The sequence below is a fragment of the Arthrobacter caoxuetaonis genome, from assembly GCF_023921125.1.
In the GTDB taxonomy this organism is placed as follows: domain Bacteria; phylum Actinomycetota; class Actinomycetes; order Actinomycetales; family Micrococcaceae; genus Arthrobacter_B; species Arthrobacter_B caoxuetaonis.
Map to the genome: position 1 here is coordinate 3,197,265 of NZ_CP099466.1, position 225,213 is coordinate 3,422,477.

At 65.7% G+C, this 225,213-nt stretch carries 217 protein-coding genes, 1 tRNA gene, 1 other RNA gene, 1 pseudogene and 2 riboswitches (2 of these 222 running past the window's edge); of the genes and pseudogenes, 120 read left to right on the forward strand and 100 right to left on the reverse strand.

Features of this window, described 5'->3' with window-relative positions:
* From NF551_RS14775 to NF551_RS14795, 5 genes are all read left to right on the forward strand, one after another.
* Window positions 1-895: the 3' portion of an AraC family transcriptional regulator gene (locus tag NF551_RS14775; protein ID WP_227895838.1), read on the forward strand. It extends 122 nt beyond the left edge of the window; 895 of the gene's 1,017 nt are visible here — the last part of the coding sequence; its start codon lies beyond the left edge, outside the window; its stop codon occupies window positions 893-895.
* Between the two features lie 171 nt (window positions 896-1,066).
* Entirely contained in the window at window positions 1,067-2,188 is a 1,122-nt protein-coding gene (locus NF551_RS14780; protein ID WP_227895839.1) for a sugar ABC transporter substrate-binding protein, read from the forward strand.
* A gap of 81 nt (window positions 2,189-2,269) precedes the next feature.
* Window positions 2,270-3,841: a sugar ABC transporter ATP-binding protein gene (locus tag NF551_RS14785; RefSeq protein WP_227895840.1), complete on the forward strand. Its 1,572-nt coding sequence runs from the start codon at window positions 2,270-2,272 to the stop codon at window positions 3,839-3,841.
* A 49-nt stretch (window positions 3,842-3,890) separates the two neighbouring features.
* Entirely contained in the window at window positions 3,891-4,931 is a 1,041-nt protein-coding gene (locus NF551_RS14790; protein WP_227895841.1) for an ABC transporter permease, read from the forward strand.
* A gap of 108 nt (window positions 4,932-5,039) precedes the next feature.
* Complete coding sequence (locus tag NF551_RS14795; RefSeq protein ID WP_227895842.1) at window positions 5,040-6,497, forward strand: benzaldehyde dehydrogenase; 1,458 nt, start codon at window positions 5,040-5,042, stop codon at window positions 6,495-6,497.
* A 43-nt stretch (window positions 6,498-6,540) separates the two neighbouring features.
* On the opposite strand, the gene NF551_RS14800 is transcribed toward NF551_RS14795, so the two are convergent.
* Genes NF551_RS14800 through NF551_RS14810 form a run of 3 tightly spaced genes read right to left on the reverse strand, consistent with a single transcriptional unit; the run spans window position 6,541 to window position 8,362 of the window.
* Window positions 6,541-6,999 (reverse strand): carboxymuconolactone decarboxylase family protein, encoded by a 459-nt coding sequence (locus tag NF551_RS14800; protein WP_227895843.1) that lies wholly within the window; start codon window positions 6,997-6,999, stop codon window positions 6,541-6,543.
* Window positions 6,996-7,322, reverse strand: a complete 327-nt coding sequence (locus NF551_RS14805) for a GNAT family N-acetyltransferase (RefSeq protein ID WP_227895844.1) — start codon at window positions 7,320-7,322, stop codon at window positions 6,996-6,998. Before NF551_RS14805 ends, NF551_RS14800 begins: the two co-directional genes overlap by 4 nt.
* Window positions 7,323-7,372: 50 nt before the next feature.
* A complete protein-coding gene (locus NF551_RS14810) occupies window positions 7,373-8,362 on the reverse strand; it encodes a pirin family protein (RefSeq protein WP_227895845.1) in 990 nt (329 codons plus the stop codon).
* A 155-nt stretch (window positions 8,363-8,517) separates the two neighbouring features.
* Here NF551_RS14810 and NF551_RS14815 point away from each other — a divergent pair, with 155 nt between their 5' ends.
* The 4 genes from NF551_RS14815 to NF551_RS14830 all read left to right on the forward strand — a co-directional run bounded on the left by NF551_RS14815 (window position 8,518) and on the right by NF551_RS14830 (window position 12,238).
* Window positions 8,518-9,054, forward strand: coding sequence for a dihydrofolate reductase family protein (locus NF551_RS14815; RefSeq protein WP_227895846.1), 537 nt, complete (start codon window positions 8,518-8,520; stop codon window positions 9,052-9,054).
* A gap of 138 nt (window positions 9,055-9,192) precedes the next feature.
* Window positions 9,193-10,029, forward strand: coding sequence for an alpha/beta fold hydrolase (locus tag NF551_RS14820; RefSeq protein ID WP_227895847.1), 837 nt, complete (start codon window positions 9,193-9,195; stop codon window positions 10,027-10,029).
* A 23-nt stretch (window positions 10,030-10,052) separates the two neighbouring features.
* Window positions 10,053-11,633, forward strand: coding sequence for a PAS domain-containing sensor histidine kinase (locus NF551_RS14825; RefSeq protein WP_227895848.1), 1,581 nt, complete (start codon window positions 10,053-10,055; stop codon window positions 11,631-11,633).
* 131 nt (window positions 11,634-11,764) lie between these two features.
* The gene (locus tag NF551_RS14830) at window positions 11,765-12,238 is read left to right on the forward strand and encodes a GtrA family protein (RefSeq protein ID WP_227895849.1); all 474 of its coding nucleotides are present in this window, start codon (window positions 11,765-11,767) and stop codon (window positions 12,236-12,238) included.
* 2 nt (window positions 12,239-12,240) lie between these two features.
* Here NF551_RS14830 and NF551_RS14835 read toward each other — a convergent pair whose 3' ends face one another.
* Together NF551_RS14835 and ssrA are read right to left on the reverse strand one after the other, a co-directional pair.
* Window positions 12,241-13,077, reverse strand: a complete 837-nt coding sequence (locus NF551_RS14835) for a glucose 1-dehydrogenase (RefSeq protein WP_227895850.1) — start codon at window positions 13,075-13,077, stop codon at window positions 12,241-12,243.
* A 176-nt stretch (window positions 13,078-13,253) separates the two neighbouring features.
* Window positions 13,254-13,623: a transfer-messenger RNA gene (gene ssrA / locus NF551_RS14840) on the reverse strand.
* Between the two features lie 71 nt (window positions 13,624-13,694).
* Here ssrA and NF551_RS14845 point away from each other — a divergent pair.
* Both NF551_RS14845 and NF551_RS14850 read left to right on the forward strand, forming a co-directional pair.
* A complete protein-coding gene (locus NF551_RS14845; protein WP_227895851.1) occupies window positions 13,695-14,336 on the forward strand; it encodes a nucleoside/nucleotide kinase family protein in 642 nt (213 codons plus the stop codon).
* An 80-nt stretch (window positions 14,337-14,416) separates the two neighbouring features.
* Window positions 14,417-14,980 (forward strand): YczE/YyaS/YitT family protein, encoded by a 564-nt coding sequence (locus NF551_RS14850; RefSeq protein WP_227895852.1) that lies wholly within the window; start codon window positions 14,417-14,419, stop codon window positions 14,978-14,980.
* Window positions 14,981-14,986: 6 nt separating this feature from the next.
* Here the strand turns inward: NF551_RS14850 and NF551_RS14855 are convergent, their stop codons facing one another.
* Window positions 14,987-15,448, reverse strand: a complete 462-nt coding sequence (locus tag NF551_RS14855; protein ID WP_227895853.1) for a TetR family transcriptional regulator — start codon at window positions 15,446-15,448, stop codon at window positions 14,987-14,989.
* 156 nt (window positions 15,449-15,604) lie between these two features.
* Between NF551_RS14855 and NF551_RS14860 the strand changes: the two genes are divergently transcribed.
* From NF551_RS14860 to NF551_RS14915, 12 genes are all read left to right on the forward strand, one after another.
* Window positions 15,605-16,180 (forward strand): GNAT family N-acetyltransferase, encoded by a 576-nt coding sequence (locus NF551_RS14860; RefSeq protein WP_227895854.1) that lies wholly within the window; start codon window positions 15,605-15,607, stop codon window positions 16,178-16,180.
* Window positions 16,181-16,237: 57 nt separating this feature from the next.
* A complete protein-coding gene (locus NF551_RS14865) occupies window positions 16,238-17,956 on the forward strand; it encodes an alpha-glucosidase (protein ID WP_227895855.1) in 1,719 nt (572 codons plus the stop codon).
* A gap of 213 nt (window positions 17,957-18,169) precedes the next feature.
* Window positions 18,170-19,171: a phosphate/phosphite/phosphonate ABC transporter substrate-binding protein gene (locus NF551_RS14870; RefSeq protein ID WP_227895856.1), complete on the forward strand. Its 1,002-nt coding sequence runs from the start codon at window positions 18,170-18,172 to the stop codon at window positions 19,169-19,171.
* Window positions 19,172-19,183: 12 nt separating this feature from the next.
* Entirely contained in the window at window positions 19,184-20,002 is an 819-nt protein-coding gene (gene phnC / locus NF551_RS14875) for a phosphonate ABC transporter ATP-binding protein (RefSeq protein WP_252604964.1), read from the forward strand.
* Window positions 20,003-20,079: 77 nt separating this feature from the next.
* Window positions 20,080-21,696 carry a phosphonate ABC transporter, permease protein PhnE gene (gene phnE / locus NF551_RS14880; protein WP_227895858.1) on the forward strand — a complete coding sequence of 539 codons (1,617 nt, stop codon included), beginning with the start codon at window positions 20,080-20,082 and terminating at the stop codon, window positions 21,694-21,696.
* A gap of 1 nt (window position 21,697) precedes the next feature.
* Window positions 21,698-22,993, forward strand: coding sequence for a cytochrome P450 (locus NF551_RS14885; protein WP_227895859.1), 1,296 nt, complete (start codon window positions 21,698-21,700; stop codon window positions 22,991-22,993).
* 12 nt (window positions 22,994-23,005) lie between these two features.
* Window positions 23,006-23,965 carry a PaaX family transcriptional regulator gene (locus tag NF551_RS14890; protein ID WP_227895860.1) on the forward strand — a complete coding sequence of 320 codons (960 nt, stop codon included), beginning with the start codon at window positions 23,006-23,008 and terminating at the stop codon, window positions 23,963-23,965.
* 64 nt (window positions 23,966-24,029) lie between these two features.
* Entirely contained in the window at window positions 24,030-25,463 is a 1,434-nt protein-coding gene (locus NF551_RS14895) for a hypothetical protein (RefSeq protein ID WP_227895861.1), read from the forward strand.
* An 89-nt stretch (window positions 25,464-25,552) separates the two neighbouring features.
* Complete coding sequence (locus NF551_RS14900) at window positions 25,553-26,383, forward strand: aldo/keto reductase (protein WP_227895862.1); 831 nt, start codon at window positions 25,553-25,555, stop codon at window positions 26,381-26,383.
* 56 nt (window positions 26,384-26,439) lie between these two features.
* Entirely contained in the window at window positions 26,440-26,898 is a 459-nt protein-coding gene (locus NF551_RS14905; protein ID WP_227895863.1) for a DoxX family protein, read from the forward strand.
* 205 nt (window positions 26,899-27,103) lie between these two features.
* Window positions 27,104-27,274, forward strand: a complete 171-nt coding sequence (locus tag NF551_RS14910; RefSeq protein ID WP_227895864.1) for a hypothetical protein — start codon at window positions 27,104-27,106, stop codon at window positions 27,272-27,274.
* A 151-nt stretch (window positions 27,275-27,425) separates the two neighbouring features.
* Window positions 27,426-27,743, forward strand: a complete 318-nt coding sequence (locus NF551_RS14915; RefSeq protein ID WP_227895865.1) for a hypothetical protein — start codon at window positions 27,426-27,428, stop codon at window positions 27,741-27,743.
* A gap of 39 nt (window positions 27,744-27,782) precedes the next feature.
* Here the strand turns inward: NF551_RS14915 and NF551_RS14920 are convergent, their stop codons facing one another.
* From NF551_RS14920 to NF551_RS14930, 3 genes are all read right to left on the reverse strand, one after another.
* Window positions 27,783-31,121 carry a DUF5979 domain-containing protein gene (locus NF551_RS14920; protein ID WP_227895866.1) on the reverse strand — a complete coding sequence of 1,113 codons (3,339 nt, stop codon included), beginning with the start codon at window positions 31,119-31,121 and terminating at the stop codon, window positions 27,783-27,785.
* A 168-nt stretch (window positions 31,122-31,289) separates the two neighbouring features.
* Window positions 31,290-31,721 carry a MarR family winged helix-turn-helix transcriptional regulator gene (locus tag NF551_RS14925; RefSeq protein WP_227895867.1) on the reverse strand — a complete coding sequence of 144 codons (432 nt, stop codon included), beginning with the start codon at window positions 31,719-31,721 and terminating at the stop codon, window positions 31,290-31,292.
* Window positions 31,718-32,617 (reverse strand): alpha/beta hydrolase family protein, encoded by a 900-nt coding sequence (locus NF551_RS14930; RefSeq protein WP_227895868.1) that lies wholly within the window; start codon window positions 32,615-32,617, stop codon window positions 31,718-31,720. The genes NF551_RS14925 and NF551_RS14930 overlap by 4 nt, the downstream gene beginning before the upstream one ends.
* Before the next feature lie 212 nt (window positions 32,618-32,829).
* Here NF551_RS14930 and fepB point away from each other — a divergent pair, with 212 nt between their 5' ends.
* From fepB to NF551_RS14960, 6 genes are read left to right on the forward strand one after another with little or no spacing between them, the layout of a single operon-like run.
* Window positions 32,830-33,834, forward strand: a complete 1,005-nt coding sequence (gene fepB / locus NF551_RS14935) for a Fe2+-enterobactin ABC transporter substrate-binding protein (protein WP_227895869.1) — start codon at window positions 32,830-32,832, stop codon at window positions 33,832-33,834.
* Between the two features lie 36 nt (window positions 33,835-33,870).
* Entirely contained in the window at window positions 33,871-34,890 is a 1,020-nt protein-coding gene (locus NF551_RS14940) for a FecCD family ABC transporter permease (protein ID WP_227895870.1), read from the forward strand.
* Window positions 34,887-35,930 (forward strand): FecCD family ABC transporter permease, encoded by a 1,044-nt coding sequence (locus NF551_RS14945; protein ID WP_227895871.1) that lies wholly within the window; start codon window positions 34,887-34,889, stop codon window positions 35,928-35,930. The genes NF551_RS14940 and NF551_RS14945 overlap by 4 nt, the downstream gene beginning before the upstream one ends.
* Before the next feature lie 2 nt (window positions 35,931-35,932).
* Window positions 35,933-36,808, forward strand: a complete 876-nt coding sequence (locus NF551_RS14950; protein ID WP_227895872.1) for an ABC transporter ATP-binding protein — start codon at window positions 35,933-35,935, stop codon at window positions 36,806-36,808.
* On the forward strand, window positions 36,805-37,671 hold the full coding sequence (locus NF551_RS14955; RefSeq protein WP_227895873.1) for a siderophore-interacting protein: 867 nt from the start codon (window positions 36,805-36,807) through the stop codon (window positions 37,669-37,671). The genes NF551_RS14950 and NF551_RS14955 overlap by 4 nt, the downstream gene beginning before the upstream one ends.
* Window positions 37,661-39,022 (forward strand): alpha/beta hydrolase-fold protein, encoded by a 1,362-nt coding sequence (locus NF551_RS14960; RefSeq protein WP_227895874.1) that lies wholly within the window; start codon window positions 37,661-37,663, stop codon window positions 39,020-39,022. Before NF551_RS14955 ends, NF551_RS14960 begins: the two co-directional genes overlap by 11 nt.
* A gap of 17 nt (window positions 39,023-39,039) precedes the next feature.
* On the opposite strand, the gene NF551_RS14965 is transcribed toward NF551_RS14960, so the two are convergent.
* Window positions 39,040-39,294, reverse strand: coding sequence for an Rv3202a family protein (locus NF551_RS14965; protein WP_227895875.1), 255 nt, complete (start codon window positions 39,292-39,294; stop codon window positions 39,040-39,042).
* A 169-nt stretch (window positions 39,295-39,463) separates the two neighbouring features.
* On the opposite strand from NF551_RS14965, the gene NF551_RS14970 reads away from it, so the two are divergent.
* The 3 genes from NF551_RS14970 to NF551_RS14980 all read left to right on the forward strand — a co-directional run bounded on the left by NF551_RS14970 (window position 39,464) and on the right by NF551_RS14980 (window position 41,674).
* Complete coding sequence (locus tag NF551_RS14970) at window positions 39,464-39,961, forward strand: MarR family winged helix-turn-helix transcriptional regulator (RefSeq protein WP_227895876.1); 498 nt, start codon at window positions 39,464-39,466, stop codon at window positions 39,959-39,961.
* A gap of 92 nt (window positions 39,962-40,053) precedes the next feature.
* Window positions 40,054-40,308 carry a hypothetical protein gene (locus tag NF551_RS14975; RefSeq protein WP_227895877.1) on the forward strand — a complete coding sequence of 85 codons (255 nt, stop codon included), beginning with the start codon at window positions 40,054-40,056 and terminating at the stop codon, window positions 40,306-40,308.
* 112 nt (window positions 40,309-40,420) lie between these two features.
* Entirely contained in the window at window positions 40,421-41,674 is a 1,254-nt protein-coding gene (locus NF551_RS14980) for an MFS transporter (RefSeq protein ID WP_227895878.1), read from the forward strand.
* Here the strand turns inward: NF551_RS14980 and NF551_RS14985 are convergent.
* Window positions 41,671-42,375 carry an NUDIX hydrolase gene (locus NF551_RS14985; protein ID WP_227895879.1) on the reverse strand — a complete coding sequence of 235 codons (705 nt, stop codon included), beginning with the start codon at window positions 42,373-42,375 and terminating at the stop codon, window positions 41,671-41,673. The two genes, NF551_RS14980 and NF551_RS14985, sit on opposite strands and share 4 nt — an antisense overlap.
* 108 nt (window positions 42,376-42,483) lie before the next feature.
* On the opposite strand from NF551_RS14985, the gene NF551_RS14990 reads away from it, so the two are divergent.
* Genes NF551_RS14990 through NF551_RS15000 form a run of 3 tightly spaced genes read left to right on the forward strand, consistent with a single transcriptional unit; the run spans window position 42,484 to window position 44,478 of the window.
* Window positions 42,484-43,113 carry a GyrI-like domain-containing protein gene (locus NF551_RS14990; RefSeq protein WP_227895880.1) on the forward strand — a complete coding sequence of 210 codons (630 nt, stop codon included), beginning with the start codon at window positions 42,484-42,486 and terminating at the stop codon, window positions 43,111-43,113.
* A 49-nt stretch (window positions 43,114-43,162) separates the two neighbouring features.
* The gene (locus NF551_RS14995) at window positions 43,163-43,501 is read left to right on the forward strand and encodes a PadR family transcriptional regulator (protein WP_227895881.1); all 339 of its coding nucleotides are present in this window, start codon (window positions 43,163-43,165) and stop codon (window positions 43,499-43,501) included.
* Window positions 43,498-44,478 (forward strand): permease prefix domain 1-containing protein, encoded by a 981-nt coding sequence (locus tag NF551_RS15000; protein WP_227895882.1) that lies wholly within the window; start codon window positions 43,498-43,500, stop codon window positions 44,476-44,478. The genes NF551_RS14995 and NF551_RS15000 overlap by 4 nt, the downstream gene beginning before the upstream one ends.
* Window positions 44,479-44,543: 65 nt before the next feature.
* Here the strand turns inward: NF551_RS15000 and NF551_RS15005 are convergent, their stop codons facing one another.
* Window positions 44,544-45,143: an antibiotic biosynthesis monooxygenase gene (locus NF551_RS15005; protein WP_252604965.1), complete on the reverse strand. Its 600-nt coding sequence runs from the start codon at window positions 45,141-45,143 to the stop codon at window positions 44,544-44,546.
* A gap of 46 nt (window positions 45,144-45,189) precedes the next feature.
* Window positions 45,190-45,927 carry a LysE family translocator gene (locus tag NF551_RS15010; RefSeq protein ID WP_227895884.1) on the reverse strand — a complete coding sequence of 246 codons (738 nt, stop codon included), beginning with the start codon at window positions 45,925-45,927 and terminating at the stop codon, window positions 45,190-45,192.
* An 81-nt stretch (window positions 45,928-46,008) separates the two neighbouring features.
* On the opposite strand from NF551_RS15010, the gene NF551_RS15015 reads away from it, so the two are divergent.
* The 4 genes from NF551_RS15015 (at window position 46,009) to NF551_RS15030 (ending at window position 48,949) form a co-directional block, all read left to right on the forward strand.
* Window positions 46,009-46,458: an Lrp/AsnC family transcriptional regulator gene (locus tag NF551_RS15015; protein WP_227895885.1), complete on the forward strand. Its 450-nt coding sequence runs from the start codon at window positions 46,009-46,011 to the stop codon at window positions 46,456-46,458.
* 33 nt (window positions 46,459-46,491) lie between these two features.
* Entirely contained in the window at window positions 46,492-47,166 is a 675-nt protein-coding gene (locus tag NF551_RS15020) for an alpha/beta hydrolase family protein (RefSeq protein WP_227895886.1), read from the forward strand.
* A gap of 213 nt (window positions 47,167-47,379) precedes the next feature.
* Window positions 47,380-48,114, forward strand: coding sequence for a DUF3592 domain-containing protein (locus NF551_RS15025; RefSeq protein WP_252604966.1), 735 nt, complete (start codon window positions 47,380-47,382; stop codon window positions 48,112-48,114).
* A gap of 139 nt (window positions 48,115-48,253) precedes the next feature.
* Window positions 48,254-48,949: an HAD family hydrolase gene (locus NF551_RS15030; protein WP_227895888.1), complete on the forward strand. Its 696-nt coding sequence runs from the start codon at window positions 48,254-48,256 to the stop codon at window positions 48,947-48,949.
* On the opposite strand, the gene NF551_RS15035 is transcribed toward NF551_RS15030, so the two are convergent.
* From NF551_RS15035 to NF551_RS15050, 4 genes are read right to left on the reverse strand one after another with little or no spacing between them, the layout of a single operon-like run.
* Complete coding sequence (locus NF551_RS15035; protein ID WP_227895889.1) at window positions 48,946-50,229, reverse strand: NAD(P)/FAD-dependent oxidoreductase; 1,284 nt, start codon at window positions 50,227-50,229, stop codon at window positions 48,946-48,948. The genes NF551_RS15030 and NF551_RS15035 overlap by 4 nt on opposite strands.
* A gap of 3 nt (window positions 50,230-50,232) precedes the next feature.
* Entirely contained in the window at window positions 50,233-50,547 is a 315-nt protein-coding gene (locus NF551_RS15040) for a 2Fe-2S iron-sulfur cluster-binding protein (RefSeq protein WP_227895890.1), read from the reverse strand.
* A 16-nt stretch (window positions 50,548-50,563) separates the two neighbouring features.
* On the reverse strand, window positions 50,564-51,769 hold the full coding sequence (locus NF551_RS15045; RefSeq protein ID WP_227895891.1) for a cytochrome P450: 1,206 nt from the start codon (window positions 51,767-51,769) through the stop codon (window positions 50,564-50,566).
* Window positions 51,770-51,777: 8 nt separating this feature from the next.
* Complete coding sequence (locus NF551_RS15050) at window positions 51,778-52,764, reverse strand: ABC transporter substrate-binding protein (RefSeq protein ID WP_252604967.1); 987 nt, start codon at window positions 52,762-52,764, stop codon at window positions 51,778-51,780.
* 97 nt (window positions 52,765-52,861) lie between these two features.
* On the opposite strand from NF551_RS15050, the gene NF551_RS15055 reads away from it, so the two are divergent.
* Window positions 52,862-53,737, forward strand: a complete 876-nt coding sequence (locus NF551_RS15055; protein ID WP_269439002.1) for an IclR family transcriptional regulator — start codon at window positions 52,862-52,864, stop codon at window positions 53,735-53,737.
* Between the two features lie 16 nt (window positions 53,738-53,753).
* On the opposite strand, the gene NF551_RS15060 is transcribed toward NF551_RS15055, so the two are convergent.
* Window positions 53,754-54,110 (reverse strand): nuclear transport factor 2 family protein, encoded by a 357-nt coding sequence (locus NF551_RS15060; protein WP_227895894.1) that lies wholly within the window; start codon window positions 54,108-54,110, stop codon window positions 53,754-53,756.
* An 81-nt stretch (window positions 54,111-54,191) separates the two neighbouring features.
* Here NF551_RS15060 and NF551_RS15065 point away from each other — a divergent pair, with 81 nt between their 5' ends.
* The gene (locus tag NF551_RS15065) at window positions 54,192-55,211 is read left to right on the forward strand and encodes an LLM class flavin-dependent oxidoreductase (protein WP_227895895.1); all 1,020 of its coding nucleotides are present in this window, start codon (window positions 54,192-54,194) and stop codon (window positions 55,209-55,211) included.
* 9 nt (window positions 55,212-55,220) lie between these two features.
* On the opposite strand, the gene NF551_RS15070 is transcribed toward NF551_RS15065, so the two are convergent.
* Window positions 55,221-55,688 (reverse strand): hypothetical protein, encoded by a 468-nt coding sequence (locus NF551_RS15070; RefSeq protein WP_227895896.1) that lies wholly within the window; start codon window positions 55,686-55,688, stop codon window positions 55,221-55,223.
* Window positions 55,689-55,828: 140 nt separating this feature from the next.
* Window positions 55,829-56,128 carry a hypothetical protein gene (locus NF551_RS15075; RefSeq protein ID WP_227895897.1) on the reverse strand — a complete coding sequence of 100 codons (300 nt, stop codon included), beginning with the start codon at window positions 56,126-56,128 and terminating at the stop codon, window positions 55,829-55,831.
* A gap of 227 nt (window positions 56,129-56,355) precedes the next feature.
* Between NF551_RS15075 and NF551_RS15080 the strand changes: the two genes are divergently transcribed.
* The gene (locus NF551_RS15080) at window positions 56,356-58,158 is read left to right on the forward strand and encodes an NAD(P)/FAD-dependent oxidoreductase (RefSeq protein WP_227895898.1); all 1,803 of its coding nucleotides are present in this window, start codon (window positions 56,356-56,358) and stop codon (window positions 58,156-58,158) included.
* Between the two features lie 115 nt (window positions 58,159-58,273).
* On the opposite strand, the gene NF551_RS15085 is transcribed toward NF551_RS15080, so the two are convergent.
* The gene (locus tag NF551_RS15085) at window positions 58,274-59,299 is read right to left on the reverse strand and encodes a GTP pyrophosphokinase (protein ID WP_227895899.1); all 1,026 of its coding nucleotides are present in this window, start codon (window positions 59,297-59,299) and stop codon (window positions 58,274-58,276) included.
* A gap of 282 nt (window positions 59,300-59,581) precedes the next feature.
* On the opposite strand from NF551_RS15085, the gene NF551_RS15090 reads away from it, so the two are divergent.
* A complete protein-coding gene (locus NF551_RS15090; protein ID WP_227895900.1) occupies window positions 59,582-61,015 on the forward strand; it encodes an FAD-binding oxidoreductase in 1,434 nt (477 codons plus the stop codon).
* Window positions 61,016-61,070: 55 nt separating this feature from the next.
* Here the strand turns inward: NF551_RS15090 and NF551_RS15095 are convergent, their stop codons facing one another.
* Together NF551_RS15095 and NF551_RS15100 are read right to left on the reverse strand one after the other, a co-directional pair.
* Window positions 61,071-61,298, reverse strand: a complete 228-nt coding sequence (locus tag NF551_RS15095) for a hexameric tyrosine-coordinated heme protein (RefSeq protein WP_227895901.1) — start codon at window positions 61,296-61,298, stop codon at window positions 61,071-61,073.
* A 124-nt stretch (window positions 61,299-61,422) separates the two neighbouring features.
* The gene (locus NF551_RS15100; RefSeq protein WP_227895902.1) at window positions 61,423-61,752 is read right to left on the reverse strand and encodes an antibiotic biosynthesis monooxygenase family protein; all 330 of its coding nucleotides are present in this window, start codon (window positions 61,750-61,752) and stop codon (window positions 61,423-61,425) included.
* Between the two features lie 63 nt (window positions 61,753-61,815).
* Between NF551_RS15100 and NF551_RS15105 the strand changes: the two genes are divergently transcribed.
* The 3 genes from NF551_RS15105 (at window position 61,816) to NF551_RS15115 (ending at window position 63,224) form a co-directional block, all read left to right on the forward strand.
* Entirely contained in the window at window positions 61,816-62,436 is a 621-nt protein-coding gene (locus tag NF551_RS15105; protein ID WP_227895903.1) for a flavin reductase family protein, read from the forward strand.
* A 41-nt stretch (window positions 62,437-62,477) separates the two neighbouring features.
* Window positions 62,478-62,543, forward strand: a riboswitch (guanidine-III (ykkC-III) riboswitch).
* Window positions 62,544-62,553: 10 nt separating this feature from the next.
* Entirely contained in the window at window positions 62,554-62,868 is a 315-nt protein-coding gene (locus NF551_RS15110) for a DMT family transporter (RefSeq protein ID WP_227895904.1), read from the forward strand.
* 2 nt (window positions 62,869-62,870) lie between these two features.
* Complete coding sequence (locus NF551_RS15115) at window positions 62,871-63,224, forward strand: DMT family transporter (RefSeq protein ID WP_227895905.1); 354 nt, start codon at window positions 62,871-62,873, stop codon at window positions 63,222-63,224.
* Here the strand turns inward: NF551_RS15115 and NF551_RS15120 are convergent.
* Window positions 63,210-63,491: a hypothetical protein gene (locus tag NF551_RS15120; RefSeq protein WP_227895906.1), complete on the reverse strand. Its 282-nt coding sequence runs from the start codon at window positions 63,489-63,491 to the stop codon at window positions 63,210-63,212. The two genes, NF551_RS15115 and NF551_RS15120, sit on opposite strands and share 15 nt — an antisense overlap.
* 305 nt (window positions 63,492-63,796) lie before the next feature.
* Complete coding sequence (gene scpC / locus NF551_RS15125; protein ID WP_227895907.1) at window positions 63,797-65,323, reverse strand: succinyl-CoA:acetate CoA-transferase ScpC; 1,527 nt, start codon at window positions 65,321-65,323, stop codon at window positions 63,797-63,799.
* Between the two features lie 189 nt (window positions 65,324-65,512).
* On the opposite strand from scpC, the gene NF551_RS15130 reads away from it, so the two are divergent.
* The gene (locus NF551_RS15130; protein WP_227895908.1) at window positions 65,513-66,997 is read left to right on the forward strand and encodes an amino acid permease; all 1,485 of its coding nucleotides are present in this window, start codon (window positions 65,513-65,515) and stop codon (window positions 66,995-66,997) included.
* Here NF551_RS15130 and NF551_RS15135 read toward each other — a convergent pair.
* A complete protein-coding gene (locus NF551_RS15135; RefSeq protein WP_227895909.1) occupies window positions 66,994-68,202 on the reverse strand; it encodes an MFS transporter in 1,209 nt (402 codons plus the stop codon). The two genes, NF551_RS15130 and NF551_RS15135, sit on opposite strands and share 4 nt — an antisense overlap.
* Window positions 68,203-68,328: 126 nt before the next feature.
* Between NF551_RS15135 and NF551_RS15140 the strand changes: the two genes are divergently transcribed.
* From NF551_RS15140 to NF551_RS15150, 3 genes are all read left to right on the forward strand, one after another.
* Window positions 68,329-68,913, forward strand: a complete 585-nt coding sequence (locus NF551_RS15140) for a hypothetical protein (RefSeq protein ID WP_227895910.1) — start codon at window positions 68,329-68,331, stop codon at window positions 68,911-68,913.
* 106 nt (window positions 68,914-69,019) lie between these two features.
* Window positions 69,020-69,334 (forward strand): hypothetical protein, encoded by a 315-nt coding sequence (locus NF551_RS15145; RefSeq protein ID WP_227895911.1) that lies wholly within the window; start codon window positions 69,020-69,022, stop codon window positions 69,332-69,334.
* A complete protein-coding gene (locus NF551_RS15150) occupies window positions 69,276-69,626 on the forward strand; it encodes a DUF1622 domain-containing protein (protein ID WP_227895912.1) in 351 nt (116 codons plus the stop codon). The genes NF551_RS15145 and NF551_RS15150 overlap by 59 nt, the downstream gene beginning before the upstream one ends.
* Here the strand turns inward: NF551_RS15150 and NF551_RS15155 are convergent.
* Entirely contained in the window at window positions 69,568-70,044 is a 477-nt protein-coding gene (locus NF551_RS15155) for a hypothetical protein (RefSeq protein ID WP_227895913.1), read from the reverse strand. The genes NF551_RS15150 and NF551_RS15155 overlap by 59 nt on opposite strands.
* Before the next feature lie 204 nt (window positions 70,045-70,248).
* Between NF551_RS15155 and NF551_RS15160 the strand changes: the two genes are divergently transcribed.
* Together NF551_RS15160 and NF551_RS15165 are read left to right on the forward strand one after the other, a co-directional pair.
* Entirely contained in the window at window positions 70,249-70,569 is a 321-nt protein-coding gene (locus NF551_RS15160; protein WP_227895914.1) for a hypothetical protein, read from the forward strand.
* Between the two features lie 127 nt (window positions 70,570-70,696).
* Window positions 70,697-71,965 carry an Nramp family divalent metal transporter gene (locus tag NF551_RS15165; protein WP_227895915.1) on the forward strand — a complete coding sequence of 423 codons (1,269 nt, stop codon included), beginning with the start codon at window positions 70,697-70,699 and terminating at the stop codon, window positions 71,963-71,965.
* A 66-nt stretch (window positions 71,966-72,031) separates the two neighbouring features.
* On the opposite strand, the gene NF551_RS15170 is transcribed toward NF551_RS15165, so the two are convergent.
* The 3 genes from NF551_RS15170 to NF551_RS15180 all read right to left on the reverse strand — a co-directional run bounded on the left by NF551_RS15170 (window position 72,032) and on the right by NF551_RS15180 (window position 76,352).
* The gene (locus NF551_RS15170) at window positions 72,032-72,913 is read right to left on the reverse strand and encodes an ABC transporter permease (RefSeq protein ID WP_227895916.1); all 882 of its coding nucleotides are present in this window, start codon (window positions 72,911-72,913) and stop codon (window positions 72,032-72,034) included.
* Window positions 72,910-73,830 (reverse strand): ABC transporter ATP-binding protein, encoded by a 921-nt coding sequence (locus NF551_RS15175; protein WP_231704455.1) that lies wholly within the window; start codon window positions 73,828-73,830, stop codon window positions 72,910-72,912. Before NF551_RS15175 ends, NF551_RS15170 begins: the two co-directional genes overlap by 4 nt.
* Window positions 73,831-73,997: 167 nt before the next feature.
* Window positions 73,998-76,352 (reverse strand): transglycosylase domain-containing protein, encoded by a 2,355-nt coding sequence (locus tag NF551_RS15180; protein ID WP_227895918.1) that lies wholly within the window; start codon window positions 76,350-76,352, stop codon window positions 73,998-74,000.
* 256 nt (window positions 76,353-76,608) lie between these two features.
* Here NF551_RS15180 and NF551_RS15185 point away from each other — a divergent pair, with 256 nt between their 5' ends.
* Together NF551_RS15185 and NF551_RS15190 are read left to right on the forward strand one after the other, a co-directional pair.
* A complete protein-coding gene (locus NF551_RS15185; RefSeq protein WP_227895919.1) occupies window positions 76,609-77,199 on the forward strand; it encodes a hypothetical protein in 591 nt (196 codons plus the stop codon).
* A complete protein-coding gene (locus NF551_RS15190; protein WP_227895920.1) occupies window positions 77,196-77,780 on the forward strand; it encodes a hypothetical protein in 585 nt (194 codons plus the stop codon). The genes NF551_RS15185 and NF551_RS15190 overlap by 4 nt, the downstream gene beginning before the upstream one ends.
* A 212-nt stretch (window positions 77,781-77,992) precedes the next feature.
* Here the strand turns inward: NF551_RS15190 and NF551_RS15195 are convergent.
* Window positions 77,993-78,065, reverse strand: a tRNA-Ala gene (locus NF551_RS15195).
* 187 nt (window positions 78,066-78,252) lie between these two features.
* On the opposite strand from NF551_RS15195, the gene NF551_RS15200 reads away from it, so the two are divergent.
* Entirely contained in the window at window positions 78,253-78,660 is a 408-nt protein-coding gene (locus NF551_RS15200) for a four-helix bundle copper-binding protein (RefSeq protein WP_227895921.1), read from the forward strand.
* A gap of 728 nt (window positions 78,661-79,388) precedes the next feature.
* On the opposite strand, the gene NF551_RS15205 is transcribed toward NF551_RS15200, so the two are convergent.
* Together NF551_RS15205 and NF551_RS15210 are read right to left on the reverse strand one after the other, a co-directional pair.
* Complete coding sequence (locus tag NF551_RS15205; protein WP_227895922.1) at window positions 79,389-79,694, reverse strand: hypothetical protein; 306 nt, start codon at window positions 79,692-79,694, stop codon at window positions 79,389-79,391.
* Window positions 79,691-80,212: a mycothiol transferase gene (locus tag NF551_RS15210; protein WP_227895923.1), complete on the reverse strand. Its 522-nt coding sequence runs from the start codon at window positions 80,210-80,212 to the stop codon at window positions 79,691-79,693. Before NF551_RS15210 ends, NF551_RS15205 begins: the two co-directional genes overlap by 4 nt.
* Window positions 80,213-80,394: 182 nt before the next feature.
* On the opposite strand from NF551_RS15210, the gene NF551_RS15215 reads away from it, so the two are divergent.
* From NF551_RS15215 to NF551_RS15250, 8 genes are all read left to right on the forward strand, one after another.
* The gene (locus NF551_RS15215) at window positions 80,395-80,619 is read left to right on the forward strand and encodes a hypothetical protein (RefSeq protein WP_227895924.1); all 225 of its coding nucleotides are present in this window, start codon (window positions 80,395-80,397) and stop codon (window positions 80,617-80,619) included.
* 71 nt (window positions 80,620-80,690) lie between these two features.
* Window positions 80,691-81,650: a metal ABC transporter substrate-binding protein gene (locus NF551_RS15220; protein ID WP_227895925.1), complete on the forward strand. Its 960-nt coding sequence runs from the start codon at window positions 80,691-80,693 to the stop codon at window positions 81,648-81,650.
* Window positions 81,647-82,432, forward strand: a complete 786-nt coding sequence (locus tag NF551_RS15225) for a metal ABC transporter ATP-binding protein (protein WP_227895926.1) — start codon at window positions 81,647-81,649, stop codon at window positions 82,430-82,432. The genes NF551_RS15220 and NF551_RS15225 overlap by 4 nt, the downstream gene beginning before the upstream one ends.
* Window positions 82,429-83,310 carry a metal ABC transporter permease gene (locus tag NF551_RS15230; protein ID WP_227895927.1) on the forward strand — a complete coding sequence of 294 codons (882 nt, stop codon included), beginning with the start codon at window positions 82,429-82,431 and terminating at the stop codon, window positions 83,308-83,310. The genes NF551_RS15225 and NF551_RS15230 overlap by 4 nt, the downstream gene beginning before the upstream one ends.
* Window positions 83,307-84,023 carry an IclR family transcriptional regulator gene (locus NF551_RS15235; RefSeq protein ID WP_227895928.1) on the forward strand — a complete coding sequence of 239 codons (717 nt, stop codon included), beginning with the start codon at window positions 83,307-83,309 and terminating at the stop codon, window positions 84,021-84,023. The genes NF551_RS15230 and NF551_RS15235 overlap by 4 nt, the downstream gene beginning before the upstream one ends.
* A gap of 93 nt (window positions 84,024-84,116) precedes the next feature.
* Window positions 84,117-86,051, forward strand: coding sequence for a heavy metal translocating P-type ATPase (locus NF551_RS15240; protein WP_227895929.1), 1,935 nt, complete (start codon window positions 84,117-84,119; stop codon window positions 86,049-86,051).
* Between the two features lie 80 nt (window positions 86,052-86,131).
* Complete coding sequence (locus NF551_RS15245; RefSeq protein ID WP_227895930.1) at window positions 86,132-86,896, forward strand: ABC transporter ATP-binding protein; 765 nt, start codon at window positions 86,132-86,134, stop codon at window positions 86,894-86,896.
* Window positions 86,881-88,749 carry a hypothetical protein gene (locus NF551_RS15250; protein ID WP_227895931.1) on the forward strand — a complete coding sequence of 623 codons (1,869 nt, stop codon included), beginning with the start codon at window positions 86,881-86,883 and terminating at the stop codon, window positions 88,747-88,749. The genes NF551_RS15245 and NF551_RS15250 overlap by 16 nt, the downstream gene beginning before the upstream one ends.
* 4 nt (window positions 88,750-88,753) lie before the next feature.
* Here the strand turns inward: NF551_RS15250 and NF551_RS15255 are convergent, their stop codons facing one another.
* The gene (locus NF551_RS15255; RefSeq protein WP_227895932.1) at window positions 88,754-89,068 is read right to left on the reverse strand and encodes a winged helix-turn-helix domain-containing protein; all 315 of its coding nucleotides are present in this window, start codon (window positions 89,066-89,068) and stop codon (window positions 88,754-88,756) included.
* A 245-nt stretch (window positions 89,069-89,313) separates the two neighbouring features.
* On the opposite strand from NF551_RS15255, the gene NF551_RS15260 reads away from it, so the two are divergent.
* On the forward strand, window positions 89,314-90,039 hold the full coding sequence (locus tag NF551_RS15260; RefSeq protein WP_227895933.1) for a TetR/AcrR family transcriptional regulator C-terminal domain-containing protein: 726 nt from the start codon (window positions 89,314-89,316) through the stop codon (window positions 90,037-90,039).
* Here the strand turns inward: NF551_RS15260 and NF551_RS15265 are convergent.
* The 3 genes from NF551_RS15265 to NF551_RS15275 form a co-directional block, all read right to left on the reverse strand.
* Window positions 90,026-90,880 (reverse strand): aldo/keto reductase, encoded by an 855-nt coding sequence (locus NF551_RS15265; protein WP_227895934.1) that lies wholly within the window; start codon window positions 90,878-90,880, stop codon window positions 90,026-90,028. The genes NF551_RS15260 and NF551_RS15265 overlap by 14 nt on opposite strands.
* 423 nt (window positions 90,881-91,303) lie before the next feature.
* Window positions 91,304-92,017 (reverse strand): NADPH-dependent F420 reductase, encoded by a 714-nt coding sequence (locus NF551_RS15270; RefSeq protein ID WP_227895935.1) that lies wholly within the window; start codon window positions 92,015-92,017, stop codon window positions 91,304-91,306.
* 34 nt (window positions 92,018-92,051) lie between these two features.
* Window positions 92,052-92,750: an NADPH-dependent F420 reductase gene (locus NF551_RS15275; protein ID WP_227895936.1), complete on the reverse strand. Its 699-nt coding sequence runs from the start codon at window positions 92,748-92,750 to the stop codon at window positions 92,052-92,054.
* 206 nt (window positions 92,751-92,956) lie between these two features.
* Here NF551_RS15275 and NF551_RS15280 point away from each other — a divergent pair, with 206 nt between their 5' ends.
* Entirely contained in the window at window positions 92,957-94,162 is a 1,206-nt protein-coding gene (locus NF551_RS15280) for a polymer-forming cytoskeletal protein (protein ID WP_227895937.1), read from the forward strand.
* 23 nt (window positions 94,163-94,185) lie between these two features.
* Here NF551_RS15280 and NF551_RS15285 read toward each other — a convergent pair whose 3' ends face one another.
* Window positions 94,186-94,755, reverse strand: a complete 570-nt coding sequence (locus tag NF551_RS15285; RefSeq protein ID WP_227895938.1) for a hypothetical protein — start codon at window positions 94,753-94,755, stop codon at window positions 94,186-94,188.
* Between the two features lie 221 nt (window positions 94,756-94,976).
* Between NF551_RS15285 and NF551_RS15290 the strand changes: the two genes are divergently transcribed.
* The 4 genes from NF551_RS15290 to NF551_RS15305 all read left to right on the forward strand — a co-directional run bounded on the left by NF551_RS15290 (window position 94,977) and on the right by NF551_RS15305 (window position 99,877).
* Complete coding sequence (locus NF551_RS15290; RefSeq protein WP_423721735.1) at window positions 94,977-95,879, forward strand: ABC transporter ATP-binding protein; 903 nt, start codon at window positions 94,977-94,979, stop codon at window positions 95,877-95,879.
* Window positions 95,880-95,918: 39 nt separating this feature from the next.
* Window positions 95,919-96,980 (forward strand): iron-siderophore ABC transporter substrate-binding protein, encoded by a 1,062-nt coding sequence (locus tag NF551_RS15295; RefSeq protein ID WP_227895939.1) that lies wholly within the window; start codon window positions 95,919-95,921, stop codon window positions 96,978-96,980.
* 50 nt (window positions 96,981-97,030) lie between these two features.
* Window positions 97,031-99,103, forward strand: coding sequence for an iron ABC transporter permease (locus NF551_RS15300; protein ID WP_432418575.1), 2,073 nt, complete (start codon window positions 97,031-97,033; stop codon window positions 99,101-99,103).
* A 135-nt stretch (window positions 99,104-99,238) separates the two neighbouring features.
* Window positions 99,239-99,877, forward strand: a complete 639-nt coding sequence (locus tag NF551_RS15305; RefSeq protein WP_227896070.1) for a nucleoside/nucleotide kinase family protein — start codon at window positions 99,239-99,241, stop codon at window positions 99,875-99,877.
* A 9-nt stretch (window positions 99,878-99,886) separates the two neighbouring features.
* Here the strand turns inward: NF551_RS15305 and NF551_RS15310 are convergent, their stop codons facing one another.
* The 7 genes from NF551_RS15310 to NF551_RS15340 all read right to left on the reverse strand — a co-directional run bounded on the left by NF551_RS15310 (window position 99,887) and on the right by NF551_RS15340 (window position 107,837).
* Entirely contained in the window at window positions 99,887-100,654 is a 768-nt protein-coding gene (locus NF551_RS15310; RefSeq protein ID WP_227895940.1) for an alpha/beta fold hydrolase, read from the reverse strand.
* A gap of 129 nt (window positions 100,655-100,783) precedes the next feature.
* Entirely contained in the window at window positions 100,784-101,545 is a 762-nt protein-coding gene (gene chcB2, locus NF551_RS15315) for a cis-4-hydroxycyclohexanecarboxylate dehydrogenase (protein WP_227896071.1), read from the reverse strand.
* 2 nt (window positions 101,546-101,547) lie between these two features.
* On the reverse strand, window positions 101,548-103,323 hold the full coding sequence (gene chcC2 / locus NF551_RS15320; RefSeq protein WP_227895941.1) for a 4-oxocyclohex-2-ene-1-carboxylate 5-dehydrogenase: 1,776 nt from the start codon (window positions 103,321-103,323) through the stop codon (window positions 101,548-101,550).
* A gap of 124 nt (window positions 103,324-103,447) precedes the next feature.
* On the reverse strand, window positions 103,448-104,848 hold the full coding sequence (locus NF551_RS15325) for an MFS transporter (RefSeq protein ID WP_227895942.1): 1,401 nt from the start codon (window positions 104,846-104,848) through the stop codon (window positions 103,448-103,450).
* Window positions 104,845-105,174 carry a Dabb family protein gene (locus tag NF551_RS15330; protein ID WP_227895943.1) on the reverse strand — a complete coding sequence of 110 codons (330 nt, stop codon included), beginning with the start codon at window positions 105,172-105,174 and terminating at the stop codon, window positions 104,845-104,847. Before NF551_RS15330 ends, NF551_RS15325 begins: the two co-directional genes overlap by 4 nt.
* Window positions 105,171-106,826, reverse strand: coding sequence for a 4-oxocyclohexanecarboxylate 2-dehydrogenase (chcC1, locus tag NF551_RS15335; RefSeq protein WP_227895944.1), 1,656 nt, complete (start codon window positions 106,824-106,826; stop codon window positions 105,171-105,173). The genes NF551_RS15330 and chcC1 overlap by 4 nt, the downstream gene beginning before the upstream one ends.
* Before the next feature lie 207 nt (window positions 106,827-107,033).
* Window positions 107,034-107,837 carry an IclR family transcriptional regulator gene (locus NF551_RS15340; protein ID WP_227895945.1) on the reverse strand — a complete coding sequence of 268 codons (804 nt, stop codon included), beginning with the start codon at window positions 107,835-107,837 and terminating at the stop codon, window positions 107,034-107,036.
* 136 nt (window positions 107,838-107,973) lie between these two features.
* Here NF551_RS15340 and chcB1 point away from each other — a divergent pair, with 136 nt between their 5' ends.
* On the forward strand, window positions 107,974-108,792 hold the full coding sequence (gene chcB1 / locus NF551_RS15345; RefSeq protein ID WP_227895946.1) for a trans-4-hydroxycyclohexanecarboxylate dehydrogenase: 819 nt from the start codon (window positions 107,974-107,976) through the stop codon (window positions 108,790-108,792).
* Between the two features lie 33 nt (window positions 108,793-108,825).
* Here chcB1 and NF551_RS15350 read toward each other — a convergent pair whose 3' ends face one another.
* Window positions 108,826-109,560, reverse strand: coding sequence for a helix-turn-helix transcriptional regulator (locus NF551_RS15350; protein WP_227895947.1), 735 nt, complete (start codon window positions 109,558-109,560; stop codon window positions 108,826-108,828).
* A 218-nt stretch (window positions 109,561-109,778) separates the two neighbouring features.
* Here NF551_RS15350 and cynS point away from each other — a divergent pair, with 218 nt between their 5' ends.
* From cynS to NF551_RS15365, 3 genes are all read left to right on the forward strand, one after another.
* A complete protein-coding gene (gene cynS / locus NF551_RS15355; protein WP_227895948.1) occupies window positions 109,779-110,231 on the forward strand; it encodes a cyanase in 453 nt (150 codons plus the stop codon).
* Window positions 110,232-110,241: 10 nt separating this feature from the next.
* On the forward strand, window positions 110,242-111,069 hold the full coding sequence (locus tag NF551_RS15360) for a formate/nitrite transporter family protein (RefSeq protein ID WP_227895949.1): 828 nt from the start codon (window positions 110,242-110,244) through the stop codon (window positions 111,067-111,069).
* Between the two features lie 240 nt (window positions 111,070-111,309).
* Entirely contained in the window at window positions 111,310-112,443 is a 1,134-nt protein-coding gene (locus NF551_RS15365; RefSeq protein ID WP_227895950.1) for a baeRF2 domain-containing protein, read from the forward strand.
* 9 nt (window positions 112,444-112,452) lie between these two features.
* On the opposite strand, the gene NF551_RS15370 is transcribed toward NF551_RS15365, so the two are convergent.
* Window positions 112,453-113,166 carry an alpha/beta fold hydrolase gene (locus NF551_RS15370; protein ID WP_227895951.1) on the reverse strand — a complete coding sequence of 238 codons (714 nt, stop codon included), beginning with the start codon at window positions 113,164-113,166 and terminating at the stop codon, window positions 112,453-112,455.
* A 70-nt stretch (window positions 113,167-113,236) separates the two neighbouring features.
* Between NF551_RS15370 and NF551_RS15375 the strand changes: the two genes are divergently transcribed.
* The 8 genes and pseudogenes from NF551_RS15375 (at window position 113,237) to NF551_RS15410 (ending at window position 121,310) form a co-directional block, all read left to right on the forward strand.
* On the forward strand, window positions 113,237-113,929 hold the full coding sequence (locus tag NF551_RS15375; protein WP_227895952.1) for a helix-turn-helix transcriptional regulator: 693 nt from the start codon (window positions 113,237-113,239) through the stop codon (window positions 113,927-113,929).
* Between the two features lie 353 nt (window positions 113,930-114,282).
* Window positions 114,283-115,191, forward strand: a complete 909-nt coding sequence (locus tag NF551_RS15380; protein ID WP_231704442.1) for a lantibiotic dehydratase C-terminal domain-containing protein — start codon at window positions 114,283-114,285, stop codon at window positions 115,189-115,191.
* Window positions 115,192-115,632: pseudogene (locus tag NF551_RS19015) on the forward strand (helix-turn-helix transcriptional regulator); the annotation flags it as partial.
* A 332-nt stretch (window positions 115,633-115,964) separates the two neighbouring features.
* Window positions 115,965-116,834 carry a hypothetical protein gene (locus NF551_RS15390; protein WP_227895953.1) on the forward strand — a complete coding sequence of 290 codons (870 nt, stop codon included), beginning with the start codon at window positions 115,965-115,967 and terminating at the stop codon, window positions 116,832-116,834.
* Between the two features lie 189 nt (window positions 116,835-117,023).
* Window positions 117,024-117,605, forward strand: coding sequence for a hypothetical protein (locus NF551_RS15395; RefSeq protein ID WP_227895954.1), 582 nt, complete (start codon window positions 117,024-117,026; stop codon window positions 117,603-117,605).
* A gap of 10 nt (window positions 117,606-117,615) precedes the next feature.
* Window positions 117,616-118,302: an ABC transporter ATP-binding protein gene (locus NF551_RS15400; protein WP_227895955.1), complete on the forward strand. Its 687-nt coding sequence runs from the start codon at window positions 117,616-117,618 to the stop codon at window positions 118,300-118,302.
* Window positions 118,303-118,305: 3 nt separating this feature from the next.
* Entirely contained in the window at window positions 118,306-119,850 is a 1,545-nt protein-coding gene (locus NF551_RS15405) for a DUF6297 family protein (RefSeq protein WP_227895956.1), read from the forward strand.
* A gap of 689 nt (window positions 119,851-120,539) precedes the next feature.
* Window positions 120,540-121,310, forward strand: a complete 771-nt coding sequence (locus NF551_RS15410; protein WP_489886057.1) for a DUF8757 domain-containing protein — start codon at window positions 120,540-120,542, stop codon at window positions 121,308-121,310.
* Here the strand turns inward: NF551_RS15410 and NF551_RS15415 are convergent.
* A complete protein-coding gene (locus NF551_RS15415) occupies window positions 121,307-121,768 on the reverse strand; it encodes a DUF488 domain-containing protein (RefSeq protein ID WP_227895958.1) in 462 nt (153 codons plus the stop codon). The two genes, NF551_RS15410 and NF551_RS15415, sit on opposite strands and share 4 nt — an antisense overlap.
* Window positions 121,769-121,981: 213 nt before the next feature.
* Between NF551_RS15415 and NF551_RS15420 the strand changes: the two genes are divergently transcribed.
* The 4 genes from NF551_RS15420 (at window position 121,982) to hpaD (ending at window position 126,824) form a co-directional block, all read left to right on the forward strand.
* Complete coding sequence (locus tag NF551_RS15420; RefSeq protein WP_227895959.1) at window positions 121,982-123,451, forward strand: fumarylacetoacetate hydrolase family protein; 1,470 nt, start codon at window positions 121,982-121,984, stop codon at window positions 123,449-123,451.
* Entirely contained in the window at window positions 123,448-124,122 is a 675-nt protein-coding gene (locus NF551_RS15425; protein WP_227895960.1) for a GntR family transcriptional regulator, read from the forward strand. Before NF551_RS15420 ends, NF551_RS15425 begins: the two co-directional genes overlap by 4 nt.
* 42 nt (window positions 124,123-124,164) lie before the next feature.
* A complete protein-coding gene (gene hpaE / locus NF551_RS15430) occupies window positions 124,165-125,664 on the forward strand; it encodes a 5-carboxymethyl-2-hydroxymuconate semialdehyde dehydrogenase (protein ID WP_227895961.1) in 1,500 nt (499 codons plus the stop codon).
* A gap of 89 nt (window positions 125,665-125,753) precedes the next feature.
* Entirely contained in the window at window positions 125,754-126,824 is a 1,071-nt protein-coding gene (hpaD, locus tag NF551_RS15435; RefSeq protein WP_227895962.1) for a 3,4-dihydroxyphenylacetate 2,3-dioxygenase, read from the forward strand.
* An 81-nt stretch (window positions 126,825-126,905) separates the two neighbouring features.
* On the opposite strand, the gene NF551_RS15440 is transcribed toward hpaD, so the two are convergent.
* The 7 genes from NF551_RS15440 to NF551_RS15470 form a co-directional block, all read right to left on the reverse strand.
* The gene (locus NF551_RS15440; RefSeq protein ID WP_227895963.1) at window positions 126,906-127,859 is read right to left on the reverse strand and encodes a hypothetical protein; all 954 of its coding nucleotides are present in this window, start codon (window positions 127,857-127,859) and stop codon (window positions 126,906-126,908) included.
* A 207-nt stretch (window positions 127,860-128,066) separates the two neighbouring features.
* On the reverse strand, window positions 128,067-128,582 hold the full coding sequence (locus tag NF551_RS15445) for an HtaA domain-containing protein (protein ID WP_227895964.1): 516 nt from the start codon (window positions 128,580-128,582) through the stop codon (window positions 128,067-128,069).
* Between the two features lie 11 nt (window positions 128,583-128,593).
* Window positions 128,594-129,787 carry a cytochrome P450 gene (locus tag NF551_RS15450; protein ID WP_227896072.1) on the reverse strand — a complete coding sequence of 398 codons (1,194 nt, stop codon included), beginning with the start codon at window positions 129,785-129,787 and terminating at the stop codon, window positions 128,594-128,596.
* Window positions 129,787-130,995: a cytochrome P450 gene (locus NF551_RS15455; protein WP_227895965.1), complete on the reverse strand. Its 1,209-nt coding sequence runs from the start codon at window positions 130,993-130,995 to the stop codon at window positions 129,787-129,789. Before NF551_RS15455 ends, NF551_RS15450 begins: the two co-directional genes overlap by 1 nt.
* A 1-nt stretch (window position 130,996) precedes the next feature.
* A complete protein-coding gene (locus NF551_RS15460) occupies window positions 130,997-132,028 on the reverse strand; it encodes an ABC transporter substrate-binding protein (RefSeq protein WP_227895966.1) in 1,032 nt (343 codons plus the stop codon).
* A 29-nt stretch (window positions 132,029-132,057) separates the two neighbouring features.
* On the reverse strand, window positions 132,058-133,845 hold the full coding sequence (locus NF551_RS15465) for an ABC transporter permease (protein WP_227895967.1): 1,788 nt from the start codon (window positions 133,843-133,845) through the stop codon (window positions 132,058-132,060).
* Window positions 133,845-135,026, reverse strand: coding sequence for an ABC transporter ATP-binding protein (locus tag NF551_RS15470; protein WP_227895968.1), 1,182 nt, complete (start codon window positions 135,024-135,026; stop codon window positions 133,845-133,847). The genes NF551_RS15465 and NF551_RS15470 overlap by 1 nt, the downstream gene beginning before the upstream one ends.
* Window positions 135,027-135,097: 71 nt before the next feature.
* Between NF551_RS15470 and NF551_RS15475 the strand changes: the two genes are divergently transcribed.
* Entirely contained in the window at window positions 135,098-135,997 is a 900-nt protein-coding gene (locus NF551_RS15475; protein WP_227895969.1) for a PaaX family transcriptional regulator, read from the forward strand.
* A 181-nt stretch (window positions 135,998-136,178) separates the two neighbouring features.
* Window positions 136,179-136,568 carry a VOC family protein gene (locus tag NF551_RS15480; protein ID WP_227895970.1) on the forward strand — a complete coding sequence of 130 codons (390 nt, stop codon included), beginning with the start codon at window positions 136,179-136,181 and terminating at the stop codon, window positions 136,566-136,568.
* Window positions 136,569-136,579: 11 nt separating this feature from the next.
* Here the strand turns inward: NF551_RS15480 and NF551_RS15485 are convergent, their stop codons facing one another.
* Both NF551_RS15485 and NF551_RS15490 read right to left on the reverse strand, forming a co-directional pair.
* Window positions 136,580-137,341 (reverse strand): SDR family NAD(P)-dependent oxidoreductase, encoded by a 762-nt coding sequence (locus NF551_RS15485; RefSeq protein ID WP_227895971.1) that lies wholly within the window; start codon window positions 137,339-137,341, stop codon window positions 136,580-136,582.
* 15 nt (window positions 137,342-137,356) lie between these two features.
* Window positions 137,357-138,358, reverse strand: coding sequence for an acetamidase/formamidase family protein (locus NF551_RS15490; RefSeq protein ID WP_227895972.1), 1,002 nt, complete (start codon window positions 138,356-138,358; stop codon window positions 137,357-137,359).
* A 300-nt stretch (window positions 138,359-138,658) separates the two neighbouring features.
* On the opposite strand from NF551_RS15490, the gene NF551_RS15495 reads away from it, so the two are divergent.
* From NF551_RS15495 to NF551_RS15515, 5 genes are read left to right on the forward strand one after another with little or no spacing between them, the layout of a single operon-like run.
* On the forward strand, window positions 138,659-139,948 hold the full coding sequence (locus NF551_RS15495; protein ID WP_227895973.1) for an ABC transporter substrate-binding protein: 1,290 nt from the start codon (window positions 138,659-138,661) through the stop codon (window positions 139,946-139,948).
* Window positions 139,949-139,950: 2 nt separating this feature from the next.
* Entirely contained in the window at window positions 139,951-140,946 is a 996-nt protein-coding gene (locus NF551_RS15500; protein ID WP_227895974.1) for a carbohydrate ABC transporter permease, read from the forward strand.
* Window positions 140,943-141,842: a carbohydrate ABC transporter permease gene (locus tag NF551_RS15505; RefSeq protein ID WP_227895975.1), complete on the forward strand. Its 900-nt coding sequence runs from the start codon at window positions 140,943-140,945 to the stop codon at window positions 141,840-141,842. The genes NF551_RS15500 and NF551_RS15505 overlap by 4 nt, the downstream gene beginning before the upstream one ends.
* A gap of 30 nt (window positions 141,843-141,872) precedes the next feature.
* On the forward strand, window positions 141,873-142,982 hold the full coding sequence (locus tag NF551_RS15510) for a Gfo/Idh/MocA family protein (protein ID WP_227895976.1): 1,110 nt from the start codon (window positions 141,873-141,875) through the stop codon (window positions 142,980-142,982).
* Window positions 142,982-143,746 carry a ThuA domain-containing protein gene (locus tag NF551_RS15515; RefSeq protein ID WP_227895977.1) on the forward strand — a complete coding sequence of 255 codons (765 nt, stop codon included), beginning with the start codon at window positions 142,982-142,984 and terminating at the stop codon, window positions 143,744-143,746. Before NF551_RS15510 ends, NF551_RS15515 begins: the two co-directional genes overlap by 1 nt.
* 18 nt (window positions 143,747-143,764) lie before the next feature.
* On the opposite strand, the gene NF551_RS15520 is transcribed toward NF551_RS15515, so the two are convergent.
* The 3 genes from NF551_RS15520 to NF551_RS15530 all read right to left on the reverse strand — a co-directional run bounded on the left by NF551_RS15520 (window position 143,765) and on the right by NF551_RS15530 (window position 147,101).
* On the reverse strand, window positions 143,765-144,766 hold the full coding sequence (locus NF551_RS15520) for a sugar phosphate isomerase/epimerase family protein (protein ID WP_227895978.1): 1,002 nt from the start codon (window positions 144,764-144,766) through the stop codon (window positions 143,765-143,767).
* 46 nt (window positions 144,767-144,812) lie between these two features.
* The gene (locus tag NF551_RS15525; protein WP_227896073.1) at window positions 144,813-145,949 is read right to left on the reverse strand and encodes a Gfo/Idh/MocA family protein; all 1,137 of its coding nucleotides are present in this window, start codon (window positions 145,947-145,949) and stop codon (window positions 144,813-144,815) included.
* 108 nt (window positions 145,950-146,057) lie between these two features.
* Entirely contained in the window at window positions 146,058-147,101 is a 1,044-nt protein-coding gene (locus tag NF551_RS15530) for a substrate-binding domain-containing protein (protein ID WP_227895979.1), read from the reverse strand.
* A gap of 152 nt (window positions 147,102-147,253) precedes the next feature.
* Between NF551_RS15530 and NF551_RS15535 the strand changes: the two genes are divergently transcribed.
* The 4 genes from NF551_RS15535 (at window position 147,254) to NF551_RS15550 (ending at window position 152,271) form a co-directional block, all read left to right on the forward strand.
* Entirely contained in the window at window positions 147,254-148,771 is a 1,518-nt protein-coding gene (locus NF551_RS15535) for a sugar ABC transporter ATP-binding protein (RefSeq protein ID WP_227895980.1), read from the forward strand.
* Window positions 148,768-149,817 (forward strand): ABC transporter permease, encoded by a 1,050-nt coding sequence (locus NF551_RS15540; protein WP_423721751.1) that lies wholly within the window; start codon window positions 148,768-148,770, stop codon window positions 149,815-149,817. The genes NF551_RS15535 and NF551_RS15540 overlap by 4 nt, the downstream gene beginning before the upstream one ends.
* A 58-nt stretch (window positions 149,818-149,875) precedes the next feature.
* A complete protein-coding gene (locus NF551_RS15545; protein WP_227895981.1) occupies window positions 149,876-150,955 on the forward strand; it encodes a polyprenyl synthetase family protein in 1,080 nt (359 codons plus the stop codon).
* A 98-nt stretch (window positions 150,956-151,053) separates the two neighbouring features.
* Entirely contained in the window at window positions 151,054-152,271 is a 1,218-nt protein-coding gene (locus NF551_RS15550) for an ROK family protein (RefSeq protein WP_227895982.1), read from the forward strand.
* A gap of 63 nt (window positions 152,272-152,334) precedes the next feature.
* On the opposite strand, the gene NF551_RS15555 is transcribed toward NF551_RS15550, so the two are convergent.
* The 7 genes from NF551_RS15555 to NF551_RS15585 form a co-directional block, all read right to left on the reverse strand.
* Window positions 152,335-154,422 carry a PQQ-dependent sugar dehydrogenase gene (locus NF551_RS15555; protein WP_227895983.1) on the reverse strand — a complete coding sequence of 696 codons (2,088 nt, stop codon included), beginning with the start codon at window positions 154,420-154,422 and terminating at the stop codon, window positions 152,335-152,337.
* A gap of 336 nt (window positions 154,423-154,758) precedes the next feature.
* Entirely contained in the window at window positions 154,759-156,159 is a 1,401-nt protein-coding gene (locus NF551_RS15560; RefSeq protein WP_227895984.1) for an alkaline phosphatase family protein, read from the reverse strand.
* A gap of 33 nt (window positions 156,160-156,192) precedes the next feature.
* Window positions 156,193-157,317, reverse strand: coding sequence for a metabolite traffic protein EboE (gene eboE / locus NF551_RS15565; protein ID WP_227895985.1), 1,125 nt, complete (start codon window positions 157,315-157,317; stop codon window positions 156,193-156,195).
* On the reverse strand, window positions 157,317-158,195 hold the full coding sequence (locus tag NF551_RS15570) for a TatD family hydrolase (RefSeq protein WP_227895986.1): 879 nt from the start codon (window positions 158,193-158,195) through the stop codon (window positions 157,317-157,319). The genes eboE and NF551_RS15570 overlap by 1 nt, the downstream gene beginning before the upstream one ends.
* Before the next feature lie 2 nt (window positions 158,196-158,197).
* A complete protein-coding gene (locus NF551_RS15575; protein WP_227895987.1) occupies window positions 158,198-159,703 on the reverse strand; it encodes an EboA domain-containing protein in 1,506 nt (501 codons plus the stop codon).
* On the reverse strand, window positions 159,700-160,581 hold the full coding sequence (locus NF551_RS15580) for an SCO3242 family prenyltransferase (RefSeq protein ID WP_227895988.1): 882 nt from the start codon (window positions 160,579-160,581) through the stop codon (window positions 159,700-159,702). The genes NF551_RS15575 and NF551_RS15580 overlap by 4 nt, the downstream gene beginning before the upstream one ends.
* On the reverse strand, window positions 160,578-161,843 hold the full coding sequence (locus NF551_RS15585; protein ID WP_227895989.1) for an inositol-3-phosphate synthase: 1,266 nt from the start codon (window positions 161,841-161,843) through the stop codon (window positions 160,578-160,580). Before NF551_RS15585 ends, NF551_RS15580 begins: the two co-directional genes overlap by 4 nt.
* A gap of 326 nt (window positions 161,844-162,169) precedes the next feature.
* Between NF551_RS15585 and NF551_RS15590 the strand changes: the two genes are divergently transcribed.
* The 6 genes from NF551_RS15590 to NF551_RS15615 all read left to right on the forward strand — a co-directional run bounded on the left by NF551_RS15590 (window position 162,170) and on the right by NF551_RS15615 (window position 168,003).
* The gene (locus NF551_RS15590) at window positions 162,170-163,369 is read left to right on the forward strand and encodes an ROK family transcriptional regulator (protein WP_227895990.1); all 1,200 of its coding nucleotides are present in this window, start codon (window positions 162,170-162,172) and stop codon (window positions 163,367-163,369) included.
* 490 nt (window positions 163,370-163,859) lie between these two features.
* Window positions 163,860-164,705: a sugar phosphate isomerase/epimerase family protein gene (locus NF551_RS15595; protein WP_227895991.1), complete on the forward strand. Its 846-nt coding sequence runs from the start codon at window positions 163,860-163,862 to the stop codon at window positions 164,703-164,705.
* A gap of 121 nt (window positions 164,706-164,826) precedes the next feature.
* Window positions 164,827-165,846, forward strand: coding sequence for a zinc-dependent alcohol dehydrogenase family protein (locus tag NF551_RS15600; protein WP_227895992.1), 1,020 nt, complete (start codon window positions 164,827-164,829; stop codon window positions 165,844-165,846).
* A gap of 9 nt (window positions 165,847-165,855) precedes the next feature.
* Window positions 165,856-166,500: a M23 family metallopeptidase gene (locus tag NF551_RS15605; protein ID WP_227895993.1), complete on the forward strand. Its 645-nt coding sequence runs from the start codon at window positions 165,856-165,858 to the stop codon at window positions 166,498-166,500.
* Window positions 166,501-166,575: 75 nt separating this feature from the next.
* The gene (corA, locus tag NF551_RS15610; RefSeq protein WP_227895994.1) at window positions 166,576-167,571 is read left to right on the forward strand and encodes a magnesium/cobalt transporter CorA; all 996 of its coding nucleotides are present in this window, start codon (window positions 166,576-166,578) and stop codon (window positions 167,569-167,571) included.
* A gap of 9 nt (window positions 167,572-167,580) precedes the next feature.
* The gene (locus NF551_RS15615; protein WP_227895995.1) at window positions 167,581-168,003 is read left to right on the forward strand and encodes an META domain-containing protein; all 423 of its coding nucleotides are present in this window, start codon (window positions 167,581-167,583) and stop codon (window positions 168,001-168,003) included.
* A 90-nt stretch (window positions 168,004-168,093) separates the two neighbouring features.
* On the opposite strand, the gene NF551_RS15620 is transcribed toward NF551_RS15615, so the two are convergent.
* The gene (locus NF551_RS15620; protein ID WP_227895996.1) at window positions 168,094-169,440 is read right to left on the reverse strand and encodes an MFS transporter; all 1,347 of its coding nucleotides are present in this window, start codon (window positions 169,438-169,440) and stop codon (window positions 168,094-168,096) included.
* A gap of 263 nt (window positions 169,441-169,703) precedes the next feature.
* Between NF551_RS15620 and NF551_RS15625 the strand changes: the two genes are divergently transcribed.
* The gene (locus NF551_RS15625) at window positions 169,704-171,224 is read left to right on the forward strand and encodes a S10 family peptidase (protein WP_227895997.1); all 1,521 of its coding nucleotides are present in this window, start codon (window positions 169,704-169,706) and stop codon (window positions 171,222-171,224) included.
* Window positions 171,225-171,326: 102 nt separating this feature from the next.
* Here NF551_RS15625 and NF551_RS15630 read toward each other — a convergent pair whose 3' ends face one another.
* Complete coding sequence (locus tag NF551_RS15630; RefSeq protein ID WP_227895998.1) at window positions 171,327-171,827, reverse strand: DUF456 domain-containing protein; 501 nt, start codon at window positions 171,825-171,827, stop codon at window positions 171,327-171,329.
* A 121-nt stretch (window positions 171,828-171,948) separates the two neighbouring features.
* Here NF551_RS15630 and NF551_RS15635 point away from each other — a divergent pair, with 121 nt between their 5' ends.
* On the forward strand, window positions 171,949-172,851 hold the full coding sequence (locus tag NF551_RS15635) for a YrzE family protein (RefSeq protein WP_227895999.1): 903 nt from the start codon (window positions 171,949-171,951) through the stop codon (window positions 172,849-172,851).
* A 102-nt stretch (window positions 172,852-172,953) separates the two neighbouring features.
* Here the strand turns inward: NF551_RS15635 and NF551_RS15640 are convergent, their stop codons facing one another.
* The 3 genes from NF551_RS15640 to NF551_RS15650 form a co-directional block, all read right to left on the reverse strand.
* A complete protein-coding gene (locus NF551_RS15640; protein ID WP_227896000.1) occupies window positions 172,954-174,138 on the reverse strand; it encodes an acyl-CoA dehydrogenase family protein in 1,185 nt (394 codons plus the stop codon).
* A 118-nt stretch (window positions 174,139-174,256) separates the two neighbouring features.
* Window positions 174,257-174,430, reverse strand: coding sequence for a hypothetical protein (locus tag NF551_RS15645; RefSeq protein ID WP_227896001.1), 174 nt, complete (start codon window positions 174,428-174,430; stop codon window positions 174,257-174,259).
* 278 nt (window positions 174,431-174,708) lie between these two features.
* Window positions 174,709-175,617: an SDR family oxidoreductase gene (locus tag NF551_RS15650; protein WP_227896002.1), complete on the reverse strand. Its 909-nt coding sequence runs from the start codon at window positions 175,615-175,617 to the stop codon at window positions 174,709-174,711.
* 443 nt (window positions 175,618-176,060) lie between these two features.
* Here NF551_RS15650 and NF551_RS15655 point away from each other — a divergent pair, with 443 nt between their 5' ends.
* On the forward strand, window positions 176,061-176,501 hold the full coding sequence (locus tag NF551_RS15655) for a universal stress protein (RefSeq protein WP_227896003.1): 441 nt from the start codon (window positions 176,061-176,063) through the stop codon (window positions 176,499-176,501).
* Between the two features lie 14 nt (window positions 176,502-176,515).
* Here the strand turns inward: NF551_RS15655 and NF551_RS15660 are convergent, their stop codons facing one another.
* Entirely contained in the window at window positions 176,516-178,123 is a 1,608-nt protein-coding gene (locus NF551_RS15660; RefSeq protein ID WP_227896075.1) for an MFS transporter, read from the reverse strand.
* Window positions 178,124-178,334: 211 nt separating this feature from the next.
* Here NF551_RS15660 and NF551_RS15665 point away from each other — a divergent pair, with 211 nt between their 5' ends.
* The 3 genes from NF551_RS15665 to NF551_RS15675 all read left to right on the forward strand — a co-directional run bounded on the left by NF551_RS15665 (window position 178,335) and on the right by NF551_RS15675 (window position 180,085).
* The gene (locus NF551_RS15665) at window positions 178,335-178,901 is read left to right on the forward strand and encodes a TetR/AcrR family transcriptional regulator (protein WP_227896004.1); all 567 of its coding nucleotides are present in this window, start codon (window positions 178,335-178,337) and stop codon (window positions 178,899-178,901) included.
* A 77-nt stretch (window positions 178,902-178,978) separates the two neighbouring features.
* Complete coding sequence (gene rraA / locus NF551_RS15670) at window positions 178,979-179,446, forward strand: ribonuclease E activity regulator RraA (RefSeq protein ID WP_227896005.1); 468 nt, start codon at window positions 178,979-178,981, stop codon at window positions 179,444-179,446.
* A gap of 9 nt (window positions 179,447-179,455) precedes the next feature.
* The gene (locus NF551_RS15675) at window positions 179,456-180,085 is read left to right on the forward strand and encodes a dienelactone hydrolase family protein (RefSeq protein ID WP_227896006.1); all 630 of its coding nucleotides are present in this window, start codon (window positions 179,456-179,458) and stop codon (window positions 180,083-180,085) included.
* A 370-nt stretch (window positions 180,086-180,455) separates the two neighbouring features.
* Here the strand turns inward: NF551_RS15675 and NF551_RS15680 are convergent, their stop codons facing one another.
* The 6 genes from NF551_RS15680 to NF551_RS15705 form a co-directional block, all read right to left on the reverse strand.
* A complete protein-coding gene (locus NF551_RS15680; protein WP_227896007.1) occupies window positions 180,456-181,301 on the reverse strand; it encodes an HpcH/HpaI aldolase/citrate lyase family protein in 846 nt (281 codons plus the stop codon).
* A 63-nt stretch (window positions 181,302-181,364) separates the two neighbouring features.
* Window positions 181,365-182,882, reverse strand: a complete 1,518-nt coding sequence (locus tag NF551_RS15685; protein ID WP_227896008.1) for a nucleobase:cation symporter-2 family protein — start codon at window positions 182,880-182,882, stop codon at window positions 181,365-181,367.
* Window positions 182,882-183,808 (reverse strand): factor-independent urate hydroxylase, encoded by a 927-nt coding sequence (gene pucL, locus NF551_RS15690; protein WP_227896009.1) that lies wholly within the window; start codon window positions 183,806-183,808, stop codon window positions 182,882-182,884. Before pucL ends, NF551_RS15685 begins: the two co-directional genes overlap by 1 nt.
* Before the next feature lie 3 nt (window positions 183,809-183,811).
* Complete coding sequence (gene uraH / locus NF551_RS15695; protein WP_227896010.1) at window positions 183,812-184,150, reverse strand: hydroxyisourate hydrolase; 339 nt, start codon at window positions 184,148-184,150, stop codon at window positions 183,812-183,814.
* A complete protein-coding gene (uraD, locus tag NF551_RS15700) occupies window positions 184,147-184,662 on the reverse strand; it encodes a 2-oxo-4-hydroxy-4-carboxy-5-ureidoimidazoline decarboxylase (protein WP_227896011.1) in 516 nt (171 codons plus the stop codon). Before uraD ends, uraH begins: the two co-directional genes overlap by 4 nt.
* Window positions 184,663-184,954: 292 nt before the next feature.
* Window positions 184,955-186,325, reverse strand: coding sequence for an 8-oxoguanine deaminase (locus NF551_RS15705; protein WP_227896012.1), 1,371 nt, complete (start codon window positions 186,323-186,325; stop codon window positions 184,955-184,957).
* Window positions 186,326-186,728: 403 nt separating this feature from the next.
* Between NF551_RS15705 and NF551_RS15710 the strand changes: the two genes are divergently transcribed.
* The 6 genes from NF551_RS15710 (at window position 186,729) to NF551_RS15735 (ending at window position 196,185) form a co-directional block, all read left to right on the forward strand.
* Window positions 186,729-187,838 carry an XdhC family protein gene (locus NF551_RS15710; RefSeq protein WP_227896013.1) on the forward strand — a complete coding sequence of 370 codons (1,110 nt, stop codon included), beginning with the start codon at window positions 186,729-186,731 and terminating at the stop codon, window positions 187,836-187,838.
* Between the two features lie 13 nt (window positions 187,839-187,851).
* On the forward strand, window positions 187,852-188,691 hold the full coding sequence (locus NF551_RS15715; RefSeq protein WP_227896014.1) for an FAD binding domain-containing protein: 840 nt from the start codon (window positions 187,852-187,854) through the stop codon (window positions 188,689-188,691).
* Window positions 188,688-191,498: a molybdopterin-dependent oxidoreductase gene (locus NF551_RS15720; protein ID WP_227896015.1), complete on the forward strand. Its 2,811-nt coding sequence runs from the start codon at window positions 188,688-188,690 to the stop codon at window positions 191,496-191,498. The genes NF551_RS15715 and NF551_RS15720 overlap by 4 nt, the downstream gene beginning before the upstream one ends.
* Before the next feature lie 76 nt (window positions 191,499-191,574).
* The gene (locus NF551_RS15725) at window positions 191,575-192,219 is read left to right on the forward strand and encodes a TetR/AcrR family transcriptional regulator (RefSeq protein ID WP_227896016.1); all 645 of its coding nucleotides are present in this window, start codon (window positions 191,575-191,577) and stop codon (window positions 192,217-192,219) included.
* A 72-nt stretch (window positions 192,220-192,291) separates the two neighbouring features.
* Window positions 192,292-194,787: an MMPL family transporter gene (locus tag NF551_RS15730; RefSeq protein ID WP_227896017.1), complete on the forward strand. Its 2,496-nt coding sequence runs from the start codon at window positions 192,292-192,294 to the stop codon at window positions 194,785-194,787.
* A gap of 249 nt (window positions 194,788-195,036) precedes the next feature.
* Window positions 195,037-196,185 (forward strand): collagen-like protein, encoded by a 1,149-nt coding sequence (locus tag NF551_RS15735; RefSeq protein WP_227896078.1) that lies wholly within the window; start codon window positions 195,037-195,039, stop codon window positions 196,183-196,185.
* A gap of 12 nt (window positions 196,186-196,197) precedes the next feature.
* On the opposite strand, the gene NF551_RS15740 is transcribed toward NF551_RS15735, so the two are convergent.
* Both NF551_RS15740 and NF551_RS15745 read right to left on the reverse strand, forming a co-directional pair.
* Window positions 196,198-197,586 (reverse strand): FAD-binding oxidoreductase, encoded by a 1,389-nt coding sequence (locus NF551_RS15740; RefSeq protein ID WP_227896018.1) that lies wholly within the window; start codon window positions 197,584-197,586, stop codon window positions 196,198-196,200.
* 22 nt (window positions 197,587-197,608) lie between these two features.
* Window positions 197,609-199,417: an L-lactate permease gene (locus NF551_RS15745; RefSeq protein ID WP_227896019.1), complete on the reverse strand. Its 1,809-nt coding sequence runs from the start codon at window positions 199,415-199,417 to the stop codon at window positions 197,609-197,611.
* Between the two features lie 194 nt (window positions 199,418-199,611).
* Here NF551_RS15745 and NF551_RS15750 point away from each other — a divergent pair, with 194 nt between their 5' ends.
* Window positions 199,612-200,367 carry an SDR family oxidoreductase gene (locus tag NF551_RS15750; RefSeq protein WP_227896020.1) on the forward strand — a complete coding sequence of 252 codons (756 nt, stop codon included), beginning with the start codon at window positions 199,612-199,614 and terminating at the stop codon, window positions 200,365-200,367.
* 9 nt (window positions 200,368-200,376) lie between these two features.
* On the opposite strand, the gene NF551_RS15755 is transcribed toward NF551_RS15750, so the two are convergent.
* The 8 genes from NF551_RS15755 to gcvP form a co-directional block, all read right to left on the reverse strand.
* A complete protein-coding gene (locus NF551_RS15755) occupies window positions 200,377-201,942 on the reverse strand; it encodes an alanine/glycine:cation symporter family protein (protein WP_227896021.1) in 1,566 nt (521 codons plus the stop codon).
* A gap of 105 nt (window positions 201,943-202,047) precedes the next feature.
* Window positions 202,048-202,467: a ChaB family protein gene (locus NF551_RS15760; RefSeq protein WP_227896022.1), complete on the reverse strand. Its 420-nt coding sequence runs from the start codon at window positions 202,465-202,467 to the stop codon at window positions 202,048-202,050.
* Window positions 202,467-202,679 carry a hypothetical protein gene (locus tag NF551_RS15765; protein ID WP_227896023.1) on the reverse strand — a complete coding sequence of 71 codons (213 nt, stop codon included), beginning with the start codon at window positions 202,677-202,679 and terminating at the stop codon, window positions 202,467-202,469. The genes NF551_RS15760 and NF551_RS15765 overlap by 1 nt, the downstream gene beginning before the upstream one ends.
* Window positions 202,680-202,759: 80 nt before the next feature.
* Window positions 202,760-204,169 (reverse strand): L-serine ammonia-lyase, encoded by a 1,410-nt coding sequence (locus NF551_RS15770; RefSeq protein ID WP_227896024.1) that lies wholly within the window; start codon window positions 204,167-204,169, stop codon window positions 202,760-202,762.
* Window positions 204,170-204,190: 21 nt separating this feature from the next.
* Window positions 204,191-205,492, reverse strand: coding sequence for a serine hydroxymethyltransferase (glyA, locus tag NF551_RS15775; protein ID WP_279324713.1), 1,302 nt, complete (start codon window positions 205,490-205,492; stop codon window positions 204,191-204,193).
* Window positions 205,489-205,866 (reverse strand): glycine cleavage system protein GcvH, encoded by a 378-nt coding sequence (gene gcvH, locus NF551_RS15780; protein ID WP_227896025.1) that lies wholly within the window; start codon window positions 205,864-205,866, stop codon window positions 205,489-205,491. The genes glyA and gcvH overlap by 4 nt, the downstream gene beginning before the upstream one ends.
* 192 nt (window positions 205,867-206,058) lie before the next feature.
* Window positions 206,059-207,180, reverse strand: a complete 1,122-nt coding sequence (gene gcvT, locus NF551_RS15785) for a glycine cleavage system aminomethyltransferase GcvT (RefSeq protein WP_227896026.1) — start codon at window positions 207,178-207,180, stop codon at window positions 206,059-206,061.
* Window positions 207,181-207,195: 15 nt separating this feature from the next.
* Window positions 207,196-210,030 (reverse strand): aminomethyl-transferring glycine dehydrogenase, encoded by a 2,835-nt coding sequence (gene gcvP, locus NF551_RS15790; RefSeq protein WP_227896027.1) that lies wholly within the window; start codon window positions 210,028-210,030, stop codon window positions 207,196-207,198.
* 146 nt (window positions 210,031-210,176) lie between these two features.
* Window positions 210,177-210,277, reverse strand: a riboswitch (glycine riboswitch).
* A gap of 354 nt (window positions 210,278-210,631) precedes the next feature.
* Here gcvP and cycA point away from each other — a divergent pair.
* The gene (gene cycA / locus NF551_RS15795) at window positions 210,632-212,122 is read left to right on the forward strand and encodes a D-serine/D-alanine/glycine transporter (protein WP_227896028.1); all 1,491 of its coding nucleotides are present in this window, start codon (window positions 210,632-210,634) and stop codon (window positions 212,120-212,122) included.
* Here the strand turns inward: cycA and NF551_RS15800 are convergent.
* The 6 genes from NF551_RS15800 to NF551_RS15825 all read right to left on the reverse strand — a co-directional run bounded on the left by NF551_RS15800 (window position 212,109) and on the right by NF551_RS15825 (window position 215,443).
* Complete coding sequence (locus NF551_RS15800) at window positions 212,109-212,960, reverse strand: MBL fold metallo-hydrolase (RefSeq protein ID WP_227896029.1); 852 nt, start codon at window positions 212,958-212,960, stop codon at window positions 212,109-212,111. The genes cycA and NF551_RS15800 overlap by 14 nt on opposite strands.
* Window positions 212,961-213,062: 102 nt before the next feature.
* The gene (locus NF551_RS15805; RefSeq protein WP_227896030.1) at window positions 213,063-213,674 is read right to left on the reverse strand and encodes an alkaline shock response membrane anchor protein AmaP; all 612 of its coding nucleotides are present in this window, start codon (window positions 213,672-213,674) and stop codon (window positions 213,063-213,065) included.
* An 11-nt stretch (window positions 213,675-213,685) separates the two neighbouring features.
* Entirely contained in the window at window positions 213,686-214,273 is a 588-nt protein-coding gene (locus NF551_RS15810; protein ID WP_227896031.1) for a DUF6286 domain-containing protein, read from the reverse strand.
* On the reverse strand, window positions 214,270-214,674 hold the full coding sequence (locus NF551_RS15815; protein ID WP_227896032.1) for an Asp23/Gls24 family envelope stress response protein: 405 nt from the start codon (window positions 214,672-214,674) through the stop codon (window positions 214,270-214,272). Before NF551_RS15815 ends, NF551_RS15810 begins: the two co-directional genes overlap by 4 nt.
* The gene (locus tag NF551_RS15820) at window positions 214,671-214,817 is read right to left on the reverse strand and encodes a hypothetical protein (protein WP_252604969.1); all 147 of its coding nucleotides are present in this window, start codon (window positions 214,815-214,817) and stop codon (window positions 214,671-214,673) included. The genes NF551_RS15815 and NF551_RS15820 overlap by 4 nt, the downstream gene beginning before the upstream one ends.
* A 92-nt stretch (window positions 214,818-214,909) precedes the next feature.
* Window positions 214,910-215,443, reverse strand: coding sequence for an Asp23/Gls24 family envelope stress response protein (locus NF551_RS15825; protein WP_227896034.1), 534 nt, complete (start codon window positions 215,441-215,443; stop codon window positions 214,910-214,912).
* A 345-nt stretch (window positions 215,444-215,788) separates the two neighbouring features.
* Here NF551_RS15825 and aceB point away from each other — a divergent pair, with 345 nt between their 5' ends.
* Window positions 215,789-217,387 carry a malate synthase A gene (aceB, locus tag NF551_RS15830; RefSeq protein WP_227896035.1) on the forward strand — a complete coding sequence of 533 codons (1,599 nt, stop codon included), beginning with the start codon at window positions 215,789-215,791 and terminating at the stop codon, window positions 217,385-217,387.
* Window positions 217,388-217,390: 3 nt separating this feature from the next.
* Here aceB and NF551_RS15835 read toward each other — a convergent pair whose 3' ends face one another.
* Window positions 217,391-218,506: an alcohol dehydrogenase catalytic domain-containing protein gene (locus NF551_RS15835; protein ID WP_227896077.1), complete on the reverse strand. Its 1,116-nt coding sequence runs from the start codon at window positions 218,504-218,506 to the stop codon at window positions 217,391-217,393.
* A 173-nt stretch (window positions 218,507-218,679) separates the two neighbouring features.
* Between NF551_RS15835 and NF551_RS15840 the strand changes: the two genes are divergently transcribed.
* Together NF551_RS15840 and ald are read left to right on the forward strand one after the other, a co-directional pair.
* A complete protein-coding gene (locus tag NF551_RS15840) occupies window positions 218,680-219,129 on the forward strand; it encodes a helix-turn-helix domain-containing protein (RefSeq protein WP_227896036.1) in 450 nt (149 codons plus the stop codon).
* Window positions 219,130-219,217: 88 nt separating this feature from the next.
* Entirely contained in the window at window positions 219,218-220,336 is a 1,119-nt protein-coding gene (gene ald / locus NF551_RS15845) for an alanine dehydrogenase (protein WP_227896037.1), read from the forward strand.
* A gap of 74 nt (window positions 220,337-220,410) precedes the next feature.
* On the opposite strand, the gene NF551_RS15850 is transcribed toward ald, so the two are convergent.
* The 3 genes from NF551_RS15850 to NF551_RS15860 all read right to left on the reverse strand — a co-directional run bounded on the left by NF551_RS15850 (window position 220,411) and on the right by NF551_RS15860 (window position 223,588).
* On the reverse strand, window positions 220,411-221,742 hold the full coding sequence (locus NF551_RS15850) for an MFS transporter (RefSeq protein ID WP_227896038.1): 1,332 nt from the start codon (window positions 221,740-221,742) through the stop codon (window positions 220,411-220,413).
* An 80-nt stretch (window positions 221,743-221,822) separates the two neighbouring features.
* On the reverse strand, window positions 221,823-222,854 hold the full coding sequence (locus NF551_RS15855) for a Gfo/Idh/MocA family protein (RefSeq protein ID WP_227896039.1): 1,032 nt from the start codon (window positions 222,852-222,854) through the stop codon (window positions 221,823-221,825).
* On the reverse strand, window positions 222,851-223,588 hold the full coding sequence (locus NF551_RS15860) for a GAF and ANTAR domain-containing protein (RefSeq protein ID WP_227896040.1): 738 nt from the start codon (window positions 223,586-223,588) through the stop codon (window positions 222,851-222,853). The genes NF551_RS15855 and NF551_RS15860 overlap by 4 nt, the downstream gene beginning before the upstream one ends.
* A 307-nt stretch (window positions 223,589-223,895) precedes the next feature.
* Between NF551_RS15860 and NF551_RS15865 the strand changes: the two genes are divergently transcribed.
* The gene (locus NF551_RS15865; RefSeq protein WP_227896041.1) at window positions 223,896-224,300 is read left to right on the forward strand and encodes a hypothetical protein; all 405 of its coding nucleotides are present in this window, start codon (window positions 223,896-223,898) and stop codon (window positions 224,298-224,300) included.
* Between the two features lie 60 nt (window positions 224,301-224,360).
* On the opposite strand, the gene NF551_RS15870 is transcribed toward NF551_RS15865, so the two are convergent.
* Window positions 224,361-225,213 carry the 3' end of a catalase gene (locus NF551_RS15870; protein ID WP_227896042.1) on the reverse strand. 1,370 nt of this gene lie beyond the right edge of the window, so only the last 853 of its 2,223 coding nucleotides appear in the window; its start codon lies off the right edge, out of view; the stop codon is at window positions 224,361-224,363.

The window sequence follows — 225,213 nt, forward strand, 5'->3', positions numbered from 1 at the left end:
GGAGTACAACGAGCAGGCCCTCTTCGGACTGCGGTGCAGCACGCTCTCCGAGCGGAGCCTGCTGGCCACCCAGACGAACCTCGAGCTGCCCCGGATCCGCCTGACCCACATCAGCGGCAACGACCATGTGATCGAACGGGCACCGGAGAACATCCGCAGGAATCCAGTGGACGCGGTAATGCTCTGCCTGCTGCTCGAAGGGAAGGCATTTTTCTACCACGATGCCGGGTGTGAGACCCTGACCGCCGGCGAAGCCGTTGTCTACGACGCCAACCGTCCCTTTATGTACGGTTTTTCCACGGACATGCGGCAGGTCATCGTGGAGGTCCCCCGCGCTGTCCTGCGGGAACTGGAGGTCCGCGAAGACTATTTCAAGCCCCGCGTGCTGCACATCGCAGGTTCTCCCGCCGCCACGCACGCTGCGGCCACCGCCACCGCGGTGCTCGGTGCCTTCCGGAACCCGGTCGCGGATTCCGCCGAACTCGAAACGAATGTCCTGGAGCTGTTTTCCCTCGTCACGGGCGATCCCGGAGCGGCGCCGTCCCTGGCCTATCTGGCCGCCGCACGCGACTACATCCGGGCCAATCTGGGCAGCCCGGACCTGTCGCTGGCACGGGTGGCACGAGCCGTCGGCATCAGCGAACGGCACCTGACCCGGGTCTTCACTGACGCTGGAACCACACCGGCGAAGTACGTTTTGGAAAGCCGGCTGGCCCGTGCCCGTGAGCTCCTGGCGGTTCCCGGCCTCGCCGCCGCATCCATCACCGAAGTGGCGGCTTCGGTCGGGTTCGTCTCCGCCGCGCACTTCTCCCGCACTTTCCGCCACCAGTACGGCTGCACACCCCGGGAAGCGCGGCAGTTTCCCCCGGCCTCCCCCGATGCCGGGCCAGCCTAGCTGCCACACCGGGATGGTCCCGGCTACCGGGAAACCTGCCGAAGCCGGCGCCCTTGCCGGTTCCGGACATCGGCTTGCCTGATCCGGACAATGCCTTCAGCCGAAGCCTGAGCCGCGGACACAGTGGGATCTACATCACACCCAGTGTCATTCCGAAAGGCTCCCGACACCATGAAAACCTCTTCCCGCCACCTGCTGGGACTGCTCGCAGTTCCCGCGCTGGCTCTTTCCCTCGCCGCCTGCGGCGGCTCCGGCGACGCCGCTTCCACCTCCGAAGCCACGGCCGGTTCCGCTGCAGTGGATACTGCGGCCCTTGAGACCATGCTCGCCGACTTCCAGAAGCCCCTCGAAGAAGAGGTGCCCACGGAATCAGCTCCCATCGCCAAGGGGAAGAGCATCGTCGTGATCCCCTGCACCTATTCGTCCGAGGCCTGTGCCCGCGGTGCGGATGCAGCTATGGAAGCTGCCGGTTCCCTCGGCTGGGAGACCCGCATGATCGACCCCGCAGGCAACCCGGAAAAGGCACGCCAGGCGGTCGAGCAGGCAATCCAGCTCGACGCTGACGGCATTATTTTCACCGCGGCAGTCGGCGACCAGATCGAAGGCGCCCTGCAGCAGGCCCGCGACGCCGGGATCTTCCTGGTCAACAGCATGTCCCCGGCCGATGACCGCTTCGACGTCGAAGTTGTCCCGGACGAAGACGTCTCCGGCAAGATGATGGCCGCCGCCATTGCCAACGACAGCAACGGAGAGGCCAAGATCCTCGTCACCACGGATCCGGCTTTCCCCTCCATCACCGCCCGGACCGAGGCGTTCACCAAGTGGCTTCCCGAGCTCTGCCCGGGCTGCGAGATCGTTGAAACCCTCGAGACCCAGATGTCCCAGCTGCAGTCGGGCCTGCCGCCGCAGATCCAGGCGACCCTGACGGCGAACCCGAACATCAACTACATCTGGACCCACACCGGAGCTGCTGTGGTCTCAAGCCAGGCAACCGTGGCACGCAGTGCCAACGGCGACACGATCAAAATGGTTTCCTACGACGGCAACTCTGCCAACCTGGCGCTGATCAAGGACGGCAAGAGCCAGTTTGCCGACGTCATCAAGCCCATGGAGCACACCGGCTACCTCTCCGTGCACGAGATGAACAAGCTGTTCGCCAACGGTGCCAGCGGCCACCAGATCATCGAGATGCCCAAGCGTCTGGTTGTGGCAGACACGCTGCCCGAACTCCCGTGGACCGGTGACTCCGACTGGAAGTCATCCTTCACCAAGATGTGGGAGAACGCGGGATAGATCCCGCGGCACCCACCGCGGCCGGCCCTTTCCGGGGCCGGCCGCACCCATTCACCCCCTCCCCGACTTCCAGGAGCATCCATGGAGCAGCCCGTTGCCCTGAGCATCCGCGGCATCAGCAAGACCTTCACGGGACAACTGGCCCTCGACGACGTCAGCCTGGACATACCGGCCGGTGCCATCACGGCGCTGCTGGGCATGAACGGTTCCGGCAAGTCGACGCTGATCAAGATCCTTGCCGGCGTCTACACGCCTGACCCGGGCGGATCACTGTCGGTCCGGAACCAGGACCTGGCGCTGCCGCTTACACCCGGTGCCGCCCACGCGGCCGGGCTCCGCTTCCTGCACCAGGACCTGGGGCTCGTGGATGCCCTGACGATCGCGGATAACTTCGCCCTGTCCGACGGCTTCTTTGCCCGCAGCTCCCTGTCCCGCGTGAAACTGCGCAGGGAGCACGCCCATGTGGCATCCACCCTGGAACTCCTCGGCATTGACGAGCATCCCGGACGGCTCGTCGGGGATCTTTCCCCTTCCGTCCGCACGATGGTCGGCATCGCGCGCGCCTTCCAGCACCGCTCCGGGAATGAAGCAGGGGACGACGCCGGCACCGGCGGCGCCGACGTCGATGCGCTTCGCCGCAACATCCTGATCCTGGACGAACCTACGGCTTCGCTGCCCGCCCACGAGGCTGACCGGGTGCTGGCGCTGCTGGACATGCTGCGCAGCCATGGCGGAACCGCTGTCTATGTGAGCCACCGGATCGAGGAAGTGCGGCGAATCGCGGACCACGTTGCCGTGCTGCGCGACGGACGGCTGGTTGCCCAGGAGCCTTTGGGCGAGCGCGACGCCGCAGCGATCGTCTCGCTGGTCATTGGCCGCGAGCTTGAAGCGCCCGCAATCCGTCCGGCGGAAGAACGCGAAGGCGCCGTGCTGCTGCGTACCCGTGGCCTGAGCGGACCGCGGCTGGACGGAGTGGACCTGGACGTCCGTGCCGGGGAAATCCTGGGTATTACCGGCCTCGTGGGCTGCGGCCGCAGCGAACTGGTGCGGCTCCTCGCAGGCGTGCAGCAGCCGTCGGCGGGAACCATGACAGTGGCGGGCAAGCCCTATGCTCCCGGCTCTGCAGCCGCTGCCATCACGGCCGGCGTCGCCTGCGTCCCGCAAAACCGCCGGCGGGACGGCGTTGTCCTGGACCTGGGCGTCGGGGAGAACCTGACGCTGGGACGGCTGGGCAGTTATACCCGCGGACCGATAATCAACCGTGCCGCCGAGAAGGCCGCAGCGCAGGACCTTGCCAAGCGCTTCCTGGTCAAGACAGCGTCCCTGGCCGCCCCGGTCCGCAGCCTCTCCGGCGGAAACCAGCAGAAGGTCGTCGTCGCGCGGGCCGCCAGCGGCTCGCCGCTGATGCTGCTGCTTGATGAACCGTCCCAGGGCGTGGATGCCCTGGCCCGCCAGGAGATCAGCCGGCTCCTGAAGGAACTTGCCGACGAAGGGGTGGCAGTCCTGGTCGCAAGCACCGACTATGACGATTTCGTCGGCCTGGCCGACCGCGTCGTCGTCCTGGACCGCGGGCGCATTGCCGCCGAACTCTCCGGCAGCGACATCACCGAAGACGCGGTCGCCCTGGCCTGCCAGACAGGCGCCCCGGCGTGATGGCCGCCCTTCCTCCTACCCACGAACATTCCTCCAAGGAGCCCCTACAGTGAACCTCCGCTTCAGCCCCGGCGCCCTGATGAAGAACTACGGCATCGTGGTCTTCCTCGTCCTGATGATCGTTGTATTCTCGGCGCTCATGCCCGATACCTTCGCAACGTCGGGCAACTTCCGCCAGATCCTGGCCGACCAGGCGGTGCCCGGCATCCTGGCGCTCGCCGTGATCCTGCCCCTGGCAGCCGGTGAATTCGACCTGTCCGTGGGGGCCAACCTGGGCATCTGCACCATTACCGGCATAGTGCTCGCCGGGAACGGCCTGCCGCTGCCCCTGATCATGCTCGCCACCCTGACCCTGGGCATGCTCATCGGTGCCATCAATGCCTTCATGACGATTGTCGTAGGAGTCAATGCCTTCATTGCGACGCTGGGCATGGCCACCATCCTCGCCGGCCTGAACCTGCTGCTGACCAATTCCACGCTCATCACCCACTCCTCCGACGCGTTCTCCGCGCTGACCGGTATCCGGCTTCCGGGCGGCCTGCAGGTTGTCATCTTCTATTTCCTGGCCGCGGCACTGGCGCTCTGGTTCATCCTGGAACGCACTCCGTTTGGGCGGTACCTGCGGGCGACCGGCATGGGCCGTGACGCCGCCGAACTCTCCGGCGTACGCACCAAGCGCTACCTGGCTGCCGCTTTCATTGGCGCCGGCCTGCTCGGCGGACTCGCCGGAACGCTGCAGGCTTCCCGCGCCGGCAACGCGACACCGGACCTAGGACCGGAGTTCCTGCTGCCGGCCTACGCGGCTGCCTTCCTCGGAGCCACTGCCATCCGGGCGGGCTACTTCAACGTGTGGGGAACCGTGGCGGGCGTGTACCTGCTGGCAGTCGGTGCCAACGGCCTCGTGATTCTCGGTGCCAAAACCTGGGTTACCAACGTCTTCAACGGTGTCGCCCTGCTCATCGCCGTCTCTGCCGCCACACTGGTGCAGCGCCGTAAAACCCGGGCCGTACGCCCTGCTCCGGCAGCACCGGCTACTACACCGTCTGCTGAAACCAGCGAGGCCCCGCAAAGCACAGGAACCACAGCCTAAGCCCCGACCCCGAACAGGCACCGGACAAAGAGAACAGGCCCTCCGCATCCGGTTGGCCTCCAGCATCCATCATTTTGACCCCTTCCCCTTCCGAATTTAGGAGCAGCAATGACCCTCCTCGCCACTTCCATCTGGCACGGCAAGATCTACACCGATTCCTGGACCGCCGGGTCCGCAGGCGTCCTTGATGCCATCGAACCCGCCACCGGCAACGTCCTCGGGTCGGTGGGCGCCGCCAACCGTGCCGACGCGCTCAGTGCGGCTTCCCGTGCAGCTGCCGCCCAGCAGGAATGGGCAAGGAAAAAGCCGGAAGAACGCGCTGCCGTGCTCCGGCGGGCGGGGTTGCTTTTCGAAGACCACGCCGAGGAAATCCAGGGCTGGATCATCCGCGAAACGGGTGCCATCGCCGCCAAGGCCGGACTGGAAACCCACATCGCCGCGAACGAATGCTACGAAGCCGCTGCCCTTCCGGCGCACCCTGCCGGAGACGTCCTGACCAGCAACGAAGAGCGCTGGTCCTTCGCCCGGCGCCGGGCAGCCGGCGTCGTCTCGGTCATTTCCCCGTTCAACTTTCCGCTGATCCTCTCCATCCGGTCCGTGGCCCCGGCTCTGGCCCTGGGCAACGCCGTGCTGCTGAAACCCGACCCCCGCACGAGCATCTCCGGCGGCGTCTCGATCATGCGGGTATTTGAAGAAGCCGGCCTGCCGGCAGGCCTGCTGCAGCTCCTCCCCGGCGGTGCCGACGTCGGCCAGGCACTGGTTGAGGCACCCGAAGTGCGGATTGTCTCCTTCACCGGCTCGACGGCGGCCGGCCGCAAGGTCGGTGAAACGGCCGGGCGGCTGCTCAAGCGTGCGCACCTGGAGCTCGGCGGGAACAACGCCCTGATCGTCCTCCCGGGCGCGGACCTGGACTTGGCGGCGTCGGCCGGAGCCTTCGGTTCCTTCATGCACCAGGGCCAGATCTGCATGACCACCGGACGCCATCTGGTCCACGAATCGCTGCTCGAAGAGTACGTTGAGCGGCTCAGCGCCAAGGCCAAGGCCCTTCCCGTCGGGGATCCGTGCACCGGGCAGGTGGCCCTGGGCCCGATCATCGACGAGCGGCAGCGGGACAACATCGACCGCTTGGTCCGGGCTGCGAAGGACGCCGGCGCCGAGGTCGCTGCCGGCGGAACCTACGAGAACCTCTTCTACCAGCCCACTGTGCTGACCGGCGTGACTCCGGACAACCCCGCCTGGACGGAGGAGATCTTCGGACCGGTGGCTCCGGTGATGGGTTTCTCCACCATCGACGAAGCCATCGAGCTGGCCAATGCCTCAGAGTACGGTCTTTCTGTAGGCGTGCTGGGTGACGTGGGAATGGCGATGGAGGTCGCCGACCGGGTGGTATCCGGCAAGGTCCACATCAACGAGCAGACCGTCTCCGACGAGGCCAACTCACCGTTCGGAGGAATGGGCGCTTCCGGTACCGGTTCCCGCTTCGGCGGCGCAGCTGCGAACATCGAGGCCTTTACCGAGACGCAGTGGCTGACCATGCGCCCGGAAATCGCCAGCTACCCGTTCTAGCGGCCAGCTGGGGAACAGTCCCGCTGCGCCGGCATCTGCCGGCTCAGCGGGGCTTGACCGGGTGTCCGCTGATGATGGAAACCCGGTTGAAGGCGTTCATCGTGACGATTGCCCAGCTCAGGACCGAAAACTGCTCGGGGCTCAGCAGGGCCTGGTACTTCTCGAAGATTTCCCCGCGCTGCTCCCCGTCGGGCAGGTGCGTCAGCGCTTCAGCCAGTCCCAGGGCGGCACGTTCTGTGTCGTCGAAAACCGCGGTGTCCCGCCAGGCGGGCAGGACGGCGAGGCGCTGCGGAGTCTCACCTTCTTCCAGTGCCTGGCGGGTATGCAGGTCCAGGCAATAGGCGCAGCCGTTGAGCTGGGAGACGCGGAGGTTGACGAGTTCCATCACGATCCGGCCGAGCCCGGCTTCCGCTGCCGCGGCCCGTACGGCAGCCGCGGTGGAGGCGAGCGCCGAATAGACCGCGCGGTGCTGCTTGTCGATGAATACCTTTGTACCGCTCATGCCGTACCCGCCTCCGCACGTTCCGCATCCGCCGCAGCCTGGGGCCAGTCCACGATCTCCCCGTATTCAGGATGCCGCTTGAGCCATTTCGCAATAAAGGGGCACAGCGGAATAATCCGCAGGCCGGCATCGCGTACGTGCTCGATCGCGTAGCGCGCGAGTTCGCCCGCCAGCCCCAACCCCGCGTAGGCCTCGGACACCTCGGTGTGGGTAAAGACCCGGCGGCCCTCCCGGTTCCGGTAGGCGGCGAACCCGGCAACCACACCGCCGTCGTCGTCGATGATTTCGTAGCGCTGCTGCGCGGGATTGTCCTGGAGATGCATGGAGTGCCTTTCGGTTAGCTGCGCGGACTCGGTTAGCTGCGCGGACTCGGTTAGCTGCGCGGGCGGAGCCGGACGCCGGGCAGGACCGGCGCGGGAAGCGGGGGCAGGGGATCGTTGGGAACCGCGGAGAACCGGGTGGCCGGTTCAGCGCCGGGATGCGCCTCGGCACCGATGTGCTGCTGCCAATCGCGGCGGTACTGCACGATTTCCTCATGGCTGCGGCCAATGAAGTTCCACCACATGACGATGGTCTCGCCCAGCGGCTCCCCGCCGATCAGGACAGCACGCACCGGACTGCCCGGCGGTGCCGTGATCCGCAGCGCCGCAGCTCCCGGGGCACGGTACGCCAGCTCACCGGGCGCGACGGCGGTGCCCTGGAACTCCAGATCCGTCCCGTCTGCCAGTACCCCGTATTCGAAGCGCGGATCGGCCTCGAGTTCCAGTGTGGTTCCGGGTTCCAGCAGCAGCTCGGCACCGACGATGGGCGAATGCATGCGCACCGGGGAGGACGATCCGGCCAGGTCCCCTACGAAGACGCGCAGCTGCCAGCCGGGGCCGGTCACAGGCTCCGGGGCATAGTGTTCAAACCGCGGTTCCGTTCCGCGGGCCCGGTCCGGAAGGGCAATCCAGAGCTGGACGCCGTGCAGGATCCCAGTGGCCGGCGTGGAGACTTCGGAGTGCGCAATCCCGCGTCCGGCAGTCATCAGGTTGACTTCCCCGGGGCGGACCATGGCGTGCGCTCCGGAGCTGTCACGGTGTTCGATTTCCCCGGTGAACAGCCAGCTGACTGTCTGCAGGCCTGTGTGCGGGTGCGGCGGCACCACCATCCCGCCGGTTCGCGCGACGTCGTCCGGCCCATAATGATCCACGAAGCACCAGGCGCCGATCAGGCTCCGGCTGCGCTGCGGCAGTGTGCGGCGCACGGGCATGGCGCGCGGGCCGCCCAGCGGCACATCCCGGGGAACATGGATTTCGACGCCGGGCCCTGCGGGACGAGCCGCACATTCCACCTCTGCCGGTGCACTCTCGACGTTGCTCATGATGTCCATTCCCTTCGGCCGCCTGCGCCAAGGCTACATGCATATGCATCTATTTACAGCAGTGCCCGGCAAACCCCTGCCCCATTTGCCACATCGCGCCAGTCTGGACGGGTGCATCCTAACGCCCGGGCTGCCCCGGAACCTATGCTCGATCCATGGCAAAAGTCATCTATTACGTGGCGTCATCACTGGATGGCTACATTGCCACCGAAGACAACCAGCTCGACTGGCTGCTGGGATTCGGCTTCGAATCGTTCCAGGACCACTACGACCGCTTCATGGCCGGCGTTGGGGCGATCGTCATGGGATCCGAAACCTATGACTGGATCCGCGCCGAGCAGCCGGACGCCTGGGACTACGGGAGGCTTCCGTGCCTTGTCCTGACGCACCGGGAGCTTGTTGCGCCCGCTGAAACCGGCGTCAGCTTCGTTCAGGGCAACATTCAGCCCGTCCTGGAGCTGGCCACGGCCCTGGCCGGCGGAGGGAACGTTTGGGTGGTGGGCGGAGGAAATGTCGCCGCACAGTTTGCCGACGCCGGACTGCTGGACGAGCTCTGGATCACCTATATGCCTGTTGCGCTGGGACGGGGCCGGCCCCTGCTGCCGGTCGCGGCTCCCACCGGGCGGATGCGCCTGATCGGGACAACGCAGTTCAACGGCGGAGCGGCAGAACTTCGGTTTGCGGCCGGCTAGCCAACCGAATACTCAGGCGGCTTGGTTTTCCTGCGTGTCGCAGCCGCTGGTATGCCTGTCGGGCGGACGTGATGCCGGTACAGTTCACTTTTGCACCACTTCCCCACACGCTGCTCCAGTACAAAGGCCGCCGCCCTCATGACGACTGACGTTTCGACGCGCAATAATGTCCAGATTCTTGGCAACGCAGCGGGTCCGGTGGTGATGTTTGCCCACGGTTTCGGATGCGACCAGGGCATGTGGCACCGGATGATTCCGTACTTCACGGACCAGTTCCGGGTAGTGGTGTTCGACCACGTGGGTTCCGGCGGCTCGGACCTGAACGCCTATGACCCGGCCAAGTACGCCACCTTGGACGGCTATGTCAGCGACCTGCTCGAAATCTGCGACGTTCTCGACCTGCAGGACGTGACCTTCGTGGGGCACAGCGTCGGCGCGATGATGGCGGTGGCAGCAGCAGCCTCCGAGCCTTCGCGCTTTTCCCGGCTCGTCCTCGTGGCTTCCTCGCCCAGCTACATGGACCGCCCCGGCGACGGGTATACGGGAGGCTTTTCCGAGGCGGATATCGACGAACTGCTTGTCTCCCTCGATTCGAACTACATTGTGTGGGCAGCGGCCATGGCGCCGATGATCATGGGCAACCCGGACAGCCCCGAACTGCACAGCGAACTCGAAGGCAGCTTCTGCCGCCTCGATCCGGCTGTTGCCCGGGGGTTCGCCCGGGTCTCCTTCCGTTCCGATGTCCGTGACCAGCTGGCTGAGGTGCAGGTTCCCACCCTGATCCTGCAGTGCTCCAATGACCTGCTGGCACCTCCGCACATCGGCGCCTATACCCGGGAAAGGATGCCGGCGAGCACGTTGGTCCAGCTGAAAGCGACCGGCCATCTGCCCCATGTGAGCGCTCCGGACGAGACCGCCGAGGCCATTCTGGCCTACCTGTCTCCGCGCCCTCTTTTCCCGGTTCCAGCAGCGTGACCACCCCCTTCCAAGGCCCCGCGTTGAGCGCACCCGCGGTGGACCTGGACTATCAGGAGCTGTTCCACCACTCGCCGTCGGGCTACCTCGTGACCCTCGAGGACGGGACGATCGCCGAGGCCAACGACACATTCGCCCGGTGGATCGGCCGCTCCCGCAGCGAGCTGCTCGGAACCAGCCTGCTGGCCCTGCTCCCTGTTGGGGACCGGATCGTGTATTCCACGCATGCGCTGCCGCAGCTCGGCATCGGCCATTCGCTGGCCGAACTTGCCGTGGATTTCATCAACGCGGACGGAGCCCGCCTGCCTGCCCTGCTCTCGGCTGCCCGCAAGCCCGCTGAGGGATCCCGTCCGGCCCTCGACCGCATTGTGGTCTTCAACGCCCATGAGCGCCGCCTCTACGAACGCGAGCTTGTCGGAGCCCTTCATACTGCGGAGAAGGCCGAGGCGGCCCGGGCCAGCGCAGAAGCAGACGTGCAGGAAAAGCAGCAGGCGCTGCGCGAAAAGGACCGCGTCCTCCAGGAGAGCCTGGCCGAGAGCCGGCGCAAGGAGTCGCTGCTGCAAACGGTGCTGGACACGGTGGAGGTTGGCGTCTCCGTTGTCGATGAGGACGGCTTCGTGGTCCTCACCAATTCCCGGCAGCGCTTCATCCACCGCCGCGCCCTGCCGCCGGGCCTCACCGAAGCCAATGAGTGCGAACTGCTCATCTTCGGGCCGGACCGCGTCACCCCGCTGCCGCCGGAACAGCGTCCCGTCCGGCGAGCAGTGGCGGGCCAGTCCTTTTCCGACCAGCTGGTGTGGTTTGGCGCCGGGGACCAGCAGCGTGCGTTCAGTGTTACGGCTCGTTCCGTGCAGCGCCAAGGCGGATTCTGCGGCTCCGTCCTCGCCTTCAGCGACGTCACCGGACTGGTCAACGCCGTCGCGGCCAAAGAAGACTTCGTGGCCAACGTCTCGCACGAGCTGCGTACGCCGCTCACCTCGATCATGGGCTACCTCGATCTGGCGCTGGAAGACGAAGCGGAGATTCCGGCACACGTGGCGTCATCCCTGAGGGTCGCGCTGCGCAATTCGGAAAAGCTGCTAGAACTGGTCTCTGACCTGCTTTCGGCCGCGGCGGGACCCAGCAGCATTGAACAGCGTCCTGCCGACCTGGCCGAGCTCCTGCGCGGCGCCATGACCTCCGCGGCCCCCAGGGCCGAAATCAACAAGGTCAAGCTCATTGCCGACTTCCCGTCCAGCATGCCCGTTGTCCTGGATCCGCAGCGAATCGGCCAGGTCATCGACAACCTCCTCTCCAACGCCGTGAAATATTCGCCCGACGGCGGCCGCGTCACGGTGAGCGCGTGGGCTTCGAGCGGGAGCGTTTCGTTCCAAGTTTCGGATACCGGCATCGGGATGAACACTGCCGAGCAGTCTGAGGTCTTTACCAAGTTCTTCCGCTCGGGGACGAGCCGCAAGGCCGCCATTCCCGGCATCGGGCTTGGCCTGGTCATCAGCAAGAACATTGTGGAGGCGCACCGCGGCACCATCACGCTTCGGAGCGCTGCGGGCCAGGGAACAGTTTTCACGGTTCGTCTTCCCGCACCTCCGGCTGCCGGCGCGTGATTTTGTGGCCTCCGAGTGCATGTGAAAACATCAACAAAGGGCCCCTTGGCAGCGGTCCCGAGTCCTGCCACGGACTGAATCGTGAGGTAGGGACCCGCTTGCGGCGTTCGCTGGAGAGAACTGGTAGCTGAATGGACGGCATTTCTACAGCCCGGAGGGTATTCCGAAGGCTTGGCTCCTTCTCCCTTGTGGGCACCATTGCCTTCCTCGTGGACATCGGACTCTTCAACCTGCTCGTGGCCACGGTCCTCGATGACAATCCCATTTCCGCCAAAATTGTCTCCGTGGTGGTCGCCACCACTATCTCGTGGCTGGGCAGCCGCTACCTCACGTTCCGCCGGACGCGGGGCCGGAGCGTGCGTTCAGAAACCATCCTGTTTGCGCTGACGAACCTCGTGGGCCTTGGTATCGCCACCGGCTGCCTTTTCGTCTCCCACTATCTGCTCGGCTTCACCAGCCAGTTCGCCGACAATATTTCCGGCAACGTCGTCGGTGTCCTCCTCGGCAACGTTTTCCGTTACTTCGCCTACCGGTACATCGTGTTTACCGAGCCCAAGGGCAAGGCGGACAGTCCCGCGCCGGAGAACGCGGAACTGTCCCGCTAGCCTCACATAGCCGGCGGTTCAGGCGCCGCGGGTGCCTGGCCGGGCTCGGGCGGCACTGCTGGCGCGGACGGCGCCTGGGCCGGTTCTGAGCTCAGCACCGCCACCTCATACCGTGCCAGCCCTGCCGTCTCTCCGCCGTCGGCCACGAACTCGGCACCGGTGGAGAAACTGGACTCATCGCTGGCGAGGAACAGGACCAGGCCGGCAATCTCCTCCGGCTCACCCCTGCGGTGCAGCGCCACATGTTCCTGTCCTCCTTCCAGTCCCTCGGTCATGGGCGTCCGCACCGCACCCGGATGGACCGAGTTGACCCGGATGCCATAGGGACCAAGGTCAATCGCAACAGACTTGGTAAGGCCGCGCACGCCGTACTTGGTGGCGGTGTAACCGGGAAGATCCTTGTAGCCCTGAAGTCCCGCTGTGGAGGAAATGTTGATGATGGAAGCACCGGCCGAACGCTTCATCGGTTCCACCACCGCCTTGATGCCCAGGAACACCCCGGTCAGGTTGACCGCGATGATGGTGTTCCACTGCTCCAGGGTGTAGTCCTCAATGCTGCCGAAGTTCGCGATCCCGGCGTTGTTGACCAGGACATCCACTCCGCCAAACCGCTCCTCGGCCTCACGGACAGCCGCTGCCCAGTCCTGTGGGCTGGTGACGTCCAGATGCACGAATACGGCAGCATCCCCCAGGGAGTCAGCCAGAGCCCGGCCCTCGTCGTCAAGCACGTCTCCAATGACCACCCGGGCGCCTTCGCCGGCGAGGCGGCGGACCACCGCGCCTCCAATCCCGCGCGATCCTCCGCTGACCAGAACCGTCTTGCCGCTGACCCGTCCCATAATGCCTCCTTGGTGCGGCTGCAGGTGCCTGGAGCTCCTGGTCGACAGCCGTGACTGCCCATCCAACTACCCCTCGCGAAGGAAGTCACGGTTTTGGGCCTTGGCGGCAGAACCGGCACGCGGCCACGGAGGGCTTAAAAAGACTGTGCCCCGGCCTTTCGAGACGGGGCACAGCCAAGTGGAGATGGGGGGAATCGAACCCCCGTCCGACGCCGACGAGCCAGGACTTCTCCGGGCGCAGCCTGCTGCGGATTTTCTCGGCCCCGGCCATCGCGCAGGCGCGTGGCTGATCCGGGCCCAGCCGTTCAAAAAGTCCCGGACACCTGAACGGCAGCAGTGTCCGGCAGTGGCTTCCTTAACGACGCCAGCATCCGGAACGGAAGCGTTTCCGAAGCTGACGGACTCACTCTGGCCTAGGCGGCGAGAGCGAAGTCAGTGCGCATAGGTTTGGCACTTATTGGTTTACAGGGGGCGTTAGCGAGATAACCCTGCGTCCTCGGCCCGCTTCTCCTCGCGCGACAAACATCGTCGATACCGATCATCCCCGTATTCAGTTACACCCCCATTAACCCACCGGCACCCCGGAACATTCCAGCCCCTGCGCAAAGATGGTGCCCATGCAGATTCTTGAACGCAGCCTCGACGGCCTCGCTGCCGTTGCCAGCCGGTTGGCCACCGGCGGAGAACGGCGCATCCTGGGCATCGCAGGCCCTCCCGGGGCCGGAAAATCCACCCTCGCGGAAGCACTGTCGGCGGCGCTGGGACCGGATACCGCCGTCGTCGTTGCCATGGACGGTTTCCACTTGGCGAACCGGGTGCTGGACATGCTGGGGTACCGGGAACGCAAGGGGGCGCCGGAAACGTTCGACGACGGCGGCTATGCGGCGCTGCTGCGCCGGCTGCGGCTGCAGGGACCGGGCGAGCCCATCATCTACGCCCCGGAGTTTCGCCGTGACCTGGAAGAACCGGTCGGGTCCGCAGTGCCGGTGCGCTGCGATGTTCCGCTTCTCATCACGGAGGGCAACTACCTCCTGCTGCCCACCCGAGCGTGGCCGCAGGCACGATCCCAGCTCGACACCGTCTGGTACGTGGAACTGGAGGAGGCCGAACGGATCCGGCGGCTGACGGACCGGCATGCGGCGTACGGAAAATCTCCGGCGGACGCTGCTGCCTGGGCGGCCGGCAGCGACCAGGCCAATGCGGAACTCGTGGCCGCGTACGCGTCGAAGGCCGACGCCGTCGTGCGGCTGGTTCCCTAGCGTTACGCCGGTATTACCCGGGACCGGTTCCGCCGGGCAGCGGATTTGGAAACCCGGACCGGGAGGGTTTGGGTGGGAGCATGTCCTGGATATTCTTCCGCCGTGCGGCCCAGCTGCTTGCCGGTCTCTTTTGCTACGGTTTCTCGATCGGCATGATGATCCGTGCCGGACTGGGAGTCTCCCCGTGGGATGTCCTGGGGCAGGGCACCAGCCTGCAGACCGGCATCGCTTTCGGGCTGGTCACCAACCTCATCGGGCTGGCCGTACTGCTGTTGTGGATTCCGCTGCGCCAGAAACCCGGGCCCGGCACCGTGCTCAACGTGCTGCTCGTCGGTCCCAGCGCCGAGGTGGGCCTGGCGGTCGTAAGCGAACCCTCCGGGATATGGGGCCAAATCCTGCTGTTTACCGCGGGCCTGGTGCTGCTGGCCGTAGCTACCGGACTGTATATCGGTGCCCGCATGGGGCCGGGACCCCGTGACGGGGCCGTGCGCACCGGCATTGAAGTGAGCGTGCTGGCTGCCGGGTGGGCGCTGGGCGGCACTGTCGGCCTGGGCACCGTGGCTTTCGCACTGCTGATCGGCCCCATGGTCAACCGAACCATGCCGTTCTTCCATATTCCGGTCCGGACAGCTTCCGCCCCCTGACTTCCGCTAGCGGGCGGCGGCGCACTCCGGAAGCAGTTCCGCCATCCGTTCATCGCTCAGCCGTGACAGGGCGGTGAGCAGCGTGGTGATCCGTTCCCGCTCGGCCTTGGTGAACCGGCTGGAGTCCAGGATGTCGCTGACCCACAGTCCGTCCATCGCCAGGCGGATGACGACGCCGATGATTCCGGCCGGATCCCGCGGGCCCAGGTTCGCTTCATCCAGCCGCCGGTTCAGGTACAGCAGGGACTCGGCAAGGTTCGGACGGCTGACCGCCGTTTCCAGCAGGGCGGCCTGGTCCATCGAGCTGTTGGCCCGGACGTCGGAAAAAGCCTGGATGTAGGCCCGTTCCTGGGCGCCCACCGGGTCCGGGTCCGCATCGGCCAGGTCTCCCAGCCGGTGAACCAGACCAACGATCATTTCCTCGACGTCCTGCTCAATCTCGGTAATGGACGCTCCAGCGGCGAACATTGCACTCTCTTTTCTTTGCTTTGGTGCCTCTGCCTCCCGGCACTGACTCCGGCAGGGTGACCGGCCAGTCTAGCCCGTTTCGCGGGACTTTTCAGCTTTGCCCAGCCCGGCTGAACAGCCCGCAGTCACAACCCCGAAAGCCGGTATCGTTTGCCCATGCCCATCGACATCCGTCCTGCGACCGTCTTTGAGGACACCGCCGCCGTCCTTGGTCCGAAGAATCCCGACGCCAATGCATGCTGGTGCCTGAGCTACCGGCTCCTGCCGAAGGAAAACCGGGACCTCCAGCGCACCGCCAGAGGCGAACGAGTCCGCGGGCTGGTCCAGGAGGATCCGCCTCCCGGTGTCCTTGCCTACGACGACGGCGTTCCGGCCGGGTGGGCGGGAATCCACCCCCGCGCGGACACCTCTTTCGCGGCGACCCGGAAGATCCCGCACCTGGACGAAACGCCTGTATGGTCCCTGTGGTGTGTTCGGGTCCGTCCCGGGCACCGTGGAAAGGGCATCTCCCACGCGCTGGTCAACGGTGCGGTGGAGTTCGCCAGGAGCCACGGCGCTCCGGCAGTAGAGGCCTACCCGGTGGACAACCGGGGAGCGAAGGTTGATCTGACCATGGCCTACGTGGGCACCCGGTCCCTCTTCGAAGCGGCTGGCTTCACCATGGCAGCGACGACCGATTCGGTCCTCAACGGATTCCCGCGGGTGCTCATGCGACTGGACCTCACGCCCTGACATCACCCCGGCGCCGCGGCGTAGACTTCCCGCACCGCCTGTGAGAGGAAGCCAGCCATGAGCAATCCGCACCAGCCCGCGTGGTGGACCAGCGCCGTCGTCTACCAGATCTATCCACGCAGCTTCGCGGATGGAACCGGGGACGGCATTGGTGACCTCAGGGGCATCCTGGCGCATGTGGACTATCTGCAGGATCTCGGCGTGGACGTCATCTGGCTCTCCCCCGTCCATGAATCACCGCAGCGGGACAACGGCTATGACATCTCCAACTACCGGCGGATCGACCGCCTCTTTGGCACCGAAGAGGACTTCGACGAACTGCTGGGGCAGCTGCACGTCCGCGGCATGAAGCTGGTGATGGACCTGGTCGTCAACCACACCTCAAGCGAACACCCTGCGTTCAAGGAAGCGCGGTCCTCCCGCGAGAACCCGCTCCGGGACTACTTCTGGTGGCGGGATGCGCGCCCGGGTTTCGAGCCGGGGGAACCCGGGGCCGAACCGAACAACTGGGGAGCGCACTTCGGCGGATCGGCCTGGACCTTCGAACCCGCGACCCAGCAGTACTACCTGCACCTGTTCACCCCGCACCAGCCGGACCTGAACTGGGAGAACCCGAAGGTGCGGCACGAGGTGTACGAGACGATGCGCTGGTGGCTGGACCGCGGGGTGGACGGCTTCCGGATGGACGTCATCAACTTCATCTCAAAGGACCTCGCCCTGCCGGACGGCCTGATGGAACGGGGCAGCATCTGGGGCGACGGATCGCCCTATTTCACGAATGGCCCCCGCATCCACGAATTCCTCCAGGAAATGCGCCGCGAGGTTTTCGGCGGGCGTGACGGCGATTTCCTCACCGTGGGTGAAACCCCGGGAGCCACTGTGGACCAGGCGCTGCTGTACACGGATCCGTACCGGGCGGAGCTGGACATGGTGTTCCAGTTTGAACATGTAAGCCTGGACCAGGACCCGGGACGCAAGTGGAACTACCGTCCGCTGAGCCTGCCGGACCTGAAGACGTCCTGGAACCGGTGGCAGCGCGGGCTGGCCGACAGGGGCTGGAACAGCCTGTACCTCAGCAACCATGACCAGCCCCGGCACGTCTCGCGCTTTGGCAACGACGGCGCCTACCGCTACGAATCTGCCACCTTGTGGGCCACCCTGCTGCATCTGCAGCGCGGCACGCCCTACGTGTACCAGGGCGAGGAAATCGGCATGACCAACGCCGGGTTCACCTCGATCGACCAGTACCGCGACGTCGAATCGCTCAACTTCTACGCTGAGGCCACGGCCGGGGGAATGAGTTCCGAGGATGCGCTGGAGGCGCTGCGGGCAATGAGCAGGGACAACCCCCGCACCCCCATGCAGTGGACCGCCGGACCCAACGCGGGCTTCAGCGACGGTGAGCCCTGGATACAGGTCAATCCAAACTACGTGGACGTCAACGCCGAATCGGACCGGGCAGCCGGGAAGTCGGTGTTCGGCTACTACCGCAGCCTTATCCAGCTCCGCCACACCCAGGACGTGGTGGCCCTGGGCGACTTCCATATGGAAGCCCCTGAACACCCGCACCTGTTTGCCTTCCGCCGCCGGCTGGATGAAACGGAATGGCTCGTCGTCGCCAATGTCTCCGACGCGGATCTGGAACTGCCCCTTGGAATGGCCTCCTCCGGCCCGCTGATCCTGGGAAATTACGCCGACGCCGGGGACCCGGAGGTGCTCCGCCCGTGGGAAGCCCGCGTGCTGGACGCTTCCTCGACCGAGAGCTGGGTTGGCTAGAAGCCCTCAGAACCCACCCGATGAACCATTGACAATATCAACAATTATTGGTCGAATGTGACGTGCGCCACCTGATCATCCGGGTTTTATCGCACGATAATAGGCCACACATTTTATGGCGTCCGCAGTATTAAGTGTTGCCCAGTTACCGGTGCCGGACATTGTCGTTCGTCATCGCCAGTCAAGACGCGACTAGAGGAGTCAGAGCTGACTATGAACAAGAACATCAAGGCCATGGCCGCACTGGCCGCCGCCGGCATCATGCTCACTGCCTGCGGCGCCAGCCCCAATGCCAGGTCTGAAGGCAACAGCTCGGCTGACTCAGCCGGCGACGGCCCGCAGTCCCTCGTATTCGCCGTTGTGCCGACGGATGACAGCAAAGAGCTGGAGAACAGTTTCAAGCCCATCGTGGCCGCAATTGAGAAGGAAACCGGGCTTCCCACCAGCATCGAGGCTGTGAGCAGCAACGCCGGCGTCATCGAGGCCCAGGCGGCTCAGCGGGTGGACGTGGCCACCTACGGAGCGTTTTCCTATTACCTCGCTCAGGATGTCGCAGATATAACCCCCGTGGCGATGGACCAGCGGACCCCCGAGGCAGGATCAGGCGCGGTGCAGTCCCTTGGCGTCGTAGCCGCAGGCTCCGGCATCAAAACCCTCGAGGATGTCCAGGGCAAGGACGTCTGCTTCACGGACCCTGCCTCCAGCACGGGATATTTGGCGGCAGCAGCCGGTTTGATCGGCATCGGGCTGGACCCAAAGACGGACATCAACCCGATTTTCGCGGGATCACATGATGTCGCCGTGACCCAGATGCTCGCCGGGGACTGCGAGGTAGCCTTCGTAGCGGGCACCTTCATCACGGACATCCTCCCGGCACGCGGGGTCATCAAGGACGGCGATGTAGAGACGCTTTGGACATCCCCTGACATTCCCGCAACCCCGATGGTCATTGGCAACTGGCTGCCGGAGGAACTCCAGAAAAAGATCACGGATGCCGTACTGAAGTACAACGCCGTAACGGCCGCCGAGGCAGGCCTTTGCCCGGAGGACCAGCGCGAGGCCCATCCCTCCTGGGGCGATGACTATGCCGGGAAAATGGCCTGCGAGTGGGGCGGCACAGGAGCCTTCGCTTTCGAACCAGCCACCGATGATGACTTCGCAACAATCCGCGAGATCTGCGACACCACGCAGGCTGAAGTCTGCCGCAACGAGTAAGAGGCGAAGAACATGAGCACCGCCCATCCAACCCAAGACTCAGGACAGCCAGCTGTGACAAACGGTTCGCCCACGGCATCCAGCCTGCTCCTGCAGGACCTTGGAATGAGCTTTGGAGCCAAAACAGTGCTCAAGGGCATAAACCTGGACGTGAAGCCTGGACAGTTCGTGGCCCTCGTGGGGCCCTCCGGTGCCGGCAAATCAACGCTGCTGCGCTTGATTAATGGAAGCCATAGACCGACCGAAGGAACCGTGAATGTTCTCGGCGTGAATCCTGGAACGTGCGGGCGCAAGAATCTGCAGAAGCTGCGGACACAGGTGGGGTTTGTTTTCCAGCAATTTGGCCTGGTAGGGCGCCTCAGTGCAATGGAGAACGTGCTGATGGGTGCCCTCGGATCATTGAGGATGCCCAGGTACGGCATCTCCACATATCCAGCAGCACTGAGGGAGAAGGCTGTTTCGAACCTGGAAAGGGTTGGGTTGGCGGATCATCGTTTCCAGCGGTGCGACACCCTTTCGGGTGGCCAGCAGCAGCGGGTTGCGATCGCTCGGACGCTTATGCAGGATGCCCGAATCGTCCTGGCCGATGAACCAGTGGCGTCGTTGGATCCCGGTGCTTCTCTCTCTGTCCTGAACACCTTGAAGAAAGTAAGCGCTGAGGACGGGTTTACTGTCGTCTGTTCCCTGCACCAGGTGGACCTGGCTCTCCAGGTATCTGACCGGGTGGTCGCAGTCCGAGACGGGTCACTGATCCTGGATACTCCCACGAGGGAGACGTCGGAAGCCTCACTCCGGGGAATATACGAAAAGGCGAAGGGCGCCGGTTCATGAGCCCGTCGGCGGAACGCACAGATCCCGCCGTCCACCCTGCGGCCGGCAACAGTGAAAGTGCCAGTGGCCGCGGGAATATGCCAAAGGTGAAGGCTCCGCTCCTGCTTTCCGGCCGGCCGCGGGTTTCTGCCGCGACTCTCGGCATCCCGTTGGCCTATCTGGCGGTTACCCTTTTCGGAATCTGGTGGATTGATATCCGTCCCGCCGCCGTGGCAGCGGGACTCGGCGATATTGCCCGGCTGCTGGAAAGGATGGTCCCCCCGACCACCGGCCCGCTGCCGGACCTGCTCACGTTGACGCTAGAGACCCTGTGGATCGCAGTGGCGGGGACAGGCTTGGCGGCAATAGCTTCCGTATTCCTCGCGGCTGCGGCGTCCCGGCACTTCACCGGCCCGCGGGTACTGAGATGGCTCGCCCAGGCAATCATCATCGTCACGAGGGCAATTCCCTCTCTCATATTCGCCATCATTTTTGTGCGCATTTTTGGCCTGGGACCATTGGCCGGCGCGCTGGCTATCGCGTTTCATTCCGTAGGCATGATCGGCAAAATGATGTCCGATGTCTTTGAGGAACAGGTCCCGGCGCCCCGTGAAGCAATCGCGGCGGTTGGAGCCAATCGCATGCAGAACTTCGTATCCACCACCCTGACGCGTGCCCTCCCGGCCGTCACCTCCCTGGTGATCTACCGGCTGGACATCAATGTCCGGGCCTCAGCCGTCCTCGGCCTGGTGGGGGCGGGCGGAATCGGCGTTGCGCTGCAGACGGCCATTGGCTCGCTCAACTACCGCAGGGCAGCGGGCATCATCCTGGTGATCATTGCCCTTCTCCTCATCTTGGAGCTGGTTGCCTACCTCGTACAGCGGGCGGTTGCCGAACATGCTGACGAACACACACAGTCCCAGCTTTTCGTGCCCGGACCTGCTGCGGCTACCCCCGGCTGGAACCGCGCACGGATCCTGCGCACAGGCGGAACAGCGGCAGTCGCATGCTTGTTCCTCTATTCTTTGAGCCAGTTGTCACTAAATCCCGCCCGGCTGGGACAAGCGTGGAACAACGCCACGGCCCTGTTGTCCGGATTCGTCCCGCCCATGGTCACCCGTGACATCCTTCTAGGCATTTTCGAGAGCGTCATCATGGCGTTCACGGCCACTTTCTTCGGGGTGGTTATTGGTCTGGTCATAGCCGTTTTGTCCACCCGGCATCTGGTTCGCTTCGCGCCGCTGGCTTTTGTCCTGCGCGGCCTTGTTGTCTTTATGCGAGGCATCCCCGACATTATCTACGCGCTGATATTCGTCGCAGCCCTGGGCCTCGGACCCTTCGCAGGATTCCTCGCCCTGACGATCTCGTGCACGGCCCTGGCATCCAAGTTCTTCACCGACTCACTGCAAAACGTAGACCCGGCGCCCATCAGCGCGCTGGAAGCCACCGGGGCAAACCGGCTCCAGGTTTTCGTCAGCGGGGTGTGGCCCCAGTTTGTGCCGAGCTTCATTGGCAACAGCCTCTTCACGTCTGACCTCGCCCTGCGTGAGTCAGCCGTGCTCGGCATTGTTGGAGCAGGCGGGGTGGGTTTCCTGCTGGACGAATCCGTGGCAACCCTCCACTACCAGCAGACCGCCGGGATCCTCATTGGACTCGTCGTCGTGGTGGTCGCATTGGAATCCGTGGCCCGTTGGGCCCGCAGAAAGGTTATCTGAAATGGGTCAGTGCCCCTATGGTTTCGCTGCCTCCGGTGAGCGTTCCACACGCACCGGTGCGCCGGACGGAACGCGGCCTTCTGAGTGGTCGCCCGCGTTGGATGAGAGCTTCGGGAGCGCCCACCGAGACTATGCAGAACTCCGGCAGACTAATCCGTTTCCCTGGAGTGAAGATTTCGGAGGTTTTTGGTCCGCTACAACCTACGAAGACATTGTTCGCATCACGCAGGATGATGACCTGTTCATCACCTCGGTGCAGAACGTCGTGCCCCACGTTCCGCGTTCCTCCCGCCGACCTCCGCTGCACTTCGATCCGCCGGAGCACACGGCCTACCGCGAAGCCATCGATCCGGTACTGCGCCGCTCGATCGTACGCTCACATGAGGCCGTTTTCCGGGCCAGTGCCACCGAACTGGTGCAGGGGCTGTTGGCAAAAGACAGCGGCGCCGACGGTGTCCGCGATTTCGCAGCACCTTTCGTCATGGACTGTTTCGCGTCCTTCCTTGGTGTCCCTGCCTCGTTGACTCGGCACATCAGGGATATTGGGGTGCGTTATTCCTTTGCCATTCAGGACATGGACGAGGCCGTCATCGGCGAATGCAGTGCGGAGCTGTACCGGATTGCCGAAGCCGTTTACCGGGAACGGCTGGCCGCCGGTGCTGACTCAGCACAGGACCTCGTTACCAGTCTTCACGAGGCAGCACTCAACCCGGACAACCACATCACTGAGAAGACCGCGATCGCCACGATCCGGCAGATGATCGTGGCGGGCATGGGTGCTCCACAGGCAGTGCTCGGCAGCTGCCTGGTGCATCTGGCGCAGGACCAGGACCTGCAGCAGCACCTGCGGCAGAATCCAGCAGATCTGCCGGCCGCGATCGAGGAATTCCTCCGGCTTCACGCCCCCTACCGGGTTTTTGCCCGGACGGCGAAACGGGACACGGTGGTACACGGACGCACGATCCGGGAGGCAGAACCCGTGGCCCTTTTGTTCCCTTCCGGCAACAGGGATGAGACGGTATTCCCCGAGCCGGACAAATTTGTGCTTCGTCGGCCAAACAACTCCCATTTGGCTTTTGGCAGGGGCGCCCACAAGTGCCCGGCGGCCACGCTGGGCAGATTGGAGCTGCTTGTAGCCCTGGAAGTACTGCTGGAACGCACCGAGCGTTTTGAGCTTGCCGGCGATGTCGCAATGATGAACTGGCTTGAATACGGACCCCGCGCCGTCCCGCTGCACCTGGTTGGAAGAACGGCTGCGGGTGCGTCCCGTGTGCTCAATCCGGGCATCGGGCAATGACAGAATCGACCCATGCCTACGCCCACTCTGCCGCGTTTTCAGTCCGGCGCACGCCCACAGCAGCTGCTGGCCGTACTGCTGGGCGACTACTGGCATACCCGCAGCGAGCCGATCCCCTCCGCCGCCCTCGTGGACTTGCTGCAGGTCTTTGGTGTGACTGCCAGCGGGGCACGCGCGGCCGTCCAAAGACTGGCACAGCGCGGTTTCCTGGTCGGGACAAAAGCCGGAAGGCAGACTTCCTACGCCGTGTCGCCCATGAGCCGGGACCGGGTCAACACACATGTCCGCGCACTGTTCATGAGCCACCTGCCCCAGGCCTGGGACGGGTCTTGGACCTTGGTTGGATATTCTCTCCCCGAGGACGCGAAAGGAACCCGGAGGGTTCTGCGCGATCAACTGCGGCAGCTCGGATTTGGCAATCTCTACGATGCCCTTTGGGTTCGCCCGGGCAACCACCTGGAGTCTGTGGACAACCTCAGGACGCATCTGGCGGGGCTGCTGAGTCCGGATCAGCTAACGGTATTCACCGGTGCCCGGCTCCCGGGCGGGGAAGGGCTGGATGCTGTCCGGGCGGCGTTTGGTTTGCCGGCACTGGCCACAGGCTACGCGGACTTTATAGAACGCTGGGAGCCGTTTGCCGCCGCTCTGAAAACTGGAGCAGACGTTGCCCTGAACGCCGATCCGGGCTCAGGGCTCCGCCCGGGGGACGCAGTCCTCCAGCTTCGGACCTCGATTATGGCCGACTGGCGCACCCTGCGCAGAGAGGACCCCTGCCTCCCCCACGAACTACTCGGCCGGGACTTTCCCATGCACCGCGCCGTGGCAATTTGTTCGGCCCTGTACGACGCTCTGGGCCCGGCAGCGGAATCAGGTTTCCGCAGGATCCTGCGCGCACATGATGAGTCGTTGGCCGCTCTGGCCACACATCACACATTTGAGGCATCAGCCTCGCTGCTTCGCTCGAAGGACTGAGCCCCCCTTCGAATTCCACCCGTGCCGCCTTTCGGCGCATAGCGCACCACGGACAGGAACTCCCATGCCACCCGTAAAACGCCCATCGAAACTTGCCTCCAAAGTGCGGCCGTCGGTTCTTTCCGCCGCACTTATCGTTGCCGCTGTCACCGCTGCATCGGCGGCGATTGCCCCTGCTCACGCGGTTCCTGTCTCGGAGAAGCGGGCTGCCGCAGCGTTCGAGGAACCGGCTTCAGAGGTGCGGGGTACCCTTCCCGGCGGCGGACGCTATGTCCTGCACGAACCCGCACGGTGGAACGGAACGGTCCTGATGTGGAATCCCGGGTACGGCGGAGCACCCGAAGCTTCTGCTGCCCCCAATCCCACCGTCCGAGGGTGGCTGCTGTCCAATGGATATGCACTCGCCGGCAGCACTGCCGCAGCTGGCGGCTGGGGAGTTGAGGGGCTCATCGGCAATCAGCCCGCGCTCCTCGACGCGGTGGAGTCCGAACTGGGCAAGCCCGAGTTCGTGGTTTCCTGGGGTTCATCCATGGGCGGGCTGACTTCAGTCGCGAATATGGAGGCTTATCCACAGATGTTCGACGCCGCCCTGCCTCTGTGTGGCTCCGTTGCCGGTGCGATTCCCATGCTGAACGGAAGCCTGGACGGTGCCTTTGTCCTGAAGATGCTTCTTGCGCCAGGCGACAACCGGTTGGAGTTGGTAGATGTTCAGGACGAACCAACCCGCCAGGCTGCCTTTCGTGAAGTGCTGGACGAGGCACAGGCAACGCCCGCGGGAAGGGCGCGAATTGCCTTGGCTGCGGCCGTCGCCCAACTTCCCTCCTGGACCCAGGCGGGCACCCCGGAGCCTTCGCCCCGTGACTATGCTGCACAGCAGGAACAGCTTTACGCAGCCTTCATGTTCGGAGTGATCTCACCGAGGCAGCCCCTGGAAGAACGTGCCGGCGGCAACTTCTCATGGAACACCGGGGTCGATTATGCCCGCTCGCTGGACCAGTCCGGCCAGGCAAAGATGGTCCGTTCCCTCTACGCAGAGGCAGGGATTTCCCTGGCCAACGACCTCAAGACTGTCAATACCGCAGAGCGGGTCAGCGCGGATCCTGCTGCCGTGGCCTACATGCAGGCCAATGCCACGCCCCTCGGGGATATTGACGGCCCCGTGCTTTCTCTCCACGAGACCGGAGACACCGCCCCAACCGTGACCCAGGCGGGGACATATGCCGAGCGGGTGCGACGAAACGGGGACAACGCCTTCCTGCGGCAGGCTTTCGTCGACAGGCCGGGACACTGCAATTTTGCGGATGCTGAAATCGCGGCGATGGTCACCACCCTGCAGCAGCGGCTGGACTCCGGCCGTTGGGCCAGCCTGGCGCATCCAGCCACACTCAACCGCCTTGCTGACCGGATCGCGAAGGAAGACAACCTCGGCAGGGGTGGTTCCTTCTCTTCCTTCCAGCCGCCCCGGATGCTGCGTCCGGAACGTGCCGAAGGCAACTAAGGCTGCGGGGGAACCTGCCGGATTCGTTGTGCTGGCGCAGGGGGCGGCTAGGCTCAGACGAAAGAAAGCCGCAGTGAAAGGAAGCACATATGCCCCGCACCGCCCCCACCATTCCGCTCCGCAACGGGCTGGAACTGCCCGCACTGGGCATGGGCACCTGGCCCATGGACGACGCACAGACGGCCGACGCCGTTGCGACAGCCGTTGCGGCAGGTTACAGGCTCTTCGACACGGCAGAAAACTACGGCAACGAGGCCGGTGTGGGAGAGGGCATCCGGCGCAGCGGGATCGCCCGGAGCGAGGTAGTTTTCACCACAAAGTTCAACAAGCGGTGGCACTCCCGGGAGGGCGTCCGCGAGGCATTTTCCGCGTCGGCCCAGCGGCTTGGCACCGAGTACGTCGACCTGCTCATGGTGCATTGGCCCAACCCGGACCAGGATCAGTTCGTCGAGGCCGTCCAGGGTATTGCCGACCTGCTCGCCGAGGGAATGGTGCGCGGCATCGGGGTTTCGAACTTCAAGCCGGCACACCTCCAGCGTCTCGCCGACGCCGGGGTCCTTCCCGACCTGAACCAGATCCAGGTGGACCCGCGCCACATCCGTCAATCGTCCCGGCAGGCCAACAGCCGGCTGGGGATTGTCACCGAATCGTGGAGCCCGCTGGGAAGGGACGGCGGCCTGCTGAAGGACCCGTCCGTCACCGCGCTCGCCGCGAAGTACGAACGCACACCAGGGCAGATTGTCCTCCGCTGGCACGTGCAGCAGGGCCTGGTGCCCATTCCGAAGGCATCCTCCCGGGCACACCTGGAAGAAAACCTGGCGGTCTTCGATTTCGCCTTGGAAGAAGCCGAGATAGCGGACCTCTCCGCACTGGATACCGGGGAGGACGGGATCCTGGACTCAGACAGCTTCGGCCACTGAGCGGCCCTGCGGCGGCGAGGCTTTGCCGGCGGCGGGCAGGCTGTTAGCGTCGGGGCATGTCCCGCAGCCCCCTGCTCCGTGCCCTGACCAGCCGCGCCCCAAAGACCGGCCGCCCGCGCCGGGCCGCCGCCGTCGTCCTGGGGCTCTTCCTGGCCTTCGCCGGCACCAGCCATCTCACTTTCGCGCGGGAGGAGTTCCAGGCCCAGGTTCCCGGCTGGGTGCCGATGGACAAGGACCTGGTGGTGATCCTTTCCGGTATCGCCGAAATCGGCCTGGGGGCTGCGCTCACCGCGCTGCCGAGCCGCCGGGTACCAGTGGGACTGGCCGCCGCAGCGTTCTTCATCGCCATCTTCCCGGGCAACGTCTCGCAGTACGTGACGCAGACGGACGGATTCGGGCTGGACACCGACCAGAAGCGGCTCGTCCGGCTCTTTTTCCAGCCGCTGCTGGTTATCTGGGCTCTGTGGTCCACCGGCGCGTGGCAGGCCCTGCGCACTGCATTCCGCCGGAAGTAGCCGGGCGCGTGCGCGGCCCCAGTGGTCGAACTTGATGCCCGCCACAGCATCATGTGCGCAACACCACGGCTTTGCCTGCGCGGTATGTGATGGGGGTTATGCAAAGCGACCCCCGGGTTCCCTAGCCTTTTAAGTGGGAGTGGGGGTTGGCGCGCCCTTGCACGCCGCCGAAATCCCCCACTCATGACCATCGAAAGGAGGACCTATGTTCCAGACAAGGTCCACGCGTGGAACCACCAAGCGGACAACAGCCCTCCTCACGGGCATCGCAATCGCTTCTGCCCTCGTGGCGGGCGGCGTCTCCGCCGTTGAAATGAGCTTTGAGACTGCTCCGTCCCTGGGCGCTGCTGTCGAAGCAGCTCCGGCCTCAGCCTAGGCTCCGGCCCGGCTGAATCCCGAAGTCCCGCAGATGAATTGTCTGCGGGACTTTCAGCTCTCCGGGTGCAGTGGAAGAATCGCGGCAAGCCAAGGAACTGTATACCAAGGAACTGCACAGCACGGCGGTACAACGTCCAGGAGCTGATCGCATGGCTGGGACCCAACGCAAGCCCACGGGACCGGATTACGGCAACGTCCCCGTCATCGCGTCCGGCGTTATCGCAGCATTCGTTGCCATTACGACGGCGGTGGTTTCCACGGGCGGGGCAGAGAACGAATTCCGCTGGCAGCTCGGCCTCGCGGCCGGATGCATTGCCTTCATCGTTTGCCTTGCCACGTTCTCGCTGATGATCCTCGCTGGCAAACCCAATCCTGATTCCATGGGCCACGGATCGGGCGTCAACCGCCGGTTCGGTGCCGAACCGGATGCCCGGGAAAGGGACCAGGAGGAGCCGGGCAAAGATTGAGCGGCCGGGTTACCGGCCGCTCAATCTTTGCGCAGGGTGTTAGTTCCGGCCGCGGCGGCGGTTAGCAGCAGCCACACCCAATCCGCCCAGGGCGATCAGCCCCGCTCCCATGGCTAGGAATCCGCCGGTGAACTCTGCTCCAGTGGACGGAAGCCGTTTCTTGGCCGGAGCAGGCTTGGACGTTGCCGTGTAGGTGTTGACTACCCGAAGTTCCGAACCAGCCGCGGCCGCAATGGTCACCGGGTCAGGCACCGTGGTGCTCACTTCCAGCCCCGTGGTAACTCCGGTTGCTGTTTCCGTCACCGCGCACTCGGATCCGGGTACCAGGTTCCCGTAGGTGGATGTCACCTCACCCGTGGCGCCGGCAGGGACCGTCACCGTTTCATCCAGGACGGTCTCGCCGTCCACAGTGCAGATGACGTTCAGTACGACTTCGCCCTGCTGGCCCGCTGCGGCACCTGCGATCTGCTTCGTGACCTCAAGGGTTCCAGGATTGTAGAAGTAGGTATTTGTCACCTCCACTGCAACTCCGGACCCAGCCTCGATCGTCACGGGATCCGGCTCCACGGTGCTGACGCCAATGGTGTCCGTGGCACCGTTTTGTGTTTCCGTTACGGTGCATTCAGCGCCCACAGGCAGCTCCGCGTACTCAGTCGATTCGGTCCCGGTTGACTGTTCGGGAATGGTGAACGATTCATCTAGGACCGTTTCACCGTCCAGGATGCAGACGGTTCGCAGCTGGACCTCCTCCTGGTTTCCTGCGGCTTCGCCGTCGATCACCTTGCTAACTGAGATTGCACCGGGGGCGAAGGTGTAGGTGTTGATCACCGTGGCTTCGACCTCGCCTCCGGCCGGAACGGTGAACGGATCCGAAAGGTCCGTTTCCACCAGGATGGCCGGGGTGCTGCCATCCTCCAGCTCGGTCACGGCACAGGCTGCTCCGGCCGGTACGTTCAGATAGCGGCCGAAGACCGGGGAGGTCACCTGCGCCGGCCCCTGGAAGGTCTCCTCGAAAACGGTGGCTCCGTCCAAGGTGCAGGTGACTTGAATTTCGACAGCCTCCTGGCTGCCGGCAGCCGGCCCCTCAAAGTTCTTGTACACCGTGATGATGCCGGGTTTCTCCGTGTAGGTGTTCGTTACGGTGGCGGTCCCCGTTCCTCCGGGCGCAATGACGACGGAATCCGGAAGGTCCACCTCTACCGCGATCTGGTCGGTCTCGCCCGTCAACGACTCGGTGACGGCGCATTCGCTGCCGGCCGGAATATCACCGAAGGTTTCTGTTGTCGGATCCGTGGTCCCGGCCGCAATGGTAATGGAGGTGCTGAAGGTGGTCTCGTCGTCGAGCCGGCAGAGGATATCCACCTGCACTTCGCCCTGCTGCCCCGCAAAGGCCCCCGCAATGACCTTACTGACGGTCAGGGACCCGGGATTCTCCGAATAGGTATTCGTGACCGTCACCTCGACGCCGCCCTCGACAGGGATGATGACGGTAGCCCCCGCCGGATCGAATACCGTCTCGACGCCGATCTCCGTACTCGATCCGTTCGCTGTCTCGGTGACTACGCAGCTGGTGCCCGCGATCAGTCCGGGGTATTCCTCCGGGTCCGTCTCGGTCGCCCCGGCCGGGATGGTGATTGTTGTGCTCAGTGTGGAGCCTCCGGTGCAGACCACGCTGAGTGTCACTTCGCCCTGCTGGCCGGCCGCGGCGCCCTCGATGAGCTTGCGGACGGCCAGGACACCGGTCCTGAACGTGTAAGTGTTGGTGACGGCCGCTTCGACGCTGCCGGCGGCCGGAACGGTGAAGGTTCCCGTTCCAATGGTCTCCACCGCAATGTTGGGGGTCTCTCCGCTGCTGGTTTCCGTGACGACGCAGCTGGTGCCTGCTGGCAGGTCCCCGTACTCAGTGGGGGTGACTTCTGTGGCGTTGGCCGGAATGTTGATCGTGTCATTGACCACCTCGGTTTCACCGGACGTGCAAACCACAGTGATGACCACTTCGTCCTGGGCGCCGGCTGCCTCGCCGGCGATGGTCTTGGTTACCGCCAGGGTGCCCGGGAGAAAGGTGTAGGTGTTGGCGACGGTGGCGGTTGCGGTTGTCCCGGCAGTGATGGCTACCGGGTCGGGCGGGACCGTGGTCACCGCTACGGTTTCCGTCTCGCCGTTCGTGGGCTCAGTGATGGTGCAGGTGGAGCCCACGGGAATCTCGTTAAATGTCTGGCTGGTGGGTTCCGTGGTGCCTTCATCGATATTGAACGTGAACTGGTAGCCCGGTCCGCAATCGATGTTTATGACAACTGCGCCCTGGCTGCCGGCGGCCTCGCCGGCAATGGTCTTGGTGACTGCCAGGGATCCGACCTCGAAGAACGACGCCGATGCGTTGGCGTTGGAGGTCAGGGTCCGGGTGGCGGCCAGGATGAGCTTCTGCGCCTGGGTGGTTCCGGGCGTGGCGTTGTCGTAGAGATACACGTTGCCGGTGGGGACTGTCACCGCCGCCTGGGCAAGGATGTCCGCAGGTCCGGTGTTCCCGGCGTCGCTGCGCACCCACACCTGTGTACCGGAAGCGACAGGATTGGTGAGCGGCACCGTTCCGGCGGCGTCTGCGTAGAGAGTGAAACCGTCCGCGGTGCTGACGGTGATATCAGCACCTTCCTGGGCGGTAACCGTGTACGGCCCGGCGACCCCGTTGACGGAGGCTTCCGCAGTGGCGGGGGTGATGGAGATATCCGGTGCGGGCGGTTCGGCCTGCGGCCCGGCAGCGATCGTCTCATTGACGACCTGCGCGACCAGCGGATAAATGGGGTCAGTACGCCGCACAACGTAGCCGTCGGTGAAGAACCAGATGGCCGCCTGGACCGCCGCCGCACGGCGGTTGTTGTCCTGTGCTGCCGGCAGGTTGCTGGAAGGATAGTACGTGTTCAGGATGCGTTCGACGTAGCCGATATTGGGAACGTTGGCCTCAGTCCAGGTCCCGTTCTCGTACCCGATCCCTACCCGTGTGCTGGTACGCAAATCGATGCAGTACATCTGCGCACTTGTAGTGCCCTGGGCATCCTGGGTGTTGATGATTCCGGCAAAATCAACGTTTTCGGTGGTGTATCCCTGGGGGACCGACGTCGGATAGGACGTGATTGGCCAGGTTGCCCCTACCGGCGGCAGTGCTCCGTTCACCGCGCGCCCGTCGCCCAGCGCCGTAATGACTATGTCCGTCCTGTCCGTGATTCCGACCGGGTCGTTCCGCACTGGCTGGTCCAGGCGCGCGTGGACCGGGCCGGCGAAAGGAAGAAGCAGCAGCAGGGCGAGGACAAACCCTACAAGGCCCCTCATCCTCAGGCGCGAATGGGTTGCTCTCCGGCGGGCAGGAAACTTCTGGGTATTCATATTTCCCCTCAGGTGCGAGATCAGGCGGTGCGTCCCGCGTGACACGGGACTGCTGGAACCACCCCTGGCCGCCGAGGCTAATCCCCGGTTCGGCCGGCCACCAGAGGGGACGGCTGATCCCACTCTCCTAAGTCCGAATAACCCTCCGCTCACCCCACACGCTGCTGATTACCCCACGGAGCGGGAGACATGCCGCAGCCAGCGCGCCACCGTTGCGAGTTCCTCCGCGGTGAAGCCCTCAGTGATCAGGTCGTTGAGCTCGGTGATGGCTTCCCGGATGTCCGCCATGGCGGCCTCACCCGACGGGCCAAGGGCAACCCGGATGGTCCGCCGGTCAGCCGGGTCGGGCTTCCGGATAACCAGCCCGGACTGCTCCATCCGTGCCAGCAGGCCGGAGGTGCCTGCGGCTGATCCGTGAATCGCTGCGGCGACTTCGCCGGTAGTCGCCTCGGGCGCTGCAGCGACGTGGAACAGTACCCCGGCCGCGGGAGCGCTTATGCCGCGTTTACGTCCGCGGTTGCTGATCCAGCGGGCCAGGCGGCGCTCCGCTTCCAGGGTGAGGAAAACCAGCCGGGGCGGCTCACCGCCGTCGGGGTTCATGACCGGGACTTCCCGGCCCGGGCAGCCAGCCAGGCCGCTGCGTCGGGCCACAGCACGACACCGGGACCACGGCGGAAATAACCCATGTGCCCGATTGCCCCCACGCCGGCATCTGCCGGAGAGTAGGTCCTGGTCTCAACCTTGGCGTTCACCAGCTGCCGGGCAATCACGCCGATCTGCGCCGGCGTGGCCCAGGGATCGTCGTCGAGCCCTATGCACAGCACACTGGTCCGCACCCGTGCTGTCCGTTCCCGGGCATGCATGGTGGGGTCGTCAAAGAAGTAGCCCGGCGTGCGGGACCATTTGCTCCACTCCAGCATCGCGGCTGCCGGTATGTCCTCGCCCAATCCCATCCTGCGTCCGGGAACGTACCCCAGGACCCGGGCCGCGCCGGGTCCCAGCACGCGCAGGATCAGTTCCACCCGGGCGCGCTCGGCACGGTCCGGGATGGAACGGGAGACCCCTGCATGAGAGGCCACCGTGATGAAGCCTAGGAGGTCCGCGCCGCCGTTGCCCAGCGCGAGCGCGTGCCCGCCCAGACTGTGTCCCACCGCAACGTGCGGCAGTTCCGGAAAGCGTTCCCGCAGCCAGGCGGCAGCGGCGGGGACGTCGTCGTCCATCCAATCGCGCATGCGGAGGCCGCGGTTGTCCCTGGCCTTACCGGACTCACCGGTGCCCCGGTAGTCGTAGGACAGGACGGCGAATCCTTCGGCTGCCAGGTACTGCGCGAATCCGTTGTACAGCCGCTGTGGAACGGCGGTGGCCGGATGGACGGCGACGGCGGCCCGGGGAACTCCTTCGAGGGGAAAGTGCAGCGTCCCGCTGATCGTGCCGCCGGCCCCCACGGCGATCATCGCGTGTTCCGTCCGGACGTCCCGGACATCAATATTTCGCATGCGAAATAACCTACCCGGGACCCGGCGCGAGCACCATAGGGGCGCTTCAAGAGTTTCACTTGGCAGCCATACACTCGTCGGACGATTAGCGAATAGTAATGTTGCGTAATTCGCCCGCGCTTAGGCTAGGCTAACCATGCCGCGGTTGTCCGCGACAATTGCCACTTAAGCACCGCCTGTCCCAGTCGGGACCCGCATTCAAGGAGTACCTCGTGCGCTTTCCCCTGCCCAAAAAGGCCCTGGCCGTTGCTGCTGCCGCGGCAGTGGCCCTTACCGTCAGCTCCTGCAGCGGCTCCGCCGAGGCCGAGTCCACGGACAGCCCGGCAGCCTCCGCTGAGTGGCCGCGGACTATCACGCACGAAGCCGGCGAGACCGTCATTGAAGCCAAACCGGAGAGCATCGCCTCCACGTCCCTGTCCGTCACCGGCACCCTCTTGGCCATCGACGCCCCGGTCACTGCCACGTCCGTGAGCAAGGCCCGCGGCGGCACCGCCGACGAAAACGGTTTCTTCTCCCAGTGGGCCGACGTCGCCGTCGAACGCGGTGTGGAGCCGCTCTACACGATCGGCGAACTGGACCTTGAAGCCGTCATCGCCGAAGACCCGGACCTGATTGTTGTTTCCACCTCCGGCGCCGATTCCGTGCTGGACCAGTACGATGCCCTGAGCGAGATCGCACCCACCATTGTGGTCAACTACGGCGACCAGACCTGGCAGGACCTGGCCGTGGAGCTGGGCGAGGCCACGGGGCTGGAAGACAAAGCTGCCTCCGTAGTGGAAGAGTTTGATGCCTCAGTTGCCGCCGCCGCTGAGAACCTGGCCATCGAAGAAGGCACCACAGCCTCGATCGTCAGCTACAACGCCGGCGACGTCTCCCCCGTGGGCAAGGGCACCGGCCCGCACTCCCAGCTGCTGACCGCCCTGGGTTTCACCGTGGCTGAACCGGATGAGCAGTACGACACCTCCACGCAGAAACGTGAAGACTTCGCCTTCACGTCATACGAAGGCCTCTCTGCATCTGTGACCGGCGACTACACCTTCCTGATCAGCTCCACCGAGAAGACGGTGGAAGAGTTCACCGCCGATCCGACCCTGTCGAACCTGCCGTCCGTCCAGTCCGGCCAGGTCTACTCCATGGGACCCGAATCCTTCCGCCTGGATTACTTCAGCGCCAGTGACATCGTGGACTGGTTCAACACGTCCTTCACGGCGAAGTAGCCCCCACCCGGCTAACCGGCAAAAGAAACGCAGCACGTGTTCCAGACACCGCGCACGCAGCACCGGCAGGCAAGCACCTGGGCCCTCGGCCTGGCCCTGCTGGTGCTGCTGGCGTTCGCCAGCTTCGCCTCCGGGTCCCGGACCATCCCGCTGGCGGACACCTGGGCTGCGCTCACCGCCTTCGATCCGACCCGCGACACCCACCTGCTGGTTCGTGAGCTCCGCCTGCCCCGCACCTTCCTGGCCATCACGGTCGGCGCGGCCCTGGGCCTGGCCGGCGCCCTGATGCAGGCGCTGACCCGCAATCCGCTGGCCGAACCCGGTCTGCTGGGCGTCAACGCCGGCGCCGCCTTCGCGGTGGCCATTGGACTGGGCTTCTTCAATATGAGGTCCCCGTATGAGTACATGTGGCTGGGCTTCGCGGGTGCAGCGGCCACCTCGGTACTGGTTTACCTGCTGGGACGTGCGCACGACGCCGGGACGAATCCGGTGCGCCTGGTACTGGCCGGGGCAGGGCTGTCAGTCATGCTGGGCGCGGGAACGAAAATCATCCTGATCGGCGGTCCGGATGAAACCATCACGGCTTACGCTGCCTGGGCCTCCGGCTCGCTGCAGGGCCGCGGGTACGACGTGCTTCCCTGGGTGCTGGGCGCCTGCCTGATCGCCGTACTGGCAGCCCTGCCGCTCTCCCAGAGCCTGGACACCCTGTCCCTCGGGACGGACCTGGGCAGGACCTTGGGAGTCCGGATCCGCACCACCTGGGTCCTCGGGGCCCTCGCCATCCTAGTCCTGGCCGGCGCTGCCACCGCTGCGGCCGGCCCCATCGCCTTTCTCGGGCTGGCCGCTCCGCACATTGCCCGGATGATCACAGGACCCAGCCACCGTCGGCTGCTGCCGCTGTCCATGCTCTTCGGCGCCCTGCTGCTCCTCTTCGCGGACATCACCGGGCGCCTCGTGGCCGCGCCGGCGGAGATCGGCGCCGGAGTCATGAGCGCGCTGGTTGGCGCTCCCTTCTTTATTGCGCTGGCCCGCCGGCGGAGGCTGGCAAAGCTGTGAGAATCTCCAAAACCGCTCCTACCCGCACCCTTTCCCTGGGCCCGGTGCGGCTCCGCTACCGCCGCCGGACCCTCGTGACCGGCGTAATCCTCGCCGCAGCCGCCGCCGCACTCGGCATTGCAGGCATGCAGACCGGTACGATCGCCCTGGCCTTCGGCGACGTGTTCGGTGCAATCTTCGGCCAGGGCGAGGACAAAACCCTGAAGGTGGTGCAGAAGATCCGGCTGCCCCGCACCGTCACCGCCCTGGGTGTCGGAGCGTGCCTCGGCGCCGCCGGTGCCACCTTCCAGTCCATCTCCCGCAACGCGCTGGGCTCTCCGGACATCATCGGGTTCACCACCGGGGCGGCCACCGGGGCGGTGGCGCAAATCGTGCTGTTCGACGCCGGACCCGGCGCTACCGCACTCGCCGCGGTAGCGGGCGGCCTGCTGGCTGCCGGCATTGTCTACCTGCTCTCGCTGAGCGGCGGCGTCACCGGCGGCTACCGCCTGGTCCTGATCGGCATCGGAGTCGGCGCCATGCTCGCCGCCGTGAACACCATCCTGCTGGCCAAGGGCGACTCCGACCTCGCCGCGGAAGCCCACCTGTGGCTTTCCGGCTCCCTGGCTGCACGGAACTGGGGGCACGCGGTGCCGGTGCTTGTCGCCGTCGCGCTCCTGCTCCCGGTGCTGCTGGTGCTGTCCCGGAGCCTGAACCAGATGGAGATGGGCGACGACGCCGCCCGCGCCCTGGGGATCCGCACCGAACGTACCCGCATCCTGGCCATGGCCGCCGCTGTGGGACTCACGGCCGTGGCGACTGCGGCCGCCGGGCCGATTGTCTTTGTGGCTCTCGCCGCTCCGCAGCTCGCATCCCGGCTCACGCGCTCTCCCGGCGTCCATATCGGCACAGGGGCTTTGATGGGTGCCGTCCTGGTAGCCGGATCAGACCTTCTCTCGCAGCGCCTTCCCATTCAGGCAGCGGTGCCAATCGGGCTGATGACAGGCCTGGTTGGCGGCGTGTACCTGCTCTGGCTCCTGACCCGCAGCAAGCAGGTCTGACCATGTCCACCAAGGAGAATCCCATGGAAGACGTCCTCTCCGGCCGCGGCCTCACCATCGGCTACGACGGCCGAACGGTCTCCGAACACCTGGATGTGAGGATCCCGCCCGGCTCCTTCACGGCCATCATCGGACCGAATGCCTGCGGCAAGTCGACGCTGCTCCGTGCCTTGTCCCGGCTGCTGAAGCCCGCGGCCGGACACGTGTTCCTGCAGGGGAAGGACATCGAGTCCTACCCAACCCGGGAAGTGGCCCGCCGGCTGGCCCTGCTGCCGCAGAGTTCGACGGCACCGGACGGCATTACCGTGGCCGATCTGGTGGCCCGCGGGCGCTTCCCGCACCAGTCCCTGCTGCGCCAGTGGTCCGACGCTGACCAGAAAGCCGTTTACGCGGCGATGGAAGCCACGGGCGTGCAGGACCTGGCTGACCGCACGGTGGGCGAGCTTTCGGGCGGACAGCGCCAGCGGGTCTGGCTGGCACTGGTCCTGGCGCAGGACACCCCCGTGCTGCTGCTGGATGAACCGACCACCTTCCTGGACATTTCCCATCAGCTGGAGGTCCTGCGGCTGTGCCGCACCCTGCACCGGACCGGCAATTACACGCTGGTAACCGTGCTGCATGAGCTCGGCATGGCCTTTCGCTTTGCCGACCACGTGATCGCCATGAAGGACGGACGGATCGTGGCCCAGGGCACCCCGGTGGAGATCGCCACCCCGGAACTCATGAAGGAGATCTACGGGATCGACGCGGTGGTCATTTCCGATCCGGCAACGGGAGGACCACTGGTTGTGCCCATGGAACCCGGATACCCGGACACCTCAGCAACCCGCAGCGCAGCGGGTGTTCCAGCATCGCTTACCGAAGGAGCCAGCGCATGAGCGGCCATGTACTCACCGTCGAACGCGTCGAAGACGTGACACCTCGTATGCGGAGGGTCCACTTCGGCGGCCCCGGCGTTGCCGGCTACGTGAACGCCGGCGCCCATCTTCCCAACGTCAAGCTCTATTTTCCTGTCCCGGGCCAGCCCCTTGACCTTCCCGAACGCGGTGAGCGCGGCTGGGTGTGGAAACCGGGCCAGCGTGAACGGGTACGCACCTACACCGTCCGCAGCCTGGCGGACGATGCCTCCGCGATGAGCGTGGACTTTGTCCGGCACAGCGGAACTTCCGTCGCCGCTTCCTGGGCCGAGTCCGCGGCACCCGGCGACCAGATTGCTGCCCTCGCCGGCGGTGGCGTGGTGGTGGGCGAAGCTGACTGGGTATTGCTCGCCGGTGACGAAACGGCCCTGCCTGCGATCGCCGGCACGCTGGAACGTTTTGGCCCGCAGCAGCGCGGACTGGCCCTCATTGAGGTGGCGGGACCGGAGGAGGAACAGGACCTTGCTGCTCCCCAGGGTGTGGAGCTGCGCTGGCTGCACCGGCGCGGAGCAGCTCCGGGGACCACCACCCTGCTGTCGGATGCACTGGCTGCGGTGGAGTTCCCCGCCGCTGAGCTGGCCGCCGGGCAGGTGGAGGTGTGGGTGTCGGCGGAATCCGCCGTCGTCCGCTTCGCCCGCAGCCACCTGAAGGAATGCGGTTTCCCGCGGCGGCAGCAACTGATTATCGGCTACTGGAACCGCGGAATCGACGAAGTAACCTACGGCCGGGCTACCGACCATGACCGGGTGGACGGGGAACTGGATACTGTCCTTCCGGGCCAGGCAGAACCCCGCCGCCACCACGCACCCGCCAATGGCCATTAGCCCTGCAGCCGCGGTGGAACGGGACTTCCCTGCCCCGAGGGAGCCCGTCCCCCAGCCCCCTGCCCGCATCCGTGTCCTGACGGGTTACTTCCGCACGCACTGGGAAACCCTCTCCGCACCGGAGCAGCAGCAGCTTCAGGCAGGCTGGGACACTCGCGCGCTGCCACTTATTGAAGACGACCCCGACGGCGACCCGGACGTCCGTGCCGTCACGTTCCTCTACCGGAACTCCGCGGCAGCCGCGGTGATCCTGTCTGCAAACGCGATGGTGCATCCCGACACACTCGGCGCCTGCGAGTTCGAGGCCCTGCCCGACGGACTCTGGGCTCTCACCTGGCAAATGCCGGCTTCCTGGGAAGCCAGCTACCGGATTACTGTGCACACCGGAACGGGCACCCCGCCCTGGCGTACAGCCGCGGACCGACGCGGAGTTCGCCTGGCTGCCGATGCCGGAGGACCGGACCCCCGGAACTCGGTGCTGTCCACCGGCATGTCAGGAGCGGCAACGTCGGTGCTGCGGCTGCCCGCCGCGCCGCCCGCCCCCTGGCTGGCCACGCCCGTTCCGGCTGCTTCCGCCGGCACCAGCATCATGGGTGACGACAGTGCCGCGGGTCTGCTTCCACAGGGCCGCTGCTGGGCCGGCGGCAGGACCTCCGGTCCGCGGCATGTCCTGGGCGACTTTGTGCGAAGTTTGGAACTGCGCCGTGTCCGCGACCGGCATACCGGACGGATGCGCAACGTCTGGCTCTACCGTCCGCGCGTGCCCCTGGCCGCGCCAACCCCGCTGCTCGTGCTGCATGACGGACAGGTGTGGGCAAAATACCAAAACCTCGCCGGCACGCTGGACGCGGCGATCGACGCGGGCATCCTGCCCCCGCTGCACGTCGCCATGGTGGACTCCGTGGATGTGCCCACCCGCTCGCGCGAACTCTCCGGTCCGACGGGAAGCGTGGACTTCGCCGCTTGTGATCTCATCCCTGAACTGCGCCGATCCCTGCCCCTCTCGCCGGACCCGCTGCACACAGTCATCTCGGGCGCCAGCTACGGAGGACTGGCTGCCTTGTGGCAGGTGGCACGTTTCCCGGGGACGGCGGCCACGGCCCTGGCCCAGTCACCGTCGCTGTGGCGGTATGACCTGGACCAGCCTCTGCTGGAGGCAGCCGGCCGGATCCGGGTGCGCCTGCAGGCCGGGTGTTATGAGCCGAGCATCCACGCACCGGCCCGGGCACTCCACGCCGCCCTGGCGGAAAGCGGAGTGGATACGGACTTTCGGTCCGTTACGGGCGGCCATGACTGGGCCTGGTGGCATCCCTGGCTGATCCGCGGCCTCGCGGCAGTCCTGGCCGATTGAGAGCCGGGGCAGGTCCGCTACGGGGCGTCTTCGGGGTACTCCGGGCCTGAGTCGCGCGGATAGTCTTCCTCGCCGTCGGGCGCACCGCCGTCGCGCGCCTGCTCCAGCCGGTCAGCCTCGGAGCCGCCGGGGAACAGCGGATCTCCGTGCGGCTGGACTTCCTCTGCAGCTCCGCTGTCCTCAGCGGGGTCCGGCTCTGCCGGCAGCTGCTGCTCCAGGGTGTCTTCCTCGTTCGCTTCGGGAATTGCCGGACCGTCATGTGACATGGCCATGTGCCCATTCTCCTTCGCAGCTTCGGGTTCGTTGCCGGACAGCATGCTAGGTGCCGCCTACCGGTATTGGCTGGATTAACAGCGTAGATCATCAGCCTTCTTACCTGCCGCTGAAATATTGCCGGAGTAAATAGGAAGCCTAGTATTCCGCTGGGCTAGACTTGTGCGCATGCCTGAAACCGCGAACCCTACAGGTGCAGGCTACTGGTACAGCCAGGCACCTGAGACCGCCGGCGGCGTCGACGTACTCAACGCCCTCCGCGCCTACCGCGCAGCCGAAGCCGCCATGCGTCGCCGCACCCGCGATTCGATGCGCATGAACGAGACGGACCTCCTGGCCATCCGCTTTGTCATGCAAGCCCGCCAAGCCGGCCATTCCATCGGCCCCAAGGACCTGTCCCGTGTCCTGAACATCTCCACGGCATCCACCACGGCCCTCATTGACCGCTTGCAGAAGGGCGGATACCTGGTCCGGCGGCCACATCCTACGGACCGGCGTGCCTTGGAGATCATTCCAACAGAGAACGCAGACCATGAGGTGCGTGAAACCCTTGGCAAAATGCACCGAAAAATGCTGGACACCGCCGAATCACTGACCCCTGAGGAGGCAGCAACCATTACCCGATTCCTGCAGGAAATGACCCGGGTACTGGAGGACGACAGGTAGGATAGGTCTCCAAACTGTACAAGGCAGGCAACTTGGTTTATAAATAGCCTGTCTAGCTAGTTGCTAGCCTACCTATCGAAGGATGCAGTCCTATGACCGTCATAGATCCACAGCAGGAGCCTTCTTACCCTGCCCCGGACGAAGACGCCCTCTCCACCCTCGCCATGGCTGCCTCCAACCTGGAGGCACAGCAGTGGGCAGTGGACCGGGCCGAACAGGTTCTTACCGACCTCGTGCAGTCCGCCGTCAGCGAGGGCCTTGAGACGGGGAGTATCGCCGCCGTTGCCGGCCTGACTACCGAACAGGTCGAGAAAATGTCAGCTGAGGGCTCCACACCCAACCCGTAAGCATCCAGCTGCGCAGTATCCACGCAACCGTCATAAAACACGCCAGCTACACCAATGCCCTTGACCGCGCTAACGTGACTTGGAGCACAGAGTCGACGGGCGGGGGATAAGAGTGACGGTTTCGAACCGGGCGAGGTCCACGCCACCCGTACGAGCGGGCCTGGCCCTCACCGGAGTCCTACTCATCGGGATCAACCTGCGGGTCGCGTTCGTTTCGGTAGGGCCGCTGCTCGCGGACATTGGCCGTGAATTCGACTTCACCAGCGCACAATCCGGCCTCCTCACCGGATTGCCCCTTGTCGCCTTTGCGCTGTTTTCCCCACTCGCTCCGGCAATTGCGCTCCGGACCGGGCTGGACCGCGCCCTGTGGCTCTCGCTGGCCCTTCTGGCTGCCGGCACCGTGTTCCGGTCCATGCCGGTTCCCACCGCGCTCTGGACCGGCACCGTCCTGGTCGGCATCGCCATTGCCTTCCTCAACGTGCTGCTTCCCTCCCTGATCAAGCGTGATTTCCCCGGGAAGGTCAGCCAGCTCACGGGCCTCTACATTGCTGCCCAAAGCCTCGTCACTGCCCTGGGTGCCGCCGTCGTCGTTCCAGTTTCCCTGATCCCCGGTTCCGGCTGGCGCCTGGCACTGGGCCTCTGGGCCGGGCTGGCGCTGATCGCCATGGCCATACTTCTCCCGGGCCTGAAACGCGGAACGAACGACGACGGCGCGTCCGGATCCGCTGCAAATGAACCGTCCGCGCCGGTGCGGTTCCGCTCCCCCTGGAAGACACTGCTTGGCTGGCAGGTGACCCTGTTCATGGGCTTTCAGTCCGTGGGGTTCTTTGTGGTGACCACCTGGCTGCCCAGCATCGAACGGGACCAGGGCATTTCTGAGACCGTTTCCGGACTGCACGTCTCCGCGTTCCTGGTGGTAGGCACCGTGTCATCCCTGCTGACCGGCGCGGTCCTCGGGCGTTTTGCCGACCAGCGGCTGCTGGGCATGGTTGGCAGCCTGCTGGCCATGGCCGGTTTCCTGGGGCTGCTGGCCGCACCCGGACTGTCCCTGGTGTGGGTGGTTGTGAGCGCTTCGGGCTGCGGCAGCATGATTGTGACGGCCCTGTCCCTGTTCAGCCTGCGCACTACCAACCATGTCCAGGCGGCAGCGCTCTCCGGCATGGCACAGTCTGTGGGCTACGCAATCGGAGCCGCGGGGCCGGTGCTCTTTGGCTTCCTGTATGACCTCACCGGTGACTGGACCGTTCCGCTGGCGGCCAGCGCCGGCATTATGGGGCTGGCCTGCGCCATGGCGTTCCTCGCCGGCCGCGACCGGGTTCTTCCCGAGCAGCCCCGGCAGCGGCCCGCTGCGCCGGCCGGACCCTAGGTCCGCTCGTAGCGCCAGTCGCTGCCGCGCATCACCAGGCGATGCCGGTTCCCGGGCTGCCTGGCATCATCGGCGGGGTACTCTTCATCGCCGTGCCAGGCAATGACGGCGTCCGGTTCATACCCGTCCAGCAGGCGGCTGCTGAAGGTCTCCGGTACCGCGCCGGCAGCATGCTCCAATACGGCAGCAACGTCCTGGAACTGCTGCAGCAGCGTCAACGTGACAAAGGTCGGAGCAACCAGGAGCATCTTGCCCCCGCGGTGCAGCTGGAGGGCATCGGCCGGCGTCAGCCAGGCGTAATCGATCAGCTCGCCGGGGTTCAGCCGGATATCACCTGCCGGCGCCGGCGCCAGGAAGAACCATGTGCGCAGTCGTTTGGGTGCCTGCAGCGGCGGCACCCAGCAGGAAAGTTCCACCAGCGAATCCGGCGCCAGCACCAGGCCGGTCTCCTCAACGGTCTCCCGCACTCCGGCGATCCTCGCGGCGGGCAGGTCCGCTTCCGGGCTCCGCGGCTCGGCCTGCAGGTCCGGCGGCACGGATCCGGCGGCGTCGTAGTCCTCCGGATCCACCCGGCCGCCGGGGAAAACCCAGGCACCGGCAAACGTGCCCGTGTGCCGCGGCCGTTCCAGCAGGAGGACTTCCAGCCCTGACTTCCCGTCCCGAAGCAGCACCACGGTTGCGGCGGTCCCTACCAGTGTCATAGCTCCCCTGTTCCAAAGTTGTTGCTCCTTGGATCGTAGCGAACCCGGGCCTGCCGCCTTGCCCCGGGGCAGCAGCAGGACTTTGATGGACTCCCAGGAGGCACAGTCATGGACCCAGCCGGAAGCAAACCCAAGTACGACGTCAAAAAGGCAGAGCGGGAACTGTACGCACCCGGGCGGACCTTCACGCTGGTCGAGGTTCCCACCCAGCAGTTCCTGGCCGTGGACGGCCACGGAAACCCCAACACCTCCCCGGAATATGCCGCTGCGCTGGAGGCGCTCTACTCAGTGGGCTACACGCTGAAGTTCTCGGTTCGGCGCAGGACCGGGCAGGACGCAGTGGTCGGCCCATTGGAAGGGCTGTGGCGCGCGGATAACCCGGAGGTCTTTGTCCAGGGAAACAAGGACTCCTGGGACTGGACCATGCTGATCAGCCAGCCGGAGTGGATCAGCCAGGAGATGGCCGCCGAAGCAGCCGCCGAGGTCCGGGTGAAGAAAGGGCTGGATACGGGCAAAATCCGTTGGCTGGAACTGGAGGAAGGCCTCTCCGTGCAGGTCCTGCACGTCGGCTCCTACGACGACGAGGCACCGGTCCTGGCGCGGCTGCACCATGAATTCATGCCCTCAAACCAGCTGGACTTCAATGGCGACCATCACGAGATCTACCTCAGCGATCCGCGGCGCACCGCCCCCGAGAAGCTGAAAACCATCCTGCGCCAGCCCGTTCGCCGCAAATAAAACAATCTACCTATTGCAATGTTGTGCGTGACACACCATAGTGTGAGTCATGGACCAAGAACTGCTGGGTGGACATCTCCAGGAACTGCGCCGAGGAACCGTGGTGCTGGCCTGCCTCTCCATCCTTAAACAACCCGGCTACGGCTACGGCCTGCTCGAAGCACTGGAACGGGCCGGTTTCGGCGTGGAAGCCAATACGCTCTACCCGCTGCTGCGCCGCCTTGAAAAACAGGGACTGCTGACCAGTTCCTGGGATACCGAAGAGGCACGTCCGCGGAAGTTCTACACCACCAGCGAGCACGGCATCGAGCTGCTTCAGGCCCTGTTGAAGGACTGGGAAGCCCTGCATGCCTCCATCCGCCAGCTCAACGAAGGACAACCATCATGAGTACCCTCACTGACCGTTATGTCTTTGCGGCGCTGCGCTCAATCCCTGAGGGGCAGCGCGGCGACATCGAACGCGAACTGCGCGGCTCCATCACCGACGACGTCGAAGCGCGGGTGGAGGGCGGACAGGCACCTGCCGACGCCGAAACCGCCGTTCTCGCCGAACTCGGGGATCCGGCCCGCCTCGCCGCGCAGTACAGCGGCCGGCCGCTGTACCTGATCGGACCGGACCTGTTCCTGGACTGGTGGCGGCTGCTCAAGACCCTGGCCATCATCATCACTCCGTTTTCCTTCGTAGGCTCGGTCGTGGTGCGAATGGCCCTTGAGCCCGGCGACCCCGCCGGGGCCTTCGGAGCAGCGATCAGCACCGCGATCAACGTCCTGGTGCACCTGGGTTTCTGGGTGACGCTGGTCTTCGCGATCATCCAGTTCAACGGCACCCGCCGGAAGGATCTGGGGCTGCAGCCGTGGTCGCCCGCCATGCTCCCCCAGGTTCCGCGGAAGTCCCAGGTGTCCCTCGGCGACACCATCACCACGGTGGTCTTCATCGCGTTCTTTATCGGCCTGCTCCTCTGGCAGCGGATCGGTTCGATGCTGTACCTGAACGGTGAACCGGTGCTGGTCCTGCAGGAAAGCCTCTGGAGTTTCTGGCTTCCGTACGTGATCATCCTGCTGGTCATCGAGGCGGGCTTCACCGTCGTGCTGTACCTGGCCGGGCGGTGGACGTATGCCTTCGCGGTGGTCAACACGGTCCTGGCGCTGGCGTTCATGGTGCCCGTACTCTGGCTGCTGGCCACGGAACAGGTCTACGACTGGGCGTTCCTTGCCAACGTGGACTGGGCGCCGGATGCCTCCGCCTGGATCGCCGGCATCACGGCCGCGCTGGTCCTGTTTATCAGCCTATGGGACATCGGTGACGGCTTCCTTAAGGCCTGGAAGTCCAGCCGGCCGGCGCCGGTTCCTGCTGGCGTCCGGTAGTTAAACCACGACGGCGCCGCCCGGGAATGAGTCCCGGGCGGCGCCGTCGTTCTATCTGCGTTTTGTCAGGAACGCCGGCGCTGCAGCCACGGCTGCAGCAGGCCGGTGACCCAGGGCAGCACCCAGTAGGCCATGATCGGGGTGAGGATCGCCGTCGTGATGAAGACGCGAAGCGGCATCAGGACGTCGTCCCAGCCGGGAACGGCGACGGCAGCCAGCCAGGTGAAAGCCAGGTTTACCGGGAAGAAGCCCAGCCAGATGGCCACGGCCTGCTTCCAACGCGGCGGCTTTACCGGAGCTTGAAGGTCAGTGGTGGACGACGGCGCGTCGAACCAGCCTTCGATGCCGGTGCGGCGGGTGACGGTGCGGTCTTCCACCATGTCCCGGCCCCGTTCGAGCCAGGACCGGCGTGGTTCGGAGTGCTCCCACGCGTCCAGCGCAGCGGCGTCGGAGAAGCGGTAGAGCATGTGCCATTCATCGGAGGTGGCGGAGGCGCGGACCCATCCGGAGCCAAGGAACCCGGGCCAGGTGTTGGCGAGGTTGACGCCCTCCTGGACCCAGTGGGTGGCCTCAGACACGCGGCGGGGATCGACCCGCCGGGTGATGGAGACCGTCACCGCCTCCGGCCCCCGGGCCGGAAGGGTGTCAGTGTGCTGTGATGTCATGCTTTCCAGTATCGGGTCAGGGATTCGGCGGGGACGAATCCGCGGTTCAGGCCAGCAGCGAGGCGGCTTGTTCGGCGAGCAGCACCAAGGACAGGCACACCATGATGATGCCGCTGCCCAGGGTGACGGCGCGGGCGCCGGCGGGCCGCGAACGCAGCAGCCGGCGGGCGGCCAGGGACACACACGTGTAGACGACGATGGACACGGCAAAGTGGGACAACCCCAGGACCAGTGTCTGCAGCGGCACGGCGAGAGCGGCGCCGGGGTCGACGAACTGCGGGATCAGGGCCAGGTACAGCAGCAGCGCTTTGGGGTTGGTGCCGCTGGTTCCGAGGCCCTTCAGGAAGTCCCGCCGGGTGTCGGAGCGCGGCGGCGCCGGCCGGGTGTCGGAGCGCGGCGGCGCCGGCCGGGTCAGGAGTGCAACACTGCCTTCCGCCGTAACCGGAGCGGGAGCTGCTCCACCGGGAGCGGGCGCCGTCGTCGTGTCCGCCGTGAATCCGGCCGAGCGCCAGGTGCGGATGGTGGCAACCCCGAGCCACAACAGATAGGCCGCGCCCAAAAGGGTCAGGCCGGTCAGCAGCTGCGGCGTCGCCGCGATGACGGCGGCCAGCCCGGCCACGATCAGGGCGGTGTGGAAAAGATAGCCAGCGCAGAGTCCCGCGACGGCCGGGGCGACCCGGCGGGCCCGCAGCCCTGACGAGATGCAGTAGGCCCAGTCAGCACCCGGCGTCATGGCCAAGGTAACGGAGACGGCCGCGAAGCCTGCGAGCTGCTGAAATTCCATGAGCTCCAGCCTAGGGATCCGGCCGCGAAAAGTGCTGACCCATAAATACCTCCATCAGCACCGTAAAGATAAGATTCTTGCGTGACCGATGCCATTGACCGGGAAATTTTGCGCCTTCTCCAAAAGGACGGGCGAATGTCTGCCACCGCACTGGCGGCCGAAGTGGGCCTGACCGTGGCTCCGTGCCACCGGCGCATCAAGGAACTCGAACGCCGGGGCGTGCTGACCGGCTACCGTGCCGTCGTGGATCCGGCCGCTGTTGGGCTCGGCTTCCAGGCGCTGGTGTTCGTCACGCTCCGGGACCGGGCCCACATGCTCGCGTTCGAAGAGGAGGTGGGCCGCAGCGGGCAGATCGTGGCGGCGGACCGTCTCTTTGGCAACCCCGACTTCCTGCTGAAGGTCGTCGCCGCCGACCTCCAGGCCTACCAGCAGTTCTATGACGAAGTCCTGGTCGAGCTGCCCGGTGTGGAAAAACTGACCAGCACGATCGTGATGAAGACGCTGAAGGAAGAAGGGGCCCTTCCGCTGTGATTCCCGGCCGCTGCCGGGCGTAGATTGGAACGCATGCCACTGGAGTCCGAAGAACTAACCGTCAATGCAGGGGACGGCACCGTCTCCGCTGCCTATGCGCGGCCGTCCGATGCCTGGGCGTCCTTGGTGGTGGCGCACGGAGCCGGCTCCGGCATGGAGCATCCCTTCCTGACCGGCTTTACCGATGCAATGAACGACGGCGGCGTGGCCACGTGGCGCTTCAACTTCCCCTACCGGGAAGCAGGGAAGAAGTTCCCGGACCGCGCACCGGCAGCGATTGCGGCCTGGCGTGCAGTGATGTTCGCGGCCGAAGACAACGCCGGCGGTGTTCCCGTCTGGGCCTGCGGGAAGTCCTTCGGCGGGCGGATGGCGTCCATGGCCGTGGCCGAGGGTATGCAGGCCGCCGGACTCGTGTTCCTCGGCTACCCGCTGCACCCGCCGGGCAAACCGGAGAAGCTGCGCGACGAGCACCTGTACGGACTGACCCTGCCCATGCTGTTCCTGCAGGGCACCCGCGATCCGTTTGCCCTCCCGGGTGAGCTGGAACCGGTGGCCGAAAGGATCGGGCCGAACGCCGTCGTCGAGCGTATTGAAGGCGGAAACCACATGTTCGAGGTGGCCGGGAACAAGCGTCCGCAGGATGTGATCGGGGCGTCTCTGGCGGCGCCGGTGCTGGAGTTCCTGCGGGCGCACACGCCTGGGCGCTAGTCCCCGCGGCGGGGCGCGAGCTGCGCCGCCGGGCGCAAACCTTCGGGGAGATAACGTCCCCTGCTGGGCGTCCGCCCAAACCTTCGGGGAGATAACGTCCCCTGGGGCGCTCCGAAAGAACGTTTACTCCCCGAGGGTTCGTCAAGCAGGGCGCTAAAGAACGTCAGCTCCCCGAAGGTTGCACGAGTATTCCCGGACTGCCGGTATCCTGCCATGGTGAAAAACAGTGACACCAGGCCGCAGGCGGACAGTGCGCCGACGGGGCCCAAGGCGTTCGTAGTACCCGAAGGCTGGACCCGTTCCCCTCACCGCAATACCAGCAAGTACGCCATGGAGGTGGCCTATGGCCGGCACGCATGGCGCGGAATCTACCTAAACGACGGCGCCGGCAACGGCTACTTCGCCCCGGGGTGGAATGGGGTGCGGCTGGCGCGGAATATGCGCGTGGTGCAGCGTGCGACTGGTGCCCTGACCATTTTGTCCCTCCTGGTCTTCGGTGGCTGGACCGTAAAGACGGTACTCGACAACAGGGAGTACTACCGGCTCTCCGCTGAGGGGGTCCAGGTCCAGGCCCTGGTGCAATCGGTTTCGACCGAGACATCGACGCGGCACCCCAAAAACAGCGACCGGTCCTACACAACCAAGACAGCAGCTGTTGTCAGCTATTCGGTGGGCGGGGGTTCATTCTCGGGGACGGTGGAACACCGGTCCCACTCAAAAGACGGATATCCCGAACCTGAATGGCAGCCTGGGGAACTGGTGGAGCTGTATGCCGATCCGGCTGCTCCCGAGAAAATCGTGGTTCTCAGCCCGTACCTTGAAGATCGGACCAGCCCCGTCAACGGCGCCACGTGGTTCTTGATGATCGCAGGCTTGGCGATATCGGCTGTTCCTGCGGCCATTTACTTCGTTGCCCGCAGCAGCCGGCGCAAGGCAGAAGCACTCTAGTCCGTCGCCGGCCAGGGGGATGCAGGTTTTGACGGAACTGCGGTGTCCTGCCACGATCAGTCTGGGCATTCGCCGACGTCAACACGCCCATCCGCATTATGCGCCGCAGGATCCTGCGGCCCCTGTCCAGGAGGAATCTTTGTCGCCACATCCCGCTTTGCAGGCTGTTCTCTGGGATATGGACGGCACGCTCGTGGACACCGAACCGTATTGGTTCGCCGCCGAGAAGGAGCTGATGGCCCGGTTTGGAGTTCGTTGGAGCGATGAGCAGGCCATGGAACTGGTGGGCAATGCCCTGCCCGATTCAGCCCGTGCACTGCAGGCGGCGGGCGCTGACCTGGGCATCCGCGAGATCCTCGATGAGCTACTGAAGAGCGTGGTCCGCGCGGTCCAGCAGAAGACTCCGTGGCGGCCGGGGGCCCGTGAGATGCTTGCCGATCTCCACTCCGAGGGGATTCCCTGCGCCATGGTCACTATGAGCGAGACCCTGCTGGCCCGCGTCGTCGCCGACCAGCTGCCCGAGGGCACTTTCCGCTTCCTTGTCACCGGGGAGATGGTCTCCCTGGGCAAGCCCGATCCGGAGCCCTACCTGCTGGCGGCGAAGCTGATGGGCGAAGAGCTCGGGGCATCCGTGGACCTGGACCGCGTGGTCGCGGTGGAGGATTCGCTTCCCGGCGTCGCCTCGGCCAAGGCATCGGGCGCTGTGACGCTCACCGTTCCGAACGCCGTCGAGGTCCCGGAGCAGCCTGGCATCACGCGCTGGGAGACCCTGGCCGGCCGCACCGTTGCTGATCTGCAGGCGCTGGTTGTGGAGCGAAGCACCCTCCGGGTTTAAGGCATCTGGTTCGTAACCTCAGGCGGGTACCCGGGGAACCACTGATTCTTTGAGTCCCTGGCCAGGTTCGCGTCCGGCGGGATATCCATCCCCTGGGCCAGGGCGTTTCGCACCGCCATGAAGTCCCGCGGAGTGTTGACGCAGTCCGCAGCAATGATCCGGCCTTCGCGGTAGTAGAGAACGGAGAATCTTTCGCTCTCCGGATCCCCGCGCAGGACAGTGCTGTCGTGCCCTGCGGACAAGCCGGCGATCTGCAGTTTCAAGTCCCCCTGATCCGACCAGAACCACGGCACCGTCCGGTACTCCGCTTCCAGGCCCAGCAGCGACCGCGCGGCGGTTTTCGCCTGTTCGACGGCGTTCTGGACACTCTCCAGCCGCACGTTCCCGCTGCCGTAGTCCGCGACGAATGGATTGGGCATGTTGGCACAATCCCCCGCAGCCACCGTGACACCGTCCGAGGCAACCGCGCTCGAATCCACCACAACGCCGTTGCTGACTTCCAGGCCAAGACGTTCGGCCAGTTCGGTGCGTGGAAGCACCCCCACCCCGATGACGACGACCTCGGCTGGGACTGTGGGGCCTTGAGCAAGCTCAACTCCTGTAACTCGGCCGTCTTCGCCAGCGATACGGACAATTTCCGCGTTCAGTAAAACTGTTGTTCCGCGGCGCCGGTGTGCCCAGAGATAGAAATCGCTCGTCGTTTCGGCAACCGCCCGGCCCACCAGCCGGGGCGCGGCCTCAATGATAGTTACTTGTTTGCCGGCCGCCCGGGCAGCGGTGGCCACCTCCAGCCCAATGAATCCGCCACCAATGACCGCCACGCTGCGGGCCTTGCCGAGCAAGCTGTGCAGGGACGCTGCCTGGTCTGCATCGCGCAGATAGCACACACCCTCCATCTCCGCCCCGGCAAGAGGGAGCTTCCGCGGAGCTGCACCGGTGGTCAGTGCGAGCCTCGTAAAAGGGAACACCCTCCCGCTCACGCCGACGGCGGTGCCGCCGTCGGTGCCCCTAGAGATATCCACGATTTCTTCCCCTGTGACCAATTCAATCCCCTGCTGGTCAAACCACTCCTCGGTTCGGAAGGTCAGCGAGGCTGCGGTCGCTTCCCCCTTGAGGAAGGCTTTGGACAGGGCAGGCCGCTGGTAGGGGAGGTAGGACTCTTCGCCGACCAGCACAATGGGCGCCGCATCCCCGAGCTCCCGCAGGGTGGTAGCCAGTTGAACTCCGGCCTGGCAGTTTCCGATGATCAGGGTCGCGCCGGTGGAGTTGCTCGTTTCCATCACTTAGACCTGCGTTTCCGGGATCCGGACCCTGATATCCACGTCTACCCGAAGCTGGCAGGAGAGCCGGCTGCCTTCTTCCCGCTCGGCTGCCGCGCAGTCAAGCATCTCGTCCTCCACGGCGGAGATCTCCGGCAGCCTCGCCCGGTCACCTGGTTCGACGTAAACGTGGCAGGTGGCGCACATTGCGCTGCCGCCGCACTCGGCAACGATCCCCGGAACGCCGGAGGAGACTGCCGTGCGCATAACGCTGGCGCTTGCTTCGGCTTCGACAATCATTTCAGTGCCGTCAGGCTGGATATAGGTTACTTTTGGCATCTTTGGCTCCGGGAGTTCAGACGGACGGGGTGAGGCGCAGCGGCAGGGAATCTAGTCCGCGGAGCGTGTTGTTGAGCTGTTGGATAGGCGCGCCGATAATCTCGATCTTCTGCACACGTCGGGCCAGTGCCGAGAGGATACACTCGCCCTCCATCCGTGCGAGCATCTGACCTAGGCAGGCATGGATACCGAAGCCGAAACCGACATGGCCCATGGTTTTGCGGGTGATGTCGAAGACCTCCGGGTTTTCCCATCTACGGGGATCACGGTTTGCCGCGGCAATGAACATTAGGATTTTGGCGCCCTCAGGAATTTTGATGCCTGAAAGTTCCGTGTCTCTGGACGTGGTGCGGAAGAACGTCTGGACTGGTGATTCGTACCGGATCGTCTCTTCGAACGCGGCTCGCGCCAGCGACGGGTCATTGTGCAGCAGCCGGTACTGATCCGGATGTTGGGCAAGACACAGCAGTGCATTGCCGATCCCGTGGACGGTGGTGTCCACGCCGGCGGAAAGGAAGGAGCGCAGCAGCCTGGCTGAGTCCTCCGCTTCATAGCCAGCTTCGGCAGCGGCGGCGTGGATCCGGTTGCCCAAACCGTCCCCGCTGAGCGCCCCCGGCTGGCACTGCTCCATAACCCAGCCGGCGGCCTTTGACCCTCTTTCCATGGCCTTTTCGAAATGTCCGTTCCTTGGCCCGAACGTGTTAAAAACCATGGACCCGTAGGGCAGCAGGTTCTCGCGTCCTTCCTTGGGTAACCCGACAAAGTCAGGAAAGACCTCAAGCGGATATGCCTCAGCCAGGTCTCTGACTCCGTCAATATCGCCACTTGCCGCGACCTGTTCCACCATGCGATCCGCTCGTTCCTGGAAGCCGACCTTGAGCTCGCGAAGGAATTTGGGGCTCAGTATGCTCGTCACAACGTGCCGTGCCCTGGTGTGCTCCGGGGGATCCGCCTCCAGCAGGAGGCTCGGGGCCCGCCAGGGTTTGTCTTTGCGGAAATCCGTGATGCCGACGCCCGCCGAGGAAATGAAAGTCTCATGGTTTGAGAACACCTGCGAAACCTCGTCATGGCGGGCGACTGCCCAGACTTGGTAACGATCCAACCATGTCACCGGACCTGCTTCGCGCAACTGAGAATGGGCTTCGTATGGGTCGGCCAGAAAGGTATCGGCGAACGGGTCCAGATCGAGAACCGGGATATCGGATTCTGTTGTTGCAGTCATGTGTCCTCCTAGTCCGCGAGCAGTGGACGGGTGTCCAATGTGGTGTCGATGATCTTGTATTTGTGCATCAGATCTGCAGTTTTCTGCAGCTGATCACCGTCGAGGTTGCCCTGGAAACTGGGCATTTCGATTTGTTCCACGACTTCTGCGGGGACCTTGGTAAAGGTGGGGACCAGCTCAACCAGCCGCGGACGGTTGTCCTGGAGTTCCTCCGCTGATACAGCAATGGCCTTGCGGAAACCTTCGACTGCGTCGGGGTTCTCCTGCAGGAATTGTTCCGTCGTGAGCCATCCTGCCACCGGCATTCCGTCGACCGGCCCAGTGAACAGGTTTGAGATTTTGACGAAGCCAGCCGCTTCCGCACTGGCCTGGAATGGCTCAACCTGCCAGATGGCGTCCACAGCTCCGCGCTCCAGGGCTGCCTGCATATCCGGGTATGGCATCTCGATCAGGTCCACGGCCGAAGAATCCAGTCCGGCATCCTCAAGCAGCGCGTAGACGGCGACGGAACCGATGTTCTGGAGATTGTTCACCGCGAATGTCTTGCCGGCGAGATCCTCTATCCCGGTGATGCCTGAATCCTTAGCCACAAAGATTCCGTGGTCGGCCGCGCCGACGTCGTTCCCGGAAATGAAGCGCACCGGCAGCCCCTGCTTTACCGCCAGCAGCGCCGAGGTGTAGTTGGCATAGGTGACGTCGACGCCGCCCGAGACCAGGTTTGGGATCGCGGCGGCCCCACCCTGAGTCTGGACGAGTTCGACTTCGAGGTCTTCGGCAGCAAATAGGCCATTCTTCTCCGCATGCACCGCGGTAGAGGTGTGCACCAAAGGGAAATAGCCGACCTTCACAGTTACGTCTGATGCCGCCTGCGAAGACCCGCACGCGGCTAGCCCCAGCGTTGCTGCAGAAAGAGCCGCGATTGTGAAGTAACGCTGGAAATTTCCGCGTGCAATCATCGTTTTCCTTTCAAAGGGCGCCTCATTGCGCCTGATCAATGTCCTGCTAATAAGCGGTTTTCAGATCGAACCCCCTCGCCCGAGTATGAGATGTGTCACAATGCTGGCTCCAGCTAGTTTCCGTTGAAAGGAAAATATGGCCAACGGTTCTTCGGGGCGGTCAGCACTCAGCAGGATTATGCAGATTCTGGGCACCTTTGACGTAAATTCCGCATTCCTTACCGTGTCCCAGCTGTCACAGCGAAGCGGTCTGCCGCTCGCAACTACACACCGGGTGGTGTCGGAACTCGAGCAGTTTGGCTTGCTTGAACGGGAACGGGACAAGACTTATCGGATAGGCGTACGCCTGTGGGAAATCGCCTGCCGTACACCGGGTGCCCTGGGGATCCGTGAAATAGCCATGCCCTATCTTCAGGAAATCCACTTCGCCGTGCGGCAGCATGCCCAGCTGGGCATCCTCCAAGGCCATGATGTGCTCTTCCTGGAACGACTTTCGACCCGGAACGCCGTTGTGAATGTGACGCTCATTGGCGGGCGGCTGCCCCTGCACGCCTCCTCCAGCGGACTGGTTCTCCTCGCGCACGGGCCCGGCAGTCTCCAAGATGAGGTACTTTCCTCAGAGCTCGTGAAATACACAAAAGATACGGTCCAGAGTCCGGCGCACCTCCGCCGGTTGCTGGCCCAAATCCGCGAACAGGGCCATGCAGTCGGCAATGGCTTCATCCATCCCCATGCCCGGGGAATAGCCGTCCCGGTTTACGGGATGCAGGAAACGGTCGTTGCCGCCATCAGCGTGGTGATTCCCAATGACGCTACTCCGACGCTTCCGACGGTACGCCTGCTAAAGGACGCCGCCCACCAGGTTTCAACGGCGTTGCGGGCCGCCTACCTACCGCTAGGCGACCCCCACGACCCCCAGTCGACCGTTGGCGGCAAATACCGCACTCTGGTGAACTCCTCCATGAATTCCATGGACTTCTTTGCGCGGCACCGGCAGAATCATTCGCTGTAAGTATGCGAAGTCGCGGCTAGTACGGCGTGTGCTGGTGCAGGGCAAGCTTCCACTCGCCGTCCTCCTTCGCATACACACTGCTCAGCAAGGCCGTGTAAGGAGTGCCCTCCCGGTCGGCCCGCACCTTGTAGGTGAGGACGCCGACGTCGTTCCCCAGGTAGTTCTCCAGCGGGTCGATGATCTCGAACGCCGACCAGGGCGGCCCGCCCATCGAATCGATGATCTGCTGGCGGTCCGTGATCCGCAGGCCGTTGGTCAGCATCACCACGGGCTCCCGGGCCAGCACCCGGGCATAGAACGCCGTTGCCGCCGCCGGCCCGGTGGACAGCGCGTGCCAGCCGGACGTCTCCAGTTCCACAAGTTCGTTTTCCATGGTCCGGCACTGTAGCCCGGGTCAGCGGGAGGAAACAGGGGCGGCCGGAATATCCGCAGTGCACCGGACGCTGACACCAACGTGAAGAAGATTGGATTCCTTTCCTTTGGCCACTATCAGGACGTTCCGGGGTCGCTGACGCCGACGGCCGGTGACGCGCTGCTGCAGGCCATCGACCTGGCGGTCGCGGCCGAAGAAGTCGGTGCCGACGGAGCGTTTGTGCGCGTGCACCATTTCGCCCCGCAGCAGGCCTCGCCGTTCCCGCTTCTCGCGGCGATGGCTGCCCGCACCAAGCGCATTGATCTGGGCACCGGCGTGATCGACATGAGGTACGAAAACCCGCTGTACATGGCTGAGGAAGCCGCGGCAACGGACCTGATCAGCGGCGGCAGGCTGCAGCTCGGCATCAGCCGGGGATCCCCCGAGCCTGCGCTGCGCGGCGCTGAGTCGTTCGGCTATGTACCCGGCGAGGGACAGACCGACGCCGATATGGCCCGGCACCACACCGATGTTTTCCGCGCGGCCATCATCGGCCGCGGCATGGCGCCCGCCAACCCGGAGATGACCGGGCACCGCGGACTGCTGCCCATCGAGCCCCAGTCCCCCGGCCTCAGCGACCGCATCTGGTGGGGTTCAGGCACCCGGGCAACGGCTAAGTGGACCGGCGAGCAGGGCATGAACCTGATGAGCTCCACCCTGCTGACCGAGGACACCGGCGTCCCCTTCGATGAGCTGCAGGCCGAGCAGATCCACGTCTACAAGGAAGCGTGGAAGGCTGCCGGCCATCCCGGGCAGGGCAAGGTCTCCGTGAGCCGGAGCATCATTCCCCTGGTTTCCGACGCCGACCGCCGTTACTTCGGTGTGCGTGCCCAGGTTGAAGGCCGGGATCAGGTGGGCAGGCTGGAGGGCGGCCTGGCCCGGTTCGGGCGCAGCTATGTGGGTGAGCCGGACGTGATCGCCAAGGAACTGGCCGCCGACGCTGCGGTCCAGCTTGCGGACACCGTGCTGGTCACGGTGCCGAACCAGCTGGGCGTGGACTACAACGCGGCGCTGCTGGAGAACATCGTCAAGCTCGTGGCTCCGGACGCCGGCTGGCGGTAGTCCGAGGGTTCATTCAGTGGCTCCCGTGACGGCGGCCGCGATCACTGCACCGGCGCTGTCTTCGACACCACCGCTCAGACGGATTGCGCTGATCTGCTCGAGCGGTGCGGCCAGCGGTACCGTGCGCGGTTGGCTATCGCAGGTCAGAGTGAAGGGGTCGATGCCGCTCCATGAGGACTCTGCGCGCACCATGGCGCCGAAGCTGGCTTCACCGCCACCGAAACAGGCCACACTGATGCCCTCGATGCGAGCCTCCGCCGGATAGCTCAGAGTCACTCCGTCAAATGGCACTTCCTCGCTCTGTGTGGCGCGCCAAGTACCGGCACCGAGGGAGCTCTCACTCGTCGCGGCAGTCTCGATGAAGGCGTCCGCCTGGGCCTGGGCTGTATCCCAGTCGGGTTCGGCCGGTGAGGCGCAGGACGCCAAACCGATCGAGAGCGTGGCAGGAATGACGAGCAGGGATCGGCGTCGGTGCATGGCGGTGATCGTAACACCAGCGCTCACAGCGATCTCAGCGCGCCGCGCCCCGGCGTCGTCATCCCCATCGAGAGGCCAGTTACGGCTCCTCTGAGCCCTCAAACGGGCCGTAAGTGGCCTCTCGGCGGAGGAAGAGAGGGCTACTTCTTCCGGCCGAAAACCAGGGACGCGAGCGCGGTCGCCGCAGTGACGGTGTAGACCGACGGCCAGGCGCCCATCTTCTTGGCGAGGGGATGCGAGAGCCCAAAGGCTGCCACATAGGTGGTGGTGAGGGCGACGGCGGTACCGGTGCCGGCGTCGCGCTTCCAGAGTGCAAACGCAGCTGCGCCCGCAACGGCGAGGACGGCTCCCCCGAGCTGCCGGTTGCCGGTGTCGCGGGCAGTCTTGTAGCCGCCGATCAGGCCGGCGGACGTGATGAGCGGGGTCAGCAAAGATGCCACGATTTCTCCTTGGGTTGGACTCCTTCCAGCCTAACCCCGCCCATCGAGAGGCCAGTTACGGCTCGTTTCAGTGCTGAAAAGAGCCGTAACTGGCCTCTCGGCGGTTGGGGCGGCGGTTGAGGGCAGGTGAGGGGAGAGCGCGGCAAATTCCGTTTGGGACCCTACCTATCAGCGGCAGCTCGGCGTTTACTGGAGAGCACCAAGAACCGAACCACAAGGGAGTGGAGATGGCTGATTCTGCACAGGCAGATCTGGACCGGGGCGTGGAAGCCTGGCTTGCCGCATTCAATACCGCGCTTCAGGACCGCAATGCCGCGGCGGCGGCAGATCTGTTCGAAGAAGACGGACTCTGGCGGGACTTCGTCTCCTTCACCTGGAACCTGAAAACCCTCGACGGACGGCAGCAGATCGCCGAAATGCTGGAAGCTGTCCTTGACGATGTGCAGCCCACCGGCTGGACCCTGGCCGAACCCGCGACGGGAGACGACGGTGTCACCGAAGCATGGATTACGTTCGAGACCGCACCCTCCCGCGGCTGGGGACACCTGCGGCTGCGCGACGGCAAGGCCTGGACCCTGCTCACCACCATGCAGGAGCTGAAGGGCTTCGAAGAGGAGAAAGGCGCCAACCGGCCCAAGGGCGTGGAACACACCATCGAGCGCGGGCGGAAGTCCTGGCTCGAGCAGAAACAGGAGCACCAGGCCCGGCTGGGCTATGAGGATCAGCCGTACTGCGTGATCGTGGGCGGAGGGCAGGGCGGCATCGGCCTGGCCGCGCGGCTGCGGCGGCTGAACGTGCCCACCATCGTGATCGAGCGGAATGAGAGCGCCGGCGATTCGTGGCGCAAACGGTACAAGTCCCTCGCCCTGCACGACCCGGTCTGGTACGACCACCTGCCCTATCTCAAGTTTCCCGATGACTGGCCGGTGTTCGCTCCCAAGGACAAGATCGGAGACTGGCTGGAGCACTACACCGCGATCATGGAGCTGGACTACTGGTCCGGCACCGAGTGCCTGGGCGCCGCATATGACGACGACGCCGGCACTTGGGAACTGCGGGTCCGCCGGCGTGGCGAAGAGGTCACGCTCCGTCCGCAGCAGCTGGTATTCGCGCTCGGAGTCTCCGGCTACCCCAATGTGCCGGAGTTCGACGGCGCCAAGGCCTTCCTCGGCGAGCAGTACCACTCCTCGCAGTACCCCGGCGGCGGAGACCAGGCCGGGAAGAAGGCCCTGATCGTCGGTTCGAACAACTCGGCCCACGACATCGCCGCCGATCTCTGGGAACACGGTGCGGACGTCACCATGCTGCAGCGCTCCTCCACTCATATCGTCCGAAGCGATTCGCTGATGGAGTTCGCGCTCGGGGACCTCTACTCCGAGCGGGCGCTGGCCGCCGGCACGACCACCGAAAAAGCGGACATGCTCTTCGCCTCACTCCCCTACCGGATCCTGCCCGACGCCCAGATCCCGATCTACGACACCATTGCCGAGCACGACGCCGAATTCTATGACCAGCTCCGCGCGGCGGGGTTCGACCTCGATTTCGGTGAAGATGGTTCCGGCCTGTTCCTGAAGTATCTGCGCCGTGGCTCCGGCTACTACATCGATGTCGGCGCCTCCCAGCTGATCATCGACGGGCGGGTGAAGCTGAAGCAGGGCCAGGTCGCCAAGCTCACCGGCAGCGGTGCGGTGCTCGATGACGGGACGGAACTGGACGCGGACATCATCATCTACGCCACCGGGTACGGGTCAATGAACAACTGGCTGGCGGACCTGATCTCCCCGGAGGTCGCCGACCAGGTAGGCAAGTGCTGGGGCTACGGCTCCGGCACCACCAAGGATCCGGGCCCATGGGAGGGCGAGCTGCGCAACATGTGGAAACCGACCAACGTGGAGAACCTCTGGATCCACGGCGGAAACCTGCACCAGAGCCGGCACTACTCAACCTTCCTGGCGCTGCAGCTCAAGGCCCGGATGGAGGGGCTGCCAACTCCGGTGTACGGACTGCAGGAGGTACACCACACGCGCTGACCCCTAACCCCGCCCATCGAGAGGCCAGTTACGGCTCGTTTCAGCGCTGAGAAGAGCCGTAACTGGCCTCTCGGCCTCTCGGCGGGGGACGGGGGACGGGGGAGGTGACCACGCCCTACGGTCCCAGACGACGCAGCCGGTACTCCAGCTTGGCGCGGCGGGTGCCGTCGTCGTCCATGAAGTGCGTGCGGTCCACGTACTGGGTGCCGAAGCGGTGCAGCAGCACGTCGTCGGCCGCGCGCACATGCCCGGGCGGGAAACGGTACTCGATCCGGCGTGCGGCGAAGGCCCAGTCCGCCGTCTTGAACAAGGCGTACGCCAGCGGAACGGTATCCACCCCATTGGCCCGCAGCACGTCAACCAGCCATTCATACTGTTCAGCGCGGCTGCGCGGATTCTGCGGCAGCTCATGCTCCAGGATGCCCCGGACCGCAGCAGCGGTGAGCTCCAGTGAAGGTTCCGTGGCTGCCTGCACCGATTCGCGTTCGTCGAGCGCTTTTTGGGCGGTGACCACCTCGTTGATGGTGTCGAACTCGCGGTCAGCCAACTCGATCAGCCCGGACGCCAGCGTGAAGGCCCGGTTGACCTCTGGAGGCACCTCGCCGCCGTTCTTGTAGCGGATGTCGTGCTCGAACTCAGCCCAGGCATGCTGCAGGATGGTGCGCAGCTGCACCTCAAACCGCTGGCCGGCAAACGCGTCGCACCCCGGCGGCGGCCGGCGGGCCGGAACGGCGAGGACCAGGTGCTGGCCGGAATAGCCGAACTCTCCGCGGGAGCGCTGCTCGCTGGCTTTGTCGACGTGGCCGAGCTGGTCAAAGGCTCCGGCGAGCGCCCCAATCGCGCTGCTGATGTCCGATTCGAGGAACAGGATGACCCGCAGCCCGATGATGTCATCAATGTCCTGCATCCCGCCCGGATACTTCGGCGCACCGTCTGGCAGCAGCCGGGACAGCTTGGTGTTCAGCGAGCCGTGGCCCTTCACCCGGTGCTGGATGTCGTGGTAATTCAGCCCGTCATCCCCGAGCCGCGCGACGACGGCGGAGTGGATGGCGGACTCAGCTGCCTCAAACTGCGGACGCACGGCTTGGAAGGCCTGGGTCCATTGCTCAACCTGGTCGCTGTGGACCGGCGGAATCTGCACGTTTTCTCCTTGCCGGGTTGCGGGGCCGCCCACCGCGGATGCGGCGGCCGTCTCTCCGGTAAAGGTACGACGCCGAACCCACCCCACCAGTGTTTGTCCGGTTCCGGCCAAAGACAACACCTGCCCGCGGACCCGCGGCCCGGCGGTGCCGGTTGGACCCGGGCTATGGTTCCGGAAAAGCGTTGAAAGCCGCGCCCGGCAGGCGAAGAATTGGCAGAGCATGATTCCCAGCCTTCCCGTCCCCGGTCCGGACGGCCTGGTGTATTCGAGGCGGAGGAACCCATGACCCAGACTCCAGCTCCTGATGCAGCGCCCAACGCCGTCGCCTGGCCCCAGCCCGCGAACAGCCTTTACCCGGCCCTGGCGGATACTCTCAGCGGATCCCTCACCCTGTTCGGTGACGACGGCTACGATGCCCAGCGCCGGGTCTGGAACGGGATGATCGATGTGCTGCCTGCCGCCGTGGTGCGTGCCGCGAATACCGAGGATGTTGCAGCTGTCCTCGCCTTTGCCCAAGCCACCGGGCTTCCGCTGGCGGTCCGCGGCGGCGGCCATAATGTGGCCGGGAACGGCACGGTCGACGGCGGCATAGTGCTCGACCTGGGCGATCTGCGGGGCGTCGAGGTCGATCCGGCAGCGGGCACGGCGACCGTCGGAGGCGGCGCCACCCTGTCCGACGTCGACTCGGCGACCGTACCGCTGGGCCTGGCCGTTCCGCTGGGGGTGGTCTCGGGAACCGGCGTCGCGGGCCTGACCCTGGGCGGCGGCGTCGGGTGGATGACCCGGTCGCACGGGCTCAGCGTGGATAACCTGCTGGGCGCCGACGTCGTGCTCGCGGACGGGACCACGGTCCATGCCTCCGCAGAGGAAAACCCTGAACTCTTCTGGGGCCTGCGCGGCGGAGGCGGGAACTTCGGCGTCGTCACGTCCTTGACGTTCCGGGCGTGGCCGCTGCCCGAAAGCGTCTACAGCGGGAACCTGATCTATCTTGGCGACCGGTTCGAGAATGCCCTGCATGCCTTCTCCGCGTGGAGCGCCGATGTGCCCGATCAGCTCACCACGATCGTGTCCTTCCTGGTTCCGCCCGCGGAGTGGGAGCAGGGCGATGATCCGATCATGGCGGTCGGCTTCGCCTGGGCGGGTGAGGACCAGGCGGAAGCGGAGGCCGTCATCGACCGGCTGCGGGCCCTGGCCGCCCCGGATGCCGAACTGGTGCAGCAGACGCCGTGGCTGGACTGGCAGTCCGCGGTGGACGGCGTGTTCCCGCACGGATCCCGTGCCTACTGGAAGAACACGTCCTTCAACTCCCTGGACCCCGCTCTCATCGACGTGCTGGCCCGCCGTGCGCGGGAACAGTCCTGGCGCGGCACCGGGTTCGACCTGCACCACATGGGCGGTGCGTTTGGCCGGATACCGGAGGACGCGACGTCGTTCCCGGTCCGCGACGCCCGCTACTGGCTCAACATCTACGGCTATTGGAATGATCAGGCCGACGACGAGCACCACACGGCGTTCGTGCGGGGACTCTCAGCAGACATGGAACCGCATGCCGGCGGCGGGCAGTACGTGAACTTCATGGGCGCCGAAGACCCGATCCAGGCTGCGCCGGGCGTCTATTCCGGCGACAAGCTGGCGCGGCTCAGGGCTTTGAAGCAGTCCGTGGACCCGGGCAATCTGTTTCGCCGCAACCACAACATTGCGCCGGGTACTGTGTGAGCACCGCGGCAAGCCGCGCGCGCTCTCAGCTCAGTTCAGTCCAGTTCAGTTCAGTTCAGCGCCAGTAGTTGTTGGCGGCCGCGATGGTGGCAAACTCGATGGCCACCACCTGCGATGAGGCGATCAGTTCCTCCGGGTCCGTCGAATACACGTCACGGCCCGCCTTAAGGACGTTCTCGTCGGGCTGGATGGCGTAAATGCTGTGCAGGGCCATATCCAGCGCCAGCTTGCGGCCCTCCTCCGGCGTCGCGGTGATAAGGGAATTACCCGGGATCAGTTCCATGCTGCACCTGGTTTCTGTTGGTTGCTGTACTTGGCTCCTTGATCCACGATCCCAGTACCGGCGGACGGCCGGTAGCCCCGGGGGCGGTTCCCCGCCCCTGCAGCCTCAGGCGCCGGGCCGGGGCTCAGGCCTCCGGCGTGCTACCGCCGGCGGTGCGGTAGCTCCAGAGTTCGGCGCTGACGCCGACCGGCTTCTGCCGCTCCTTGTCCGCCCCCTCGCCGTGTCCGTGGCCGTGGCCGAAGTTCTTGGATGCGACCCAGTCCTGGAAGGCCTTCTCATCCCGCCAGCGCGTCAGAACCAGCCACGTGGTCCGGTCATCCGTGGGCTGGAGCAGTTCGAAGCCTTCAAATCCGTCCTGGTTGTCGACTGCGCCGGCGCGGGCCGCGAAACGGTGGGCCAGCTCGTCGCCGGAGTCGGCGGGGACAGTGATTGCATTGATTTTGATGATGCTCATAGCCCCATTATCTCCATGGCGTCCCTGCAACTCCGATGCGGCGGTGGCACTAAGCTCGGATTCATGAGAACGGATTTCGACCCCGCAGCCATGGGCGGCCGCAGCTTCTACCGGCTGCTGACCTCGGTTGTGGTGCCGCGGCCCATCGCCTGGGTTTCCACGCGTTCGGCAGACGGTGTGGACAACCTGGCCCCGCACTCCTTCTTCACCATCGCCTCGGTCAACCCTCCCGTGGTGTCTTTCACCTCCGTGGGCGAGAAGGACTCGCTGCGCAACATCCGGAAAACGGGCGAGTTCGTCATCAGCCTCGCACCGGAGAACCTTTTCGAAGCCATCAACGCCACCGGCACCGGCTTCACCGCGGACATCAGCGAGTTCGACGCCGCCGGGATCGCCCGGGAGCCCAGTGCCACGGTGCGTCCGCCCAGGGTTGCCGGATCGCCGGTGGCCCTGGAGTGCAGGCTGCACGAGATCCATCCCGTCGGAGACTGCTTTGTTGTGTACGGGGAGATCACGTGCGCCGCAGTCCAGACCGATACCCTCGACGACGACTCCCATCCCAGGATCGAAAAGCTCAGGCCGCTCTCCCGCCTCGGGCTGAACGAGTGGGGCACCGTCGGCGACGTCCGGGACATCACGCGTATTCGCCCCGAGGAGTGGCCCGGCCACTACCGGGGCGCCTAACAGCTCGGCGGCACGGGATTCCCGGATTTGCTACCTTGGAATCAGGGCCCGCACACCCGGCCCCCGGACGACGGTTCAGTACCCGGCACGCGACAAGACTGGCCAAAGGAGCTAGCCATGTCATGGGTTGTCCTCATAGCCTCCGGAATGCTTGAAGCCGTCTGGGCTACAGCACTGGGGAAGTCGAACAACTTCAAGAAACCCCTCCCCACCCTCGTTTTCGCCCTGGCACTGACCGCCAGCATGGCCGGCCTGGCGTGGGCGATGCTCAGCATCCCGGTGGGCACCGCGTATGCCGTGTGGGTGGGAATCGGCGCCGTGCTCACGGCCGGTTATGCCATGGTCTTCGGCGGCGAGAAAGCCACCGTCATCAAGGTGGTGCTGCTGATGGGAATCGTCGGATGCGTTGTTGGCCTGAAGCTGGTGGCATAGCCATGGCCTGGATCATCCTTCTGCTCAGCGCCGTCCTCGAAGCCGTTTGGGCCACCGCACTCGAGGCTTCCAACGGGTTCACCGTCCTGGCGCCGTCGATCATCTTTGCCGTGGCGGCCGCCCTGTCCATGGCCGGCCTCGGCTACGCCATGAAGCACATTCCCATCAGCACCGCCTATGCCGTCTGGACCGGTTTGGGGGCGGTGCTCACCGTGGCCTGGGCCATGTTCACCGGCACGGAGGAACCCGGCGTGCTGAAGGTCCTGTTCCTGGCCGGAATCATCGGCTGCGTGATCGGCCTGAAGTTCGTGGACAAGCCCGCGCCTGAACCCGCCGGAAAGTCACACGACTCCTGAGCCGGACCCTGCCCGGTTGTTATCCACGTGCCGCATGACCAGGGCTGCGGCGATCAGGGCCGCCGAGAATGACAGGCAGGCTCCCGGAGCCAGCAACACGATCTGCGTCAGGGTGACGAAAAACCCGTTCCCGCCGTTGTAGGTGAGCGCGCCGAAGCTGGCCATGAACGGGTTGGTCAGGAGCGCGATCAGAATTCCAGCCGCGCCGACGGCGATGCCCGCCCAAAGCGTCTTCCGGTACATGCCCACTGCGGCGGCTTCTGCCATGATTCCCCCTGAGATAGCTGCTGGCTGTTGGGGTTCACCTAAACAGGCATCAGCGGACGGGGCAAGCTTTGCGCGGTTGTGTGGGAACCCCGACCCGCCCCGGGGCGCGGGGCAGTTCCCTGCACTTTGGGACATCCCTTCCGCTTTGGGACATTCCTGCGCGGCATCACAGCAGGAATGTCCCAAAGTGGCGGGGATGTCCCAAAACGCCGTCGTTACTCGCGGGAAGGGTGTGCCCCCCCCCGGTAACACCCGTCACAACCGGCGGGAATCCACGCCGGAACCCCCGCCGGAACCCGAGCGGCCTAGCGGCGCGCAGCCTCGGGGAGGCTGGTGCCCGTCTCGATGAAGCGCTGGTGGAAGGCGAGGGACTCGTCGAGCAGGTGCGGCGTGTGCTTGCCGACGCTCTCGCGGCTGGCCCGGTCGAAATAGTCCTGCAGCAGCGGCTGGAAGTCCGGGTGGGCGCACTTCTCGATGATCGTCCGGGCACGCTGCTTCGGGGAAAGCCCGCGCAGGTCCGCCAGGCCGCGTTCGGTGATGATCAGCATGGTGTCGTGCTCGGTGTGGTCCACGTGGCTGGCCATCGGCACGATTCCGGAGATTTTCCCGCCCTTGGCCGTACTCGGGGACATAAACGCGGAGAGGAAGCCGTTGCGGGCAAAGTCTCCGGAGCCGCCGATGCCGTTCATCATGGCCGTGCCGCCCACGTGGGTGGAGTTCACGTTGCCGTAGATGTCCGCTTCGATCATGCCGTTCATGGCGATGCAGCCCAGCCGGCGGATCAGTTCCGGATGGTTGGAGATTTCCTGGGTCCGCAGGATGATCCGCTTGCGGTAGAAGTCGATGTTGGAGTTGAACTCCTCAATCCCGGCCGGGCTCAGCGAGAAGGAGGTGGCCGACGCCACCCGGATCACGCCGTCGCGGATCAGCTCCAGCATGCCGTCCTGGATCACCTCGGTATAGGCGGTGAGTCCGGTGTAACCGGCGCCGGAGAGGCCTGCCAGCACGGCGTTGGCGATGTTGCCGACGCCGGACTGCAGCGGCAGGAGCTTGTTGGTCAGCCGTCCGGCCTTGATCTCGGATTCGAAGAAGTCCAGCAGGTGCCCGGCGATCATCTGCGAGGTTTCATCCGGCGCAGCGAAGGGCGTCATCCGGTCCGGGGCGTCCGTTTCGACGACGGCGATCACCTTTTCCGGATCCAGGCGCAGGTAGGGCTCACCGATCCTGTCGTCCGGGTTGACCAGCATGATCGGCTTCCGGTGCGGGGGCAGCGCTGTGCCGTAGTAAACGTCGTGCATCCCGTCCATCGCGGCAGGCTGCTGCATGTTGACCTCGAGGATGATCTTGTCCGCCTGCTCAATCCAGGTCTTGTTGTTGCCCACCGAGGAGGAGGGGATGAGGCTGCCGTCCTCGTTGATCCCGACGACCTCGATAACGGCCAGGTCGATGTGTCCGTAGAACCCGAACCAGGTGTACTGGGCCACGTGCCCGAGGTGGATGTCGATGTATTCGAGTTCGCCGTCGTTGATCCGCTTCCGCAGGGTGGGATCCGACTGGTACGGCAGGCGAAGTTCCATGCCGCCGGCCTGGGCGAGCACGCCGTCGAGCTCCGGGGCGGTGGAGGCGCCGGTGAGCACCTTGATTTGGAAGTCCTCGCCGCGGGCGTGCGCTTCTTCCATCTGGGCGGCCAGGGCACCCGGCACAGCCTTGGGATAGCCGGCTCCGGTGAAGCCGCTCATCGCCACCGTCATCCCCGGTTTGATCATCGCGGCTGCCTGCTCGGCAGTCATCACAAGTTTGGAGAGTCCCGGGTGGGAAATACGGTCGCGCATTAATGGCCTTTCACAGAACGAATCCATCAACCCTAACCGCAGGTGAGCCGAACCTCACACTCCGCCCCTCCGCCAGCGGAGCCCTCCCTGCGGCCGAAGTTGGCGCAGGGGCTTCCGGGTATGCCCGGAGAAGACGATACTTCTCCACATCATTGCGTTCCAGGCATTCCACGCACTCCAGGAGCCGATATGTCAGTGGACGACAGAGGAACCTCGATTTTCCGGCGCAAGCCCATCGAAGAAACCGAAGACGAAGTTTCCGGCTCCAAGCTTTTCAAGAGCCTGGGGCTGTGGCAGCTGACAGCCATCGGTGTCGGCGGCATCATCGGCATCGGCATCTTCACCTTGGCAGGGCTGGTCGCCAACGGAGGGCCCGACGCCGAGGGCGTGGGTCCTGCGGTCCTGATCTCCTTCCTGATCGCCGGACTGGCGAGCGCGGCCGCAGCGCTCTCCTACGCCGAGTTCGCCGGCATGGTCCCGCGCGCAGGGTCGGCCTACACCTACGGCTACGTTGCCCTGGGTGAGGTCATCGGCTGGTTCATCGGCTGGGACCTGCTGCTGGAGTACACGGCGATCGTCGCCGTCGTCGCCATTGGCATTTCCGGGTACTTCACGGAGTTCATGGCCGGGATCGGTTTGGATGTCCCGGTCTGGATGCAGGGAACGGGCGACGTCGTGGAGGGCGGCCTGGTAAACCTGCCGGCACTGATCGTGTGCCTGTTCATCACCTTTATCCTGAGCCGCGGCACCAAGACGTTCGGCCGGTTTGAACTGGTGGCAGTCGGATTGAAGGTGCTGCTGATCCTCTTCATCATCGGGATGGGCATCTTCTTCGTGAACACCGACAACTACACGCCGTTCCTTCCCAACGGTTTCGGCGTGGTGTTCACCGGCGCGGCAACGGTCTTTTTCGCCGTCTTCGGTTACGACGCCATGAGCACCGCCGCCGAAGAGGCGAAAGACGGCAAGAAGCATATGCCCAAAGCCATCCTGCTCTCCCTCGGCGTCGCGATGGTCCTCTACATCCTCGCCACCCTGGTCCTCACGGGAATGCAGAACTACACCGAGATCAGCCCGACGGCGGGATTCGCCTCCGCGTTCCAGAACGTGGGCCTGCCGGTTATCGCCACCGTGATTTCCGCTTTCGCGGTGCTCTCCATCCTGACCGTGATGCTGACCTTCCTGCTCGGTGTCACCCGGGTCTGGTTCTCCATGAGCCGCGACGGGCTGCTGCCGCGGTGGTTCTCCGGGACGGACTCCCGCGGCACCCCGCAGCGGGTCACCTGGATTGCCGGCGGAGTCTCCGCAGTGCTGGCCGGCTTCTTCCCGATCCGGGCGGTTGCGGACCTGACCAACATCGGCATCCTGGCGGCCTTCGTGGTGGTCTGTGTGGCGGTGATCGTGCTGCGGCGCACCCAGCCGGACGCTCCGCGGGAGTTCCGCCTCCCCCTGATGCCCTGGATTCCGGCGTTCGGTGTGCTTGCCTCCGGGTTCCTGATGCTGCAGCTGCACTGGGAAACCTGGCTGCGGTTCGGCATCTGGCTGGTGATCGGGCTGATCATCTATTGGTTCTACGGCCGGAAGCATTCGCTGCTGAACCCGGACAGCCCGCGGCACTCACCACGGGACCCCAGCCCTGCCCCGCCGACCCCTGAGCCCGACGCCGCCGGCTAGGGTGCAGGCAGCGGCTTCAGTGCCCGGCCGGACGATCCCGCCCGGCGGTAGGCGAGGCCTATTCCGACGCAGGCAAGATAGAAGCCGCCGATCGCCAGCCACCCGCCCAGGAAACCGCCGGAGAATTCCAGCAGCAGCCCCATGGCCAGCGGACCGGCCGCGAACCCGGCGTACATTCCCAGCGACACGGCACCGGAGGCGGCCCCGACCCGCTGTTGGGACACTTCACGGAGCACCCCGGCCATCACCACCACGTTCACGCCCAGGACCGACGCTCCGTGGAAGAGCACTCCGGCCCACAGCAGCAGCGGATTCCCCGTCTGTCCGGCAGCCAGCAGCAGTCCCGCACCTACAATCGCTCCGCCGGCAAGGATGAGCAGGAGCGTGGAGGCCCGGACTCCCTCGGCCATCCGCCGTCCCCACAGCACGCGGGATGCCACACCTACGACGCCGGCAGCTGCCGCGGCCACTCCGCCCATCACCAGGGAGAAGCCCAGCTCACGCTGCGCGAACAGCGGAAGGTAGACGTTGGTGGCCTGCATCCCCGCACCGGAAAACAGGGCGAAGGCGGCCAGCAGCCAGACAGTGGCCGGGAACCTGCGGTCCACCGGTCCACGCTCGGCCTTGGGCGTGGAGGGCACTCTGGGTTCCGGCGGCAGCCGGGTCCAGGAATAGGCGAGCAGCAGCGCCAGCACGACGGCGGCACCGGCTGCGGCACCGCGCCAGCCGGCCACCAGGGCAGCGGCGGGGAAGAACAGGCTGGAGAAGAGCTGGCTCGCCTGCACGCCGGATTGTTTGATGCCCATCCATCCGGGCCTCTTGGCAGGCTCCACGGCGTGGCTGATGACCCGGTTGGTCGTGGGGTTGGAAATCGCCTGTGCGGGGCCCGACAGCAGCACGGCCGCAAGCAGCCAGAGGTAGTTTCCCGAGACCGCCATCAGGACCAGGGCGAGGGCGGTGCCGCCGAAAATGATGGCCAGCTGGGACCTGGCCGTGATGCGGTCACTCAGCCGGCCCAGTGACATTGAGGACAGGGCAGCGCTGGCAAAACAGGTGGAGGCAAGCAGTCCGAACTGGGTCTCACTGATGCCGAGGTCCGCCATGATGAGCGTGCTGGTGGCGGACAGCCCGTAGTTCATCACCGGCCCGGCACCCATGGCGCAGACCAGCACAAACAACAAACCCGGACCTGACGTGGAGCGCAAAATAATCCCTTCGTGAAACGACACAAACCATTGTTGCTTGTGTTAGCCAGAGTTACGTGCAAGAGGGACTAATATCAGCCTTAGGGTCCATCCATCATTGGACCCGCTTAGCTGGGGGAGATCCAAATGGGCAGTGAGTCTCAGGCGAGCGTGCCTTCCGCGCGCCGCCGCTCCGTGATGCTCTTTCGCCGTGCACGTACCGTCCTGGTGGCCGTAGGCGTGTTCTGGCTCTGGATGCTGTTCTTCAGTGCCTCCATGGTCGCGTCACTCTTCGACCGCCCCTTTTACGCCATGATGGCCCTGTACGCGCTGGGCGCGCTGACACTGATTTCGCTCCTCGTCGCTCCGGTGGCGCTGTCCTACCTGCTGATGAACCGCCCGCCCAAACCGGCGTCCTCCGCCGCGCGGCCGTCCGGCCCCGCACGCCTGGCACTGCTGGTGGAGCAGCTGCGCTCCGGAGCAGCTGCGCGTTCGATTCGACCCCAGCGGCCGGCTGGACCTGCGCGGCCAGCTGGACCTGTGCAGCCGGGTGCGCCTGCGCGTTCGGGTGCGCCGGCGCGGCCCGAAACGGGTCCGCGGACCCACGAACCCCACCGCTCCGTCCGCTCCGACCTGGCACCGGTCATCAAAATGATTCCCCGCAGGGTCAAGGACAGCGGCTCTGCCCTTGGCAGCCGCGCCGCCGCCAAGTGGCGGGACCTGGCTTCCTAGCCAGCCGCAACCCGGCGCCGTCGGCTGAGGCAGTTCCGGCAGTTTCCGCAGGTCCCGGCAGACGGACCAGGCAGCAATGTCAGTGCCGTCCTCCAGAGTGGAGTGCATGAGTCTCACTGCCCGGCCGATGCCTTCCCCGACCCACGAGCGCCCGCGCGTCTCCCACGCTCCGTACCGGCGCGAGCCGTACGTCCGCTGCCGTGCCGGCGCGCTGTCCGTGGACGGCAAAGCCGTCGCCTGGACCCGGACCCATGTGCTGGTGCACTGGATTGACGACGACGGCCAGGCGCACAACCGCTGGGTGCCGGCCGCCGCCGTCGTGCGCATCCTGCGGGACGAGTCCGCCTGGCGTGATCCCTACGATGACTTTGGGTTCTACTATGCCGACACTTCAGTGCAGCCGGGGGCCGCAGCCGCCTAGGTTATTGACACAGGAACCGCCGCCGGAGCTCAGTGGAATACTGGCGCGGCGCGCCGATGTCTACGAGATGTACCGCCAGCAGCTCGGCCGGGCGATCCTGCTGGGTCTGGAACTGCTGGTGGCGGCGGACATCATCCGCACCGTGGCCGTCACTCCCACCTTCGAGTCCCTGGGGGTGCTGGCCGTGATCGTTCTGATCCGTACATTCCTGAGCTATTCCCTCCAGCTGGAAGTCACCGGGAAGCTGCCATGGCAGCAGCCGGTTCCCGAAAAGCCCTCACCAGCACGATGACCGCAACCAGCAGGGTCGCGATGCCGAACGGGTTGGCCAATGCTGCGGAGTATCCCAGGACGTCGTTTCCGGCAACGGCCGAAAGCACCGATCCGCTGCCGTCCTCGCCAAAGTCCGGGACGAAGAAACCGAAGGCTCCCGCCAGGACGTAGTTGCCCAGCAGCAGGAACGAGGTTTTCAGCGGCGCACCGAACGGCCGGCGTGCCGCTGCGTTGACCGTGATCCGTATCGCCGCGGTCAACATCAGAATCGCCAGGACCGGGCCTGCCGTCACGGCGAAAATGGGAACCAGGTGCCCGTCCACCCCGAAGGCCATGCGCCCCGCGGTAATCCACAGCGGAATCACCAGGGCCATGGGAATACTTACGGCGGCCATGACGGCGCACAGAACGCGGGCGGGGGAAGAAGGCGGTTGCATGCTTCAACTCTAGGCTCGCGGCCCCACCTCAGCGGACGGGATGAGCACGGCGGCAAGGAAGTCATCTTCAGGGATGATGCGGCCCCCTGGTGCGGCTCCCTAGGATGAAAGGCATACGGGCCCGGCCCGGCTACTGTTCAGGCCTGTACACCCCCCACAACGTTGTCCTCCTGCTTCATCGGCGCTGCCCTTATAGACACCCCCTTGGGAGCACCGCCGTCATTCGACACCGACCGAAAGCGTCCCGGTACCGCCATGCCCGTCGAGGTCCTCATGTGGATTCCAGCAGCCGCACTGCTGCTCCTGCTCATCGTGACCCTGACAATCGGCGCGCTCATCAGCCTGTGGCACACCGACGGGGTCACCGGCCCCAGGAGAGCCTTCTGGTGCACCGGGATCCTGCTGTTCCCGGTTGCAGGTGCCCTGGTCTGGCTTGCCGCACTCCACCGCAGCAGCAGCGGCGGTGTACCCGAGGCTGCCGGCTCGCAGGAGCTTCGGCCCAGGGAGCCCACGGAAAGCGGCTAGGGGAACCGATTTCATTCAGTGAGCTGGGCAACTTCATGCAGTGAACTGGGCAACGGATGGCTGACGTGTTCCCCACTCCTGACAAATAGTCTTAGGCGACCCGAACTCGCGGTGCTACGTTGGCAATATGCTCGATAAGGCAGCGACCGCCGACGCTGCGGCCAACCCCGTCATCACCAGGAAAGGCCCCCGCCTCCCCTGGCTGCTCGGCCCCGCACTGGTGGCAGGCGTCGCCTACCTGGATCCCGGCAATGTAGCCAGCAACATGACCGCCGGAGCCCGTTTTGGCTATCTGCTTGTCTGGGTGGTCATCGCCGGAAACACCATGGCCTGGCTCGTGCAGTACCTCTCGGCCAAGCTGGGCCTGGCTACCGGACGCAGCCTGCCCGAGCTGGTGGGGATCCGCCTGAAGTCCAACGCCGGCCGGCGGCTGTACTGGCTGCAGGCCGAACTCGTTGCCATGGCAACCGACGTCGCGGAGGTGATCGGCGGCGCCGTCGCACTGTGGCTCCTCTTCGACCTTCCGCTGCTGCTGGGCGGGCTGATCACCGGTGCCGTATCGATGACTGTCCTGACGCTGCAGGGCAGCGGCCGGCACCGCGGCTTCGAGTACGTCATTGTTTCCATGATGGTGATCATTGCCGTCGGCTTCACCGCCGGAGTCTTCATTGCTCCGCCGGACCCGGGCGCCGTCGCAACTGGCCTGCTGCCCCGGTTCGAGGGTTCAGAGTCTGTGCTGCTCGCGGCATCAATCCTGGGCGCCACCGTCATGCCGCATGCCATCTACGCCCACTCCGCCCTGACGCGGGACCGTTTTCCGGAACGGACCCAGGGCATCACCACGACGACGCTGATCCGCGCCACCCGCTGGGACGTAACGATCGCCCTGGTGGTCGCCGGAACAGTGAACCTTGCCATCCTGCTGCTGGCAGCCACCTCGCTGCAGGGAGTGGACGGGACAGACACACTCGACGGTGCCCATGCGGCCATCGAGACCGCACTCGGCGGGGGCATCGCCTTCCTCTTCGCGATCGGGCTGCTGGCCTCCGGGCTGGCGTCGACCTCAGTCGGTGCCTACGCCGGTGCCGAGATCATGCAGGGCCTGCTTCGCATCCGCATCCCCATGCTGCTGCGGCGCCTTATTACGCTCCTGCCGGCCCTGGCCATCCTCGCAGCCGGCATTGATCCGACCTGGGCGCTGGTGCTGAGCCAGGTAGTGCTGTCCTTCGGCATTCCGTTTGCCCTGGTGCCCCTCCTCTGGCTCACGTCCCGCGCGGATCTGATGGGTGAACACCGCAACCGGTGGTGGACCACCGTCCTGGGCGTCGTCGTCGTCGGCCTGCTCATCACCCTGAACGTTGCACTGCTGTTCCTGACCTTCACCGGAGCCGGTTAGCTTCAGTCCAGCGTTCCCGTGCAGTAGCTGGTCGAGCCGCTCGCCAGGGCCCCGAAAGCCGCTCGGCTAGGCCCGGACCCGTCCGCGGATCCGGATAGCTGCCACCAGCGTAAACACCACGGTCATGGCGGCGAGCACGAAGATCACATATCCAGTGCCCACCTGCCAGTCCCCTACCTGTGCCGTGATGCCAAAGACGCTCTGCAGCTCCTCAATGGCTGCAGGCTGGTCCCCGGTCATGGCAGGAAGGGTCTCCGCGGTCATTTCCTGGCGGACCAGCATGGAGGACTGCAGGAACGGCAGCGCACTCACGAATTCCCGCACACCCTCCGGGAAGTTGCCCACCGGAATATAGGAACCGGCGATGAAGCCCAGCACGGTGCCGACAATCGTCGACAGGGCCGAGTACGCGCCGGCGGTTCGAATGAAGGAGACCGCAAAGGCGCTCAGCGCGGAGAATGCGAAACATGACAGCGCCAGGTACCCGCAGATCCGCAGCAGCGGTACGGCGCCGATGGTGACGCCGCTGACCACGAACAGGTAGACGAGGCTGACGATCAGCACCACGGCGGTCATGATCATCGAAATCATCACCGCGGAGAGCAAATAGCCCAGGATCAGCTTCTCCCGCCGGATCGGCGAGACCAGGAAGTCCTGGAAGCGTCCGGAGCCGGAGTCCTCCACGAACACAACCATGGCGCCCAGCGCCGTCGTAATGGTGGTGATGCCCAGGATGCCGGCGAACATCCAGCTGTCCACGAACCCGCGGATCTCGTCCTCGGTGGCCTGCGGAAAGGACTCGCCCAGCCCTTCGGTCTGCAGGTTGCCCAGGAACAGTGTGTAGAGCAGGAAGACGACCAGCGCGGAGACGAGGGAGAAGAACACGCCCAGCCGGTCGCGGAAGAACAGCCGCAGGTTCCGGGTGGTGATGTCCAGGACGACGTTCATCGTTGGGTTCCTTCCGGTGCTGCGGTGTCTGCCGGGACTTCCCTGCCGGTCAGGGTCAGGAACACGTCGTCCATGGTGCCGTGGCGGAACTCGAAGTCCAGGACGTCGTCGCCGTGCCGTTCCAGGATGCGGCGGGCGGTGTCTGCGGTTTCGACGCCGATGCGCACCGCCGCGCTGTCCCCGTCCTTGAGCTGCCCGCCCAGTTCCAGGACCAGTGCGTCGAGGCCGGGCCGGTTGCGGGTGGTCACGGTGAGGATGCTGCTGGAGTACTCCGACCGCAGCTGGGCCGGGGTGCCGTCGGCGATGATCCTGCCGGCGTCGATGATGCAGACCCGGTCCGCTTCCTCGGTTTCCTCCATGTAGTGCGTGGTGAGGAAGACCGTGAGCCCGTGCGCATCCCGCAAATCGTGGATGGTTTTCCAGACGATCGCCCGGCTGGCCGGATCCAGGCCCGCCGTGGGCTCGTCCAGGAAGATGATCGGCGGGGCGTGAAGCAGTGCCCTGGCAATGTCCACCCGGCGGCGCTGCCCGCCCGAATAGGTCCCGTAGCGGCGGTCAATGAACTCCCTCAGCTGAACGAGTTCCGCTAATTCGTTGATCCGCGCCTCGTTCTTCGCTGAGTCCGGGGAGTAGAAGCGTGCGCGGACGCGCAGGTTCTCGCGGCCGGTGAGCAGCGGGTCCAGGACAGAATCTTGGAAAACGACGCCGATGTCCCGCCGCACGCGGTCCCCGGCCGTGCGCACGTTGTGTCCGGAGACCTCCGCCGATCCGGCATCAAAGGGATTGACCGTGGTCAGGCATCCGATGGTGGTGGACTTTCCCGCGCCGTTAGTGCCCAGGAACGCGAAGACACTGCCTGCTTCGACATCGAAACTGATGTCGTCGACGGCAGTCTTCGGCCCATATTTTTTCGTCAAGCCCCGTACCGAGATGGCAGGCTGGTTCGCCGTCACCGTGCTCCTTTTGAAAGTCGTCCGCAGAATCCCGGCGGACGGGAGCAGCAGAAAGCCCCCTGACCGGAAAGACTATCCGACCAGGGGGCCCTGCGTCCTGACGTGGAGTTTTTTGAATCCAGCCGGCTGGGCTACGGGGTGGCGCCGGGGCTCGGCGTCACGGCTCCCCCTGCTTCAGGCGCCGGAGACGCGGCGGGTTCTGTCGTTTCGACAGCAGGCGGCGGTGCTGCCGGGGGCGTGGGCGTCGCCTTCGCGGGACGCGGCACGGCAGTAGCCGACGGCTTCGGTGCAGTCTCCTCGTCCTCTTCTGCCTCTTCCGACTCGGAGGGGGACGGGCTCGGGCTGGGGTTGACCAGCAGGTTGCCCGGCGGGTTTGCGAACGGTTCACCCGGGTAGAGGCTGCCTGCCTGCTGCATGAACTTTGCCCAGGACGGAGCCGCGATCAGTGAGCCGTCAATTTCCGGGTAGAGGCGTCCGCCGATCTGCAGGCCGGACAGGGATTCGGTTCCGGCCTTCCAGTTGCCGATCCAGCTGGCCGTGGCCATGCCGGAGTTGTAGCCGATGAACCAGGTCTGCGAGCGGGAGTCGTTGGTTCCGGTCTTGCCTGCCATCGGCTGGAAGCCGTAGTTCAGGAGGGAGCCGGAACCGGACTTCATGACTTCCTGCGTCGCATAGTTCACGCCGCGTGCGGTTTCCTTGCTGATGACCTGCTCGCACTCGGGTTCGGGGACGTCATAGGTCTTGCCGCGCACATCGGTGACTTCCACCAGCGCGCGGGGTTCGCACACGTTGCCCTCTGCCGCGAAGCCGGCGAAGGCCTGGGCCATCGCCATCGGGGAAACGTCCTCCACGCCACCGATGAGGGCGGAGGGCTTCACTGAAAGCGGCTCTTCCTGACCGGAGGCGCTCTTGCCGTTGTGGACGCCCATCGATTCGGCAATCTCCATGATGCGGCACAGGTCCAGCTGCTTGGCGGTGGAGAAGGTGATGGTGTTCAGGGACTGCGCCAGCCCGTGGAGCACTGTGGCGTCGCCGTAGTTGGTGTCGCCGTAGTTCTGCGGAGTCCAACCCTCCGCCTCCCCGATCGGGTAGGCGCCGCCGTCGAGGCAGCTGGCCGTCCAGCGGTCGCCCTGCGGATACGTCTTCTTGCGGCCATCGAGCTGCGTGCCGAGCGACTTGCCCGCATCCACCCAGGCGGCCACGGTAAACGGCTTGAACGTTGACCCGGGCTGGAAGCCTCCGATGCCGCCCAGGCTCTTCGTGGGGTCGCCGTCCTGGTACTGGTCGACGTTGAAGTTCAGCATCGAGTCGCCGGGGTTCTCACCCGGGGTGAATCGGGTGTTCTGGGCCATGGAGAGGATGTTGCCGGTACCGGGCTGCAGGCTGATCATCGAGTGCCCCACCTGGCCGGCCGTAGTATCCGGGTTGGCGGTTTCGTTGACGGCAGCCTGGGCAGCCTGCTGGACAGCGGGGTCCAGCGTCGTCTTGATCGTCAGGCCGGAACGGTACAGCACGGAACTGCGTTCCTCCGGGGTGTCCCCGAACTCTTCGCTGTTCAGGACCAGGTGTTCCACGTAGGAGCAGAAGTACGGCGCCTGTTCGGCGGCTACGCAACCGTTCAGGGTCGGGGTGATGTTGAGGTCCATCCCGGTGGCGATCGCGGCGTCGTACTGCGCCTGATCGATCTTGCCGTGCTCCAGCATGGTGCCCAACACGAGGTTCCGGCGTTCCAGCGCCGCCTCAGGGTATACCTGGGGATCGTAGGCGCTCGGACCCTTGACCAAGCCTGCGAGCAGGGCGCTCTGCTCGATGTTCAGGTCCTTGGCATCGACGTTGAACAGATACTTGGCTGCGGCTTGAACGCCGTAGGTGTCACCGGTGAAGGAAACAATGTTCAAATATCCCTCAAGGATCTCTTCCTTGCTCATCTCGTTTTCCACGGCGATGGCCAGGCGGACTTCGCGGACCTTGTCCGAAATGTTCTTGCTGCCGTTGAGGACCGCTTCTTCGCCGCGTTCCCTGGCCCCGTTGGCCAGCACGTTAGTGACGAACTGCTGCGTGATGGTCGAGGCTCCGCGGTTCGTTCCGGAGGACACGTTGCTGGCAATGGCGCCAAAAATACCCTGCACGTCTACGCCGCCGTGCTCGTAGTAGCGGTAGTCCTCAACGGAGAGCAGCGCATCGACCATGTGCGGAGAGATCTGGTCGAGGGTAACCGGCTGGCGGTTCTCTTCATACAGGGTGGCGATCAGCGAATCGTCAGACGCGAGGATCCGCGTGGGCTGGGCCAAAGTGGCACGCTCCAGGTCCGCGGGAAGTCCGTCGAAGAACGTGATCGAGGCCGAAGCAGCGGATCCGGCGCCTGCCGCCATGGGAACGAACAGCCCCGCGGTCAGCACGCCGCAGAGCACGCTGACTCCCAAAAAGGTGAGCAGGCGTCCGAAGGTGGTTGCCGTGGTGAACACGGGAGGTTTACGTGCAGCCATGATATGGGAGCATAACCCAGCATCCTAGGAATCCCGCGCTGATTGCGGCCCGATTACTGGACGGTAACGTTGCGCTTGAGCGCTTGTGGAGGATAATTGGGCACCCGCAGGAGTGACAGGTCTCATGTTTTTCAGTGCCGTTTTCAGGCCATGGACCCTCCCAGGAACTAATCTTCAGCACCCCATCCCAGCGGCGGTCTGCCACTGCTAGACTCCTGCACACTGGATGCCCGGACCACCCCGGCCGAGGAGAATCATGGCTCGATTACTCCACGATCTGCGCCGCCTGCGGAAGTCCGCGGGCGGGCGGCTCAGGACACCGCCGCCAACGCGCGGCAACCATGAAGAAATCCATGCACGGCTGAGTGCTGCCATGAGTTCCGCCCAGGCTACGGGCCGAATGCTGGACGAGCAGGAACGGGTCGCAACCGAGGCAGCAGCGCACTTCGCCTCTGTGGCTGAGGCCTACCGGCTGCGCCATGAAGCAGTGGAGACGGTTATGTCCGGAACCTCGGAGCCATCCACCTCAGTCCTTACCCTCGCTGGAACAGCCCGCAGGATGCACAGCCTCGCCCACGACAGGCAGGAACTCGCTGCATCACACCTGGACGACGTGCGTTCCCGCAGGGAACGGGTCCAGGAGCTGATTTCCGATCTGGTCAAGGCGCAGGCCCAGCTCCGTCTAGCCGTCACTGTTGAACAGAGCAAGGCAAGGCTGGACGGATTGGGCGGACCTCCAGCTGCCCTCCCCGGGCCCTCCAGCTCATTCGATGAAGAACTCCGTGAGGCCACCCGGCTGGCGCGGGAAGCAGAAGCCCTGGCAGAACTGAAAGGCGGATGGGCATGAGTTCAGAGTCCAGCGTTCGTGTAGGTGTTCCGTTCACCCCGCCCCGGTCGTATTCCGAGAAGGCCGTCAGCCGCATGGTTTTTGTGGCTGCGGCCTTCGTCATTTTTGGTGGCTTCAACGTGATCGCCGTCCTCCTTGCCGCCTTGCTGATTGTCTACCCTCTGCTCATCGTGCGGGAGCGGCTGATACTTCGCCCCCGCAGGGAGGAAACCGAGACAGCGGCACTGAACGACGCCGTCGCACAGTATTTCCCGGACGCTCCCAAGGTGCAGCGCGAGCAGTGGCGGGCACTGATGACCGCTCGCAAGGGCAAGGCGTTCCGTTTCCGGGACGACGTCGGCGGCGAAGTTCGCATGGTCCGGACCGGCCGTGCCGCCCTTGCCGGGCACACTGCCATGGCCGGCCAGCCGATGCGGCCGCACAGCGCCAGGCGCACCGAGATCGAAGTGACCTGCCGCTACGGGGATGTGGGCCTGGCAGATTTCGATACGGTCATGACGGCCTCGGGCCGCGACCCCAACATTGCCCGGGCGATCGCGGAAGTCCGCCGCGGTTACCGCCAGGGGCGGGAGTCGGCTTAGGGCGGGATGTGGAGGGCAAAGCTGCGGGGCCGCCGGACGCCGGGTGCCAGCGGCAAGGGGCTGCCGGACGGCGGGTGCCGCGGCGAGGGGCTGCCGGACGGCCGGTGCCGGCCGCGAAGGGCTGGACGGCGGGTGCCGGCGGCGGGGGGCCGCGATTCACGAGGAGCCGCCACATGGAAAAGGCCCGCTTGAGGGCGGGCCTTTTTTGGGTGTGGAGCTTAGGGGAATCGAACCCCTGACCTTTTCATTGCGAACGAAACGCTCTACCAACTGAGCTAAAGCCCCGGGTCCTGCATCGTGCCGGATGACCGGCCTTGTTAGGCTACGCCGATTCTAGGCACGCGAACAGTCTGCGGGCAAAATGCAGGCGTCCGGTTGAGGCCCGCTGGTGGCGTGGCTAGGCTCGCACAACGCACGGCCGGGTTCCGCCGCGTTCCCGGCTACCTGTCGTCGAACACCTAAGGAGCAGAAGATGAGCCTGATCAAAGACATGCTGACTTCCCACCCGGCCGGGAACTCGAATGTAGACATGGATGCACTCGCCGCCTGCATCGAAACTTGTTTTGACTGTGTCCAGACCTGTACAGCCTGTGCCGATGCCTGCCTGAGCGAGGACATGCTCGGCGATATGGTCAGCTGCATCCGGGCCGACCTGGACTGTGCAGAAATCTGTTCGGCCACCGGCCGGGTCCTGGCCCGTGCCGGCATGGGCTATGCCTCGGCTGCGGACCTCGTCCGGGCCTGCGCCGCTGCCTGCCGCCGCTGCGCGGAGGAGTGCGAGCAGCATGCGTCCGCCCATGACCACTGCCGCATCTGTGCCGAGGCCTGCCACCGCTGCGCCGCCGCCTGCGATGCCCTGCTCCTGACGATTGGCTCCTAGCTGGCGTTTGGTGTGGTTCCGGCTGGCCCGCCAGGAAGCTCCTTCCGGCGGATGGCACTGCGGCTGGGGCCAGGACGGCGGGCGGCCTTGGCCTGGGACCAACCGGCCGAGAGTTCATTCTTTGCCTGAAAGGTGTACTGCCCTGAGGACCTCCCTATACCAACACGGCTCTTCCGTGAGCTTTCCCAGCCCTCGTTACCCCTGTAACCCTGTGTGACCCCATTGGCCACACCCGTAACGAGGTGTGGGAAACCACGCAGCGCCGACCCGGGATTCGCTGCGTTTTGTCGGAATCGCTGCATCTTGGGACTGGGTTCGCTGCACTGTGGGAAAAAACCACCGACCTGGGACAAGATTTACTGCAGTTTGGGAAAAACTCGTCGCTGAGGGAGTTTCCGCGTACTGCGCCACGCAGCATTTTCCCTACACGGCCGAAAAGTCCCGGAACGCAGCAAACCGGCGGGACGCCACGGGCTCCGGGGGCACAACGCCTCCGGTTGAGGTCCCGGGCGCCGGCGGGCGCCGGGCGCCGGCGGGTCCAGACGGCGACAACGCCTCGGTTGAGGTCCCGGGTCCCGGGCGCCGGCGGGCGCCGGGCGCCGGGCGCCGGGTGCCGGGTGCCACCGATGGTCCTGCCCGGCGGGGCAGAGTGGATCCGGCAAGGCAAGAACGCTCCGGGCTGCGGCGCAGCGGGACCCGCACCCGCACCCGCACCCGCACCCGCACGGCTAACCCCGCGATTGCAGCACCCGCCCGATAATCCAGACAATCGGCGTGGCCACGCCCAGCAGGGCGATCGGGTTCGGACGGAACACCGCCGGACCGCCGTCACGCCCGGCATACACCCCGAGCGGCAGCACCAGGCCCCCGCCGCCTCCGCCGCCGTCGCCGTCGGCATCTCCTCCGCCGCCGAACCCTGCCTGCACCAGCGCCACCGGCACCAGGGTTTCCCCGCCCACCTGCACCGGCTCGCCGTAGGCCCGCTGGACGGACACCGAGCGGAAGGATTCGGCCAGCTTCTCCACGATATTCACGAGGCACCGCCGCCCGAAGCCAGCATCCCGCGGATGTACGCAGCCTGTCCGGCGTGCTCCAGGCAGTCCGCCAGCGAACTGACCAGCCGGACGCCGAGGGTGACGGGCGGATCCCAGGACGTATCCACCACGCGGTCCAGGTCGGACGGGCCAAGCCCCGAGACAAACGCGATGGTCCGGGCGCTGACGGCGTCGTAATATCCCTGGAGCACTTCCCCGGACTGCACCCGGACCCTGGCAACTTCCTCGGAAGTGTGCCCGTACCCTGTGTCCTCGACTGCGAGCGGAAGACCCACACGATCCGCCCAGCCTTCGGCCGTCCACACCTGCTGGTGCCCCGCGACGTCGGAGACCTGGGCGTCCTCAACCCGGGCCAGGTGCCAGATGAGCCAGGCAATCGAGTTGCCGTCGGGGTACGGCCGGTGGTTCAGCTGGTCCGCGTCCAGCCCGGTGAGCACCCGGTTCACGGTTTGCGGCAGCCGCCCAAAGGCGTCAACTAGCAGGTCGCTGGCTTCCATGAGGTCTCCCCTGTCATCGACGGATCGCGACGGCGTCCGCCGCCGCAGGTGGGCCTGCCCGCCATGGTGCCATCCCGCGCAGCCTGCCGAAAGGGGAAGGGTGCGCCGGCTTCTGTGCGGCAGCCTGAAAGAAAAGACCGGTGCCCGGTTACAGGCTATGGACCCGGTCCTAAACTGGCCGAATGGAGTGGATCGATGAACGTCCCGCCTGGCTTCCGCCCATCCCTCCTCCGCATCGGGGCCGGGCCCGGATCGTGGCGGGAATGCTGCTGGTTTCCGCCGTAATGCTCGCGGTCCTGGTCACTGCTTTTCTGGGCGGGACTATCTCCATGTATCTCTGGTGGCCGCTGGCCGGGGGCCTGTTCCTCCTCGCTTCCGGGCTGCTGAGCCGGCGTCCTTACCCCTGAAACCCCGTGCCGCGGGAAAGTTCGGTGCCCCGAACTTGTTTCACTCGCCTTGCCGAAGTTATGTTTCAGGCATGAAGACGACGACGTTTCCGCCCCGACTGCGACGCCTGGCCACCGGAGCTGCCCTCCTGATCGTCCTCTCAGCCTGTTCCGGTTCCGCGGACGCTGATGGCAGCAGCGACAGCAGTGGCGCCGGCGCGGAAGACAAACCCGTAGTCCTGACCACCTTCACTGTGCTCGCAGACCTGGCCTCGAACGTGGCAGGGGAACACCTGAGCGTCGAGTCGATCACGAAGGCGGGCGCCGAAATCCACGGCTACGAGCCAACCCCGGGAGACATCCGCCGCGCGTCCAACGCCGACCTCATCCTGGATAACGGCATGTTCCTGGAAGCCTGGTTCGAGCAGTTCACCGCAGACCTGGACGTTCGCCGCGTCATGGTCAGCGAGGGCGTGGAGCCAATCAGCATCGCGGAAGACGCCTACGAAGGACTGCCGAATCCGCACGCCTGGATGTCCCCGCTCAACGCGCAGGCCTACGTGGACAACATGGCCCATGCCTTCGCCGAGCTCGACCCGGAGAACGCCGACGCTTTCCGGGCCAATGCCGCGGCCTACAAGGAAGAACTCCAGGACGTCCACGACCAGCTGGTGACCGGGCTCGGGGCGCTGCCGGAAAACCAGCGGGCGCTGGTCACCTGCGAGGGCGCGTTCTCCTATCTGGCGCGCGACGCCGGACTCACTGAACGCTACATCTGGGCCGTCAATGCCGAACGGCAGGCCACCCCGCAGCAGATCACCGCGACGATCGAATTCGTCAGGGAAAACAATGTGCCGGCAGTCTTCTGCGAGTCCACGGTCTCCGACGCTCCCATGCAGCAGGTCGTCGAAGCCACGGACACGGAGTTCGGCGGCGTGCTCTATGTCGATTCCCTCTCCGAAGAAGGCGGCCCCGTGCCCACGTACCTCGACCTGATCCGCTACGACACTGAAACCATTCTCGCGGGCCTGACGGGGGCGGACGCACAATGAGCACCTGGGCCCTGGAACTGGACTCGGTGACGGTCAGGTACGACGACGTCACGGCCCTCGACGAGGTCAGCCTCGCGGTGGCGCCCGGGCGGGTCTGCGGCCTGATCGGCATGAACGGCTCCGGCAAGTCGACCCTCTTCAAGTCCCTGATGGGCCTTGTGAAGCCGGTCTCCGGAATAGTCCGGATCAGCGGACTGCCTCCCGCCAAGGCCCGCAAATCCGGACTGGTTGCCTACGTTCCGCAGAGCGAGGACGTCGACTGGTCGTTTCCGCTCAGCGTGCGGGATGTGGTGATGACCGGCCGCTACGGCCATATGGGCCCCGCCCGCCGTCCCCGTCCGGCGGACCGCAACGCCGTTTCCGAGGCACTGGAACGGGTGGAACTTACTGACGTGGCGGACCGGCAGATCGGACGGCTCTCCGGCGGCCAGAAGAAACGCGCCTTCGTAGCCCGCGGCATCGCCCAGGGCGCGTCGGTGATGTTGCTTGATGAGCCGTTCGCCGGCGTCGACAAGCGCTCCGAGGCGACCATCACCGCACTGCTGCGGGAGCTGGCCTCAGCCGGGAGGACCATCCTGGTCTCCACCCATGACCTGCATGCCCTGCCCCAGCTCGCTGACGAGGCGGCCCTGCTGATGCGGCGTGTCCTGGCGCACGGCAGCCCGCAGGAAGTGCTGCGTCCCGAACAGCTGGCGCGCGCCTTCGGCCTGGACATGCCCGACGGCGGCACACCGGCCAGCGCGCCCGAAGTCGCCGGCCTCCCGGAAGGCGCCCGGCCATGATCGAGCTGCTCACCGAACCCCTCGCCTACGACTTCATGGTCCGCGCCCTGGCCACCGCCGTCATTGCCTCGGTGGTCTGTGGGGTCCTCTCCTGCTGGCTCGTCCTGATCGGCTGGTCGCTGATGGGCGACGCCGTTTCCCATGCCGTGCTGCCCGGCGTCGTCCTCGCGTACCTGGTGGGAGCGCCCTTCGCCCTGGGCGCAGTGGTTTTCGGGTTCCTGGCTGTCGGGCTGATCGGCCTCGTCCGCGACACCAGCCGGGTGAAGGAGGACGCGGCGATCGGAATCGTGTTCACCACGCTGTTCGCCGCCGGCCTCGTGCTGATCTCCGTGACCCCCAGCCACACGGACCTGAACCACATCATCTTCGGCAACCTGCTCGGCGTCAGCTCCGCGGACCTGCTGCAGGTCGCCGTCCTCGCCGCGCTGACCCTGGGCGTCCTGCTCTTCAAGCGGCGCGACTTCACCCTCTACGCCTTCGACCGGACCCATGCCCACGCCGTCGGGCTCAATCCCCGGCTGCTCGGAGCGGCGCTGCTGGGCCTGCTGGCGCTGACCGCCGTCGTCGCGCTTCAGGCCGTTGGCGTGATCCTGGTGGTGGCCATGCTGATCATCCCCGGCGCGGCGGCATACCTGCTGACCGACAAGTTTTCCGCCATGCTCTGGATCGCACCCGCAATTGCGGCGGGCTGTGCCGTCTCGGGCGTCTACGCGAGCTACTACCTGGACACCGCGACGGGCCCCATGGTGGTGCTCGCCCAGGGCGCCGTATTCACCCTGGCCTACCTCTTTAGCCCACGTCAGGGCGTTCTTGGACGCGGACTTGCCGCACGCCGCCGGGTCCGCGCCGCACGGCAAACCCCTATGATTGGCGCATGACTTCTGCTGCGTCGCCGGGTTCCGGATCCCAGTCCCAGACCCTCTCCCGCGGCATCCAGGCGCTGGAACTGCTGGCTGAGGCCGAAACTCCGCTGAGCATTGCCGAGCTGTCGGTGGGCCTGGGCGTGCACCGCTCCATCGCGTACCGGATCCTGCGGACGCTCGAAGCGCATTCGCTCGTAATGCGCGACGACGCCGGCCGGGTTTCCGCTGCGCCCGGACTCGCCGCGCTGGCCCGGGGTGTGTCCCGCGACCTCCAGTCTGCTTCCCTGCCGGAACTCACCGTCCTGGCAAACGAGCTCGCCATGACTGCGTTCATCGCGGTCTGGGACCAGCACGACTGCGTCACCCTGGTCACCGTCGAGCCCCGGCACAGCCGCACCGCGCTGGTCCAGCGCCCCGGCACCCGGCACTCATTCACCGCCGGTGCGCCGGGCATCGCCATCCAGTCCGCCGTCTCGGAGGAGCACTGGAACCGGCTCGCCCCCGGACAGCCCTACCGCGAGGAAGCGAAACTGGCCCGCCAGCGCGGCTACGCGACCAGCCACAGCGAAGTCATCGAGGGGGTCGGGTCCGTCGCGGTTCCGGTCCAGGTGCCCGGCCAGCTGCCGGCGTCGCTGTCCGTGGTGTACTTCGGTCCCGGCAAGGACGATGCCGGCATCGGCGCCCGGCTCATTGAAAGTGTCCGCCAGATCGAGGCGCAGCTGCACTAGGGCCCGCGTTCCGGGGGAAAACTCCGGAGCCTGCGCGGTTAGGCAAGGTTTCTCTTGCTGGCAACCGGCGCCAAAGGAGCCTAAAACGAAAGCATGGCCCTTAACCGTGTGTCCTTTCAGAAGGCAGTCCGGACCTATCCGGTGGTGGCGTCGACAGTAGTGGTACTCGCCGCCGTCCTCATGCTGTGGGGGGCCGGTGCCGCAGGCCCCGCGCAGTGGATCGCCAGCCTGTACACGCTGGGAATCGTGGCGGTGACCGGCGTCGGGATGGTCCGTGACATCAAGCGCGGCCACTACGGCCTGGATATCCTGGCTGTCATCGCCATGCTGGCCACCGTCGCCGTGGGTGAGTACCTTGCTTCGCTGATCATCGTCCTGATGCTCTCCGGAGGAGAGGCACTGGAGGACTACGCCGCCGGGCGGGCCAAGGGAGAACTCGACGCACTGCTGGACCGCGCGCCGCAGATCGCGCACCGGCTGCCCGACGACGCTGACACCGGCGGAACACCGAAGCCGGGGCGCGAGCTGGCTGAGGATATTCCCGCCACCGAGGTCTGCGTGGGCGAGACCCTGCTCATCAAACCCTCCGAAGTGGTCCCCGTTGACGGCGTGCTGCTCTCAGCAGCCGCGTCCTTCGACGAGTCGTCCCTGACGGGTGAGTCCATTCCGGTTGCCCGCACCGCGGGAGAAGCGGTGATGAGCGGTTCGGTCAACGGCACGCAGGCGGTCCGGATCCGGGCCACCGCGACGACGGCGGACAGCCAGTACCAGCGGATCGTCGCCCTGGTCCGGGACGCTGCGGCGTCCAGGGCTCCGGTGGTCCGGCTCGCGGACCGGTTCGCGATTCCCTTCACTCTTGTCTCCCTGCTGATCGCAGGAATTGCCTGGGCGGTTTCCGGCGACCCGGTGCGGTTCGCTGAAGTGCTGGTCCTGGCCACGCCCTGCCCGCTGCTGATTGCCGCGCCGGTCGCCTTCATGGGCGGCATGAGCCGTTCGGCACGGCACGGCATCATCGTCAAGGGCGGCGCCACGCTGGAACAGCTCGCCACCGCCAGGACCGCGGCCTTCGACAAGACCGGCACCCTGACGTACGGCCGCCCGGAGCTGGTGTCCGTGAATGCGCAGCCGGGTTTCAGCGCGGAGGAGCTGCTGGGGCTGGCTGCGTCCGCGGAGCAGTACTCCTCCCACGTCCTGGCCGCCTCCGTGCTGGCCGCCGCGGAGGAGCGCGGCCTGCCCGTTTCCCCGGCGGACACCGCACAGGAAGTGGCAACCAACGGCGTCGAGGCCCTCATTCACGGCCAAACCGTCCGGGTGGGCAAGCGCCGGTTCATTGAGGAAGTGGACCCGTCTGCCGGAAGCGTGGACCTCTCCCCCGGCCAGATGGTGGTCTACCTCAGCGTGGACGGCCGGTTTGCCGGCAGCCTGATCCTCAGCGACACCGCACGCCCGAACGCTGCCGCCACTCTGGACCGGCTGCGCAGCCTGGGCATCCGCGACACCGTGATGCTGACCGGAGACGGACAGGTGACTGCCAACAGCATCGCCGCCGCCGTCGGCATCTCCGATGTGCACGCGGAGCTGCTGCCGGAGGACAAGGTCAACGCCGTAGCCGCCCTCGAGCTGCGGCCGGTCATCATGGTGGGCGACGGCGTCAACGATGCCCCGGTGCTGGCGGCGGCCGACGTCGGAATCGCCATGGGTGCGCGCGGTTCGACCGCGGCCAGTGAGTCCGCCGACGCAGTGATCGTTGCCGATGACATCTCCAAGGTCGCCACGGCCATGGACATCAGCAAGCGGACCCTGCGGGTAGCGCTGGGCAGCATCTGGCTGGGCATTGCCCTGAGCCTGGTCCTGATGCTGGTGGCCGCCTTCGGGTTCATCCCGGCCGTTGCCGGTGCCCTAACCCAGGAACTGGTGGACCTGGCCACCATCCTGAACGCCCTGCGGGCACTGCACGGCAAAACCCTGTTCCGGCGTGCGGACAAACCCGCTACGGTGGCTTCAGCGCCGATCCCCGGGTCCGTCTAGCAGGGCCTTTCCCCGGCGCCGACGGCAGCCAAAGGAGGCTGAAAGCGTGAGCACACCCAATCGGCCGGTGGCCTAGTTCAGTGCAGCCGACGACGGCGGCGCTCTCCCTCCGCGGACTGCATAAGGCTTTCGGCGCGAAAGTCTCGGTGGACCGCGTGAGCCTGGACGTTCCGGCCGGAGCCTTCTACGGGATCGTCGGGCCCAACGGAGCAGGCAAGACGACGCTCCTGTCCATGGCTGTGGGCCTGCTCCGCCCCGATGCCGGAACCTCCGCCGTGCTGGGTACCGATGTTTGGAGCGACAGCGTGCAGGCCAAGCGGGACCTGGGAGTCCTGCCCGATTCCCTCGCGATGCCCGAGTTCCTCACCGGCCGGGAAGTCCTGACGTTCATGGGCCGGCTGCGCGGGCTGGCCCGTGACACAGTGGATGCCCGGGCCCAGGAGCTGCTGGCCGTGATGGACCTGCTGGGCGAGGAGCGCACGCTCGTGGTGGACTATTCCACCGGCATGCGCAGGAAGATCGGGCTTGCCACTGCTCTGCTGCACAACCCGCGGGTATTGGTCCTCGACGAGCCTTTCGAAGCGGTGGATCCTGTGTCCTCGCTGGTCCTGCGGCGGATCCTGACACGGTACGTGGCGAGGGGCGGCGCCGTGGTGCTCTCCAGCCACGTGATGCCGCTGGTCGAACAGCTCTGCGACTCGGTGGCGGTGATGTCGCAGGGCACCATTGTTGCCAGCGGACCGCTGGACCTGGTCCGCGGGAACGGAACCCTGGAAGAGGCTTTCACCGGCCTGGTCGAGAGCGGAGCGGGCAGTTCCGAAGGGCTGCCGTGGTTGGGGAACTGATCCGGATGCGGCTGGCGCTGGCCCGCAACGCGGCGGCTGCCGGTGGCGGTGCCGTTTGGAAATGGTGCGGGGCCGTCGTGGGCGGGGCCCTGGCCGTGGGGGTGGTGGTCCTCGCGGCGCTGCCGCTGCAACCGGCGTCGCTGGTTCCCGACCTGCTCGGCGTTGCCTATCTCAGCTGGCTGATCGGCTGGCTGGTGGGACCGGTGCTCTCCCCCGCGCCGCTGCTGCGGCCGTCCTACCTGGCAATGCTCCCGATGCCGCGGCGCAGGCTGGCGGCCGGGCTCCTGGTCGCCGGGTTCTTCGGTCTGTCCAGCGCCGTGACCGGGGTGCTTTTCACCAGCCTGGTGGTCTATGCCGTTCGCCTGGGAGTGTTTCCCGCGCTCCTGTCCCTGCCGCTGGCCGCACTCCAGATGTGCCTGCTGGTGCTGATGTCCCGGGTAGCCTACGTGGTCTTTGGCCGGCTGGCCCGGGCCCGCAGCGGGGCGGCACTGAACGGGCTGCTGCTCGCCGTCGTGCTGGTGCTGACCCAATCGGGCTGGATGCTGTTCGTCGGGCTGGCCGCTTCCGGCCTGCTGGAGCAGGGCTTTCCGGCGGGCATATCAGCGGCCCTGAGGTGGGCGCCGTCGGGGTGGGCCCTCGCCGCGGTGGAATCGGCGGGCGCGGGAAACTGGGCACAGACGGTGGCCGCTGTCACGGGGATGCTGGTCTTTGGCGCGGTCCTGCTGATCCTGTGGAGCACCACCCTGGGCGAGGCCCGCGGCGCCCGGGCGCTGGTCCGCGGTTCCGCCGGCCGCCGCACACCGCGCAGCATGATCCTGCCGGCCGCAGCCGTGCTGCAGAAGGAACTGCGCAGCTGGGTCCGTGATCCGTCCCGGCTGGCAGCCGTGACCACCCCGCTGGCATGGGGCCTGCTCACCGCTGTGCTGCCGCTGACCTACGGTTCGGCTGATCTGCTGCCCTGGGCCGGGACGCTTATTGCGGTCATGGGCGCGAGCATGTGCGCCAATCTGTACGGCTTCGACGGCACCGGGGTGTGGCTGGCCCTGCAAAGCGGCACTGAACGGGCGGACGTGCGGGGCCGGCAGTGGGCGTACCTGTCCCTGTTTGGTCCCGTGTCGCTGCTGGCCACCGTTGCCGGTACGGCCTGGTCCGGGCTGGACTGGGCGTGGCCGTGGGCGCTGGCGGGGGTGGCAGGAGCGGTTGGCGGGGGTGCCGGGCTGATCGCCTGGACCTCCGTGGCAGCACCCGTTCCAGGACCCGATGCCACCGATCGGGCCGAGAACCCGGCGGAGGGAACGGAGGGCGTTGGGCCGGCATTCGCCGTGTTCTTCGCGGCGTTCATCCCTCCGCTGCCGGGGTTGGCGGTTGTGCTGGCGGGAACGCTGACGGGATCGCCTGCACTGCAGTGGGCCGGGGTGCTGGCTGGTGCGTCCACCGGGGTCCTGCTGGCCTGGGGGCTGGGCCGGCTGGCTGCCGCCCGGCTTGTCCGGACCGGCCCGGAACTCCTGCAGCTGATGCGTACCCGGCATGCCGCACCGGCCAAAACCGCCGGCCCCACCCAGGAGCCGGAACTCACCGGGCGGGAAAGCACACTGGTACTTCTTGGCTGGATTGCCGGGCCGCTGGCAGGCATTGCGCAGGGTCTGGTTCCGGCGGTTCTCAAGCTGACCGGCAACACCGACGTGCGTGTCTGGTTCCTGGCCATGTACTTGCCGGAACCGTGGGGCTGGCTCACCAGCATCGGCATGATGCTGCTTGGCGCGGCGCTGACCCGGATGGCACTTCAGGTGCGGAGGCGTGCTGCGGGAAATGCAGTGCCCGAAGCCGCCCCGGCCGTCCAGGCCAGCGGCTGACAGGTCAGGGTTGCAGCCCGGCAAGCAAACTGTTGGGCCCCGGACCCTTGTCGGTTTCCAGGATGTACTGGATGGGGATGGCACCGGTTGCGGCCACGCCCTTGAACACACGCACGCGGTGGCGGATGTCCCCTTCCAACCCGTCCCCGCGGACCAGGCGGGAGAAAATCGGAGCAGCCACGGAGGTGCTGCCGGTCTTCTCACACCAGATGATGTACATGCCATAGAGGTCCGCGGCGGGAAGTACGGCACTGTCATCGAGGTCCCGGACGGTGCATTCGTCGAGGAATTGGCGAACCTGCTGCTTGTGGATGTCCATGATTCTCAGCTCTGAAGGTTGTGCGTGGGTGATGCGTTGGGGCCCGGGAATGGATCGAGTGCCGCTGCGCCCTGGGCGGGTCATCATGCGCGGACGGAGGAATCGGCGGTGGGCAGCTGCACAGGGGCTGGTAGCTGGAAGCCAGGAATGGTCTACACCGTAGACGCTAGCTGTAGACTGCCTACTAAGCAACCTTACGGATAGAGTTCCGGTGTGCTCTTTCCCCTCAACGGAACGGATTGTCCATGCCAGCTCCGCCGCGGATCCCGTCCAGTCCAGGGAACAAAAAGCCCCGGCTGAACCGCGATTTGGTGCTCAGCACCGCCCTGAAGCTGGTGGACTCGATCGGACTGGACTCTCTGAGCATGCGCCGGCTGGGCCAGGAGCTGAACTGCGACCCGATGGCTCTCTACCGCTACGCCGCCAACCGGGCAGAGCTGCTCGACGGAGTCACCGAACTGGTCCTGAACGAACTGGCCATCGACCCGGACGCCTCGGACTGGCAGCGTCAGCTGCGAGCCACCGCCCATGATGTACGGCAGCTGGCGCTCCGCCACCCCAATGCCGTGCCGCTTCTGGTCACCCGGCCGCTCTCCACCCCGCTGGGGCTGCGGCCGCTGGGAATGCTGCGGCCGCTGGAGCTGATCGTGGCGCTGCTGATCCGGGCCGGCTTTGCACCGGCGGATGCACTGCACGCCTACCGGACCTATTACGGATTCCTCTACGGCCACATTCTCAACGAACTCCAGGAACTCGTTGTGAACCCGGAGGAAGAGGACCCGGTACTGCGCCTTGGCCTCTACCGGCTCCCGTCGAAGGATTTCCCCCACCTCCGGTCCCTGGCGCCGGTCCTGGCAGAGTACGACGGCGCTGCCGAGCTTGATGAAGGGCTGGATATCCTGCTCACGGGGCTGGCCCAGAAACTCGGCGGCGGGCCCGGCCCGCAGCTCGCAGGCCCTACTTCCCGCTGAACACAGGGAACTTGCCGGACTTGCCGTAGTCGGTCACCCGCATGCCGTACAGGGTGTCCATGTCTTCGGCCGTGATGGTGAAGTCCACGTCCGCGTTGGCCCGCATATGGTCCGGGTTGGTGGTCTTCGGTAGCGGAACGGTTCCCAGCTGGACGGCGTAGCGGATGCACAGCTGCGCAACGGAGACCGAATACCGCACAGCGATCGCGGCCACTTCCTCGTTTCGCAGGATCTCCCCGTGCGCGATGGGTGAATAGGCCTCCACCAACAGGTTGGTATCGGTACAGAAATCCAGCAGTTCAGTCGGGGTGTTGCCGACGTGGAGCAGGATCTGGTTGACCGACGGCGCCACGGTGCAGACGTTCAGGATGTTCTCGAGGTCCGCCTGTTCAAAGTTGGAGACGCCAATCGAACGCAACTTACCGGCGTCGTGCGCTGCCTCCAGGGCCCGCCAGGCTTCCCGGTTGCCTTCCGCGTAGGAGCCGCCGCGCCAGTCGTTCCAAGGCTGCGGGCTGTGGATCATCATCAGGTCCAGGTAGTCCAGGCCCATGGTCGCCAGTGACCCGTCGATTGCCGACACCGCACCCGCGTAGTCCTTGATTTCCGCGGCCAGCTTGCTGGAGATAAACAGCTCCTCCCTGGGAAGTCCGCTGGACCGTACGCCCTCGCCGACGCCGCGTTCGTTGCCGTAGGCCTGGGCGGTGTCGATGTTGCGGTAGCCAATGCTGATGGCTTCCTCCACGGCCTGGGCGGCGCTGCCGTCTTCGATGAACCAGGTACCGAACCCCAGTTTGGGGATCGGCAGCCCGTTGGCCAGGGTGAAAGTCTCGTCCAGGATCATCGTCCTGCTCCTTGCGGGATCGAATCATTCGTCTCCGCCATCGTCCCGCTGCGCTGTGGCCAGCGGAATGGCGCGCGGAAAGTCGTCCACTGGAACCGGGTATCAGGGACCGCCACGACGCAGCGTATGCCCTCACACCTAAAGAGGTTGCCCCCTCCTGGCCCTGCGGCCGACGGATGTCCGTCGGAACGGGTCCCTTTGTAAACCAGTGGGGAGATAACGCCGTTATGAGCCCTCACAGCAAATCCTTTGTGCAGTTAACGCCGTTATGGGACCCGCTAAACGGCGTTAACTGCACAAAGGATGGGATGAGGCACCGCTAAACGACGTCAGCTCCCCAAAAGATTAAGTTCCGGGATCGGCCCCCGGCTGCTGGTACCGCTGAAGGAGAATCCAAGTGCTGCCCGCCGAAACCGCGCCCGACTAGAACCGCCGCTCAGCCACGTTCACCCGGGCGGCGCCGTCGAGCGCTGCTTTCAGCTGTTCCACCGGTGTGGCACCGGGCGCGGCGTCGGCCATCTTTTCGTCGGGGACGTTTGGGTCCTCGAAGTACAGGCGGCCGTAGGCAGTGGTCTCGGGCTCGAACCGCCAGCTGTCAGCCAGGGTCCCGGCGTCGACGGTATCGAAGCCCAGCTGGTCGATGATCCGGGCGGCCTCAGTCTTGGCCTGCTCATCGTCACCGGCGATCGGCAGGGCGGAGCGGTCCGCAGCACCGCTGGGGCGGGCCAGGGCAGGGATCTGCGCGGCCAGGATGTTGTTGAAAACCTTCACGGTGCGGGCACCGGTGAGCCGCTGCATCAGCTCGCTGGTGGTGACGGAGTTGTCAAGGAGTCCGTCGATGCTGCCGTCGCGGAAGGGGTAGTAGTTGCTGCTGTCCAGGACAATCTTGTCTTTCAGGAGTCCCTCCGGAAGGTCCTTCACCGCCTTGAGCGGAATGGCGAGCACGACGGCGTCGCCCGCGTTGGCTGCCTCCTCCACCGTCCCGGCCCGGGCCAGCGGGCCGAGCTCGGCAACCAGGTCCGTGAGTGTCTCGGGCCCGCGCGAGTTGGCGATGACCACGTTCATGTCCGCCGCAACCGCAAGCCGAGCGACGGCAGATCCAATGTGTCCGCTTCCGATGATTCCCAGTGTCGCCATGAGTGCATCCCTTCGGTGGTTGTGCTGTGTGGTCTCAGGCGGCGGAAGCCGCGGCGCCGGCAAGTTCGCTCAGCTGCGCGGCAGTCAGCCGGGCGCCGAACGCGGGTCCGCCCGGCTGCAGGAACCCGGTGCCGGCCAGGGAGTCCACGCAGACAGGGTCGTAGCCTATGCGGTCCACCAACGCGGAGACCAGAGCGACGGCGCCAGGCTGGTTCCCGGCTACGGCAAGGCCCCGCCGCTCCGGGTGCCCGGCCGGACGGCGGTCCGGTTCCAGGTGGTGGTAGCCGGTGTGGCTGAAGGTCTTCACGACGGCGGCACCGGGGAACATGTCCTGCACCACCTCGGAAGACGGCCGGTCCCCCGCTCGGAACGCCGGGATTTCGCCGTCCACCGGCGGCCAGTAGTTCATGGTGTCCACCACCACGCGGCCGGCCAGCAGGGCAGGATCAATGGTGTGCAGCCGGTGCAGCGGCAGCGCAAGGATCACCAGGTCTGCTTCCGCGACGGCGTCGTGCGTCCATTTCGGCTCGGCACCCGGGGTCACGAAGTCGATCATCAGCTCCAGCCGGGCGGGATCGCCGGAGGCGGAGACGGAAACCCGGTAGCCGGCGTCGAGCAGTGAACGGGCAACGGCAGTGCCCGCCTTGCCCGCGCCGATCACGGCAACGTGGAGGGTTTCCGGAGCGGGGTCGACCGTGGGCAGCAGGGAGTCTGTGGCCGGATGAAGGGTCATGACATCGGTAACGCAGCCTTTCCCGGGGTCATTCCCGCAGCAAGGCACACCAAAGTATTAGTCCTCCCGTCTTTACAGCACCCGCCAGCGGGGTGACCATGAGCGCAGGGCCAGCTGTGCTTCCTGACAGATAGACGGACCTCGCCGTAGTCAGGATCAGAAGCGTCGCAGATGCGTTCATATGCAGATACCTGAAAGGCAACGCAATGAGACTTCCTCCAACTCCACGGCGGGCGTTCTCCATAGTCCTGGCCGCCATTCTCCTGGTCCTGGCCGCAGGGACAGGCGCATTCGCTTCTTCCCCGGCTTCGGCCCCGCAGTCGCTGCCGGCTGCACCATATGGGGAGAACGACGGGTCAGGTCCACAGTTCTACAGCGGATTGACCGTCGATGTCCGGGATGACGTGTCCGGGGACGTGTACGTGTCCGCCCAGAGGATCACCATCTCCGGAAACGTCACGGGTGACATCATCGCAGCCGGCCAGACGATCAACATCACCGGAAATGTTGACGGTAACGTACGTCTCGCCGGGCAGGATGTGACCATCAGCGGGGAGATTTCGCGCAGCGGCACCATCTTCGCTTCGACGGTGGATATTACCGACAGCGGTTCCCTCGGAGATGATCTTGTGGGTGCCGCGGGTGACATCGACATAGCCGGTGCGGTGGGCCGTGATGTGCAGGTTGGTGTTGGAGACCTCACCATCGACGGGGCGGTTGGAGGCAATCTCACCTACACCTCCAACGACGACGCCAGCATCGCCGACGGCGCGGTCAGCGGCACCGTGGAGCGCATCACTCCGCAGGAATCCGACGAGCCAACGCAGGGAGAACTGTTCGTCGGCTGGTTGCTTGGCCTGCTCTACGCTCTGGTTGCGTTGAGCCTCATCACCGTCCTCGCGGGATGGCTTTTCCCCCGTTTGCTGCACCACGTCACCGACCGTCTTGTGCCGCACCCCTGGAAGGCGCTGCTTGTAGGCTTCGTGGCCTCGATCGTCGTCCCGTTTGCAGTCCTGCTTCTGCTGTTCACGTTCGTCGGCGCGCCCCTTGCGCTGGCAATCCTGCTGGTCTGGATTACGCTGACGCTCGCAACCTTCGTGTTCGGCGCCTACTACATTGGCCGGCTGCTGTTCCGCGGCAACCAGCATCCCGTGGTTAAGGCGCTCGTCGGCGGAGTGATCCTCATCGTCGCGCTGCATATTCCGTGGCTGAACATTCTGGTCTGGCTGGCCATGGTGTTCTTTGGCCTGGGTGCACAGCTCCTGGCGATCTACGACCGGCGGCCGTGGCGCCGGGTAAGCGCACCGTCGCGGGATGCCTACGGGCCGGGCTCGGGTCCGGAAAACGGGCCCGGGTACGACGGCGGACAGCCCCCGCCGCCCCCGGTGCAGCCGCCGCCCCCGGTGCAGTAATACGCGGCCGGGGGCAGCCAGCCCTAGCCCTCCAGGTCGTAAACCATGGCGGGATCGCGTTCCAGGATCCGGTCCCGCATCTCGGCCTTCAGCACTTCCAGGTGAGCCAGCTCAGCTTCGGTCTTGTCCGGCTTCGCGCCCAGCTCAATGAACTCGTCGGCAACAATGCCGTCGTCGCGCAGCACGCAGGTGACCGTTGCGTTCCCGGCGCTGATCTCGAAGACATAGCGGGCCAGGGTGTTGCCGCGTTCGGGCCGGGCCAGTTCCGGCACCACTTCGAAGCGCTCCCCCGTCACGGCCCGGGTGACCAGTTCGATCGCGTCCCGGCCGCCGGGTCCGGGGAAGGCAGTGCGGATGCGGATCTGCCGGCGTTCGACGCGGCCGCCGGCGCGGGCTGCCAGTTCCGGCAGGGCACGGCCGAGGACGGCGAAGGCGTGGGCCACTCCTCCCGGAAAGCCCGGGCCGTGGTACCGCATGCAGTCAGCAAACGTGAAGTCCAGCTGCACGCCGTCCTCCCAGACGGTCACGGTGCGGTCCGCATCTGGGACGGGAGTCTGTTCAAGGTGTTCGGCCGGTGCCGGGGTGGTGCTCATGGTGCGCTCTCGCTCTGTCGATTAGGTCCGTTAGTGCAGGTCAGGCCGATTATGGACGCTGTATGACGTGCAGGCAGACGCAGATTGCGCCCATCCGACCCAGCTTCTATTGTTGCTTAGGCAAGGCAAGCCTTACCAACCACCCTTGCGGGGGTTCCAGCGGCCCGGCCGCGCACCGCCTGCAACGATCGTCCTTCTTTCCTTCTGCCCTGAGGTTTGCCATGTCCCGGAAAAACACCCCGCGTCCGGAGCGGACCGGCACCCGGGATTCGGTGCAGCAGCCGGCGGCGGCGCCGTCGACCTCCCTCACCGGAGAGCAGATGATCCTGCGCTACGGCAAGGACACTGTGGTGGACGGGGTTTCCCTGACCTTCCAGCCCGGCCAGGTCACGGCCCTGGTGGGCCCCAACGGCAGCGGGAAATCCACCCTGCTGCGCTCCATGGCGCGGCTGCACCGTCCGGACTCGGGTGAAATTTTCCTCCGCGGAACCGGCGGCGAACGTGCCGCATCAGCGCTCACCTCCCGCGACTTCGCCCGTGAGGTGACCCTCTTTTCCCAGTCCCGCCCCGCCCCGCAGGGACTGAGCGTCCGGGAGGTCGTGGCATTTGGCCGGCACCCTTACCGGCACCGTTTTGCCGGGCTCGACGCCGAGGACCACCGGATCATCAACCGCGCCATGGCCGTCACGGGAGTCGGCTCGATGGCCGGCCGCTCCGTCAGCGAACTCTCCGGCGGGGAAGTCCAGCGCGTCTGGCTGGCCGCCTGCCTGGCCCAGGACACCGGCGTCGTACTCCTGGACGAACCCACCAACCACCTGGACCTGAGATACCAAATCGAGATCCTCGACCTGGTGCGTGACCTTGCGGAAAGCGGCACCGCCGTCGGCATTGTGCTGCACGACCTCGATCACGCCGCCCGCGTGGCCGACTCGCTGCTGCTGATGTCCGCCGGCAGGATCCACGCCGCCGGTGACCCGCACCAGGTGCTCACCGAACAGAACATCTCCGAGGTCTACGGCCTCCAGGTCCAGGTCACGGTGGAGCCGGAAACCCGGCGCATCCGCATCGACCCGCTGGGCCGGCACACCGTCCGGCGCCGGTCCACCGCCCACATTTCATCCTGAACACCGTTTCATCCTGAACCCCACCCGAGAGGCACTTCCATGACCCGAGTCCGCCCGCTGGCCGCAGCAGCTTCCATGCTTGCTGCAGCCGCACTCACCCTGTCCGCCTGCGGCACCACCGACGTGGAGGAACCGGCAAACGCCGCCACCGCCGCCACGTCTGAAGCCTGCGCAGCCGACACCACCGCCACGGCAACCGGCCCGGTCTCGCTGACCGACGGCGTCGGGCGGACGGTGGAGCTGGAGAAGCCTGCCGAACGCATCGCAGTGCTGGAGTGGCAGCAGATCGAGGACGCGCTGACGCTGTGTGTCACGCCGGTGGCCGTTTCCGACGCCGAGGGCTACGGCACGTATGTCAGCGCCGAGGCCCTCCCGGAGGAAGGCGTCGCGGACATCGGAACCCGCGGCGAACCGGACCTGGACACCCTGTACGCGGCGGATCCGGACCTGATCATCGTGGAGGCGTTCAGCGCCGACGACGAGATCATTGCCCAGCTCGAAGAACGCGGCGTGCCGGTCCTCGCCACCCTCGGAGCCAACAGCGCGGACCCGATCGGGAACATGAAGAGCGTTTTCTCGATGATCGCCGAAGCCACCGGACGCACCGAACGCGCCGAGCAGGTCCTGGATACCTTCGACAAGCATCTGGCCGATGCCAAGGAAAAGGTCCAGGCAGCCGACCTGGCCACCACTGACTTCCTCTTCTTCGACGGCTGGATCGAAGGCGGCAACGTCACCATCCGCCCCTACGGCCAGGGCGCCCTCTTCACTGCCCTCGGCGAAGAACTCGGCATGACCTCCGCCTGGACCGACGAGATTGACTCCCGGTACGGCAACGGCGGCGTGGACCCGGCCTACGGCCTGGGCCAGACGGACATTGAAGGACTCACCGCAGTTGGCAGCGCGAACCTCTTCCACTCCAACGACGAGGAAGTGGGCGGCTACGTTGCCGAACTCGAGAAGAACCCCATCTGGACCTCCCTGCCGGCCGTGAAGGAAGGCCGCGCCTACGCCTTCCCCGCTGGCGTCTGGGGCGCCGGCGGCCCGCTGTCCAACCAGCAGGCCATCGACGCCTACGTTGACGCCATGCTGGCGGAGTGAACGCACCGCTCCACACGCGGGACGTAACGCAGCTGCAGGCCCGCCCGGGCCTGCGGCTGCCCCTGCATAACTTCCTCCAGCACCCCGCCGGCGGCCTGGCCATTCTGGCGGCGCTGCTGCTCGCCGTCGTCTTCACCGGTGCCTGGCACCTGACCCAGGGGACCTCCGGCGCCGGACTGGCGGACCTGTGGCGGCTCTTCGGCGGCGCCGAGGAAACCGTGGGCGGCGTTCCCATTGCCGACGTACTGGTCGGCTCGCGGCTGCCGCGCCTGTTCGCCGGAGTCGCCGTCGGTTTTGCCCTCGGCGTGGCCGGCGCGCTGCTGCAGTCGGTCACCCGAAACGCGCTGGCCTCCCCGGACACCCTCGCCGTCACCGCCGGTTCCTACTTCGCGCTGACCGCCGTCGCAGCCTTCGGCCTGTCCGTACCGCTCTGGGCCTCGGGCACCGTCGCCTTCGCCGGCGGGGTGCTGGCCGCCGCCGTCGTGCTGGGCCTGGCCGGCCGCTCCGTGGGTTCCGGAACCACGCGCCTGATCCTGGCCGGTTCCGCGATTGCCATGGCGCTCGACGCCGGCACCGCCATGCTGCTCATCCTGTTCAAGGAGAACACCACCGGCCTGTTCGCCTGGGGCAGCGGATCGCTCGCCCAGCTGAACCTGGATGCCTCCGTCCGGGCCGCGCCGGTGATCATTGCGATGCTCTGCGTGGCGCTGCTGCTCTGCCGCCGGCTCGATGTCCTGAAACTCGGCGACGATACTGCGTCCTCCCTGGGTGTGCCAGTCGCGTCCACCCGTGTCCTGGCCGTGCTCTGCGCGGTGCTGCTGACCAGCATTTCCGTGACGCTGGCCGGGCCCATTGCCTTTGTGGGGCTCGGTGCCCCGGTGCTGGCGCGGCTTCTGGCCGGCCGCGCACCGGTGCTGGGCCGCCACCTTTTCCTGCTGCCCGTTTCCGGCTTGCTGGGTGCACTGCTGATCCTGCTCGCCGACGCCGGGCTGCGCGGACTCCTCGGCGCCGAGGGTGCCAGTTCAATTCCCACCGGCGTGCCGACGGCGCTGCTCGGTGCCGTGCTGATTGTGGTCCTGGCGATGCGGATGCGGGATTCCGGGCCGATTGCCATGCCGCCGCAGGGCCGGCTCGGTGTCCGGACCCGGCGCCGGTTCCTGGCTGCCGTCGCCGTTTCCGGCCTGCTGCTGGCGGGCGCCGTACTGCTGGGCCTGCTGGCCGGGAGCCTGTGGCTGCGCACCGGGGACCTGGCCCTGTGGCTGAACGGTTCGGCACCGGACTTGATTGGCCGGGCACTGGATGACCGGTTCCCCCGGGTTGCTGCCGCAGTGCTGGCCGGCGCGGCCCTGGGCCTGGCCGGCTGCGTGGTGCAGGGAACCGTCCGCAACCCGCTGGCCGAACCCGGAATCCTCGGCATCACCGCCGGCGCCGGACTGGGCGCGGTCACGGTGGTGACCTCGAACATTGGCGGCGGACGCCCGGTGCTGATCACCATGGCGGTGCTGATGGGCCTGGCCACGTTCGGGCTGATCGCCCTGCTGGCCTGGCGCGGCGGGCTGCTGCCGGACCGTTTTGTGCTGGTGGGCATCGGCTGCGGTTACGGCCTCAGCGCACTGACCACCTTCCTGCTGCTGCGGGCCGACCCGTGGAACACTCCGCGCATCCTCACCTGGCTCTCCGGCACCACTTACGGGCGGACGGTGCCCGACGTCGTGCCGGTGGCGGTGGCGCTGCTGCTGGCCATGCCGCTGGTGTTCGCGCTGCGGCGCCGGCTGGATCTGCTGGCGGTCGACGACGACACCCCGCGGATCCTGGGCGTCCGGCTGGAGCGGTCCCGGCTGCTGCTGCTCGCTGCTGCCGCGGTGCTGGCTTCGCTGAGCGTGGTGGCGATCGGTGCCGTCGGGTTTGTGGGGCTGGTGGCTCCGCATCTGGCGCGGTTTATTGCCGGGGCCCGGCACTCGCGGCTGATTCCGCTGTCCATGCTGCTCGGTGCGCTGCTGGTCTCCGTTGCTGACACGCTGGGCCGCACGCTGATTGCTCCGGCGCAGATTCCGGCCGGGCTGATGATCGCCCTGATTGGTGCGCCGTACTTTGTGTGGCTGCTGCGGCGGTCGCGGGGGTAACGGCAAATCCGCAGGATCCATCGGCGGTGCCTTTAAGGCTCCCTGCTGGCGCTCATCTTCACCGATTAGTGTCGTGAAAATGAACTCCTACTACCTGCCCGCTGGACCGTCCGCCGAGGCACCCCTTCGAGCGTGATGGATACCGGTCTGGAACCCGTCTGCTTGAGACGGAACACCATTGTGGTGCTGCTGGGCATTGACGGTTCCGGCAAGTCAACGGCCGCCGGGGCCCTCAAGGATCTGTTTCCATCCAGACCGGTGCTGGTTCTGGGCAACTATTCCGGAAGGAAAACCATCGCCGGCTGGGCCCTGCGTCACCGGATACGGGTCCCTGGCCGGATCGCAGATGCCATGGAAACGGCCGTCAGGGTGTTCAACGTTCTGATCAATCATGTGCGGGCCTCGCGCTTTGACGGGCTGGTCATCATGGATCGCCACCTTTATTGCCAGGTGGCCTTGCGGAAGGCGCGTGGAATACGCCGGGGAACTGCGCTGATGACCCTGGCGGGCATCCTGCCGCAGGCCCATGCGGTGGTGTACTTCGATATCCCGGTTGAACAAGCCTACGAGCGGATCAGATTGCGGGGCGAGGACCAGGAGACCATCAAAGGTCTCCAGAATTTCCAGGCCGGCTACAGGGAGCTGCCTTGTTATCCGGGTTTTAGAACAGTTGACGCGAGCGGTTCCCGCGAAGGCACTCTCCTCCAGCTAGCGGACATCATCACCCTCGTGAGCCATCGGGTTCCCCTCCACTCAAGCGGCCGGCGGGCGTGAGAGAGCGGATTACGGAACCTGCTGCAGGAACTCCCGGACGACGGCGCTGATCAGTGCGGGGCGCTCGGCGAGCAGGCCGTGCGTGGCTCCCGGAACGATGCACAGCTGCGCGCCCGGAATCGATGACGCGATGAGCAGGCTGTGGTCCGGCCGGATGGTGTCCCGGTCCCCGGACATGATCAGGGTGGGGGCTTTGATCGCAGCCAGCTCTGCCGGGTCAATATGCGGTTCAGTGGTCCAGAGCCGGAAGAGCTTCGCCATCACGGCATCGGCATGGGCTGGACCGTCCGGAGACAGCCGCTCATAGGCCAGCCGCTCGAGGTCCGGCTTGTCCGGGTCCTTGGGCGCCGCGTGGACGGGCGGGCCCAGAACCGGCAACCCGCCGGCGTCGTCGTTGGTATTGAACGCCGAGGGGTCCAGGTTCCCGCTGATGGCGATCAGGGACCGGACCCGCTCCGGATGGTGCAGGGCCAGCAGCAGGCCGAGGATCGCGCCGTCGCTGTAGCCGAGCACGTCGACCGGCTCGAGGCCCTCCGCATCAAGGTAGGCCAGCGTGTCCGCGAGGCCGCGCTCGTAGTTGTAGCCGCCGTCGATGTCCGCTGACCTGCCGTGGCCGGGACGCTCGAACGCGTACACCGTCCGCTCGGCGGCCAGGGCATCGGCCTGCTCCCGCAGCGCCTCCAGCGAGCAGAATCCGCCGTGCAGGAACAGGATGGGCCGCCCCTCGCCCGTCACTTCGGAGTAGAGGTCGACGCCGTTGATCCGGTGATATGTCATGTGGTCCTGCCGTGGGGTTGGGGATTTCAACCCATCCGGCGGCGGGTTTCTGACCGTCGGATGTTATCACCGGGTGCTCACCCAGCCCTTCCTGCTGGTTCATGCCAGAGCGTGTTTCACACGGATCCGTTACTGCGCCGTATACCCTCCGTCGACAGGCCAAACCACCCCGGCAACAAAACTGGCTGCGTCGGAGGCGAGGAAGCAGATGACCTCCGCGATTTCCTCCGCGCTGCCGAGCCGTCCCATCGGCTGCCGGGCGAGGATCTGCGCGCGGACGGATTCGTCCAGTGCGGCCAGCAGCGGCGTCTCTGCGTACCCGGGTGCCACAGCATTCACCCGGATCCCGGTGGGCGCGTAGGTCAGCCCGGCGGACCGGACCAGATTCGCGACACCAGCCTTCGCGGCGGAGTACGGACCCGATCCAGCCTGCCCAACCAGCCCTAGGATCGAGGACACCGCGACGACGGCCCCGCTGCCCTGGGCCGACATGTAGCTCAGTGCGTGTTTCATCGACAGGGCCACCCCTGTGAGGTCGATGTCGAGCACCTTCCGCCAGTGGTCGGTGTCCAGTTCATGCAGTGGGCCTTTGGACTCCGGGACCCCGGCGTTGGCCACTAGGATGTCCACCGAGCCACCCAGCCCCGCTGCCTCCGCCATCAGTGCGGCTACGGAATCTTCATTCGTAACGTCTGTGCGAACGAAGAGGGCTCGGTAGCCATCGGCAGCAAGCGCGTCCGCCACCTCAGCAGCGCCTGGACTGATGTCCCCCAAGACGACGGCGGCTCCGCGGCGGGCAAGCATCCGGGCGGTGGCCGCGCCGATCCCGCCCGCAGCACCCGTTACGACGGCGGTGCGGCCCGCGAACGGCGCCGCCGTCGCAGCGGGCATTGTCACGCGCCGCTCGCCCGGGTCTTTCCGGAGGATCCGGCACGGCTGTCCTCGGCTGCCAGCCCGGCGATGTCCCGGCCCATACGGTAGCCGAAGACCAGGGCGGGTCCGATGTGCGATCCATAGCCGGGGTAGCCGCCGCCGAAGACGGACACAGCCGACGCGCCAACAGCGTACAGCCCGGGAACACGCGTGCCGTCAGCCCGGATCACGGCTGAGTGACTGTCAACGTCGATTCCGGCAAACGTGCCCAGGTCCCCCATCCGGACCTTGACCGCGTAGTACGGCCCCTTGTCCAGCGGAGCCAGGTTGGGGTTGGGTTTGTGCTCCGGGTCCCCGCGGAAGTGGTTGTACGCGGTGGAACCGCGGCCGAACTCCGTGTCTACTCCGGCGAGCGCATCCCGGTTGAACCGGGCGATCGTCTCCGCCAGCCCATCTGCGTCGACTCCGATTTTCCGGGCCAGGTCGGCGATGCTTTTTCCCTTGTGCAGGAAGCCTGTCCGGTAGTAGAAGGTGCGCGGAATGGGCCACGGTTTCGCGAAACCGACGCCGTACTTGTGCATCAGCTTCGCGTCACCGACCACCCAGGCGTAGGTGGAGTCCTGGTCCTCGTGGTGCTTGAGCATCGCGCCCCCGAAGTCGTGGTAGCTCAGGGCCTCGTTGCCGAACCTTTTACCGTTACGGTCGACGGTGATCATGCCGGGCAGGCCGATCTGGCGCAGGTGCGGGAACAGCCGCCGGGTGCCGCTGAGCAGGTGCCGGAACACGGTTACAGGCGCCCAGGAACCCACCGATGAAACGTCGGCGTTGATGCCGCCACCGGCGGACATCGCCAGCCGGGCCGAGGACCCGTCGTGACCCTGGGTCGGGGTGAAATGCTCAGTTCCGTCGCGGTCATGCGGGAAGTACTGGGCCCGCAGTTCACGGTCGCCGGAAAACCCTCCTCCGGCAAGCACCACTCCCAGCCGGGCCGAGACCGTCCCGGCGTGGGACCCGCCGAGCACCGCCCCGGTAACGGCGCCGCCGTCGTCCTTGATCAGTTCCACCACCGGGGCGTCCGTCCACACCCTCGCCCCGGCGTCCAGTGCAGACTTCACCATGCGGGTCATCAGCGCGGAGCCGTTGGTGCGCTTGAGCGGCTGGCGGTGCAGCGCAATATCTGTCCAGGTCTTCAGCAGCCTGGCCGCCACATAGGTGAAGGACTTGACCGACTGGTTCGCATGCAGGAACTGGCTGAGGTCCGGCCCCACCTGCGGCATGTACCCGAAGACTGTGTAAGAGCTCAGGTAGGGCTGCAGCTCGCGGCGGCGGTCCCCCAGAATCCGGACGTCGGCGTCGGCGGGCAGGATGGCCCGCCCGCCAAGCTTCGCACCCGGGAGGTCCATCTGGTAATCCGGCGCCTTCTCGGGGTAGCTGAAGACGACCTCGGTGTGGTTCTCGAAGAAATCGATGGCCTCCGGCACAGTGTCGAGGAATCCGGCCACACCGGTCTCGTTGTAGGTATCCGGCGCCAATTCCTGCAGGTACTGCTCGGCCTCGGCCCGGGTGTCTCCAGCGGCGGCCCCCTTCGGGTTGCCTGGCACCCAGGCCCAACCTGCGGACAGGGCGGTGGTGCCGCCAAAGTGGGGGGATTTCTCCGCCACGATCACGGTCAACCCCTCGTGTGCCGCTTTAATGGCGGCCGCCATACCGGCGGCCCCGGAGCCGACGACGAGCACGTCGCATTTGGCCTGCGGTGCCAGGGCGGGGTGGGAGGAAGGGGTTGGGTTGGCGCTCATGGTTATCTCCTTGCGTGGGAAACCGCCGCCGGCAGATTTCAGTGCCGGTGCAGTGGCCGTGTGGTGTGAATGGGGCCGGCCGCGACCGGTTCGGCCGGCAACCTGGCCCGCCAAGCCGCGTAGGTCAGGGCCGGCGGGTGGCCTGCAGGTAGGGTCCACCGAGTTCCTTGATCGGGGTATGGGCAGTTTCCCGGGAGCTGAGGACGGCGCCGGCAGATACGAGGGCGCAGACGCCGCCGAAGACAGCCACCGGAATCCAGCCGAAGGCACCGTCAACCAGCAGCAGGCCGCCGATCATGGGGCCGAAGCCTGCAACCACCAGCCCAAGCTGGTTGCCAATGGCCATCCCGGAGTACCGGACCGGGGCGGCAAACAGCTCACCGAAGAAGGACGTCCAGACGCCGTTGAATCCTGAGTACAGCACTGTCATAAACAGCACGGACACGGCAAAGACGATCCAGATGTTGCCTGTGCCCAGGGACAGGAAGTAGAGGAAGATGCAGCCTGCACAGCCCAGCATGGAGGTCAGCATGACCGGACGGCGTCCAATCCGGTCGGAGAGCCGGCCCGCCAGCGGCATGGCGGCCATGGACAAGCCGATCGCAACCGCGTTGACGGTGAGGATGGACGTCCGTTCAAATCCGCCCTGGTCTGTGGCGTAAGAGAGCCCAAAGACGGTGAACACAGTCTGCATCACGGAGAAGATGGACATCAGCAGCACCCGCAGCACGTCACCGCCCTGGTATTTCAGGACTTCGCGGGCCGGGAGTTTCCTGACGGCACCGGCCTGGGCTACTTCCTCCTCGAACACCGGTGTTTCATCCAGTTTCGTTCGTACCCAGAAAGCCAGGGCCAGGACGGCGACGGAGAGCAGGAACGGCACCCGCCAGCCCCAGCTCAGCAAATCCTCCTCGGGCAGCGCGGAGATCGGAATGAAAACCAGCGTGGAAAGCACCATGCCGGAGGCGTATCCGGTCATCACGAAGGAGGTGAAGAACCCGCGCCGGCCTTCCGGCGAGTGCTCAATGGTCAGGGAAGAGGCGCCGGCGGATTCGGCGCCGGCTGAGAATCCCTGTGCCAGGCGCCCGACGACCAGGAGCACGGTGGCCCAAATCCCAATCTGTTCGTAGGTGGGCAGCAGGCCGATCGCCAGCGACGCTCCGCCCATCAGCAGGAGAGTGAACAGCAGGACGTTCTTGCGTCCGATCCGGTCGCCGAAGTGGCCCATGACCATACCGCCCAGGGGGCGGGCGATATAGGCGACGCCGAAGGTGGCGAAAGCGGCGATGGTGGCCACCGCCGGGTTAGCGGTGGGGAAGAACAACTGCGGGAAGACCAGGGCGGCCGCCGTGCCGTAGATGAAGAAGTCGTAGTACTCCAGTGTGGAGCCGAGAAAGGAGGCGAGGGCGGCCTTGCGCGGGGTCCGGGGCGGTTCATGGCTGGCGGCGGCATCGGCGGAGCCGGTCTCCTGGACGAGGGGTGAGGCTCCGTCTGGGCGGTGGGCCTTGGGCAGGGGAAGACTCATGAGATGTCCTTTGCGCTTGGATCCAAGGCTGGATCGTCGAGTTCGAAGTCCACATACCCGAGGTCCTGCACGTTGGGCAGGGAGAACGGTTTGATGGCCTCGTGGAGGGGGTGTGTGTTGTAGACAGCAATGTCCTCACGGGTGGCGAAGTCCGCGATGATGACGTGGTCCCATGACCGTTCGGTGTGCATGATGTCCGGTCCGTGAACGAGCCGGAGCATCCCGGGGATGTTGTCCCGCATGGCGTCCAGACCTGCTGTCCACTGGTCGCGGATGGCCGGCGTGAAGGAGTCCTTCCACCGGAACATCACGATGTGCCTGATCATGCGGAGACCACCCGGTCCTGGGTGTAGGAGGCGGGTTGCCCGGCCAGCCTGCGGCCGGCCAGGTAGGCCATGGTCATGAGCGGGCCAAGGGTGGCGCCGGCTCCGGGGTAGCCGGCGGAGTACGGGCTTTCGGTGGTGTTGCCGGCTGCGAACAGTCCCTCGATCGGTTCGCCGTCGACGTCGAGCACCTGGCCGGTGCCGTTGGTGGCCAGTCCGCCGCAGGTACCGAAGGCGCCGTTGACCACTTCGAGCGCGTAGTACGGGCCGTACTGGAGCGGGCCCAGTGAGGGGTTAGGCCAGGCGTTCTCAGCATCACCCCAGTAGCGGTCGTATTCCGATGAGCCGCGGCCGAAGTCTGGGTCCGCCCCGGCCAGTGCGTGGGCGTTGAACCGTGAAACAGTGGCCTCAAGAGCGTCTCCCGGAACGCCGATCTTCACCGCGAGCTTCGCCAGGGTCGGGGCTTCAATGAGCCAGTCCGGGGTCCGCTGGCCCGCCCGGTGGTCCAGGATTCCGTAGCGCTCCAGGTAAGACTGGTCGAAGACCACGTGGGCGGGGGTGTTCAGCGTCTGGTTGTTCGCCGAGTCCCAGGACTGCAGCACCCGGGCGAGGTCGTTGTAGTTCTGCGCCTCGTTGGCGAACCGTACGCCGTGGCGGTTCACCATAATGGAGCCCGGCCCCTGCCGTTCGAACCGCAGCAGCGAGCCGACCGGTTCGCCGTCCCGGACTCCGCCGGTAAAGGACATGGGCGCCCACCACGCTTCTCGGGTCCCGCGGGTCATGGCTCCGATGCGCTGGCCCATCTTCAGGGCGTCTCCGGTGTTCGATGGCGGGGAGCACATCGTGATTAGGCGGCTGGCCAGCATCGAGTCGGCCAGCGGCCGGTCCCATTCGAACCCGCCGGCGGCCAGCATCACCCCGGATCCTGCACTGATCTCCGTGCCGTCCTCAAGGCTCACTCCGGTGATCCTGCCGTTGCGGGTCAGCAGCCGTTCGGCGCGGGCCTCGACGGCCAGATGGACGCCGTTCCTCAGGCAGGCTGCCACCAGCATGGAGACCAGGGCATGCCCCTTGGCTGCAATGCCTGCATCCTGACGGGCATTGAGCTGGTCCCAGGGGAAGGCGGTGAAGGCACCCCATTCCTCGTACTCCTGCATGGTGTACGGGTGACGGCCGTCGGTGCGGATGTGCGAGGCAATGTCGCCGAGGGCTTCCCGGTAGTTGAACAGTTCGGGCTCCACGGTGCGGCCGCCGGGCACAGCGCCGGGCAGGTCCTGCCGGTAGTCCGGAAAGTTGTCTAGGAAGATGAACCGAACGTTCAGCTCCTCCTCGGCGAAGCGCAGCATGGTATCGCCGTGTTTGAGGGCCGCGTCCATCAGCTCGGCCCGTCCGAGGCCGCGGGCTATAGCCTCCACGTACCGGCGGCCGGCGGCCTTGGAGTCGCTGAAGCCGGCCCGGCGGGCGTAGTGGTTGTCCACCACCCACAGCATCCCGCCCGATACGGCGGAGGTCCCGCCCAGCAGGGCGGATTTCTCCAGCACCAGGACGGATTGACCGGCGACGGCGGCAGTGGCGGCGGCGGTCAGCGCTGCGGCTCCTGAGCCCACGACGACGACGTCGTACTTGCCTGCGTTCTCACCGTTGAGGATGCGCATGGGTGGTCCCTTCGATCGGACGGGTGCAATGGAACTGTTCGCTCCGATCGTGACAGGGGTCACATTGGATTCGGCCAGCGTGTTCCGTTCATTCGAACGTACGATCCATTGAACGGATCAAATGGGATCGCACGGCGGGGAGGATCATCGACCGGATGGTTTGGCGGGCGCGCCTGACCTTGCCGGAACCGCCGGGAGGGCCGGCTCCTAAACACGACCCTGGGACTGAACACTGCGCCGCTGCATCCCCGGTGCGGCAGGCACATAGCCAAGGCGGCGGGTAATAGCCCGGGAAGCCATCTTCAACTGCGGAACGATTGCCGGCAGGGCCTCCTGGCCAAGCGGGACGATCACCGTCAACCCGGCCACCACCTGGCCCCGCCGCGCGAAGATGGGGACTGAGATCCCACTGGATTCCTCAACGATGATGCCGGCCATCGAACAGAAACCGGACTGCCGGACCGCAGCAAGGACACCCCGCAGCTGCTCAGGATCGGTGACGGTTGATTCGGTCAGCTTTTCCAGCCGCCGGTGCAGGAACCGGTCCTGCTCCTCCTCCGGTGCATGGGCCATAAAAACGAGGCCGGCGGAGCAGCCATGCACTGGCAGCCGGCCGGCAACTCGGGTGATATTCACGGTGGATGCGTCCGAAGCGAGGCGTTCGATGTAAAGCACATCCGTCCCCTCAAGAACCCCCAGCGAGACGTGCTGGCCGCTGTGGGCCAGCAGGTCCTCCATCACCGGCAGGGCGGCTTCGCGGAGGTTCGCTGCGCGGGATCCGCGGCTGGCCAGCTCCCAGAGCCGGTGCCCGTGGCGGACCCGCTTCTCGGCGTCCCGCTCCAGCAAACCCTCCACTTCAAGCTCGGCGACCAGCCTGTGGACCGTGGAGACCGGAAGGTTCGCCTCCCGGGCCAGCTTCCGAAGCGGGAGCGCCGGCTCCTCGTCACTGAAGGCGGCCAGCAGGCGCACTACGCGGTTAACCACAGATTCTCCCGAGGGCGAGTTGGCCACCGTGCCACCTTTCGCAGATACCGCACCGGCAGAGCCGTGCGCTACTCTGCACGGGCTCCAAAAACGTGATCCCGATCATACCGTTGAATGGAACGGTTCCCCTTTGATGCGCAGCCCGGCTTCTACTGTGGCGGTCATGAGCGAGTACATCTCCAGCCCACTTCCACAGGTCCCTCCGGCAGAACCAGCCGCTTCCGCCGGCCGGGCGGCCGGCAAGGTCGCGCTTATCTCGGGCGCAGCCCAGGGCATGGGCGCTTCACACGCCAGGGTGCTCGCCGCGCAGGGTGCCAGCGTTATGATCGCGGACCTGCAAGAGGCGGCAGGAAGGGAGCTGGCCCGGGAAATCAACGACTCCGCCGGCCGCAACGCCGCTGCTTTCTCCCGGTTGGACGTGACCAGATTCAGCGACTGGCTCGCCGCCGTCGAATCCACCGTTGACCAGTTCGGGGCCCTGCACGTCCTGGTCAACAACGCCGGGATCTACACTCCCGGAAACGCGGAGGACGCCAGCATTGAAGACTGGAACCGCACGATCAACATCGACCTGACCGGGACGTTCCTCGGAATGAAGGCCGCCGTGCCGCAGATGCGCAGGAATGACTCCTCATCCATCATCAACGTTTCCTCGATCGCCGGTTTGGTGGGCTTCAAGAACCGCGCCGCGTATGCCGCTGCCAAGTGGGGGGTCCAGGGCCTGACGAAGACGTCCGCCCTCGATTTCGGCCCGGACGGTATTCGGGTGAACTCCATCCATCCCGGGTCCGTGGAGACTGCTCTGACCGCTGGCCTGCGGCGCGGCGTCAGCCAGATTCCTGCGGGCCGGGCTGCGCAGGTGGAGGAGATCAGCTCATTGGTCCTATACCTTGCCTCGGATGAATCCCGGTTCGTCTCCGGAGCCGCCATCGCCATCGACGGCGGTGAAACCGCGGGCAACAACCTGCGCCAGGATGCCTGAAGACGGCTCCCGCCATAGGGGTCCCCTCAATATCTAGTTGCGGGCCAACGACGCCGGCACCTGGCTGGGCGCGCAGCCGAACCGCTGCCGGAAGGCCCGGCCGAAGGTGCCCGGATCCAGAAACCCGGAAGCCAGGCACGCAGCCTGCACGGCATGGCCCTGTGCCAGGAGTGTCCGGGCGTGCTCCAGCCGGACGCGGCGGATTTCGGCGGCGGGCGAGGTCCCGGCCTCAGCGAACAGCGCCTGTACCGACCGAACCGACAGGTGCGCAGCAGCGGCGAGCTCCGCCGTCGTAAATTCCGGATCCGTGAACCGGGATGCGATGGTGCGGCACAGGGATTCGCGCAGTTCGGCACGGACCTGCACGGCGGGGGTCCGAGGCGCCGGCCCGCGGCTGCGCAGCTCGCGCACGATCTGCTTTTGGGTCCGCGGCCGGGGGCTGAAGCTCAGGAGCGTGCCCAGGCCTGGCCCGATGCTCCGGGTGGTCCACTGCACCGGCCGCGCGTCGCCGGCTCGGGTCACGAACCACTCGGATGCCGGGGCGGTGCCGCCGGATCCGACAATCGGGCACTCGTGTTTGGGGTACGGGGTTCCGTCCGGGCGGCGGCAGTGCAGCAGGTCATGGCTGGGACCGCCAACGACGTCGTCCTCCGCCTTGTAGCCGAGGAACCGGATGGCTGCCTTGTTCGCCAGGGACACGAGGCCCTGTGAGTCGATGACCCACAGCGGAACCGGCGCCTCACGGACCACCTGTGTCAGCAGATCCATTTCCTGCCCTTTCCTTGGATTCTCACACGGCCCCCACTTCAACACCCTACGAACCCTGGAAGGCTGGTCCGTTGCCTGGTTGTTTCGAGCAGGTAAAACGGTGGGCTCGCTGCGTTTTTTGCTGACTGGTCTTCGCAAAAAGCCTGGGTGGCGTGTTCATCCGGCTTCTACGTTGATTTCGCGGCAAGTGCCGGAAAGCAACTCAGGAGGAGATCGAAATGACTAATTGGAACGCGACACGAGACCAGGCCACGCTCAACGTGCGCAGCGCCGTCGCCCGTTCGGATTCTTCCTGGGCTGAGATTGCCGAGCAGCTGGACCGGCCACTGCTGTGGACCATCGCCGCGCTGCTCGGTTCGCATCCGGTGCCGGCCGAACTGGCCGAGAAGGCGGGCGAACTGCTGGACCTGGACGAGGACACCGTGCTGGCACTGCAGGAGCAGCCGTACCGGATTGCCGGGGACTCGCTGAAGGATGACCCCACGATTTACCGCTTCTACGAGCTTCTCGCCGTGTATGGGCCGGCGCTGAAGGAAGCCATCCACGAGGAATTCGGCGACGGCATCATGAGTGCCATCAACTGCAACGTCGAACTGACCCGGCGCGAAGATCCCGACGGCGACCGCGTCCGCGTGATCATCGACGGCAAGTTCCTGAAGTACCAGTGGTAGGGGGCCGGCGATGAGTTATGTGATTCCAAAGGACTTCGCGGTCCGGATGATCGACGCCGGGCACTCCAAGGTGATGCTGTCCACTAGGGACACCCTGATCCGCAGTTACATGGCCGGTGCCATCCTGGCGCTGGCGGCGGCGTTTGCCGTCACGGTCAGCACGCAGACCGGGTCGCCGCTGCTCGGCGCGCTCCTGTTCCCCGTGGGTTTCTGCATGCTGTACCTGATGGGCTTCGACCTGCTGACCGGTGTGTTCACCCTGGTGCCGCTGGCCTGGCTGGACAAGCGGCCCGGCGTCACCCTGAACTCGATGCTGCGGAACTGGGGGCTGGTGTTCGTCGGCAACTTTGCCGGTGCGCTGACCACTGCAGTGCTGATGGCCATCGTCTGGACCTACGGCTTCTCGTCCGAGGTGAGCGAGGTGGGCCAGGCGATCGGGCACCTCGGTGAAGGACGGACCGTGGGCTACGCGGAGCACGGCGCAGCGGGCATGCTCACCTTGTTTGTGCGCGGGGTGCTGTGCAACTGGATGGTCTCCACCGGCGTCGTCGGCGCCATGATGTCCGACAGCCTGCCCGGCAAGGTGATCGCCATGTGGATGCCGATCATGCTCTTCTTCTACATGGGCTTTGAGCACTCCGTGGTGAACATGTTCCTGTTCCCCATCGGCCTGATGCTCGGCGGCGAGTTCACGCTGATGGACTACCTGATCTGGAACGAAATCCCCACGGTGCTTGGCAACCTGGTGGGCGGCCTGACGTTCGTCGGCCTGATGATCTACGGAACACATGCCCGGACGGCGCCGGGCCGGCAGTTCGCGGCGAAGGTGAAGGTTTAGGTTCGCAGATACGACGACGGCGGCGGGCCGGCGTCCGGGAGATAGATCCCGGGTGCCGGCCCGCGTTATCGGCAGCATCAGGTCCTAGGCAGATTGCGGCCAGCCGTAAACGCCCGGAGAGAGTCCGCGGCAAGGTGGGCAGCAGCTTCGCCGCACCTATAAATGCCGCCGACGCCGGTGCTAGCGTGGGGCACGGATTGATTCGCTGTGGGGCCGCAGGCCTTGCGGAAGGAGATCGTCATGACCCGGAAACTCCACGAATTTGCTGACCTTTACCGGCGCAGGGGCCCCTGGTGTGTCGCCTACATAGACGCTTCCGCGGGGAGTGTGGACAGTCTGGAAGCCGCCGAGGTCCGTCCGGGCGATGTCAGGAGGGCACTGGCCAAACAGGGCGCACCGCCGGAGGACCAGGAAGCCGCGGAAACCGCGGTACTTCCCGCCGACGGATTTCCTTCCCCTGTGTCGCGCTACCTCCTCGTCCAGCAGGGCACGGTGGCCCTGAACGAAGTCCTGCCCGGACCGCTGGTGCTGCCGGAGCGGGTCTCTGTGGACCCGGTTCCCGATCTACTGCCGCTGCTCAAGCACCGACCCGAGGAACTGCCCTACATTGTTGCGGAAGTCTCCCGGGAGGACGCCGAGATCCGCCTGCACTTTGTCGGCCGCGAAGAGTCCTCCGTCGAAGATGTGGAGGGAGAAAAAGAGGACATCACCAAGCTCCCCGCCGGCGGCTGGTCACAGGACAAGTTCCAGCGGCAGACCGAGCAGATCTGGCGGCGCAACGCGGATCAGGTCGCCGAGGAGATCGACCGGATTGCTGACAGCAGCGGAGCCAGGCTGATCGTGCTTGCCGGTGATGTCCGGGCGCGGGGATTCGTACGGGACCAGCTCTCCGAATCCCACAAGCCACTGGTCAGCATGGTCGATTCCCACATTCCTGTGTCCGGAGCCGGCCGCAGGAGTTTCGAGGACAAAGTCCAGGAACGCATTGCCCTGCTGTGGGCTGCAGAGCAGGAACAGATCATGGATCGTCTGGCCCAGCAGCAGGGGCAGGCCAACCCGGAGTCCGTCACCGGCTTCGGCGGGGTGCTGAATGCCCTGCAGCAGGCCCAGGTGGAGCTCATGATCCTCAATGACACCGCGCTGGCCGACCACCATTTGCTGGCCCTCGGAGCCGAACCCTGGGTGGCCAGCGCCCCGGAGCAGTCCCTCGGTGCTGAGGTCCTGGGCCAGGTCCCTGCACCGGCAGCGTTGGTCCGTGCGGCTGCCCTGACCGATGCCAGTCTTCTGCTGGTGCCCGACGGCGTCCTCCCCCACGGCGTCGACGCTGCTGCCCTGCTGCGCTGGCCCACCGGCCCTGAGGCGCCGAGGAGCTGACGGATCGCCTCAGCTGGCCGTAGCGGCAATGACTTCCGCCAGGTCACGCGGCCGGCTCCACATGGGCCAGTGCCCGGTGGGGAGGTCGAGGATCTCCACGTCCGTGAGTTCCGCGGTTTCGGCGAACATGGGGTGCCCCGAGCGGGCCAGTTCCATCATCTGTGCGCCCGGAATCGAGCAGCACACCAGCGTGGTGGGGACCTGGCGGCGGGCATCGTTTTCCAGTTCGAGGGGCTGGCGCAGCACGGGTCCGGGTTCCGGCACGGCCCGGTTCCGGAACCGGCCGAGGACCTCGTCGCTCAGGCCGTCGAGGCTCGCCTGCTGTCCCAAATCGCCGAAGGCCGGAAGCGGCAGCTCAGCCGCATCTTCCGGGAAGCCGGGCAGGAAGACGCTTCCCGGCCCCACAGGCCCGGAGTCGGCCCACACCATCCGGTGGATCAGCTGAGGATGCCGGTCCAGCACGAGGCTGACCGGGAAGTTGGCGCCGCTGTGCGCCACGAGGGTCACCGGCTCGCCCAGTCGGGTGACGACGTCGGTAATCGCCGCTGCCTGCTCGTCGAGAGTCCGGGCCGTGCGGGCGGAATCTTCCGGGTCGAGTCCGGGCAGGGTCAGCGCTGTCGCCCGAGCGTTCCCGGCGGCGAGGTGTTCGAGGACTTCGTCCCAGGCCCAGGCACCCAGCCAGTGGCCGGCGATCAGGACGATGGGGCTCTTCGTAGTGTTCATGTTCCTACCTTCCACCGTCCTTCGGTCAGGTGCATGTCACTATTTATGTCATGAATTTTGGAGTGTCCGCGTGAAGCGGACCGAGCGGCTCGTCGCCCTCTCCGAGATGCTGCGCCGCAGCGGCAACCGGGGCTGCTCGGCCGAGCGCATGGCGCGGGAGTTCGGTGTCTCCGTGCGCACGGTCAAGCGGGACCTCGACGCTCTGGAGAACAGCGGCGCACCCATCTGGTCCCGCCCGGGGCCCGGCGGCGGATACGGCTTGGCGAGCGGCGGCTCCCTGCCACCCGTCACCCTCTCCCCCGCCCAGGCGGTGGCGCTCATGGCCGCTGTCTCTGCGGCGTCGGACGCGCCCTACGCTGACCTCGCCTCCGCCGGGATCCGTAAGATCATGGACGTCCTCGACCCGCGGACCCGGGCACGGGCCGATGAACTGGCTTCCCGAGTGTGGGTCAACACCCCGCCTGCTTCCTCGCGGGCCATCCGGTCCGCCCTGGAGGAAGCAATGGCCGAGCAGCGGGTGGCCCGCATCCGCTACACCGCCAAGGACGGCGCAATGACTACGCGCGACGTCGAGCCCGTGCTGTTCGCCTCCACCAACGGCCAGTGGCATTTGGTGGGGTGGTGCAGGCTGCGCAACGCGATGCGGTGGTTCACCGTCTCGCGCATCGAACGGGCAAGCGTCACCGCGATGGCATGCACCGGGCACACCGTTGAGGAGGTCGGCCAACCTCCTGCGAACGCCCGGCCGGTGCACGGGCGGTAGCCCGGCTTAGATATCGGCGTCGTTCAGGGGTCCGCGTGCCAGCGCGCCCCGCGGCGCTTCGTTCGAACCAGGCGCTTCAGGATTCCTGCACTGTCACTGGTGCAGTGCGCATCGGCGGTTCGGCGGTTCGGCGGTTCGCACCAACCTAACCGCACTGCGGACGCAGTGAAAGCCCCTCAGCGCCCAAATGAGCGACTTTTCGTGAGATGACACCTTCCCGCACTTCTTACCGACACTGTGTAGTCCTCACACGTACTGACGTCATAGGGGATGATATGAGCCGCGGAACGCCAACTACTACAGTTCATCAAGGAACCCGTACCCGTGCCGTGCAGCAACACACCGACAAAACTATGATTTGGTCCGTCCTGACCATCGAACCTAAACGTGATGATGTGGGCGATGAGATTATCCGCCGCGTTGTCGCCCCGCTGACTTCCCAGCGGGCCGCGGAGGATGGACGGCTCGCATTTACGCGCAACCTGGACTCGGGACATCCGTCAGTGGTCCTGTATCTGAATGCCACAGACAGCGGCGTCGGGCGCCTAGCGAAGTTAGCGCAGGCACTGGCGGACGAGAACGTTGACAAGCTGGGCGAGGTGAACATATCGCGCTCCCCGAACATCGTCTTTCCGGTAGCACCGGGGGACCCGATAGCCCTGGCCACCGAAGTGTTCCTGGCGCGGTTCGGCGGACCGAAGGGCGTGGAACTGCTCCAGGAGAATACCCGTGTGTCCTCGGACCTGACGCTGTGGGCAATCAACCGCTTTCCTACCCTCAAGACGCGCTCGATGCTGGCCGCACTGCTTCTCTTCGACACCGCCCATGCCATGATGCGGGGACCGCGTTCCGCTCTGTGGCCCGATCGCAGAGCCATTAGTTGGGATTACTACTGGAACACTCATCTGCACACCTGCACGGGTTCTTTGGGATCGTCGCCTGAGTCTGTCCGCACGGCAATGGCCCAGATAGCACCACGGGTTATGCCCACCCACAGGGTGATGGCCGCCGTTGCCTCGGAGCCGGCAGTGGATATTTGGCGGAAGCGCTGGGTCAGGGCGATCGATGAGTATCTGTACCGGGCAGACAAAAACCGCATCAGCCGCAGTGCGCCACAGTTGGCCATGGTGGCCGGCCATCTGACACTCAACCGGCTGGGCTTCCCATCCCGGGACCAGGGCGCCCTTGGCCTCTACGCGCGTGCTTGGAGCAAGGAAATTGAAGCGAAGTATCTCGGTGAGGAGCGCTCTCGCACCCGCTAAGTCAGTTGCGTAAGGAACGGCGGCGGGCCCTGCGCATGGTGTGGAGGGCCCGCCGCGCTTGGCGGCCACACTGCCCTCGGCGCCCAGGCGGTGGCCCTGATCGCCGCCGTCTCTGCGGCGTCGGACGCTCCCTACGCGGACCTCGCGGCAGCCGGCGTCCGAAAAATTCTGGACGTCCTGGACCCCCGAACCCGGGCCCGAGCCGATGAGCTGGCTTCCCGCGTGTGGGTCAATGCCCCGCCTGCTTCCTCGCGCGACGTCGAGCCCGTCCTCTTCGCCTCGGCCAGCGGCCAGTGGTATCTGGTGGTGTGGTGCAGGCTGCGCAACGCGATGCGGTGGTTCACCGTCTCGCGCATCGAACGGGCCAGTGTCACCAAAACAGCCTGCACCGGCCATACCATCCAGGAGGTCGGCCAACCTCCTGTGAACGCCCGGCCGGTAGCTCAATGGGGGACGCCAGCCGAGCTCGTCTACAGCACCGGGATTAGACAACAGGAGCTCTGGCGCGGCGCGTGGCGCAAGTTAGCCGCACCGCGCACGCAGGAGAAGACACCCCGACCCAAAAGGGATGTATTTAGCCAGATACGGCACATACCTCGACCTTTTTGCCGACACTGCAACCTACCGAGACAGCATCGTTAGTGGGGGATGATATGAGCCGCGGAATGCCAGCCAAAACACTTCAACGAGGAACAGTTACCCGTACTGCTCAGCAGCACACCGACACATCTACCCTGTGGTCCGCTCTGACCATACAGCCTGAGCGCACTGATGTGGGCGATGAAATTGTCCGCTTTATCGTTGCCCCGCTGACCGCCCAACGGACTGCGGAGGAGGGCCGGTTACGGTTTACACGCAACCTGGAATCAGACCATCCGTCGGTGCTCCTGCATTTGAGGGCCGCAGACGACGAGGCCGCTACGCGCCTATGGAAGTTCGCGCAGGCACTGGCGGACGAGAATGTTGCCAACCTGGGTGCCGTGGAGATGTCCCGCTCCCCGAACATCGTTTATCCGCCGCAGCCGGGCGAACCGGTACCTGAACTGGTTGAAGCGACACTTGTGCGGTTCGGTGGACCGAAGGGCTTGGAACTGGCAGGGGAGGTTTCCGAGGTGTCCTCAGACCTGGCCCTGTGGGCGATCAACCGTTTTCCCAGCCTCAAGACGCGCTCCATGCTGGCCGCACTGCTTCTCTTCGACACCGGACATTCCATGATGCGGGGACCGCGCTCCGCTCTTTGGCCCGACCGCAGAACCATCAGTTGGGATTACTACTGGAACACCCATCTGCACGCCTGCACAGGTTCTTTAGGATCGCCGACTGAGTCTGCGCGCAGGGCAATGGCCCAGGTAGCGCCTCGCGTTACACCTGCGCACAGGGTGATGGCCGCCGTTGCCTCGGAGCCGGCAGTGGATATTTGGCGGAAGCGCTGGGTCAGGGCAATCGATGAGTATCTGTACCGGGCAGACAAAAATCGCATCAGCCGCAGTGCGCCGCAGCTGGCCATGGGGGCGGGCCAGCTGGCACTCAACCTGCTGGGCTTTTCGTGCCGGGACCAGGGCGCCCTTGGCCTGTACGCGCGTGCTTGGAGCAAGGAAATTGAAGCGAAGTATCTCGGTGAGGAGCGCTCTCGCCCCCGCTAAGCCGGTTGTTTAGGAACGACGGCGGGCCCTGCGCATGGTGTGGAGGGCCCGCCGCGCTTGGCGGCCACCCTCGGCGCCCAGGGCTTAGACCACCGGGCACCGTTCGAGCCAGCAACATCCTGCTTGGGGTAGATTTCTCGGCAGGATCGGTGCGGAAACGCTAAGTGGGCAAACGTAATGGGGGAAGTTATGTCGACAGGGACGATCCTGCAGATCGCAATACCGACCGGCATGACCGTGTCCATCGCCCTTATTTCCTGGTGGGCTCGTAAACACCCCAACCGGTCGAAGGACCACCCGGAACGAATCCGCCCGCCCAAGGTGGTGCCGGCTGTCGGATGGCTCTTCGTCGCCGTCGGGCTCCTGATGGGCTTGGCCGCCCTGTCCATTGAAGACCCGGAGATTGGAATGGTCATCAGTTCCGTGGCCATATTCCTTGGCGGGTTAATGTTCCTGTGGATCTACCGGAAGGTCTATGTGGCACCGCGCCAGTATGAGCTTGCCTTCCGCAAGATCTTTGGACCGGAACATGTCCTCCCCTACAGCGACATTGTCGACTACCGGATGCAGCGAATGCGAGGACAGCCGTTTCTGTGGGTCAGATTCGCCAATGGCGTCAAATACAGTCTGAACGTCAATGCTTTTAATGTGGCGCCTATGATGCAAGCCATTGATTTCCACCGCGCCACTGGGCGCTGGCCCATGCCGGTGAATGCCGTCAATTTGCCGCTTGCGGATGCGGCGGCTCGCAACGATCCCTGGCCCGGTTAGATTAAACCCCATGACTTTCCCGGGGGCCGTGCTCGATATTGCCAACTTGTCCGTAGGCTACGGCGGCATGCCTGTGTGCGGGCCGATCACCGCACGCGCCGACGCAGGCGAGATCCTCGGCGTCGTTGGCTTCAACGGTGCCGGGAAGTCCACGGCGGCCCGCACCATCGCCGGGAAGCAGCAGATGCTCGACGGCGAGGTCCGGGTCCACGGGCTGCCGGTCAACGAGGACGCGATCCCGTTCCGCCGGCAGGTGGCCGCCCTGTTCGATGAGGACGCGTTCTTCCCTTCCCTCTCCCTGCGCGAGCACCTGCAGCTGGTCGCCCGCGGCCACTCGGTCCCGGATCCGGACGCCGCCGTCGACGCAGAACTGGACTTCTTCACCCTGCAGGAGAGGGCCGACGCCGTTCCCGCTTCCGTCTCCTCCGGCCAGCGCCGCCGGCTGCTGCTGGCTTCGGCCCTGATCCGGCCGTCGTCGCTGCTGATCCTCGATGAACCGGAGCAGCGCCTGGACCCCGCCATGCGCGAACGCGTCGGGGAACGCATCCAGGCCTATGCCGCCGACGGCGGGACGGTTCTGCTGGTCACCCACGATCCGGCGCTGCTGCTGGCCGCCGCGGACCGGTGCCTGCTGATTGACGACGACGTCCGGGAGATCGAGCCCGAGCGCGCCGCCGCGGAAATCGCCGGACGCTGACCCATGACCGCCGAGGCCGTCCAGGCACCTCCTTCCTTCAACCCGGTCCGCTACACCCGGCAGGCCTCGCGGGCGTTTTCCCGCGGCCGGACCCGGCTCCGGGATGCCTTCGTCGACGTCTATACCGCCGTGCTGGCGCTGGGAACGATCGGAGCCTTGGCTGTGGGGCTCGTCCTGGCCCTGCGCGAGCAGGTGGCCCTGGCCTGGAACGTCGGTTCCGGGCGCACCCTGGTAGCGCCGCCGTCGTTCTCCCTGCCCGACGGCGCGGCTGCGGCCCTGCTGGTCTTCGCGGCGCTGGCAGCGATCATGGTGGTCGCCCGGAAACTGGGCCCGGCGGCAGTCAGCGGACCCGAAGGGTACTGGTGGCTGAGCCTGCCGCTGGAGCGGCGGCCGATGGTGGTCGGCAGGCTGGTCCGGCGCCTGCTGCTGGTGTGGGCGGGCACCGCCGTGCTGTATCTGCCGTTCGGGTTTGTGATGGATCTGGAAACCAGTGTGCGGGGGCAGTTCCTGACGGCTGCGACGTTTGGGGTGGGTGCTGTCTGTGCCGTGCTGCTCGCGGGTTTGCAGCAGGCCCGGTCGGCTCCGCAGTCCGCAGCTGAGCGGCGCCGCGGCATGCTTTCCGGCCTGCTGGTGCTGGCGCTGCTGAGCCTGGTCACGGTGCGGGTTGCCGCGGGGTCCTCTGCGTTGGCGGTCGGTTCTCTGAGCGTCACCGTTGTCTTGGGCCTGCTCGTGTTCGCCCGGCTGGATCGGATTCCGGGCCGGGAGCTGATCCGCGGCGGCGCGGTCTCCGGGCACACCGGTGCCGCGGTGTACCTGATGGATCTCAATGAGGTGGGCCGTGCGCTTTCGGCAGAGCCCGACGGCGTTGCCTCCGCCCGTGCTGCGCGCTGGTATGCGCGGGGCGGGCGGACTCCGTTTGGTGCCCTGCTGCGCGCCGATACCACGGCGTTCCTGCGGACCCGCGGCCTCTGGGTCCGTCCGGTGCTGGTGCTGGCGGTGTTCCTGGTCGTGTTGCTGGCCGGCGGTGCCCAGCCTCCGCTGGTGCAGCTGGGGATGATCGCTGTGGCCGTGTTTGCGGCGGTTCCGGCGCTGGGTGCGGTGGCCCGGCGGACGTCGATTATGCCGGGCCTGGACATGCTGCTGCCGCTGTCGGTGTCCGTCGTGCGGCTGAGTCGGATGGCGCTGCCTGCCGCCGCGCTGGCGCTGTGGACTGCGGTGTTGTGTGCGGTGCTGGTGCTGCTCGGCGCGGGCGATCCTTCGCTGATCGCTCTGGGTGCGCTGGCCGGTGTGGGGTTTGGTGCGTCGGCGGTGCGGGGTGCCTACCGGGTCCAGCCCGATTGGACAGCTCCTCCCATCGACACTCCGTTCGGTCCGATGCCTAGCGCACAGGCCGGGTCGATGGTCCGCGGCGTGGACACCACACTGCTGGCGCTGGTTCCGCTGCTGCTCGGGCTGTTTTTGGGTTATGTGCCCGGGGTGCTGCTGCTCGCGCAGGCTGGGTTTTCGGCGGTGTGTGTTCTTGCCGTGATGTACTCGGAATCCAATTAGCTGATATCAGCCTGAAAAAAGATGCATATCATCGAGAGAAACCAGAACAGCGCGCCGTCTGGCGGGCCGCTGGCCTTGCCAAAGCGCTGGGAGATTCAGGTGTCCGGTTTAGCCCGAGAGTGACATCACAGGATCAACAATTCAGCTTTTTCCAAAAGGGAGCGGAACAGGACACGCCTTGATTCGATTGAACCAATCGCGTCGACCAACCCCAAGGACATTGGGCCATCATCCACAAGTCGGGTCACGGATTAGGCAGGTCAAGGGCCCATCGTGCGCGCGCCAGTACTTCGTCATAGGTGATAATTTCTGGGATATTGATGTTGTTTCTACGTCAAAGTGGATCTCCGTGATGCATCCGGGCAGCGTCCTGAGTACAACCTCACGGTGTCGGCGGATTCCTAAGCCACGCAGGTTAGGAGCGGAGGGGAAGTAATCAAAGAGCGCGCACGGAACGTCGTCAATGATTCGACGATCAGGACGGCGGCCATGCAAGTTTGTCTATTGTGAGCACCGCTCCTTCGAATGCATGCGAGAAGAAGGGCCTGCCACAGGTCCGATTGGCATGGTAGTGCTAGTCTCAGCACTCCTAAACAGCGCGAATATGGGGGATCATTATGTTCGACATGTTGCCACTCGACGGGGAGGGCCGGAGCTGCTACCCAAAGGATCATGGCGGTCAATGGGAGATGGCTAAAGTACTGGTTACGGTAAAGGCGGCGCCTCAGCCTTCGGCTGCGTATGGCGACACAGTCTGCGTCGCAGGAATCCGGATGCGTTCTGAGGGTCCAGAATGGGTGCGCCTGTATCCCATCCCCTTCAGGTCCATGGATGAGTACCTGAAGTTTCGCAAGTACGACCTCATAACCGTCCAGATAAAGCCAGCAAATAAGGATCCGCGGAGCGAAAGCTACATACCCGACCGCGCTTCAATCTCTGCGGTTGACCATCTGGATGGGTGGAAGGCCAGACACCCCTATGTGTCTCCCCTATCATCCCAATGGACGATGTGCGGCATACTCAGAGCACAGCGAGAAGGACGCCCCTACCCATCCTTGGCAATAGTCAGGCCACGGACAGTCGCGGACTTAAGAATCACCCGCCACCCTGGCTGGACTCCCGAACAGGCGCAAAAGTTAAAGGTGAACCTTGGCCAGGAAGACCTCTTTGGCGAAGCCCCGAAGGTGCAGTTACTTGAAGCCCCGCGATTTGACGCTAAGTACTCCTACTACTGTGAAGATCCAACATGCAAAGGCCACAATCAGGGCATGCTGGATTGGGAACTAGTCGCGCTCCAAAGACGGTTGAAGGATCGGGACGACGACGAGGCCATGAATGAACTTCACAAGCGCTTCTTCGAGCAAATGTGTTTGTCCAGTCGGGGCCCACTATTCTTCGTCGGCAACCAATTGAAACACCCACTTGCGTTCAGCGTGCTTGGGGTCTACAGATCAAGCTAACGTGGCCTTGGGGCTCCATTGCTAGACTCAAGATTCTCCAACGATTCAAGGATTAATCGGCGGTGGCATCTTTCTTCACGTTCCTCGAAGCACAGAAGCCTCACCGACTTCGTCTCAGCTACCTCAAGAAGGACGCTGAGCGCCGCACGAGCGCGTTCCGACTTGAGCATGCGACGGTACTCAGCATGCGCAATGCTGGCGAGGCTGGTATCTGGCTTCCAGAAACCGTCTCTGTTGTCCTTAGGGTTCCCAAGTCCCGGCAGATGAAGATACTCGATGCCCGCACCAGTCAGCGCGTCGGTCAACGCCCGCTTCGAGAACCCCTTCTTTCTGGAAATCGCATTAAGACGGACGTCAATCACGCATTCGACCCGCGCGTCTGAGAGGACGGCAAGGAAGGACTCAATGGTGTGCCCCTCATAACCGATACCTCTCACCTGTTCAATCGTGCTAGCCATCCTCCGATAATGCCATGGCCTCCGCATAGAGATGGGATCTGGCTCAGCTCCAGACATACTGGTCGGGGGTGCGCATGTTGGCACTCGACGGTAGAGGGCACCTTGCAAAACCCCGGGCACGGTGACCGCCAGTCGTTATCCCACCCCTTGACGTGACCCACCCCACAGGGCACACTGGATCATATACGATTTCGTACTTGATCCAGGAGTGAGATGTCCACGAGCAGCACCGCCACACCGGAGATACTGGCACAGGCCGGCAAGGTCATCGCCGTCCACATCAACTACCCCAGCCGGGCAGCAGAACGCGGACGCACCCCGGAGATGCCCTCCTACTTCCTGAAGCCCAGCTCCTCCCTCGCCCTCACCGGCGGCACGGTGGAGCGCCCGGCCGGCTGCGAGCTGCTCGGCTTCGAAGGCGAGATCGCCCTGATCATCGGCAAGACCGCCCGCCGCGTCTCCGTTGAAGACGCCTGGAGCTACGTTGGCGGCGTCACCGCCAGCAACGACCTCGGCGTGTACGACCTCCGCTGGGCAGACAAAGGCTCCAACCTCCGCTCCAAGGGCGGCGACGGCTTCACCCCCGTGGGCCCGGCCATCCTCGACGCCGCCTCCCTGGACCCCGCAGCCCTGCGCGTCCGCACCTGGGTCAACGGCGAACTCGCCCAGGACGACACCACCGAAGACCTGCTCTTCCCCTTCGCGCAGCTGGTCGCCGACCTCTCCCAGCTGCTCACCCTCGAACCCGGAGATATGATCCTCACCGGCACCCCCGCCGGAGCCTCCGTGGCTGTCCCGGGCGACGTCGTCGAAATTGAAGTGGACTCCCCGTCCACAGGACTGACCACCGGGAAGCTGACCACCACCGTCACGGAAGGCACGACGCCGCTGGCCGCCTTCGGCGCGCAGCCCAAGATCGATGACAAGCAGCGCGAAGAGGCCTGGGGCTCCGCCGAGAAGGCGGGCCTCACCCCGAAGCAGCCCACGCTCACCCCGGAGCTGAAGGCCAAGCTGGAATCCGTTGCCACCGCCACGCTGAGCTCGCAGATGCGCGCCCGCGGCCTGAACAACGTCTCCATCGACGGCCTCACCGGCACCAAGACCGGCCGCAAGGTAGTCGGCACCGCCCGCACCCTGCGCTACGTCCCCAACCGCGAGGACCTCTTCAAGACCCACGGCGGCGGCTACAACGCGCAGAAGCGCGCCATCGACTCCGTCCGCGAAGGCGAAGTGCTGGTCATGGAAGCCCGCGGCGAAAAAGGCACCGGCACCCTCGGCGACATCCTCGCCCTGCGTGCCATGCACAACGGCGCCGCAGCCATCATCACCGACGGCGGCGTCCGCGACTACTCCACCGTCGCCAGCTTCGACCTGCCCGTCTACTGCGCCAACCCGCACCCCGCAGTACTCGGCCGCCGGCACATCCCCTGGGACACGGACATCACCATCGCCTGCGGCGGCTCCACCGTCCAACCCGGCGACATCATCGTGGCCGACGACGACGGCATCCTGGTCATCCCGCCGGCCATCGCCGAGGAACTGGTGGACGCCTGCATCAAGCAGGAACACCAGGAAGAGTTCATCGCCGAAATGGTCAAGGCCGGCCACGGCGTCGACGGCCTCTACCCGATGAACGCGGCGTGGAAGGAAAAGTACGAGGCCTGGGCGGCGGAACAGGCGTGAACACCTCGTCCAAAGACGGGACAGTCAGCAAGGCCGAACAGGCCTACCAGACCGTCCAGTCGAAGATCGCCTCCGGTGAATACGGGCCCGGGTACCGCCTGGTGCTCGGCCGGATCGCCGCTGACCTGGGCTGCTCCGCCGTCCCGGTCCGGGAGGCGATCCGCCGGCTGGAAGCCGAAGGACTGGTCCGGTTCGAGCGGAACGTCGGCGCCACCGTCACCGGCATCGACCCCACCGAGTACCTCTACACCATGCAGACCCTGAGCCTGGTGGAAGGGTACGCGACGGCGCTCTCCGCACCGCTCGTCACTGCTGAGGACCTGGCGAATGCCAAGGCCATCAACGCAGAAATGCGCGACTGCCTGGAGCACTTTGACCCGGTCCGCTTCACCGCCCTGAACCGGGACTTTCACTCCGCCCTGTTCACCAACTGCCCCAATCCGCACATCCTGGACCTGGTCCACCGCGGCTGGAACCGGCTGGGCGCCCTGCGCTCCTCCACCTTCAGCTACGTTCCCGGCCGGGCCCAGGACTCCGTCGCCGAGCACGAGCACCTGCTCGAACTGATCGAGGCAAAGGCCGACGCCGGCACGGTCGAGGCCGCGGCCCGCGCCCACCGGATCGCCACCCTCGACGCGTACCTGAAGCACACCCCCAGCACCACCAGCTAACCCCCAACCCCCTCAATGTCCGCAGCATCAAAGGAGAAGCCCATGGCTGAGCACAACATTCCGGAAAACCTGCCCACGCACCTCCAGCACTTCATCAACGGTGAATTCGTGGATTCCGCCAACGGCGCCACGTTCGACGTGCTGGAACCGGTAACGAACGAAAACTACGCCACTGTCGCTTCAGCGCAGCCGGAAGACGTCGACCGCGCGGTTGCAGCCGCCAAGGACGCCTTCCAGAACGGCCCGTGGCCGACCATGCTGCCGCGGGAACGGTCCCGTGTGCTGCACAAGATCGCCGACATCGTCGAATCGCGTGATGAAGAGCTCGCCCTCCTCGAGAGCTACGACTCCGGCCTGCCCATCACCCAGGCCAAGGGCCAGGCGCGCCGTGCAGCCGAGAACTTCCGCTTCTTCGCGGACCTCATCGTTTCCCAGGAAGACAACGCGTTCAAGGTTCCCGGACGCCAGATCAACTACGTGAACCGCAAGCCGATCGGCGTCGCCGGCCTGATCACCCCCTGGAACGTTCCGTTCATGCAGGAATCCTGGAAGCTCGCGCCGGCCATCGCGACCGGCAACACCGTCGTCATGAAGCCGGCCAGCTACACCCCGCTCTCGGCTGTGCTGTGGCCGGAGATCTTCCGTGAGGCAGGCCTGCCCGACGGCGTCTTCAACCTGATCTTCGGGTCCGGCAGCGTTGCCGGCGACTACCTCGTGAAGCACCCCGATGTGCCGATCATTTCCTTCACCGGCGACAGCTCCACCGGCGCCACCATCTCGACCGCAGCTGCCCCGCAGTTCAAGAGCCTCTCGCTCGAGCTCGGCGGCAAGAGCCCCGCCGTCGTCTTCGCCGACGCCGACATCGAGGCCGCCCTCGATGCCACCGTCTTCGGAGTGTTCAGCCTCAACGGCGAACGCTGCACCGCCGGCAGCCGCGTGCTCGTGCAGCGCGAGATCTACGACGACTTCGTGGCCCGCTTCGCCGAGCGCGCGAAGAACATCCGGGTGGGGCTCCCGAGCGACCCCGCCACCGAGGTTGGCTCACTCGTACACCCGAACCACTTCGACAAGGTCATGAGCTACATCGAGATCGGCAAGGGTGAAGGCCGCCTGCTAGCCGGCGGCGGCCGGGCCGAGGGCTTCCCCACCGGCAACTACGTGGCCCCGACCGTCTTCGCCGATGTGAAGCCCGACGCGCGGATCTTCCAGGAGGAAATCTTCGGCCCCGTCGTCGCGATCACCCCCTTCGACACCGACGAAGAGGCGCTTCAGCTCGCAAACGACACCAAGTATGGGCTCGCCGCCTACGTCTGGACCTCGAACCTGAAGCGCGCACACAACTTCGCACACGCCATCGAGTCGGGCATGGTGTGGCTGAACTCCAACAACGTCCGTGACCTGCGCACCCCGTTCGGCGGCGTCAAGGCCTCAGGCCTCGGACGCGAGGGCGGCTACCGCTCTGTTGATTTCTACACCACCCAGCAGTCGATCCAGATCACCCTCAACGAAGCCCACTCGCCCCGCTTCGGCACCGGCAAATAAGCAACAGCACCCAAAGCCTGACGGCGCAGCGCGCCCACGCCCTGCGCCGTCAGACCTCCACCCCCCCCTTTCAACGAAGAGAGAACCCCATGAACGCCAACCCCATTCCCAAGCCGTCCATCAACCCGCCGGACATCGTCCGCTGCGCCTACATGGAACTGGTGGTCACAGACCTGGCCAAGTCCCGCGAGTTCTACGTGGACGTCCTCGGCCTGCACGTGACCGAAGAGGACGAGAACGCCATCTACCTGCGCTCCCTCGAGGAGTTCATCCACCACAACCTGGTGCTGCGCAAGGGACCGGTCGCCGCCGTCGCATCCTTCGCCTACCGCGTGCGCACCCCGGAAGACGTGGATGTTGCCGAGGCCTACTACAAGGAAATGGGCTGCCGCACCGAACGCCGGGCGAACGGCTTCACCAAGGGCGTGGGCGACTCCGTCCGCGTGGAGGACCCGCTGGGCTTCCCGTACGAGTTCTTCTACCACGTTGACCACGTGGAGCGCCTGACCCAGCGCTACGACCTCTACTCGGCCGGCGAGCTGGTGCGCCTGGACCACTTCAACCAGGTCACCCCGGACGTTCCCCGCGGCCGCGCCTACCTGGAGAACCTGGGCTTCCGCGTCTCCGAGGACATCAAGGATTCCGACGGCGTCACCTACGCCGCGTGGATGCACCGCAAGGACACCGTGCATGACACCGCCCTGACCGGCGGCGACGGTCCCCGCATGCACCACGTTGCGTTCGCCACGCACGAGAAGCACAACATCATCCAGATCTGCGACAAGATGGGCGCCCTGCGCATCTCCGACCGGATCGAGCGCGGCCCCGGACGCCACGGCGTCTCCAACGCGTTCTACCTCTACATCCTGGATCCGGATGACCACCGCATCGAGATCTACACCCAGGACTACTACACCGGCGACCCGGACAACCCCACCATCACCTGGGACGTCCACGACAACCAGCGCCGCGACTGGTGGGGCAACCCCGTGGTTCCGTCCTGGTACACCGAGGCCTCCCTGGTCCTGGACCTGGACGGCAACCCGCAGGAAGTCATTGCCCGCACCGACTCCTCCGAAATGGAAGTGACCATCGGCGCTGACGGCTTCTCCTACACCCGCGGCGACGCGACCGACTTCAAGGTCGGTTCGCAGCTGTAGTTCCGCGCGGACAAACAGCAGGCGTACGACGGCGGGAGGGACGGCTTTGGCTGTCCCTCCCGTTTTCGTTGGGGCCGGGTATCAGGATCCGGGTGTGGCCGCGGTGACCGCTTCGATGACCCGCTGGAAGTTCGGGCTGACCCGGACCACCAGCGTGCCGTCGTCCTTCCGGTGCGTGAGCTGTTCGTAGCCGCTGCCGTTCGACCAGTACACGTGCGGACTCACCGGACCGGGAACGCTGCTGTAAGCCTCGATTCCGAAACCGGCCATCCCCTGCACGGCTCCAACGATTGATGCGTCCTCAATGATGTGCCAGGCAACCTGGTGCCGGTTGGGAACGCAGAGCAGCCAGCCGAGGTCCTCATGCACGCGCTTGCCGGTGACCTGCGTTGCCAGTCCGGGGAGCAGCACTGCCCTGCTGCCCGTGTAGAAGGAGTTGCCGGACAGGCAGCTGAAGGTTGCGCCATGCGCCGGGATGGTTTGAAGCCGCTCAACATCCAGGCCCTGCAGGTTGGCGATTCCCTGGTTCCTCAGGGCCTCCCACCCGCCGAAGTGCTGGGCCTTCTGGTGGTCGAACATGGCGACGGACTCGGGAAGGTCCAGGGCCAGCAGCTCGACGATTCCCGGAGCGAATTCTCGGTGGGGATACCCCTCCAGGCTGGGAAACGCCGATTCGTCATAGAGCCGGGTAAAAGTCTGCTTGGCGGCGTCTTCGGGTGAGAGGGCGGCGAAAGGATCCTGGTCGAACCCTGCCAGCACGTTCTTCAGGTGGCCGGTGATCGCCGGCCTCCAGTCTGCCCGCGGCAACCCGCTGCAGAGCGCGGCGATATTCCAGAACCCGTACTTCCGCCCCTCACTGTCAACCGCATGATCCGGATGCATCTGGACTTCGAAGCCCATCTCGGCGAAGACCTCACGGGTCAGGGCGCGGAAGTCGTTGGCTTCTGAGGCTGAAAACACCGTCAGGTACGGGTCGGGTCCCTCTTCCTGTGCCGGTTCCTTCCCTGATGAGCGCTTCTTTCCGAAAATCCCCATTCGAGCTCCCCTTTGCTGAGACGGACGATTGTCCGATCCTGCCGCACCGCCCCGGATTCGTCCCGGCCGACCCGCCCACCAATGCGGGTTTCCTCCCCGATCCGCTCCGGTTTGTGGCTTTCGCTGGGAAACGCGGTGCACATACCCTCCTCCGGTCGGCCAGCGGTCAGGGCAGCGCCGGGACGCCACCTTGGTCCGCTTCGGGCGTCAGCTATTGGAGTCCTCCAGCGGTGTCCGAACCAGGAGCGGTGAGAGGACCTCCCCCGCGGGGTAGGTGTCGTCAAACAGTGCCGTTGCCTCGGGGTGCAGCCGCGTCTCTGCCAGCAGCGTGCGGACCGTACCGTCCCCTCCGTCGTCGTCCGTTCCGGCAACGGCAGGCAACCAGCTCAAATCCGCGAAAGAGATCCGCTGCCACACCCCGTCCTTCCAGGTTTCGGCGGTCAGGACGGGCTGCCCGGATACTTCATCGACCCGCGGATCGGCCAGACAGACGTCCAGCATCCCGCCGTGCGCCCGGAGCCGGACGCCGCCGCGGAACTGCAGGGCAGCCGGCGGGGCACCCGGATCCGGCGAGAAATAGAAGCTGCCGTCAGGCAACTGGCCGGTCCCGGGGGAAAGTTCGACAGTGCCGTCCGGGCAGCCGGCGACGTACGCCAGGAAACTGTCCTTGAGCCCCCAGACGAGTCCGGTGTTTCGGCGGGTCAAGGTTTCGGTAGCGGTCAACGTTCCTCCGTTCATCGGTGCACCCGGATCCGGACGGACTGGTAGCCGAGTTCGGGCATGCGGGTCGGCTCCGGCGTGCCCAGGAGCTCCAGGCGTTCAGCCCGGTGGACCAGGACCTGCAGGGCGGCACCGATGATGCCGCGGGCCAGATGCTGGCCAACACACTGGTGCCGTCCCCGGCCGAAACCCAGGTGGCCGTCCACGTTCTCCCGGAAGGCGTCGAACCGGTCCGGGTCCGGGAACCGAGCCGGATCCCGGTTCGCCGCAGCGTAGACAAGAGTGACCGGTTCGCCGGGCTGCAGCGTTTCACCCGCCACGACAACCGGCTCGCTGACCGTGCGAGCGAAGCCGCGGTAGGGCGTGTACAGGCGCAGGAACTCCTCCAGCGCCCGCTCCAGCGGCACGTCCCCTGAGCGCATCGCGGCATGCAGCTGCGGATCCAGTGCCAGATGCCGGGCGATCCCGCCGATCAGCAGCGGCGGGGCAACCATCCCCACCACCAGGGACTGCCGCAGCGCGCCGATGATGTGTTCCTCGTCCAGTTCCCGGCCGTCCACCCGCTCGGAAAGCAGGGACGACGCCGGGTCCTGGCGCGGGTCCCGCGGGTTACGGCGGCGGTCTGCCACCAGCCAGCGGGCGACGTCGTACATTTCCTCGCTGTGGCGGGTGACGGCGGCACCGTCCTGCCGCCGCCACGCGTCTACCCACGCCGTTGCGGTCTGCGCCAGCCACGTGATGCGCTCATCCTCGAGGTTGAGCCAGAGCGCCTCCGCGTAGGCGGGAAGCAGCGTACCGAAGGTGCGGGAAATATCGTCGTCGGACCCGTCCGCGAAATCCTCGAAAAGCGCATGTGCCCGCTCCCCGATCCGCTCCGAGAGCGCCGCCACGCGTCCCGGAGAGAGGGTTCGGCTGAGGGCCCGCCGGAACGGCGTGTGCCGAGGGGCATCGAAGTTCAGCGGCGGCCTCCGGATACCTCGGGGATCACTGGGAACCACCGCCTTGACGGAGGAGATGAAGGTTTCCGAATCGGCAGCAGCCGCCTGCACGTCCTCGAACCGGGTCAGCGCCCAGTACCCGCCCAGGTCCCGGGTGTAGGCCGCGGGACGCTCCCGGCGCATCCGGGCATAGGCGGCAAACGCCTCCTGGGGGTCGTCGCTGGGCAGGGAGAAACTGCCGGCCAGGCGGCCGCTGCCGATCGGATCCATCACGCTCCCATGGCGATGAACTCAAGCGGCACGTGGTTCGTCCCCCACTCCGCCCACTTCGCCATGCCGGGGTCGCCGGTGAGGTCGAAGCGGCTGCGGGAGAGGGCCTCTTCCAGGGTGATGCGGAACATCATGCGGGCCAGCGGTGCGCCGGGGCAGGAGTGCGTTCCCCGGCCGAAGCTGATGTGCCGGCTGATGTTCTCCCGGTTCAGGCGGAACGAATCCGGGTCATCGAACACCCGCGGATCCCGGTTGGCGGCGGTGTAGACCAGCGCTATCGGATCATCGGCCAGGATCTGCTGCCCGCCCACCACTGTGTCCCGGCGGGCGGTACGCGCCATGCCGCGGTACGGGTTGTAGAGGCGCAGGAACTCCTCCACCGCCGCCGGAATATCCTCCGGATGCTCCCGCAGGTGCTCCTGGAGTTCCGGATCCCGGCTGAGGTGCACGAACATGTTGCCGATAAAAACGCTCGGCGCCACCATCCCCGTGACGATCAGCTGCCGGACGCAGCCCAGGACCATCGCATCCGGAAGCGGACCGCCGTCGTCCTCTGCCTCCAGCAGCGCCTGCGTGAGATCCTCCTCCGCGGAGAAAGATCCCGCTTTCCGCTCGTCGATGATTGCCTGCGCAATCTCATACAGCCGCTTGCTCAGGCCCTTGACCGTGTCATGGTCCAGCACCTGGATGGCGTCAACGTAGGTGCCGCTGACTGCCTTGATGTCCAGGCTGGTGTCCACCGAGAGGTTAAAGAACTCCGCGAACACGTGGGCGGGCAGCTTCTGGGCGTACGCCCTCGCCACGTCCACGGTCCCCTCGGCGATGAGCGGCTCCAGCAATTCGACGACGCACCGGCGCACCACAGGTTCCAGGGCGCGCATCTTCGGCGGCGTGAAGAAGTGGTTGATCACGCGCCGGTAGCTGGTGTGCTGCGGCGGGTCCAGGTGCAGCGGCGGCCGGACGCCGGTAAAGGCGAACTTCGGAATGGCGTTCTGCTTGTTCGTGGTGAACCTGTCGATGTCGGTGATGACCTCGGTCAGTTCCTCATAGCCGAGCATGGCCCAGAACCCGCCGAAGTCCTGGCTCCGGGCAACCGGGTTTTCGGCGCGCAGCCGCGCGAACCGGCGGTGGGCATCGTCGAAGCCCTCCGGCAGCTGCGCGTCGAAGTCGTGGGCGCTCCGGCGGGCGTCCTTGGTGTGGATCTGCATATCAGTTCATGCCCAGCAGGGTCTTGAGCTCGGCGGCGTCGGACATTTCGATGTCCCGGACCCGGGTGAAGCCGGCCATGCCCTCGGAATCGTACGGAGAGATCTGCGAGACGACTTCGTTGAACCGCTGGTTCCCGTCCTTGCTCATCAGGAACGCGGCCAGAAGTTTGGCGCCGGCCGGGTTCGGGGAGTTGTTGACCAAACCCAGACCAACTTCGGGACCGGTGGTGGGACTCGGGGAAGAGATTTCGACAGGCGCTCCGCTTCCCTGAAGGGACTTCACCACGGCCAGAACGCCGGGGTGGGCGATGGCAGACTCGCCGGCTGCCACGGCTTGGGTGCCCGGAACGGCGCCGCCGGAGAGCACCGGGGTGTTCGCGGCGATGTCTTCCAGGAACCCGTCCCCGTATTCGCTGCGCATCAGTGACCAGAAAGCGATGTTTGCCGGGGAGGAATCCACCTCGGCGATCTGGATCTTGCCCTTGTGCTCGGGCTTCGCATATTCCTCCCAGGAAGTGGGGGCGCTGGCCACCAAGTCGGTGTTGTACGCCATCTCGGTGGGGACCATGGAAATGATGGGGGTGTTCCCGTCATGGGTGTAGAGCTCGGCCGGGAATTCTTCGATTAGGGACCCGGGGATCTCCGCCTCGGAGAACGGAAGGAGCCATTCCTTCTCCAGGGCCTCGTCGTAGAACGGGGAATCGGTCAGCATGATCAGGTCTGCAGGGCTGCTGCCGCTGTCTGCTTCGCTGGAGAACCGCTGGGTGAGGTCGCTCGAGACCAGGCGCAGCGGTTCCACGGTGATGCCGTAGGCGGCCTTGAAGTCCGCTGCGAGCTGGCGCAGCGCGGACTCTTCAACCATGCCGTACAGGGTGACGGTGCCGGCGGCCTTGGCTTCGTCCACGAGGGCCTGGGTTTCTGCATCCAGGTTGGTGGCCTCGGAGACGTCGGTGTCTCCTCCGGCCGAGGAGCAGGCGCTGAGGGCCAGTGATGCGGCGGCGAACAGGGCCAGAACGGGAAGGTGCCTCTTCATTGGGGTTTCCTTTCGGGGGTGGGACGGATTTACCTGCGGCTTCGGGCGACGCCCATGCGCTTGGAGAGCCAGAGCACGGCGACGAGGATTACGGCGGTGACGATCACGAGGGTTGAGGCGAGCGCGGCGAGCAGGGCATAGGACCCGCCGTTGAAGACTTCCAGGATCCGGAACCCGACCACCACGTTGTTGGTGCCGGAGAGGATCGCGGAGGCGGTGAGGTCGCCGATGATGCGGACGAAGAGCAGCGCGAAGCCGCCCACGAGGCCCGGGAGCATCAGCGGCAGGAACACCCGGCGGAAGGTCTTCCACTTGCGGGCGCCGGAGACCTCGGAGGCCTCCCCCAGTTCCTTGCCCACGGTGGCGACGGCGGCGTCCGCCGCGATCGAGGCCTGCGGCAGGTACAGGGCGAGGTAGCCGATCAGCAGGATCAGCCAGGTGCCGCCGAGGCTGAACGGCGGGCGCGCCAGCAGCAGCAGGATGCCCACCGCGATGACCATGTTGGAGATGGAGGCCGGCAGCTTGATCGCGGCGTCCAGTCCGAGCGTCATGCGGCTGCGGTGCTGCGCGATATAGAGAGAGACCATGGCCGCGACCGTGATGCCGATGACGCCGCCCACCAGGCCCAGTGTCATGGAGTTGGCGAACGCTTCCCGGGTCTTGGGGTCATCCACCAGCGCGGTCCGGAACGCGTCCAGGCTGAGGGAATCCCACTGGATGTTCGCCGTCCAGTACCCGTTAAGGGACACGATGAACAGGGCAAACATGGGCAGCACGGTGGAGACGCCAACGTAGAGCAGCACGGCGCCGCGGACCACCGGGCGCCAGATGCCCAGCTTGGTCACGGTGTGGTGCGTGCCCTTGCCGCCGATGCTGCTGAAGCGGGAGTTCCTCAGGATGCGGTACTGCACGTAGTAGGACAGGCCGACGAAGAGGACCACGATTGCTGAAAGCCCGATCGCCAGGTCCTCGTCCGGCGGATAGGTGAAGGTGAGGAGCTTGACGATCCGGACCGGGATCATGTCAATGCCGGCGGGGGTGCCGATGATCTGGGCAATCGAGAACATGCCGAACCCGAACCATGTGCACAGCAGGAATCCGGCGCCGATGGCAGGTGCCAGAGCCGGCAGGGTGACGCGGCGCAGGGTGGTCAGGGCGCTGGCTCCGCTGATCCGCGACGCCTCCTCGAGGCTCGAGTCGAGGCTCTGCATGGCGGCGGAGACGTTCATGTAGACGTACGGCACGGCGTAGAAGGTGTAGACGAGGATCAGCCCGTACCAGGAGTTGATGTCGAAGGGCCCTGATTCGAGCTGGATCCCTATCAGCCCCAGCAGGTCCCGCAGCCAGGAGTTAAGCAGTCCGGCCTGCGGGGAGAGCAGCATGGTCCATCCCACCGCTCCCGCGATCGGGGGCAGGAGGAAGGGCAGGTACGGAAACACCTCGTTGAGGATGCCGAACTTGGCGTCCGTGCGGGTATTGGCCCAGGCCAGGAGGAACCCGATAACGACGGCCAGCAGTGAGCTGGCCATGACAACCACAACCGTGTCGATGATCAGCTTGCCCAGGTCCTCGATGGCGAGGGTGCGCTGGATGGCTTCGAGGGTGAAGCGGCCGTCCTTGTAGAACATGTTGATAACCACCCGCACCAGCGGTAAGCAGACGAGCACCACCAGGACACCGGCCAGAACCAGGGAGACCGTGTCGAAGCTGTTCATCGCGCGCAGCCGGGCGGCCAAGGTACGGCGGGTCCGCGGCAGGGCCGGGCTGGGCTCCGCCGCTGGGGACCGGTCGTCTTTGACCGTGGTTTCGATGCTCATCAGGCCCGCTCTTCCTGTGGCTCCTGCTGCTCCGAGCCTTCACGGGGGAAGACCATCACGTCCTGTTCCCGCAGCCCAACCCAGACCTCGTCTCCGTCCCGGAAGTCGGTGGAACGGCCGCTGACCCAGATACGCAGTCGGGTCTCACCGGCCTGGACAAGGAATTCGGTGTGGGTGCCCATAAACAGCACTGCCACGACGCGGCCCGGCAGTGCAGCGGCCATATCCGGCCGCTCGGCGAAGAGCTTCCCGTGTTCGGGCCGGAACAGCAGGGATACCCGTTCCCCGGCCGCGGCGGACGTACGGACCAGCCCGAGGGAGGTGCTGTAGCCGCCTTCAGTCCGCGTTCCTTCCAGCTCATTGGTGTTGCCGATGAACTTCGCCACGTACTCGGTGGCAGGCCGGGCATACACCTCATCCGGCGTGCCGAACTGCTGTACCTGCCCCTTGTCCAGGACGGCGATTCGCGTGGCCAGTTCCATGGCTTCGGCCTGGTCATGGGTCACGAACAGGGCGGTGAACCCGAACCTGCGCTGCATGGACAGCAGTTCCACGCGCAATGTCTCGCGTACCTTGGCGTCCACGTTGGACAGGGGTTCGTCAAAGAGGACGACGTCGGAATTGTTGACCAGCGCACGGGCCAGGGCGACGCGCTGCTGCTGGCCACCGCTGAGCTGGCTGGGGTACTGGCCGCCGAGGTCCCCGATCCCGACGGCGGTGAGTGCCTCCGCCACGCGCTGGTTCATGGTGGAGCGGTCGCGCCGCGCTCCGCGCTGGTTCTCCAGCGGGTAGCGGACATTCCGCGCGGCGGTCATATGCGGCCAGAGCGCGTAGGACTGGAACACCATGCTCAGCTCGCGCCGGTCCGCACCCACGTTGGTGCCGGTGGCGCCGTCGAACACTGTTGTCCCGCCCACGGTGATCCGCCCGGAATCAGGGGTCTCCAGGCCGGCAACCGACCGCAGCAGCGTGGTCTTTCCACATCCGCTGGGCCCGAGCAGGACCACGAACTCACCCTTTTCGATGCTCAGGTCAGCGCCGTCGATGGCCGGCACCGTCGAACCGTCCTGTCGGCGAAAGTGCTTGGTCAGGCCGCGGATTTCAACGGCCCTCTGCACCTCGGACTGCTCCGCGGCGGCAGACTGGCGGGCTGGACTCGAAGGCGCTGATGTAATCTTCATCACATGCGCAATGTATGGCACATTTCGTGCGTTCGTCAACGGTTCGCGATAAGTGATGCGAACATGGCACTATGAGCGCTGTGTGGAGCAATCTGGAAGACCTGCGATCCGTCGTGGCTGAAGGCCCCCGTGGACGCCGGGTACTGGTCACGCTCATGGCTGAGTACTGGCTGGAAGAGGGAGCCATGGTTCCTTCGGGTGCCCTCGTGGACCTGATGGCAGGCATGGATGTCAGCCCGTCGGGCACGCGGACACTGCTCAGCCGGCTCTCGCGGGAAGGCCGCCTAACCACCGTCAAGGATGGACGGCGGACTTTCTATGCCCTGTCGGACAAGGCTCGGCGCCGGCTCACTGAAGGGTTCACCGTGATCCGGGTCTTCGGCACCGACCACGGTCCTGCCGATCCCGACTGGACCACCCTGCTCTTCTCCATCCCGGAGGACCAGCGGGCCGTACGGCAGCAGCTGCGCAAGGGCCTGTCATGGATGTGGTTCGCTCCGCTGTACGACGGCGCGTGGATCACTCCCCGGGACCACGGACAGCAGGCGATAGCCCTCTGCCAAAAGCTCGGAGTGGTATCGGCGTCCCTGATTCGCGGCCGCGTCTCTTCTGCGGGGACCGGCTTCGGCAACCCGGTTGATGCCTGGGACCTGGACCTGGCCCGTGAGTTGTACACGTCCTTCACCTCGATTCTCCAGGATCCGCTGGACCGGATGCGCAAGGGCCAGCTTTCCCCGGCTGAGTCGATGCGGGCCCGGACAGAAGTAGTCAACGTCTTCCGCGGCTTCCCGCGCTTTGATCCGGACCTGCCCCTGGGATTACTGGCGGACGACTGGCCGCGGCGTGCCGCCCGCGAGGCGTTTGCAGAGTTGTACGACGGCGTGACCGAGGACGCGATCGATTACGTCCGGTCCGTCGTCGAGCAGCATTCCCCCGCCCACGTGCAGGACGTTTCGATTCGCCGGCTGTAGCCGAACGGGCCTCACTCCGCTTGGCGGACCGCCCAGTTCTCCCAGTCATCGTGGCTCGTGTTACCAAAGTGACCCCACCAGCGAACTTCTGTAACGGCGACTGGGAAACTGCATGCTTCCTCGGCCTCGTTCCACACCCACGCAAGGCGAAATCCGACGGGTCAACCGTATGCTTCCGGCCATGACAGTATCGATTTCCCACACGACCTTCGACAGCCTCGACGCCTATGCCCAGTCGAAATTCTGGGCCCACGTGCTCGACTTCCACGATGACCCCGCTGATCCCAACCAGCCCGGTGACGACGAATGCATGATCTCCTCCCCCGACGGCACCCAGCGGCTGCTCTTCATCACCGTTCCGGACAGCAAACAGGTCAAGAACCGCGTGCATCTGGACCTTGAGCCGTCGGAGGTAGGCGGCCGGGACCTGGAACTCGAACGCCTGCTGGCCATTGGCGCCACACAGGTGGATGACCAGCGGCGTCCGGACGGAACGGGCTGGGTGGTCCTGGCCGACCCGGAAGGCAACGAGTTCTGCATCCTGCGCAGCGAAACGGAGCGGACAGCCTGATACCAGCCAGGCTAGAACTGGATCCCGCGGGACAGACCGCCGTCCACCAGCACATTCGCACCGGTCATCCGCGAGGCACGCGGGCTGGAGACGAAGACGACGACGTCGGCCACCTCCTGCGGCGTGCCCATCCGGCCTGTGGGGTTCAGGGCCAGGGACTCGGTGAACATCTCCGGAGCCCCCGTTTCGAGCCCCTGCCAGACGCCGCCGTCGAAATAGGTGTTGCCGGGCGAGACGGTATTGGCCCGGATCCCGGTGCCGGCCAGCTGGAACGCGAGCCCGGCCATGTAGCCGATCAGTGCCGACTTCGCTGTGCCGTAGGGTCCGGAGGCGAAGTCCACCTCACGGCCGGAGACACTGGAAATAGCCACAAGCGACGGCGATTCGCTGCGCTCCACGTGCGGGATTGCCGCCTGCATCAGAGCCACGGTGCCCATCACATCCACCCGCAGGCTGGCCTCCCAGGATTCCGGAGAATCCGGGATCGCCAGCGCGCTGACGTTGCTGACCACCGCGTCCAGCCCTCCGAAACGGCCGGCAACGGCGTCGACCCAGGCGGCCACGGCGCCGCCGTCGCCCACATCCAGAACGGTGCCTTCAACCGTGGCCCCGGTGCCCGCGAGCGCCGTTTCGGTGGCAGCGACTTCGGCGGCGTCCCGGGCGCAGAAGGCAACGTTCGCCCCTTCCGCTGCGAACGCCTCCACGATCGCCCGCCCGATCCCCCGGGTTCCGCCGGTGACCAGCGCCGTCTTGCCGCTCAACTGCAGATCCATGACTGCTCCTAGTGTTTAGAGAAGTTCTGCGCTGCGCCGGCGCAGGTCGGCGTGCAGGCCGTCGTAGGCGGCGGCCTTCGGGAACAGGGATTTCCGGGCCTTGACCACCACGGAGTAGTTCGCGTCCACGGCGTTGGCGATCGGCGCCTGCGCGGTCTGGGTGAGCAGCTGGTAGGCGTCCATCTGGTGCAGGCCGAAGAGCTCGCCGAACCAGCGCACCATCTCCACCTGCCCGATCCGCCAGGAATCCTCCATCGGGCGGGAAGACCCCACGGCCATCCACTCACCGTCGCTCTCCAGCCGCGGCCAGGCCGGGGCGCCGCCCTTGATCAGCTCCACCAGGATGGTGGAGTGCATGGCACCTTCGACGGCGGTGCCGCAGGCTTCGCCTTCGCCCTGCCGGTAGTGGCCGTCTCCTATAGAGAACAGCGCTCCGGACTGGTTCACGCCGAGGTACACCGTGGTGCCGGCCTTGACCTCCGGGGCGTCCATGTTCCCGCCGAACCGTTCGGGCACCAGCGAGGAGCGGACCTCGCCGCCGGGAGGGGCCACCCCAACGGTACCGAGCATGGGTTCCAGCGGCAGCGCGACCTCAAAGTCCCCGAACCTCGCCTGAAAACCAACGGTGGAACGGGTGGAGTCGACGTGGTAAATCCAGGTGGTGTCCGGGAGCGGGTCCTGCAGGAACGCGGTGCGGTCGGTGCTGGTGAGCCCGCCGAAGAACGGAATCGTGGCGGAGGCGCCGTAGCTGCGGGCCGGGGTCAGTTCGACGATGTGCAGCGCGAGGGTGTCCCCGGGTTCGGCGCCCTCCACATAGAACGGTCCGGTCTGCGGGTTCACGAAGTTGAGGTCGACCTTCTCGCTGGACAGGTCCTCCACAGAGGTCAGGGCGTTGTTGAACGCATCTTCCGACCAGAGCTTCAGGGCCGTGCCCGGCTTGATCCGCATCACCGGCTCCGCGCCGCCGAAGGTGTAAACCAGCTGGTCCGGGCGGGGGCGGTATTCGACGATCTCCATGCGCCGGGAGCCTAGCCGAGGTTTTAGCTTCTGGATACAGCGGGGCAGAACACGGCAGCCGCGCATCCGACGGCAGTAAAAGTTGTGCTGGCTGTGACTTCTGGGGCCAGAGTTGATGATTCGCACCTCCAGCGCTCTTTTCGCACCAAAAGCATTGACATGCTTAGGCACCCTCCGCAAATGTGGGCACCACCTCGTGCGCGGTAAGAGGTGAACGTGAGGCCAGAACGGGATGCCAAGTCGCCGGGAAAGCTCCCGGCCAAGCCAGCTGTCATCGTCGACAGCGCGGAAGGACAGCACGTGAGCAGAGGACGCAACAGCACCGCACGGACCCGTCGGATTGGTGCCGGGCTGGCAGCAGCCGCCATGGTGCTGGCCGGATGCGGCGGGGGCGGCGACGTCGGAACCGCCGAAACCGAGTCCGTAAACCCGGGCATGGCCGACGGGGCCAGCGGAGAAGTAAAGCTCTGCGGTCACAAGGACGCCAGCGGCATCAACCGCGGAACCGTAGCGGAGTTCACCAAGCAGAATCCTGACATCCAGGCCGAATACGTGGAGATTGGCGCCAACTCGGACCAGTCACGCACCCAGATGGTGCAGCGCCTGGAAGGAGAGTCCACGGAGTGCGACCTCTTCCTCATGGACGTCACCTGGGTCAGCGAGTTCGCCAGCCAGGGCTGGGTCATGGACCAGACGGAACTGGTGAGCGGCTACGAGGAAGGCACCATCCCCTCCACCCTGGAAACCGCCCTGTTCGAGGACAAGTACTGGGCCGCTCCCTTCTATACCAACGCCAGCCTCATCTACTACATGCCGGAGAAGGTCAGTGCCCCGGAATCCTGGCAGCAGCTCTACGAGGAGGCAGTCGCCGCTCCCGAAAACGCGTACGTCTACCAGGCCCAGCAATATGAGGGCCTTACCGTGAACTTCCTGGAACTGCTCTACAGCGCCGGCGGCGAAGTCCTGGACGAGGACGGCAACGTCACCGTCGATTCGCCGGAAACCCGGGAAGTGCTGGAGTTCATGGCACAGGGCCTCGAAGACGGAGCAGCCCCGCGGTCCGTCCTTACCTATGACGAGGACGCCACCCGCCTGGCGTTTGAAAGCGGAGACTACGGCTACCAGCGCAACTGGCCGCACGTGTACCGGCTGCTGAATGAAAGCGCCCTCGCCGGGACCTTCGAGGTCGCGCCGCTGCCCGCCTTCGGCGAGGACGGGACCCCCAGCGGCGTCCTCGGCGGCTGGAACCTGGCGATCAACGCCTTCTCGGACAATCCGGAAGCCGCCGTCGCCCTCATCAATTTCGCCACCACCCCCGACTGGCAGAAGCGGGTCGCCGCGGACTATTCGCAGGCCCCGGTCAATGAAGCGGCCTACGACGATCCCGCGGTGCAGGAAAAGATGCCGTTCGCACAGCAGCTGCGCGATTCGGTGGAGGGTGCCAAGCCCCGGCCCAAGTCGCCCGTGTACCCGCAGATCTCCCAGGCCATATATGAAAACGCCTATTCGGTGATCTCCGGCGACGCGGGCGCCGACGAGGCCGTGACGCGGATGGCTGAGCAGATCAAGGCCGCCCAGGAGACCTTCTAGCCATGGCCGCCGGGATAGAGGCGCATCCCCGGGACACAGGACCCGGCAGGAAAACGTCCGCGAAGGGAACCGGAAAGCGCTCCTCCGGCCGGGACAATCCCTCCGGCCGGACCCAGGCGGAACGCCGCCTGGCACGGAAGATGGTGGCACCGGCGCTGACCGTCATGGCGCTGGTGGCAGCCTTCCCGATCGCCTACGCGATCTGGCTGTCGATGAACCAGTACAGCCTGCGCCAGTCCGGGCTCTCGCGGTTCGTGGGGCTGGGCAACTACATCAGCGCGCTCACCAGCGGGGAATGGTGGACGGCGATGGGCCAGACGTTCATTTTCACCGCGTTCTCGGTGAGCCTGGAGATCGTCCTGGGAATTGGCCTGGCCCTGCTGCTGAACATGGCGTTCCGCGGGAGGGCGCTGCTGCGGACGGTGGTGCTGGTTCCCTATGCGGTCCTCACGGTGGTCTCGGCCATCACCTGGCGCACCATGTTCGAACCCAACCTGGGCCTGGTGACCACCGTCCTGGATGCCCTCGGCCTGCCCGGCGGGGACGTGGTGTGGCTGGGTGAACCCGGCTATGCCATGGCCGTCATTGTGCTGGCCGATGTCTGGAAGACCGCACCGTTCGTTGCCCTGCTGGTCCTTGCCGGGCTGCAGGTCATTCCCGGGGACGTGTACGAAGCGGCCGAACTGGACGGGGCCGGGAAGTGGAAGACCTTCCTGAACATCACCCTGCCCCTGCTGAAACCGGCGATCGTGCTGGCGGCGATCTTCCGGACCCTGGACGCACTGCGGGTCTTCGACCTGCCGTTCGTCCTGACCCGCGGCGCCAACGGCACCGAGTCCATGTCGATGCTGGCCTACCGCGAGCTGCGGGAAAACCGGCTGGTCGGTGAAGGCTCTGCCCTGTCCATCCTCACGTTCATCACGGTCATGGTGGTCTCCCTGATCTACATCCGATTCGCCGGTGGCAACATCCGTGCGGTAGCCGAGGAGAAAGAATGAGCACGGCACAGGAAACGGCAGCAGCGCCGGCAGCAGCACGCCCCCGTCCTGCCGGGAAGGCACGCAGGCCGCGGAACGCCGGGCCCGGGCCGTTCGTCTGGCTGGTGGTGGTCGCCGTGATGGCGTTCTCCCTGGTTCCCTTCTACTGGCTGCTCAACACGTCGCTGAAGGCCGGCAGTGCCCTCAGCTCCGGGGAACTTTTCCCCAGCGCCCCCACACTCGCGAACTACCTGACCGTGTTCCAGGACGGCGACTTCCTGCTCTCCATCCGGAACTCGGTCATCATCGCGGTGAGTGCGACTGCCATTGCCATGGTGTTCGCGTCCTTCGCCGCGTACGCCCTGGCGCGGCTGAGGATGCGGCGCAAGGCGTTCCTGCTGGCGCTGATCCTTTCGGTCACTACCTTCCCCGCCATCGCCATCGCGGCTCCGCTGTTCTCCATCTGGACCCAAATCGGCCTGTACGACACCCTGCTGGGCATCATCATTCCCAAGCTGACCTTCGCCCTGCCCCTGGCCATCTACACCCTGACCTCCTTCTTCCGGGAGATCCCGCGTGAGCTGGAGGAGTCCGCCTATATGGACGGCGCTTCGCCCTTCCAGGCTTTCTACCGGGTGATCCTGCCGCTGGCGGTGCCGGGCCTGGCGACCACCGCGATCCTGGTCTTTATTTCCGTGTGGAACGAGTTCCTCCTGCCGGTCACCCTGACGTCCTCCCCGGAGGCACGGCCGGTTCCGGTGGCCATTGCGTTCTTCAGCGGAACCAGTGAGTTCGACCAGCCGCTGGGCACCATCAGCGCCGCTTCGATCATCATCACGATCCCGCTGGTGATCCTGGTGCTGGTCTGCCAGAAACGGATCGTCTCCGGGCTTACCGCCGGCGCGGTCAAGGGATAGAACATCAACTGCAACACAGGAGGACAGCCCGTGAGCCACGCGCCAACCAACGGCACCCATGAACCGCCCCTGAAAGTTGGGGTGATCGGGCTCGGCTGGGCAGGGCAGCAGCACCTCGACGCGTACTCCCGTGCCCCCGGCGTGGAGGTCGTTGCCCTGGCCGGACTGGAGGAGGGCCTTCGCCGCGAGCTGCAGGAACAGCACGGTGTGCCTCACGCCTTCGCCGACTGGCAGGACCTGGTGGCGCTGGATGAACTGGACGCGGTCAGCGTTGCCGTGCCCACTTTCCTCCACGCCCCGATCGCCGTTGCGGCCCTGGACCGCGGGCTGCATGTCCTGAGCGAGAAACCGCTGGCCCGGAATGCCGTGGAAGGACAGGACATGGTCGACGCCGCCCGGCGGGCAGGGCGGGTGCTCGACGTCGCGTTCAACCACCGCAGGCGCGGAGACATCAGCACCCTGCGCCGCATCATTAAAGCCGGGGACCTGGGACGGCCGTACTACGCGAAGGCATCGTGGCTGCGCCGGGCCGGGATTCCCATGCTCGGCAGCTGGTTCACCAACCGGGAAATGTCCGGCGGCGGGCCCCTGGTTGACCTGGGCGTCCACGTCCTGGACTACGCCCTCCACCTGCTCGGTGAACCCAAGGTCCTGTCCGTTTCCGCGGCAACCTACTCCGAACTGGGACCCCACGGCCGCGGCGGCGACGAACGGTATTCGGCCATGGCAACCCAGTCGGCATTCGAAGTGGAGGACTTTGCCAGCGCGTTCGTCCGGCTGGAAGGAGGAGGGACCCTGGTGCTCGAAGCCGGCTGGGCCGCCTACCGGGAACAGGATGACCTGCTGGACTTCCAGGTCTACGGGACTGAGGGCGGCGCACGGCTGCATGCACTGGGAGCGTCCAAGAATCCCGTGGCTGACCTGCGGGTGTTTGCTGAGAAGGACGGCCGCAATGCCGACTGGTCACCCGAGGTGAAGGCCGGCGCCGGCCACCAGGCTGTCATCGATGATTTCCTGGCTGCCGTGCGGGGCGGTCCCGAGGTGTGGGGCGCCCATGACGGGTCCCTGGCGCTGAGCCGGGCACGGGTCATCGATGCCTGTTACCGCTCTGCCGCCGAACAGCGGGAGGTGGATGTCTGATGCAGTCCCCTGAAACCCCGGACCAGTTTGAGGACAAGCTGCGGGTGCTGGTCTGGAACGAAGGTGTTCATGAGGCCAGCAACCAGCCCGCCTCCATGGCCGAGGACTATCCTGCCGGGATCCACGGCGCGGTGGCGGACTTCCTTGCAGGCTTCTTCCCGGGATCTGAGGTGTCCACCGCCGTCCTGGCTGATCCCGGGCACGGACTCGACGAGGAGAGGCTTGCCGCCACGGACGTCCTCCTCTGGTGGGGGCACAAAGCCCACGATGAAGTCTCCAACGAGGTCGTTGAGCGGGTGCACCGGCATGTCCTGGGCGGCATGGGCCTGATCGTCCTGCACTCCGGGCATTTCTCGAAGATCTTCACCAAACTGATGGGCACCACCTGCTCGCTTCAGTGGCGGAACGACGGCGAACGCGAGCTGGTCTGGACCGTTAAGCCCTCCCACCCGATCGCGGACGGCGTGCCCAATCCCCTTCATCTGGAGCGCAGCGAAATGTACGGGGAGCTCTTCGACGTTCCCGAACCGGATGACCTGGTGTTCATCAGCAACTTCGAGGGCGGAGAGGTGTTCCGCTCAGGCCTGACCTTCACCCGCGGCCACGGACGGATCTTCTACTTCAGCCCCGGCGACCAGGACTATCCGATCTACCACCACCCCGGCATCCAGCGGGTCATTGCCAACGCCGTCCGCTGGGCCGCGCAACCTGAACGGGAGCGCGCCCAGCCGGAGGTCGGAAACCCCATGCGGCGCTGGACCTAAGTCCGGCAACCGGCGTCGTTAGTCCCCGGTGCCGAACGCGGCATCGAAGGAGGCCGACGGCGCCGGGTAGTCGAATGCGCGCAGCGTCTCCAGCGCTTCGGGCGCGCCGTGCAGGCGGTCCATGGACGCGTCTTCCCACTCCACGGAGATCGGACCGTCATAGCCGATCGCGGCCAGGGCCCGGAAGCTCGCTTCCCAGGGGACACTCCCCCGTCCGGCGGAGACGAAGTCCCAGCCGCGCCGCGGGTCGCCCCAGGGCAGGTGGGAACCAAGCACGGTCCGCTGTCCGCTGAGGTTCAGGAGCGTGTCCTTGCAATCCACGTGGTAGATCCGGTCCTTGAAGTCATGGATGAAGCCCACGGGATCGATGCCCTGCCACATGAAGTGGCTGGGATCCCAGTTCAGCCCGAAGGCCGGCCGGTGGTCTATCGCTTCCAGAGTGCGCTTGGTAGTCCAGTAGTCGTACGCGATTTCCGAGGGGTGGACCTCGTGGGCAAACCGGACGCCGCATTCGTCGAAGACGTCCAGGATGGGATTCCAGCGGTCCGCGAAGTCCTGGTAGCCGGCGTCGATCACACTCTGCGGGACCGGCGGGAACATGGCCACGTACTGCCAGATGGAGGAGCCGGTGAAGCCGACCACGGTGTTCACGCCGAGGGCACGCGCCAACCGTGCCGTGTTCTTCATGTCCTCGGCTGCCCGCTGCCGCACGCCTTCCGGGTCGCCGTCGCCCCAGACCCGCGAACCGACGATTGCCTTGTGGCGGAAGTCGATGGGGTCGTCACAGATGGCCTGGCCCTTGAGGTGGTTGGAGATGGTCCAGACCTTGAGGTTGTACTTCTCCAGCAGTTCGAGTTTTCCGGCGACGTAATCCTCGTCGTCCCAGCGCCAGGCGTCGAGGTGGTCTCCGGCGACGGTGATCTCCAGGCCGTCATAGCCCCAGGAGGAGGCCAGCCGGGCGACTTCCTCGAGCGGAAGGTCCGCCCACTGTCCGGTAAAAAGGGTGAAATTTCGTGCCATGGAATTTCTCCTCGGTGTTGGGCCGGACAGCTGTGTCCGGGCCTGGTCAGCTTTCGGTTTTGGTCCAGGTACTCTCGTTGGCGGCGCTGCGTTCGACTCCGCTGAGGACCTTCTGCACCTGCAGTCCGTCGGCGAAGGACGGTTCCGGCTGGCGCCCTTCGGCGATGGCTTCCACGAAGTCCCTCACCTGGTGTGTGAAGCCGTGTTCATAGCCCAGCATGTGTCCGGTGGGCCACCACGCTGACATGTACGGATGTTCGGGTTCGGTGACCATGATGTCCGTGAATCCCAGGCGGGTGGCCGGAGCCCCCGCGTCGTAGAAGCCCAGGGAGTTCATCTTTTCCAGGTCGAAGCTGACGGCGCCGAGCGAGCCGGCAACCTCCACCCGAAGGGCGTTCTTCCGGCCGGTAGACATGCGGGTCGCTTCGAAGGAGCCGATTGCGCCGCCGTCGAACCGGCTGTGAAAGAGGGCCAGATCGTCCACGGTGACCGGACCCCTTTCCTCGGTTCCCGTCCCGGCCAGCCCCGAAGCCTCTCCCAACAGGGGACGTTCATGGACAAAGGTATTGAGCGTGCCGCTGACCGCGGTGATCTTCTGGCCGGTGATGAACTGCGCCAGGTCGACGGCGTGGGCGCCCAGATCGCCCAGCGCTCCGGAACCGGCGGCGTCCTTCTGCAGCCGCCAGGTCAGCGGAGCTTCGGGGTCAACCAACCAGTCCTGGAGGTAGACGGCGCGTACCTGCCGGATCTCGCCGATGGCGCCGGACTGCACAAGGTCCCTGGCGAAGGATGCCGCCGGCACCCTCCGGTAGGTGAAGCCAACCATGGCCTTGCCGGCCGCGCCGTCGGCGGCCGCCGCCATGGCTTCTGCCTCGTCCAGGGTGTTGGCCAGCGGCTTCTCGCAGAGCACGTGTTTTCCGGCTTCGAGGGCTGCGACGGCGATCTCGGCATGGGATGCGCCGGGGGTGACGATGTCTACGACGTCGATGTCATCGCGGGCCACGGCCGCCCGCCAGTCGGTCTCCGTCTGCTCCCACCCCCATTTGCGTGCTGCGGCTTCCGTCCGAGCGGCATCGCGCCCCACAAGCAGGGTCATCTCGGGTTGTGCAGAAAGGTCAAAAAACCGAGGCGCAACCCGCCATCCCTGTGAATGGGCAGCACCCATGAATCCATGGCCGATCATGGCAACTCTCAGGGGTGATACGTCGTTCAGCATGATTCCTCTTCCGGAGGTTGGAAAACTCAGCGGCAGCGGGACGCCCGAATCCCGATCGGGCGTCCCGCGCGGGTACTAGGACTCGAAGGCGGTCGGCAGGTACTGCTCGACGTTCTCCTGGGTGACTACCGGAGCGTTCAGGACAATGCGCTTCGGGACCTCGACCTCTACCAGGTCGCTCATCGCCTTTTCCTGCGCGATCAGCCGGGCCAGGCGGATTCCGTCCGCCGCCTGGGTGGAGGGGTAGATCACCGTGGCTTCCAGGACGCTTTCACCGGACTGGATCTCCCGCATGGCGTTGGCCGATCCGGCACCGCCGACCATAAAGAACTCGTCACGGCCGGCATTGTCGATCGCCGCCAGCACGCCGATGCCCTGATCGTCATCGTGGTTCCAGATGGCATCGATCTTCGGGGCTGCGGAGAGCAGCTGTGACGTGGTCGCTTCCCCGCCCGCTATTGTGAAGTCCGCTGCCACCCGGTTGCTGACCTCCAGGCCACAGGATTCGAGGGCGTCCGCGAAGCCCTGGCTGCGGTCCTGGGTCAGCGGCAGGGAGTCGACTCCGGCGATTTCCGCAATGACGGCGTCGTTATTCCCGCCGAGCTTCTCGCAGATATAGTTTCCGGCGCTGACGCCCATGCCGTAGTTATCTCCCAGCACGGTGGCCCGGGCTGCGGTAGGACTGGAGAACTCACGGTCCACGTTTATCACCGGGATCCCGGCCTCGGTGGCCTGGGTCGCCACCTGGGTCAGCGCAGCGCCGTCGGTCGGCAGCAGCACAATGGCATCAACGCCGTCGTTGATGAACTGTTCCACCTGGCTGATCTGCAGGTTGGCATCGTTGGTGCCTTCCGCAACCCGCAGCTCGACGTCCGGAAGATCCTCCGCTGCGGCGAGGGCGGCACTGTTGATGGCGCCAAGCCATCCGTGGTCTGCTGCCGGGCCTGAGAAGCCGATGACAACCGTATCGCCCTCGGCCTCGTTGCCCTCAACCGAGGCATTCGAGGGCTGGCTGTCTCCGCCCTCATCCCCGGGCGTGCACCCCGTGACCAGGGCGCCCACTGCAAGGAAGGCGCCGACGGGGATGAGCATTTTCCGTTTCTTAAGAACTGCAGGCATCTGGTTCTCCTCATTGAGTAAGTGCGTCTTCGCCAGGAACATGACCACCACTGAAAGCCGCAACTTTGCGTGATTCGCATCACAATAACAGAAGATTGAAAATAATCGACGACCTTATACCGACCACCGACATAATGTGTTAGGTTCCTCACATGTTCGATGAAGATCAGCCCCCTTTGCTCGAGGTGCGCGGCCTCTCGAAGCAGTTCGGCACTGTCCAGGTACTCAAGGGTGTGAACCTGCAGGTGCGGCCCGGAGAGGTCCATTGCGTGATGGGCCAAAACGGCGCCGGCAAGTCCACCCTGATCAAGGCCCTCTCCGGGGTGCATGAGCCGGACGGCGGGGTGATCCTCTGGGAGGGCCAGGAAGTCACCCTCCCCCATCCCACCGAAGCACTGGCCCTGGGCATCGCGACCATGTACCAGGAGCTGGACGTCGTGGACGGCCTCACGGTGACGGAGAACATCTTCCTGGGACACGAGAACGCGAGCGGAGGGATCCTGCGTGTCAGGAAGGCCCACGCACTAACCCGGGCTCTGCTGAAGCGGCTCGGGCACAGCAGGCTCTCTCCCTCAGCCGAGGTCGGATCCCTGTCCGCTGCCAACAAGCAGATTGTCAGCCTGGCGCGGGCACTGTCCCGCGACACCAAGCTCATCATCATGGACGAACCCAGCGCCATCCTCGATTCCGGTGAAGTGGCGAATCTCTTCCGCGTTATCCGGGAGCTCACCGCGCAGGGCATCGCCGTGGTCTATATCTCCCACCGGCTCGAGGAGATACGCCAGATTGGTGACCGGATTACCGTACTTAAGGACGGCAAGAGCACCGCCAGCGGCCTCAAGGTCACGGAAACTTCGCGGTCGGAGCTGGTCCGGCTGATGACCGGGCGGGACGTGGAGAACGTCTTCCCGCCAAGGCATCCCCTTTCCCCGGATGCCCCGGTAGTACTCGACGTCGAAGACCTCGAGCTGCAGGGAGAGTTCCGGAAAGTCAGTTTCCAAATCAAGGCAGGAGAGATCCTGGGCTTCGCAGGGCTGGTCGGGTCCAAGCGTTCAGAGATCCTGGAAACCATCTCCGGAGTACGGAAACCTACCTCCGGCAGGATCTCAGTCAACGGCAAACGGCTCCGACCCGGCTCCGTGCCCGCCGCAGTCAAAGCGGGAATCGGACTGTCCCCGGAAGAACGGAAAAGCCAGGGACTCCTCCTGGATGAGCCCCTGTTCAAGAACGTCACACTGTCCACCTTCGAACGGTTTGCGCGCGGCGGCTACCTCAATGAAAAGGCCGAACGGGAGGCCGCACGGGACCAGATCACCGCGCTGGAACTGCGGCCGGCCGATCCCGACCGGACCACCCGCACCCTTTCGGGCGGCAACCAGCAAAAGATCCTGCTGGCCCGCTGGGTTGTCCACGGCACCCCGGTACTGCTGCTCGATGAACCGACCAGGGGCGTCGACGTCGGTGCCCGTGCCGAAATCTACAGCCTGATCCGGAAGCTCGCGGCGGACGGAACAGCCATCATCGTCGTCTCCAGCGAGATCGAAGAGGTGCTGGGACTCGCTGACAAAGTACTCGTCATCGATGACGGCAACGTCCTGGCCGAAACCAACCCAAGCGACATTGACGAGCATGGCGTGCTCGATCTCATCATGAAGGGAAGTGCCGCGTGAGCGAGCCAAACACCACGGTCGCTGATCCGACCAACACCCCGCCCGGCAGCAGCGATGCCAGGAACAATCCGCTGAAAAATGCCTTGGGCGGTTCAGCGGGACGCAGCCTCGGCCTGGTCCTCGCGCTGGGCCTGCTGGTCGCCGTGGGCGCGATCACGAGCGGCGACCGGTTCCTGAACGTGGAGAACCTGCTCACCATCCTGCGGTACGCCTCCATCATTGGCGTCATCAGCATTGGCGTCACCTTTGTCATTACGGCCGGCGGAATCGACCTTTCCGTGGGTTCGGTCCTGGGCCTGGCAACGGTGGTTGCCAGCCTGACCAGCGTCCAGCTCGCAGCGACCCAGTCTTCCTGGCTGCTGATGGTCCTGGTGGCCCTGGCCGTCGGCGCGGGAGTCGGCCTGCTCAACGGCGTGGTGATCGCCTACGGAAACGTTGTTGCATTCATCGCCACGCTGGCCACGCTGGTGGGTGCGCGCGGGCTTGCGGAACTTATTTCCGGCCGCAGCACGCAAATCGTCACCAACCGGGACTTCCTCAAGGTCATGCGGGGAGAATTCCTCGGCATTCCCGTTCTTGTGTGGATCTTCATGCTGGCCGCGGCAGTGGGCTGGTTCGTGCTGAACCGCACCACATTTGGCCGCAGGACCGTAGCCATTGGCGGGAACCGGGAAGCATCCCGGCTGGCAGGCATCAAGGTCAAGCGGCACCTGGTGGCGCTGTACGTGCTCTCCGGGTTTGCCGCCGGCATCGCAGCGGTCATGATGCTCGGCCGGACAACGGCAGGAACCTCAACCCACGGCCTGCTCTACGAACTCGACGCGATTGCCGCCGTCGTTGTGGGCGGAACCCTGCTTGCGGGCGGACGGGGAACGATCATGGGCACCGTCCTTGGCGTGCTCATCTTCAGCACCCTCACCAACATCTTTACCCAGAACAACCTGGACACCTCCGTCCAGGCCATCGTCAAAGGCATGATCATCGTCGTCGCGGTCCTGCTGCAGCAGCGCTTCGCTTCCACGCGGCCGTCTAAACGGGGCGGCTAACCGTCCCGAGGCAGCGGCAGGCACGGCCGGGCATCACTGACGAAGCAGAGGGCGCATAGTGAAATTCCTTGACGCGGAGTACACCTTGGAAACCGATGCTGAGCTGGGACTGGTCGAAGACGTGCTGGACCATTTCTTTACGGATGCCAAGCTGCGGGCTGTCTCCGTCCATCCGGCCTACCTCAGCCTGTGGGAAGCGATCGAACGGAACGCAGCCGGCGGAAAACGCTTTCGTCCGCGCCTGCTCATGCTCGCTTACCGCCAACTGGGCGGACCCGAGCCCGCTGCGGCGGCCAGGCTCGGCGCGGTCTATGAACTCCTCCACAACGCGTTCCTCATCCATGACGATGTGATTGACCGGGACACCACGAGGCACGGGGTTCCCAATGTCTCGGGGCACTACGCCAACAAGGCCAGGCGTGCGGGCGCGTCCGCGGAGGCCGCACAGCACGCCGGCATGGCTGCCGGACTGCTGGCTGGGGACCTGTCCCTGGCCGGGGCCTACCGCCTCCACGAAGCGGTTGAAGCGAGCGGGGAGGTGCGTCAGCAGCTGAACCGCATACTGGACCACGCCGTGTTCTCTTCCATCGGGGGCGAACTCCTTGATACTGAGTTCGCCCGGGCGGTTCAGATGCCCTCCCCCGAGGAGGTTCGGACGGTGGCCCGCCGGAAGACCGCTGTCTACTCCTTTGAGGCACCGCTTCAAGCCGGCGCCGTGCTGGCAGGGGCCACAGCCTCCGTTGCCGCAAGACTCGCTGCCTTCGGACGGGATGCCGGAATTGCCTACCAGATTGCCGATGACGTTCGCGGGACATTCGGTGACGAAGCGGACACGGGGAAGACAAACATCGGAGACCTCCGGGAAGGCAAACGGACCGTCCTGCTCTCCTATGCAGCCACTAAGCCGCAGTGGAAAGAGATTTCACAGCTTGTGGGATCAGGGGAACTGACGGCCGCAGAGGCTGGACGGATCCGTCACCTGCTGGCGGAGTGCGGGGCACGGGAGCACGCTGTCCATCTGGCATCCGAACATGCACACGCCGCAGTGAAACAACTTGGGGAAGAGATTCCCGCTGGGCTTGCCGAGAGCTTGGAAAGACTCTTGTATTCCCTCATTGCCGAGCTCCACTCCGTCTGATCCCGCTTTCCGCGGGTGATGCTCCGGAGCACGTTTACTATGGGAAACTAGTCCGGTTCTGGCCCGTCCGCCAGAAGGACCTACTACGGGGGAAGAATATGTCTGCCACCGCCCGCACGCATCCGGGCAGCAACCGGGATTCGAGCCGCCAGCACAACCTCTCCACCGTCCTGCGGCTCGTGCACTCCACGGCTGGCATATCCCGTGCCCAGCTCACCCGGACAACCGGGCTCAACCGGTCCACGATCGCAGCACTGGTCGCCGAGCTTTCCCAGCTGGGCCTGGCAGTGGAGAGCGACTTGGATACGGCACAGCTGCACGGCCGTCCGAGCATCAAGATCGACCCCAGCCCCGCCGCACTGGCCCTGGTTGTCAACCCGGACGTCGACGTCGTAAGCGTGGCCCTGGTTTCCCTGGGCGGCCACATAGTTAACACTGTCCGGTTCCACACGGTCCGGGCACCGTCCGGCGTTGAGGTGGTCAACATCGTGACCGCCGTCTATTCGGGCATGCGTACTTCCCTTCCCGCAGGTCACCGGGTCATGGGCGTGGGCCTGGCAATCCCCGGGCTCGTGCGGCCCGACGACGGAACGGTCATCGAAGCGCCCCACCTGGGCTGGCAGGACGAGCCGCTGAGCTCCCGTCTTGGGGAAGCGCTGGGACTGCCGGTGTTCACAGCGAACGACGCCGTTGTGGGGGCCCGCGCCCAGGCCGCGTTTGGTGCCGGGCGGGGCGTGGCCGACCTGGTGTATCTCTACGGCGGTGCCAGCGGCATCGGCGGGGGTGTCATCAGTGACGGACGCCTGATCCGGGGGGCGGCAGGGTTTGCCGGGCAGCTGGGCCACACGCACGTACGTACCGGCGGCACCTCCTGTACCTGCGGTTCCTCCGGCTGCCTGGAAGCCGAGGTCACCCGGGCTGCCCTGATCGAGGCAGTTGGACTGCCCTCCGGGGAAATCGAAAACCTTGAGGAAGTCCTCCTGGAGAAGCTTCAGGACGGGTCCGCCAACGATAAGCTCCGCGCCGTCATCGCCCACCAGATCGGTTTGCTGGCCGTGGGACTGAAAACGGTGATGAGCCTCCTCAACCCCTCGGTTATTGTCCTGGGCGGGTTCCTCCGCATCCTGGTGCGCGCGGCACCCGGCGCTTTGGAGGAAGCCCTCGCGGACTGCGGAACCCGTGGACCCTGGAAAGACGTGAGAATCGAACTTGCCCCGCTGGGGGACGACCCCATCCTCATAGGTGCCGCGGAGCTGGTTTTTGAGCCGCTTCTCTCAGACCCGGCAGGTTTCCTCCAACGGCCTGCCGACGAATAGGGATTCATGGAGAAGGACCCTGTGCCGGTCTCCCCGCACAGGGTCCTTTCCTTTTGCTCGTTCCTAGCTGGACGGAACCAGTACTACTTCCGCAGTTCCGGTCAGCGGATCTGTGCCGGCGTCGCCGTCATCGGTGTAGGAAGCACTGAATACGCCCGACAGGTTGTCGGTGGCGGGATCATGCCCTCCAGGCACCGTGGTGGTAATGCTGCCGGTGCATCCGGTTGTGGTTGTCTGCGGGTGACCGTGGCTGTCGTGGCCCAGGATATAGGTGACCTGGACACGCGAGCAGTCAACCGGCTGGTCATCCGTCACGCGCACTTCGTAGCTGACCGTGTCACCGAACTGGAAGGTCTGGCCGGCCACCGGAGTCACGAACTCCACCACCGGAGCCTGGTTGCCCACTTCAATAAAGACCTCCGCGGAGGAGGACTTGCCCCGGTGCTTGCCGCCCTGGTCGGTCACCCGGAGGCTGGCCGTATAGGTCCCGATTTGTTCATAGGTGAACGTGGGGTTCGGCAGCCGCGAGTCCACCCTTCCGTCGGAGTTGAAGTCCCATTCGTAGCGCAGCCTGTCCCCGTCGGCGTCGGTTGTGCCGGCGCTGGAGAACCGGACCGTCAGCGGTGACAAGCCCACAGTGGGAGTGCCGGATGCCACAGCAACCGGAGTGTGGTTCCCGCCCTGGCCAATGAAATCAATGCGGGACAGCTGGGCATCCGGGTTCTCGCCAAAGTACCCGTCGCCGTATTCCAGAACGTAGAGCGCACCGTTGGGCCCGAACTCCATATCCATGGGGTTGTCCACGATGAGTGAATCGACAACATTTTCGATGGAAACCAGCTGGCCCTTCTTCATGGTCATGGCCTTGATGTAGTCACGGGTCCATTCGTACAGGAAGGACTTTCCGTTGTAGTACTCAGGCCAGGCCACGGGCGCCTTGCCCTTGGTTGCCTTCTTGTCGAAGTGGTAAACCGGACCGGCCATCGGGCCGATTCCCCCGGTCTCGAGTTCCGGGAATTCCGCCGAGGGGCCGTAGGAGTACCAGGCCTCGGGCTGGGCCACCGGAGGCAGTTCCCGCATGCCCGTGTTGTTGGGCGACTCATTGACGGGCGCTGCACAGTTGAAGGTCTCGCCGGAGGTGCCGGTGGCGAAATCGTAGTCCACGTAAGGGAGCTCAGCGGTGGCACAGTAGGGCCACCCGTAGTTGGACGGTTCAGTGACAACAGCCCATTTGCCTGTTCCTGCCGGCCCGCGGAGCGGATTGGCAGCACCTGCGTCGGGAGAATAGTCCCCGAGGAACAACTCGCCGGTCTTCCGGTTCAGTTCAATGCGGAAGGGGTTGCGCAGTCCCATCACGTAGATCTCGGGACGCGTGAGTGGTGTCCCCGGAGCGAAGAGGTTCCCCCTGGGAATGGTGTAGCCGCCGTCTTTGGTGGGGGTTATCCGAAGGACCTTGCCGCGGAGATCATTTGTGTTGGCCGAGGAACGCTGTGCATCAAACACCGGGTTGCTGTCAGGGCGTTCGTCGATGGGAGTGTAGCCGTCGGAGGAGAAGGGATTGGTGTCATCGCCGGTGGACAGGTAAAGGTTGCCCTTGGCGTCGAAAACAATGTCTCCACCGACGTGGCAGCACATGCCGCGGTCCACGGGCACTTGCAGCATCCGCTGTTCGCTGTTCATGTCCACAGTGCTTCCATCGAACTTGAACCGTGAGAGCTGGAGGTAGCCCTTGAAGGGCTCAAAGTCTGCGGCTGTACCCGTGGCTGGGGCATCGCCTTCGTTAACGCCCGGTGTAGCGGGGTCATCGATCGGCGTGTCCAGGGGCGGGGAGTAGTACATGTAGACCCAGTTGTTGCCCTTTTTGCCGAAGTTCGGGTCAATGGCGATGCTTTGCAGGCCCTCTTCGTCGTGCTCGTACACGTCGACTGTTGCCGCCAGGGTATTCAGCCCCGTTTCCGCATCGTTTAGCCAGACCTCGCCCTGACGGGTCGTGTGCAGCACGTCGCTGTTGGGCAGCACGGCAAGGTCAACCGGTTCGCCCGGGTTGTCGTTGAGTGTTACTTTCTGGAATGCCGAGTCATGCGGAGCCAGTTGGGGCACTCCGGGCTTCGGTTTAGCCTGCGCCGGAACTGCCGCGAGGGATACGGTCATCAGCGCGGCCAATGCAAGTGCTGCACCGGCCCGCCGTGAACGCCTGGCTGAGGTTTTGGCATCCGCCTGATGCCCGGGTGATTGCGCTAACCCGCGTCTTTTGACTGTCATCGCTCTCTCTCTTCTCGCCATTGAGGACCCGGACCAGTCGGTGTCAGGTCAGATAGAACGCTAATTGAGGCCTTGGGGAACCGCTAGTGGTTTGAAAAAACAAAGCCCCCCTATCTAAAAACTTTTTTGGACTCCTGCGAAATAGAGGCGCACAGAGATGGCCCCACGGGGGCTTGCAGGGCCCGTTAGTATTTTGTTGTTCAAGAAACAAAAGTCAGGTGAGGGTCACTCCGGAAGCCCCTGGGTCTGCAGGACGAGCGACTTCACCGCCGCTGCCGGAATCGGTTTTCCGACGCGGATCAGTTCTTCGGCAAACGGAGGCATCGCCGGCTCGGAGGAGATAACCAGCGGAGTGCTTTCCCGGGATCCGGGAAGCCTGCCGTGGGTACCACGCACGTGGCTGGCGTCGAGGGGCACCGTGCTCATGGCGTAGCGCAGTCCCGCCTTTTTTCGCACCAGGTTCAGGCCGGCCTTGGCCTTTGCCAGTTTGTCCGCAGGGTTGAAGAAGAGTTCGCTCGGGTCGTACCCGGGCTTTCTGTGGATATCCACCCCGCGGGCGTACTCGGGCGCACGGGAGTCATCGAGCCAGAAATAGTAGGTGAACCATGCTCCGGGTTCGGCAATCACCACAAGCTCGCCGGACCGCTCGTGGTCCAGTCCGTACTTCGCCTGGGCGCTCCGATCCAGTACTTCGTCAACTCCCCTGGTTTCCCTGAGTATTTCCGCTGTCCGGGCGACGTCGGCGGGGTCAGCAACGTAGACATGCGCCACCTGGTGGTCTGCAACTGCAAAGGCCCGGGATGTCCAGGTATCCAGTTGCTCCTTCCCGTCCTGCACATAGACCTCCAGCAGGCCTTCCCGGCGCAGGACACGGTTGATGTCCACCGGCAGGTTCGCCTCTTCAATGCCGTACTCCGCTACGGCAATTACCGCGTAGCCGCGGGACTGGGCCTCCTGCAGCAGCGGAACCAGCGCGGCGTCGAGTTCGGCAGCTGCGCCGGCTGCCCGCGGATGGCTGGGCCCAAAGCGCTGCAGATCGTAATCGAGGTGCGGCAGGTACGCCATGAGGAGCTCAGGCGCCTGCGTCCGCATGATGTGTCTTGTCGACTCGGCAATCCATTGCGTCGAGGCAATGGCCGCTGTCGGTCCCCAGTATTGGAACAGCGGAAACTCACCGAATCTGGACACCAGCTCATCATGCAGTTCCGGGGGACGGATGTACGCGTCGGGCGATTTCCTGCCGTCTGCGTGGTAGATCGGCCGGGGAGTCACCGTCAGGTCCGTCGACATGCCCATCGCGTACCACCAGCAGACGTTGCCCGCACGGTAGTCCGGTTCCTTGCGGCGGGCGCTCTCCCAGATCTTCTCTCCGCTGACCAGCTTGTTGTGCTGGCGCCAGAGGAACACCTCACCCAGTTCACGGAAATACCAGCCGTTGCCAACAATCCCGTGTTCAGACGGCGGCAGGCCGGTGAGCATGGTGGACTGGACAGTGCAGGTGACAGCCGGAAGGACGGTGGCCAGTTCCGAAGACCAGCCGGCAGCAGCGAGTTTGGACAAGTTGGGCATATCCCGCAGCGACTGTCCCGTGAGTCCCACGATGTCGAGCAGCAGTACCGGTTTCAAGGCTCTCCTTAGGTGTTGGGCAACGCTCCGGTGTCAGGACGGAGCGGGAGCCAGCAGGTGGGATTCCGCCCAGGCGATCTCCCCGGCTATCCCTTCGACGAGGTCGGTGTGTCTTCCGGGCAGGACGCTCCAGGTGTAGGTCTCTATGTCCAAGTGCACGTCCCGGGCATACGGCAGCGTGCTGACTTCAGCCACAGCGGCTTCGAGTACATCCGCCGTCGTCTCCAGTGGCTGCGCCGGTACCAAGTGCAGCGGCATGTGGAAATGGACTCGCCAAGGGCCCCTGCCCGGCAGCTCGCCCAGGGCTTGCGGCAGGTCATCTGCCGTCAGGACGGTTCCATCGCTTTCCAGTTCCCGGACCTGGTGAAGGTACCGAGGTTCCGCGAAGGCTTCGAGCGCACGGCGGGCGGCCGGTCCCGAGGGCCCGGCTACGTGCAATGCGGCCGACGCCTGGACCTTCACGATTCGCAGGCCTGCTGCGCCGACACCGCGAACTGCCGCAGCCGGGTCCGCAAAAGATACGGCCAGATGGCAGGTGTCTATGCACAGGCCGATGAAATCGGGATCGATGCCCCTGGGAATTCCTGCTGCCAGCCAGGCTGTAACATCCGAGACCGTGTCCAGAACGCACCCCGGCTCCGGCTCCACCGCTATCCGGACCGTCTTCCCGGTGCACTCCTTGAGCGTTCTCAGGGCTGCGGACAGCGCCGCGAACGCAACGGTGGCCGCCTCGTCGTCGTCGTTCGTCCATGGATCACGCCAGGCCAACGGCAGCGTGGAGATAGACCCGGGAACGCCGTCGGGAAGCAGTGCGGCGAGGACGTTGGCGCAGTCCAGCGTGTACTGGAGCCGCTCGCGCTGAGCCCAGGTGGGGAGGTAGACGTCTGTCTTGACCACGTCGTTGTGGAACCCGCCGTAAGGAAAGGCATTAAGGGTATGGATTTGCAGCCCCTGCTCGGACAGGACCTCCCGAAGCAGCGCCAGGTCGGCATCACTGCCCGCCAAACGGCTTGCCAGCACTGCAGGCAGCCACAGCCCCACGCCCAGGACTTCCAGCCCGGTGCGGCGGCGGATCGGACCGGCGTATTCGCGGAGCTGCCGGATTACCCCGTCAAGGTCTTCGGCCGGATGCACGTTGGTGCAGTAGGAAAGCTGCATCAGGCCCGGACCCCCCGCAGCAGCGAGTTGCCTTCGAAGGTGGCTCCGGCTCCCCCGAGTTCCTCCCCGTCGAAGCCGGGGATCGGGTCCAGGATCAACGCACCGCTTTGACCGTAGAAGTCCACCGGATTCTGCCAAAGGACACGGTCGACGTCGTCCGCCGAGAAACCGCCCGTGAGCATGGCCTTCGCTGTGCTCACCGTCTTGAGCGGATCGGATTTGCCCCAGTCTGCAGCGGAGTTGACCAGGACTTTCTCGGTTCCGTACTCGTGGAGGATTGCGACCAGGCGTTCCTCGTCCATTTTTGTATCCGGGTAAATGGAGAACCCCATCCAGGCACCTGCGTCCTTCACCATGGCAACGTTCGTCTCGTTGAGGTGGTCCACTACCACCATGGACGGGTCAACGCGCGACTCCCGGACAATGTCCAGGGTCCGCTGCGTGCCGCGGAGCTTCTCCCGGTGCGGGGTGTGCACCAGCGCCGGGAGGCTGAATTCGGCGGCCAGCTCCAACTGCCGGCTGAATGCCCTGTCCTCGGCCGGCGTCATGGAATCAAAGCCAATCTCTCCCACGGCGACTACGCCTTCTTTGCCCAGGTACCGCGGAATCTCCTCCAGCACGGGCACGCATCTGGGATCGTTGGCTTCCTTGGGGTTCAGGGCGATGGTTGCGTGGTGCCGGATTCCGTACTGCGCTGCCCGGAACCGTTCCCAGCCCAGCAGGGCATCAAAGTAGTCGATGAAGGATCCGACGCTGGTCCGCGGCTGGCCCAGCCAGAAGGCCGGCTCAACCAGTGCCCGCACTCCGGCTTCATACATTGCGGCGTAGTCGTCGGTCGTGCGGCTGGTCATATGGATGTGCGGGTCGAAGATTCGCATGGCTAGGACTCCTTCAGGGAGGTGGTGGGGCTGGCTTCGGTGCGCAGCAGGAGGCCGACGTCGTCCGGCACTGGACGTCCCGCTGCCTGCCGTTCGGCAGCGAAATCGGCGGCCATGCGCGCCAGTTCGTCGTCGGCCCGGTCGTTGAGGTCGGTCACGGCGGCAAGGCTGACCCCCATGAAAATGAGTTTCAGGACGGCGTGCCGCCAGTTGTGCTGGTCAAGGTGGGCGGCAGCGAAGGGTCCGGCGGCGGCTGCAACCAGTCCGGTCTCGTTGGTCCGGAGCGCCTCCGCCGTCATCTGCAGACCCGCCGCGACCACCGGAGCCGGAAGATCAGGCTCATGGATGGCAAGGGAGCCGAGCCCCCTGAGCACGCCGCGCCGCTCCGCGGAGTCTCCCCCGCTGTAGAGCGAAAGCAGCGTCTCTGCCAGCTGCCCGGGAGAAAGGAACCCCGCCAACCGCCGAAGGAGCTCACCGCGGGCGTAGTCGCTCCTGTTGCCGTGGAGGACCGCCGTCGGATCAGTGGCAGGATGCAGCGGACTGCGGCCAACGCTGCGGCCGGCTGCCGCGAAGACTGCGGGCAGGGCGGCGGGGTCCGCGGCGATCCGGGCCACCGCCTGCTGCAGCCACTGTTCCGCCACACGTTCTGCCTGCACGTCCTGCCAGGCAGACTGCAGCGCAGCCATGCTCCGGACAGCCAGTCCCGGCGCATCAAAGGAATGCCGGGGAAGTTCGACGGCGGCCACTCCGCGGTAATCCAGTTCCGTGAGAGTGGCCAGGGCCAGCGGAACGTCGACTTCTCCCTCGCCGAACGGAAGGTGCTCATGGGCAACGGACCGCATGTCATCGAGCTGGACGTTGGCCAGCAGCGGTCCGGCGTCCATCAGTGCGCCCCGCACTCCGCCCGGTTCCACTACTACGCAGTGTCCTATGTCCACGGTCAGCCGGAGACCTTCCGGATCGCCGAGCCGGGACCGAAGCTCAAGCGCGTCAGCGACCGTCTCCACGAACATGCCGGGTTCCGGTTCAAGTGCGAGCAGGACACCCTTCTCCGAGGCATGGCCCAGCACCTGGGCCACCCGTGTTTCCAGCCGGTGCCAGCCCGTCTCAGGACTGGTGCCGAGCGGCAGTATGCCGGAGAAAAAGGAGACGCATTCGGCGTTCAGCGCCGCTGCGATATCTACCGCCCGGTGCAGGAAGTCGACCCGGACTGCGGCTTCTTCGTCCACAAGGGCCGGCCGGTGCTTTTCCCGGGGGTTGAGGAGGAACCGGGTACCGGTTTCGATGACCACCCGAAGATCGAGTTCCTCGAGCCGGCTGCGCAGCGTGCTGAGACGGGCCTCCAGGTCCGGGGCGAACGGGTCCAGGTGCGGATGGCCGAGGGTCATGGCCACAGCGCCGTAGCCGAATTCGTGCAGCAGCTCCAGCACCTCCGGCAACGGATGGTCCGTGAAACCGTTGGTGCCGTAGCCGATGCTGAACGGCGGTGCGGACGGTGCGGTGGTCATGACTCGCTCACTCTCCTGCCCCTGGGACGGGAACGGATGATCCGGCCAATAATGTCGACACCGATCAGCGCACCTGCAGCCGCCGGGTGTCCGTGACGCACCGCGAGCGCCGCCTGAAGCGGTACCATCGCGCGGATGCCTGCTTTGGTTGCGCTCAGGGCGTTGCCGGCAGCCGGGTTGCGCGCTGCCCGTATCTGGGCGGGTGCGCATCTCAGGGCATAGGCAGCCGCGGCGCCGAGGACCGCGAGCGTCTTGGCCGGCGGCCCGGCGGATCCTGCGGCGACTAACGCCGCCAGGACACCCGTGGTTACTGCGGCGCCGGAAGCGGTGGCGGCGTCCGTGCCGTTGACCTCACCCCGGGACAGGAGGGTCACGGCTGCCGTATGGCCCCCCATGATTCCTGCTGCCCCAAGCGCCGGCTTAATGTGCCCGGCCCCCGCTCCCATGAGGACATCAAGGGCCCGGCAGGTTCCCATTGACACGGCGCCCGGAAGGGCATGGTTCTTTGCCACCAGGTCATACGTCCAGATCGAGACCGCAAGCGGAACCCCCACGGCCAGGGCACCGCGCCCTCCGGCAGCCGCACACAGGCCAAGTCCCGCCGCCGTAAGGGCAGATGCCGCCGTGAGGGCGTTCCGGGCGCTGATCCGCCCGGAAGGAATGGGGCGCTCGGGACGCTCGACGGCGTCGAGGTCCCGGTCAGCGTAGTCATTCAGTGCCATTCCACCGGCGTACAGGCACGCGCTGGCCAGCGGCATCAGCGCGCGCCGCCCGGCCAGGGACCGCCCGGCGGCAGCGCCGCCCGCCACCGAATCACCCAGCACGGTCAGGACAGCGGGAGCCCTGACCAGCTCCAGGTAGTCTCCGGGCCGGCTCACTGCTTCTCCTTCCCCGCCCGGGACGAGATCCGGCTGCTGGCTTCCTGCGCCCACTGCACCAGGTTGTTCACCTGCTGCGCGAAGGAGTGTTCCGCGCTACCCCAGGGATCCTTGAAGAAGAAACCAAGGGCACCCACATGTCCTGTCTCTCCGGCCGCGTCTGCGAGCGCCATCAGGCGGGCGAGGTCCAGGATCATCGGAGCCGCCAGCATGGAGTCGTAGGCGGTCCAGGTTGTCTGGATGGTCAGCCGGGAGCCCAGGAACCCTTCCACGTGGATGTGGTCCCACGCCACCTTGGTCTCACCCAGGTCCGGCACGTTGTCAATGTGCAGCGGGGTGACTGCGCCTCCTGTGAGCTCCCGCAGCCCCCGGTTCTTCGACAGCAGCTTTCCGGAGACGGCCCGGCTGTCTGCCAGAGTGGCTCCGTCACCGCCGCCCAGCAGGTTGGTTCCGGCCCAGGACAGGACATGGAGACCGCGCGCAGCCAGTGCCGGAGCAAGCACCGACCGCAGCCAGGTCTGGCCCGTCTTGCCGTCCTGGCCTGCGGTGGGAACCTGGGCGGCTCCCGCGAGCTCATATAAGGCAGGAATGTTCAGGGCGACGGACGGAGTGAAGCAGATGTAGGGAGACCCTGCCAGGACTGCTGCGTAGGCCGCCACTGAGCTGGCTGGAAGCACTGACCGTGCCGGGTCCTCGAGGGCTTCCCGGAGGAGCCCGGAATCGCAGTATTCGTCGAGCTGGGCCGGCGGCGCTTCGGTGGAGGCGACGTCCACGACGATTACCCGCCGCAGCCCGTTGGTTTCCTTGAACGCCAGGATGTCTCCGGCCAGGCGCCTTACGGCCTCAGCCTGCGGTTCTGGTGCGCCGGCTGGATCGTACCCGGGACGCACCCGCCCGTCAGCCTCCTGCAGCTGGGCCCGGACCGATTCAAGCAAATGTGCCGGGACCATCCCCGCTTCAGCAAGTTTCTCTCCCCGCTTGAGAATTGAAACACCGCTGATGTCATGGCCGCCGACTACCAGGTCCGCGTAATCCGGGAGGCACACGCCGTCGAAGGCGTCCTGTTCGGTGACGCATCCCAGTGGTTTCACGAGCCGTGATGCGATGGCCGCAAGCCCAATCACCGCCGTCGTTGCCACTGACCCCCGTGCTCCGATAAGCCAGATGCCGGTGCGGCCGTAGCCGCCGTTCCCGTGAGCGGCACCGGGTGCGGCTTTCCCGCCCGGCTCAGCTTCCAGTCCCTCATGGGTGTCCCTGATCAAACTTCCTCCTCGAAGCTTACGAACCATCGGCGGGCTTAGCGCCTAACCCAGGAACTGAATCTTCGGGTGAGACGCCCGTCACAGGGAACCTAACATAGGTAATGTCAGGCAACAACGCACTTATGAGGTATTCCGATATATCCACGCTTGGCGGTACCGTCATTCAGTCGACCATTGACAATCCAGCGCGGGAGTTGCGTTCATTCCCGGCGCCTCCGGCTGGCGGAACGGACCGTCGGGGCGCACCAAACCGAACCGGGTGGTCCCATGGCATGCGGAGTAGTTGACGTCAATAGTTCCGTCGCATTTTGTGCTGTAATGAGTCGGTGAGTGACATAAGTAACGTCAGCGGGCTGGCCTCCTCCGGAGCGAGCGAGCTCTTCCAGATCCTTCGCGACGGCAAACCCCGGACCCGGTCCGAGCTGGCCGAGCAGATGGGGCTGGCGCGCTCGACAGTCACCCTTCGGATCGAAGCACTCATGGACCTGGGGCTCGTGGGGTTCGTCCAGGATGCCGTGTCCACCGGCGGCCGCCCCTCGTCACGCATCGCCCTCAAGGCAGGCAGCCGGGTTGTCATGGGAGTGGACATCGGAGCGTCGCACCTCCAGGTGGCAGTTACGGACCTCACCGGCCATCTGCTGTCCCAGTCCGCCCGGACCATGGAGATCACCCTGGGGCCGGAAACCGTCCTCGAAGCCGTGGTGGAAATAGGCTCCGAGCTGCTCGCTGCCACCGGGCGGTCAACCGAAGACCTCCTGGCGGTGGGCATCGGCCTGCCGGGCCCGGTGGAACACAGCACCGGACGGCCCATTAATCCGCCCATCATGCCGGGCTGGAACGCCTACAACGTACCCGGATTCCTGCAGTCGCGGTTCCACGTCCCCGTTCTGGTAGATAACGACGTGAACATCATGGCCCTGGGCGAGCGCAATATGGCCTGGCCCGAGGTAGATGACCTGTTGTTCGTCAAGGTTGCCACCGGTATCGGCTCAGGCATCGTCTCGAGCGGAATGCTGCAGCGCGGGGCGGACGGAGTTGCCGGGGACATCGGGCACATCCGCGTACACGGCGGCACCGGAGTGCCGTGCCACTGCGGAAATACTGACTGCCTGGAAGCCATAGCGTCCGGGCCTGCCATCGCCGCCAAGCTGCGGCAGCGGGGCCTGGAGGCCAGCGGCAGCGAGGATGTCGTGGCACTGGTCCGCGCCGGAAACACGGAGGCCATCCACGCAGTCCGGCAGGCCGGGCGCGACGTTGGGGACGTCCTCTCCGCGTGCATCAGCCTCGTCAATCCCTCGGTGATTGTCATTGGTGGATCCATGGCACTGGCCGGTGAGCACTTTATTGCCGGAATCCGGGAGACGGTGTACTCCCGAACGATTCCCCTTGCCACCCAGCACCTGCAGATAGTGCATTCCAGCTCCGGCCTTGACGCCGGCGTGCTGGGGGCAAGCATGCTGGCCATTCACCATGCCATGTCCCCCCAGCGCATTGACGCCATGGTTTCCGGCCTGAGTAACGCCTAGCTGAACTTATCCCACCCTTGTCGGCGACTTTTGCTTGACAGACACCAAAAGCCCGCCATAGCCTCATGCGACGGACTCATTTCCAGTCACCGCTCGTGTTTCACACTCGCAGCCTTGCAACAGGATCGGCGGAGAGCAGGCATGCTTTCCTGACCAAACCCCTAAGGTACGCCTGGGCGCCTGGTAGTGGTTTCAGACAACAAAACGGACATATCTACCTAAATGCTGGTGCTGAATCAAATGTGGATAGCTCGCCGGCGACGATGAGCTATCCGTATCGGCCCAGTGAATTCCCCAGTGACCCGCACGTGTTTTCGCCAGTGCCGACGGAGGCGGCGGAAATGCGTCCAACGCTCAGGAAGGCAACAGTATGTGCTTCGGATTTGACGCAACAGGCGCACTAAACCGTTCTCTTGAAAAGAAGGGTGTTGACCGCCGCAATTTCATCCGCGGGGCATTGGCCGCTGGCGTCGGCGTTGGCCTCGCAGGTATGGGCGCTGCTCCTGCAGTGGCCCACAAAGGCAAGCCGGGCCACCATGGAAAGCCAGGCCACAAAGGCAACCGTCCGGTTCCCCCGGGACAGATCAGCATTCAGATGTACACCTTGCGCTCCATCATGAACGGTACGGAGATTGATAAGAATTTCGCCAGGCTGGCCCGCTACGGATACAACCGGGTGGAGCTGGCCGGGCTGTACGGACGCACTGCCAGGGAGATGAAGAGGACCCTGGACCGCGTGGGAATCCGGGCGACTTCCAGCCACGAGGGAATCAGCGCTACGCCGGAGGCCCTGCAGACCAAGATCTCCAATGCGCGCACCCTCGGCCAGAAGTACATGGTTGTTCCGTACCTCGCGTCAACCAACGCTGACGACTGGTACCGGTGGGCGGACCAGATGAATGCCGAAGCAGCCGTCGTGCGCCGGGCAGGCATCAAGTACGGCTACCACAACCATGCCCACGAGTTCACGACGGACCTGGGCGGCGGGCTCACTCCCTGGGACATCTTCACGAGCCGTCTTGATCCGAGGCTGGTCCATCTGGAAGTGGACCTGTACTGGGCAGTCACGGGCGGTGTCGGGGTAGGTGCTGCCGACCCCGTCCAGTTCGCTATCGACACGATCAGGGAGGCCCCGCAGGAGACCCTGCAGTACCACGTGAAGGACCGGGAAGCGAGCGGCGATTTCGCTGACCTGGGCGCCGGAACCATCGATTTCCGGCGTATCTTCAGGGCCCACCAGCCCAAGGAGTACATCGTCGAAAACGACCAGCCGGACGTCACTCCCCTGCAGACTGCAGAGGTGGGCTACCGGTACCTCCGCAAGATCCGTTTCTAGCACCGGCCAACAGCCGGTTGAGGGGCCGTCCCGAACAGGGGCGGCCCCTACCCGCTTAAGCCTGTTCCCGCCGACGTAAAGGTGCTCTGCTGGAAACACCCCACCGGCGAAGGAGAGCACCATGCGCGGCGTAGTAATGCATGCACCCGGAGATGTCCGCACCGAAGACCGGCCCGATCCCACCATCGAAGAACCCACCGACGCCGTCATCCGGCTGGCAGCGACCTGCATCTGCGGCTCGGATCTGTGGCCGTACCGGGGCGTGGAGAAAGTCCAGGACTCGGCCATGGGCCACGAGTACATCGGGGTGGTCGAGGAAGTCGGCGCCGAGGTGCGGACCGTCAAGCCCGGAGATTTCGTGGTCGGTTCCTTCTGGGCATCGGACAACACCTGCGTGATCTGCCGCGCCGGGTTCCAGAGCCGCTGCGTGAACGCCATCCCGATGGGAGCCATCGGCACCCAGGCGCAGTTGGCCCGGATTCCGCTGGCGGACGGCACCCTCGTGGCCACCCCCGGCACTCCCCCGTCGGACCTCATCCCCTCCCTCATGGCGGCCTCGGACGTGCTGGGCACCGGCTGGTTCGGCGCAACCGCGGCACAGGCCGGCCCGGGCAAAACCACCGTTGTGGTGGGCGACGGCGCCGTCGGGCTGATGGCGGTCCTGGCGGCACGGGAACTCGGCGCCGAGCGGATCATCGCCATGAGCCGCAACCCCCAACGCCAGGAACTCGCCCGCTACTTCGGCGCCACGGACATCCTGTCCCAGCGCGGCGACGAGGGCGTGGCCGCAGTGAAGGAACTCACCGACGGCGTGGGCGCGCACTCCGTTGTGGAGGCTGTGGGCACCCAGGAGTCGATGCTGCAGGCCATCCATTCCACCCGATCAGGCGGACACATGGGCTTTGTGGGCGTCACCTACGAAGTTGCCCTGCCGGGCATGGAACTGTTCTTTGCCGAAATCAACATGCTGGGCGGCCCGGCCCCGGTGCGGCGCTTCCTGCCGGACCTGATCCAGCGGATCTGGGACCGGGAAATCGACCCTGGCCGCGTGTTCGACCTGACCCTTCCATTGGAGGAGGCGGCGGAAGGCTACCGCGCCATGGATGAGCGCCGTGCTGTCAAAGTACTGCTGACGCCCTAACCTGAGTCTATGGACCCCCTGCTCCTCCAGCTCCCCTTCACCGGCCGCTGGACGGTACAGAACAGCCCTGCGAATCGGGTTCCCAGCCACGGGACCCACCTGTTCGGCACCACCTATGCGATCGACTTCGTCGCGGTCGATGAGCGCGGACGCTCCGCACCGCCGTCGTTCCGTGCGGCATTCGGCACCGAGCCGCCGGAGGATTTCACCGGGTTCGGCGTTCCGGTGCTCGCGCCGGCTGCGGGGGTTGTCACGGCAGTGCACGACGGCGAACCGGACCACGAGGCGCGCCGCTCACCTCTGTCCCTGGCCGGGTACGCACTTTCGCAGCGGGAGCGTGTCCGGCAGGGCCCCGCCGGGATCGCCGGAAACCATGTGGTGCTGGCGGTCGGTTCCGGGCCGGACCGGGCCTACATCCTGCTGGCCCACTTGCGGCGCGGTTCAACGGCCGTAGCTGTCGGGGACACCGTCCTTCCCGGGACGCAGGTCGGGAACTGCGGCAACTCCGGAAACAGCACCGAGCCGCACGTCCATGTGCAGGCCAGCGACTCCATGGACTGGGAACGGGCACACGGGCTGCCGCTCGCGTTCGCCCGCCCGGGCACCGGCGAGCCGTGGCTGCCCCGCAATCGGGAAATCTTCGACGCCGGCTGAGGGCAGATGGACGCTCCGCGCCGCCGGGCGACGTAGGCTCATCTGGTAAGCGTGCTTAGCGACAAAGGAGCAGCAGTGACCCTGGTGGATAACGCCGTGTATGTGGACGGGAAGCGTCTGCACAGCCCGGAGACGCTCGAGGAGACGTTTGATCTCATCCGGGAAAGCGGCGGCATGGCCTGGATCGGGCTCTACCGCCCGGATGACGTTGAACTGCTGGCCGTCGCCGAGGAGTTTGGGCTGAACCTGCTGATCGTGGAGGACGCCCTGGCCGGGCACCAGCGGTCCAAGCTGGAACAGTACGGTGACCAGCTTTTTGTGGTGCTCCGCCCCGCCCGCTATCTGGACGACGTCGAACGCGTGGAAATCGGCGAACTGCACCTTTTTGTGGGCCCCAACTTTGTGGTCACCGTCCGGCACGCCGAGTCCCCTGACCTGGCCCGCGTCCGCAAGCGTCTGGAACGGGAAGTGGACCTGCTCTCCCTGGGACCGCAGGCGGTGCTGTACGCCATCCTGGACCAGGTGGTGGACGAGTACGCACCGGTGTCCGCGGGACTGGAAAACGACATCGACGAGATTGAAGACGAGCTCTTCGGCGGCGATGCCGAAGTTTCCCGGCGTATCTACGAGCTTTCCCGCGAAGTTATCGGCTGCCAGCGTGCCATCAGCCCACTGGAAACAGTGGTGGGCGAACTGCAGCGGAATCCGGGTAAGTACGGGGTGCCGCCCGAGCTGAAGGACAACCTGGGTGACGTGCTGGACCACGTGCTGCGCCTGATTGACCGGATCACGGCGTACCGCTCGCTGCTGGACAACGCCCTCTCGCTCAGCTCCACCCTGGCCTCGAACCGGCTCGCGGAGACTTCGGTGGCGCAGAATGAACAGACCAAAAAGATCTCCTCCTGGGCGGCCATCCTCTTTGCTCCGACCCTGGTGGGGACGGTGTACGGCATGAATTTCCAGAACATGCCGGAGCTGGACTGGCCGCTCGGCTATCCCATGGCCCTGACCCTGATGGTCCTGCTCGGCATCCTGCTCTATGGGGCATTCAAACGGAAGAACTGGCTCTAGGAGGCTCCCATGCGCACCCGGTTTACGTTTCTGGCCCTGGCCCTGCTGCTGGGTGCAGCGGCCTGCGCGGCCGACCCTGGCGGCTCCGGCTCCCCCGCCTCTCCGGATGATTCCGGCAGCGGCGGGCCCTCGCCGTCGTCGTCCGCCGCTGGAAGCGCGGCCGGAACCTGGGGCAACCCGGAGAATACGCGCGAACCTTCACTGGAGCTGCACGAAGACGGACGCCTCACCGGCACCGACGGATGCAACCGGCTGATGGGCCAATGGGCCCTTGAAGAGGGGAAAGTGATCTTCAAGGAAGTGGCCATGACCATGATGGCCTGTCCCGATGTCGACCAGTGGCTGGCTTCGGCGGTCAGCGCGGTCCCTGCCGCGGACACGCTGCTGGTGTACGACGGCGCCGGCAACGAGATCGGCACCCTCACCCGGTAGCGCACTCCCCTTTCATCGAAAAGACAGAAACTGCCCGTATGAAGCTTCATACGGGCAGTTTCTGCTATCTCGGTGCTGCTTGTGGGGGGACTAGTTGGGCTGCGGAGCCCGGTGGGATTCTTCGATCCCCAGGTCTGCGCCCTTGGTTTCCTTGACCATGCTCACGGCGATGAAGGAAATCACGCACAGGACCATGATGTAGATGCCGATCGATCCGGACCAGCCGGTGGCCCCGAGCAGCATCTCGGCGATCATCGGAGCGAACGCGCCGCCCAGGATGGCACCGATGGCGTAGCCGATGGAGACGCCGGAGTAGCGGACGCGGGCCGGGAACATCTCGGCGTAGAGCGCGGACTGCGGACCGTAGGACAGACCCAGGCCGATCGTCAGGACGAAGATGGACAGGCCGAAGAGCACCACGTTGGCAGTGTCGATCAGCAGGAACATCGGGATGGCCCAGAGGAAGACCCAGGCGTAGCCAATCTGGAAGGTGCGGATACGGCCGATCTTGTCCGAGAGAATGCCGCCGAACATCGTGAAGATGAGCCAGCCGAAGGAACCGACCGTGGTGGCCAGCAGCACTGCGGGACGCTCCATGCCCAGGGTCTTGCCGGCGTAGGAGGCGAAGAACGCGATGACCAGATAACCGGCGGCGTTGTTGGCGATGAAGATCAGTGCCGCAAGGATGACTTCGCGGGAGTTGTACTTGAACAGCTGACCCAGCGGAGCGGAAGATTCCTTCTTACGCTGCTGCATTTCCTTGAAGACAGGGCTTTCATCCACGGACCGGCGAATGAAGTAGCCCACGAAAATGAGGACAACGGAGAGCAGGAACGGCACACGCCAGCCCCACTCGAGGAACTGCTCCTCAGTCATCATGCTGGTGAGCACGAACATCACGAAGGTCGCCAGGATCATGCCGATGGGCACGCCGATCTGCGGGTACGCACCGAAGAAGCCGCGCTTGTTGATCGGAGCGTGCTCGACCGAGAGGAGGGCAGCGCCGCCCCATTCGCCGCCGGCGGAGAAGCCCTGCAGGATGCGCAGCACCAGCAGCAGGACCGGAGCAGCAACGCCAATCTGGGCATAGGTCGGCAGGACGCCAATCAGTGCCGTTGCGGCACCCATCATGATCAGGGTGAAGACGAGCATCTTCTTGCGGCCCAGCTTGTCACCCAGGTGTCCGGCGACGATGGCGCCGAGCGGGCGGAACAGGAAGCTGATGCCGATGGTGGCCCAGGAGACGATCTGCGCCAGAGCGGTGCCTTCACCCAGGGGAGCGAAGTACAGGGTGGCGAGTACCAGGCCGGCAGCCTGGGCGTAGATGAAGAAGTCGTACCACTCGATAGTGGTGCCAACCAGGGTGCCCGCAAGGACCTTGCGTTCTTCCCGGCTCATCCGCTGGGACGGGGCAGCAGACGCGCTTTGTGTAGTCATTGAAACTCCGTTGTTTTTGGCTGGGCGGCATTAACTGAAAGAACGGTCGGTAACCAGTCGATACACAATATCCACAGTGTGACTCCCGACACATCTTTTATTTCCTATGTGACGGGTGGTGGCTGAATGTTTCAGCCACGCTGTGAATCCGATAATCGAACACATGCTTCAGATAAAGAACTACGAGCACTATAGGGTCCCTGTGAGCTGCGACACAAGAAAGTGCTCATCATGAACGTTTTGTGACGAACTGGTCTTGGCGTATGTCTTCCCAGCAGCCCGCCTCGCCTCAGTCCGCCGGCCCGCAGCCCGCCGGCACCGACCCTGCCGGTGCCGCCAAGGACCCGGTTGGACCCGCGCAGGTCAGCGATGATCTTTCGGTGCGCCGGCATGTCCTCCCCTCCGGCCTCGCCTACACCACCACCACGGGCCGGATCGTGTTCCGGCGGGAAGGAACCACTGACGGCAAAGCGGACGGGTTCCAGCCGAAGGCGGAAATCTTCCTCGCCGCCTACACGGCGGACCGCGACGACGCCGGCAGCTCCCCCAATCCGCGTCCCGTCGTCTTCGCCTTCAACGGCGGTCCGGGCTCCTCTTCGGTCTGGCTGCATCTGGGCCTGCTGGGGCCGCGCCTGGTGGATTCGGGCGACGCCGGTAACCTCACGGCCGCCCCCTACGGGCTGGTCGACAATCCGCAGACCCTGCTGGAACACGCCGACCTGGTCATGATCGACCCGGTCAACACCGGATTCTCCCGTGTGGTGGACGGGAACGCCGCGGACGAGTTCCACGCCTTCGAGCAGGACCGCGACCTGGTGGCGGAAGTCATCCGGCTCTGGACCACCCGGAACAACCGTTGGCTGAGCCCGAAGTACCTGGTGGGCGAGTCCTACGGCACGCTGCGCGCCGTCGCCGTCGCCGGCCGCCTCTTCGATGCCTACGGGATGTCCGTCAACGGGCTTGGCCTCATCTCCACCGTCCTGAATATGGGCACCCTCATGTTCGCCCCCGGCGTGGACACGCCCTACGCCCTGCACCTGCCCACCTACGCGGCGATCGCGCACTATCACGGGAGGCATCCAGGCAGGGAGCTGGCCGATGTGGTCCGCGACGCGGAGGAATACGCGGCAAGGGACTATGGGTATGCCCTCAGCCAGGGCTCCCGCCTGACCGAGGAAGAGTTCGACGCCGCGGTGCAGCGGCTGGCCGAGCTCACCACCCTGGACCCAGGGTTCATCCGCCGCACCAACCTGCGCTGGGACTACGCCCAGTTCTCCGCTGAACTTCTCCGCGGGCAGGAGCTGGCCGTGGGACGGATCGACGGGCGCTTCACGGCTCCGGCCGAAGACCCGCAGGCCTCCGTGAACTGGGACGATCCCAGCCTGGCTGCGATCAACGGTCCGTACTCCGCGGCGATCAACCACTACGTCCGCGCTGAGCTCGGCTACGAAAACGACCTTCCGTATGAAGTCCTGACCGGCCGGGTCCAGCCGTGGAGCTACAAGGATTTCGAGGGCGTGCCGATAGACGTCACGCAGACCCTGGAGCGGCTGATGGCACATAACCCGACCCTGCGGGTGCATGTGGACTACGGCTACTACGACGGCGCCACGCCCCACTACGCCGCGGAGTACGTCTGGGCACACATGCGCCTGACCGGCGCAGCCCGCGCGCGCTTCACCCACCACTATTACGAAGCCGGACACATGATGTACCTGCAGCCCGAGGCACGGCTGGGCCAGCTTGCTGCCCTTGCGGAGTTCGTTTCACCGCCCGCAGGATAGGTCTATTCGGCGGCGGCCCAGTCGGTGGGCGTCATCATCTCGGGCCGGGGAAAAGGACGTACCTACCGGCCAAAACGGCCTGCCGCGGAATGATGTGAGCCGCTAACGCGTGGCGAAGTGGATCCAGACGCCGATGATCCACGCCGTTCCGGCCGCGAGCGCCAGCCCAAGTTCCACCAGCATTCCCAGTCCAGTGGCCTTCAGTGCAGCCCAGGAGGACGACGCCGCTGCCGGGAAGCTGCGCTGGCGGGCGTATTCGCTGAGCAGGAGCCCGCCGGCAAACCCGACGATCAGCCCCACCACCGGAATAAAGAACATCCCGGCAATGCCCGCAGCCAGACCAATCAGCACGGAACGGTTGGGGATTTGCCGCTGTTTCAGCTTCCTGCCGGTCAGGACAGCACTGGCGGACAGCCCCGTCAGCGCGAACAGGGCTCCGAAAGCGAACGACCACCAGCCGGCGCCGCTGCTGACACCAATGGCCCAGCCCAGGAACGCCAAGAGAATCAGGATGCTGCCGGGAAGCACAGGCACCACAATTCCTGCCACACCCACGGCGATCAGCAGGCCGGCGACGAGGGTGATGATGAGGTCCGTATCCATGCGGCCAAGTCTTCCACGCGGCGGGCCCGGAGGCAGAAACCAGACAACTGACGCTACAGTAAGGTTACTTATGAAGTCATCACCTTCAGTCCGGCACCCCCAACGGCAACAGGAGAAGCAGATGAGTACCGAATCAGGCAGCACCGCTGCGGGTGAACCCCGCCGCCGGCAGGCAGACGAAACCCCTTCCCGCGAGGACGCGGGCACCGCATCGCCCCGCCCATCCAGCACCGACAACGAGCCGGACGTCACCCGCCGGCTGGAGACACCTTCGCGCGGGGAACACACCGGCCGCGCCGAAACCACCGGCAATTCAGGCAGTTCCGGCACCAATGACACGGAAGCGCTGAACACCGGCGCCACCGGCACCAGGGACCCGGACGGCACCGCCCACCGGACTGACGGACACGACGGCCGCCACCAGGCCGCAGAGCAACCTGTCATGCCGAACCGGGAAGCGCTGCTGGCGGCAGAACGCGAGCGCTTCGGCGGCATCAAGTTCGGCGCTGCGTTCTTCGGGTGGCTGACCGCCACCGGCATGGTGGTGCTCCTCTCCGCCCTGGCCGCAGCCATTGGTGCTGCAGTCGGCGTCTCGACTGACAGCGACCTGGGCGCCGCCCTCGACCAGGTCACCTCCAACCAGTCCGCCAACCTGGTCGGAGCGATCATCACGTTGGCTGTCCTGCTGCTCGCCTACTACGCCGGCGGCTACGTCGCAGGGCGGATGGCACGGTTCAACGGAGCCAAGCAGGGTGTGGCCGTGTGGCTCTGGGCGCTGGTGGCCGCCGCCGTCGTCATCATCCTGGGCCTGATCCTGAACGATGACATCCGCAGCCTCACCCAGCTGAACACTGTGGCATCCCTGCCCCAGGACCTGGGCGACGTGAGCGCCGGAACCTGGCTGGCGCTCCTGGCTACCGTGGTGGTCAGCCTCATCGGCGCCATTCTGGGCGGACTGGCCGGCATGCGCTTCCACCGCCGGGTGGACCGCGCCAAGTTCACCCCGGAGCCCCGAACCACGTAGGGCAACCCAACAATCCGACCCCGGGGCATCATGCCGGGGCCGGTTTGTTGGGTCCGAACACCTCATTTCATCCAAGGGCACAGTTCGACTGCACAGATATCTCTAGCGGAAGGCCGGGACGCCGGTGAGCTTGTTGCCCAGAATCAGCGTGTGCACCTCGTCGGTTCCCTCATAGGTCCGAACGGATTCCAGGTTGTTCGCGTGACGCAGCGGAGAGTAGTCCAAGGTGATGCCGTTCCCGCCCAGTATTGTCCGGGCTTCCCGGCAAATGGCGATCGCCTCCCGGCAGTTGTTCAGCTTGCCCAGAGAGATCTGGTGGAGGCCCAGCGTCCCGGCGTCTTTCTTGCGTCCGATGTGCAGCGCCAGCAGGAATCCTTTGTTGATCTCCAGGGCCATGTCCACCAGCTTCTGCTGGGTCAGCTGATACCCGGCCAGCGGTTTCTCGAACTGCATCCGCGTCTGGGCATAGGCCAGTGCATCCTCAAAGGCGTCCCGTGCCGCACCCATGGCACCCCAGATAATGCCGTAACGGGCCTCGTTCAGGCAGGAGAAGGGTCCCCTGAGGCCTACGGCGCCGGGAAGGACGGCCTCAGCGGGCAGGCGCACTTCAGTCAGTTCAATTTCGCACTGGATCGAGGCCCGCATAGAGAGTTTCGGTTCAATCGGGGTGGCGGTGAATCCGGGGGTCTCAGTGGGGACCACGAATCCCCGAATACCGCCCTCGGTCTGCGCCCAGATCACGGCCACTTGCGCTACGGATGCCAGACCGATCCAGCGCTTGGTACCGTTGAGCACCCAGTCATCGCCGTCGCGGCGGGCAAAGGTGGTCATGCTGGAGGGGTCGGAACCCGCTGTGGGTTCAGTGAGGCCGAAGCACCCGATGGCCTGGCCTGCAGCCATGGCCGGCAGCCACTGCTTCTTTTGTTCTTCCGAGCCGTGTTTGTGGATGGCGGACATGGCCAGCGAGCCCTGGACCGAGACGAAAGTCCGCAGCCCGGAGTCCCCGGCTTCCAGTTCCGCCCCGGCCAATCCGTATTCCACTGCGGAACGCCCGGCGCAGCCATAACCGTTCAGATGCATTCCCAGCAGGCCAAGCTTGGCCATCTTGGGGACGATCTCCAGAGGAAAGTGCGCGTCTTCGTACCAAGCCGCGATGTTCGGTTTTATTTCCGCCTGGACAAACGCCCGGACCTGGTTCCGCAATTTCAGTTCGTCGGGAGAGAGCAGGGCATCGAAATCAATGAGATCGCTCGGTTCAAGTTCGGTTGTCAGTGCGTCGGTAGTCATCTGTCTTTCCCTCATTAGCTGGGGTTCGAATAATGGATGGTGGTCGTGCTGCAAAGAAGGTCTTGATGTTCGCCCAAGCCAGGAGGAACACGGGTGCACAGGGCGGGCGTCCATGGGATTAGCAATATAGCGTGCGGTCCTCACGGCCGGCCCGGACCGTTCCCAGGATTTCATCTACGGCGGCGAGGTAACGGGCGCCGGCCTGATAGGCGCGTTCCGAGTACTCGTCGCGGCTGGCACCGTGCCCGTTATGAACAGGTGCTGTGTCAATGGTTCCTAGGGTGGCGTGCATGCCAGGTCCTCTCGCATGGGTTGTGCAGCGGGCAGCCGGAAGGCGAATAACGGCCACTGCGCCGGCGGCGCGTGACCGGTGGTGCAGCCGATCTATGCATCACACTAGGACCGGGCGAATGGACTGTCTTTGGCCGTGACGCCCAACCTGAGGCCTCCGTTTAGATAAGCCGCTGGGAACTTGACTCCAGTTGCCTGTTATTCATGGACAGGCCGCTGTGTCTTGAACGCAAAAAAACCGGCCCCGCGCGATGCGGGGCCGGCTTCTCTATCCGGAACTTACGGCGAAGGCATTCCGCCGTTGACGTTGAGCGTTTCACCCACCACGTAGCTGGACTCCGGGGATGCCAGGAAGACGTAGGCCGGTGCAAGCTCGGTAGGCTGGCCGGCGCGGCCAAGGGGCGTGTCCTTGCCGAACTCCGGCAAGGCGTCCTTGGGCTGTCCGTCGGAAACCTGCAGCGGGGTCCAGAACGGACCGGGAGCCACAGCGTTCACGCGGATGCCCTTGGGCGCCAGCTGCTGGGCCAGGCCCTTGGTGAAGTTGTTGATCGCAGCCTTGGTGCTGGCGTAGTCCAGCAGGTGCGGGGACGGACTGTAGGCCTGGATTGACGTCGAGTTGATAATGCTCGAACCGGCCGGGAGATGCGGCAGCGCAGCCTTGGTCACCCGGAAGAAGGAGTAGATGTTGGTCTTGAAGGTGTCATCCAGCTGTTCGTCGCTGAGGTCTTCAAGGTTCTCCACGGCAACCTGCTTGCCGGCATTGTTGACCAGGATGTCCAAGCCGCCCAGGCCGTCTACGGCGTCCTGCACCACCTGGATGCAGTACCCGGCGTCACGGAGGTCGCCGGGAAGCGCGACGGCGGTGCGGCCGGCACCCTTGATGACCTCAATGACCCTGGCGGCGTCTTCCTCTTCCTCCGGCAGGTAGGAAAGCGCGACGTCGGCGCCTTCCCGGGCGAAGGCGATAGCCACTGCCGCGCCGATGCCGGAGTCTGCACCGGTGATCAGCGCCTTGCGGCCTTGAAGCCGACCGGTTCCGCGGTAGGAGTCCTCGCCGCGGTCTGTCTTGGGCTCGAGGTCGGCATCGAGGCCGGGCTCGGGCTGGTCCTGCTTGGGCGGACTGACCGAGGGATACCGGTTGACCGGATCCTGGAACGTGTACTGGTCCGAAGTGTTTCCGTTGGCCATTAAGTTTCCCCACTTCCCATTGTGCATGGATATGGAGCCGCAACTCGCGGCCGCCTACATTAGGTAAGCATGCTTAGTATCCTATTGGGGGATGGCAGCGGCGGGCAAACCCGGCCTGTGGCCCGGACGGTGGGCGGGCGGAAAAGAGGTACTGGAGGCTTTAGAAAAAGAGCCCGAGGAAGCCGACGCTGATGCTGCCAACCAGGCCGATAATCAGGAGCCAGACAATGGGCGTGCGGTACTTGTTCATGTGTCGCATGGTCCGATCAGTCTACGCGGAATGCCGCTGACGGGTGAGGAACAGTCCGGCGGCTCGGGAGCGTGGAGTCGTTGGCGGGCACCTGCCGGTAGTACGAACAAGGCCGGGTCTAGGAAAAACCCGGCGCGAGCGGCAGACTTTCTGCAGGAGTTCGATCCGCAGCGGACAGACGGGAACACGAACCATGACAACCAACGGACGCAAGCTGATCGTGGTGGGCGTGGACAGTTCCGCCCTGTCAATCGTGGCACTGCAAACAGCGCGCCGGCTGGCGGAGCTCCTGCAGTGCCGGATTGAGGCCGTAACGGTCTGGAGCCATCCCATCGCACTGACCGCCCCGGTGGCATCTGCTGAGTGGTCGCCGAGGGTGGATGCAGAAGAGGCCTTGAACGAGTCCATACTGAAGGCGTTCGGCGATGACGTTCCCGAAGGGCTCACCAAACTCGCTGTGTCCGGCCAGCCGGTGCAGGTGCTGGTGGAAGCCAGCAGGAACGCGGAAATGCTGGTGGTCGGCAGCCGGGGCAGGGGCGGCTTTGCGGGACTGCTGCTTGGTTCAGTCAGTTCCGCAGCTGCAGCCCATGCCCACTGCCCCGTGCTGATCGTCCATCCGCCGGAAAAGGAATAACCGGCAGATCTGCCTTAGCGGGGAGCCGGGCAGGCGCCGCTCCCTGCGAGTTCGGCCTGGGCATCCCGGTCAGCGGAGCCATCTTCAGCGGTAACCCCGCCGGGCGCGGAAAGAGCCGCTGCCGGTGCGGCACCTGGTGCGGCGGGAGCACCGCCGTCGTGCACCGCATCCTTGTCTGCGGCAACCCGGCGCAGCGTGAACACGGCGCCGACCGCAGCGGCCACCATCAGCACAATGCCGATCAGCGACGTCGCCACCACACCGGAGTCGAACGCAGCCTGGGCTGAGGACAGCAGCTCCGCGGCCTGCGGACCCGGCAGGGTTTTGGCGGCTTCCACGGCACCCCCGAGGGTCTCCGACGCGGCGGAGGCCGCTGCCGGATCCATGCCGCCAGGCAGTGCAATGCCGTTGCGGTAGCCGGCGGTGAGAATGCTGCCCAGTACGGCGGTACCGAGCACGGCGCCGACTTCATACGCCGTTTCGGAGATGGCAGACGCGGCACCGGCCTTGGCCGGCGGTACGCTGCCCAGAATCAGGTCGTTGGAGATGGTCTCGGCAGAGCCGACGCCGATGCCCAGCAGCATAAAGGCGATCACCAGGCCCAGCGGGCTTTCGTTGTGGCCGGTCAGCAGCACCACACTGTAGCCGACGGCGCTGAAGGCCAATCCGCCTGCCACCGCGTAGGCCGGGCGCACCCTGCGCACCACCCGGACAACAGCCAAGCCGGCCACGATCGTGAGCATCAGGCCGGGCAGCATCATCAGGCCTGCCTCACGGGGCGTCTGCCCCAGGACCAGCTGCAGGTGCTGGGAGAGGAAGAGGATGAAGCCCACCTGGGCGAAGACGCTGAGCAGGTTCGCGGAAATGGAACCACTGAAGACGGGGTTGCGGAAGAGCCGGACGTCGAGCATCGGCTCGGGCCGGCGCAGCTGGCGGCGCACAAAGGCAGCACCGAAGAGCAGGCCAGCCGCCATCGGCACCAGGGAGTAGGCATCCAGCCCGTGCGTGGAGATGGACTTGATGCCGTAGACCAGCGGGAACATGGTGGCCATGACCAGCACGATGCTCAGGGGATCAATCTTGCCGGGCAACGGATCCCGGGACTCCGGCAGCAGGCGCGGCCCGAAGACCAGCAGCGGGATCAGCACCGGGACGGCAAGGAGGAAGACCGAACCCCACCAGAAGTGTTCCAGCAGGGTGCCGCCGACGATCGGCCCCAGGGCCGCGCCGCCGGAGAAGCCGGCAGCCCAGACCGCGATGGCGATCCGGCGTTGGCCCGGCACCACGAACATGTTCCGGATGATGGACAGGGTTGCAGGCATCAGCATGGCTCCGAAGAACCCGAGCAGCGCACGGGCACCGATCAGCGCCTCGGCGGACGGTGCGAATGCTGCAACGACAGAAACCAGTCCAAACCCGGCCGTGCCGATCATAAGCAGCTTCCGCCGCCCGAACCTGTCCCCCAGGCTGCCCATCGGCACCAGGAGGCCGGCGAGGATCAGCGCATAGATGTCAATGATCCACAGCAGCTCCGTCCCGGTGGGCGCCAGGGCACGGGAAAGTGAGGGGACGGCAAAGCTGAGCACGGTGTTGTCGACCGCAACCAGCAGGACCACGAGCATAAGCACCGCCAGTCCCAGCCATTCACGCTTTCCAGCTCGCTGGAGCACGGGCCGTTCCTGTACCGCAGGCACAATTCCTCCTTGGATGCGGGCAGGGCTGTGCCTGCCAAAAAGTTGGGGTGACATAGACGTACAGGCGGACGCCGGGGAGCCACCCGCACGTTACTGTACCGTCTAGACTGTACAGCAGCCGATGCCGTACCGTAAAGCCATGCCTGCACAGACATCCGCACGGGACCGCGTCCTGTCCGCCTATGAGGAACTGCTGATCAACGAAGGTCCCCGCGGAGCCACCCTGGACGCAGTGACGGCATTGGCCGGAGTCTCCAAGGGCGGGCTGCTCTACCACTTCAAGAACAAGGAAGCCCTGGCCGCAGGCCTCCTGGACCGGCTGCGCCTGCTCGCCGCCAAGGAGCTGGAAGACATGCGGACAGCTCCTGACGGGCCCGCCCGCTTCCTCGTCCGCGAGTCCCTCTACGTTGGAAGCGACCTGGACCGCGCGCTCATCGGCGCCGTGCGGCTGGCGCAGGCCAACGACGCCGCTGCTTCCGAGCTGCTGCAGCAAATCCACCGCGACTGGTTCGACCTGGTGGTCGCCGAGGTCGGCGACCGTGCGACAGCCCGCGCCATCATGCTGTTGGGTGACGGACTCTATTACAACGAAGGGCTGCCCGGCGGCTGGCCGCAGGATAAGAACTCACCCACGTCCGGCCCGGTGGAAGAGCTCCTGGACATCGTGGATCTGCTCAAGGAGCAGGCCTCCGCCAAGCGCGGCTGACCTTTGGTCCCGCGCAGACGCCGTCACCGCACGGTGGCTTCCGCGTAACACGTGTGCCGTGTGGCACAGTATGTGCCATGGAAACCAGCACAGCAGACCTCTATGACGAACACGGCGAGGCACTGGCTTCGGTGTCCCTGCAGTTCCAGGACCTCGGCGGACACACCCGGTTTACCGGCCCGGTCCGCACCATCCGCTGCCTGGAGGACAACGGACTGGTGAAGTCCACGCTGAACTCCCCGGGAAACGGCGCTGTGCTGGTGGTTGACGGCGGCGGGTCGCTGAACACCGCCCTGATGGGGGACATGATTGCGGAGGCCGCCGTCGCAAACGGCTGGGCCGGCGTCGTCATTAACGGACCCATCCGCGACCGGGCCGCCGTTGCCAAGCTTCCCCTGGGCGTGAAGGCGCTCGGCTCCAACCCGCGCAAGAGCGCGAAGGACTCCGTTGGCGAAGTGGACGTTCCCGTGGAGTTCGGCGGCGTGATGTTCCGCCCCGGCGCTGTCCTGTACGCCGATGAAGACGGCATCCTGGTTGAACGCTAGGAGCCGGACGTGTCCCATGTCCTGCTGTTCCACCACGAACTCGGGCTGACCCCGGGAATGGATGCGGTGGCGGACCTGCTGCGGGACGCCGGCCATACTGTCACCGCTCCGGACCTGTATGACGGACGCACGTTCGGCAGCCTCGAAACGGGCCGGGCATACGCCGAAGAAATCGGCTTCGACGTCATCGAGTCCCTGGGCGTACGGATCGCCGAACGGCTGCCGGCCGATCTTGTCTATGTGGGGTTTTCCCTCGGGGTGATGCCTGCACAGCGCCTGGCCCAGACCCGCGCCGGTGCCCGCGCTGCGGTGCTGGTCAGCGGCTGCGTTCCTCCGGGCACCTACGCTGACGCCTGGCCCGCGGGTGTACCGCTGCAGATCCACGCCATGGCGGAGGACCCGGTCTTCGTGGAAGAAGGCGACCTCGACGCCGCCGTGAACCTGGTCGATTCCGTCTTTACGGAGTCAGGCGGCTCCTGGGGCGGGGGAAACTCGGTCGACGCCGCGGCCGTCAAGCTCATCCTCTATCCGGGCAGCTCCCATTTCTTCGCCGACATCAGCTCCCCGGACTACGACGAAGACTACGCGCACGCCCTGACCGGAAGTGTGCTGGAGCTGCTGGCTGGCCTGGACGGCTGACCGGGTCCGCGCCGGCGTCCTGCTGCCCGGGCGGCCGGACCCCCTGCGGCCTGGATCCATCCATTGCTGCGATAACGCTGCTTAGAGGTACTCCCCTACATCCTTTGCTGCAGTAACGCCGCTTTCAGGGTCCGACAACAACGTTATTGCAGCAATGAATGGCCGACCCCCTTCCATAGCTGCGTTATTGCAGCAACAGAGGACCGGAAACCAGAGCTCACGGCAAGGCGGCGGCGCCGGCTCAGGGGCTTCCAGCACTCGGCCCACATCTTGACTGCCGGCGCCCTGGCCCCCTCAAGCGTCAACACCCATTAAAGATCCGCAGTCCGCACCCTAAGGGCACGGACTGCGGCTTCCTGCGTTCGGAAGGCTAGGCGTTCCAGAGACCGTACGAGTCGGCCAGCGAGGAAATCTTCTGGGCACGCGCCAGCCGCGGCAGGTAGGACCCATCGCCGACGACGGCGCCGGCAGCGTGCGCGTCCAGCAGTTCGTGCGCCCAGACAATCTCGGACTCACTGGGCGAGAGCCCCTTGTTAATGGTGTCCGCAGCTTCGGGCATCAGGCAGAGTTTGCCGGTCATGCCCATGGAGGCCGTGACCTTGCACGCGTCCAGCAGCTTTTCGCCGAGGGTTCCGGGCGTCGGTCCGTCGATCGGGCCCGGCAGCTGCCCCACGCGGGAGGCCACCACCAGCTTGGAGCGGGCATAGGCCAGCGCCATCGGATCATCGGAGGCGCCGGTGTCGCGGCGGAAGTCGCCCACGCCGAAGGCGAGCCGGAAGGTGCCCGGGGCGCTGGCGATCGCCGTCGCATTTTCGATGCCCAGGGCCGATTCGACCAGGGCGAGCACCGGAGTGCCGGCCTGCAGCCGCATCGCCGTGTGGGTTACCTGCTCAGGCTTCTCGGTCATGGCCAGCATGACGCCGCGCAGGCCCGGTGCCTTGGAGAGCGCCGCGAGATCGTCGGCCCAGTATTCGGTCTCGATGCCGTTGACACGCACCCAGGCCGTCATGCCCGTGGAGAGCGCCTCCACGACCCGTTCCCGCGCCTCTGCCTTGCCGGCGGCTGGTACGGCGTCCTCCATGTCGAAGACGACCGAGTCGGCTTCCGATGCCAGGGCGGGCGCAAAATTCGCTTCGTCCGCGGCGGAGGCCAGGAGCCAGGAGCGGGAAAGTTTCGCGGGCAGCGCCGCAGCGCGGCTGTTACGGAATGGGGCCATGGAATGAGCCTACTTTCCCGCCCCGGCGTTATCCCAACGGGGGCAGTATGCATGTGACAACGATTACTTCACTTCAGGTTGGTTCTGTTCCTGCCCCGGTGTGACGACGGCGATTTCCTGGCCCTCCGCGTCGAGCAGTTTCCCGTCCTTGATGTGGTCCCCTTCCCGGAGCATCCGCAGCTGCTCGGTGCGGATGACCCGCACCGGCGCTTCCGCGAAGACACTGGGATCCTCGGGGTTGCCGGCCTTGATGTGGTTGAAAAGGATGTTGAGCAGGATCGCCATGACGGCGGCGGAACTGATGCCGGAGTGGAAGATGGTGCTGAACCAGGACGGGAACTGGTCGTAGAACGCCGGTGCCGCGATGGGGATCATACCGAAGCCGATCGAGGCTGCGACGATGATCAGGTTCATGTTGTTCTTGTAGTCCACCTTCGCCAGGGTGCGGATTCCGCTGGCGGCAACCGTGCCGAACAGGACGATTCCGGCGCCGCCGAGGACCGGCGTCGGCACCGCGGCAACAACCCGGCCCAGGACCGGCAGCAGGCCCAGGATCACCAGGATCAGGCCGCCGGCGCTGACCACAAAGCGGCTCTTGACTCCGGTGATCGCCACCAGGCCGACGTTCTGGGCGAACGCGCTCTGGGTGAAGGAGTTGAAAACCGGCGAGAGGGCGCTGGAGAGCATGTCCGCCCGCAGCCCGTTGGCAATCCGCTTGGAATCGACCTTCGTGTCCACGATTTCGCCGACCGCGAGGATGTCCGCCGTCGTTTCCGTCAGTGTCACGAGGATGACGATGCACATCGAGATGATGGCCGCGACCTCGAACGTCGGCATGCCGAACGCAAACGGGGTGGGCAGGGCGAAGACCGGCCCCTCCCCGACGCCGGAGAAGTCGGCTTTGCCAATGACGACGGCGAACAGCGTGCCGAACACGATCGCAAGGAGGATGGACAGCCGCGAGATGGTGCCGCTGCCGAGCTTGCTGAGCAGCAGTACGGCCGCCAGAGTCAGGGCGGCCAGCCCAATGTTGGACACACTGCCGTAGTCCTCGGCCTGGGCGCTGCCGCCCATCGCCCAGTTCGCGGCTACCGGCATCAGCGTGAGGCCGATCGTGGTGATCACGACGCCGTTGACCACCGGCGGGAAGAAGCGGATGACTTTGGCGAAGATCGGGGTGATCAGCAGGCCGATGACCGATGCGGCTATCACGGCACCGAAGACCGCCTGGATACCTCCGCCCCCGCTGAGGATGGCCGTCATGGTGGCCACGCCGGCGAAGGAAACACCCTGGACCAGCGGAAGCTGGGACCCGAAGAACGGAACCCCGAGAGTCTGCAGCAGCGTTGCCGCACCTCCGACAAAAAGGCAGGCGGCGATCAGCAGGCCGATGTCCGCCGAGTCCATCCCCGCTGCCGAACCGATGATCAGCGGCGGAGCGATGATTCCGCCGTACATGGTCAGCACGTGCTGGAACCCGTAGGCGAAGGTGCTCCCCAGCGGCAGGACTTCATCTTCCGGCCGGGCCGGCTTCCCGCCCCGGCCCGACGGCTTCCCGGCCTCGGCGTTACGGCGGCGCATCAGCAGAATCCTGCAATCGTGTTCCACACCGGACTGGTCCCGGTGCTGCCTTCGCGCTGGACCGCAGCTTCAATCAGCCCGTACGGGCGGTCCGCGGCGAAAAACACCTCGCCCGGGTTGTCCAGGCCAAACGGCTCAAGGTCTACGAGGAAGTGGTGGTTGTTCGGCAGCGAGAGCCGGACCTCTTCGATTTCCGGATGGGCAGCCAGCACGGCCTTGCCCATCTCGAACATGGTCTGCTGCAGCGCCAGGGAATGCGTGTTCGCGAAAGCGTCCAGCATCAGCTGCCGCACGGAGGCGTAGGAAGCATTGAAGTCGATGCCGTCCACCGAGCCGTAGCGCCATTTGGCGCTGACGTCGGTCGCCAGGATCCGGTCCGTTGTCTCGCCGAGGGTGGTGTAGCGGTCCCGCGGAAAGCCATGGAACTCCGAGCCCGTGGTCTTCAGGACGGTGAGGCCGGAGATACCGGCCACCAGGTGCCGGCCGGAACCTTCGGCCAGCAGGACTGCGGTACGGACTTCGCTCTTGTCTTTGGCGAAGGCATGGTCGTGGTCGCTGATCCGGTTCCAGAAGTACTGCTCGGCGGCCCAGCGTCCGCCGCTCACCCAGTCGAATCCGGAGGTGAAGTGCTCGGCGAGCCGGAGCAGGAAGGCCTCCGGAGAGCTGACCCCGTCGCGGGCGAAGGCATAGATGGTGTTCTTCTGGGTGTCCGTGGCGACGACGTGGGCGTTGTTGCCCTCCGTGTGCGCGGCTTCAAAATCGCCGTGGAGCTGCGACGTGACGCTGAGGTCTTCGATGCTGTGCCTGGCCGTGTCACGGGTGACCTTCACGAGCCGGACCTCGGCTTTGCCGTACTGGTTGGGTCCGAGCACGATTCGGGCAGTTTCCGCTCCGCCGGCTCCGGCAGTGTGCGTTGTTGAGGTCATGGCTCAGCTTCCTCGGTAGGTGGAATAGGCGAACGGGCTCAGCAAAAGGGGCACGTGGTAGTGCTCCCCGGTGTCCGCCACGACGAACGTCAGTGCGACGGAAGGAAAAAACGACGGCGTTCCGGAGGCTTCGAAGTAGGGTCCGGTCGCGAATTCGATCCGGTAGGTCCCGCCCTGGAGCCGCTCGGGCCCCAGATTCGTGATCCGCCCGTCGCTGTCAGTGACGCCGACGGCGAGCTCCCGCCAGTCGAGTTCTCCCAGGACCTGCAGCGATGCATGGACCCCCTGGGCCGGGCGGCCCGCGGCTGTATCCAGGACGTGGGTGGTGATCTGGCTTGTCATGGCGTTAGGAGCCCTTCCAGTCGGAGGATGGCGATTTCGCGCAGCTGGGAGGCGGTGACCTCGAGTTCGTCCTCGGCGGTGTTGTCCAGGCGCTCGGACAGGGCGGCCAGGATTTCCTCGGCGCTGCGTCCAGCGGCCCGGATCAGGAAGACCCGGCCGAAGCGTTCCTCATAGGCACGGTTTCCGGCCAGGAGCCGCTCCTGGACGTCCGCGGCAGTGGAGACACCGGCCTGCTCGCTGCGGGACATCCTGGCTTCGCTGCCGCTGCCGGCGGCCTTTTCACCGATGCGCGGATGGTGGGCCAGGGCTCCGTCGATCTCTGCTTCGGTCCAGTCGGGGGCTGCCAGTTCCGCGAAGGAGAGCAGTTCTGCCGGCGTCGCGAAGGGACGGGCGAAGGAGATTTCGGAAGCCCACCGGGGAATGTCCACGCAGGGTTTCAGGAGCGCCTGTGCCTCCTCGAAGGAAGCGGCGTTGAAGGCCGCCAGGAAGTCCTGGGAAGACTGTGGGTGCACGGGTGTCAGCTTTCAGTTGGGACCGGCTCCCCCGGCGCTGAACACCCTTGACCATCGGCAGGCGCCGACTTGATTCGATGTTTCCGGAGGAGTTTCTGTAATGCGGAATTTCTATTTCGAACAGTTTGGATTCTTATTTAGTCCCATGTCAAGGGTTAGGGCGGCACGGGAATCATTCAATCTGCGCCACGTTTCGTTCAGGTAAATTCCCTGCCCGGTGCGGGATATTTTGCCGCAGGGTATTGTCCGCACGTGGATTCTGTTGAATAATTCGCCGGCCGCCCTCACCCTCTTACCCGCCGGCGACGAGCCGCCGTGCCGCTTCGGAATGCCGCGCCGTGAGCGCCGCCAGGTCCAGTCCGGCGATCTCGCCGTCGAGCACCCGCCACTGCCCGCCCACCATGACCCGGTCCGCGCGGTCCGCCCCGCAGAGCAGCAGGGCCGAGAGCGGGTCATGGGACCCGGAGAAGCGCAGGTCGTCCAGCCGGAAGAGGGCCAGGTCCGCCTGCCGGCCCGGGGCGAGTTCGCCAATATCGGTGCGTCCGAGCGCCCGGGCCGACCCCTTGGTCGCCCAGCCCAGTGCGCGTTCGGGCGTGATGGCCTCGGCACCGTACCGCAGGCGCTGCAGGTAGAGCGCCTGCCGTGCTTCCAGGATCAGGTTGGAGGCGTCGTTGGAGGCCGAACCGTCAACGCCCAGTCCCACCGGCGCTCCGGCGTCCTCCAGTTCGGCCATCCGGCCGATGCCGGAAGCAAGGCGCATGTTCGACGTCGGACAATGCGCGACGGCGGTGCCCGCGGCGCCCAGCCGTGCAATTTCCTCGTCGTTGAAGTGCACGCCGTGGGCCAGCCAGGTCCGGTTCCCCAGCCAGCCGACGCTGTCCAGGTAGTCCACGGTCCGCAGCCCGAACATGTCCAGGCAGAAGGCTTCCTCGTCCATGGTTTCGGCCAGATGGGTGTGCAGCCGCACGTCATGCTGCTCGGCGAGCGCGGCGCTGTCCTTCATGATCTGCCGGGTGACGGAGAACGGCGAGCAAGGGGCCAGGCCGATCTGGATGACGGCGCCGTCCCCGCGCTCGTGATAGGTGCCGATCAGCCGTTCGCTGTCCGCCAGGATGACCTCCGGAGCCTGGACCGTCTGCCGCGGCGGCAGGCCGCCGTCGTCCTCCCCCAGCGTCATGGAACCCCGGGTGAGCATGGCGCGCATGCCCAGCTGGCGGACAACCGAAACCTGCACGTCGATTGCGTCGCGGAGTCCGTCCGGGAAGAGGTAATGATGGTCCGCCGCAGTGGTGCAGCCCGAGCGCAGCAGCTCTGCCAGCGCCACCGTCGTCGCCAGTTCCAGATCTTCCGCGGAGAGCCTGGCCCACACCGGGTAGAGGTTCTTCAGCCAGGGGAAGAGCGGCGTGTTGACCACCGGCGCCCAGGCGCGCGTGAGCGTTTGGTAAAAGTGGTGGTGCGTGTTGATGAGTCCGGGCAGCAGGACGTGCCCAGAGGCGTCAAAGACCTCCGAAACGGGAGCGGACGGCTGCTCGCCGGCCGCCAGGACCTCGGCGATCCGGCCGTCTTCTATGACCAGGCCGCCGGCGCCGTCGAGGTCATTGGCAGTAAACGCAGCGAGGGGATTCTGGATCCAAAGGCGGCTTGGTGCGGGCGCATGGTTCATGGGCGGGTCCTTTGCGGTGAATGCCGCGTGGGACGCCGTGCAGGTGCGGGCGCGCCAGGGGCGGCCAGCTCAGTGCGGCTTGTCTGCTGATCCAAGAAGTCCGGTGGGATCCGGTCCTTCGCGCCAGCGTAGGACGGCGCCGGGAAGGCGGTCAAGAATGTTTCCTGCACCATTTCCGGACAATACGCGGCGGCATGGCGTGACCGTGGTAGGCTCCTTTCCAATTCGGGCCCGAATTGCCTGTTTTGTTTAGCTATGCAATTCGGCTGCCCGGCGAGAAGATAAGAATTGGATTCGCGGATTTAAGGCCCACCGGTGTCTGTACCCGGTGGGGAACTCACCGCTTGGTTGCTGGATTGGCCGGTGGCGGTGCCGCCGGTCTGCCGCTGAAGGGCAGGGTGCCGTGCTGGATCACTGGGACGACGTTGTCAGCGCCCTGGGCCGGGGAACCCCATGCGCCGCAGCCACCATCATCCGGACCTCCGGCTCTGTCCCGCGCCCGGCCGGGACCTCCATGGTGGTGGCGGCCGACGGCGGTGTGCTGGGATCGCTGACCGGCGGCTGCGTGGAGGCAGCCGTACTGGAGTCGGCGCTGGAAGCCATCGCTGACGGAAAACCCCGGACAGAATCCTTCGGTTACAGCGACGGCGATGCCTTCGCCGTCGGCCTCAGCTGCGGCGGCAGCCTCGACGTCCACATTCTGCCGCTGGCTCCCGGCAGCCTTCCGGACGGACCGGTTCCTTCCGCAGTGCTGCGCCGGCTCGACGGCGGGGCGCACCTTCCGCTGCCCGTGGCAACGGGTGAGGACCTTCGGAACGCCCTGGAGGCCCTGCTTCCCGGGGCAGGGTCATCGGTGCCGGACCAGCTGGCAGGCATGCTGGCTGCCGGCCAGACCGGCACCCTTCCGCTGGCGGACGGCGAGTGCGGCCAGGCGGCAGCACTGTTCCTGGAATGCCGGGCCGCTGCCCCGACGCTGCTCCTGCTTGGAGCCAACGACTACTCGGCAGCCCTGTCCCGGATGGGCGCCCTGCTGGGCTACCGGGTCACGGTTGCCGACGGGCGGCCCGCCTTCACGGATCCGCGGCGCTTTCCGGAGGCCGACGCCGTCGTCGTGCAGTGGCCGGATGCCCTGGTCCGCGCCGAGCAGGAAGCGGGCCGGCTGGATGCCCGTTCGGTCATCTGCCTGCTCAGCCACGATGCCAAATTCGACGTCCCGGCACTTGCGGCAGCCCTGCAGTCCGGGGCGGGATATGTCGGGGCCATGGGATCACGCCGCACGCACCGGCACCGGCTGCGGGCCCTGCGGAACGCCGGTGTCCCGGAGGCAGCCCTGGCGCGGCTGCACTCGCCCATCGGGCTGGACATCGGCGCGGTAACGCCCGCGGAAGTCGCCTTATCGGTGTTCGCGGAAGTGACAGCCGCCCGCAGCGCCGCCAGCGGAATGCCGCTGCGCGGGCTCAGCGGGCCCATCCATTCCCCGACCCGCCTTCTCAACCACCTCACGGCCAGCTAGGAGATCCCCGCACGTGGACATGAATACCATTCAAGACCTGGTGCCCACGGCCCAGCCCTCCGACTGGCGTCCGGGAGATGCCTGGCTGGCCGGAGGGACCGTACTGTTCTCCTACGGCAGCTCCACCCTGCAGCGGCTGCTGGACATTACCCAGGGCGGGTGGGAGCCGCTGACCGCCTCCGCGGAGGGGCTGGAGATCGCCGCGACCTGCACCATCGCCGAGCTCTACGCCTTCGCCGGCGAACTGCCCCCCGCCGCCTCCGAATGGACGTCCCTCGCTGCGGTTCGCCCGTGCTGTGAGGCGTTTGTCGCCTCCTTCAAGGTCTGGAATGTCTCCACGGTGGGCGGAAATGTCTGCACTGCACTGCCGGCCGGCCCCATGATCGCACTGACTGCGGCCCTGGATGGCCAGGCCCTGGTGCTTTCTCCGGACGGCTCCAGCCGCACCCTGCCCGTCACGGAAATGGTGACCGGCGACGGTGAGACCGCCCTGGCACCCGGGGAACTGCTGCGCAGCATGACGCTCCCCGCGCAGGCGCTGAGCTCGCGGACTGCCTTCCGCCGGCTGTCCCTGTCCAACCTCGGGCGCTCCGGCGTCCTGGTGATCGGACGCCTTGACCCGGACGGAACGTTCGTCCTCACCGTTACCGCGTCCACCGTGCGTCCGGTCCAGCTGCGCTTCGGCGCCCTGCCGGACCAGGCTGAACTCCGCGCGGCGCTCGATGACGCCATTCCGTTCACCCTCTACCACGACGACGTTCACGGCCTGCCGCAATGGCGCCAGTACATGACCGAACGGCTAAGCGAAGAAATCCGGGCCGAACTTGCCGGAGAAACGGAGGCAGGGCAGTGACGTATTCGGTCAACGGCCGGGACATCCCCGCCGAACCCGCCCCCGGACAGTGCCTGCGCACCTTCCTCCGCGAAGCCGGGAACACCGGCGTGAAAAAGGGGTGCGACGCCGGGGACTGCGGTGCCTGCACGGTCCACGTGGACGGGGTGCCGGTCCACAGCTGCATCTATCCCGCCCGCCGGGCCGAAGGCCGCGAGGTCACCACGATTGAGGGACTGGCCGACGGCGGCACGCTGCACCCGATGCAGCAGCAGTTCCTCGACGCGCAGGGTTTCCAGTGCGGATTCTGCACCGCGGGCATGGTGATGACCGCCGCCGCCTTCGGACCGGAGGAACTCGGGAACCTGCCGCGGGCGCTGAAGGGCAACCTGTGCCGGTGCACCGGCTACCGGGCCATCGAGGACGCCGTGCTGGGCCGGCAGAACATCTGCGGCTCATCCGAGGGCTGCGGTGCTGCCTGCGGTGCCGGCGCTGCCGAGGCCCCGGCCGCCGTCGGGCACAACATTCCGGCACCGGCAGGCCCGGCGATCGTCACGGGCGCCGCCCGCTACACGCTGGACCTCCCGCCCGAGCCCCTCCCCGGCCTGCTGCACCTGAAGCTGGCACGCTCCCCGCACGCGCATGCCCGGATCCTCTCGATCGACACGTCCGCTGCCCTGGCGGTTCCCGGGGTGGAGGCCGTGTTCACGCACGATGACGCTCCCCTCCAGCGCTTCTCCTCCGCCCAGCACGAACTGCACACCGACGACCCGGCCGATACCCGGGTATTGGACGACGTCGTCCGGTTCAAGGGCCAGCGGGTCGCCGCCGTCGCAGGCACGTCCGTGGCCGCGGCGGAAGCCGGCGTCCGCGCCCTCAAGGTGGAATATGAGGTGCTGCCGGCCGTCTTCGAGCCCGACGACGCCCTGGCGCCGGACGCGCCGCTGCTGCACGCCGCAGCTGCGGCCGAGACCGGCGTCGGAACGCCGGCGGCAACCAACATCGTGGCCGAGCTGCATTCGGTCATCGGGGACCCCGAGGCCGGATTCGCCGGAGCGGCCGCCGTCCACGAGGGCACGTACTACTCCCAGCGGCTGCAGCACGTTGCCCTGGAGACCCATGCCGCCATTGCCTCGTTCGACGAGGACGGCCGACTGGTCGTGCGCACCTCCACCCAGGTGCCATTCCTGGTCAAGCGCACGCTGTGCCGGGTGTTCGACCTGCCCGAAGACAAGGTCCGGGTGGTCTCCGGCCGCGTCGGCGGCGGCTTTGGCGGCAAGCAGGAAGTGCTGGTCGAGGACATCGTGGTGCTCGCTGCCCTGCGGCTTGGCCGGCCGGTGCAGCTCGAACTCACCCGTGAGGAACAGTTCACCGCCACCACCACGCGCCACCCCTTCCGGGTGAAAGTCCGTGCGGGCGCGGATGCTGCTGGGAACCTCACCGCCCTGGCAGTCGACGTCACCACCAACACCGGTGCGTACGGCAACCACGGCCCCGGTGTGATGTTCCACGGCTGCGGCGAATCAATGGCCGTCTACCGGTGTGCCAACAAGCAGGTCGATGCGCGCGCCGTCTACACCAATAACCTTCCGGCCGGTGCGTTCCGGGGTTATGGCCTGAGCCAGATGATCTTCGCGATTGAATCCGCGCTGGACGAACTAGCCCGTTCCCTGGAGCTGGATCCGCTCGATTTCAAGCAGCGGAACCTGGTGGTGGAAGGCGATCCCATGATCTCCACGTCCCCGGAACCCGCCGAAGACGTGCTCTACGGCAGCTACGGACTCCAGGAATGCGTGGACCTGGTCCGCGGTGCGCTCGACGCCGGCGCCCGGGATCCGGAACGGTCCGGGCAGTCGCTGGGCGGGGACTGGCTGGTTGGCACGGGCACCGCCGTCGCCATGATCGACACCGTGCCGCCGCGCGGACACGTGTCCCATGCCCGGATCTCGCTGCGGCCGGACGGGCGGTACGGGCTCGACGTCGGCACCGCGGAATTCGGCAACGGCACCACCACCGTCCATACCCAGCTGGCCGGCAGCGCCCTGTCCACGGATCCGGGCAACATTGTCATCCGGCAGTCCGATACCGACCTGGTGGACCACGACACCGGCGCCTACGGCTCCACCGGCACCGTGGTCGCCGGGAAAGCCTCGCTTGCCGCCGCCACGGAACTGGCGGCGCGGCTGAAGGGCTTCGCCGCGTCACTTTTCCGGAACACGTCGGCGCAGGTGGCGCTGGAATCGGATGCCGTGGTGTGCGGCGAGGAGCGTGTTCCCCTGGCCGAGGTCTACCTGCGGGCGCAGGAAGCCGGCGTTGAGCTGGCGGCCGAGGGCCGCTGGGGCGGCACTCCGCGGTCGGTGGCGTTCAACGTCCAGGGTTTCCGGGTGGCAGTAGACCCCGGGTCCGGCGAGATCCGCATCCTGCAGAGCGTGCAGGCAGCCGATGCCGGCGTGGTCATGAACCCGATGCAGTGCCGCGGCCAGGTGGAAGGCGGCGTGGCGCAGGCCCTGGGCGCTGCCCTGTATGAGGAAGTGCAGATTGATGAGTCGGGCCAGGTGCAGACCCGCATCCTGCGGCAGTACCACATACCCACTTTCGCCGACATACCCCGCACGGACGTGTACTTCGCATCCACGGATGATGCGCTGGGCCCCATGGGCGCGAAGTCCATGAGTGAGAGTCCGTTCAATCCGGTGGCTCCGGCGCTGGCAAGCGCCCTCCGGGATGCCACCGGACTGCGCCTGAACCGGCTCCCGTTCGCCCGGGACCGGGTGTACCTGGCGCTGCGGGAAGCGGGCTGGCCGGCGAAGGTCTCCGCCGCACGATAGTTCTGGTTGCACGGTCGCTCTGGTTACACGGGAGCTCTGGTTGCACCCAGTGCAACGATGCACCTAGTGTAGGAGTGTGCTTGACGCCGGATCTCCTCCAGACCGCCGTGCCGCCCTGAAGGGCAGGCACCGGCAGGCCATTGTGGACGCCTGTGCAGGCCTGCTGACAGAGCGGAGGGGAACGGACTTCTCCGTGGATGAGCTCGCGCAGCGCGCAGATGTCTCCCGCCGCACGGTCTTCAACCACTTCGCTTCCCTGGACGACGTTGTGCTGGAAGTCGGCACCGGCGTCGTCGCTTCCGCCCTGGTTTTGCCCGGCGGCAGGGCCCCGGAGGGCTACTCGCCGCTGGACGACCTGGTGGACCTCGTGAGCTCACCCCGCTTCATCGAAGCGGTCTCCTACCTGACACGTGTCCTGGGCCGGGCCGACAACCGGTCCTCACCCGAGCAGGCCATCATGGCCTTCCGCTCCGTGACCATGGCCAGCGACCAGGTCATGGCTTCCCTGGCCACCCGGCACCCGGAGTCCAACCCGGAGGATATCCAGCTCCTGGTCGGCACCTTCGCGGGCGGCGTCAGCGTGCTCTACGAACTCTGGTGTGCCCAAACCGGAGCCGTAGACACTCCTGAATCCCGTGGTGCCTGGCTGGAACTCCTGCAGCGCCTCGTCGCTGCCCTCCGCAGCGGAAACCTCGCCGGCACTCCCCCGGGCACCTCCTAGAACTTCACTCCCGGCGGCTCACCCCGCCACCTTCGTCCGCAGCAGATTTTCGTTTTTCGACAAGGACCACACATGGCTGAATTCCTATACCGCCTCGGACAGGCCGCCGCCAGGCACGCCCGCTCCGTCCTAGCGCTGTGGATCGGGGTGCTGGCCATCTGCGGAATCTCCTTCGCACTCTTCGGCGGCACTCTCTCCACCGCAATCTCGATTCCGAACACGCCGACCACCCAGGTCACCGACCGGCTGCAGCAGGAACTGCCGGAGGCGTCCGGCGGCTCCGGCTCGGTGGTCTTCCAGACCGAGGACGGCGCGGAGTTCACCCCCGAACAGCGGGACGCCATTGCTGCCTTGGTTGAGGACGCCAAGGGCGTGGACGGCGTGGAAAACGCCGTGGATCCCTTCGCCACCGAAGCCCAGCGCGAAGAGCAGGCCCGCCAGCTCTCCGAGGGCCAGGCGCAGCTGGATGCCGGCCGCACCCAGATCGAGGCGGCCCGCGCAGAACTTGACGCCGGCCAGGCGCAGCTCGACGCGGCGCGCGCCCAGGCCGAAGCCGCCGGCATGCTGGCCATGGCGCAGCCCCAGCTGGATGCCCAGCAGGCCCAGCTCGATGCCGGCCGCGCGGAACTCGAAGCGCAGGCGGCCGCGGCCGAAGAGAAGGCACCGCAGCTGGAACAGGGAGCCGCCCTGCTGGACATGGCCTCCAACATCCGGATGGTGTCGGAAGACGGCAGCACAGCGATCCTGACCGTGGTCTTCGAGGACCCCCAGATGGAGGTCACACAGGAGACGAAGGACGCCCTGGTGGCCGTCTTTGAAGACGCACCGGTCGACGGCGTCACCACTGACTTCTCCACCGACATCGCCCAGGGCATCCCCAGCATCGTGGGCATCGGCGAGGTTGTTGGCCTGGTCGTAGCCGCCATCGTGCTGGTCGTTATGCTCGGCACCTTCGTCGGCGCCGGCCTGCCGCTCATTTCTGCACTGATCGGCGTCGGAATCGGCGCCCTCGGCGCATTGGCATTCTCCGGCGTCGTCGAAATGATTTCCGTGACGCCCGTGCTCGGCCTGATGCTGGGCCTCGCGGTGGGCATCGACTACACCCTCTTCATCGTCAACCGGCACCGCCGCCAGCTGAAGCAGGGCTATGACCTCGAGGAGTCCATCGCCCTGGCCAACGGCACCTCCGGCAACGCCGTCGTCTTCGCCGGCGCCACGGTGCTGATCGCCCTGCTGGCCCTGAACATCACCGGCATTCCCTTCCTTGGCCTGATGGGCACAGTCGGTGCTGCCTGCATCGCCATCGCGGTCATGATCGCCGTGACGCTGACCCCGGCGATGCTGAAGCTCGTCGGCATGCGGATCCTCAGCAAGAAGGAACGCGCGTCGAGCACCGCTGCGGCTGAGGCCCCCCGGCCCGCAACAGCCCCCGTGAAGCCTATGTCCACTGTGACCGCCGTACTCACCGCACTGGTATCGATTGCTGCCCTGCTGTTCATCGCGGTTCCGTCGCTGGACCTGCGCACCGGCCTTCCCGACGGCTCCTCCGAGGCACATGACTCCACGCAGTACCGGGCATACTCCACGCTGTCGGAGAAGTTCGGCGAAGGCCAGAACGGCACCCTGCTGGTTGTGGCAGAACTTCCGTCGGAACCGACCGAAGCCGAAGCAACCGAGATCCAGGCCGAGATCGCCGGGATCCTGTTCGAACAGGACGGCGTTTCCGCAGTAGCCCCGATCGGCTCATCGGAGGACGGCAGCACCGTCGCGTTCCAGGTTGTTCCGGAGGAGGGGCCGACCAGCGAGTCCACCGAGAACCTGGTCCACACCCTGCGGGACATGTCTCCGCTGAACGATGAGTACGAGATCGGCGTGGCCGGCACGGCCAGCGGCAACATCGACATTTCGGACAAGCTCTCCGATGCACTGCCGATCTACCTCGGCGTTGTGGTTGGCCTGTCCCTGCTGATCCTGATCCTGGTGTTCCGGTCCATCTACGTCCCGGTCATCGCCACGCTCGGCTTCGTCCTGTCCTACTTCGCCGCGCTGGGCGGCGTCGTGGCGATCTACCAGTGGGGCTGGCTTGCCGGTGTCTTCAACGTGGAGACCCCCGGCCCGATCCTGAACTTCCTGCCAACCATCCTGGTGGGAATCCTGTTCGGGCTGGCCATGGACTACATGCTCTTCATCGGCTCCGGCATGCGTGAGGCGTACGCCCACGGCGCCCCGTCACGCGTCGCCGTCGTGCAGGGTGTCCGGGCCGGACGGGCCGTGGTCACGGCCGCCGCCATCATCATGGTTTCGGTCTTTGGCGGGTTCGTCTTCTCGCACAGTGCCATGATCCGTCCGATCGGCTTTGCCCTGGCCTTCGGCGTCCTGCTGGATGCCTTCGTGGTGCGCATGCTGCTGATCCCCGCCCTGATGCACCTGGCCGGAGACAAAGCCTGGTGGCTGCCGAAGTGGCTGGACAAGATCCTGCCGGACGTCGACGTCGAAGGCGCCTCACTGGAGCGCCGGCACCCGCACATGGACCACCGGGAACCCGAGCCCGCAAACCACGGCGGCTAACCGGTCAACTCCAAACAGCAGCTGTCCCGGCCCGGCCGGGACAGCTGCTGTTTTTATTTGGCGTGCGTCATATTCCCGCAACAAATTATGGACTCAGTCAAAGAACCCCCAGCATGTTAATTGGATTGAGTCCATCAATGACTCCAGTCCAAGTAAGTTCAAGGCGCAGCCACATCCCGGGGAGATCAGCGCGGTGCCGGATTCCACCTCCAGCCGGTCCCCCGCCGCTTATCCAGGGAGATACGTACCGTGAACTGCCCCCTCTACGCGCGCGTGCCGGCCCTTGCCGCAGCGACTGCCGCCGCTTTGCTGCTCGGCGCCTGCACCCCCGCCTCATCACCCGACGACGCCGGCGCCTTCCACGCCTGCCTTGACGGGTCTTCGCTGCAGTTCACGGGGATCTCCACGGACGCCGGCGAACTGTCCTGCGGCCCGGACGAAGTGCCCGTGTCCTGGCTGGCGGCCGGCCCGGCGGACGATGCGCCGCAGGTGGACGCCACTGCCAAGCCAGCGGGCCCGGAAAGAGGGGAAAGAGGGGAAAAAGGGGAGAAAGGCGAACCGGGAGATAAAGGTGACGACGGCGCCCCCGGACAGAACGGGCTCACCGGCCCTTCCGGCCCGGCAGGGGCAGCAGGGCCGGCAGGTGCCGCCGGGCCGGCAGGTGCCGCCGGGGCAGCAGGGCTTCCAGGACGGGATGGAAACAGCATCCGCAGCGGTTCCGGACTGCCCGCCGCAGCTCTGGGTATCGACGGTGATTTTTACCTCGATACCGCCAGCTTCGTGGTCTACGGGCCCAAGACCGGCGGGGCGTGGCCGCTCGGCACACAAAGTCTGGTGGGACCACAGGGGCCGATGGGCGCCCAAGGGGCGCCGGGCATCCAGGGGCCTGCAGGCGCCGAAGGATTACAGGGAGTTAAGGGCGACACCGGCGATACCGGACCCATCGGGCCAGCCGGACCACAGGGACCCGAAGGTGCTGCAGGGCCGGTCGGACCGCAGGGGCCACAGGGCCCCCCGGGTCCCGCAGGGGCCGGGACGGTCTTCGTCAGTTTCCTGCCCGGCACCATAGATCCCGCAGCTTTCACCGACGGTGCGGGTTACTTCCCGATCGCCGGCTCGGTGGCTCCCTCCAGCTCGCGAGCCGCTAACGAAATTCGACTGCCGCGCGCGGGGACCATCACCGAGATGAGAGTCGAGATGACGGAACGGACCAGCAGCATCGATGTGTACCTCGTCCGTGACGGCCTGTTCCAACCCCTCATGTCCTGCACGACTACCTCCCAATGTGGGCGCACTGGATCGCTGGCCGTGGCGCAGAACCAGAAACTCGTCCTGTGGGTTCGCGGCTTGGGGCCCGCCCCCATTGAGAACCTGCGCGTATCACTGCTCTTCGAGTAGGGCAGCCGTCTCCTAGATGGCCTTGCCCGGGTTGAGGATGCCCAGCGGGTCCAGTGCCTGCCGGATGGTGTGCATGACTTCCAGCGAGACGTCGCCAAGCTCTTCCTGCAGCCAGTCCCGCTTGAGCAGGCCAATGCCGTGCTCTCCGGTGAGGGTTCCGCCCAGGGACTTGGCGAGGTGGAACATCTCCCCGAGGGCGACCTTGGGCGGTCCTTCCGTCACGGACTCTTCGGGATCCATCACGATCATGGGGTGCAGGTTACCGTCCGAGGCATGGGCAATCGTGAAGATCCGCACCCCGGTGCGTTCGGCGATCGCTTCAAGCCCGGAGACGACGTCGGCCAGCTTCCCGCGCGGCACCCCAACGTCCCCGATCGATACCCGGCCCAGCTTTTCCAGCGATGGGATGGCTTCCCGGCGGGCCGTGACGAGCGCTGCAGCCTGCTCGTCGTCGACCGCCCGTTCACAGATACCAAAGGGTGAGACGGCGTCCATCACCACGTCCTGCTCCAGGAACGCGCCGTGCCCGTCGGTCTGGACCAGCAGGAAGGATGCGCCGCGGGAACGGTAGTCGGTGCCCAGCGCGGCGTCGACCGCTTCCAGGGTCTGTCCGTCCATCAGCTCCATCATGGAGGGCTGGATGCGAGCCGCCACCACGGCCGACGCCGCCCGGGCCGCCTGCTCCACATTCGGGAAGAAGGCGGCAACCGTGGCGGTCTGCACAGGCAGCGGGCGCAGCCGCAGCGTTGCCTCGACGACGATGCCGAGCGTGCCTTCGGAACCGATCATCAAGGCGTTGAGGTCATAGCCGCTGACTCCCTTGATGGTTTCCCGTCCGGTGCGCAGTTCGCGTCCGTCAGCAAGGATGACCCGCAGGGCCAGCACAGCCTCACGGGTGACGCCGTACTTGGCGCAGCGCATACCCCCGGCATTGGTGGCGATGTTCCCGCCGATCGAGCAGATGGCGGTGCTGGCCGGGTCCGGAGCGTAGAACAGACCGTATTGGCCGGCAGCGGCGTTCAATTCGGCATTGAGGACGCCCGGTTGCACGACGGCGAGCTGCTCCTCGGGATCGATGCGCAGGATTTGGTTCATACCGGAGACATCGAGGACGATTTCGCCCTGCCGGGCTGAGGAGGCTCCGGCCAGTCCGGTTCCGGCTCCGCGCGGAACCACCGGCACGCGGTGGGCGGTGGCCCGGCGCAGGACTTCCGCCACTTCCCCGGCGTCCTGGGCAAAGACCACTCCTTCCGGGAGGCTGGCAGCAACAAAGCCTGAACGGTCGGTGCTGGCTTTCAACCGGTCCTCGTGCTCCACGGAAGACCGGGCTGCTGCGCTGAGTACTGCAGCATGCCCTTCCGCAAAGGTGGTTCCGGGTGCGTTCAGGGACTCGGTGCTCACAGACTCTCCTTGCATTGGCAACTTACGGAACCATCCAGCCGAGCACCGGCGTGGACTGCAGCCAGATCAGCAGGGTCATCAGGACCAGCAGCCCCAGGGACCAGCCGATCAGCTTGCGCAGCAGCGTACCTTCCACCCCGTTGAGGCCCACTGCGGCTGCCGCAATGGCCAGGTTCTGCAGCGACAGCATCTTGCCCAGCACGCCGGCGGAGGAGTTCGACGCCGCCATCAGGGTGGGTGAGAGCCCGGTCTCCTCGGCGGCGGCCACCTGCAGCTGGCCGAACAGTGAGTTCGAGGACGTGTCCGAGCCGGTCAGCGCCACGCCGATCCAGCCCAGCAGAGGTGAAAGCAGGGCAAAGAAGCCGCCGGCGGAGGCGAGCGCGACGCCCAGGGTGGTGGTCTGCCCGGACAGGTTCATCACAAAGGACAGGGCCAGCACCGAACACACCGTGACAATCGTCCAGCGCAGGGTCTTCAGGGTGGCCCCGTAGATCCGCACGCCCTTGGCCGGGGCGATGCGGTACAGGATCATCGTCAGGATGCCGGAGATCAGCAGCAGCGTGCCGGTGGCCTTGAGGTGGTCGAAGCGCAGGTTCTGGGCTCCCACCGGATCGCCGGAGGAGTTCACCACGTCCAGGCCCGGCCAGTGGAACGTCACCCCGCCCACCTGTGTCAGCCACGCCTTGATCGGCGGAATCTGCGCGAGCGAGAAGACCACAATGATGATCAGGTACGGAGCAACAGAGAGCCACACGCTGCGGGCAGCCGGACGGGTGTTATCCCGCGGTTCCTGCGGATTGCCTTCAGCATCGAGGCCTCCCCCGGTAGGGATGCCGGAGCCGCTCTTTTCCTGCCCCTGGCCGTCTCCGGCCCCGCCGGATTCACTGCTCCCGGTTGTTTTGGTAAGGGTGTCCGAACCTTCGCCGCCGACGGCGGCGGTGCTGCTGCGGACACCGGCGGCGTCGTCGTTCATTGACTCCCCGGACATGCCGATCAGTTCCTTCGGCTGCCAGACCCGGAGCATCAGCAGCACGGCAATGACTGTGGCCACTGCGGCGACCACGTCAGTCAGCTCCACCACGAAAAAGTTCGAGGCCACGAACTGGGCCAGTCCGAACACGAAGCCGGCCACAAGGGCCACCGGCCAGGTCTGCCGCACCCCGCGTCTGCCGTCCACGATGAAGACCAGGATCAGCGGCACCACCAAGGCAATGAAGGGTGTCTGCCGGCCAGTCATGGAGGAGAGTTCCTGCAGCGGAATGCCGGTAACTCCGTTCAGGGCGATAATCGGAGCGGCCATGGCCCCGAACGCCACCGGCGCAGTGTTGGCCAGGAGCGCCACAATCGCCGACTTCAGCGGTTTCATGCCGGCGGCCATGAGCATGGCTGCGGCGATGGCCACCGGGGCGCCGAATCCGGCCAGGGACTCCAGCAGCGCGCCGAAACAGAACGCGATCAGGATGGAGAGGATCCGCAGGTCATCGGAAATGGACCGGATGGTGCGTCCCAGCACATCAAACCACGGTGTGGCAACCGTGAGGTTGTAGATCCACAGGGCGTTGATGAGGATCCAGAGGATCGGGAAAACGGCGTAGAACGCGCCCAGCGCGGTGGCGGAGAGGGTCTGGTCCAGCGGCATGCCCCAGCCGAAGAGGGCCAGCAGGATGGAGAGAACCAGGGAAATAATGCCGGCCTGGTACGCCTTGAGCCGGAAAACCCCCAGCATCACAAACAACAGGAGCAGTGGAAGGGCGGCGAGGATGGCGGAAAGCACCAGGGAATCGCCGATTGGATCAAGGACCTGTTCATACTGCGCTGCTGGAAGATGCACAAAAACCCCTTTGTTTTTGCCGGACCGGATTTCCCCGGTCCTGCTGGTGCATAAGTTGGGTAGACCCTAGGCCCGAGGGTTCGGCACGGTCAACGGTGCAGCCCTGCCCTTTTTCCCAAGAGAGCACAAACTGCCCTTTTCAGCATGAAAACGAACATTTTCCGCGCTTTCCATGGTTGGGGCAGGATATGTTCATGGGTTTGGATCATTCACTTCGTACGGCTGTCATCACCGGCGCGGGCTCAGGCATCGGCCGGGCCACGGCCAGGGCGTTCCTCGGAGCCGGCTGGCAGGTTGTGCTGGCGGGCCGCCGGGAAGCGGCGCTGCAGGAGACGGCCGACGGCGATGCCCGCGCGTTAGTGGTGCCTGCGGACGTCACCCGGCCCGACGACGTCGAACACCTCTTCCGGAGCGCCGCTGAAACCTTCGGCCGCGTGGACGTGCTGTTTAACAACGCGGGGAGCTTCGGCCCCTCCGGATCCGTGGACCAGGTCAGCCTGGACGACTGGAACACCACCATCGCCGTGAACCTCACCGGCACCATGCTCTGTGCCGCTGCGGCGGTGCGGCAAATGAAAGCGCAGGATCCACAGGGCGGACGGATCATCAACAACGGTTCCCTTTCCGCCATCGCCCCGCGCCCGCTCGCAGCTGCCTACACCGCCACGAAGCACGCCGTCACGGGACTGACGAAATCCATTGACCTGGACGGACGGACCTACGGGATCAGCTGCGCCCAGATCGACATCGGCAATGCCGCCACCGGATTGCTGGCGGGCATCACCACCGGCGGGGCGCTCCAGCCTGACGGGAGCCGCAGGGTGGAACCGACATTCCCTGCGGAAGAGGCGGCTCGCACGGTGCTGTTCATGGCCGAGCTGCCGGCGTCGGCCAATCCCGGATCCGTGGTTCTGACCGCGGCCGGAATGCCGTACCTGGGCCGGGGCTAGGACAAACGCTTACCGCACCGGGGCCGCATCCTCAATGTCCTCGTCGTCGATCCCCAGGATGTCCAGCTTCCCGCTCTTGCGGTCGGCCAGGTAGGCCTTCATCTCCCGCTTGATCACCGGCAGGAGCAGGTACACCCCGAGCAGGTTTACGAAGGCGCAAATGAACAGGGCCGCGTCGGTGAAGGAAATGACCTGGCTGAAGGAGAGGATGCAGCCGGCCACGGTGAAGGTCAGGAAGATGACCTTGTAGGCGATTTCCCGCTTCCGGCCCCGGCCGAAGAGGTACTCCCAGGCTTTGAGTCCGTAGTAGGACCACGTGATCAGGGTGGAGTAGGCAAACAGTGCGACGGCGACGGCCAGCACGATCGGGAACCACGGCAGCACGGTGGCAAACGCGTCGGAGGTGAGGATAACGCCGTCGGGAGCTCCACCGCCGCCCTGCACCTGATCGATGCCTGCCTGCAGGCTGGGGGCTCCGGCCATGACGATCGCCAGGGCGGTCATGGTGCAGATCAGCACCGTATCCACGAGCGGTTCGAACATCGCCACGAAGCCCTCGCTGACGGGACGGCGGGTCTTGACTGCCGAGTGCGCAATCGCGGCCGAGCCGACCCCGGCTTCGTTCGAGAAGGATGCCCGCTGGAAACCGACAATCATGACGCCGAGGATTCCGCCGGCGAAGCCCTCCGGCCGGAAAGCACCCTCGATAATGGCGCCGAAGGCAGCGGGGACGTTCTCGAGGTTCACGGCAATCACCGCACCGCAGGCCAGGATGTAGATCGCCGCCATGGCCGGAACCAGCTTGGACGTGGTGGCGCCGATGGACTTGATGCCACCCAGGATGACGACGGCGACGAGGACGGCGAGGATCAGGCCGAAGAGAAGTGCGGCGCCGTCCGAGCCCATAAGGCCATCCTCGCCACCGGTGGCGTTGCGGACCTGGGCGAAAGTCTGGTTGGCCTGGAACATGTTGCCGCCGGCGACGCCGAACAGCAGGATCGCCACGGCGAAGACGCCGGTCAGCACCTTGGCGGGGAGCGAACCGAAACGTTGAAAGGCGACGGGAAGGTATTTGAAGGGGCCGCCGCTGACCGTGCCGTCCTCGTGGACCTCCCGGTACTTGACCCCCAGGGTGCATTCGGCGAACTTCGTGGCCATGCCCAGCAGCCCGGCAAGGATCATCCAGAACGTGGCTCCGGGTCCGCCCAGTGCCATTGCCGCTCCGACGCCGGCGATGTTGCCCAGGCCCACCGTGCCGGACAGCGCGGAGGTGAGTGCCTGGAAGTGCGGCACTTCTCCGGGGTCCTCCTTGGTGGAGAACTTGCCGCGGACCACCTCAGCGGAGACCCGAAGACCGCGGAATTGGATGAAACCGAAATAGCAGGTGATCACCACTCCGGCAATGATCAGCCAGGCTACAACGATCGGGAAGCTGAAGTCCCCGATGGTCAGCGGGAAGAAGACAATGTCATTGAATGCCGTGGCAATGGGTTCCATGAACCCATTCACGGAGGTGTCTATGATGCCGAGGATCCCGGAATCGGGTGCCAGCGGGACAGGAATACTTGCGGCCATGCGGCACCTCCGGAACTAGTAAGCAAGCTGAGTTAACTGCAGTACAGCTTTACCTAAGTCCCACGGGTAACACAAATCACACCCCAGGCGCTCTGTGAACGCTGGCTAGGAGCGGGCCTTCCGGGTCTCTTTCTCATTGGCCTTCTGGATGGCATTGACCAGCTCACCCTTGGTCATCCGGGAGCGGCCGGTGATGTCCAGCCGGGACGCGACGCCGTAAAGGTGTTCCTTGGTGGCGTTGGCATCCACACCCCCTGCGGTCGGGGCGCTGGATTTCCGGCCCTGCTCGGCTTTCTTGTCCGACGGGCCGCTGGCTTCCTTGGGTTCCCAGTGGTCGCCGACCTTCTCATACGTGTGCTTCAGCGACGCATACGCCGTCTGTGCAGCGCGCTGCTCGTCGCCGTACTCTTCGAGCGCTGAGTCATAGGTCTTGGCGAACGTGTCCTGCGCCTTCTTCTCCGAGCGTTCCAGGGTGGAGGGCAGTTCGCTCTTCTTCGCGGTACCGGCCTTGGTGGTCTTGGGCATTACTCATCCCCTTCCGGCGGGGCGGTGTCCGTGTCCGTGGCGGTGCCCATGGCCTCCTGGACTTCGACGCTGTCCGTGTCATCCGCGAGCGGTTCCGGCTGGCGCCATTCCTGGGCGTGGCCAGGGACGGCGTTGCGGGTGAGGTCCCGGGTTTCGTGCTTCATTTCCTCATCCATGCGGCGCCCGTGGGTGCTGTTTCCGCGTTCGGCCATGATGCTTTCCTTCCGGTCGGCGACTTACTCAGCGAACTTTCTGTCTACCACCCGGAAGGGTCCGCCTCAACCCGCTCGCGTCAACACTCCACGACGTTCACGGCGAGGCCGCCCATGGCGGTTTCCTTGTACTTCGAGCTCATGTCCCGGCCGGTTTCGCGCATGGTCACGATGACCTCATCCAGCGAAACCCGGTGCTCGCCGTCGCCCCACAGTGCCATTTTGGCCGCATTCACGGCCTTGCCGGCGCCGATCGCATTGCGCTCGATGCACGGAACCTGCACCAGCCCGCCAATCGGATCACAGGTCAGGCCAAGATTGTGTTCCATCGCGATCTCGGCGGCATTTTCCACCTGCTCGGGCGATCCGCCGAGGATTTCCGCCAGGCCTGCAGCGGCCATGGACGACGCCGAGCCCACCTCGCCCTGGCAGCCCACCTCCGCACCGGAGATGGAGGCCTGCTCCTTGTAAAGCACCCCGATCGCGCCTGCGGCAAGCAGGAAGCGGACGACGGCGTCATCCTTCTGTTCCGGGGTGGCGGTGTCCATGCCGGGGCCGTAGTGCGTGGCATAGAAGAGCACGGCGGGGATGATTCCGGCGGCGCCGTTGGTCGGGGCGGTGACCACACGCCCGCCGGAGGCGTTCTCCTCGTTGACGGCGAGGGCCACCAGGTTCACCCACTCCTGCCAGAAACGGGGGTCCCGGGTAGGGTCTTCCTCGCGCAGCCGGGTGTGCCACTGGGGCGCCCGACGGCGGACCTTCAGCCCCCCGGGCAGCAGGCCGGAGCGGGAAATCGCCGAGTCCTTGCACTCATCCATCACATCGCGGATGTGCAGCAGGCCTGCACGGATCTCTTCCTCGGATCGGGAGACCAGTTCGTTGGCGAGCATGACCTGACTGATCGAGAGCCCTGTGGCGGTGCAGTGTTCCAGCAACTGCACGGCGGTGCGGAAGGGATACGGGAGCGATTCCTTGGACGCTTCGAGTTCGACGGCGGCAAGATCCTCCTCGCCGTCGCGCACAATGAATCCGCCGCCCACGCTGTAGAACGTGGTTTCGTGCAGGACTTCGCCGTCCGCGTCGCTGGCTGCAAACCGGACGCCGTTGGTGTGCCGGGGAAGAATCGTCAACGGGTGGAGGATGAGGTCGTCGATTCCGTATTCAAGGGCCACGCCGCTGCCGAACTGGCCGCCGAGCTGGATCTTGCCGCTGGCCTGGATCTCCGCCAGCCGCTCTTCCATCTGGTCCGGGAGGATTTCTTCCGGGGCAAATCCTTCAAGCCCCAGCAGCACGGCAGGAAAAGTGCCGTGTCCACGGCCGGTCGCCGCGAGGGACCCGTACAGGTCCACGCGGAGACCGGCCACGGACTCCAGGACACCGGCTTCGGCCAGTTCAACGGCGAAGGCAGCGGCAGCCCGCATCGGCCCCACCGTGTGGGAGCTTGAGGGGCCGATGCCAACGGTGAACAAGTCGAAAACGCCAACAGCCATGCGGTGTCCTTTGGTTCGCGCCTAGACGCGGGTGGGTGCTCCGGCAAGGTCGGCGACCTGCGGATAGAGCGGGTGCGCCGCGGCCAGCGCGTGGACGCGGTCCTTCAGTGCGCTGAGATCCTCGCCGTTCCCGGCAATGAGCGCCAGCGCGATGATGTCTGCGACTTCTTCAAATGCCGCCTGGTCGAAGCCGCGGGTGGCCAGCGCCGGCGTGCCGATACGCAGGCCAGAGGTCACCATGGGCGGCCGCGGATCGAACGGCACTGCGTTCCGGTTGACGGTGATGTCGATCTGCGCGAGCCGGTCTTCGGCCTGCTGCCCGTCCAGTTCGGCGTTGCGGAGGTCCACCAGGACCAGGTGCACGTCGGTGCCGCCGGAAACCACGGAGATACCCTTCGCAGCGACGTCCTCGGCGAGCAGCCGGTCGGCGAGGATGCGGGAGCCGGCCAGGGTGCGTTCCTGGCGTTCGCGGAACTCCGGGGTGGCGGCGATCTTCAGCGCGGTGGCCTTGCCGGCAATCACGTGTTCCAGCGGCCCGCCCTGCTGCCCGGGGAAGACAGCGGAGTTGATCTTCTTGGCGATGTCCGCGTCGTTGGAGAGGATGATGCCGCCGCGCGGACCGGCCAGCGTCTTGTGCGTGGTGGAGGTAACCACGTGGGCGTGCGGAACCGGGCTGGGGTGCAGGCCGGCCGCGACCAGTCCGGCGAAGTGCGCCATGTCCACCATGAGGTAGGCACCCACCTCGTCGGCGATGCGGCGGAACGCCTCGAAGTCCAGCTGGCGCGCGTAAGCGGACCAGCCGGCGACGATCAGCTTCGGCTTGTGCTCCCGAGCCAGGCGCGCGACGTCGTCCATGTCCACGGTGTGGGTGGTTTCGTCCACACCGTAGGGAACGATGTTGTACAGGCGGCCGGAGAAGTTGATCTTCATGCCGTGCGTCAGGTGGCCGCCGTCGGCCAGGGAAAGCCCCAGCACGGTGTCACCCGGACGGATCAGCGCATGCATCACCGACGCGTTGGCCTGCGCACCGGAGTGCGGCTGGACGTTCGCGAAGTTTGCGCCGAACAGTGCCTTGGCGCGGTCGATTGCCAGCTGCTCAATGACGTCAACGAATTCACAGCCGCCGTAGTAGCGGCGCCCGGGGTAGCCCTCGGCGTACTTGTTGGTCAGCACGGAGCCCTGGGCTTCCATGATGGCCACCGCGGTGTGGTTCTCGGAGGCGATCATCTCCAGGCCGTCCTGCTGCCGGCGGCGCTCGTTGTCGATCTGCTCGGCAACCTCGGGATCGATCTCCGCGAGGTGCGAGTTCAGGAAATCGGTCACAGCTCGCCGCCGTTCTTCTCTGCGTAATCGGCAGCGCTCATCAGCTCGCCCTCCTCCGTGACCTCAACGGTGAAGAGCCAGCCGGCGCCGTACGGGTCCTCGTTCAGGATGGCCGGGTTGTCCACGGCTTCCTGGTTGATCTCCACGATGGTGCCGGAGACCGGAGCGTAGAGGTCCGAGACGGACTTGGTGGACTCGACCTCGCCGCAGGTCTCACCTGCAGTGACGGTGTCGCCGACGGCGGGGAGGTCGACGTAGACGACGTCGCCCAGGGCGTCAGCGGCGACGGCGGAAATCCCGACCTTTACGGGGCTGGACGCGTCTACCCATTCGTGTTCGGCGGAGTAGCGGAGGGAGGAGTCAACTTTGCTCATGGGATGTGCCTTTCGGAAGCTGGAGTCGTTGGTTCAAAGTCTACGGATGTGGCGTTGTCGAGCGGGCGTCTGGGGCAGACGGTACGGCACCGACAAGCTGGCCGGCTTGGTGCCATCCCCATCGAGAGGGCAGTTGCGGCTCGTTTCAGGGCTGAAAAGAGCCGTAACTGGCCTCTCGGCGGGAGGGACGTCTTACTTGTCGCGCTTGTAGAACGGGAGCTGGACGACTTCGAAGGGTTCGGGTTTGCCGCGGAGGTCGACGTCCAGGGCGGTGCCGGGCTCGGAGAAGGCGGCGTCGACGTAGGCCAGGGCGACCGGGTAGCCGAGGGTGGGGCTGGGAGCGCCGGAGGTGACTTCTCCGACGACCTCGCCGTCCTTGAGGACCGGGTAGTGCGAGCGGGCCGACCGGCGGCCGGAACCCTTGAGTCCCACCAGTTTGCGCGCCGGGGTCTGCTCCTTCTTGGCGGCGAGGGCCGCGCGGCCCACGAAGTCGCCGTCCTTGGAGAGTGCGACGACGCCGCCGAGGCCGGCCGAGTAGGGGTCCAGGTCCAGGCTGAGCTCATTGCCGTAGAGCGGCATCCCGGCTTCCAGGCGCAGCGAGTCGCGGCAGGCGAGGCCGGCCGGAACCAGTCCGCGTCCGGCACCCGCGGCGAGCAGCGCCTGCCACAGGGCCGGCGCGGAGTCGTTCGGAACGTAGATCTCGAAACCGTCCTCACCGGTGTAACCGGTGCGTGCCACCAGCAGGTCAGCGGTCCGCTCATCGAAGGCGAGGGGCACGGCGGCGGCGGCGTAGTACTTCATGCCGGTGACCAGCTCCTGCTGTCCAGCGGGCACCAGTTCCAGCAGGATTGCTTCGGCCTCAGGGCCCTGAACGGCGACCAGGGAGGTGACGGCAGTCTTGTCCTCCACAGCGACGTCGAACCCTTCGGCACGCGCCGCCAGCTCGGCGGCAACAACAGCTGCGTTGCCCGCGTTCGGGACCACCAGGTAGGACTCTTCCTCGAGGCGGTAGCTGATCAGGTCGTCGATGATCCCGCCGTCGGCGCCCGTGATCAGCGAATACTTGGCCCGGCCGACGGCGACGGCCGAAAGCCTGCCGGTCAGCGCGTAGTCCAGGAACGCGGCGGCGTCCGGTCCCGTGACCTCCACTTCGCCCATGTGGGAGAGGTCGAAGAGGCCGGCGGCCTTGCGCACCGCATGGTGCTCAGCCAGCTCGGAGCTGTATTTGAGCGGCATCTGCCAGCCGCCAAAGTCGGTGAAAGAAGCACCCAGGCGTTTGTGCTCTTCGTAAAGCGCGGTGTACTGCTCAGTCATGTCGGTGGGTCCCCTTTAGTTTTCGAAGTCTTCGATCGGCGGGCAGGAGCACACCAGGTTGCGGTCCCCCGCGGCGCCGTCGATGCGGCCCACGGGCGGGAAGTACTTATCCATGCGCAGGGTCTTCAGCGGGAAAACGGCCTGTTCGCGCGGGTACGGCCGGGTCCACTCGTTGCCTGCCGCGACGGTTGCAGTGTGCGGGGCGTTCCGCAGCGGGCTCTCCTCCACAGGGAAGTCACCGGCAGCCACCTGGTCGATCTCGGCACGGATCGCGATCATCGCGTCGATGAACCGGTCAATCTCGCCCTGGTCCTCAGACTCGGTGGGCTCCACCATCAGGGTGCCCGCCACCGGGAAGGAGAGGGTCGGGGCGTGGAAACCGTAGTCCACCAGCCGCTTGGCCACGTCCTCGGCCGTGACGCCGGTCTTCGCCGTGAGTTCACGCAGGTCCAGGATGCACTCGTGCGCAACCAGGCCGCCCTTGCCGGTGTAGAGCACCGGGAAGTAGTCGTTCAGGCGGGCTGCCACATAGTTCGCGGCCAGCAGGGCGCTCTTGGTCGCGGCGGTCAGGCCGTCCCCACCCATCAGCCGGACGTAGGCCCAGGAGATCGGCAGCACGCCGGCCGAGCCGAAACGGGACGCCGAGATCGGGATATCGTCGCCGCCGTCCCAGGCTGCGGCATTGCCGGGCATAAACGGTGCCAGGTGTGCCTTGGCTGCAACCGGGCCGACGCCGGGACCGCCGCCGCCGTGCGGGATACAGAAGGTCTTGTGCAGGTTCAGGTGGGAGACGTCGCCGCCAAACTCGCCGGGCTGGGCCAGGCCCACCAGGGCGTTGAGGTTCGCGCCGTCGATGTAGACCTGGCCGCCGGCCTCGTGCACGGCGTCGCAGACGTCGCGGACGTCGTCGTCGTACACCCCGTGGGTGGAGGGGTAGGTGATCATGATCGCGGCGAGGTTCTCGCGGTGGGCGTCGATCTTGGCGCGCAGGTCTGCGTGGTCGATCGCACCGTCACCGGCGGTGCCGACGACGACGACCTTCATTCCGGCCAGCACGGCGGAGGCCGCGTTGGTGCCGTGCGCCGAGGCTGGGATCAGGCAGATGTTGCGCTGTTCCTCGCCGCGGGAATGGTGATAGCCGCGGATCGCCAGCAGCCCGGCGAGTTCGCCCTGGGAGCCGGCATTGGGCTGGATCGAGACCTGGTCGTACCCGGTGATCGTGGCCAGCTGGGCTTCCAGGTCCTCGATCAGTTCGCGCCAGCCCTCGGTCTGGGAATCGGGCGCAAAGGGGTGGATTGAGGCGAACTCCGGCCAGGTCATGGCCTGCATTTCGGCGGTGGCGTTGAGCTTCATGGTGCACGAGCCCAGCGGGATCATGGTCCGGTCCAGGGCCAGGTCGCGGTCCGAGAGGCGGCGAAGGTAGCGCAGCATCTGGGTCTCGGAGCGGTAGGAGGAGAACACCGGGTGGGTCATGAAGTCCGAGGTGCGCAGCAGCTCGGCGGGCAGTTCGAACCCGGCAGCTTCGGCAGCTTCGGCGCCAAAGGCGGCAGCGACGTCGGCGATCACGGCGTCCGTGGTGGTCTCGTCCGCGGAGACCCCCACGGTGTCCGCGTCGACCAGGCGCAGGTTGATGCCCTTGGCCTCGGCAGCGGCCACCACGTCGGCGGCGCGTCCGGGAACGCGGGCGGTAACCGTGTCGAAGAAGGTGTCCGAGACCAGTTCGATTCCGGCGTTGGAGAGCGCGGTGGCCAGTGCCCGGGCGTGGCCGTGAGCGCGCAGGGCGATTGCCTTCAGCCCTTCGGGGCCGTGGTAGACGGCGTACATAGACGCCACGATTGCCAGCAGCGCCTGGGCGGTGCAGATGTTGGACGTGGCCTTCTCGCGGCGGATGTGCTGCTCACGGGTCTGCAGCGCCAAGCGGTAGGCGGGGGTCCCGGCGGAATCCTTGGAGACACCGACCAGGCGGCCGGGCAGCGAGCGCTCCAGCCCCTTGCGCACGGCCATGTACGCGGCGTGCGGACCGCCGAAGAAGAGCGGAACACCAAAACGCTGCACGGAGCCGACGGCGATGTCGGCCCCCTGCTCGCCGGGAGGAGTCAGAAGCGTGAGGGCCAGCAGGTCGGCTGCGACGGTGACCAGAGCGCCGCGTTCCTTGGCTTCCGCGATCAGCGCGGACTGATCGCGGACGGCACCGGAAACGCCGGGCTGCTGGAGCACGACGCCGGTGATCTCGCCGTCGGGCAGGCCTGCGGCGAGGTCAGCAACCTCGACCTCGAAGCCCAGGGCCTTGGCGCGGCCCTTAACGATGGCGATGGTCTGGGGCAGGGCGTCGGCGTCGAGGACGATCTTGCCCTCGGACTTGGCCTTGTTGGAGCGGCGCATCAGCAGCACTGCTTCGGCGACGGCGGTGGCTTCGTCCAGCAGCGATGCGTTGGCAACCGGGAGCGCGGTGAGGTCCTGGACCATGGTCTGGAAGTTCAACAGCGCTTCGAGGCGTCCCTGGGAGATTTCCGGCTGGTACGGGGTGTAGGCGGTGTACCAGGCGGGGTCTTCGACGACGTTGCGCAGGATCACCGGCGGCGTGTGGGTGTCGTAGTAGCCCTGGCCGATCATCTGCACGGCGGTCTTGTTCTTGGCGGCGATCTTCCGCAGTGCGGCGACTGTTTCCTGCTCGCTCTGCGCCGCGTTCAGCACCAGCGGAGCGTCCTGCCGGATGGCTGCGGGGACGGCTGTGTCCACGAGGTTATCCAGGGTGTCGTAGCCGACGGCCTTGAGCATGGCGTCGGTTTCTGTCGCACGGGCGCCGATATGGCGGTCTACGAAGGCTGCGGTGGACGGGACTGCTGTCATGAGAGGCTCCAAAAGGCGGGCGAGGGTACGCCAATAAGACGATTGGTTCCTCCCCGCTCTGTATTGGACCTGAGAGATTCCGCGGGTGTGATCCGCTTGCACCGTCGGTGAGGAACCGGCGTGCCGGTCCTGCTTTCCAGAGTTGCCTCGCTGTGGCGGTACAGGGGCCTGAGAGATTCCCGGGGAGGGTTTGCTCCTACGGCGCCCGCGTCAACGTTGATTCGCGGGACTCTCCCGCCACGGCTGCAAAAGGCATATTCAGTTGGGACTGCATTCCTGACTCTAGCCTGCCGCCAAGACCGCTTCAAGGTATGACGTGGAACATGCTTTTGCGGGTTCGACGCTGCTCAGGAGGGGTGTAGCGGGCTTCGTGGCGCAACAAAGCAGACACACACGACGAGCCATCCCCAGGAACTTGTGCTTCCGGCCACACCAAGCACACCGGCCCCTGCAGTCCTGCCCCAAATTGACATGGCCGCGAGCACTGCAGAAACTGAATTGGTCGGCGGTTTCGCCACATCTCATGAGGCTCATTGATAACCGGTGTAAGCAGCGTGTCTTGGCGGCGGCGCGCCGATCGGTGCCTATGAGAAAGAACTCCATGCCAGGTAGCTCCACCCCCGTGTCCAGCACGGCGCAGTCCCCCGCAGTTTCCAGTTCCCAGGACCCGAACCTTTCGCGTTCGCTCTCCAGCCGCCACATCCAGCTCCTCGCCATTGGCGGAGCCATCGGCACAGGCCTGTTCATGGGTTCCGGTAAGACGATCTCCGTTGCAGGGCCGTCGGTCATCTTCGTCTACATGGTCATCGGCTTCATGCTGTACTTCGTGATGCGGGCGATGGGCGAACTGCTCCTTTCCAACCTGCGCTACAAGTCCTTCAGCGACTTCGCCTCCGACCTGCTGGGTCCCTGGGCCGGCTTCTTCACGGGCTGGACCTACTGGTTCTGCTGGGTGGTCACCGGCATTGCCGACGTCGTGGCGATTGCCCACTACGTGACCTTCTGGTGGGCCGAGATTCCGCTGTGGATTCCGGCGCTGGCGTGCATCCTCCTGCTGGTGGCGCTGAACCTTCCCACTGTGAAGGCCTTCGGTGAGACCGAGTTCTGGTTCGCCCTGATCAAGATCATCGCCATCCTGACCCTGATCGTCGTGGGCCTTGCCATGATCCTCACCGGCTTCGAATCCGAACCCGGCAAGACAGCCAGCTTCGGCAACCTGTGGGAAAACGGCGGGTTCTTCCCCACCGGTCCCATGGGCTTCGTCGCCGGTTTCCAGATTGCCGTCTTCGCGTTCGTGGGCATTGAGCTGGTCGGCACCGCCGCAGCTGAAACCAAGGATCCGGAAAAGAACCTGCCGAAGGCGATCAACTCCATTCCGCTGCGCATCATGCTCTTCTACGTAGGCGCGCTGGTGATCCTGATGGCAGTCATCCCGTGGACGGAATTCAGTGCGGACGAGAGTCCGTTCGTGGGCATGTTTGCCCTCGCCGGGCTGGGCACGGCCGCCGCCGTCGTCAATTTCGTGGTCCTGACGTCCGCGGCGTCCTCCGCCAACTCGGGTATCTATTCCACCTCGCGGATGGTCTTTGGCCTGGCGCACGACGGCGACGCCCCCAAGGCGTTTGGCCGCCTGTCCCGCCGCAAGGTTCCCCAGAACGCACTGTTCTTCTCCTGCACCTTCCTTCTGGCCGGCGTCGTCCTGCTGTATGCCGGCGATTCGGTCAGTGCGGCGTTCACCATGGTGACCACCATTTCGGCGCTGTGCTTCATGTTTGTCTGGACCATCATCCTGTTCAGCTACCTCGCCTACAGGCGCCGGCGTCCGCACCTGCACCGGGAGTCGAAGTTCAAGCTGCCCGGCGGCCGGCCCATGGTCTACGTGGTCTTGGCGTTCTTCGGCTTCATTGTCTGGGCCTTGACTACGCAGACGGACACGCTCACGGCCCTGCTGGTGACGCCCATCTGGTTCGTGCTCCTGGGCGCCGTGTACGCCGTACTGCGCCGCACGCCGCTCCACCAGGCGCGGGTCGCAGAGTACAAGTCGATGGCCAAGGCCGAACGGGAAGCAGTGAAGTCGCTCAGCCGCGCGTGAACTTGAGGTAGCGGCGGGCCGAATCCTGCACGATCCGGTCCGCCCCGCGCGGCAGGATGTAGTCCCACCACGCGCCGTAGAGCCGTTCGTAGGACAGCGGCGCCAGCAGTTCCGCCGCCGCTTCCACCACATCCGGGCGCTCCGGGATGAGGTTGGGATAGCTGTACATAAACGCGACATGGTTGAAGTCCGGGATGACCTGGACAATGTCTCCGCTGAAGAGGGCTCCGGCACCGTCCGGGTCGTCTGCCCAGTGCATGACTGTCCCGCCGGCGAAGTGGACGCCCGGGCGGTACAGGACCAGTCCCGCGGCAAGGTCCAGCCGGTCGCCGTCCCAGAACTGCAGGGCGGGATCGCTTCGGCCCACCCATTCCCGGTCCGCAATGTGCAGGTAGACCGGGACACCGAACTCCCGGGCCCAGTCCACCATTGTGGAGTAGTAGTGGGGGTGGCTGATGGCTATGGCCGTCAGCCCGCCTTCGGCATTGATGTAGTCGATCAGTTCCTCATCCAGGTACGGCACGCAGTCCCAGAGCACGTTGCCCTCCGTCCCCTTGACCAGCAGGGCCCGCTGGCCAATCGCGAACTTCGGTTCGCAGCCCACGCCGAGGACACCGGGCCCCTGCGGATGCACGCTGGCACGGCGGGCACCGGACCGGAGCCGGGTCAGGGTGGTCCATTCCTGACCGGATTGCGGGACGTACTGCCGCTCGTCCTCGCACACAGGGCAATCAGGGCGCGGGCCCGAGTACTGCGTCCCGCAGGTGACGCAGATGGGATAGTCGTTTGGCGGGAGTGCTTCCCTAAAGTGCTGCACCATCGTCAGTAACCCGTTCATGAGCAGGTGTCCGAAGTGCCGGTCAGGCTACCGGGCGGAGGCGGCCTGCGACACCGCGGGCAACGGGTTCCGTACCATTTTTGCGATAACGATTCCGTAACCTCAGTAGACCACTGTGCCCGTGGATTCCACGGTGTTGCCCAGCTGCGCACGCCGGGCGCTGACTTCCAGGCTGATCCCCACGGTATGCAGCGGGGTTTCCAGTGCCTGGCTCAGGTTAGGCAGGACGTCCGAGCATACGCGCCGCAGGGACTCCTGAATGTCGCTGCGCTCGTTCACCGTCAGGCGCATGGCGACGTCGGGCGAATCTGCCGTTCCACGCAGCAGCACCGATGAATCGACCACGCCCGGAACGCTGTTGGCGTCTTGCTCGACGGCGCGGGCCAGGACACCCGGCTCACAGGTGGTGATGCCGCGGGCGGGGTCCTCCTGCAGCCGGAACCCCGAGGCACCCTTCTTGCGCGGAACTTCGGCGAGGAGCCACCACAGTCCCAGGATCCCCAGGATGATCCCTCCGATCAGGACCGAGGGCGCCACCCAGTCCGGCTGGAGCAGGGTTTCGGGCCCGTCCGGGAGCACGGCGCTGTCCGGTCCGGGCATCATGCCGCCCAGGGCACCTGCCGAGAGCAGCAGCGAGAGGATCCCTGCGGCCAGCAGCACGGCTCCGATGATGATCAGCCACGTCCGGTTCGTCGCTCCTGCATGATGTCGCATGGCGCGTCCTTTCAGTCACTGGAGCGGATGAAGACCTTGACGCCGGGAACCGGGTCCAGGCCGGAGGCTTCCAGCCGGGACCGCACGCCCTCGCCTACCCAGCGGTGGAGATCGCGGGTGTCATGCAGCGCCGTCGAGGCGGTCACCCTGACTTCGCGGTCCGTAGCCGTGGCGGAAGCGGAGGAGACGCCGTCGATGTGTTCGCAGGTTGCAGCAGCAAGCTGCGCCACGGCACGGCGGGACATCACGGCTTCCGGCTCACCGCTCACGCTATGGGCGGAGGACCCGCCGGCATCCGGCACCCGAACCGAAAGTGCATGGAACCGTCCGGGAAGGACACCGGCAAGCAGCAGGATCAGCCCGGCCGCTGCCACCAGCGCGCCTAGGGTCCAGACGGCAGTGCTGTTCCACGCCTGTTCCGAGAACCAGGTGAAAGGTTCGGTGAAGGCCTGGGACCATGACCCGGTAGTGAGGCGGAATACTGCGCTCCACACAAGGGCCACCCCCAGCGCCACGAGCAGCACCGCACAGATGGTCGCCGCAACCGAACGGCTGGGGCGCTGCCGCAGAGCGACCGGTGGTCTCTCCGGCCGGCTCACAGCAGCTTCCTCTGACCCGAAGACCCGTTCCGGGGCAGAAGCCACGCCACCGTAATGTCCACCTGCCGAACCTGGACACCGGTCAGTTCGGTCACGCGCTCGGCTATCCGCTGGCGCAGCTGATCCGTCGCCCGGCGCAGAGGCAAGGGGTAGGGGAGCCCTGCGGTTACCTTCAGGCTGGCGATGTTCCCCGCCAGTTCGACAGTCGCATCCGGGCGGGCTCCGAAGTCCGCGCGGGCGCCCATTCCCAGGAACCCGCCCGAAGTGCCGCCCGCCTGTGTCTCGTCCCTGGCCACCTGGGCCGCGATTTTCTCCAGCACCTTCCGGGACATGGAAGTGCTGCCGCGGTCTCCGACATCACGGCGCGGGCGCCGGGCGGCCTGGACCTGCGCTGTGGTCATCTGCTGGACGCCCTTCCGAACATCCCCGCCATGTCCAGTTTCCCGTCAGCTGCCATTCCGACAAGCAGGCCGACGAGTCCGAACAGGATGGTCACCAGGAAGGCGAACCACCCGCCGAAAGCCAGGACAATTCCCAAGACCACACCAACTGCTAAGCACCATCTCGTTGCAGACATGGACGCTCTCCTTAGTACATTTGTGGGTCCGGCCCGTTATCTCGGGCCGGCGGGACCGCCTACTGGAGGCGGTCCGAAGGCTTCTGGCTGTGGCTCCCGCTATCGTCGTCCTCGCTGCCTTCACCGGGCAGCTGGACGTCGGTAACGTTCACGTTCACTTCCAGTACTTCCAGGCCGGTGGCATTCTCCACCGAGCGGATCACATTGCGGCGGATTCCCTGGCTGACCTCCACGATGGAGTACCCGTACTCGACGACGATGCTCACGTCGATCGCTGTCTGCCGCTCGCCTTTCTCCACCGAGACGCCGTTGCTGACGTTGGTCTGCGAACCGGGTATCCGGTCCGTCACGGCGCTGAACGCCCGCCTGGCCGCGTTGCCCATCGCAGCGACACCGGGTACCTCCCGGGTCGCGATACCGGCCAGCTTCTGGACCACCGTTTCTTCTATGGTCGTATCACCCCGCGGCGTGTGGAGCGGACCCGAACGGCGTTCATCTCCGATGGCGCCCTCAGTGCTGCCCGGAGTGCTGCTGGATGCAGGCTGCGCTGTTGTGGAGGAAGAATGTCCAGGGTTATTTGCGGATTCTGACATCGCACTCATCTCCTGAAAAATGGTGTCCGGAATCGGATCACGTACTTCCATTAAGACGGCACGGTGCCCGTAGCGTCACCCTTCGTCCCATTATTTATGCCGACGGCGGCAAGATTCCCTGGTGCCGTCGAAGGCAATTCCTCCCACGCTTGCAGCGCAGCCCGGCGGGCCAGCTGTGCCGCGGGAACCGTGCGCTACCCTTGCCCTTACCCCGGACGGATCATAATATTCACGATACGAAAGAACTTTTTCATTTTTGACGGATTTCAGATTTTTGATTCCGACCTGATGACGTTCACCGGCGGAGAACCGCAACGAAGCAGACCTGCAAGAGGGAGTAACGCCATGGCCATTGAACTATCCGATCCGCGTCCCGCAAATGGTGCCGAAACCATCCTGACTCCGGAGGCGCTTGCCTTTGTGGAAGAACTCCACCGGCGCTTCGCCTCCACCCGCAACGACCTCCTCGCTGCCCGCACGGCACGCCGCGAGGCTATTGCCGCCGGGGAAACCCTGGATTTCCTGCCCGAGACCGCTGAAATCCGGGAAGGTGACTGGAAGGTCGCGCCCGCGCCGCCCGCACTGCAGGACCGGCGGGTGGAGATGACCGGCCCGGCGTCACCGGCCAAAATGGCGATCAATGCCCTGAACTCCGGAGCCAAGGTGTGGCTGGCCGACCTGGAAGACGCTTCTACTCCGACGTGGCACAACGTGGTGGATGCGGAGTACAACCTGTACCGGGCTGCCCGCGGTGACCTCTCCTTCACCTCACCCGAGGGCAAGGAGTATGCCCTGCGCACGGACGCGCCGCTCGCCGTCGTCGTGATGCGCCCGCGCGGCTGGCACCTGCCGGAGAAGCACGTGATGATCGACGGCGAACCCGCGGTGGGCGCCCTGGTCGACTTCGGCCTGCACTTCTTCCACAACGCCAAGCAGCTGCTGGAGAACGGACAGGGGCCGTATTACTACCTCCCCAAGATGGAGAGCCACCTCGAAGCCCGGCTGTGGAACGACGTGTTCACCTTCGCTGAGGATTACGTTGGCGTCCCGCAGGGTTCGGTCCGCGCCACGGTCCTGATCGAGACGATTCCGGCAGCCTTCGAGATGGAGGAAATCCTCTATGAACTGCGCGAGCATGCCGCCGGCCTGAACGCCGGACGCTGGGACTACCTGTTCAGCATGATCAAGGTCTTCCGTGACTCTGGGAAGGACTTCCTGCTCCCGGACCGCGCCGATGTTGCCATGACTGCCCCGTTCATGCGCGCCTACACGGAATTGCTGGTCAAGACGTGCCACCGGCGGGGCGCCTTTGCCATGGGCGGCATGGCGGCCTTCATCCCCAACCGGCGCGAACCCGAGATCACGGCCAAGGCCTTCGAGAAGGTCACCGCAGACAAGACCCGCGAAGCCAATGACGGCTTCGACGGTTCCTGGGTGGCGCACCCTGACATGGTGGACACCTGCCGCGAAGTCTTCGACTCCGTCCTCGGCGAGAAGCCGAACCAGGTGGACAAGCTCCGCGAGGAAGTCTCCGTAACGGCAAAGGACCTGCTGGACGTCACCACCGCGGAAGGGGCGATCACCGAAGCCGGACTGCGTTCCAACCTCTACGTCGCGGTGGCTTACACGGCCGTCTGGCTCTCCGGCAACGGCGCCGTGGCCATCCACAACCTGATGGAAGACGCCGCGACCGCGGAGATCTCCCGTTCCCAGGTGTGGCAGCAGGTCCGCAACTCCGTCACGCTGGAAGACACCGGCGAAACCGTGACGGAGGATCTGGTCAAGCGCCTGCTGGCCGAGGAAACCGAACGCCTTCGCGGGGAAGTAGGGGAGGAAGCCTTCGCGAAGTACTACGCCCCGGCCAGCGAGCTGATCGGGCGCATCAGCCTGGCCGAGAACTACCCTGACTTCCTCACCCTGCCCGCCTACGAGCTCATCGACTAGCGGTCAGTCGAACAGGATGACCTGGCGGATGGCCTGTCCATCCGCCAGGGTGTCCATTGCCCCGTTGATGTCCTCCAGGTCGATTTCTGCCGAGACCAGCTCCTGGACGGGCAGTTTTCCCTGCCGCCACAGGTCTGCGTAGACCGGGATGTCACGCGAGGGTACGGCAGAGCCCAGGTAGCTGCCGATGATCGTACGTGCCTCGGCGGTGAGCGTCAGCGGTGTGATCTCAGCCTGCGCCTCCGGCGCCGGCAATCCCACCGTCACGGTGGTTCCGCCGGGAGCGGTGATCTGGACGGCGGTTTCGAATGCACGCGGATGGCCCGCTGCCTCCACCACCAGTGCCGGCCGGATGCCGGCCTCGAGCGCCTCCCGGGGCGTGTAGACCGTGTCCGCCCCCAGTTCCAGGGCGCGCTTGAGCTTTGCGTCCACCGCGTCGATCCCGGCGACACTGCGCACACCCAGCGAACGCGCCGTCAGCAGTGCAGCCATGCCCACTCCCCCAAGCCCCACCACCGCGACGTCGTCCTGCGGGCCTGGGCGGGCAGCGTTGAGGACTGCCCCGCCTCCGGTGAGCACGGCACAGCCAAGCAGCGCGGCCACGGCGGGCGGAACGTCATCATCAACCGGCACCACGGATCGGTAATTGACGACGGCGTGGGTCGCGAAGGCAGACACCCCGAGATGGTGATGGACTTCTTCCCCGTTGCGGCGCAGCCGCCGCGCGCCGCCGAGCAGGGTTCCGGCGTTGTTCGCCGCGCTTCCCGGGGTGCAGGGCATTTTGCCGTCGGTTCGGCAGGCGTCGCAGGTTCCGCAGCGGGGCAGGAAGGCCATCACCACCCGCTGCCCTTCTTCCAGGCCCGGCACGTCCGGTCCCAGCGCCTCGATACGTCCTGCTGCTTCATGGCCGAGCAGCATGGGCACCGGACGGACCCGGCTCCCGTTCACCACGGAGAGGTCCGAGTGGCAGATTCCCGCGGCCTCGATCCGCACCAGCACCTCCCCCGGGCCCGGCGGGTCCAGTTCCAGGCTGCACACCGTGATCGGTCGTGTCCGGGAGTAGGGTCCCGGTTCCCCGGTGCGTTCCAGGACTGCTCCGCGGATGGTTCGGCTGCTCATGGTTTCCCCTTCGAATCCGTCGCTTACCGGCACGCGCGAGGGGTCCCGGCGGGCGCTGGCAACCATTCCAGCACGGTACCTGCATCTCGAAAAGGACCCGGGCGGCGACGCGCCTGCAAATCTGTGACGCGGTGGTGTGTTTCCTTCTCATTTCATTTGGCAAGATGTTCTGCATGACCCAAAGGACGACGACCACCCCGGCACTTCCCGGGAAAGAGGCCAAGGCGCTGGTCCGTGCGCTGGCCGCGGGAGATGTCACGGTCTTCGTTGACGGCACCGCGCTCCGGCTTCCGCCGGCCGCGCGGGACGCCGTCCTGGATCTGCTCGGCAGGCTGGCCGCCGGCGACTCGGTCAGCATCACGTCAGCTTCGGCAGAGCCCGCGCCGTCCCCGGTCCACAACCCGCTCCTCACCACGTCGCAGGCGGCGGCAGCGGCAGGGATTTCCCACACCTACCTTCGGAACCTGACGGACGCGGGCGTGATCCCGGTGGAATACCGTGGAACGCACCGGCGCATCCGCATGTCCGACGTCGAGTCCTGGCTTCAAGCCCAGCGCGCGGCGGCCGCCGCAAAGGCTGCAGGCCAGGCAGCACCGGAGATTTCAGGGGGGACTGATACATAGGAGCACCGCAGGACCGCGGGCTCGCCCTATCTGCTTTCCAGCACTGTATTAGTCCCACCACTTAGACCCTGAAGACGGAGTTACCCACGTGATTATCGGCATTCCCAAAGAAATCAAGAACAACGAATTCCGCGTCGCCATAACGGCGTCCGGAGTGCATGAACTGACAGGCCGCGGCCACAAGGTCCTCGTAGAAGCGGGAGCCGGCTTGGGCTCGAATATTACCGACGCGGAATATGCGGCTGCCGGAGCCGAAATCGTGGCCGCAGCGGAGGCTGTCTGGAGCCGCTCGGACATGATCATGAAGGTCAAGGAGCCGATCGCTTCCGAGTACCGGCATTTCCGGCCGGGTCTGATCCTCTTTACCTATCTGCATCTTGCCGCCACCGAAGAACTGACCCGGGAGCTGCTGGACTCCGGCGTTACGGCCATCGCGTATGAGACCGTCCAGGAGGGCCGGGCCCTGCCGCTGCTGGCACCCATGTCCGAGGTTGCGGGACGGCTGGCAGTGCAGGTCGGCGCACAGTGCATGATGGCTCCGGCCGGCGGACCCGGCCTGCTGCTCGGCGGTGTTCCCGGCGTCCGTCCGGCCAAGGTCGTGGTGCTGGGTGCCGGTGTGGCAGGCACGAACGCCGTGGCGATCGCCGTCGGAGCGCACGCCGATGTCACCGTGCTGGACATCAACATTAACCGGCTGCGTGAACTGGACGCCCAGTACGCCGGCCGGATCAAGACCGTCGCATCCAACGCGTTCGAAATTGAGCGTTCCCTGCTGGATGCGGACCTGGTCATCGGATCGGTCTTGGTCCCGGGGGCACGCGCACCCCGGCTGGTCACCAACGCCATGGTCGCGCGCATGAAGCCCGGCAGTGTCCTGGTGGACATTGCCGTGGACCAGGGCGGATGCTTTGAGGACAGCCGCCCCACGACCCATGAGGACCCGACCTTCCGGGTGCACGGTTCGCTGTTCTACTGCGTGGGCAACATGCCGGGTGCAGTGCCGAACACTTCCACCTACGCGCTGACCAACGTCACCCTGCCCTACGCCGTCGCACTGGCGGATAAGGGCGTCCGCCAGGCCTTCGAGGACAGCCCGGCGCTGGCCCGCGGCCTGAACATCGCCAACGGGGCGGTGACGCACCACTCCGTCTCCGACGCCCACGGCCTGGAACTCGCTGACGGCTGGCTGGAGCTTGTGGCTCCGTAGTTTCCAGCAACGGCCGGAGGCCGGCAGCTCCGTCGACGGAGCTGCCGGCCTCCGGTCTGTCCGGGACTGCGGCGCTAGTGGGCCACCGGCACCTTGGCTGCTGCGCCCCGCAGGACAGGGGCACCCAGCAGGGAAATTACGACGGCACCCATCGCCATGGGGATAACGAACAGGAAGTACAGGTCTCCGGGTGTCCAGCCGCCGTCGATCAGGCTGCCTGCAAGAATTGGAGAGATGATCGCCCCAACGCGGCCCATGCCGATGACCAGGCCGAGCGCGGTTCCGCGGACCTCAGAGTCGTAATACGTGGGGCTGATCGCCAGCATGCCGGCGATCGGGGCGTTGGAGCCGAAGCCCACGAGCGCCGCCGCGAACAGTGCCAGCGGCAGGGAGCCCTGGGTGGAGTTGGCGAAGACCACGAAGGTAGCAGCGCCGATGACGAAGAAGACGGCCAGGACGCGGCGCATGTCGAAGCGCGATCCAAAAACGCCCAGCACAACGGCGCCGGTGATGGCGCCGACGCTGAACAACACGCCGGCGTTGATGCCGTCCTGGGCGCTGAATCCGCTGGCGGTGATCAGCTTCGGGGTCCACGAGTTCGCGAAGTAGAAGCTGGCCATGAGGATGAAGTACGCGAGCGAAAGCAGGATGGTCCGGCGGGCGTTGCTGCCTGTCAGGACGTCCGCAAAGCGGGACTTCTTCTCCGTGCGCGACGCCGGATCAGGGAGTTCGGTGACAGGTTCCTGGCCGATGGAACGGAGGGTCTTGTTGATGCGTTCCAGGGCGTTCTCCGGCCGGCGGACAGAGAGGTAGTCGATCGATTCAGGCAGGACCTTCATGACAAGCGGGATCATCAGGACCGTGGCTACGGCTCCGAAAAGGAATGCGGAGCGCCAGCCGAAGGAGGCAATCAATACCCCGGTGACGAGTCCGCCCAGAACTCCGCCGACGGGCTGGCCGATGCTGACGATCGCCAGGGCCGTCGAGCGGCGCTTGGCATTGGAGAACTCGGAGGCGAAAACGTTGATGGTCGCCTGCAGGGTACCGATGGCCACGCCGGTTATCAGGCGCAGAATCAGCAGGACTGCGTAGGACGGGGCAAAGACCGAGGCCAGCATTCCGGCCGCGACGACGCAGACTCCGATCAGCAGTGTCTTTTGCCGGCCGATCACGTCTGCGATGGTGGACACGAAAATGGAGCCAACCGCCATGCCCACAAGGGCCGCGCTGAGGAGGAAACCAAGTTCCGCGCCGTTAAGGTCCCACTCCCGGGACACATCCGCTGCGCTGAAGGCCATGACCAGGACATCGAATCCGTCGATCATGTAGAGGGCTGTACAAATTGCAATGATTCCGACTTGCCGCCGGCTCAGGGTGGAATCTTCGATCCGGTCTTTGAGGTGCATTCCTCAAATAATAAAGGAGACGAGGCCCACAACGTGATTTGTGTCGCTCTGCGACAGAGGGGCGGGAGCCGTCCGCGGGGCTACAGCCCGGCGTGGATCCGCTGGATGATTTCCAGCCCGCGCAGGGAGTCAGCAGGGTCAACCGGTACCGCGCTTCCGTGCAGCAGGGCCCCTGCCAGGCCGGAATAGTAGTCCTGGTACCGCCCGGCTTCGGTGGGAACCGCAGCAGCATCCGCGCCGGTGCCCAGCAGGCCCCACAGTGCCGGGTCCTCCGCCCCGTACCCGGGATCGCCGGGCAGGAGTCCGGCGTCCAGCTGTCCTTCCTGCGGGTCCATTCCGCTCTTTACCCAGGACGCTTCAGAGCCAACTACGCGGAACCGCTCCCCCGGCTGCGGCGCCAGCGAATTCATCCACAGGTGCGACATGACGCCCGAGTCGTGCCGGAGGGCAACGAACACGTCGTCGTCCGGTCCCTGCGCCACGCGCCGGGCGCGGACTTCGGCGTGCACCGGCTCGGCCGGGCCGAAAAGGGCGAGCGCCTGGTCGATCAGGTGGGGGCCCAGATCGAAGAGGATGCCGCCGCCGTCGTCCGCGCCTGCTTTGCGTTTCCACTCCTTGGCGACCACGGGTTTGTAAGACTCCATCCGTGACTCGAAGCGGCTCACGGTTCCAAACGCTCCCTGTTCCACGAGCCTGCGCAGGGTGAGGAAGTCACCGTCCCAGCGCCTGTTCTGGAACACCGAGAGAACCAGTCCGCGGGACTTTGCTGCGGCAATGAGGTCCGCCGCAGCCTGGGCCGAGTGGGCAAAGGGCTTGTCCACCACCGCGGCCAGCCCGGATTCCAGGGCCTTGAGGGCGATCGGCCCATGGGTGGCCGGCGGGGTGCTGACGACAGCGAGGTCGAGGCTCCCGGCACGCTGAAGCGCGGCCTCCGCAGTGGGAACAACGACGGCGGCTGGGTACGCAGCCGCTGCAGTTGCGGCGCGCACGGGATCGGCCGTGACAATGACGTCCAGCGAATACCGCGGGTCCCGGGCGATCAGGGGAGCATGGAAAACCCGGCCGCCCAGGCCGTAGCCGAAGAGGACGGTGCGGATCGGCGGAGCACTCACGAGTTCTGGAAGTGCGTTACGGAAGGAGCGCCGTTCAGCCGGGCCACAATCTCGCCGGCGAGCACCTTGATTTTGAGGTTACGGCTGTTGGACGCCCGTTTCAGCGTTTCGAAAGCTTCACGCTGGGAGCAGCGGTTCTGGCCCATGATGATTCCGATGGCAAGGTCTATGTCGGTGCGGGACTGCAGGACCGCCTGCAGGTCTTCGACCGTGGAGGCCCGCTGCGACATCCGGACGGCGAGGCGCAGGGCCAGGGAAGCCTCCGCGCCGTAGGTGCGGGCGGTCCGCTGGAAATCCTCGTCAAAGGTGCCGGCTGAGCGCGAGTACAGGTTCAGCGCGGCGCGGGCGTGGCCTTCCAGGCTCAGCGGCACCGCGTACATTGACCGCACTCCCTGCGCAACGACATGCTGCAGGTACTGCGGCCATCTGTCGTCAGCCGAAGTGTCGGGAACGTACACGGCCTCATGGACGCGGAGGGCATGCAGGCACGGACCGTCATCGAACGCGTACTGCATTTCATCCATTTCCAGGGCGGTGCTGTCGCTGCTTGCGACGGTGTAGCTGTGTTCCCTGGAACGCTGGAGCGTAATTCCGCAGAAGACCTGGCCCCGGGAAGAGAGCGACGATGCGCTGAGCCGGGCCAGCTGCTGCAGGAACTCCAAGACGTCTTCGTGATGTACCAAAAGGTCCTGCAGCTGCGCTGCCGTAGCGGTGGCAGACCTGAGGTCGTCCACATCCGTTTCCTGCCCTGATGCAGGCACTCGGTCCCCCTGATTGTCGTGTCTGAGCTTAGATACTACGATAACTGGAGACGGTCAAGACGCGGCCATGGCTTCCTTCGTACCCTGATGGAGTAATCAATGGGCCTACCGGCGCATTTGCCGTCCTGCCACCACTGCGGTGTTGACGACTATCTGATCTACGAGTTCTACACTGCTCCCTCCGATGACGCTCCGGGAATGGTGAGCTACACCTGTTCAGCGTGTGAAACCTTTGCGGGGCACGAAGTTCCCGCCGGCTGGTCTCCCCCAGGGTGGCGTGTTGGGCACTGACTCGCCCGCCCCCGCCGGAGAACTCGCCTGGCTGCTGTCAGCGGCAGCACACCTCAGAGAGCTGGCCGACCGCCGCCTCCTTGATGACCTCGCGCTGACGGAGAAGACCCTGCTGGTCTTGAACGCCATGCCGGAGGAGGAGTCGCTTCTCCCGGGAATCGCCTGGCAGGCCGAGATGGGAGTCCCGGAGACTGCTTTTGCCCTCGCGTCCCTGCTCGGCGCGGGCTATGTCCGCACCGCTCCGAGGAAACGGTGGGCCCGCACTTCCTCGGGAACACACGTGCTGGAGAAGCTGCATGAAGCCTGTTCCGAGCGGACAGATGAGTCCGAACTCCGCAGGGCGCTGCTCCTGCTGATCCAATCCATGGACACCAGTCTTCCGGACCTGGCTTAGGTACTTAACGAAACAGCAGGTCCGGAAGACCTTCCGGACCTGCTGTTTCTGTCTGTGCCGCTATGCCGATTGCGCGACTGGGAAACGCTCCCAGACCCGGTGCTGGGCGAGGAGCTCAGTCAATCGGGGGACCAGCGAGTCCACATCTTCCATCAGCACGCCCGGGGCTTCCTCCGGGATCCCGGACGCGGCCAGCACAGCTGTGCCGCTGCCCCAGGCCGCCAGGGCCTTGGAATGCCGGTACGCCTCCGTGAGGAGTATGGCGACGCGCGGGTCGATAGCCGGATGTCCGGCCGGATTCCCGGCCTTGGCATCGAGGCTGTCCAAGGCATCGGGCCCATGCTCACCTGCACCGGCGACGATCACGGCGTCGAACTCCGTGGACCGGGCGGTGAGGTAGGTCCGCTGGACCGGCACCTGGCCGCCGAGCATGCCGCCCTTGGGTGCGATGACCAGCGGGACCATGTTGGCTGCGTCGACCGCGGTCCGGAGGCGTTCCAGGTCCGCCAGGTCGGTGCTGTCGTCTGCGAGGATCCCAATGATGCGGCCGTCCACGGGCCAGGTCCGGCCCACTTGGCGCAGTGCAGGGCTCGGGTCCGTGTCTTCCGGCTGCACGGTTGGTGCCGGTGCGGGAAGGCCCAGGCCTGCCGCGACTTCCGTGCAAAGGCGCTCATCAATGTTTGCGAGCGCCTGGAGCTGGCGTACCTTGATGTTCTCCTCGTAGCACTTGCCGAGTTCGAACGTGTAGGCCTGGATCACGTGGTCCTGCTCCACCGGAGTGAGGGAGCGGAAGAACTGCCGCGGCTGGCTGTAGTGGTCATCAAATGTTGCCGGGTTTTGCCGGACCTTGCGGGACTCAGCCACCGGCACGGGAACGTCGATGAAGGCACCCATGTCAGCGCCCGCCAGGAAG

Excerpts from the sequence above, each read along its gene's own strand:
- NF551_RS15275 (WP_227895936.1), bottom strand. The coding sequence starts at position 92,750 with ATGACCCTTCATCCGGCCACAGACTCCCTGCTGCCCACGGTCGACCCC.
- NF551_RS15235 (WP_227895928.1), top strand. The coding sequence starts at position 83,307 with ATGACTTCTGCTGCGTCGCCGGGTTCCGGATCCCAGTCCCAGACCCTC.
- NF551_RS14820 (WP_227895847.1), top strand. The coding sequence starts at position 9,193 with ATGACGACTGACGTTTCGACGCGCAATAATGTCCAGATTCTTGGCAAC.
- NF551_RS15260 (WP_227895933.1), top strand. The coding sequence starts at position 89,314 with ATGCCAGCTCCGCCGCGGATCCCGTCCAGTCCAGGGAACAAAAAGCCC.
- NF551_RS14815 (WP_227895846.1), top strand. The coding sequence starts at position 8,518 with ATGGCAAAAGTCATCTATTACGTGGCGTCATCACTGGATGGCTACATT.
- NF551_RS15475 (WP_227895969.1), top strand. The coding sequence starts at position 135,098 with ATGAGCGCTGTGTGGAGCAATCTGGAAGACCTGCGATCCGTCGTGGCT.
- NF551_RS15415 (WP_227895958.1), bottom strand. The coding sequence starts at position 121,768 with ATGGCTAGCACGATTGAACAGGTGAGAGGTATCGGTTATGAGGGGCAC.
- NF551_RS14985 (WP_227895879.1), bottom strand. The coding sequence starts at position 42,375 with ATGACACTGGTAGGGACCGCCGCAACCGTGGTGCTGCTTCGGGACGGG.
- NF551_RS15120 (WP_227895906.1), bottom strand. The coding sequence starts at position 63,491 with ATGGCAGAAGCCGCCGCAGTGGGCATGTACCGGAAGACGCTTTGGGCG.
- NF551_RS15155 (WP_227895913.1), bottom strand. The coding sequence starts at position 70,044 with ATGCAACCGCCTTCTTCCCCCGCCCGCGTTCTGTGCGCCGTCATGGCC.
- NF551_RS15665 (WP_227896004.1), top strand. The coding sequence starts at position 178,335 with ATGCCTGCACAGACATCCGCACGGGACCGCGTCCTGTCCGCCTATGAG.
- NF551_RS14895 (WP_227895861.1), top strand. The coding sequence starts at position 24,030 with ATGCCACCCGTAAAACGCCCATCGAAACTTGCCTCCAAAGTGCGGCCG.
- NF551_RS15555 (WP_227895983.1), bottom strand. The coding sequence starts at position 154,422 with ATGACCGTATCCCTCGCGGCAGTTCCGGCGCAGGCTAAACCGAAGCCC.
- NF551_RS15115 (WP_227895905.1), top strand. The coding sequence starts at position 62,871 with ATGGCCTGGATCATCCTTCTGCTCAGCGCCGTCCTCGAAGCCGTTTGG.
- NF551_RS15410 (WP_489886057.1), top strand. The coding sequence starts at position 120,540 with ATGGCTAAAGTACTGGTTACGGTAAAGGCGGCGCCTCAGCCTTCGGCT.
- NF551_RS14845 (WP_227895851.1), top strand. The coding sequence starts at position 13,695 with ATGCAGATTCTTGAACGCAGCCTCGACGGCCTCGCTGCCGTTGCCAGC.
- aceB (WP_227896035.1), top strand. The coding sequence starts at position 215,789 with ATGGCCATTGAACTATCCGATCCGCGTCCCGCAAATGGTGCCGAAACC.
- cycA (WP_227896028.1), top strand. The coding sequence starts at position 210,632 with ATGCCAGGTAGCTCCACCCCCGTGTCCAGCACGGCGCAGTCCCCCGCA.
- NF551_RS15470 (WP_227895968.1), bottom strand. The coding sequence starts at position 135,026 with ATGAAGATTACATCAGCGCCTTCGAGTCCAGCCCGCCAGTCTGCCGCC.
- NF551_RS14835 (WP_227895850.1), bottom strand. The coding sequence starts at position 13,077 with ATGGGACGGGTCAGCGGCAAGACGGTTCTGGTCAGCGGAGGATCGCGC.
- NF551_RS14950 (WP_227895872.1), top strand. The coding sequence starts at position 35,933 with ATGTCCACCAAGGAGAATCCCATGGAAGACGTCCTCTCCGGCCGCGGC.
- NF551_RS15515 (WP_227895977.1), top strand. The coding sequence starts at position 142,982 with ATGCAGTCCCCTGAAACCCCGGACCAGTTTGAGGACAAGCTGCGGGTG.
- NF551_RS15520 (WP_227895978.1), bottom strand. The coding sequence starts at position 144,766 with ATGGCACGAAATTTCACCCTTTTTACCGGACAGTGGGCGGACCTTCCG.
- NF551_RS15550 (WP_227895982.1), top strand. The coding sequence starts at position 151,054 with ATGTCTGCCACCGCCCGCACGCATCCGGGCAGCAACCGGGATTCGAGC.
- NF551_RS15655 (WP_227896003.1), top strand. The coding sequence starts at position 176,061 with ATGACAACCAACGGACGCAAGCTGATCGTGGTGGGCGTGGACAGTTCC.
- NF551_RS15825 (WP_227896034.1), bottom strand. The coding sequence starts at position 215,443 with ATGTCAGAATCCGCAAATAACCCTGGACATTCTTCCTCCACAACAGCG.
- NF551_RS14855 (WP_227895853.1), bottom strand. The coding sequence starts at position 15,448 with ATGTTCGCCGCTGGAGCGTCCATTACCGAGATTGAGCAGGACGTCGAG.
- NF551_RS15850 (WP_227896038.1), bottom strand. The coding sequence starts at position 221,742 with ATGCACCTCAAAGACCGGATCGAAGATTCCACCCTGAGCCGGCGGCAA.
- NF551_RS15635 (WP_227895999.1), top strand. The coding sequence starts at position 171,949 with ATGAGTACCGAATCAGGCAGCACCGCTGCGGGTGAACCCCGCCGCCGG.
- NF551_RS15215 (WP_227895924.1), top strand. The coding sequence starts at position 80,395 with ATGGAGTGGATCGATGAACGTCCCGCCTGGCTTCCGCCCATCCCTCCT.
- NF551_RS15835 (WP_227896077.1), bottom strand. The coding sequence starts at position 218,506 with ATGAGCAGCCGAACCATCCGCGGAGCAGTCCTGGAACGCACCGGGGAA.
- NF551_RS15570 (WP_227895986.1), bottom strand. The coding sequence starts at position 158,195 with ATGCGAATCTTCGACCCGCACATCCATATGACCAGCCGCACGACCGAC.
- NF551_RS14800 (WP_227895843.1), bottom strand. The coding sequence starts at position 6,999 with ATGAGCGGTACAAAGGTATTCATCGACAAGCAGCACCGCGCGGTCTAT.
- NF551_RS15460 (WP_227895966.1), bottom strand. The coding sequence starts at position 132,028 with ATGAAGAGGCACCTTCCCGTTCTGGCCCTGTTCGCCGCCGCATCACTG.
- NF551_RS15285 (WP_227895938.1), bottom strand. The coding sequence starts at position 94,755 with ATGAGCACCACCCCGGCACCGGCCGAACACCTTGAACAGACTCCCGTC.
- NF551_RS14955 (WP_227895873.1), top strand. The coding sequence starts at position 36,805 with ATGAGCGGCCATGTACTCACCGTCGAACGCGTCGAAGACGTGACACCT.
- NF551_RS15005 (WP_252604965.1), bottom strand. The coding sequence starts at position 45,143 with ATGACATCACAGCACACTGACACCCTTCCGGCCCGGGGGCCGGAGGCG.
- NF551_RS15630 (WP_227895998.1), bottom strand. The coding sequence starts at position 171,827 with ATGGATACGGACCTCATCATCACCCTCGTCGCCGGCCTGCTGATCGCC.
- NF551_RS14785 (WP_227895840.1), top strand. The coding sequence starts at position 2,270 with ATGGAGCAGCCCGTTGCCCTGAGCATCCGCGGCATCAGCAAGACCTTC.
- NF551_RS15165 (WP_227895915.1), top strand. The coding sequence starts at position 70,697 with ATGCTCGATAAGGCAGCGACCGCCGACGCTGCGGCCAACCCCGTCATC.
- NF551_RS15595 (WP_227895991.1), top strand. The coding sequence starts at position 163,860 with ATGGGCGCTGCTCCTGCAGTGGCCCACAAAGGCAAGCCGGGCCACCAT.
- NF551_RS15765 (WP_227896023.1), bottom strand. The coding sequence starts at position 202,679 with ATGGCCGAACGCGGAAACAGCACCCACGGGCGCCGCATGGATGAGGAA.
- NF551_RS15200 (WP_227895921.1), top strand. The coding sequence starts at position 78,253 with ATGAGCCTGATCAAAGACATGCTGACTTCCCACCCGGCCGGGAACTCG.
- NF551_RS15150 (WP_227895912.1), top strand. The coding sequence starts at position 69,276 with ATGACTTTGGGTTCTACTATGCCGACACTTCAGTGCAGCCGGGGGCCG.
- NF551_RS15240 (WP_227895929.1), top strand. The coding sequence starts at position 84,117 with ATGGCCCTTAACCGTGTGTCCTTTCAGAAGGCAGTCCGGACCTATCCG.
- gcvH (WP_227896025.1), bottom strand. The coding sequence starts at position 205,866 with ATGAGCAAAGTTGACTCCTCCCTCCGCTACTCCGCCGAACACGAATGG.
- NF551_RS14925 (WP_227895867.1), bottom strand. The coding sequence starts at position 31,721 with ATGAACCCCGACGGCGGTGAGCCGCCCCGGCTGGTTTTCCTCACCCTG.
- NF551_RS15455 (WP_227895965.1), bottom strand. The coding sequence starts at position 130,995 with ATGCAGATCCACACCAAGGACGCCCGCCGGAGCGCCCACGACTTCGAC.
- NF551_RS15080 (WP_227895898.1), top strand. The coding sequence starts at position 56,356 with ATGGCTGATTCTGCACAGGCAGATCTGGACCGGGGCGTGGAAGCCTGG.
- NF551_RS15370 (WP_227895951.1), bottom strand. The coding sequence starts at position 113,166 with ATGAACACTACGAAGAGCCCCATCGTCCTGATCGCCGGCCACTGGCTG.
- NF551_RS14960 (WP_227895874.1), top strand. The coding sequence starts at position 37,661 with ATGGCCATTAGCCCTGCAGCCGCGGTGGAACGGGACTTCCCTGCCCCG.
- NF551_RS15270 (WP_227895935.1), bottom strand. The coding sequence starts at position 92,017 with ATGGCGACACTGGGAATCATCGGAAGCGGACACATTGGATCTGCCGTC.
- NF551_RS15290 (WP_423721735.1), top strand. The coding sequence starts at position 94,977 with ATGTCCCGGAAAAACACCCCGCGTCCGGAGCGGACCGGCACCCGGGAT.
- NF551_RS15840 (WP_227896036.1), top strand. The coding sequence starts at position 218,680 with ATGACCCAAAGGACGACGACCACCCCGGCACTTCCCGGGAAAGAGGCC.
- NF551_RS14865 (WP_227895855.1), top strand. The coding sequence starts at position 16,238 with ATGAGCAATCCGCACCAGCCCGCGTGGTGGACCAGCGCCGTCGTCTAC.
- NF551_RS15170 (WP_227895916.1), bottom strand. The coding sequence starts at position 72,913 with ATGAACGTCGTCCTGGACATCACCACCCGGAACCTGCGGCTGTTCTTC.
- NF551_RS15535 (WP_227895980.1), top strand. The coding sequence starts at position 147,254 with ATGTTCGATGAAGATCAGCCCCCTTTGCTCGAGGTGCGCGGCCTCTCG.
- NF551_RS15640 (WP_227896000.1), bottom strand. The coding sequence starts at position 174,138 with ATGACTACCGACGCACTGACAACCGAACTTGAACCGAGCGATCTCATT.
- phnC (WP_252604964.1), top strand. The coding sequence starts at position 19,184 with ATGAGCACCGCCCATCCAACCCAAGACTCAGGACAGCCAGCTGTGACA.
- NF551_RS15100 (WP_227895902.1), bottom strand. The coding sequence starts at position 61,752 with ATGAGCATCATCAAAATCAATGCAATCACTGTCCCCGCCGACTCCGGC.
- NF551_RS15145 (WP_227895911.1), top strand. The coding sequence starts at position 69,020 with ATGAGTCTCACTGCCCGGCCGATGCCTTCCCCGACCCACGAGCGCCCG.
- rraA (WP_227896005.1), top strand. The coding sequence starts at position 178,979 with ATGGAAACCAGCACAGCAGACCTCTATGACGAACACGGCGAGGCACTG.
- NF551_RS15805 (WP_227896030.1), bottom strand. The coding sequence starts at position 213,674 with ATGCGACATCATGCAGGAGCGACGAACCGGACGTGGCTGATCATCATC.
- chcB1 (WP_227895946.1), top strand. The coding sequence starts at position 107,974 with ATGAGCGAGTACATCTCCAGCCCACTTCCACAGGTCCCTCCGGCAGAA.
- NF551_RS15360 (WP_227895949.1), top strand. The coding sequence starts at position 110,242 with ATGAGTTATGTGATTCCAAAGGACTTCGCGGTCCGGATGATCGACGCC.
- NF551_RS15500 (WP_227895974.1), top strand. The coding sequence starts at position 139,951 with ATGGCCGCCGGGATAGAGGCGCATCCCCGGGACACAGGACCCGGCAGG.
- NF551_RS15180 (WP_227895918.1), bottom strand. The coding sequence starts at position 76,352 with ATGGCTGCACGTAAACCTCCCGTGTTCACCACGGCAACCACCTTCGGA.
- NF551_RS15605 (WP_227895993.1), top strand. The coding sequence starts at position 165,856 with ATGGACCCCCTGCTCCTCCAGCTCCCCTTCACCGGCCGCTGGACGGTA.
- gcvT (WP_227896026.1), bottom strand. The coding sequence starts at position 207,180 with ATGACTGAGCAGTACACCGCGCTTTACGAAGAGCACAAACGCCTGGGT.
- NF551_RS15525 (WP_227896073.1), bottom strand. The coding sequence starts at position 145,949 with ATGATCGGCCATGGATTCATGGGTGCTGCCCATTCACAGGGATGGCGG.
- NF551_RS15645 (WP_227896001.1), bottom strand. The coding sequence starts at position 174,430 with ATGCACGCCACCCTAGGAACCATTGACACAGCACCTGTTCATAACGGG.
- chcC2 (WP_227895941.1), bottom strand. The coding sequence starts at position 103,323 with ATGAGCGCCAACCCAACCCCTTCCTCCCACCCCGCCCTGGCACCGCAG.
- NF551_RS15190 (WP_227895920.1), top strand. The coding sequence starts at position 77,196 with ATGAGTTCAGAGTCCAGCGTTCGTGTAGGTGTTCCGTTCACCCCGCCC.
- NF551_RS15685 (WP_227896008.1), bottom strand. The coding sequence starts at position 182,882 with ATGCGCCGCCGTAACGCCGAGGCCGGGAAGCCGTCGGGCCGGGGCGGG.
- uraH (WP_227896010.1), bottom strand. The coding sequence starts at position 184,150 with ATGACAAGCCAGATCACCACCCACGTCCTGGATACAGCCGCGGGCCGC.
- NF551_RS15305 (WP_227896070.1), top strand. The coding sequence starts at position 99,239 with ATGGATACCGGTCTGGAACCCGTCTGCTTGAGACGGAACACCATTGTG.
- NF551_RS14965 (WP_227895875.1), bottom strand. The coding sequence starts at position 39,294 with ATGGCCATGTCACATGACGGTCCGGCAATTCCCGAAGCGAACGAGGAA.
- cynS (WP_227895948.1), top strand. The coding sequence starts at position 109,779 with ATGACTAATTGGAACGCGACACGAGACCAGGCCACGCTCAACGTGCGC.
- NF551_RS15750 (WP_227896020.1), top strand. The coding sequence starts at position 199,612 with ATGGGTTTGGATCATTCACTTCGTACGGCTGTCATCACCGGCGCGGGC.
- eboE (WP_227895985.1), bottom strand. The coding sequence starts at position 157,317 with ATGCAGCTTTCCTACTGCACCAACGTGCATCCGGCCGAAGACCTTGAC.
- pucL (WP_227896009.1), bottom strand. The coding sequence starts at position 183,808 with ATGACCTCAACAACGCACACTGCCGGAGCCGGCGGAGCGGAAACTGCC.
- NF551_RS15420 (WP_227895959.1), top strand. The coding sequence starts at position 121,982 with ATGTCCACGAGCAGCACCGCCACACCGGAGATACTGGCACAGGCCGGC.
- gcvP (WP_227896027.1), bottom strand. The coding sequence starts at position 210,030 with ATGACAGCAGTCCCGTCCACCGCAGCCTTCGTAGACCGCCATATCGGC.
- NF551_RS15705 (WP_227896012.1), bottom strand. The coding sequence starts at position 186,325 with ATGAACCATGCGCCCGCACCAAGCCGCCTTTGGATCCAGAATCCCCTC.
- NF551_RS15280 (WP_227895937.1), top strand. The coding sequence starts at position 92,957 with ATGAGACTTCCTCCAACTCCACGGCGGGCGTTCTCCATAGTCCTGGCC.
- NF551_RS15365 (WP_227895950.1), top strand. The coding sequence starts at position 111,310 with ATGACCCGGAAACTCCACGAATTTGCTGACCTTTACCGGCGCAGGGGC.
- NF551_RS15330 (WP_227895943.1), bottom strand. The coding sequence starts at position 105,174 with ATGATCAGGCACATCGTGATGTTCCGGTGGAAGGACTCCTTCACGCCG.
- NF551_RS15730 (WP_227896017.1), top strand. The coding sequence starts at position 192,292 with ATGGCTGAATTCCTATACCGCCTCGGACAGGCCGCCGCCAGGCACGCC.
- NF551_RS14970 (WP_227895876.1), top strand. The coding sequence starts at position 39,464 with ATGCCTGAAACCGCGAACCCTACAGGTGCAGGCTACTGGTACAGCCAG.
- NF551_RS15025 (WP_252604966.1), top strand. The coding sequence starts at position 47,380 with ATGGTGAAAAACAGTGACACCAGGCCGCAGGCGGACAGTGCGCCGACG.
- NF551_RS15185 (WP_227895919.1), top strand. The coding sequence starts at position 76,609 with ATGGCTCGATTACTCCACGATCTGCGCCGCCTGCGGAAGTCCGCGGGC.
- NF551_RS15265 (WP_227895934.1), bottom strand. The coding sequence starts at position 90,880 with ATGATCCTGGACGAGACTTTCACCCTGGCCAACGGGCTGCCGATCCCC.
- NF551_RS15255 (WP_227895932.1), bottom strand. The coding sequence starts at position 89,068 with ATGGACATCCACAAGCAGCAGGTTCGCCAATTCCTCGACGAATGCACC.
- NF551_RS14890 (WP_227895860.1), top strand. The coding sequence starts at position 23,006 with ATGCCTACGCCCACTCTGCCGCGTTTTCAGTCCGGCGCACGCCCACAG.
- NF551_RS15575 (WP_227895987.1), bottom strand. The coding sequence starts at position 159,703 with ATGACCACCGCACCGTCCGCACCGCCGTTCAGCATCGGCTACGGCACC.
- NF551_RS15620 (WP_227895996.1), bottom strand. The coding sequence starts at position 169,440 with ATGACTACACAAAGCGCGTCTGCTGCCCCGTCCCAGCGGATGAGCCGG.
- NF551_RS14805 (WP_227895844.1), bottom strand. The coding sequence starts at position 7,322 with ATGCATCTCCAGGACAATCCCGCGCAGCAGCGCTACGAAATCATCGAC.
- NF551_RS15095 (WP_227895901.1), bottom strand. The coding sequence starts at position 61,298 with ATGGAACTGATCCCGGGTAATTCCCTTATCACCGCGACGCCGGAGGAG.
- NF551_RS15130 (WP_227895908.1), top strand. The coding sequence starts at position 65,513 with ATGTCAGTGGACGACAGAGGAACCTCGATTTTCCGGCGCAAGCCCATC.
- NF551_RS14905 (WP_227895863.1), top strand. The coding sequence starts at position 26,440 with ATGTCCCGCAGCCCCCTGCTCCGTGCCCTGACCAGCCGCGCCCCAAAG.
- NF551_RS15505 (WP_227895975.1), top strand. The coding sequence starts at position 140,943 with ATGAGCACGGCACAGGAAACGGCAGCAGCGCCGGCAGCAGCACGCCCC.
- NF551_RS15485 (WP_227895971.1), bottom strand. The coding sequence starts at position 137,341 with ATGGATCTGCAGTTGAGCGGCAAGACGGCGCTGGTCACCGGCGGAACC.
- NF551_RS15210 (WP_227895923.1), bottom strand. The coding sequence starts at position 80,212 with ATGGAAGCCAGCGACCTGCTAGTTGACGCCTTTGGGCGGCTGCCGCAA.
- NF551_RS14885 (WP_227895859.1), top strand. The coding sequence starts at position 21,698 with ATGGGTCAGTGCCCCTATGGTTTCGCTGCCTCCGGTGAGCGTTCCACA.
- NF551_RS15220 (WP_227895925.1), top strand. The coding sequence starts at position 80,691 with ATGAAGACGACGACGTTTCCGCCCCGACTGCGACGCCTGGCCACCGGA.
- NF551_RS15395 (WP_227895954.1), top strand. The coding sequence starts at position 117,024 with ATGTCGACAGGGACGATCCTGCAGATCGCAATACCGACCGGCATGACC.
- NF551_RS15530 (WP_227895979.1), bottom strand. The coding sequence starts at position 147,101 with ATGCCTGCAGTTCTTAAGAAACGGAAAATGCTCATCCCCGTCGGCGCC.
- NF551_RS15600 (WP_227895992.1), top strand. The coding sequence starts at position 164,827 with ATGCGCGGCGTAGTAATGCATGCACCCGGAGATGTCCGCACCGAAGAC.
- NF551_RS15815 (WP_227896032.1), bottom strand. The coding sequence starts at position 214,674 with ATGACCACAGCGCAGGTCCAGGCCGCCCGGCGCCCGCGCCGTGATGTC.
- NF551_RS14975 (WP_227895877.1), top strand. The coding sequence starts at position 40,054 with ATGACCGTCATAGATCCACAGCAGGAGCCTTCTTACCCTGCCCCGGAC.
- NF551_RS14910 (WP_227895864.1), top strand. The coding sequence starts at position 27,104 with ATGTTCCAGACAAGGTCCACGCGTGGAACCACCAAGCGGACAACAGCC.
- NF551_RS15400 (WP_227895955.1), top strand. The coding sequence starts at position 117,616 with ATGACTTTCCCGGGGGCCGTGCTCGATATTGCCAACTTGTCCGTAGGC.
- NF551_RS15480 (WP_227895970.1), top strand. The coding sequence starts at position 136,179 with ATGACAGTATCGATTTCCCACACGACCTTCGACAGCCTCGACGCCTAT.
- NF551_RS15310 (WP_227895940.1), bottom strand. The coding sequence starts at position 100,654 with ATGACATATCACCGGATCAACGGCGTCGACCTCTACTCCGAAGTGACG.
- NF551_RS15110 (WP_227895904.1), top strand. The coding sequence starts at position 62,554 with ATGTCATGGGTTGTCCTCATAGCCTCCGGAATGCTTGAAGCCGTCTGG.
- chcC1 (WP_227895944.1), bottom strand. The coding sequence starts at position 106,826 with ATGCGCATCCTCAACGGTGAGAACGCAGGCAAGTACGACGTCGTCGTC.
- NF551_RS15035 (WP_227895889.1), bottom strand. The coding sequence starts at position 50,229 with ATGGAAACGAGCAACTCCACCGGCGCGACCCTGATCATCGGAAACTGC.
- NF551_RS14995 (WP_227895881.1), top strand. The coding sequence starts at position 43,163 with ATGGACCAAGAACTGCTGGGTGGACATCTCCAGGAACTGCGCCGAGGA.
- hpaE (WP_227895961.1), top strand. The coding sequence starts at position 124,165 with ATGGCTGAGCACAACATTCCGGAAAACCTGCCCACGCACCTCCAGCAC.
- NF551_RS15140 (WP_227895910.1), top strand. The coding sequence starts at position 68,329 with ATGGGCAGTGAGTCTCAGGCGAGCGTGCCTTCCGCGCGCCGCCGCTCC.
- NF551_RS14990 (WP_227895880.1), top strand. The coding sequence starts at position 42,484 with ATGGACCCAGCCGGAAGCAAACCCAAGTACGACGTCAAAAAGGCAGAG.
- NF551_RS15325 (WP_227895942.1), bottom strand. The coding sequence starts at position 104,848 with ATGAGTCTTCCCCTGCCCAAGGCCCACCGCCCAGACGGAGCCTCACCC.
- NF551_RS15490 (WP_227895972.1), bottom strand. The coding sequence starts at position 138,358 with ATGGAGATCGTCGAATACCGCCCCCGCCCGGACCAGCTGGTTTACACC.
- NF551_RS15010 (WP_227895884.1), bottom strand. The coding sequence starts at position 45,927 with ATGGAATTTCAGCAGCTCGCAGGCTTCGCGGCCGTCTCCGTTACCTTG.
- NF551_RS15800 (WP_227896029.1), bottom strand. The coding sequence starts at position 212,960 with ATGAACGGGTTACTGACGATGGTGCAGCACTTTAGGGAAGCACTCCCG.
- NF551_RS15680 (WP_227896007.1), bottom strand. The coding sequence starts at position 181,301 with ATGGCCCCATTCCGTAACAGCCGCGCTGCGGCGCTGCCCGCGAAACTT.
- scpC (WP_227895907.1), bottom strand. The coding sequence starts at position 65,323 with ATGCGCGACCGTATTTCCCACCCGGGACTCTCCAAACTTGTGATGACT.
- NF551_RS15090 (WP_227895900.1), top strand. The coding sequence starts at position 59,582 with ATGACCCAGACTCCAGCTCCTGATGCAGCGCCCAACGCCGTCGCCTGG.
- NF551_RS15770 (WP_227896024.1), bottom strand. The coding sequence starts at position 204,169 with ATGGCTGTTGGCGTTTTCGACTTGTTCACCGTTGGCATCGGCCCCTCA.
- NF551_RS15040 (WP_227895890.1), bottom strand. The coding sequence starts at position 50,547 with ATGCCAAAAGTAACCTATATCCAGCCTGACGGCACTGAAATGATTGTC.
- NF551_RS15070 (WP_227895896.1), bottom strand. The coding sequence starts at position 55,688 with ATGCACCGACGCCGATCCCTGCTCGTCATTCCTGCCACGCTCTCGATC.
- NF551_RS14810 (WP_227895845.1), bottom strand. The coding sequence starts at position 8,362 with ATGAGCAACGTCGAGAGTGCACCGGCAGAGGTGGAATGTGCGGCTCGT.
- NF551_RS15055 (WP_269439002.1), top strand. The coding sequence starts at position 52,862 with ATGGCCAACGGTTCTTCGGGGCGGTCAGCACTCAGCAGGATTATGCAG.
- NF551_RS15405 (WP_227895956.1), top strand. The coding sequence starts at position 118,306 with ATGACCGCCGAGGCCGTCCAGGCACCTCCTTCCTTCAACCCGGTCCGC.
- NF551_RS15660 (WP_227896075.1), bottom strand. The coding sequence starts at position 178,123 with ATGCTCGTGGTCCTGCTGGTTGCGGTCGACAACACCGTGCTCAGCTTT.
- NF551_RS15230 (WP_227895927.1), top strand. The coding sequence starts at position 82,429 with ATGATCGAGCTGCTCACCGAACCCCTCGCCTACGACTTCATGGTCCGC.
- NF551_RS15650 (WP_227896002.1), bottom strand. The coding sequence starts at position 175,617 with ATGGCCAACGGAAACACTTCGGACCAGTACACGTTCCAGGATCCGGTC.
- NF551_RS15760 (WP_227896022.1), bottom strand. The coding sequence starts at position 202,467 with ATGCCCAAGACCACCAAGGCCGGTACCGCGAAGAAGAGCGAACTGCCC.
- NF551_RS14780 (WP_227895839.1), top strand. The coding sequence starts at position 1,067 with ATGAAAACCTCTTCCCGCCACCTGCTGGGACTGCTCGCAGTTCCCGCG.
- NF551_RS14860 (WP_227895854.1), top strand. The coding sequence starts at position 15,605 with ATGCCCATCGACATCCGTCCTGCGACCGTCTTTGAGGACACCGCCGCC.
- NF551_RS14930 (WP_227895868.1), bottom strand. The coding sequence starts at position 32,617 with ATGCGAAATATTGATGTCCGGGACGTCCGGACGGAACACGCGATGATC.
- NF551_RS15060 (WP_227895894.1), bottom strand. The coding sequence starts at position 54,110 with ATGGAAAACGAACTTGTGGAACTGGAGACGTCCGGCTGGCACGCGCTG.
- phnE (WP_227895858.1), top strand. The coding sequence starts at position 20,080 with ATGCCAAAGGTGAAGGCTCCGCTCCTGCTTTCCGGCCGGCCGCGGGTT.
- NF551_RS15225 (WP_227895926.1), top strand. The coding sequence starts at position 81,647 with ATGAGCACCTGGGCCCTGGAACTGGACTCGGTGACGGTCAGGTACGAC.
- NF551_RS15350 (WP_227895947.1), bottom strand. The coding sequence starts at position 109,560 with ATGGATCTGCTGACACAGGTGGTCCGTGAGGCGCCGGTTCCGCTGTGG.
- NF551_RS15625 (WP_227895997.1), top strand. The coding sequence starts at position 169,704 with ATGTCTTCCCAGCAGCCCGCCTCGCCTCAGTCCGCCGGCCCGCAGCCC.
- NF551_RS15380 (WP_231704442.1), top strand. The coding sequence starts at position 114,283 with ATGATTTGGTCCGTCCTGACCATCGAACCTAAACGTGATGATGTGGGC.
- NF551_RS14830 (WP_227895849.1), top strand. The coding sequence starts at position 11,765 with ATGGACGGCATTTCTACAGCCCGGAGGGTATTCCGAAGGCTTGGCTCC.
- NF551_RS14870 (WP_227895856.1), top strand. The coding sequence starts at position 18,170 with ATGAACAAGAACATCAAGGCCATGGCCGCACTGGCCGCCGCCGGCATC.
- NF551_RS14850 (WP_227895852.1), top strand. The coding sequence starts at position 14,417 with ATGTCCTGGATATTCTTCCGCCGTGCGGCCCAGCTGCTTGCCGGTCTC.
- NF551_RS15020 (WP_227895886.1), top strand. The coding sequence starts at position 46,492 with ATGCCACTGGAGTCCGAAGAACTAACCGTCAATGCAGGGGACGGCACC.
- NF551_RS15440 (WP_227895963.1), bottom strand. The coding sequence starts at position 127,859 with ATGGGGATTTTCGGAAAGAAGCGCTCATCAGGGAAGGAACCGGCACAG.
- NF551_RS15045 (WP_227895891.1), bottom strand. The coding sequence starts at position 51,769 with ATGACTGCAACAACAGAATCCGATATCCCGGTTCTCGATCTGGACCCG.
- NF551_RS15615 (WP_227895995.1), top strand. The coding sequence starts at position 167,581 with ATGCGCACCCGGTTTACGTTTCTGGCCCTGGCCCTGCTGCTGGGTGCA.
- NF551_RS15000 (WP_227895882.1), top strand. The coding sequence starts at position 43,498 with ATGAGTACCCTCACTGACCGTTATGTCTTTGCGGCGCTGCGCTCAATC.
- NF551_RS15465 (WP_227895967.1), bottom strand. The coding sequence starts at position 133,845 with ATGAGCATCGAAACCACGGTCAAAGACGACCGGTCCCCAGCGGCGGAG.
- NF551_RS15450 (WP_227896072.1), bottom strand. The coding sequence starts at position 129,787 with ATGGATCCGATCGGCAGCGGCCGCCTGGCCGGCAGTTTCTCCCTGCCC.
- NF551_RS15105 (WP_227895903.1), top strand. The coding sequence starts at position 61,816 with ATGAGAACGGATTTCGACCCCGCAGCCATGGGCGGCCGCAGCTTCTAC.
- NF551_RS14915 (WP_227895865.1), top strand. The coding sequence starts at position 27,426 with ATGGCTGGGACCCAACGCAAGCCCACGGGACCGGATTACGGCAACGTC.
- chcB2 (WP_227896071.1), bottom strand. The coding sequence starts at position 101,545 with ATGCCCGCTGCGACGGCGGCGCCGTTCGCGGGCCGCACCGCCGTCGTA.
- NF551_RS15295 (WP_227895939.1), top strand. The coding sequence starts at position 95,919 with ATGACCCGAGTCCGCCCGCTGGCCGCAGCAGCTTCCATGCTTGCTGCA.
- NF551_RS14900 (WP_227895862.1), top strand. The coding sequence starts at position 25,553 with ATGCCCCGCACCGCCCCCACCATTCCGCTCCGCAACGGGCTGGAACTG.
- NF551_RS14920 (WP_227895866.1), bottom strand. The coding sequence starts at position 31,121 with ATGAATACCCAGAAGTTTCCTGCCCGCCGGAGAGCAACCCATTCGCGC.
- NF551_RS15755 (WP_227896021.1), bottom strand. The coding sequence starts at position 201,942 with ATGGCCGCAAGTATTCCTGTCCCGCTGGCACCCGATTCCGGGATCCTC.
- NF551_RS14795 (WP_227895842.1), top strand. The coding sequence starts at position 5,040 with ATGACCCTCCTCGCCACTTCCATCTGGCACGGCAAGATCTACACCGAT.
- hpaD (WP_227895962.1), top strand. The coding sequence starts at position 125,754 with ATGAACGCCAACCCCATTCCCAAGCCGTCCATCAACCCGCCGGACATC.